This is a genomic window from Sphingomonas sp. CBMAI 2297, assembly GCF_029870595.1.
Classification (GTDB): Bacteria; Pseudomonadota; Alphaproteobacteria; order Sphingomonadales; family Sphingomonadaceae; genus Sphingomonas.
The window spans coordinates 164,341-385,104 of sequence record NZ_JAPDIR010000001.1; the positions used below are offsets into that span (position 1 = coordinate 164,341).

Here is a 220,764-nt window from a genome sequence, read left to right on the forward strand (position 1 = left end):
GACGATTCGGTGCTCGAGGACGATCAGCGCGCCGATCCGCGCTTCGCCAAGACGGCGGAGCAGCTGAAGAAGGAGGGCATCGACGACTTCCAGCTGCATTATGCGCTGCAGACCATTTCCCGCCTCGAACCCAAGACCCAGGTCGCCGCGACACGGAGCAAGTAAGCCATGCGTAACGACGGCCTCCGCATCGCGCGCTGGATCGCGCTCCTCCTTCCCCTCGCGCTGGTGGGCGGCGCGCATCTCTCCGAGCTGTTCGGCCTGGTGCCGTGCGAGATGTGCTGGTGGCAGCGCTGGCCGCATTATGCCGCGATCCTGGTCGCGCTCCCGGCCTTTTTCGTGCGCGGCCGGCCGCTGCAGATGACGATCGTCCTGCTCGCCGCCACCCTGATCGCGGTGAGCGGCGGCATCGGCGTCTTCCATGCCGGCGTCGAGTATAAATGGTGGGAGGGCATTACCGCCTGCACCGCCCAGGTGCATGGCGACAATCCGATGGACATGCTGAACGATGCGCTGCGCCGGCCGCTGATCCGCTGCGACGTGCCGCAATGGACGTTGTTCGGGATCAGCCTGGCCGGCTTCAACGCGATCCTCTCGCTCGGCGGTGCCGCGGCCATCTTCCTGCTTGCCGCTCGCAAGGGCGCCCGCGCATGAGCTGGAAGCCCGGCGATCGGCGCGAGGGGCTGGCCTCGATGGTCCGCGTCGACCAGGCGGGCGAATATGGCGCGACGCGCATCTATGCCGGCCAGCTCGCGGTGATGGGCGATCGCACGCCGATGGCGCGGATGATCGCCGGCATGGCGAGCCAGGAGGAACGTCACCGCGCCTTTTTCGACGCGATGATCGCGCGCCGCGGCGTGCGCCCGACCGCGCTCCAGCCCTTCTGGAACGTCGCCGGCTTCGCCCTGGGCGCCGCCACTGCGGCGATGGGCCCCGAAGCGGCGATGGCTTGCACCGCCGCGATCGAGACCGAGATCGACCTCCATTACCAGCAGCAGCTCGAGGAGATCGGCGATAGCGATCCCGAGCTCGCCCAAGCCGTGGCGCAGTTCCGCGACGAGGAACTCGAGCATCGCGATACCGCGCTCGCGCACGGCGCGGAGCATGCCCCGGCCTATCCGCTGCTGTCCGGGCTGATCCGTGCCGGCTGCCGCGCTGCCATTGCGATATCGAAACGGATATAAAGGCCCCATTCAGCCGTTTTGGACCAGGCACGGCACAGCAGGAGTAAGCCGATGTTGAACCGGATCATGATCGCAGGCGCGCTCGCCGCCCTTCCGATGCTGGCGCCCGTTGCCGCGCATGCCCAGAACGCGGCGCAGAACGGCGTGCTGGTGATCTATGGCAAGGACAAGTGCCCGACCAACTCGAACGGCGAGGAGATCGTGGTCTGCAAGCGCCTCGACGAGCGCGAGCGCTATCGCATCCCGTCGAACCTGCGCGAACAGGCCGGCCCGCCGCAGAAGACCGAGAGCTGGGCGGTGCGTTCGCAGGACGCGCTCACCTCGGGCGATTTCGGCACCGGCAGCTGCTCGACCACCGGGGCCGGCGGCGGCACCGGCTGCTTCGTGCGGAAGGCGACCATTGCCCGCGCCGAGGTTCGGGCGCGCAAGAAGGCCGAAGAGAATCTGCCGCTGCCTTGAGCTGATTCCGCTCCCGCGCCCGCGCCACGAGAGCCTGGGAGGGGAGCCGCGCCAACCGGAGGGCCCCCTCCCACATCACCGCTCCTGGCGGCGCGCGCCTTTCCGGTGCGCTCGCCCGGGGAGAGCGGCTTCTGCCTGGCGCGCCGGCGGGAGTGTCACCCATTCGGGCGGCGCGCGGCGCACGCAATCGGCGATGAGCCACAGCATCACCAGCGCGCGCGCCGCCGCGGCGCCGGCAACGTCCAGCGTGTTCGCCGCCGGCCAGGCGCCGTCCATGCCGGCCAGGAACCAGAACTCGGCGAAATAGGCGAAGATCCCGGTCGCCGCGAACAGCGCCACCGGCCATAGCCGCGGCGCGGTCATCACCAGCATCGGCCACAGCCACAGGTCGAACTGGGGCGAATAGACCTTGTTGGTGAGCATGAACCAGGCGAGCAGCGGCGTCGACAGCAGCCAGAGCCGCGCATGGTGGCGCCGCCAGCCCAGGCCGATGATGGCGGCCCCGCCGATCGCGAAGGCAAGGGCGGCCAGGAGGTTCTTGCCCGGCGTGCCGAGCTGCAGGATGCCGAGATTGCCGAGCACGTCCCAGGTCCCGGCAACCGTGCCGCCGCGCGCCTGCGAGAAGCGGTAGAATTCGCTCCAGTTCGCCGGCGCGAGCAAGGCGACCGGCAGGTTCACCGCCAGCCAGGCTCCGATCGCGGCGAGCTTCACCCAGCCGGCGCGCACCACCCGCTGCCACCAGCCGCGGCCCTGCCCGAGAAACGCCGAGAGGGCGAACAGGGGCAGCATCACGATCGGAAACAGCTTGGCGGCCACGCCCAGCCCGGCCGCGGCCCCCGCGCGGATCAGCCGGCCCTCGCGGGCCAGCAGCATCGCCCACACCGCCAGCGTGACGGCGATCATGTCCCAGTTATGCCCGACATAGAGGATGAGCGGCGGCGCGGCGGCCCACCACCAGAGCCGTCGCCGGTCCATCCCGGCCCGCCGGAACATCCAGAGGATCAGGAAGGCGAGGGCGATGTTCACTGCCGTCACCACGCCCAGGAACTTGGCGTCATTGGCCTCGCGCCCGAAGATCAGATGCGTCGCCGCGCCTTCGATCCAGATCGCCGCGCCGGTCAGCACCGGATATTCGATCGGGGTCTGGAGATAGGGGATGCTGCCCTTGTCCACCGCGCGCGCCGTCCAGAAGGGTACCGCGTCGCTGTAGCAGCCGGTGAGATATTGTTCGGAATCGGTCCAGCCGCCCGGCATGCAATGCTGCTTGAAGCCGAAGCCGAGCAGGCAGGTGACCGCCAATACGGCCAGCAATGCGCGGAAATGCCGGTCGATCCTCAATCGCATCGCGCGCTCCAGAATTTCCGCCCCCAGATGTGCTCGGGGAGGAAGCGATTGTTTTCGCTCGCCTCCTTCCACAACCCGCTGGACACCGCAACATCTGGAACATAAAGCGAACGAATGTCGCAGCTCGATCTCCGCGCGAAGCTCGCCATCCTCGCCGATGCCGCCAAATATGATGCCAGCTGCGCCTCGTCGGGCACGACCAGGCGCAATTCGGCGGCGGGCAGGGGGCTCGGCTCGACCGAGGGCATGGGCATCTGCCACGCCTATGCGCCGGATGGACGCTGCATCTCGCTGCTCAAGATCCTGCTGACCAACAGCTGCATCTTCGACTGCCACTATTGCATCAACCGCAAGAGCTCGAACGTCCGCCGCGCCCGCTTCACGCCGGAGGAGGTGGTCGACCTCACGCTCGGCTTCTACCGGCGCAACTATATCGAGGGGCTGTTCCTTTCCTCCGGCATCATTCGTTCGAGCGACTATACGATGGAGCAGATCGTCCGCGTCGCGCGGCTGCTGCGCGAGGTGCATGACTTTCGCGGCTATATCCATCTGAAGACGATTCCCGATGCCGATCCGGAGCTGGTGCGCCAGGCCGGGCTCCATGCCGATCGGGTCTCGATCAATGTCGAGCTGCCGACGGTGGCGGGGCTGGCGCGGCTGGCGCCCGAAAAGTCGGCGCCCCGGATCGAAGGCGCGATGCGGGACGTCCGTGCCGCGATCGAGGACGGCGCCGATGCCGGCCGGCGCTACAAGGCCGCGCCGAAATTCGCGCCCGCCGGCCAGTCGACCCAGATGATCGTCGGTGCCGATGCCGCCACCGATGGGGACATCATCGCGCGCGCGGCCGGGCTCTACGACCGGTTCCAGCTGCGGCGCGTCTATTATTCGGCGTTCAGCCCGATTCCCGATGCCAGCGCCGTGCTGCCGCTCCGGCGCCCGCCGCTGATGCGCGAGCATCGGCTCTACCAGTCCGACTGGCTGATGCGCTTCTACGGCTATGCGCCGCGCGAAGTGGCCGAGGCGGCGGATCCCGTCACCGGCATGCTCCCGCTCGACATCGATCCCAAGCTCGCCTGGGCGTTGAAGTTCCGCGCGCATTTCCCCGTGGACGTCAACCGCGCCCCGCGCGCGGCGCTGCTCCGGGTGCCGGGGCTCGGCGTCAAGGCGATCGACGCGATCCTCGCCGCGCGCCGCTGGCGCCGGCTGCGCCTGGCCGATATCGCCCGGCTGACGGCTTCGCTCGCCAAGGTCCGCCCGTTCCTGATCGCCGAGGACTGGCGCCCGGTCGCGCTGGCCGATCGCGCCGACCTGCATGCGCTGGTCGCGCCAAGGCACGCGCAGCTCGAACTGTTCGGCGCCTGAACGCGCGGCTAGGCTCGCCGGCATGAAGCTGCTCGTCGCGCTGCTCGCCTTGCTCGGTGGCCCCGGCCAGCCCGCCGAGCGTCCCGGCTATGCCGCCGGGCAGGTCTGGGAATATCGCACGCGCCCGGTCGAGCCGCGGTCGCTGCTCAAGATCCAGGCGATCGAGGCGGATCCGCGCGGCGATCCGATCTACCATGTCAGCCTGGTCGACCTCGCCATAGCCGGCGGCGAGGTGCAGCACCTGCCGGTATCGCGGCGGACCCTTGACGCGAGCGTGACCCGGCTTGCCGCGCGCCAGCCGGATTTCCCCGATCCCGCCGCGGGCATCGCGACGTGGCGCGAGGCGCGGGGCGGCGTCTTCACCATTTCGATCGCCGGGATCGTCGACATGCTCGACGCGTCGCTCCGCGAGGGGCAAGCGGAGCATCGCTAGGGGAACCCGGGATCGCCTCCCATATCATTGTATACAAAGGAGTTTCTCTATCTTCGCCGATCATGATCGGCAGCGCGACTTGCTCGCGCGCCGAAGCCGGTCCGCCGGGGAATTCGCGCGAATAGCCTAGTCGGCGATCGGCACGAGCAGCCCGCGCTTGCCCACGCCCAGCGCGACATTGGTGGTGAAGCGGCGCACATTCGGATTGTCCGCCATCAGCCGGCTCATCAGCGCGTCATAGGCGCCGACATCGGGTGCGACGACGACCAGCACGAAATCGGCGGTGCCCGTGACGTAATAGACCTGCTGGACCTGCTCCTCCGCGGCCAGCCATTGGCGCAGCCGGGCGATCAGCTCGGGGCGCTCGCGCTCGATCTCCAGCGCTGCCAGGAAGAAATTGGGCTTCCCCACCTTGAGCGGATCGACCACGGCGATCTCGCCCAGGATCACGCCCGTCGCGCGCAGCCGCTTGAGCCGCCGCTGCACCGCCGATGCCGAAAGCCCGACCTGTCCGGCCAGGGCTTCGGCGGTCTGCGCCGCGTCGCGCTGGACCAGGGCGAGGAGCCTGCGGTCGAAGGGGTCGAGATCGGATCGGGCCATCGGCCGCACCCTAGCGTGCAAATGCGCCGAAATCCGCCGATTCGACTCCCCTATTCGCGGAAAAGCCGCGCGGGCGCGCGCCTATCTCCCGGGGCGAAGGAGAATGTCATGATCGACCATATCGAGATCCGCACCACCCGCCTGGCCGAGAGCCTGGCCTTCTATGCCGATGCCCTGGCACCGCTCGGCTATACCCAGAAGGTCGACGGCCCGGCCAAGGGCTTCGGCAATGATTCCGCGCTCGACCTGTTCCTGGTCGAAGGCGAGGCGCCGTCCGACCTCCACTTCGCCTTTGCCGCGCCCGATCGCGCCACGGTCGACCGAATCTATGCCGCCGGCCGCGATGCCGGCCATGTCCTCGATCGCGCGCCCGCGCTCGCCCCGCACATCCATCCCAATTATTACGCCGGATATCTTCGCGATCCCGATGGGCGGCTGATCGAATTCGTCTGCCACGGACCTAATTGACAGGCCTGTCAATTTCTCCCGATCGGCGTATCATCTTCAAAAATACGCAAAAGGGAGAGAGGGATGCTTCGATTCTGCGCGCTCGCGACGGTGCTGCTCGCCGTTACTCCGGCCCTGGCCCGCGACCTCGTCGTCGAGGCTGGGCCCAATGCCCAGGAACGGCTCCAGTCCGCGCTGCTCGACGCCAGGCCGGGCGACACCGTCCGCATCGGCGCCGGCCGCTTCGAGCTGACCGACGGGCTCAGCCTCGACGTGAACGGCGTCACGGTGCGGGGCGCCGGGGCCGAGCGGACGGTGCTCAGCTTCAAGGGGCAGCTGGGCGCGGGCGAGGGGCTGCTGGTCACTTCGGACGATGTGGTGCTGCGCGACTTCGCGGTGGAGGATTCGAAGGGCGACGGCATCAAGTCCAAGGGAGCCGACCGGATCGTCTACAAGAATGTCCGCGTCGAATGGACCGGCGGGCCCAAGGCGACCAACGGCGCCTATGGCGTCTATCCGGTCGAGAGCGAGGATGTGCTGATCGACGGCGTCACCGTTAAGGGCGCTTCGGATGCGGGCATCTATGTCGGCCAGTCCAACCGGATCGTCGTGCGCAATTCCACCGCGATGTACAATGTCGCCGGGATCGAGATCGAGAATAGCGGCTTTGCCGAAGTCACCAACAATCTCGCCACCCACAACACCGGCGGCATCCTGGTGTTCGACCTGCCCGCCCTGCCCCGGCGCGGGGCCGGCTGGGTGAAGGTGCACGGCAACAGGGCGATCGACAACGATACCCCCAATTTCGCCCCGCCCGGCAACACCGTCGCCACTGTCCCCACCGGCACCGGCGTGCTGGTGATGGCCGAGAACGACGTCAGCGTGACCAGCAACGAACTCAGCGGCAACGGCACCGCCAACATCATGGTCGTCGCCTATCGCCAGCCCTTCGAGGACAAGGGCTATGATCCCTATCCCCGCAACATCCGCCTCGCCGGCAACAAGCATGGCCGGGCCGGCTTCGCCCCCGCCATGCCCGGCGGCAAGGAGCTTGCGGCGGCGCTGGGCGGCGCGCTGCCGCCCGTCTTCTGGGACGGCACCGGCGGCGACAAGGTGCGCCTCACCGGGGATGACGGACCGGTGCTGACCCTGGGTCTTGCGCTCGGCGCCGGCATCGAGACCGCCAGGCCGCAGATGATCAAGCTCGACAACGCGGCCCCGCCGCCCTGGCAGAGCTTCAAGCTCCCGCCCGCGATGGAGGCCGCCGCCAAATGAAGGCGCTGCTCGGCGCGGTCGCCCTGTTCGCCGCCGCGCTGCTCGGCCGGCCGGGCGGAGTGAACGACGCGGCGATCACCGGCGAGGGCTATCCCGCGCGCCTCTCCGAATTCGGCTTCTTCACCGATCTCGCGGCGCGCGCCCCGGCCCGGGGCCTGTTCCATTACGACCTCGAGACTCCGCTCTTCTCGGACTATGCGGCCAAGGAGCGCTATATCTACCTGCCCGCCGGCACCCGGGCAAAATATGATCCGGACGGGCCGCTCGATCTCCCGGTCGGGGCGGCGCTGGTCAAGACCTTCGGCTATCCGGTGGACGGCCGGTTCAAGCCGCTGGAAACCCGGGTGCTGCTCCACCGGGCCGGCGGCTGGGTGCCGATACCCTATGTCTGGAACGCGGAGGGAACCGATGCGGAGGTGAAGCGCGCCGGCACGCGCATCCCCGTTGCCTTCACCGATCCGTCCGGCGAGCGGCACGCCATTTCCTATGCCGTGCCCAACCAGAACCAGTGCAAGGATTGCCACGGCCTGGCCGGCCAGGTCACGCCGATCGGCATCAAGGCGCGCTATCTCAACCATGGCGGCCAGCTCGAGGCGATGCTGGCCGCCGGCATGCTCGACCGGCTTCCGGCGGACGCGCCCCGCGTCGCCCGCTGGGACGACCGCGCCGCGCCGCTCGACGCGCGCGCCCGTGCCTGGCTGGAGATCAACTGCGCGCATTGCCACAATCCGCGGGGCGCCGCGTCCAATTCGGGCCTGTTCCTCGATCTCGCCCGTGCCGATCCCGAGCAGCGCGGGCTGTTCAAGCGCCCCACCGCCGCCGGGCGCGGGGCGGGCACGCGCGATTTCGACATCGTTCCCGGCGCGCCCGACGCCTCGATCCTGCTCTACCGGATGGAATCGACCGATCCCGGCATCGCCATGCCCGAGCTCGGCCGCGCCACCGTCCACAAGGAAGGCGTGGCGCTGGTCCGCCAATGGATCGAATCGATGCCGAAATCCGCGCCGGGGCGTTAGAGCCCGCCAACCGGAGGGCAGAGTGCGCGTCGTCACCTTGGCAAGCGAAGACGATTTCGAGGGCTGGCGCGATGCCGCGCGCGGGCTTGCCCAGGCCGGCGTCCCCCCGTCGGAAATCCTCTGGCAGGTCGGCGAGACTCCGACGGACCTGTTCGCCGGCGAAGCCGCGATGCCGGTGGTCGCGTCCCGCGTCGTCAAGGTCCCGCCCCGATTCCTGGACCTCGCCCGGTCGGCGATCCTGCACGGCGATCCCGCGCGCTTCGCGCTGCTCTATGCGCTGCTAGCCGACGATCCCCGCCGCATCGCCGACCCGGCCGATCCGCGCGTCCGCCGGCTCGAGGCGATGGCCCGCGAAGTCCGCCGCGACATCCACAAGATGCGTGCCTTTGTCCGGTTCCGTGAAGTACGCGACTCCCCGGCTTTCCCGGGCATCGGCGCGCCCGGCGTCCGCTATGTCGCCTGGTTCGAGCCGGCCCATCACATCGTCCGCGCCAATGCCCGCTTCTTCGTCGAGCGGTTCGCCACTATGCGCTGGTCGATCCTCACGCCCGCGCTCTCGCTCCACTGGGATGCCGAGGTGCTGCGCGAAGGCCCCGGCGCCAGCCGGGCGGAGGCTCCCGGCGAGGATCCGGTGGAGGATATCTGGAAGACCTATTACGCCGCGATCTTCAATCCGGCCCGGCTGAAGACCGGTGCGATGCTCCGGGAGATGCCGCGCAAATACTGGAAAAACATGCCGGAAACCGCGTTGGTGCGGGAACTGGTCGCAACCGCGCGCCAGCGGGAGACGGCGATGGTGGCGGCACATGTCCGGTCGGGCGGCGATGCCGATGCGGCATGGCGGGCGCTGCGCGACGAGGCGGCGCACTGCACCCGCTGCGACCTGCACCGGCATGCCATGCGGACCGTGTTCGGCGAAGGCTCGCCCGATGCCCGGATGATGCTCGTCGGCGAGCAGCCCGGCGATCAGGAGGATCTGGCCGGTCGCCCGTTCGTCGGCCCCGCCGGGGAGATGCTCGACCGCGCCATGGCCGCGGCGGGGATCGATCGCGCCAGCGTCTACGTCACCAACGCGGTCAAGCATTTCAAGTTCGAGCGCCGCGGCAAGCGCCGCATCCATGCGAGGCCCGATGCCGGCGAGATCCAGGCCTGCCGCTGGTGGTACGAGCAGGAACGCGCGCTGGTGAAGCCCGGGATGACCGTGGCGCTGGGCGCGTCCGCCGCCCGTCAGCTGCTCGGCAGGGCCGTGACGATCGCGGCGACGCGCGGCCGGGTGCTGGAGCTGCCCGAAGGCGGGCTCGGCTGGGTGACGATCCACCCCAGCTATCTCCTGCGCCTGCCCGACCGGGCGAAGGCGGAGGATGAATTCGCGGCGTTCGTGGAAGACCTGGCGGCGGCGGCGAAGGCTCTGGCCTAGCCAGAGCCGCTCCGGTGCGGGCCGGGGCATTTTCAGAACTCGCGCGTTGTCATCGTCTCCAGGAGAAAGCGCATGCGAATCCTGCGCATGGCCGGCGCGTTGGCGCTGGCCGTCCCGGCTATAATGGCGACCATCATCGCGGCGATCCTCACCATCGCGGTGACCATGATCGTTCCTGATCGGATCCCAGGCCGCTGAACCCCGGGGCCCGCCGCGCGTTATGCGCGGCGGGGCTTGTTCCTTGCAGCATCATGCAGTATTGTTCGTTCGAACGAACAGGGCTTGCGATGACCAGCCAGACGCTGATCGAGACGGCGATCGACCAGTTCGGCCGCCACGGCTTCGAAGGCGCGAGCACGCGGGAGATCGCGCGCGCCTCGGGCACGGCGATGTCGTCGATCACCTATCATTTCGGCGGCAAGCAGGGGCTGTACCTCGCCGCCGCCGATCACATCGCCGCCCGTGTCCGCGAGATCCAGGGCCCCGCGCTTGAAATCGCCCGCGAAACCGCGCGCGCCGGCACGCGCGAACAGGCGACCGAGGCGCTGCTCGCCTTGCTCGACGGCTTCGCGCTGATGATGATCCGCCCCGAATCCGAAGCCTGGTCGCTGTTCATCACGCGCGAGCAACAGGCCCCTACCGAGGCTTTCGACCGGATCTACACCGGCGTGATGCAGGAGGTCGTGGGCGTCTTCGTCGCGCTTCTTGGCCGTATCCGCACCGATCTTGGCGAGCGCGAAGTGCTGGCCATGGGGATCATGCTGTTCGGCCAGACGCTGGTGCTGCGGGTCTGCCGTGCCGCCGTCACCCGCATCCTCTCGGTAGAGACGATCGACGAGCCCACCCGGGCGCTCCTTCGCGCGCGGCTGCGCGCCAATGCCCTCTGCATCCTGTCGGAGAATGCCGCATGAACCGCCGCCGCATCGCGATCTTCGTCGTCATCGTCGGGCTGGTGATCGCCGCGATCGCCACCAGCGGCTTCGGCCTGTTCAAGGCGCGGGACGATGGCGCGCTTCGGCTGAACGGCAATGTCGATATCCGCGAAGTCGATCTCGGCTTCCGGGTGAGCGGCCGCATTGCCGCGATCGGCGTGGAGGAAGGCGCGCGCGTGAAGCAGGGCCAGCTGCTCGCCACGCTCGATGCCGCCACGCTCGACAGCCGCATCGCCCAGGCGGACGCGCAGGTCTCGCAGGCTGAGGCGCAGCTCGCCAAGCTCCGCAACGGCAATCGCGCGCAGGACATCGCCCAGGCCCGCGCCCGCGCGGATGCCGCCGCCGCGGTGGCGCAGGATGCCGAGCGCGACTATGCGCGGCGCCAGCCGCTGGTCGAGCCCGGCGCGATCAGCCGGGACGTCTGGGAGCAGACGGTGGCGGCGCGGGACAAGGCGCGTGCCGATCTTGCCCAGGCGCGCCAGGCGCTCTCGCTGATGCACGCCGGCAGCCGCAAGGAGGACGTCGCCGCGGCCGCCGCCGACGTCCGCGCCGCCATGGCCGCGCGCCAGGGCGCCGCGACCGATCTCGGCGATGCCCGGCTGCTCGCCTCGACCGACGGCACGGTGGTGACGCGCGCCCGCGAGCCCGGCGCGATCGTCCAGCCCGGCGAGACGGTCCTGACGCTGGCGATCCTGCGGCCGTTGCGCGTGCGCGCCTATGTCGCGGAGAGCGATCTTTCGCGGATCGGCCCGGGGATGAAGGTGGTCGTCTCCGCCGACGGCAATCCCAGGCGCTATCACGGCACGATCGGCTATATCTCGCCGCGCGCCGAGTTCACGCCCAAGACGGTCGAGACCGAGAATCTGCGCACCGATCTCGTCTATCAGCTGCGCATCATCGTCGACGATCCGGACGACGCGCTGCGCCAGGGCCAGCCGGTGAGCGTCTCGGTGCCCGGCGCGCGGCCTAAGCACAAGGATTGAGGGGGGTGGTGCGCGCTTCCCCGCGCATTCCCCTCCCTGGAAGGGAGAAGATGACCCAATCCCTCGCCCAAACCACCGATCTCGTGAAATGCTTCGGCGACAACCGTGCGCTCGACGGCGTGGCGATGGCGATCGCGCCGGGACGGATCACCGGGCTGGTCGGACCGGACGGGGCGGGCAAGACCACGCTGATCCGCATCCTGGCCGGGCTGATGGCGCCGAGTTCGGGAATCGTGGAGGTGCTCGGCGGCGCGCCGGGCGAGAAGCTCGACGATCTCGGCTATATGCCCCAGCGCTTCGGCCTCTACGAAGACCTGTCCGTCATCGAGAACCTCGAATTATACGCCGAAGTGCGCGGCCTGCCGAAGGACGAGCGGCGGGCGAGCTTCGACCGGCTGCTCGAATTCACCGATCTCGCCCGTTTCCAGGATCGGCTGGCGGGCAAGCTCTCGGGCGGCATGAAGCAGAAGCTGGGCCTTGCCTGCGCGCTGGTGAAGACGCCCAGGGTGCTGCTGCTCGACGAGCCCGGCGTCGGCGTCGACCCGATCAGCCGCCGCGAGCTCTGGAGCATGGTCGGCGACCTGACCGGGCAGGGCATCGGCGTGCTGTGGTCGACGGCCTATCTCGACGAGGCGGAGAAGTGCGACACCGTCTATCTGCTCAACGAAGGCAAGCTGCTGTTCGACGGGCCGCCGGCGGAGCTGACCGGCCGGGTGCGGGACCGGGTGATCCGCGTCACCGGCTTCAAGGAGCGCCGCCGCGCCTTCCTCACCCATGCGCTCGACCGCGACGATGTGATCGACGGCACGATCCAGGGCCGCTCGGTGCGGCTGCTGCTCCGGGACGGCAGGCCGGTGCCCGATGCCGGCGCCTTCGCGGCCGGCCCGGACACCGAAGTCCAGGCTGCCGATCCGCGCTTCGAGGACGGCTTCATCGAGCGGCTGGGCGGCGGCCCCAAGGGCACGTCCGCGCTGGCGGAGCGCTATCGCACCATCCCCGAAACCGATGTCGATGCGATCGCGGCGAACGGCCTCACCAAGGTCTTCGGCGACTTCACCGCGGCCAGGGACATGAACTTCCGCATCCCCAGGGGCCAGATATTCGGGCTTCTCGGCCCGAACGGAGCGGGCAAGTCGACCACGTTCAAGATGCTCTGCGGGCTGCTTTCGCCCACGTCGGGGACCGGCGCGGTCGCGGGCCGGTCGCTGCGCCACAGCCGTGCCGACGCCCGCGCCCAGCTGGGCTATATGGCCCAGAAATTCTCCCTCTATGGCGATCTCTCGGTTCGCCAGAATCTCGATTTCTTCGCCGGCGCCTATGACCTGCCGCGCGACAAGGCGCGCCGGGCGATCGCGGCGATGATCGAGATCTTCGAGCTTCAGGACAAGCTCGACGTCAATGCCGGCACCCTGCCGCTGGGCTTCAAGCAGCGCCTCGCCCTGGCCTGCGCGGTGATGCACGAGCCGCCGGTGCTGTTCCTCGACGAGCCGACTTCAGGCGTCGATCCCGTCACGCGCCGCGAATTCTGGATGCACATCAACGGCCTGGTCGAGAAGGGCGTGACCGTGCTGGTCACCACCCATTTCATGGACGAAGCCGAATATTGCGACCGGGCGACGCTGATCTACCGCGCCGAGCAGATCGCCACCGGCACGCCCGACGAGCTCAAGGCCGAGGCCGCCCGCCTCATCGGGGCGGAGGACCCGACGATGGAGGACGCGTTCATCGCCCTGATCGAGGCGTTCGACCGCAAGCGCGAAGCGAGGGAGGCCGCATGAGTTTCCGCTTCGACCTCAGGCGCCTGGCGGCGCTGGTCCGCAAGGAGGGCGCGCAGATCCTGCGCGATCCCTCCACTTTCCTGATCGCCTTCGTGCTGCCGATGATCCTGCTCTTCCTGTTCGGCTATGCGGTCTCGCTCGACAGCACGCGCACCCGGGTGGGCCTGGTGATCCAGGACGGCAGCGGCCCCGCGCTCCGCCTGGCCCAGGCCTATCGCAGCTCGCGCTATTTCTTGGTGACCGAGGCGCGCACCGTCGCGGAAGTGCGCGACAAGCTGATCGATGGCGAGCTGCGCGCGCTGATCGTCATCCCCCAGGATTTCGGCCAGGGCGTGAAGCGCGGCAAGGTCCCGCCGATCCAGATCGTCACCGACGGTTCCCAGCCCAACACCGCCAATTTCGCCGCGGCCTATGGCGAAGGCGTTCGCGCGACCTGGGCCGCGGCCGAGGGGCTGGAGCGCGATCCCGGCGCCCGCGAGGCGCCGGTCACCATCTCGGCGCGCTACTGGTACAATCCCGAGCTCAAGAGCAGATTCTTCCTCGTCCCCGGATCGATCGCGAACGTGATGACGATGGTCGGCACCCTGCTCACCGCGCTCGTCGTCGCCCGCGAATGGGAGCGGGGGACGATGGAGGCGATGATGGCCACGCCGATCTCGATGGCCGAGTTCATCGCCAGCAAGGTCATCCCCTATTTCTTCCTGGCCCAGGCCTCGATGACGCTCTGCGCGGTAATCGGGATATGGATATTCGGCGTGCCGTTCCGCGGCTCGATCTTCGCGCTCTACGCCATCTCCTCGGCCTTTCTGATGCCGGCGCTGGGCCTGGGCCTGTTCATCTCGGCGGCGACCAAGAACCAGTTCGTCGCGAGCCAGGTGGCGCTGCTCTCGGCCTTTCTGCCGACCTTCCTGCTCTCCGGCTTCATCTTCGAGATCGGCTCGATGCCCTGGCCGATCCAGGCGCTGACCTATATCGTCCCGGCGCGCTACCTGATCCCCAGCCTCGAGACGGTGTTCCTGGCCGGCGACCAATGGGGGCTGCTGCTGCCGAACATCGGCATCATGCTGGCCTTCGGCATGGTCTTCTTCACGCTCTCCTTCCGCGTCACTCGCCGGAGCCTCGACTGATGCGCCGCTTGTTCGCCATGATCGTCAAGGAGATGTGGGCGGTGCTGCGCGATCCGCAGGCGCGGCTGGTGCTGTTCGTGCCGCCGCTGATGCAGCTCTTCATCTTCACCTATGCCACCACGCTCGACGTGAAGAATGTCGATATCGGCATCCTCGACCGCAGCTCGGGCGCGCATTCGGTCGAGCTGGTCCAGCGCATCGCCGGCAGCCCCAATTTCCGCCGGATCGAGCGGCTGGCGACGCCGGCCGCGCTCAAGTCGGCGATCGACAACCAGAAGGTGATCGCCGCCCTGGTGATAGACGAGGATTTCGACCGCAACCTCGCGCGCGGCAAGACCGCCACGATCGGCCTGGTGCTCGATGGCCGCCGCTCCAACGCGGCGCAGATCGTGGCGGGCTATGTCACCAACATCGCCGGCACCCTGGGCGCCGAGCTGGCCCCGCCGCAGCTGCGCGGGCAGGCGGGCGGCAGCGTGGTGACCAACTGGTACAATCCGGCGCTCGACTATATCTGGTTCACGCTCCCTTCGCTCGTCGCGATCATCACTTCGGTGGCGGGGCTCGCCATCACCTCGCAATCGGTGGCGCGCGAGCGCGAGCTGGGGACGTTCGACCAGCTGATGGTCTCGCCCTTGCGGGTCCATGAGATACTGATCGGCAAGATGGTGCCGCCCTTCGTGATCGGGATGATCAACGGCAGCGTCTATCTGGTGGTGGCGCCGCTGGTCTTCGGCGTGCCCTTCACCGGATCGCTGCTGCTCTTCTGGCTGTCGCTCGGCATGTATCTGCTCGCGCTGATCGGCATGGGCATGCTCGTCTCGGCCGCATCGCAGACGCAGCAGCAGGCCTTTCTCGGCGTGTTCCTCGTCACCACGCCGCTGATCCTGCTCTCCGGCTATGCCAGCCCGATCGACAACATGCCCGATTGGCTGCAGACGATCACCTATCTCGATCCCGCCCGCTATTTCCTCGTCATCGTCCAGGGGCTGTTCCTCAAGGCGATGCCGGCGGAAGCGGTGTTCCACCAGCTCTGGCCGCTCGCGCTGATCGCCTGCGTCACGCTCTCCGCCTCGGCCTGGCTCTTCCGCGCGCGCATGGAGTGATCCCGATGATCCGCTCGCTTCCCCTGTTCCTGCCGCCCCTGCTGCTGGCTTCCGCCTGCACGGTCGGGCCGGACTATCACGCGCCCGAGACCAAGGCGGCACCCCAGTGGCTGGAGGCCGGCGCGCCGGGCCAGGTCGACCTGAGCTGGTGGGACCGGTTCGGCGATCCGCAGCTCTCCGCGCTGGTGCGGCGCGCGGTGGCTTCCAGCCCCGATCTCAAGGAGGCCCAGGGCCGGCTCGCCGAGGCGCGGGCCAATCGCGAGGCGATTGCGGGCGGGCGGCTGCCCAGCGTCACCGCCACCGGCTCGGGGACGGAGAATGTGCTGAGCAACAACGGCCAGCTGCCGCTCGGCAGCATTCCCTTTCCCGGTTTCTCGCGCGATTTCCCGCTCTTCGACCTGGGCTTCGACGCGAGCTGGGAAATCGACCTGTGGGGGCGCCGCACGCGCCAGATGCAGGGCGCCGCGGCGCGCGAGCAGAGCGCGGAATTCGCCCGGCGCGACGTGATGCTGACGCTGATCGCCGAAGTGGTGCGCAGCTATATGGACCTGCGCGCCGCCCAGGCCGATACGGCCACCGCCGAGCAGCAGGCGCTGTCCAATGCCGAGCTCGCCCGCCTCACCCGCCTGCGCTTCGATGCCGGCGAGGCTTCGCGCCTCGACCTCGAACGGGCCGACGCCGCCGCCCGGGCAAGCGCGGCGGCGGTGCCCAATGCCCGGGCGCAGGCCAGCGCCGCCGCCTATCGCATCGCCACGCTGGCGGGCGCGCCGCCCGAGCAGCTGGTGCCCGAGCTGCAGGCCCCGGGCTCCTTGCCGGCGAGCCCCGATGCGATCCTGGTGGGGCTGCGTTCCGAGCTGCTCGAGCGCCGCCCCGATGTGCGCCGCGCCGAGCGCGACCTGGCCGCGGCCACCGCCGATATCGGTGTCGCCACCGCCGATCTCTTCCCGCGCTTCAGCCTGTTCGGCAGCATCGGCCAGCAGGCGCGCAAGCCCGGCGATCTCTTCTCGACCGATTCGACGCGCCTGCAGATCGGGCCCAGCTTTTCCTGGCCGATCTTCCAGGGCGGCACGATCCGCGCCCAGATCCGCGCCGCCGATGCGCGCGCGGACCAGGCCGCGGCGCGCTACGAAAAGGCCGTGATCGGCGCGCTTTCCGACAGCGAGGCGGCGATCAACCGCTTCCTCAACGCGCGTGCCGCCGCGGAGGATGCCGCCGCGTCGCTCCAGCGCGAACAGGGGGCCTTCGCGCTTGCCCGGAAGCGCGCCGATCGCGGCGAGGACGACCGGCTGACGCTGGAGCGCGCCCGCCAGTCGCTGCTTGCCGCCGAGCAGCGCGACCAGCAGGCACGCGCGGCCAAGGCGCAGGCGGCGACGGCGCTCTACAAGGCGCTGGGCGGGGGCTGGAGCTGAGCCCGGGACAATCCTTCGTCGCCCTTGCTATGTAGGATTTCGCCTGCTTGCGTCTCGCAGCCGAGCTTCGCGTCCGGCCGCTCTTTGTCTTGTTGCATGGATAGGATCACGCACACGCAAGAATGTTGCGAGATGCGGCCGGTTGACGGGAAATTAGGGAAAATAGGCTGCCGCGAGAACTGCGCTTGGCGTGAACTTTGGCGAGTCCCCCGGCGACGCGCAGTTCGAGAACGCGACGGCGGTTCAGGCGGCCGGCATGCGGATCTCGAAGCGGGTCCCGCGCTCGGCCGCCGCCAGCGCGATCGTCCCGCCATGCGAGGCGAGCAGCGAGCGGGCGATCGGCAGGCCCAGCCCGGTGCCGCCCGCGGCACGGCGGCTGGTGAAGAAGGGCTCGAAGATCCGGGCGCGATCCGCCTCCGGGATGCCGGGGCCGTCATCGGCGACGGTCAGCAGGATCTCGCCGCCCGCCTCCTCCGCCGCCAGCCGCACCCGGTCCGCGCCGGCCTGGCGGCTGTTCTCGACCAGGCTGCCGACGATCGCCTCCAGCATCGGCCCGGGCAGGGCGGCGCGGGGCAGCGCGCCGGGCACGTCGATCGCGAAGGCCAGCCCGCGCTCGCCCCAGGCATCGGCGATGCGGTGCAGCGCGGGCGCGATATCGGTGGCCGCATCGGCATCGGTTTCGGCCATGTCGGCGCGCGCCAGCTCGAGCAGGCGCGTGACGAGCTGGGCGAGCCGGTCGGCATCGGCGCCGGCATTGGCGAGGAAGCGGCGGCGGTCCGCCTCGTTCATCCCGGCGTGATGATCCTCTAGGATCTCGATCACGCCGCGGATGCCGGCCAGCGGCGTCTTGAACTCGTGGCTCACCGCATGGGCGAAGTCGCGCAGATAGCGCGAGCGCCGGTCGATCGCGCCGGCCATGGTGGCGAAGTCGGCATAGAGCGCCTGGATCTCGATCGCGGCGGTGCGCGGCACTTCGGGCACGGTGCCGCCGCCGCGCGCGACGTCGCGGGTCGCCTGGCTCAGCATCTCGATCGGCCGGGCGATGCCGCGCGAGAGCAGGCCGCTCAGCACGACGAGCGTGGCGAAGATCGCGCCGATGCCGAACAGGATCTTGCCGCGATCCTCGTAGAGTCCGCGGTACAGCGCGCGGGGCGAGCGCGAGAGCAGCAGGACCGCGACGACCTTGCCGTTCGCCAGCACCGGCCGGGCATGGTGGATGCGCAGGCCGGAGGCGCGGCTCAGCCATTCAAAGGCATATTCGGGACGATAGTCGCCGCGGCGGCGCAGCACGGTCTCGGGTCGGCCGCGGGCCGCCGTGGCGAGCTCGGGCAGGCCGGCCAGGCTCTTGCCGATGTTCCTGCCGATCAGGATGCGGCCGTCGGGGGCGAGCAGCAGGATCGAGGCGAGCGTCGCGTCTTCGGTGGCGGCGACCAGCGGGGCGAGCCGGCCGGCGGCGGCCAGCGCGTCGGGCGAAGCGCTTCCCGGCAGCGCGACCGGTTCGGGGCGCTCGGGCAGCGGCCGGGTGCCCAGGTCGATGGTCGAGAGCGGACCGCCCGCGATGCCGCGCGCGCCCGGCGGCGGCTCGCGCACCAGCTCGGGCCCGGCCGAGCCCGGCCATTCGGCGCTGGCGATGGCGGCAAGGGCGGTGCCCTGGGCGATCAGCTCGGCCTCGGTCTGGCGGACCAGGGTGTTCTCGTAGACGCGCAGGAACAGCGCGCCGGCGCCGGGCAGGGCAGCGACGAATATCAGGGTGGCGAGCAGGATCGTCCGCAACCGCAGCCGCGGCCAGTGGCGCCGCACCGGCGCCTTGAGCGCTTCGATCACGCGCCGGATCGTGCCCCGGATCACTGGCCCGAACACGGGCCGATGCGATATCCGATGCCGGGCCGGGTCTCGATCAGGTCCTGCGCGCCCGCCTGGGCGAATTTGGCGCGCAGGTTGCGGACATGGCTGTCGATCGTCCGGTCGGTGAGCGCGAAGCCCGGCCCGCGCAGCCGATCGATCAGCGCGTCGCGGCTGAACACCCTGGCGGGCATGCCGGCCAGCGTGCGCAAGATGCCGAACTCGGTGACGGTGAGCGGCACCGGGGCGCCCGCCCAGCTGGCGTCCCAGCTCTCGGGATCGAGGGCGAGCCGGCCATGACGGATCGTTCCGGGGGCACGATCGACGGTGGGCGCCTGCGCGGCGGTGCGGCGGAGCACCGCCATCACCCGCGCCACTACCTCGCGCGGCGAGAAGGGCTTGGTGACATAATCGTCCGCGCCCAGCTCGATGCCGAGGATCCGGTCGATCTCGTCGTCGCGCGACGAGAGGAACAGGATGGGCAGCCCGCCCTCGGCACGCAGCCTGCGGCAGACTTCCAGCCCGTCCATGCGGGGCATGTTGATGTCGAGCACGATCAGGTCTGGCTGCTGGCTCTCCGCGATCCGCAGCGTCTCCTCGCCGTCCGCCGCCTCGATCGTCTCCAGCCCCGCCTTGGCGAGCGCGAAGACGAGCAATTGCCGGATGTGCGGATCGTCATCGGCGACGAGGATGGTGCGGGGCATGGGGCATTGGATCATCGCGAAGGTGCTCCGGTCAACGGCGGAGTGGTGTTTTCGACCGCGTCGGCGATCGGGTCGCCGGCCGGCGCGGCGGCCGGACCCGGCGTGGGCTGCTCGGCGGCGATGGGGTGGAGCGTTCCGTCGCAATCCCGCTCCATGCCCGGCAATGGCGTCGCCGCGGCGGGCGGATTGGGGCCGAGCAGGTGCCGCGCCGTCTCCAGCCGATATCGTCCGCGCCAGGTCCAGCTCCGCCAATCGGCTTGCCGCCGAGCGAGATCGGCCATCACCTGCGCGCGGACATGGCGCACCCGGTCGCGGAACCCGGGCGGCAGCGGCCGGCGCTCGAGCGCGACCAGCGAAAGCAGCGCGGCGGGGCCGGTTTGCGCGAGATAGCAGAGGTCCAGCGCCACCCCGCGACCGCTCGTCTCGCGGGCATGGCGCACATTCCAGGCGGCGGCGCTTGCCTCGAGATCGGCGATGCTCGCAGCGCTCAGCACCAGGGCCGCCATCAGCGCATTGGCGTTGATCAGCCAGGCGGCGCTCCTGCCGGCGAGCATCCGCCAGCAGATCAGCGCCAGCCCGATCGCGACCAGCCCCATCCAGGCGAGCGCGGCGATCCGCAGGCTCGTCAGCGAATAGGCCGCGACATAGTCGAGCGTGCGCAGGATCGAGGAGGCGACGAGCAGCAGGTTCTGCGCCACCCACAGCACCACCAGCCGGCGGATCGCCGGATCGGCGGCGCTGGCCGAGCCGGGCTTCAGCGCCACCAGCACGAACAGCCCGGCGAGCAGGGCGGTGGCGATCAGCGGATAGGCACCGCGATGGGCATAGTCGGCCAGCGTCACGCCCGGCGGCAACGGCGCGCCGCTCCACAGAAAGGCGAGGTCGAGCCCGTTCTGGATGGCGAACACGATGTTGAACAGCAGCAGGGAGAGCAGCAGCGAGGCGGCCGGGATGCCGGGCAGGGCGATGTCCGCGCGCGGCAGCAGGGCGGCGGCGCGGGTCGCCCAGCGGGTGGGGCGCAGGCTCGGCCAGATCAGCGCCAGCAGCAGCGCCCAGAACAGCATTTCGCCGAGCCCGGGCAGGCGGACCCGGGCGAGCGCCTGGGCGATGACGGGGTTGGCGCTGGCGAACAGCGCGACGAACAGCGCGGTCATGCCGAGCGGCAAGGCGAGCAGCGCGGCGAGCCTCGCCGGGCCGTGCCCGCCGCGCCGCGGCTTCAGGCGCGCGAGGCGGATCAGGTCGAGCGCCGGGGCGAGCGGTCCGCTCAGCCCGTGCGCGGCCAGGCGCAGGCTCCAGCGCCAGGCATCGTCGAACCGCCCGATGCGCGGCATCAGCGCGGCGATCGAGAGCGCGCTCCAGAACAGCATCCATCCGAGGCCGCCGGGGTCATGGGCGAGCACGACGGCGAAGCCCGCCGCGATCGCCAGCGCGGCCAGGCTCGGCCGCCGGCGGAGCGCCGGGCGGGTGGCGAGCAGCGCGCCGGTCCAGGCAAGGGCGAAGCCGCCGATCCACGATCCCGCCGCGTCGCCGAGGAACAGCCGGTCCATCGCGGCGATGATCGCGATGGCGGCGGCGACCTTGGCCAGAAAGCTGAAGCGTGCGGTGCGGATCATGCGGGTCTCCCGGGTTCGGGATTGCGATGCGCCCGCACCGTCCAGCCCGGGCGCCGAAGGCCAAGGAGAGGTTGTGCAGGATCGATGCAGGACGATAGAGGCGCCCGGACCATGACCGCGCTTCCCGCCCTAGGCTTCGATTTCGGCACCACCAATTCCGTCGCCGCGCTGGCGGACGAGGGAGGTTCCACGCTGGTGCGGCTGGACGGGCCCGAACGCGCCGATCCCGTTTTCCGCTCGGCGCTGTGCTTCTGGCAGGACGAAGCGGAGCGCGGCGGGCTCGGCGTCGCGGCCGGGCCCTGGGCGATCGCCGAATATCTCGACTTTCCCGAGGGCAGCCGCTTCCTCCAGTCGTTCAAGTCGGTCGCGGCGAGCGCGAGCTTCGAGCATGCGATCGTCTTCGAGCGGAGGCTGCGCTTCGAGGAACTGGGCCGTACCTTCCTGGCGCTGATGGCGGCGCGGGCGCAAGGGGCGCTGGCCGGCGGCGCGCGGCGCGTGGTGGTCGGCCGTCCGGTCGAATATGCCGGCAGCCGGCCCGACGAGGCGCTCGCCCGGCAGCGCTATGACGCGATGTTCGCCGGGTTCGGCGCCGAGATCCATTATGTCTATGAGCCGCTGGGCGCGGCATTCAGCTATGCGACGCGGATCGCCGAGCCGGCGACCGTGCTGGTGGCGGATTTCGGCGGCGGCACCAGCGATTTCTCGGTGGTGCGGATCGAGGCGCCGGGCGCCCCGCGCCGCTGCTCGCCGCTCGCCCATGCCGGCGTCGGCATCGCCGGCGACCGGTTCGACCAGCGAATCGTCGAGCATCTGATCCTGCCGCTGCTCGGCAAGGGCGGCCACTATCGCTCGTTCGACAAGGTGCTGGATATTCCGGCGGGCTGGTTCGCCGATTTCTCCGACTGGTCGCGCCTCGCGCTGATGCGCAACCGCAAGACGCTGGCCGAGCTGGAGAAGCTCCGGCGCGCGGCGCTGGATCCGCAGGCGATCGGACGGATGATCGCCGTGATCGAAGGCGAGCTGGGCTATCAGCTCTATCATGCGGTCGGCGCGCTCAAGCGGGCGCTCTCGACGGCGGACGCGGCGCATTTCCGCTTCGAGGGCGGCGATCTCGCGATCGAGGCCGAAGTCACCCGCGCCGCGTTCGAGGCGTGGATCGCACCCGACATGGCGCGGATCGAGGCGGCGGTGGACCGGGCGCTGGCGCTCGCCGGCATCGATGCGGCGGCGATCGACCGCGTCTTCCTGACGGGCGGCACCTCGCTCACGCCCCGGGTCCGCCGGCTGTTCGAGGAGCGTTTCGGCGCGGAGAGAATCGCCGCCGGCGGCGAACTCACTTCGATCGCCCATGGGCTGGCGCTGATCGGCGGCCAGGAGGACGTGTCCGCCTGGGCGGCCTGAGGCGCAGCCGGCGGGGATATGCGGCGGATGGCGCCCGATACGGGCCGGAGCCTCAACCCGTCGCGAGGATCGGCTCCAGCGTGCCGAGCCAGGCGACGAGCGTCAGCACGATCGCCGCGCAGGCGGTTTCCAGGGCCAGGCTGATCCGCAGCGCGGCCAGGGCGCCGTCATGGTCTTCGGCTGCGATGCGCGCGAGGAGCGCGGGCGTGAGGCGATACCGGTTCGCCGCCGCGAAGCCGAGCATCGCCGCGAACAGCGCCAGCTTGCAGAGAAGCAATTGCCCGTAGAGCGTGCCGGGCAAGCTTGCCACGCCGGCGGGCCCGACGAGCAGCCACGCGTTCACCATCCCGCTGGCGACGATGACCGCTACCATGACGGTGCCGATGCGCGCGAAGCCGTCGAGCGCGCGATGGGTGGTGCGGAGATGCCCGGCATCGGCGCGGGCGGCGGGGCGTGCGACCAGCAGGAGGAGTGAGAGGAGCGCGCCGATCCAGGCCCCGGCGGCGACGAGATGCGCGATATCGGCTCCCAGATGGAGCCAGCCGATCGCGCCTTCGTCCATCGCGCCATGCCCCGCCCAGGCCAGGGTGCCGAGCGCCGCCCCGCCGCCGATGGACGCCGCGGCGAGCGCGGCGCCGGGCCTTTTCCCGATCCGGAACGCCGCAAGGACGAGGAGGGCGAGGCCGGCGATGCGGGCGGCCCAGGCCTTGCCCAGCGGCATGCCCGTCAGGATCGTCGACAGGGTGCCGGCATCCACTTGCCCGACCGGCACGCCCGCCATGGCCGCCGCGATCACCGCGAGGCCGAATATCGACAATCCGACCCCGATGATTCCCGTCGCGATCAGGATGGCGCGCAGGGGCAGCGCCTCACGCACCCCGGCGGCGCACAGCGCGAAGAAGGACACGCCGAACGCCGCCGCCAGGTCGAGATAGAGCGCGAACCTGATGGCGACGCCAAGCGTGTCCATGTCTCACTTCACCTTGAAAGCGTAGCTGCCCTGCACCCGGTGCGTGTCGTTGGAGACGGCGTGCCAGTCGAGCTTGTAGGCGCCGCGGGGCAGGGGCTTCGCCAGCGTCACGACCATGGTCTTGCCGTCCGGCGACAAGGCGGTGGTGAGCTGCATCTTCATCGGTGCGGACATCTTCATGCCCGGCATGTCGGTCATCACCAGGTCGACGCCCGAGAATTTGTCGACGAGCGCTTCCGAGAACACCAGCTGCAGCCGCGTCGGGGCCGCGACGACCGAGTCCGGCGCGGGGGTGGCGGACATCAGCTTCGGATGGGCCAGCGCGGGCGTCGCCATCAAGAGCGCGGCGGCGGTGAGGATTCCAAGGCGCATTGTCGAGACTCCATGAACCGGCCAGATGCCGGCACGACCGATACGCGGGGCCGGGACCGATCCCTCATCCGAAAGGCGGCCGTCGATCGCGCTTCACCCCTGTGCCGGTGCCCGCAACGCCATTAGGATGGGCGAGGGTGCACGCGCTCGCCTGCGTATTGCAACGAAGGGAACTGGAGCGGACAATGGAAACCGACATCGACGCGACGCTGCGCAAGCTGGCGAACGCGGATCATCCCGGGCTCGACGGCATGGAGGCCGCGGTGCTGGCGGGCGTGCGGGCAAGGCGCGAAGCGCGGGCCGGCGTCCGGATGGCCGCCGTCGCCGGCATCGGCGCCGTGGTGCTCGGCGCGGTGGCGGCCGGCCCCGGCACCTCGCCGGCTTCCGCCGCGGCGCCCTTTGGCGGTGCCGCTTCGCTCGCGCCGTCGACGCTGCTGCTGGCCGAGCGATGAGGCAGGCGAGGCTCGCGGCCATCGTCGCCGCCATTGCCTTTCTGGCCGCTGTGGCCGGGGTCTGGGTGGGCCGCACGCTGATCCCGGCGCAGGGCCATCAGGGATCGGAGCTCCACGAGGTCCTGCACCACCAGTTGACGCTGGACGACGGGCAGAAGGCACGGCTCGCGCTACTCGAGCAGAGCTTCGCGGTCCGCCGCCAGGCGCTGGAGCTCGAGATGAAGTCGGACAATGCCCGGCTGGCCGAGGCGATCGCGGCCGAGCACGGCATCGGCCCGCGCGTGACCGCCGCCGTCGATGCGTCGCATCGCGCGATGGGGGAGCTGCAGAAGGAAACGCTGGCGCATATCTTCGCGATGCGGGAAATCCTGCGGCCCGATCAGCAGGCCGTGTTCGACCGTGCGGTGGTTCATGCGCTCACCGCCGACGCGCGGTGAGGTCGGATTACGGTTCCCTGTCCGACGGCGACCTCGTCACGCTCGCCGTGGCGGGAACCGACGCCGCCTATGCCGAGATCGTGCGCCGCCATCGCAGCCATGTCTATCGATTGGTCCTCGGCAATATCGCCGATGCCGACGAGGCGCTGGACCTTGTCCAGGAAACCTTTCTCTCGGCGCACCGGGCGCTGCGCCGCTATGATCCGGCGCGGCCGATGCGCGGCTGGCTTGCCACGATCGCGCTCAACAAATGCCGTGACTGGGCGCGTCGCCGGACGGTGCGCCGGTTCTTCACCTTCGCCCGCGACATCGACGACGTCGCCGGGGCGATGCCCGACGACCGGCCCGACCAGGCAGTGGTGGCCGCCGACCGCCAGGAACTCGCCCGGCTCCGCCGCGCGATCGCCGCGCTTCCCGCATCGCTTCGCGAGCCGCTCGTGCTGCATGCGATCGAGGGCATGAGCCAGGCGGAGGCCGCCTCGGTGCTGCGGATCACCGGAAAGGCCGTCGAGATGCGCCTCCGCCGCGCCCGCATCAGGCTGGGCGAGATGCTGGGGCGCTGATCCGCCGCGGCCCGGTCCGGGCGGATCCGCGAGGGGTGGCGGGCGCTGCCGCGTACCGGATGGAAAGAACTATTCCCAGCACAGGGGTGATGATGACGAAGACGATGGACCGGCGGAGGCTGTTGCGCGGAGCCGGGCTTGGCGCCGGCGGGCTTGCGCTCGCCGCATGGATGCCCGCCTGGGCCCAGAGCGTCTCCCCCGGCCTGGCGCCCGACTTGCCGACCGTTTCCGGCGAGGACATCAGGCTCCGGATCGCCCGGCAGCGCATGGCGATCGACGGCCGGCAATATCGGGCGATCGGCGTCAACGGCACCGTGCCGGCGCCGCTCATCCGCCTGCGGGAAGGGCAGAATGTCCGCCTGCACGTCGAGAACGCGCTCGACGAGGACAGCTCGATCCACTGGCACGGCCTGATCGTGCCGGCCCAGTTCGACGGCGTGCCCGGCGTTTCCTTCCCCGGCATCGCGCCGCGCTCGACCTTCCTCTACGAGTTTCCGGTCCGGCAGAACGGCACCTATTGGTATCACAGCCATTCCGGGGGGCAGGAGCAGCTCGGCCTCTACGGCCCGCTGATCATCGATCCCGCCGGCCCCGATCCCGTTCGCTACGATCGCGAGCATGTGATCCTGCTGTCCGATCATAGTCGGTCCAGCCCCGAGGCGATCTTCCGCAACCTGAAGGCGATGCCGGGCTATTACAATTATCAGCGCCAGACGCTGGCGGGCCTGCTTGCCGGGCGCGACCAGAAGGGCAAGGACCGCGCCGAATGGGGCAAGATGCGGATGGATCCCGCGGACATCTCCGACGTGACCGGCGCCGCCTATACCTATCTCGTCAACGGGCACGGGCCGTTCGACAACTGGACCGCGCTGTTCAAGCCGGGCGAGCGGGTGCGGCTTCGCATCGTCAACGCCTCGGCGATGACCAGCTTCAACGTGCGCATTCCGGGACTGCGGCTCACCATCGTGCAGGCCGACGGCCAGCATGTCGTGCCGGTAGAGGTCGACGAGTTCCAGATCGGTGTCGCCGAGACCTATGACGTGATCGTCACGCCGGCAGAGGACCGGGCGTTCACGCTGGTCGGCGAGGCGGTCGATCGTTCGGGCATGGCGCGCGCCACGCTGGCGCCCCGGCCCGGCATGGCGGCCGCGGTGCCGCCGCTGCGCCCGCGCCCGCTGGCGACGATGAAGGACATGGGCATGGACATGTCGTCGATGGACCATGGCGGCGGCGCCGCGTCCGGCGGCATGCAGGGCATGTCGCACGGCGCGATGCCGGCGGCGCGCGGCGTCGATCCCAGCGCGGAGCGGAACGCCTCGGCCAGGCTCGGCGGCGTGGCCGAGGCGGCCGCGAACATGGCGGGGATGGACCATTCGCGGATGGATCACTCCACGCATGGCGGCGCGCCCGGCGCGGACATGGCCGGCATGGACATGGGCGCCATGCGGATGCGCGATTTCTCCTATGCGCCCGAGGTGCGGAAGACGCCCGGCGTCCAGACCATCTCGCCGATGCCGATGGATCGCACCGGAGAGCCCGGCCAGGGGCTGGAGGATGTCGGCCACCGCGTGCTGGTCTACAAGGACCTGATGGCGCTCGATCGGAACCCCGATGTCCGCGCCCCGTCGCGCAGCCTCGACATCCATCTCACCGGCAACATGGAGCGCTTCATGTGGGCGTTCGACGGGGTGAAGATGTCGGACACCATGGAGCCCTTTCCCTTCGTCGAGGGCGAGCGGGTGCGGGTCAATCTGATCAACGACACGATGATGGCCCATCCCATCCACCTGCACGGGCATTTCTTCGAGCTGGTCACCGGCCATGGCGACCATGCGCCGCGCAAGCATACGGTGATCGTGCAGCCCGGCGGCAAGGTGACCTGGGACTTCACCGCCGACGCGGTGGGCGACTGGGCGTTCCACTGCCACCTCCTGTATCACATGATGGCGGGGATGATGCGGACCGTGAGCGTGCGGCCGAAGGGAGGCCCGGCATGATCCGGCGCGCCGCGATCCTCGCCAGCGGTGCCCTGCTGGCGGCGGGCGCGCCGGCGGCGGCGCAGGATCATTCCATGCACGGCATGCCGATGCCGAAGGCCCCCGCGAAGCCGAAGCCCGCGCCCGCGCCGGAAAACGCCGCGCCGCGACAGGATGCGCCGCCCGGCACCGACAAGCCGGCGGACGCGCAGCCGATGGATCATGGCGGGATGGACCATGGCGCCATGGATCACGGCGCCATGGATCATGGGACGACGCCCGCGATGCAGGCGGCCGGCACCGCGCTCGAGGCGGGCGACGCCCCGGCCCCGGCGCCGCCGGCCGACCATTATGCCGACCGCTTCTTCCCGGCATCCGACATGGAGCGATCGCGCAAGGCCTCGATGCGCGAGATGGGCGGGCGGCCCCTCGGCTCCGTCCTGTTCAATCTCGCCGAGTTCCAGCCGCGCCCGAGGGGCGACGCCTATCGCTGGGAGGGCGAGGGCTGGTTCGGCGGCGACGTCAATCGTCTGACGGTGAAGAGCGAAGGCGAGGGCCTGGTTCGCGGCGGCATCGAGAGCGCCGAGGTCCAGCTGCTCTACAGCCGCGCCATCGATCCCTATTTCAACTTGCAGGCCGGCGTGCGGCACGATTTCCGGCCGGGGCCGGCGCGGACCTATGCCGCGCTCGGGTTCGAGGGGATGGCGCCCTATATGTTCGAAGTCGAGGGGGCGGTCTTCCTGTCGACCAGGGGCGAGCTGCTCGGCCGGCTGGGCGGCTATTACGACCAGCGCATCACCCAGCGGCTGATCCTCCAGCCGCGCGCCGAGTTCAACTTCTCGGCCCAGGACATGCCGGCGCAGCACATCGGCACCGGGCTGACCAGCGCGGAACTCGGCCTGCGGCTGCGCTACGAGATCGCGCGGCGCTTCGCTCCCTATGTCGGCCTTTCCTGGGAAGCGAAGGCGGGGCGCACGGCGGACTATGCCCGGGCCGATGGCGAGAAGCCATCGGCGCTCGGCCTGGTGGCGGGCCTCCGCTTCTGGTTCTGAAGCCGGCCGCCGCCGCGCTTCCCGGGATCGCCGGGGGCGGTCAGCGCGATGCCCGATCGTCCTTCCGCTCGATGTTGGGAAGCAGCGCCGTCAGCAGGCCGATCGCGGGCAGGAAGGCGCAGATCTGGTACACCGTCTCGATGCTGGTCGTGTCGGCGAGCCATCCCAGCGCGGCGGCGCCGAGCCCGCCCATGCCGAAGGAGAAGCCGAAGAACAGGCCCGAGATCATGCCGACCTTGCCCGGCACCAGCTCCTGCGCGAACACCACGATCGCGGGGAAGGCGGAGGCCAGGATCAGGCCGATCGGCAGCACCAGCACGCCGGTCCAGAACAGGCTGACATAGGGCAGCAGCAGCGTGAAGGGCAGAGCGCCGAGGATCGAGAACCAGATCACATATTTGCGCCCGAACCGATCCCCCAGCGGCCCGCCCGCGATCGTGCCGACCGCCACCGCCGCCAGGAAGGCGAACAGATAGAGCTGGGCGCTCTGCACCGACACCTGGAAGCGATGGATCAGGTAGAAGGTGAAATAGCTCGTGAGGCTGGCGAGATAGACATATTTGGAGAAGATCAGCGCGAGCAGGATCAGGATGCCGCGCGTCGCATGCCCCCTGGGAAGCAGCTCGGCCATGGATGCGCGGCGCCCGGCATCAAGCCGCGCCAGCCCGTGATGGCGATACCAGGCGGCGACGTTCCACAGCACCGCGCCCGAGAGCAGCGCCAGCAGCGCGAAGAAGGCGAGGCTCGACTGGCCCCAGCGCACCACCACCAGCGCGGCGGCGAGCGGGCCGAGCGCCTGGCCGGCATTGCCGCCGACCTGGAACAGCGACTGGGAAAGGCCGTGGCGCTGGCCCGCGGCCATGCGTGCCACGCGGGAGGATTCGGGATGGAAGACCGAGGAGCCGATGCCGAGCAGCGCCGCGCCCGCCAGGACCATGCCATAGCTGTGCGCGACCGACAGGATCGCCAGCCCCGCCAGCGAGAAGAGCGTGCCGCCGGGAAGCGCCAGCGGCGTGGGCCGCTTGTCCGCGTACAGCCCGATCAGCGGCTGCAGGATCGACGCGGTGATCTGATAGGCGAGCGTCACCAGGCCGATCTGGCCGAAGCTCAGCCCCAGATCGGTCTTGAGATTGGGATAGATCGCGGGAAGCAGCGACTGCATCATGTCGTTCAGCAAGTGGCAGAAGCTGATCGCGACGATCACGCCGAACACCGTGCCGTTCATCTCCGCCGGCGGGGCATCCATCGTCGCTGCACGGGTGTCGCTCATAATTCACTCCTTGTGAGCGCGGCACTAGCGGTCCAGAAAGCGTCCCGCTTCGCCATATGGGATAAATTATTTTGATGATGGGACAGTCGCACTATCGTGCGCCCGACGATTACGAGGATGTTCCGCGCCCGGTGGTCGGCATCGGCAATGATTATCCCCCCTCGTTCGAGCTGGCCGAGCACCAGCATCGCCGCGCCCAGTTCCTCTATGCCGCCAGCGGCGTGGTCGCGGTCAGCACGCCCGAAGGCGCATGGGTGGCACCGCCCGAGCGCGCGGTATGGATACCGGCCGGAACGCCCCATTCGGTGCGCATGGTCGGCGCGGTCCAGACCCGCAGCGTGCTGATCGAGGCGGCGGCCTGCCCGTCGCTGGGCGGCGCGTGCCGCGTCGTCGCGGTCTCGCCGCTGCTGCGCCAGCTGCTGGTCTGCGCGGCGGAAGTGCCGGTCGAGTATGACGAGGCGGGGCGCGACGGGCTGGTGATGCAGTTGCTGGTGGCGGAGATCGATCGCGCGCCGATCATCCCCATCCTCGTGCCGTTCCCGCGCCATGCGGCGCTGGCCGCGCAATGCCATGGCTTTCTCGAAGCGCCGCGGGTGAGCGCCACGATCGACGAATGGGCCGATGCGCTCGCGATGAATCGCCGCCGCTTCACCCGGCTCTTTCGCCGCGAGACCGGCATGAGCTTCGCCGAGTGGCGCCAGCAGGCATGTCTCTCGGTCGCGCTTCCGCGGCTCGCCGCGGGAGAGCCGGTCACCGCGGTCGCGCTGGACCTCGGCTATGAAGGCCCCGCCAATTTCTCGACCATGTTCAAGCGCGTGCTGGGGGCGCCGCCGAGCCGCTATCGCCAGTGACGCGACCGCCGTGCCGCGCGCGTGGCGGGGCTGGCATGTCGGGGGCGAGCGCGGTTATGAAATCGCCAAAGGGCCGGGAGGAAGCGTGATGTGGACGAGGCGATCGGTTGCGGGCGCGCTGGCGGCCACCTTGGGAGCACCCGCCCTGGCGCGAGACAGGGGGCGGAGCCGGCTGTTCTTCGATTCGTTGAGTTTCCTTCCCGGGGATCTGAGCCAGATTGCCGCTGCCGGACTGGGCGGGATGATCGCCGATGTCTCCGATCTGATCGCGACCCGCGATGCGGACGGCGTTCCCCGCTACAGCCGGAACTTCGCGGCCAATGATCCGGCGATCGACAAGGCCGTCGAACGGCTGCGGCGCACGCCGTTCGCCTATCTCGCCAGGAAGGGCAGCGAGATCGGGGCCCGCCCCGGCTGCGCGGTGTTCCTGCAGTTCCAGTCGACCGAGATGATCGCGCGCGATCTCTCGCGGATCGCCTATTTCCACGAAAAGGGCCTGCGCGTCCTGCAGTTCACCCATCACAACGACACCCTGTTCGCGGGCGGCGCGCTGGAGACTCGGCAGACCGGTCTCACGCCGCTCGGCATCGAGGGCCTGGCCGAGATGAACCGGCTGCGGATAGTGCCGGATGTCTCGCACGGCTCGGTCCCGACCATGATCGAGGCGGCGACGCGGTCGAAGACGCCGATAGCGCTGAGCCATGGCGCGGCGCGGGCGATCGTCGATCATCCGCGCTGCGCGCCCGACGAAGTGATCCGCGCGATCGCCGAGCGCGGCGGCGTGATGGGCATCTTCATGATGAGCTTCTGGCTCACGCGCCGGAATCCGCCGACGGTCGCCGACTATGTGGCGCAGGTCCGCCATGTCGTGAAAGTGGGCGGCCTGGAGGCGGTCGGCGTGGCCAACGACTTTCCGATGGCCGGCCAGCCCAATCTGATCAAGCTGGGGAACGACAATGGCAAGGGCGTGCAGGAATATCTCGACTGGTGGCGCGGCTTGCGGCGCCAGGGCGTGCCCGGGTTCGAATGGACGCCCGAGCACGTTGTGATTCCGGAACTCAATCGCATCGACCGGATGGCACGGATTTCACGGGCGCTCGAACAGGAGGGCTTTCGTCCGCGCGAGGTCGACAAGATCATGGGCGAGAACTGGAAGCGGCTTCTGACCGACGTCCTCGGATAGGCGCCCCCACCCCGCCGGGATCTTTGCCGCAATGGGCTTTTTCTGCGGCCTTCCGGCAAGTTCCAAGGGTTTTTGCGGGCCCTTGGGTGGGCGTGAATGGCGGAGCGGGAGGGATTCGAACCCTCGATACGGTTTTGCCGTATACTCACTTTCCAGGCGAGCGCCTTCGACCACTCGGCCACCGCTCCGCATGCTCTGGAAGTTGCGTGCCCTAGCGATTGGCGAAGGCCTAGGCAAGCAGGTGGTGCCGTGCCACTCTCGCGCCATGCTGAAGCCGATCCTAGCGCTTGCCGCGTTCGCCGTCCTTCCCGCCGCCGCCCAGACCGCCGCCGCCCCGTCGCCGGCCGATCCCGCGCCCGAGGACTGGAAGGCGATTCCCGATAACGAGATGCTGGTGATGACGCTGCAGGGCGGCCGCCAGGTCTTCATCCGCCTCGCCCCGCGCTACGCCCCCGCGCATGTCGCCAACATCCGCAGGCTCGCCGAGGCGCATTGGTGGGACGGCACCAGCGTCTACCGGGTGCAGGACAATTACGTGACGCAATGGGGCGGCGGCGACGACAAGACCGCGCTCCCGCCCGGCGTGATCGAGAACCCGCCCGCCGAATATGAATGGCCCGGCTTCGACGCGGTGAAGAGCTTCGCCTTTGCCAGGCCCGACAGCTATGCCGCGAAGACCGGCCTCAGCGCCGATGGCTGGCCGCTCGCCAATTACGGCGCGGTGAGCTCGCTCACCCATTGCTATTCGATGGTCGGCGTCGCCCGCGACCTCGCCCCCTCCACCGGCAGCGGCGCCGAACTCTACACAGTGATCGGCCACGCCCCGCGCCCGCTCGACCGCAACATCGCGATCGTCGGCCGGATCGTGGAGGGCATGCAATGGCTCTCCAGCCTGCCGCGCGGCACCGCCCAGCTCGGCGTCTATGCCAAGGACCAGGCGCCGACGCCGATCCTCTCGGTTCGCCTGGCCAGCCAGCTGCCGCAGGACGAGCGCCCGCGCTTCCAATATCGCGCCACCGACAATCCCCGCTTCGCCGCCTGGATCAAGGCGCGCGAGAATCGCGACGGCGCCTTCTTCACCGTGCCGATGGGCGGCGTCGACGTGTGCAACGCGCTGCCGGCGGTGCGCCGGGCACAATAAGGCCACCGTCCCGGCGAAAACCGGGATCCCAGGCGAAGGCGGGAAAAGCGCCGCCCGAGATCCCGGTTTTCGCCGGGACGACGGATAAACTCCTATTTCCCCACCCAGTCGGCCACCTGGACCGCAACCTGGTTCGCCGCCTGGTTGAGCGCCTTGGCGACCAGATCGGGCGTCACCTCGGCAAGCGGCGCGCGCGCTTCGAAGCGGCGCTTCTGGAACTTGGTGGCATCGTCGCCCTGCACCAGCAGCGCGTCGAACTGGACGACCGCCTCGTTGCTGTCGGCATCCACGCCGAACTGGCGCAGCTCGCCCGAGAGCACCGCGCCGGGATCGATCTGCGACTGGCGATAGCTCAGCACCGGCCGGCCGGTGCGCGCCGCGATGGTATCGCCCACCAGCCGCGCGAACAGGCGCGGCGGCGCCTCCACCCATTGCGCGTCCTTCACATAGGCGACGGCATTCTCGCCCGAATGGACCGGCACCCGCGTCGTCGCCAGCTCGTGCGGCACCGTCGGGAACAGCACGGTCACCGTGGTGCCCGAAGCGGGCGTCTGCACGTCGCCGGGCTTGATCTGCTCGGCGGCCTCGAGCGTGAGGAACGGCACCTTGGGCGGCTTGCCCCCGAACGAGACGCAGCCGGAGAGCGCGGCGGCGAACGGGGCGGCCAGCAGGAGCAGGGCGAGCTTCTTCATCGCGGGCCTCACTTGTTGGGCTTGTAGTCAGGGAGCTTCGGGCTGCCGACCAGGCTGCTCGCGCCGCCCTGGTCGATCTTGTCGGCGACCGAGGACAGCGATTGCGCCATCTGGCGCAGATCCTGGATCAGCTGGCCGATCTCGGGCACGGTCTTCTTCGAAAAGGCCTGCACGCCCGGCCGCGCATCGCCCAGCATCGCCTCGAGCGTGTCCATGCTCTTCTTGGCCGAGGCGATCGTCTGGTTGAGATTGGCGATGGTCGGCTTGACGTCGTCGGCCACCACGCCGTTGGTCGTCTTGGCCAGCTCGCCGATCTGCTCGGTGGCGGTGCCGAACTTCTGGATCGCGACCCGGGTCTCGGCCAGCGTGGCGGCGATCTCGGGTCCGCGATCGGCAAGCGCGTCGGTCAGCCGGTTGGTGTTCGCCAGGATGCCGGCGATCGAGGCCTGGTTCTTGTCGCTCATCAGCTCGGTCAGCCGCTCGGTGAGCGTGGTCAGCCGCTCGAGCAGCTTGGGCGCCGAGGAGAAGATCGCGCCCAGGCCGCCCGGCTTGGTCGGGATCACCGGCACGCCGAGCGGGCACGCGGCCTCGGGATGCTCGCGCGGGCATTTGATCGGCGGGGCGCCCTTCACCGCGCCTTCGAGCTGCACGGTGCTGGGGCCGGTGAAGCTGCTCTGGATCGTCGCGGTGGTGCCTTCGAGGATCGGCACTTCGTTGCGCACCGAGACGCGCACGCGCACCAGCTGCGGATCGGGCTTCCAGAACTCGATCGACTTCACCTGGCCCGAAGGCACGCCCGAAAAGGACACTGCCGAGCCCGCGCTGAGCCCGTCGACCGACTGGCGGAAGAAGATGTCGTACTCGCGCTCGTTGCCGCCGCTCAGCCGGGCGAGCCAGATGATGAACAGGGCGAGCACCGCGAGCAGGATCAGCACGACGGCGCCGACGAGCACGTGATTCGATCGAGTTTCCATCAGCCCCTGTCCTCAGCTCGATTCGCCTTGCTGCCGGCGACTGCCGCGCGCCCGCGCGGTCCGTTGAAATATTCCTGGATCCATGGATGATCCAAGGCGAGCAGCTCGGGAATCGTTCCGACTGCGATCACTTTCCGGTCCGCCAGCACCGCGACCCGGTCGCAGATGGCGTAGAGCGTGTCGAGATCATGCGTGATCAGGAACACGGTGAGCCCCAGCGTCTTCTGGAGCGAGGCGGTGAGCTCGTCGAACGCCGCGGCCCCGATCGGGTCGAGCCCGGCGGTGGGCTCGTCGAGGAACAGCAGCTCGGGATCGAGCGCGAGCGCGCGGGCCAGGCCGGCGCGCTTCTTCATGCCGCCCGAAAGCTCGGCGGGATATTTGGGCGCGGCTTCGGGCGGCAGGCCGGTCATCACCACCTTGTAGGCGCCGATCTCCTCGAGCAGCGCCGGATCGAGCTGCGGATAATATTCCTTGAGCGGGACCTGGACATTCTCCGACACGGTGAGCGTGGAGAACAGCGCGCCGCCCTGGAAAAGGATGCCCCAGCGCCGGCGGATCGCGGTCGCCTCGGTCTCGTCGCGGCCGATCGTGTTCTCGCCGAACACTTCGATCTCGCCCTCCATCGGCGTCTGCAGCCCGATGATCGAGCGCATCAGCACCGACTTGCCGGTGCCCGAGCCGCCGACCACGCCCAGGATCTCGCCGCGGCGCACGTCGAGATTCAGCCCGTCATGGACGATCTGGTCGCCGAAGCCGTTCTTCAGATCGCGGACGCGGATGACGATGTCGTCCGGCGCGGAGGCGGTGGAGTCGTTCATATCCACCCGATCTGGCTGAAGAAGACGGCGAAGAAGGCGTCGAGCACGATGACCAGGAAGATCGCCTGGACCACCGCGGTGGTGGTGCGCCGGCCGACCTGCTCGGCATCGCCCTCCACCTGCATGCCCTGGAAGCAGCCGGCGATGGCGATGATCGCGCCGAACACCGGCGCCTTGATCAGCCCGACCCAGAGATCGTTGAGCGGCACCACTTCGCGAACGCGCTGGACGAAGGTGATGGGCGGGATGCCCAGCTGGACCCAGCAGAGCAAGCCGCCGCCGATGATCGCGATCAGCGCCGAATAGAAGCCGAGCAGCGGCAGCATCGTCACCACCGCGATCGTGCGCGGCACCACCAGCGCTTCCATCGGCGAGACGCCGATCGTGCGCATCGCGTCGATCTCCTCGGTGAGCTTCATCGTGCCGATCTGGGCGGCGAAGGCCGATCCGGAGCGGCCGGCGACCATGATCGCGGTCATCAGGATGCCGAGCTCGCGCAAGGTGATCCGGCCGACCAGGTTGATCGTATAGACCTCGGCGCCGAACTGGCGGAGCTGCACCGCGCCCTGCTGCGCGATCACCACGCCGATCAGGAAGCTCATCAGCCCGATGATGCCGAGCGCGGAGACGCCGACCACCTCGAAGCGATGCACCGTCGCATGGAAGCGGAAGCGGCGCGGATGAGTCGCGACGTTCCAAAAGGCGATCACCGTGGCGCCGAGAAAGCCGAGCAGGCCGTAGAGCGTGTGCGCCGCGGTGAATATCGCGTCGCCGATCTCGGCGAGCAGATGGATGAAGGGGCTCTCCGGCTTGGGCGGCAGCTCGATCGGATGCTCGGCGGCGACGACCTGGTCGAACAGATGCTGGCTGGCCGGCTGGAGGCCCTCGACCGCGGCTTCCCGGTCGCGGGCGAAGCGATGGATCACCCAGGCGCCGACCGTGTCGATCCGCTCCACTTTCGACAGGTCGAGCCGCGCGACCTCGCCATCGACCCGGTCGAGCCGGTCGGGAAGGTCGCCCAGGCTGGCGAGCGACAAATTGCCGGTGAAGCGGAGCACCGCCCCGCCGCTGTCGGAATCAACCCGTTCGAAGTCGGCCAGGACGCTCATCGCCGGCACCTTTCCGCGATTCGGGCTGGATCGGCAAGCGTTGCCGCTCGTAGATGCTTCAATGCAGTTTCTCGCAATCTACGACATGGACAAGACCATCACCGCCGCGCCGACCTGGACGCGCTTCCTGGCGATGGCGGCGCGGATCCGGGCACCGTGGCGGCTGGCATTGTTTCCGGCGGTGGGCGTGGCCGGGGTCGCCTGTCTGCTCCAGCTGACCGATCGCGCCGGCCTCAAGCAATTCTCGCAGCGGCTGCTGCTCGGCGGGGCCTTGCCTCCCGAGGAGATGGCGCGCGTGGCGGAAGCGTTCGCCGCGCGCGAAGCGGCGCACGGCGTGCTGCACGGCGCGCGCGCGCGGATCGCGGCAGACCGCGCGGCGGGCTATCGCCTCGTCATGGCAACCGCCTCGCACGGCTATTACGCCGCCGCGATCGGGCACCTGCTGGGCTTTGACGATGTGATCGCAACCGAAGCGAAGCGCGATGGGCAAGGCCGGATTCTCTCCCTGATAGAGGGGGATAACTGTTACGGGCCCGCAAAGCTCCGCCGGATCGAGAGCTGGATGGCGGAACAGGGGATCGCGCGGGGCGGCGCCCATGTCCGCGCCTATTCGGATCACGTCTCGGACGCGCCCCTGCTCGGCTGGGCGGACGAGGGCTTCGCGGTCAACGCGCATGGGCCGCTGCGCAGGCTGGCCGCGGAGCGGGGCTGGCCGCTGCTCGACTGGCGATAGGTTCGTGGCGCATCGGGCGAGCGGCATCGGCTAGAGAAACGCGTCGACCGTGTGGATGAGCACGCCGACCAGCCCGCCCACCAGGGTGCCGTTGATCCGGATATATTGGAGGTCGCGGCCGACGGCATTTTCCAGCCGGCCGGTGATCGTCCGCGCGTCCCAGCCCTTGATCGTGTCGGAGACGAGGCGGACGATGCCGTCGCCATAATCGGCGGCCGCGCCGACGGCGCTGCGCCGGGCGAAGCGGTTGATCGTCTCGGCGAGCTTGCGATCCTGCTGCAGCGTGACGCCGAACTGGCGCAGCGTCTCGCCCATCCGCCCGCCCAGGGCCCTGCCGGGATCGCGGGCAAGGCGGAGCAGGGCGACACGGCTCGTCTCCCACAGCCCGTCGATCCAGCGCTGAAAGGCCTGGTTCTCGAGCATCTCGAGCTTGAACGCCTCCACCTTCTCGCGCAGCTCGGGCTTGTGCTGCAGGTCATGGGCGAGCCGTTCCAGCCCCTCCTCGGCCTTGGCGCGCAGCGGATGGCCGGGGTCCTCGGCCATTTCGCCGAGCAGCTTGTCGAGCCCCTCGATGATCTTGTTGGCCAGCGTCTCGTCGAGCCCGGTCCAGCGCATGACCGCGCCGGCGCGGTTGTGGACCATCTCGCGGATCATGTGCTCGTTGGCGGCGAGCACCTTGGCCGCCCAGCGGATCATGCCGTCGAGCAGCGGCAGGTGGCGGCCATTGGCGATGGCGGCGCCGAGCGCCTGGCCGAACAGCGGCGCCACGTCGATGGCGCGCAGCCGGGCGGCGATCGCACCCTTGGCCATGCCGCCCAGCCGCTCCTGGTCGAGCGATTCGAGGAAATCGGCGGCCAGGCGCCCGGCGCTGCGCCCGATCCGGCCATCGGCGTGCACCGGATTGGCGAGCCAGCGCCCGGCCGCGCCCGCCACGTCGAGCCGCTGCATCCGCCTGGCGACCACCTTGGGCGTGAGGAAATTGTCGCGCAGGAACTGGGCGAGGGTGCTCGCGATCCGGTCCTTGTTGCGCGGGATGATCGCGGTGTGGGGGATGGGCAGGCGGAGCGGGTGGCGGAACAGCGCCGTCACCGCGAACCAGTCGGCCAGCCCGCCCACCATCGCCGCCTCGGCAAAGGCGCGGACATAGCCGATCGCCGGATGCGCATGGTCGAAGGCGCGGGTGAGGAGGAACAGGGCGGCCATCGCCACCAGCAGGCCGGTCGCGACCAGCCGCATCCGGCGCAGGCCGGCGGGGATCGGCTCGGACGAAAGGGGAGTGCGCAACATGGTCACGCACTCCCCAATACATCAGACGGGATCAAGTTCACTCCGCGGGTTGCGGCGCGTCGTCCCCGGGCTTGTGCTCGATGGTCCCGCCGCCCTGGCCATGGCCGATGACGCGGCTGCCGTCGTCGCCTGGCCGGAAGGTGAGCAGGCGGCGCGACAGGCGCGGTCCGAGCCATTGCTCGAGCCCGACCGCCAGGCTGAACAGCGCCGGCACCATCACCAGGGTGAGCAGCGTCGACAGGATCAGGCCGCCGATCACGGTGATGCCCATCGGCGCGCGCCACGAGCCGTCGCCGTTGAGCGAGAGCGCGGTCGGGATCATGCCGGCGACCATCGCCACCGTCGTCATCAGGATCGGCTGGGCGCGCTTGTGCCCGGCGTCGACGATCGCGGTGAACTTGTCGACGCCCTTGGCCATCTCCTCCAGCGCGAAGTCGATCAGCAGGATCGAGTTCTTCGCGACGATGCCGAACAGCATCAGCGCGCCGATCAGCACCGGCATCGAGATCGGCTGGCCGGCGATCCACAGCGCGATCAGCCCGCCCAGCGGCGCGTTGAGCAGCGAGCCCATGTTGACCAGCGGCGACATGAAGCGGCGATAGAGCAGCACCAGCACCGCGAAGACCAGGAACACGCCCGACATCAGCGCGATGACGAAGTTCTTCACCATCTCCGCCTGCCACTTGGCGCTGCCGACGGTCATTTCCGCCACGCCGATCGGCAGGGCCTTCATGATCGGCAGCTGGTGGATCTTCTCGAGCGCCACGCCCGAGACCACGGCCTTGCCCGTCTTGGGATCGGTCGCCAGGTCGGCGCCGACGACGACGCGCCGCTGCAGGTTCAGCCGCTCGATCTTGGTCGGGCCGGTGCCGAAGGCGATGTCCGCCACGGTGCCGAGCTGGACCGAACCGCCATTCTGCGTCTGCACCGGCAGGTTCTTGATCGTGTCGAGCTTGGCGCGGGCATTCTCCTGGAGCGCCACCCGGATCGGGATCTGGCGATCCGTCAGCGAGAATTTCGCGCTGTTCTGGTCGATGTCGCCCAGCGTCGCGATGCGGATGGCGCTCGAGAGCGCCGCCGTGGTGACGCCGAGATTCGCCGCCAGGTCGAGCCGGGGCTTGATCACGATCTCGGGCCGGTTGAGGTCGCCCGCGATGCGCGGCGCCACCAGCTCGGGCATCTTCGACATCTGCTCGACCAGCGTGAGCGCGGTCTTGGTGAGCAGCGCGGGATCCTCGCCGCCGAGCGTGATGGTCAGCGCGCGGCCGCTCGAGCCCCAGCCGCCCTGGGCGCGGAAGCCCACCCGCGCATCGGGGATCTTGAGCAGCTCCGGCGCGAGGCGGCGCGTGAACGCGTCGCTCGTCTCGGTGCGCTTGTCCTTGAAGATGACCAGCACGCGGCCATTGCCGACACCGGCACGCTCGTAGAGATTCTCCACGTTCGGCTCGGTGCGCAGCCGCTCGGCGACCTGGCGGACGACGCGATCGGTCTGCTCCAGCGTGGTGCCCGGCACCATCTCGACATTGACGCTCACCTGGTCCTCGTCCTGCGTCGGCTGGAAAGTCATCGGCAGGATGAAGAAGAAGCCGACGGTCATGACCAGCGACAGGAAGAAGCCGAGGATCGCCGACCAGCGATGGTGCAGCGTCCAGCGCAGCAGCTTCACATAGGCGTCCATGATCCGGCCTTCGCCGTGCGAGGCATGGCCCTTGGCCTTGAGGAAATAGGCCGCGATCATCGGCGTGACGAGGCGCGCCACGGCAAGGCTCATCAGCACCGAGGCGACCACGGTCAGGCCGAAATTCTTGAAGAACTGGCCCGAGATGCCCGGCATCAGGCCGACCGGCAGGAACACCGCGACGATCGACATGGTGGTGGCGAGCACCGCGATGCCGATCTCGTCGGCCGCGTCGATCGATGCCTGATAGGCCGATTTGCCCATGCGCATGTGCCGGACGATGTTCTCGATCTCCACGATCGCATCGTCGACCAGCACGCCCGCCACCAGCGACAGCGCGAGCAGGGTCATCTGGTTCAGCGTGAAGCCCAGCAGGTCCATGAACCAGAAGGCCGGGATCGAGGAGAGCGGGATGGCCAGCGCCGAGATCACCGTCGCGCGCCAGTCGCGCAGGAAGATGAGCACCACGATGACGGCGAGGACGGCGCCCTCGATCATCGCCTCCATCGCCGAATCATATTGCTGCTCGGCGTATTTGCTCCAATTGGCCAGCAGCTCGAAATGAACCTTGTCGTTGTTCTTCTCGAGCTGCTTCAGCTTCTTCTGGGCTTCGTGATAGATCGTCACGTCCGAGGCGCCCTTGGCGCGCTGGATGTCGAACGAGATCACCGCATGGCCGTTGAACCGTGCCGCGCTGCGCAGCTCGGCATAGCTGTCGGTCACGCTGGCGATGTCGGCCAGGCGGACGGTGCGGCCGCCGCCGAGCGCGATCTGGGTCTGGCCCAGCGTATAGGCGTCCTTGGCGTTGCCGAGCACCCGGACCGACTGCTCATAGCCGGAGATCTCGGCGCGACCGCCCGCCGCGTTCATGTTCACCTGGCGCAGCTGCTGGTTCACCTGGCTGGCGGTGAGGCCATAGGACTGGAGCCTGGCGGGATCGAGCTGGACGCGAATCTCGCGGTTGACGCCGCCGTTGCGGTTCACCGCCGACATGCCCTCGATCGAGAGCAGGCTCTTGGCGACCGTGTTGTCGATGTACCAGCTCAGCTGCTCGACGGTCATGTCGGGCGCGATCGCGGTGAAGCTGGCGATGTCGTTGTCGCTGGCCGAATCGACGCGGCCGATCTGCGGCTCCAGGATGCCGTCGGGCAGGTTGCCGCGAACCTGCTGGATCGCGCTGCGCACATCCTCCACCGCGCGGTCGATCGGCGTGCCGATCGCCAGCTGCACGACAGTGGTCGAATTGCCCTCGGTCACCGTCGAGTTGATCTCGTCGATGCCCTGCAGGCTGCGCACTGCGCTTTCCACCTGCTGGGTGATCTGCGTCTCGAGCTCGCTCGGCGCGGCGCCCGGCTGGCTGATCGAGATCCAGACGACCGGGAAGTCGATGTCCGGATTGTTGTTCACGTCCATCCGCGAGAAGCTGACCAGCCCCGCGACGGTGAGGAACAGGAACAGGACGATCGGCGGAACCGGGTTCCGGATCGCCCAGGCGGAGATGTTCCGGAAGCTCATCGCGAGGATCCTATTGCTTCTTGAGGGGCTGGGGGATGACCTTCTGCCCCGGATTCAGGAACGCGCCCGCTGTGAGCACCACGCGCTCGCTGCCGGTCAGGCCCCGGGCGATCGAGACGCCGGCATCGGTCACCTCGCCGGTGACGACGGCGGTGCGGACGGCCTGGTTCTTGGCGTCGAGCGTGTAGACATAATTGCCCTGCGCGTCGGTCTGGATCGCCGACTGGGGCAGGATCACCGCATCCTGCGCGCCCGTGATGATCTGCGTGCTGGCGAAGCCGCCCGGGCGCAGCGCCGGATCATAGCTGAGCTGGATGCGGGCGATGCCCTGGCGGGTGCTCGGATCGATCACCGGCGAGACCTGCCACACCGTGCCGCTGAACACCTGGGTGCTGCCGGTCGGCGTCACTTGCGCGGTGGAGCCGACATGGGTGCGCAGGAGATCCGCCTCGGCCAGCTGCGCGCGCAGCTCCATCTGGCCGCCCATCGCCATGCGGAAGAGCACGCCCGAGCCGCCGCTGACGATCTGGCCCGGCTCGACCTGGCGGGTGAGCACCAGGCCGGCTTCCGGCGCGCGAATGTCGAGCCGGTGGTTGCGCGCCTGAGTCTCGGCGAGCTGGGCGCGGGCGACGCGGACCCGGGCGGAGGCCTGGTCGCGCGCGGCGGTCAGCCGGTCGATATCGGCCTTGGAGACGAAGCCGTTCGAGACCAGGGCCTTTGCGCGATCGAGATTGGCCTGGGCGAGCTTGGCGTCGGCTTCGGAAACGCGCACCGAGGCGGCGAGCGAATCGGCGGTCTGCACCTGGACCGAACGGTCGACGGTGGCGAGGACCTGCCCCTTGGCGACCCAGGTGCCGGGCTCGACGAGCACGCGGGTGACCAGGCCGCCTTCGCCGACCACGCCCACCGGCATCTCGCGCTTGGCGGCGAGGCTGCCGGTGCCGCTGATCACCGTCTGGACCGCCTGGCGGCCGGGAACGGCGATGGTGACCGTGGGGATCTGGGACTGGCTGGCCTGCTGGGACCCGCCCTTGCCCGCCGCCTTGCCGGCGGCGCCGTCCTGCTTGCCCATCATGAAGAACGCGGCAATGCCGACCAGCACCACTACGGCCAGCGTGATCCACAGCCAGCGCCGCGACTTCGGCGCTCCCTCACCACTATATTCCAGCCGCTCCTGTCGTCCGAACATCCCTGCCTCGTAATTCATGTGCGACATTCCGATCCGGCCGAATGGCCGCTGCCCCCCAATGAGATCGCACTGTATTAGATGAATAAGGCACCGGCCACAAGAGCCGTTTCGCTTGGGGCGGGCAAATGCCCGTTTCGGCCTTATTTCGCAAGTATCGGGAATGCCTCCCGAACCATTTCCAGCAAGAAACGGTTGCAATGACGGCGTTACGGCGCGACGTTCGCGCGCGGTCCGGGGGAGACGGGCCGAATCGAGGAGGGATTCAATGCCTCATGGGATTATCGGATGGCTGCTCATCGGCCTCGTCGCCGGAGCGCTTGGCAAGCTGATCATGCCGGGCAAGGACCCTGGCGGCGTGATCGTCACGATCCTGATCGGCATCGCCGGTGCGCTGCTGGCCTTCTACCTGACGCCGATGCTCGGTCTGGAGGTGCGGGACAGCACCTGGCAGGCCTATGCCGCGGCGACCGTCGGCTCGGTGGTGCTGCTGGCGCTGTACCGGCTCGTCATGGTCCGCCGGGTCTGAGGGCCCGGTTTCGTTCAGCTTCCATTTGTCCCGCGTGCGGCAAGGCCGGCGCGGGACAAATCGTTTTTGGAGCGTATCGATGATTCGGACTGTTCTTGCCACTTCCGCCGCACTGCTCACGGTCGCGGCCCTGCCCGCCGCCGCGCAGCAGGAAATGCGCCCCGTGCTGCTCGACGGTACGGTGCTGGACGTGAGCGCCACCGGGATCAGCACGCGCGTGCCCGACCTGGCGGTGATCCAGGCCGGCGTGGTCACCCAGGCGGCGACCGCCGCGGAGGCGATGCAGCAGAACAGCGCCCGGATGACCAAGGTGCTGGCCGCGCTGCGCAAGGCCGGCATCGCCGAGCGTGACATCCAGACCGCGACGATCGGCCTCTCGCCGCAATATCGCTATGCGCAGAACGAGCCGCCGGTGATCACCGGCTACCAGGCCTCGAACCAGGTCTCGGTGCGTTTCCGCGACGTGGCGAAGAGCGGCACGATCCTCGACACGCTGGTGCGCGAGGGCGCCAACAACATCTCCGGTCCCGAGCTGACGGTCGACAAGCCCGAGGGCGCGCTCGACGAAGCCCGGGTGGACGCAGTGACGAAGGCGCGGGCGCGGGCGGAGCTCTATGCCCGGGCGGCGGGGCTCAAGGTCGATCGCATCCTGGCGATCTCGGAGGGCGGGGCGCTGCCCAACCCGCCGATGCCGGTGATGATGATGCGAGTCGCCGCGGCGCCGATGGCGGACAAGACCGAAGTGGCGGCGGGCGAGCGCGAGCTCAACGTCACCGTCACCGTGCGCTTCCTGCTCAAGTAACCGGTCATGAAAAAGGGCCGTCCCTGGCGGGGCGGCCCTTTTTGCATGCGGGCGTCGGGGCTCAGCGCAGCGAGCCGCGGCGGACCAGGTTCACCAGCGCGAGCAGGATGATCGCGCCCACCAGCGACACCAGGAACGTGGTCGGAGTGATCACGCCGCTGTTGATGTCGCCGCTCGAGAACAGCCAGCCGCCGATAAAGGCGCCGACGATCCCGACGATGATGTTCAGGAAAATGCCCTGCTGGGCATCGGTACGCATCACGATGCTGGCGAGCCAGCCGACGACGCCGCCGATGACCAGCCAAACGATAAGACCCACCATAAGTCCCTCCGTTGTTTCGGCCCGTGGATCGGGCGACGGAAAGAAAATGAGTGGACGGTCATGTTGGTTCCGTACCGAAATTTTCGGGCCGCCCGGAACTTTTCGCGGCTTCCGGAAAGAAAAGGGCCCGCCCCGGCGTGCCGGGGACGGGCCGATATTGCGCCTCGAGGGAGAGGCTCAGTATTTCTGCTGGCGCTCGTAGAGCGAGCGATAATGCTGGATGCGGGTCACGCGCAGGCCCGGCATGCCCGAGCGATCGATCGCGCGCTGCCAGCCCGCGAATTCCTCGACGGTGAGGCCGTAGCGCTCGCAGACCTCGTCGACGCTGAGCAGGCCGCCGTTCACGGCTGCCACCACTTCCGCCTTGCGGCGCACGACCCAGCGAGTCGTCTCGGGCGGGGGCAGCGTCTCGAGCGTGAGCGGCTCGCCAAGGGGGCCAATCACCTTCGCCGGACGGATCTTTTGATTCTCAATCATCTACTCGCCTTTCGGGGCGGGGGGCCCCCGCTACGCAAACTCTGTGAACGACCGATATTCGTTGCACTTGAACATCGGCTAAATCGCCTCGGTAAATTCGATCTTCATTCTTCCCGGCGGCGGGTGAGCGCCCGCGCCGCGAGGCCGTGAAAGGCCCCGTGCGCCGGCGCGAGCAGCTGCTCGACCGGCGCGATCAGCGCCAGCCGGGCCTGCGCGCGCGCCGTGGGGCTCGCCGCCTGGCGCGCCGCCACGCCGACCAGCAATACCGCCAGTTCGGTCGGCATGGCCGTGACGGCCACATCGCGTTCCAGTCTGGCGAAACTCAGGTCCACGCTCTCTTACCCATCCGACAGGTCGATTTCGGATGAGGCGTTCTAGCCCAAAGTCTTGAAGGGTCCGTAAAGCAGGCGAAAACGCGTGCTTAACCAGCGTTACCGGAATCCCACCGGGGTGGCGCGCCGCCGCGCGAGCGCCTAAATGCGCGCGATCATGATCGCAGGAGACTTTCAGCTCGAAGCGCCGCTCAAGGCCAGGCGCATCGTCGTCGCCATGTCGGGCGGCGTCGATTCCTCCGTCGTCGCCGCGCTCGCCGCGGCCACCGGCGCCGAGACGATCGGCGTGACGCTCCAGCTCTACGACCATGGCGAGGCGGTGGGCCGCGCCGGCTCCTGCTGCGCCGGCCGCGATATCCGCGACGCGCGGGCGGTGTGCGATCGGCTGGGGATCGCGCACTATGTCTTCGACCATGCCTCGCGCTTCAAGACCGAGGTGATCGACGATTTCGCCGACGAATATCTCGCCGGCCGCACGCCGATTCCCTGCGTGAAGTGCAACATGGGGCCCAAGTTCACCGACCTGTTCGCGCTGGCCCGCGACCTGGGCGCCGACTGCCTCGCCACCGGCCATTATGTCCGCCGCGTCCTGGGGCCGCAGGGCGCCGAGCTGCACCGCGCGCACGATCCGGCGCGCGACCAGAGCTATTTCCTGTTCGCCACCACGGCGGCGCAGCTCGATTTCCTGCGCTTTCCGCTGGGCGGCATGCCCAAGCCCCAGGTGCGCGAGCTCGCCGCCGAGCTGGGCCTGGGCGTTGCCGGCAAGCCCGACAGCCAGGACATCTGCTTCGTCCCCGATGGCGACTATGCCAGCCTGGTGAAGAAGCTGCGCCCCGAGGCGGAGACGGGCGGCGATATCGTCGACGAGGCCGGCCGGCTGCTGGGGCGGCACCGGGGCCTGATCCATTTCACCGTGGGGCAGCGCCGCGGGCTCGAGATCGGCGGCGCGCCCGAGCCCTATTATGTCCTGCGGCTGGATCCCGCGACCCGGCAGGTCGTGGTCGGCCCCAAGCGGGCGCTGGCAGTGCGCGCGGCGCGGATCGAGGGGATCAACTGGCTGGGCGGCGACCATGCCGGGCCGCTCACCGCCAAGGTGCGCAGCCTCGCCCGGCCGGTGCCGGCGCGGCTGGAGGGCGACCGGGTGGTGTTCGAGGCGCCCGAATATGGCGTCGCGCCGGGCCAGGCCGCCGTGCTCTATGCCGGCGAGCGCGTGCTGGGCGGCGGCTGGATCGCCGAGACCGAGCGGGCCGAGCTGCTGCCGGCCTGAGCCGCGCGGAAGCTTACGAAGCATATGCCACGGGGGACGGGTTTCGCCCTCCGCGCGAGGCTGGCCGGCGCCGGCGGCGGCGCGGAAAGTCGCAATGGTCCTGACCCCATCGCGCGCGGCCCGGCACACGCGCTCGCCGGGGCGAAGAGCGGCGAAGGAAGTGGAGGAGGCGCATCGGGGCTGCATCCGCCAGCTTGGAGCAGAGGAAACCCTACATTGCCAGTCCGGCCGTTTGCCGGAACGCCATCGTCACCCCGGGGACAAGTCGGCGATTATCCCGATCAACCAAGGCATTCCCAATAGCCGTCATCCCCGCCTTCGCGGGGATGACGGACGAGTTAGCGGGGATGGCGGAAGAGTTCGCGGGGATGACGGAAAAGGGCGTATCCGTCCTTGCGGGGCAAGCGTCGCCACCGCCGGCGGATGTATTGGCAATCGACGGGATCGCCCTCTCCCGGGGGAAGAGGGCGGCCGGCCTATTTCAGGAAGGCGATGATCGCGTCCGAAGTGGCTTGGGGCTGCTCCTCCATCAGCCAATGGCCCGATGCGGGAATCACTACCTGGGTAACGTTGGTCGCGGCGGCGCGCGCCACCGTCGCCATGGTCGGCCCGAACGACTTCTCCCCGCCGATCGCCAGCACCGGCATGGTCAGCTTGCCCCGGGCGAGCAGCGCCCGATCGTCGATCGCGTCCTGGTCGAACGCGGCGAACTGGCTGAACCCGGCATGCATCGCGCCCGGCAGCGCATAGAGCGCGGCATAATGGACGCGCGAGGCTTCGTCGAACTTCGCCGGATCGGCCGAGAATTCGTTCCAGAAGCGATCGAGATAGATGCGCTCGCGCCCGGCGACGAGGCGCTCCATGTCCGGCCCGCCGAAGCGGAAATGCCAGAGCAGCGGATTCTGGAGGATCTCCTGCCAAGGGCCGATGCCCGGGATCGGCGCGTCCATCAGCACGAAATGCGGGACGCGCGCCGGATAGCGGCCGACAAAGGCATAGCCGACCATGTTGCCGATATCGTGCGCCACCACATCCACCCGGTCGACGCCGAGCGCGGCGAGCACGCCGGCGACGTCCTCTGCCTGGGTCTTCTTGTCATAGCCGCCCGCCGGCTTGGCCGAGAGGCCGAGCCCGCGCAGATCGGGCACGATCACCCGGTGGTTGCGCACCAGCCGCGCGGCCAGCGGCTCCCACATGTCGCCGGTCTCGCCATAGCCGTGCAGCAGCAGCACCGCCGGCCCGGTGCCGCCGACGCGGACATGGAGCGTGGTGCCGTTGGTCGCGATTTCCCGCGTGGTGAATTCGGCGGGATAGGGCGCCACCTGCGCCCCCGCCGGTGCGGCGCATGCGAGCGCCAGAGCCGCCAAGCCATATTTCCACATCGCGCTTCTCCTCCGCGGAGGGACGATGATTCGCCCGGGCCGGGATGATGACTCCGAAACGACCCGCGCGCCAACCCCCGCCCGCCGTCCGGAGGCGGCGCTTTGCGCGGGTGGCGCGCGCTGTGCCATAGGCACCTGGCACATAAGGAGAAATACATGTTCCTGGCCGCCGCGCTCGCGCTGCTCGCCCCCCAGGCCGCCCCCGCTTCCCCGGATTCGGCGCTGCTCGCCGAAGTGAAGGCCGCCGATGCGGCGCTGTTCGACACCTTTTTCGAGCGCTGCGATCCCGCCCGCCTGGCATCGCTGGTGACGCCCGATTTCGAGATGTATCACGACAAGGACGGCGTGGTGGCGACCAGCGGCGCGGCGTTCGTCGCGCTCTATGCCAAGCAGTGCGAGGCGCGAAAGGCGCCCGGCGCCTGGCGCAGCCGCCGCGCATTGCTGCCCGTGTCGCTGCGCGTCGATCCGGTGCCGGGCTATGGCGCGATCGAGGAAGGCGACCATTTCTTCTACGAGCGGCGCGGCGACGGGCCGGAGAAGCTGGTGGGCCGCGCGCATTTCGTCCAGCTGTGGAAGAAGGCGCCGGACGGCTGGCGGGTGGCGCGGATCCTCAGCTATGCGCACCAGGCAGTGGATTAGAGTGGCGACTCAATCAGCGAACCTCGCCATCCCCGCGCAGGCGGGGACGACCGGGCTCGCCGACTGAGCCTCGAGCCTAGCGCCTTTCCGGCTCCGGCTTTCCGGCGAGGATCCCGCGAACCGCGTCCGCATCGCCGCCAGCGGCCGGGAGGAGGAACGGGCTGGAGCAGGGCGCCTGCAGCAGCGTCGGCAAATCGGCGCGTGGGGCTGGGAAGATCGTGGCGCTCGGTCCGCGCAGGGGCGGTATCGGCCTGGCCGGATTGCGCAGCGCAATCAGATAGGGACCGGGCGCCATGCTTTCCGGCTCGTCGAAGGTCGAATTGTCCCAGGTGACCGAAAGGCGCCTTGGCGCCCGGCCCAGCAGCACCTGGTCGACGACCACCTCGAATCGGGCATAGTCCCAGATCGGCCCCGGGCTTTTCACCACCCGGTCGGCTTTCCTGCCCGAGGGATCGTGCCGGATGATCCGATATTTCTCCACGCGCCCGACCACGACGGTGTCGGCATAGCGGACATCCTCGGCCCGCAGCGGAACGAACGTCATGCAGGCCTTGGCGGGGACGGCGCCGGCAATGACGGCGACCGCCAGCATGCCCGTGTGCGAGAGATGGCGCATCCGCCTCGTCCTCCATTTGCCGGGAGGCAGCATTCCGCAAAGCCGGGCCCGGCGCAATGCCGTGCCTATAGCGCGAACTCTCCCATGATCACCGTCGCGCATCTGCCGCCCAGGATCACGCGGTCGCCGGCCAGCCCGCAGGCGAGATGGCCGCCGCGCTTCGAGGCCTGGAAGGCGCTGAACGTGTCGCGGCCCAGGCGCTTCGCCCAATAGGGCGCGAGCACCGAATGCGCCGATCCGGTGACCGGGTCCTCGTCGATGCCCGCGGCGGGCGCGAAGACGCGGCTGATCACGTCCGTCTCGATGCCCGGCGCCGTCACGATGTTGAGCGTGTCGCCGATCGCGGCGAGCGCGGCGAAATCGGGGCGCAGCGCCAGCACCGCCTCGGCGCTCTCCAGCACGGTCAGGTCATAGCCGTTGGGATGGCGCAGCGTCTCGCCCAGGCCGACGCCGAGCGCGGCGAGCAGGCCGGGCACCTCGGCGGGTTCGGGCGGATAGGCGGGCAGGGCCATCGCATAGCCGGCGCCGCTACCGGCGTCGTCGCGGCGCACTTCGAGGATGCCGGCCTTGCGGGTGCGGAAAGTGACGCGATCGCGCGCCGGATCGGCGGAAAGGACGAAATGCCCGCTCGCCAGCGTCGCATGGCCGCACAGCGCGACTTCGACGGCGGGAGTGAACCAGCGCAGCTCGAAATCCGCCGCGCCGCTGGCATCGGGCAGGAGGAATGCCGTCTCGGAGAGGTTGTTCTCCTCCGCGATCTGCTGGAGCACCGCGTCCGCCAGCCATTCGCGCAGCGGCATGACCGCGGCGGGATTGCCGGTGAAGGGGCGGTCGGCAAAGGCGTCGATCTGGGCGAAAGGCAGGCGCACTCAATTGTCCTTCAGCAGATTGGCTTCGATCATCGGGTTCTCGGGCACGTCGCAATGGCCCTCGGGATCGACATGGATCAGGATCTCGGTGCCCGGAAAGGCGGCGCCCAGCTCCTGCTCCAGCGCCTCGACCACGTCGTGCGCCTGCTGGATCGTCATCGCCGGGTTCATCGAGATGTGGAACTGGACGAAGTCGGCGGCGCCGCTGCTGCGGGTGCGCAGGTCGTGCAGGCTCTTGAGCGCAGGGTTGCGCGCGGCGACCTCGACAAAGGCGCGGCGCTTCTCCTCGGGCCATTCCTTGTCCATCAGCTGGTCGATCGCCGCCTCGCTGGCGCGCCAGGCGCCGAACAGCAGCCAGAAGGCGATGGCGATGCCGAACACCGGGTCGGCGCCGACCATGCCCCAGGCATCGAGCACCAGCGCGACGATCACCGCGCCGTTGAGCAGCAGGTCCGACGTATAGTGGATCCGGTCGGCGCCGATCGCGACCGATCCGGTGCGGGCGATGACATGCTGCTGGTAGCGGGTGAGCGCGAGCGTGACGACGATCGCGACCATGCTCACCGCGATGCCCGCTTCGGGCGAGGCGGAGACGTCGCCGCCCTGCAGCCGCTCGATCGCGCGCATCAGGATGGCGAGGGCGGAGATGGCGATCACCACCACCTGGAAGAGCGCGGCCAGCGCCTCGGCCTTGCCGTGCCCGAAGCGGTGATTCTCGTCGGCCGGCTGCGCGGCCCAGTGGACGCCGCCCAGCGTGACCAGCGAGGCGAACAGGTCGAGCACCGAATCGGCGAGGCTGGCGAGGACGGCCACCGATCCCGTCTCGATCGCCGCCCAGGCCTTGAGCGCGCCGAGCAGGATCGCGCAGCACACGCTGGCGATGGCGGCGCGGCGGGCGAGGTTGGTCATGGCCGGCCGCTCATGGATAGAGCAGGCCTTCGGACCAGTCCTGGCCGGTGCGGGTGAACAGCCGGCGCTCGTGCAGGCGGTGGGCGCGGTCCTGCCAGAATTCGATCCGGTGCGGCGTGACGCGGTAGCCGCCCCAGTGCGGCGGGCGGGGGACGTCCCCGCCCTCGAAGCGCGCCTTCGCTTCCTCGAACCGGGCCTCGAAGGTCTCGCGCGCATCGAGCGGGCGCGACTGGTCCGAGGCCCAGGCGCCGAGCTGCGAATCGCGGGCGCGGGTGGCGAAATAGGCGTCGCTCTCGGCATCGGTGGCGAAGCGCACGCTGCCCTCGATGCGGACCTGGCGGCGCAGCGACTTCCAGTGGAAGAGCAGGGCGACCCTGGCGCCGTCGCCCAGGTCCTGCGCCTTGCGGCTCTCGCGGTTGGTGTAGAAGACGAAGCCGTCCGGGCCATGGCCCTTGAGCAGCACCATCCGGGCGGAGGGCTGGCCGTCCGCGCTCACCGTCGCCAGCGTCATCGCGTTGGAATCATTGGGCTCGCTTTCGCGGGCTTCGCGGTACCAGGCGTCGAACAGGTCGAAGGGATCGGTGCGCATGGCAGGGGCTCTAATCGTCCCCCGGGCGAGTGTCGAGGAACGACTCCCCTGCTGGCACATTGAATCGGCTTCGCAACGAGGAGAGCGCCATGGCGGGGCGCCGCGATCCGAGCGAGCGGCTGGACGGGATCGCGGCGCGCGCGAGGACAGGCCGGCGAAGGAGGTCGTGATGAAGAAGCCCGTGCCGCTGTCCGAGTCGCTGTCCGCGCCGCCCGGATCGTCGATCGCGATCAGCAGCCGCGACCGGGTGATCTTCCCCGGCGACGGCCTGACCAAGGGCGACCTGGCCGATTATTATCTCGCCGTCGCTCCGATCCTGCTGCCCTGGCTCGCCAACCGGCCGATCAGCCTGGTGCGCTGCCCCCAGGGGCGGGCGCGGCGATGTTTCTTCCAGAAGCACGACGCCGGCAGCTTCGGCGCGCATGTCCACCATGTCGACGTGCGCGAGAAGGACGGGTCGGTCGAGCCCTATCTCCATGTCGACGATGCCGACGGGATCCTGGCCTGTGTCCAGATGGGGACGATCGAGTTTCATGGCTGGGGCAGCCTGGCCGCCGATATCGAGAAGCCCGACCGGCTGGTGTTCGACCTCGATCCCGACGAGGGGCTCGACTGGGCCGATGTGCGCAAGGCCGCGGCCGATCTGAAGGAGCATCTCGCCGAGATCGGGCTGACCAGCTGGCCGATGCTGACGGGCGGGAAGGGCGTGCACGTGGTGGTGCCGCTGGCGCCGGAGGCGGAATGGCCCGAGGCCAGGCGCTTTTGCGAGCGCTTCGCCCGCGCGCGCGCCGAGGCCGAGCCGGACCGTTTCACCGCCAACCTCAAAAAGGTGCACCGCAAGGGCAGGATCTTCATCGACTATCTGCGCAACCAGCGCGGCAGCACCGCGGTGCTGCCCTATGTGGTCCGCGCCCGCGAAGGCGCGCCGGTCGCGGCGCCGGTCGGCTGGAGCGAGCTGCGCGACATCGACGGCCCCCGGCACTTCACGCTTCGGGACCGCGCCGGGCTGATCGAGCGCGCGACCGGGCGGGCGCTCGCGGGCTGGGGGCTGGCGGAGCAGGTGCTGCCCGATGTCTAGGGTGAGGACCCGGACACGCCTTTGAAACCATGTCCGTCATCTTTGAAACTACGCCCGTCATCCCCGCCGTCGCAGGCGGGCCCCCAGCCATGTCCGGATCGGCAGGTCCCACCAGCCATGGGCCATCCAGGCGACCAGCAGCAGGAACGGCACCAGCGCGATGCCGATCGCGACCAGCGCGCCCTGCGAGGCGTGGCCGTTCGCGACGAAGTTCATCCAGACATAGAGGAAGGGGAAATGGGTGATGTAGATCGGATAGGAGATGCGCCCGCTCGCCTTGCACAGCCACAGCATGCCGCGCCCGGGCTCGGAATGGCGGCCGGCGACGAGGATCGCGGGAAATAGCAGGATGACGACCAGCGCCTCGTAGAGCCCGTTGAGCCTGATGCCGCTTATGGTCGGCAGCGTGGGCGCGGCGATCGCGGCGAGCATCGCCAGCGACAGGGGCAGCCAGCCGATCCGCACCTTCGGCAGGCGCTCGCGCACCCGATAGAGCCACAGGCCGGTGAGGAACGGAAAGAACAGGCGCACCGGCGCCATCCAGAAGGTCTCCCAATAGGAGCCCTGGTCCAGCGTGCCCTGCATCACGGCACCGGCCGTCAGCGCCACCCCGCTCGCCCCCGCCAGCAGGGCGAGCCACCTCGCCGGCAGCCGGCGCAGCACCAGCGCATAGGCGAGATTGCCGAGATATTCCTGGAACAGCGTCCAGATCGGCCCGTTCAGCGGATGGGTGTCGGTCCAGCGATTGGGCAGCGGCCAGCTCGGCAGCGCGAACAGGCACAGGGCGAAGGCGACCAGCACCTGCCGCAGCGGTACCGCCTGGGCCTGGCCGGCAAAGGGATCGAGCAGATAGCTGGCCAGCCCGAGCAGCGCGCCGAGGATGACGAGCGGATGCAGCCGGATCAGCCGGAGGGAGACGAAGCGGCCCACGCCCATCCGGCCCCAGCGATCATCATAGGCATAGCCGATCACGAACCCCGACAGCGCGAAGAAGAAGTCGACGGCGAGCGGCGCATGGTGCAGCACCACCCGGGCGCCGTCCCATTTCACCGTGATGCCCTGGATGTGGAAGAGCACCACGATCAGCGCGGCGGTGCCGCGCAGGCCGTCCAGCACCTCGAAATGCGCCTTGCCGGTCGCCGTCCGGTCGGGCGCGCCCGGCCTCCCTCCGGCGATCGCGTCGCCCATTGCCCTGTCAGCGCTGTCGGCCACGCGGCCCCCTCCCTGGTGCGTTGCCGCGATTGGTGTCCGGTCGCCGGGCAAACTGCAAGGCCGATCGCGATCCGCAAGAGTGGCGGTTGTTAGTTGCAAACGATTCTTAATATCACTAATGGCTCCGGCGAGGCGCGTGGGACGGCGCGCGTGGATCTGAAAAGGGGTCGTCGACTTGCATGTGAAGCTTTCCCTCTGCCTGGGCGTGGCGCTGGCCGCGCTGGCCAATCCTGCCTTCGCCCAGGCGCAGGACGCCCCGAAACCGGCCGAGGAGGGCGAGATCGTCGTCAGCGGCCGCTACACGCTGCCCGACAAGATCGACACCGCGACCGGCCTGGGCCTGACCGTGCGCGAGACGCCGCAATCGGTGAGCATCGTCACCGCCCAGCGCATCCTCGACCAGAATCTGATCAGCATCGCCGACGTGATCCAGAACGGCGTCGGCGTGACGGTCAACGAAGTCGACGATGTGCGGAACAGCTTCTACGCGCGCGGCTTCGAGATCCGGAACACCCAGCTCGACGGCGTGCCGACCAACTGGACGCTGGCGGGCAGCGCGGGCGAGACCAATATCGACGTGTCGATCTTCGAGCGGGTCGAGATCGTGCGCGGCGCGACCGGCCTGCTGAGCGGGGCGGGCGATCCTTCCGCTTCGGTCAACCTGGTCCGCAAACATGCCGATGCGCGCGACTGGGGCGGCTATGTCAGTGCCAGCTATGGCAGCTGGAACAGCCGGCGCGTCTCGGGCGATGTCGGCGGGGCGATCACCGCCGACGGGCGGGTGCGGGTTCGCGCGGTCGGCCGCTACGAACAGGGCGACTCCTATATCGACCTCTACAGCAACAGGAAGTTCGTGCTCTACGGCGTGGTCGACGCCGATGTGACCGACAATACCCTGCTGCGCATCGGCATCAGTCACCAGGAGGCGAAGCCCGACGGCGCGACCTGGGGGGCGCTGCCGACCTTCTACAGCGACGGCAGCCTGACCCGCTGGCCGCGCGACAAGACGCCGGCGGCACCCTGGACGCGCTGGGACACCATCAACCAGAACATCTTCGCCACGATCCGCCACGAATTCAGCGACCGCTGGAGCATCGTCGCCAACTATAACCGGGTGAAGAACGCGCAGCAGACCGAGCTGCTCTATCTCTCGGGCCTGGTCGACAAGGCGACCGGCCGGATCCAGTTCGCCTTCCCCTACAAGGACCAGGGCAACAACATCCAGAACAGCTTCGACGGGCAGCTCAAGGGCCTGGTCAAGCTGTTCGGGCGCGATCACGAAGTGGTGCTGGGCGCGCTGCACAGCACCCAGGATCGCGACACCGCGACCTTCGCCGCGCTCACTTTCCCGCCGGGCACCGATTTCGAGCGGTTCGGCGGCAGTTCCTATCCCTATCCGGGCTTCTCGACCACGCCGGCGGTGGGCGAGAAGACCAAGATCAGGCAGGAAGGCTATTATGCCGCGATGCGGCTCAACCTCACCGATCGCTTCAAGCTGATCGGCGGCGGGCGGCTGGCGAGCTGGAACATCAACGGCGTCCAGTTCGGCGTGACCACCGATTACGGCAACGACAACGAGTTCATCCCCTATGTCGGCGCGCTGTACGACATCACGCCGAACCACCGGCTCTATGCGAGCTACACCCGGATCTTCCAGCCGCAGAACAATCGCGACCGCAACCTCAACCTGCTCGCGCCGCTGAACGGCAAGGCCTATGAGATCGGCGTTAAGAGCGCCTTTTTCGGCGAGGCGCTGCAGACTTCGGTCGCGCTGTTCCGCATCGAGCAGGACAATGTCGCCCAGCCCGACATCGTGGTGACGCCGCCCAACGGCCTGCCGCAGCAGACCTATGTCGCCGCCCAGGGCGTGACCAGCGACGGCTTCGAGGTGGAAGTGACCGGCCGGCCGCTGCCGGGCTGGAACGTCAATTTCGGCTATAGCCAGTTCAAGGCCGAGGATCGCGACGGCAAGCCCGCCAACACCGATCAGCCGCGCCGCCTGCTCAAGCTGTTCACCACCTATGCCGTCGATCGCTTCACGATCGGCGGCGGCGTGAACTATCGCAGCAGGGCCTATACGCCGAGCGCCAACCCGGTGACCGGCGCGCCGTTCGACTTCCAGCAGGACGGCTATGCGCTGGTAAGCCTGATGGCGCGCTTCGCAGTGACGGAGCGGCTCCAGCTCCAGGCCAATCTCGAGAACGCGCTCGACAAGACCTATTACAGCCAGGTCGGGTTCTTCAGCCAGTATCGCTACGGCGCACCGCGCAACTTCACCGTGAGCGCGAGCTATCGGTTCTGACAAGGGGGCAGGGAGGTGCTCCCGGCGCCTCCCTCGTCCCGAGAGAGGAGAGTGACGATGAAGAAGCTTCTGCTTGCCGCCGCCGCGATGCTGATCGCCGCCCCGGCCGCCGCGCACGAGGTCTGGGTGGAGCGGGACGGCACGGGGCCGGCGCGCATCTATCTGGGCGAGCCGAACGAAGCGGTGCCCGCCAATGGCGATCCCGAATTCCCCAGGCTGCAAGCGCCCCGGCTGGTCGGCGGCACGGGCGCGCTGACGCGGCGCGCCAACCATATCGAGGCGGCGGTGGAAGGCACCGGCGACGTCCGGGTGCGCGACGATGCGGTGTTCGCGCCCTGGGCGGCGGGCGAGGGCAGGCAGGGCGCGATCTTCTATGCCCGTGCCGGCAGGGCGGAGACCGGGCACGGGCTCGATCTCGAGCTGGTGCCGGTGGCGGCGAACGGCGACACGTTCACGCTGCTCTTCCGCGGCAAGCCAGTGCCAGCCGCCAAGCTGTCGATCGTCACGCCCGATCGCTGGCAGAAGGGCTTCGTTACCGATGCGGGGGGGCGGATCACGGTGCCCCGGCTGGGCAGGGGCCGCTATCTGGTCAGCGCCGCGCACGTCGAGAACGCGCCGGCGAAGCTGGGCGGCCAGGACGTGACGAGCGTGATGCACGTCTCGACGCTCACTTTCGTGCGCTGAACCGAACCGGGGCGCCGCGCGGAGCGGCGCCCCGCGCGGCGCATCCCATGTTGCCATGCAGCAGGGATTCCCGCACTAGGTCTCCGGGATAGCTGGGGACGAAGCTTGGCGAGCAGCGCCGCACCTCTGTTCGACACGCGGACGATCGCTGATCGGTGGATCGCGGATTATTGCGCGGCCGCCAGCGCGGGCGACATGCTCCGTGCCCGAGCCGCGGAAGACGCCGCCTGGCCGGCGGTGTTCGAAGAGCTGGCCGGGCTTGCGGGCGCGAATCTCGAAGGCGCGCGCGAGCGGGCGCGCCGCCATGCCGAGGATATCGGCACCGGCTTCCGCATCGCCGGCGAAGGCGAGGAACGCCCCTGGCCGCTCTCTCCGGTGCCGCTGCTGATTCCGGAGGCCGAATGGCAGGGCATCGCCGCCGGCATCGTCCAGCGCGCCGAGGTGATGGAACGGGTGCTCGCCGATCTCTATGGCGAGGCGCGGCTGGTCGCCGACGGGCATGTGCCGGCGGCGCTCGTCACCGGCAGCCCCTTCTTCCTGCGCCCGCTCGCCAATCTCGTGCCGCCGGGCGGCTGCCATCTCCAGGCGGTGGCGATCGACCTGGGCCGCGGCCCGGACGGCGCCTGGCGCGTGCTCGCCGATCATCTGCGCGCGCCGGCCGGGGCCGGCTATGCGCTCGAGAACCGGCTGGCGATGGCGCAGACGCTGGACGGGCTCCAGACCCGGCTGAACATCGCCCGGCACGCGCCCTTCTTCGCTGCCTTTCGCGAGGGCCTGGCCGCGCGCTGCCGGCGCGCCGAGCCCCGCATCGCGCTGCTCACGCCCGGCCGGCTCGATCCCAGCTATGCCGAGCAGGCGCATCTCGCCCGCTATCTCGGCTGGCTGCTGGTCGAGGGCGGCGACCTCGCGGTGCTCGACGACCGGCTCTATGTCCGCACCATCGCCGGGCTGAAGCGGGTGGACGCGCTGTGGCGCCGGCTCGATCCGCGCCTGCTCGATCCGCTGGCGCTCGACAGCCATTCGACGGTCGGCGTGCCCGGGCTGGTCGATGCCATGGCCGCGGGCAATGTCGTGATCGCCAACGCGCCGGGCGCCGGGCTGCTCGAGGCGCCGGCCTTCGCCGCCTTCCTGCCGCGGCTCGCCGAGCTGCTGACCGGAGAGCCGCTGCGGCTGACCGGCATCGCCACCTGGTGGTGCGGCGAGGACAGGGGGCGCGAACATGTCGAGGCGGCGCTCGATGCGCTGCTCGTCGCGCCGGCCTTCGGCGTCGCGCCGCTCGGCCTGCCCGAGGGGAAGCCGGTGCTGGGTTCGGCGCTTCAGGGCGAGGCGCGCGCCGGGTTGCTCGCCGACATGGCGCGCCGGCCGCAGGACTATGTTGGGCAGGAGGTCTTGCATCTCTCGACCATGCCGGTGGTGGCCGAGGGCCGGCTCGCCGCGCGCCCGTTCACGCTGCGCGTGTTCGCCGCGCGCGGGGCGGATGGCGCCTGGACGGTGCTTCCCGGCGGGTTCGCGCGGATCGGGGAGCATGCCGATGCCCGGGCCGCGGTGATGGGCGAGGGCATGTGGTCGGCGGACGTCTGCGTCCATGGTTCCGATCCCGTCGAACCGGTCTCGCTGCTGCCCTCGGGCGATTCGACCCGGCTGCGGCGCAACCCGGGCACGCTTCCCAGCCGGGTCGCCGACAATCTGTTCTGGCTCGGCCGCTACCTGGAGCGGGGCGAGGCGCAGCTCGGCGTGATCCGGGTGCTGCTCGGCAACTCGATCAGCGCCGACACCGGCGCCGCCCTCGCCGCGGACACGGTGGGCCGGCTCGCCGACATCCTCGTCGCGGGCAATGCGGCGCCGGCGCCCCGGGCGCTCCGCCGGGCCGACCTGACCGAGCTTGCCCGCGCGGCGCTCGAGGAGGGCGGGGGCTGGTACAGCGTCGCCGCGATCAACGCCCAGGCACGGATGATCGGCGCCGTCTCGCGCGATCGGCTGGCGGCGGACATGGCGCGGCTGCTCGACGCGCCCTTTCCGGCGCGCGGGGGGCTGCTCGACAGGGCGGGCTCGCTCCAGCGGCGCTATTCGGCGCTGGCCGGGCTTGCCGCCGAGCATATGGCGCGCACCGACGCCTGGCGCTTCCACGACCTGGGCCGGCGGATCGAGCGGGCGCTGGCGACGCTGCGCTTCCTGCGCGCCTTTGGCCGGACGGACGCGACCGGCGACGATCTCGGCACCCTGCTCGACCTGGCCGACAGCCAGATCAGCTATCGCCAGCGCTATCTGACCGGAATCGCCCGCGTGCCGGTGCTCGATCTGGTCACGCTCGATCCGGGCAATCCGCGCGGCATCGCCTATCAGGCAGCGGCGATCTCGGGCCATCTGAACGCGCTGCCGGTGCTCTCGGACGACGGGCTGGCCGAGCCGCAGCAGGAGCAGGCGCGCGCGCTGGCGGCGATCCTGGTGACCACGCAGGCGGCGCGGATCGACGACGCGCTGCTCGCCGGGCTGGAGCTGCGCCTCGCCCAGCTCTCCGATGCGATCGCCCGGCGCTATTTCCTGCAGGGGGCGGAGCCGCTGCGCGCCGCCGGGCTGGTCCTCGCCTGATGCTCTACCGCATCCGCCATGTGACGCGGTTCGACTATGCCCAGCCGGCGGCGTTCGCGCGTTGCAACCTGCGGCTGAAGCCGATCGCCTGGTCGGGCCAGCAGGTGCTCGACTATGCCCTGTCGGTGGAGCCGGGCGGGCGCGCCTTTCCGGCGCGGGCGGAGGCGGGGCTCGCCAATGTCGTGCGGCTGGTGCTCGAGGCGCCGACCCGCACGCTGACGATCGAGAGCAGCGCGCGCATCCGGGTCGACCGGCCGATCCCGGTGCCGTCGCCGGGCGACCGCACGCTCGCCGAGATCGCCCGGCTGGCGCGGGGAAGCCGCGACGCCTCGCCGGCGGGCCCGGCCGCCTATCTCTTCCCCTCGCCGCAGATCCCGCTGGACGCGGCGATCGCCACGTGGTGCGCGTCCGACCTGGCGCCCGATCGGGGCGTGCTCGACGCCGCCCATGCGCTTGCCGTCCGGATCCAGCGCAGCTTCGATTTCGATCCCAGCGCCACGCTGGTCGACACGCCGCCGCGCGCCGCCTTCGACAAGCGGCGGGGCGTCTGCCAGGATTTCGCGCAGATCATGATCTCGGGCCTGCGCGCCGCCGGCCTGCCCGCCGCCTATGCCTCCGGATATCTCCGCACGCTGCCGCCGCCGGGCCGGCCCCGGCTGGTCGGGGCGGATGCGACTCATGCCTGGGTGCTGGTCTGGGCCGGGCCCGAGCCGGGCTGGGTCGGCATCGACCCCACCAACGGCATCTGGATGGCCGAGGACCATGTCGTGGTCGCGATCGGCCGCGACTATGCCGAGATCGCGCCGATCGACGGCATCGTCCTGGGGGCGGGCGCTCAGGACATGCACGTGTCGGTGGATGTCGAGCCGCTGGAGGAGACGGCGGCATAGGCATTTGTTCCGGGCGGGGAGTTTGTCCCCGGCCCTTGCGTTAGCCGGCGGACACGCCGAAATACGGCGCGTTCGAAGGGGTTTTGATGGCAGCTGATCCGTATTCCGTCCTGAACGTGGCGCGTGGCGCGAGCGAGGCCGATATCAAGAAGGCCTATCGCAAGCTCGCCAAGGAGCTGCATCCGGACCGCAACAAGGACAATCCCAAGGCGGCGGAGAAGTTCAGCCAGGTCACCCAGGCCTATGACCTGCTGACCGACAAGGACAAGCGCGCCCGCTTCGATCGCGGCGAGATCGATGGCGACGGCAACCCCGTGAACCCGTTCGGCGGCTTCGGCTCGGGCATGGGCAGCGGCGGCCAGGGCGGCTTCCGCGCCGATTTCGGCGGCGGCGGCGGCGGCGAGGCGGGCGGCTTCGGCGACATATTCGAGGGGCTGTTCGGCGGCATGGGCGCGCGGCGCGGCGGCGGCGGTTTCTCCGGCGGCTTCGGCGATTTCGGCCGCCGGGCCGCGCCCAAGGGCGCGAACATCGCCTATCGCCTGGCGGTGAGCTTCGAGGATGCGGCCAGGCTGGCGGCGCAGCGCATCACGCTGCGCGACGGCAAGACGATCGACCTCAAGCTCCCCGCCGGGCTCGAATCCGGCACCCAGATGCGCCTTGCCGGCAAGGGCGAGGAAGGGCCGGGCGGCGCGGGCGACGCGATCGTGACGATCGAGATCCAGCCGCACCGCTTCTTCCAGCGCGAGGGCGACGATATCCGGCTGGACCTGCCGGTCACTCTGTCCGAGGCCGTGCTCGGCGCCGAAGTGCGCGTGCCGACGCCGGACGGCCCGGTGATGCTCAAGGTGCCCAAGGGCTCCTCCTCGGGCAAGACGCTGCGCCTCAAGGGCCGCGGCTTCCACAAAAAGGCCGCGGGTTCCGCGGGCGGGCGGGGCGACCTGCTCGTCACGCTGATGGTCGAGCTGCCGGTGGACGACGATGCGCTGATCGCGTTCGCCAGGGGCTGGAGCGACAAGGGGAACCCGCGTGGCCGCATGGGCGTCTAACACCTTGTGACAACAGGGGAAGATTCGGGCGACGCGAAAGCGGGGCCGGGGCTTTGGTCCCGCATCCTCGGCTTGCTCGCCCGTATCGGCCTGGGCCCGCGCTTCTGGCACGTGGTGAAGCGCGTGCTGGTCGGCACCTTCGCCGACGGATTCACCTATGCCGGCAACCTGGCCTATCTCAGCCTGGTCACGCTCTTCCCCTTCTTCATCGTCGCCGCCGCGATCGCGCAGCTGATCGGCCGCAGCTCCGAGGGCATCCATACGCTGGAGGCATTCCTGCATACCGTGCCGCCCGACGTGGCCGAGTTGCTGCGCAAGCCGGTGTCGGACGTGCTGATGGCGCGGACGGGCAACCTGTTGTGGTTCGGCGCGATCGTCGGCCTGTGGACGGTGGCCGGCTTCATCGAGACGATCCGCGGCATCTTGCGCCAGGCCTATGGGGTCCGCTCGGGCACGCCCTTCTGGCAATATCGGCTGGGGGCGATCGGGATGATCATCGCCTCGGTGATCATCACCATGGCGGCGTTCAGCTTCCAGGTGATCCTGACCGGCGTCGAGCAGTTCCTCTACAACATCTTCCCCTGGGCGTCCGAGGCGCAGCGCATCGTCTCGCTGAGCAAGATCGCGCCCGCCATCGCGCTGTTCGGCGCGCTCTACATCCTGTTCTACTCGCTCACCCCCGGCCGCTACCGGAAGAGCAAATGCCCCAAATGGCCGGGCGCGCTGTTCACCGCGGCCTGGTGGCTGCTGGTCACCGCGCTGCTGCCCAAGATCCTCGGCACGCTCGGCAATTACGACCTGACCTATGGCAGCCTGGCCGGCGTGATGATCGCGCTGATCTTCTTCTTTCTCGTCGGACTGGGGCTCGTCGTCGGCGCGGAGTTGAACGCGGCTCTGGCGGAAACGCCCGAGAACGGTCTAGAGGAGCCCAGAGAAAGGGAGAATACGCCGTCGTGACCGGATTGATGCAGGGCAAGCGCGGGCTGATCATGGGCCTCGCCAATGACAAGAGCCTCGCCTGGGGCATCGCGAAGAAGCTCAGCGAACAGGGGGCCGAGCTGGCGTTCAGCTATCAGGGCGATGCGCTGCTGAAGCGCGTGAAGCCGCTCGCCGAGCAGCTGGGCTCGGACACGCTGATCGATTGCGACGTGTCCGACATGGATGCGCTCGACACGGCGTTCGCCACGCTCAAGGCGAAATGGCCGACGATCGATTTCGTCGTCCATGCGATCGGCTTCTCCGACAAGTCGCAGCTGCGCGGCAAGTTCTACGACACCACGCTCGACAATTTCCTGATGACCATGAACATCTCGGCCTATTCCCTGGTTGCGGTGGCCAAGCGCGCGCGCGAGATGATGCCGGACGGCGGCTCGATCCTGACGCTCACCTATTACGGCGCCGAGAAGGTGATCCCGCATTACAACGTGATGGGCGTGGCCAAGGCCGCGCTGGAGGCCAGCGTGAAATATCTCGCGGTCGACATGGGCCCGGAGAATATCCGGGTGAACGCGATCTCGGCCGGCCCGATCCAGACCCTGGCCGCGCGCGGGATCGGCGACTTCAACTATATCCTCAAGTGGAACGAGCTGAACTCGCCGCTCCGCCGCACCGTGACGATCGAGGATGTCGGCGGCGCCGGGCTCTACATGCTCTCGGACCTGGCGGCCGGCGTCACCGGCGAGATCCACCATGTCGATTCGGGCTATAACGTGATCGGCATGAAGGCCGAGGACGCGCCGGACATCGCGCTGAGTTGATGACGTTCGGCGCGCTGGCTGCGATCATGGGCCTGGCGGCGGTTGCTGCCGGACTCGTCTATTGGCTGGATCGGCGTGCCTCGCGCCGCAGCTATCGACCGCCGGCGCAGTCGAGAGCTTCGGCAGGCGCAGTTGCTGCTGAGCTTTGCCGCGGCCAGGGGGATTCCATGCTGGTTCCAGACCGATCCCTGGCTTTTTGTCGAAGGTGCCGGGCGTACCTTCCTATGCCTTGGCGCGAGCGCGGCGGCGTATCTGCTCCTGTCTCGCATGCCTTCGCGACTATAGCTTGAGGTGGCCATGAGCATTGCTATCCGACCCGCGACGGGTGGGGATGTCGCCGCGATCGACGCGCTGCTGCGCCGGGCCTTTCCGGCGGAGGACGAGGCCCGGCTGGTCCAGCGGCTGTGCATCGACGGCGACATGGTGCTGACCCTGGTGGCGGACGACGAGGAGACGGGCGCGCTCGCCGGCATGATCGCGTTCAGCCGGATGGACGTGGCGATCGCCGGCAAGCCGATCGCGGCGGTGGCGCTCGCGCCGCTGGCGGTCGAGGCGGCCTGGCGCAAGCAGGGCGTGGGCGAGGCGCTGGTGCAGGCCGGGATCGCCCAGCTCGCCGATGCCGGCGGGGTGCTCGCCTTCGTGCTCGGCGATCCGGCCTATTATGGCCGCTTCGGCTTCGCGGCGGAATGGGCGCGCGGATTTGCCTCGCCCTATGCCGGCGACTATCTGATGGCGCTGCCGCTGCAGGGCGGCGCCATGCCGTGCGGCGTGCGCGGCGCCGCGACGCATGCACCGGCATTTGCCGCCCTCGGCCAGGATGTTTGAGCTGAACGCCAACATCGTCGTCATCGCCTTCGCATTCACCGGGGCGCTGGGCAGCTTTCTCGATGCGCGACGGTCCGGGACGCCGCTGGTTCCCGCAATACGCGGCGCGGCGGGCATGCTGGTGTCGCTCGGGATCGTCAGCATCCTCTACTGGATGGCGCTGAACGCGCTGCGCCTCCCATGGAATTCCCTGGCCGGCTTTGGGCTGGGGCTGGTCTTCGGCTTGGGCGGGGCGTTGGTGCTTCTTTCTTTCAAATCCTGGCGACATCGGCGAGGAGGGTGGCGATGAGCTTCAACACCTTCGGACGCGTCTTCCGCTTCACCACCTGGGGCGAGAGCCATGGCCCGGCGCTGGGCGCGGTCGTGGACGGCTGCCCGCCGGGGCTGGCGCTGTCCGAGGGCGATATCCAGCCCTTTCTCGACAAGCGCCGCCCGGGCCAGTCGCGCTTCACCACCCAGCGCCAGGAGCCGGACCAGGTCCGCATCCTCTCGGGCGTGTTCGAGGGCCGCACCACGGGCACGCCGATCGCGCTCCACATCGACAATGTCGACCAGCGCTCCAAGGACTATTCGGAAGTCGCCAAGGCCTATCGCCCCGGCCATGCCGATTATGCCTATGACGCCAAATACGGCTTTCGCGACTATCGCGGCGGCGGGCGCAGCTCGGCGCGCGAGACGGCGGCGCGGGTGGCCGCGGGCGCGGTGGCGCGGCTGGTCATCCCCGAAGTGACGATCCTCGCCTGGGTGGAGGCGATCGGCGGCGACGCGATCGACTATGCCAATTTCGATGCGGCCGAGATCGGCAACAATCCGTTCTTCTGCCCCGATGCGGAAGCGGCGAAGCGCTGGGAGGCGCTGGTCGACGGCGCGCGCAAGGCGGGCTCGTCGCTCGGCGCGGTGATCGCCTGCGAGGCGAGCGGGGTGCCCGCCGGCTGGGGCGCGCCGCTCTATGCCAAGCTCGACAGCGAGCTGGCCGCCGCCTGCATGTCGATCAACGCCGTGAAGGGCGTCGAGATCGGCGACGGCTTCGCGGCGGCGGCGCTCACCGGCGAGCAGAATGCCGATGCGATGCGCCCGGGCAATGACGGCAGGCCGGTCTTCCTCGCCAACCATGCCGGCGGCATCGCGGGCGGCATCTCGACCGGCCAGCCGGTGCGCGTGCGGGTGGCGTTCAAGCCGACCAGCTCGATCCTGACGCCGGTGGAGACGGTGACGCGCGAAGGCGATGCGACCGAGATCATGACCAAGGGGCGCCATGATCCCTGTGTCGGCATTCGCGGCGTGCCGGTGGTCGAGGCGATGATGGCGCTGGTGCTGGCCGATCAGAAGCTGCTCCACCGCGCCCAGATGGGCTGAGCGTCCCAGGCCCGGGGCGTGGCGCGAATCTCCCGTCCCGACGATCTTCGCTTCTTCGGCCCGTCCCTCGTCCGGCTCGGCTCGCTGCCCAGCCGTGCGCGGGCCGGGGCTGGCCGTAACATCGGGAAACAATCCGGACATGCGGGGCGTCTCGAAGGGTCTTCGGCAAAAACCGAAGGAGGATTGCCCCGTATGTTGCTCAAGACCCTGATCGGCGCCGCGGCGCTGCTGGCCGCCCCCGCGGCCTTCGCCCAGACCACTTCCCCCACCGATCCGTCCGCGACGCCGCCGACGGAGCACCCCGCTCCTGCGCCGGCACCCGATCCGAGCGCCAATCCCCCGGCGCCCGCGCCGGATGCCACCACGGCCACGCCCGCGCCGGATCCGGCTGCCCCAAGCCATGACCCGGCGACGTCCGAAGACACGGACAAGCGCGGCAAGAAGGACAGGAAGAAGCCCCATTAAGGGCTCCTGACGCAGGAGATGCGCTACCCGCCCCGGCCGGACGGGTAGCGCATTGCCCGGTCAGTCCGCAAAGGGATCGCGGACCAGGCCAGCTCAGTCCGCGAAGGGATCGCGGACCAGGATCGTGTCCTCGCGCTCGGGGCTGGTCGAGACCAGGGCCACCGGGCAGCGGATCAGTTCCTCCACGCGGCGGATATATTTGATCGCCGCCGCCGGCAGCTCGGCCCAGCTGCGCGCGCCCGCAGTGGTTTCCTGCCAGCCCGGCATCGTCTCCCACACCGGCTCGACCGCGGCCTGATCGGCGGCGTTCGAGGGATAATAGTCGATCTCCTCGCCGCGCAGCCGGTAGCCGATACAGACCTTGATCTCGTCGAAGCCGTCGAGCACGTCGAGCTTGGTGAGCGCGATGCCGGTGATGCCGGAGACGGCGGCCGACTGGCGCAGCAGCACCGCGTCGAGCCAGCCGCAGCGGCGCTTGCGCCCGGTGACGGTGCCGAACTCGCGGCCGCGCGTGCTCAGCCGCTCGCCCACGTCATTGTCCTGCTCGGCGGGGAAGGGGCCCGAGCCGACGCGAGTGGTATAGGCCTTGGCGATGCCCAGCACGAAGCCGACCGCGCCCGGGCCAATGCCCGAGCCCGAAGCGGCGGTGCCCGCCACCGTGTTCGACGAGGTGACGAACGGATAGGTGCCGTGATCGATGTCGAGCAGCACGCCCTGCGCGCCCTCGAACAGGATGCGGCGGCCCCGCTCGCGCGCGGCGTTGAGCGCGCGCCACACCGGCTGGGCGAAGGGCAGGACGAAGCCGGCGATCTCGCGCAGCTGCTCGAGCAGCGCGGCGCGGTCGATCGGCGGCTCGCCGAAGCCGGCGCGCAGCGCGTCGTGATGCGCGGTCAGGCGATCGAGCTGGGGGCCGAGATCGTCGAGATGCGCGAGATCGCAGACCCGGATGGCGCGGCGGCCGACCTTGTCCTCATAGGCGGGGCCGATGCCGCGCCGGGTGGTGCCGATCTTGCCGGCGCCGCTCGCATCCTCGCGCAGCCCGTCCAGGTCGCGGTGGAAGGGCAGGATCAGCGGGCAATTGTCCGCCACCATCAGCGTGTCCGGCGTCACGTCCACGCCCTGGGCGCGGATCCGCTCCACTTCGTCGCGCAGCGCCCAGGGATCGAGCACCACGCCGTTGCCGATCACCGAAGGGGTGCCGCGCACGATGCCCGAGGGGAGCAGCGAGAGCTTGTAGACATTCTCGCCGACCACCAGCGTATGGCCGGCATTGTGGCCGCCCTGGAAGCGCACGACCATGTCGGCCCGCTCGGCGAGCCAGTCGACGATCTTGCCTTTGCCTTCGTCACCCCATTGGGCGCCGATAACCGCTACATTTGCCATGGATACACGTCTCCGCCTGCCGGGGCGGGCCCGAAGCCGCCCTTCGACAGGACTCGGCGGCTGGGCGGTACGGAGGCCGGGGCGCGGGGCGCCGGAGCCGCGGCGCGCATGGCCCCTGGGGGCGATTCGGTCAAGACCCTAAGCGTCCAGCGCCGCGCGCACGGCGGTGGCGAGGCGATCGAGATCGAAGGGCTTGGCGAGGATCGTCTCGCCGGCCACGCGCGCCGTCTCGGGCGCATAGCCGCTGGTCAGCAGCACCCGGAGCCCCGGCAGCTTGGCCCGGGCACGCGCGGCCAGCTCGTGCCCGGTCAGCTCCGGCATCACCACGTCGCTGAACAGCAGCGAGATGTGCGGCGCCCGGTCGATCAGCCGCAGCGCCTCGGGGCCGTCGCGCGCGCCGAGCACCTGATAGCCGAGCTCGCGCAGCGCCTCGATCGAATAGTTGCGCACCCGCTCCTCGTCCTCGACGACGAGCACCACTTCGCCGGGCCGCCCGCCGGCGGGGGCCGATGCGGCCCGCTCGGATCGCGCCGCCGGCGCCGCGCCCTGGTGGACCGGCAGATAGAGATGGACGCTGGTGCCCTGGCCCGGCGCGGTCTCGATCCGCACCGCGCCGCCGGACTGGCGGACGAAGCCGAACACCTGGCTGAGCCCGAGGCCGGTGCCCTTGCCGACGCCCTTGGTGGTGAAGAAGGGATCGAAGGCACGCGCGGCGACTTCGGGCGTCATGCCGGTGCCGCTGTCGGCCACGGCGATCTCGACATAATCCCCCGGCTGCAGCTCCAGCCCCGCCGCCGCGGCTGCGTCGAACCGCGCATTGGCCGTGGTGAGCACCAGCCTGCCCCCGCCCGGCATCGCGTCGCGCGCATTGACGGAGAGGTTGAGGATCACATTCTCGAGCTGGTTGGGATCGGCGAGCAGCGGCGCGATGCCGGCGGGCAGCACGGTCTCCACCGTCACATCGTCGCCCAGGGTGCGGACGAGCAGCTCGATCATGCCCTCCACCATCGCATTGGCGTCGATCGCCACCGGGGCGAGCGGCTGCTGGCGGGAAAAGGCGAGCAGCCGCTGGGTGAGCCCCGCGGCGCGGGTGGCGTCGTCGCGCGCGGCGGTGACGTATTTGCCGATGTCGCGATTGCCCTGCTTCAGCCGTCGCTCGAGCAGGTCGAGCGCGCCGATCACCACGGCGAGCATGTTGTTGAAGTCGTGCGCGATGCCGCCGGTGAGCTGGCCGACCGCCTCCATCTTCTGCGCCTGCCGTAGCCGCGCTTCGGCCGCCATCAGCTGCTCGGTGCGTTCGCGCACCGCCGCCTCCAGCGCCTCGCGCGAGCGGGCCAGCACTTCGCGCGCGTCGACAATGTCCTGGATGTCGGTGCAGGTGCCGAACCAGCGGGTGATCCCGCCCCGCTCGTCGCGCACCGGCTGGGCGCTGCCCAGCACCCAGCGATACCGTCCCGAGCGATGGCGCAGCCGATATTCGATCCGGTAGCGCGCGCCCGTCTCCAGGCTGTGGTGCCACACCGCCCAGGTGCGCGCGCGGTCGTCGGGATGGAACATGTCCTTCCACGCCTCGCCATCGGTGCTGCCCAGGGGCACGCCGGTATATTCGTACCAGCGGTCGTTATAATAATCGTGATAGCCGTCGGGCAGCGATGACCAGACCATCTGGTCGATCGAATTGGCGATGGCGCGGAACTTGGCCTCGCTTTCGCGCAGCGCGGCCACTGCCTCGATGCGCTCCACCGCGTCCCAGGCCGTCTCCGCCACGGCTTCGACAAAGGCGACTTCCTCGGCCGACCAGCGGCGCGGGCCGGCGGCGTTGATCGACATCACCGCCACCCATTGCCCGCCGCGCAGCAGCGGCACGCCCACGCCCGCCCCGGCGATATGCGCCAGCCCCGGCGCCTCGCGCGCGACATCATGGAGGATGACGGTGCGCCCGCTGCGATAGGCCTGGGCATTGTCGCCCAGCGCGTCGATCGCCAGGGTTTCCTCCAGCGGCGCGAGCGTGCCGTTGCTCCAATGGGGGCCGAAGCGCACATCCTCGCCCTGCACGCGGTGGAAGCCCACCCGGTCGAGCCCCAGCTGCTCGCCCAGGGCGGCGGCGGTGAAGCGCATCACCGAATCGGCCGAATCGAGCGCGCGCTGGTGATCGGCCAGCGCCGCGAGAAATGCCTGTGCCTCGTTCGCCTCGCGCAGTTCCTCGGCGGCGTCGCGCGCGGCTTCCTCGGCCAGCTTGCGCTCGGTGACGTCGAAGGCGACGCCGGGGAAGCGCAGCGGCCGGCCCTCCTCGTCGAAGGTCGCGCCGCCCTGGGCGCTCACCCAGCGCAGCGTGCCGTCGGGCTGGATCAGCCGATATTCCTCGCTGAACGGCACCCGCTCCTCCAGCGTGCGGGCGATGCCCGCCTCGAGCCGGGCGCGGTCGCCGGGGTGCACGTTGACGAAGAATTGCGCGATCGGCGTGCCGGTGCCGGCCAGCCGCTCGTCGACGCCATAGAGGCGCAGGAAGCGGGCATCGGCGGTGACCAGGTCCGCCGGCACGTCCCATACCCAGGTGCCGACGCCGAGCGAGGCGTTGAGCGCGAGCTGCAGCCGCTCCTCGCTCCGCCGCAGCGCCTCCTCCGCGGCGGCGCGCTCGCTCACATCATTGGCGACGACGAAGATGTCGGTGGTGTCGCCATTCTCGTCCTTGACCGGCTGATAGACGAAATCGACGACGCGCGTCTCGGGCGGCGCATCGGCGCGGTGCCGGAACAGCACCGGCACGCCATCGGCACGAAAGGCCTCGCCGCTGGCAAGGACGCGGTCGAGCAGGGCGACGAAGCCCTGCTCGATCAGCTCGGGCAGCGCCTCGGCCACCGTCCTGCCGAGCACCGGACGCCCGCCGACCAGCGCGAGATATTCGGAATTGGCGAATTCGAAGCGATGCTCCGGGCCATGGAGCAGCGCCACCGCGCCGGGGGCCTGCTCGAACAGGTCGCGCAGCCGCGCCGCCTCCGCCAGGCGCGCCCGCTCCGCCAGCACGGAGCGCGTCGTCTCATTGCCCTGGTTGATCAGCCCGCATATCCGGCCCGCGCCGTCGCGGAGCGGCGTGAAGCTGTAGTTCCACCAGGTCTCCTGGCGGCGGCCGGCCCGCTCCGTCGCCACGAGCTGGTCGTAGACCGCGAAGCCCTGCCCGGTGGCGATCACCCGCGCCATCTGCGGGCCGACCATGTCCCAGGCGTCGCGCCACACTTCGCGCGCCGGGCGGCCCAGCGCGCCGGGATGGCGCGCGGCCAGGATCGGCGCCCAGGCATCATTGTAGAGCAGGTGGAGATCCTCGCCCCAATAGATGGCGGTGGGGAAGGCGGAGGCGAGTGCCAGGTCGAGCGCGAATCGCAGCGCGTCGGGCCAGGTTCCGGGTGCCCCGAGCGCGTGATTCGCCCAGCCGAACGCGCGGATTCGCTCCGCCATCTCGCCTTCGTGATCCAGAAAGCGCGGCGGGGCGTTCATGCCTCGACCGATGCGGGGCCCCGGCGCCCGAGTCAACTCGACTTGGCCGCGCGGGCGGCTATGGATGGGGCAAAGGAGAGATTGATGAAGCTCGCAAGCCTGAAGAACGGCCGTGACGGCAAGCTGGTCGTCGTTTCGAACGACCTGGCCTGGTATGCCAGTGCCGACATGATCGCCCCGACGCTGCAGGCGGCGCTCGACAATTGGGATCGGGTGGAGACCGATCTCCGCAACCTCGCCACCGATCTCGACCATGAAGTGATCCCGCGCGAGCGCTTCCACGAGCGGCTCGCCGCTGCGCCGCTGCCGCGCGCCTATCAATGGGCCGACGGCTCGGCATATGTGAACCATGTCGCACTGGTGCGGCAGGCGCGCGGGGCGGAGATGCCCGACAGCTTCTGGCACGATCCGCTGATGTACCAGGGCGGCAGCGACGGGTTCCTCGGCCCGCGCGACCCGATTCCGCTGGCCGACCAAGCCTGGGGCTGCGACCTCGAGGCCGAAGTGGTGGTCGTCACCGGCGACGTGCCGCTGGGCGCCAGCCGCGAGCAGGCGCTCGCCGCGATCCGGCTGGTCGGCCTCACCAACGATGTCTCGCTGCGCAACCTGATCCCCGGCGAGCTAGCCAAGGGCTTCGGCTTCTTCCAGTCCAAGCCGGCCAGCGCCTTCTCGCCGGTCTTCGCCACGCCCGATTCGCTGGGCGACTGGTGGCAGGACGGCAAGCTCCACCGCAAGCTGATGGTCGATGTGAACGGCCAGGCCTTTGGCCGGGCCGAGGCGGGTGTCGACATGACCTTCGACTTCGGCACCCTGGTCGCGCATGCCGCGAAGACGCGCCGGCTCGGCGCCGGCACGATCATCGGCTCGGGCACCGTTTCGAACCGCGGCGCGGATGGCGGGCCGGGCAAGCCGGTGAGCGAGGGCGGCGTCGGCTATTCCTGCATCGCCGAGATCCGCACGATCGAGACGATCCGCGGCGGCGCGCCGGTCACGCCCTTCCTCAAGGCCGGCGACACGGTGCGCATCTGGGCCGAGGACGATCGGCACCACCCGATCTTCGGCGTGATCGAGCAGACCGTGGGGGGATAGGGCGCCCGGAGCGAACCGCAGAGGGGGTAGCTTGCGAATGCCGGTCGGCGTCCCGATCTTCAGGTCCGGCCAGGCTGGTGGAGCATCATGACCGTCGAGAGCTTCTACAGCGTGTTCGAGACCGTGGCGGGCTTTGCCGCCATCGGCTGGAACGCGCGGGGGATCAGCAGCTTCCGGCTGCCCCCGGGCACGGCGCGGGAGGCGGAGCGTTCGCTGCTTCGCCGCCTGCCCGACGCGAAGGCGGTGGCGCCGCCGCCGACCGTGCAGGCGGTGATCGACGATGCGCGGCGCTATTTCGCCGGGGAACGCGTCGACTTTACCGGCGTGGCCGTGGATCTCGGACGGCAGGAGCCCTTTTTCGCGCGCGTCTATGCCCAGGTGCGCCAGCTCGGCTGGGGCGAGACGGCCACCTATGGCGCGATCGCCAGGACGCTGGAGGCGGGGCCGGAATTCGCCCGCGATGTCGGCCAGGCAATGGCGGGCAACCCGGTGCCGCTGATCATCCCCTGCCACCGCGTGACGGCGGCGAACGGACGCATCGGCGGCTTCTCCGCGCCCGGCGGGTCGCTGTCCAAGGCGCAGATGCTCGCGATCGAGGGTGTCGAGGTGAAGGACGGCATCGTTACCCGGGACATGCCGCAGCTGGGCCTGGGCTTCTAGGTTCAAGGCGCAATCGGCAGGCGCCGTCATCCCCGCCTGCGCCGGGATGACGGGGAGAATGCGGGGATGACGGGTAGAATAGGAATGCCCGACCCTAGAAGCCGAACGACCCCTGGCGGTCGATCAGCGGCCAGCGGCCCAACTCGATATGCCGGTGCGCGCCCAGGATCGAGTGGATCAGCACGAAATCGGTGGCGTCCCAGCCGATCGGCGCGATCCTTTGCGTGAAGGGGCGGCCCTTGCGGTAGAGCAGGGTCACGTGCGGATGGAAGTCCCAGCCCCGGCGGAGCAGGGCAGCGGCGGCCAGGCCGCGCTGCAGCTGGCGGCCCAGCTCGGCGAGCGCGGTGATGCTGCGGCCGGGGCGCAGCGCGATCGAATCGCCGCCCGCCGAGATGCGATCGAGCAGGACCGGCACCGGCGCCGCCGCGACCTGCTCGCCGATCGCGATCAGCTCCCTGGCCTCGGCATAGGGGCGATGGCCGAAATCCTCGGTGATGCCGAGGGTCATGTGCAGCCGGTCATTCTCGACCAGTGCATCGGCCAGCCCGAGCCGGTCGCGCTGGACGCCGATCAGGTTGCGGGCCAGCGGCACCGGGCGCAGCGCGTAGAACAGGCGGTGTCCGTGGATCGGCATCAGTGGAAGTCCCGCGAGCGGACGGGGATCAGGTCCGGCGCCCTGAGGCTGCGGCGCGGCGGCCAGCTGCCGGCCGCGTGCGGCCGGTCGCGCGGGTCGATCTCGCCGCCATGCCGCGCGCCGTCGCCGGGCATGGTCATGTCCGGCAGGTCGAGCTCGCCCACTTCGCGCAGCCAGGGCGTGAGGTCGGTGATCCGCTCGGCGACGAGATGGATGACAATCCCCTCGCGCTGCACCCGGCCGGCGATCGCCAGCATCGTGGCGGACATGACCGTCCGGCGATTGGCCTCGAACCGGTCGGCCCAGAGCACGGCATTGGCGATGCCGGTCTCGTCCTCCAGCGTCACGAACACCACGCCCTTGGCGCTGCCCGGCCGCTGGCGGACGAGGATCAGCCCGGCGACTTCCACCCGCTGCCCGTCCTTCATGTCCAGCAGGTCCGCGCAGCGCGCGATCCGCCGCGCCGCCAGCCGGGCGCGCAGGAAGGAGAGGGGATGGGCGCGCAGCGACAGCTGGGTGGCGCGATAATCCTCCACAACCTCGCGCCCCGCGGTGAGCGGCGGCAGCGTCACCTGCGGCTCGATGCCCTCGGCCATGGTCGCGCCCGCGCGGGCATCGGCGGCGGCGAACAGGTCGAGCGGCGCCTGCCCCAGTCCCTTGATCGCCCAGAGCGCCTGGCGCCGGCCGAGGCCGAGCGCCTGGAAGGCATCGGCGCGCGCCAGCCGCTCGAGCGCGGCGGGCTTCACGCGCGCGCGGCGCCAGACGTCCTCGATCGACGCGAAGGGCGCCTGGGCGCGCGCCTTCAGGATCGCCTCGGCATCGCCCTGGGCCAGCCCCTGCACGATCCGCATGCCGAGCCGGATCGGCTGCAGGCCCGCCCAGTCCGCGTCGGTGCCGCAGAACTTCGCGTCGCGTGGGCGCGGGTTCGGCCCCTCGGGCACCATTCGCGTGTCCCAGTCGCTGTCGTTGATGCAGACGGCGCGCGCCTCCACCCCGTGCGTGCGCGCATCGCGGATCAGTTGGGCGGGCGCATAGAAGCCCATCGGCTGCGCGTTGAGCAGCGCGGTGCAGAACACGTCCGGATGATGGCATTTCATCCAGCTCGAGGCATAGGCGATCTTGGCGAAGCTGGCGGCGTGGCTCTCGGGAAAGCCGTAATTGCTGAAGCCCTTGATCTGCTCGACCATCTGCGCGGCGAAGGTCTCGCTGATTCCGTTCCTGCGCATGCCTTCGATCAGCTTGGGGCCGAACTCGCCGATATCGCCGCTCGACTTGAACGTCGCCATCGCGCGGCGCAGCCGGTCCGCCTCGCTGGCGGTGAAGCCGGCGCCGACGATCGCCACCTGCATCGCCTGTTCCTGGAACAGCGGCACGCCCAGCGTCTTCTTCAGCACCGCCTTCAGCTTGGGCGAGGGATAGTCGACCAGCTCCGGATGCTGCCGGCGCTTGAGATAGGGGTGGACCATGTTGCCCTGGATCGGCCCGGGCCGGACGATCGCGACCTGGATCGCCAGATCGTAGAAATCCACCGGCTTCATCCGCGGCAGCATCGACATCTGCGCGCGGCTCTCGATCTGGAACACGCCGAGCGTATCGGCCTGCTGGATCATCTCGAAGGTGAGGGGGTCGTTCTCCTGCATCCTCGGCGATGCCAGGGTCAGGTGCGTCCGCTTGTGCCGGGCCAGCAGGTCGAAGGTGCGCCGCATGCAGCCGAGCATGCCGAGGCCGAGGATATCGACCTTCATGAAGCCCAGCTCCTCGATGTCCAGCTTCTCCCATTCGACAACATGGCGATCGACCATCGCGGCGGGCTCCACCGGGATCAGGTCGTGCAGCCGGTCGCGGGTGAGCACGAAGCCGCCGGGATGCTGGGAGAGGTGGCGCGGCGTGTCGACCAGCTGGCGCGCGAGCTCCAGGGTCAGCGCCAGCCGCGGATCGTTGCGATCGAGGTTGAGCGCATCTGCATGGCGATCGTCGACGTCGTTCGACCAGCCCCAGACCTGGGACGAGAGCGCCGCGGTCATGTCCTCGGGCAGGCCCATCGCCTTGCCGACTTCGCGCAGCGCGCTGCGCGAGCGGAAGCGGATAACGACCGCGGTCAGCGCCGCATGGTCCTGGCCGTAATTCTCGTAGATCCACTGGATCACTTCCTCGCGCCGCTCATGCTCGAAATCGACGTCGATGTCGGGCGGCTCCTTGCGCTCGGTCGAGATGAAGCGCTCGAACAGCAGCTGGTGCTTGATCGGGTCGATCGACGTGATGCCCAGCGCGAAGCAGATCACCGAATTGGCGGCGCTGCCGCGCCCCTGGCACAGGATGTGCTGGCTGAGCGCGAACTGGACGATCGAATTGACCGTCAGGAAATAAGGCGCGTACTGCATCTTCGCGACGAGCCCCAGCTCATGGGTGAGCAGGTCCTGGTGCGCCTGGCTCGGCTTGCCGGCGAAACGCTGCCTGAGCCCGTTCCAGGCAAGCGCGGCGAGCGCGTCCTGGGCGCTGCGGCCATGGATGACTTCCTCCTCGGGATATTGATGCTTCAGGTCGCGCAGGGAAAAGGTGCAGCGTTCGGCGATCGCTGCGGAGGCGGCCAGCGCCTGCGGATAGTCGCGGAAGCGGCGCGCCATCTCCTCGGGCGATTTCAAATGCCGGTCGGCGCTGCGCTCGCGGCGGAAGCCGAGTTCGTCGATCGTGCATTTCTCGCGGATCGCGGTGACGACGTCCTGCAGCATGCGCCGGTCGGGCGTGTCGTAGAGCACGTCGCCGGTGGCGAGCGGCGTGAGGCCGAAGCGGCGGGCGGCGCCGTCGAGCGCGTGCAGCCGCATCGCATCCCCGGGGCGGCGATGCCAGGTGAGGCAGACATGGCCGCGCCCCTCGAACAGGTCCGCCATCCAGCGCAGTGCCTGGGGATCGCCGGTATCGGCAAGGCCGGGGACGAGCGCGCCGACCATCCCCTGCGCCGCTTCGGCAAGATCGTCCCAATGGAGGAAGCACCGGCCCTTCTCGCCCTTCTGCGCGTCGGCCCGCGACTTGCCCAGGGTGAGCAGTCGCGTGAGCCGGGACCAGGCCGCCACATCTTCCGGCCAGACCAGCACCGCGCTGCCATCGACCAGGTCGAGCCGGCAGCCGGCGATCATCCGGATGGGAATGCCGGCATGGGAGAGCTGCTCGGCGGCGACCAGCGAACGCACCACGCCGCCCACCGAATTGCGATCGACGATGCCGAGCGCGGGCAGGCCCAGCTGCGCGCCCGTGCGGAACAGGTCCTCGGGCGAGGAGGCGCCGCGCAGGAACGAGAAATGCGTCGTCACCTGGAGCTCGGAATAGGTCATCCGAACACGCCGTGGAGATACCAGCTGAGATCGCCGGTCACCGCGCGCTCGCCATCGCCCGAACGGAACAGCCAGTAGCGGCGGCCCGCCTCGTCCTCGACGCGGAAATAGTCGCGCACGCTCATCCGCTCGGCGTCGCGCTTCCACCATTCGCCCTGGATCCGCTCGGGGCCGTCGGCATGGATCACCTGATGGGCGCGGCCGCGCCAGGTGAAGCGGCGCGGGGCATGGTCGGGCAGCTCGGCCATGACGTGATCCAGCCGTTCGGGCCGGGCGAGCAGCCGCGCGGGGCGCGGCCAGCACGGGTGCCAGGGCGGCAGGGGCGGATTGCGATCGAGCTGGCGGACATCGTCGCGCTTCGCGCGCAGCGCCCCGCGCGCGGGCGGATCGAGCACCGGCGCGCGCGCCAGGGATCGCTCGGGCACGTCGCTTTCCACCGGCCGCATCCGCCACAGGGCGGCCAGGCCGATCCGCGTCGCCAGCGTGTCCACCAGCGTGGCGAGGTCGGGCGCGGCATCCTCGTCCAGCCGCTCGACCACCGGCTCGGGCCCGAGCACCCCGGCGCGGCGGACATGGAGCGTGATCGCATCGATGCCATAGCCGGGTTCGACATCCTCGATCCGGCGCCGGAGCAGGCGCAGGAGGTGCGCGCCGTCGCGGCTCGGCCGGGCGAGGCCGATGCGGATGCGCTGCGGCACGCCGTCGACGCGCTCGGCGACGCACTCGAGCGCCTGCACGCCCAGCCCCTCCGCCTCGAGCGCGGCGGCGAGGCGCGGAGTGAGCACGCCCAGCCAATGCGCGATCGCCTCGGCGGTGGCGATCGGCTCGGCGAAGCGCTGGCGGACGGCGATCGCCTCGGGCGGGATCACCGGATCGAGCGGCTCGGCGATGCGGCCCAGCGCCTGGTCGAGCCGCAATGCCGTGCCGCTGCCGAAGCGGCGGACGAGCGGCGCGCGGGGCAGGGCGGCGAGCTGGCCGATCCGTTCGACGCCCAGGCGCCTGAGCAGCTCCACCGCGGCCCCGTCGATGCGCAGCGCCGGGGTGGGGAGATCGGCGAGCGCGCGCGCCTGCTCGCCGGGCGGGCAGATGCAGCTTCCCCGGTAGCGGGCGAGCGCCCAGGCGGCGCCCGGCGTGTCGGCGACGGCGATGCGGGCGGCGAACCCGGCGCGGGCGAGCAGGCGGGCAATGTGCCGCGCCATCTGCTCCTCGCCGCCGAACAGGTGCGCGGTGCCGGAAAGGTCGAGGAACAGTCCGTCGGTGCCCGACAGCGCCGCGACCGGCGACCAGCGCCGCGCGGCGAGGATCGCCAGGCGCTTCAGCGCGGCGAGATCGCCCTCGGGATCGGCGGGGCGGATGTCGAGCCCCGGCACCTGCGCGCGCGCCTGGGTGATCGCCATGCCGGGCCGCAGCCCCAGTGCCTGGGCGGCGGGGCAGGCGGCGGCGATCTCGATCCGGCTGCCGCTGCGGATGGAAGTGACGAGGGGGGCGTATAATTCGTCCCCCAGCTCGCTGGGGGAGGGGGCGCGCGCAACGCAGTCGGGTGGTGGAGGGGCAGCGGGCGAAGCCCGCCGGCTGATGGCGGCGGCCCCGCCACCACGCCGCTTCGCGGCACGGTCCCCCTCCCCGAGCCGAGCTCGGGGAGGAACTGGTTCATCCGCCTGCGCCCATTTCGCGCCCGGCCGCCAATGGCCCTCATGCTGGGCCGGCTTGCGGAGTGGCGCCTGGGGCGTGGGGAGCGCGCGCGCGTCAGGCCGCGCGGCGGGGCGCGCTTCCGCCCGCCACAGCCTTTCGATGGGCCACAGCGGGAGGAAGAGCGCAGCGACCCGTTGCATCGCATGCCTCCACTATCGTCTCGAAACCCTCGCCCCCCTTTTGCCGCGCCAGCTCCAGCCGCCAGCGCGGCCGCCCGACGCCCGCCACCGGCAATGGCGCCGAAGGGGCGGACGTCACGCGCCAGCGCGTCACCGCCGCCGAGGGCATGCCGATCGGATCGCTGCCCTCGCGCGCGGCGCGCTTCAGCAGCAGCGCGATCGTCCGCCCGCCCTCCGCCGCCAGCTGGAGCCGGCGCGTCGCGGTCATGTCCGCGCGCCTGGCCTCGCCGATCACCGCGCCCAGGCCGCGATGGCGCAGCCCTTCCTCCATGATCGCGAGCAGCTCGGCATCGTCCTTCGCCTCGGCATAGATCAGCCTTTTGGGATCGAGCCCCGACTGGGCGAGGCCGGGCGCGAACAGGTCGCGCCGCCGCACCACCCAGAGCACCGGGCCCCAGGCGCGTGCCGCGAGCCCGGCGAGGAACAGGGTGGCCGCGCAATCATCGGCCATGTCGCTCGTGCCCGCCGCGACTTCGTGCAGCGCATCGAGCCTGAGACCGCCATCGGCAAGGCGCGAATCGATCGCCTCGATGCCGAAGGGCAGCGAAGGCCGCCGGCGGAAGCCACCGGTCTCGAGACCGCGCAGCGTCTCGCGCAATTGCTTCAGGACGGCAGGATCGGCCATGGGGCACGCGACTCGAGGAATAGGATGTTCCTATTCTGTTCCTTATTGCCGACGAGTCAATTGCCATTCCGCGGCGCGTGCCTAAGCTCGGCCGCAATTCGTCGTTTCCAGGGAGCCATCGGAACTTGATCCGCAACCTCAGCCGCCGCCAGGCGCTTCTCGGCACCAGCGCCTTGCTCGCAACGCCTTTCATGGGGAGCCTCATGGCCAAAGCCGCCGACACCGCAGATGCTTCGCCGCTGCTCGCGCCCTGGCCGGGCGGCTATGGCGGCGTGCCTCCCTGGGACAAGTTCCGCGCCGAGATGTTCCCCGCCGCCTTCGAGGCCGCGATCGCCGAGCAGCGCCGGGAAATCCATGCGATCCGCGATGCGCGCGCCGCGCCGACCTTCCACAATGTGACCGAGCCGATGCAGCTGGCCGGCGACATGATGGACCGGGTCCAGTCGGTCTGGGGCGTCTACACCAGCAACCTGGCCGACAAGCAGGTCCAGGCGATCGATCGCGAATGGAGCCCGAAGCTCACCCGGGCGAATGACGCGCTGTTCCTCGATCCCCTGCTCTTCGCCCGGGTGAAGGGCGCGTACGACACGCGCGCCGGCCAGAAGCTCGATGCGCAGCAGCTCCGCCTGCTCGAGCGCAGCTATCGCGGCTTCGTCCGCCGGGGCGCCGCCCTGTCCGATGCCGAGCGCGCCGAGGTCAGCCGGCTCAACCAGGCGCTCGCCAGCGCCTTTGCCGATTTCAGCCGGCGCCTGCTGGCGGACGAGGAAAGCTGGATTGTCCTCGACAGCGAGGCGCAGCTCGCCGGCCTGCCGGACAGCTTCAAGGCCTCGCTCAGGGCCGCGGCGGAGGAGCGCAAGCTGGCCGGATGGGCGGTGGTCAACACCCGCTCCTCGGTCGCGCCCTTCCTCACCTATTCGACCGACCGGGGGCTGCGCGAGAAGATCTGGCGCGCCTTCGTGATGCGCGGCGACAACGGCAATGCCAGCGACAACAAGGCCGGCATCGCCGAGATCCTGAAGCTGCGCCAGCAGCGCGCCAGGCTGCTCGGCTTCAGGAACCATGCCTATTACCGCATGGACGACACCATGGCCGAGACCCCGGCCAATGCGATGAAGCTGATGATGGCGGTCTGGCCCGCCGCCCGCGCGCGCGTCGCCGAGGAAGTCGCCGACATGCAGGCCCTGGCCGACAAGGAAGGGGCGAAGATCACGATCGAGCCCTGGGACTATCGCTTCTATGCCGAGAAGGTCCGCAAGGCGAAGTACGACCTGGATGAGAGCGAGGTGAAGCCGTATCTCGAACTCGGCAACATCCTCCAGGGCGCCTTCTACGCCGCCGGCCGGCTCTATGACCTGGGCTTCAGGGAAGTGAAGGACGTGCCGGTGTTCGACCCCGCCGTGCGCACCTTCGAAGTGACCGACACGCGCACCGGCAAGAATCTCGGCATCTTCTATTTCGACGGCTATGCCCGCTCGGGCAAGCGCTCGGGCGCCTGGGCGACGCGCTATCGCGGCCAGCAGAAGCTCGGCGGCGCACGCAACACGCTCGCCTCGAACAACAACAATTTCGTCAAGGGCGGCGCCGGCGAGCCGACGCTGATCAGCCTCGACGATGCGACCACGCTGTTCCACGAGTTCGGCCACGCGATCCACAGCCTGCTCCAGAACGTCACCTATCCGGGGCTGGCCGGCACGCCGCGCGACTTCGTGGAATATCCCAGCCAGGTGAACGAGAACTGGCTGCTCACCCGCGACGTGCTCGACAAGTACGCGAAACACTACAAGACCGGCGCGCCGATGCCGGCGGCGCTGGTCGACAAGATCGAGAAGTCGTCCACCTTCAACCAGGGCTTCGACACGGTGGAATATCTCGCCTGCGCGATCCTCGACATGCAGCTGCACGACCGCGAGGAACCGGTGACCGACATCGCCGCCTTCGAGAAGGAAGCGCTGGCGGCGCTCGGCATGCCCAGGGAGATCGTGCTGCGCCACCGCATGCCGCAGTTCAACCACCTCTTCTCGTCCGATGCCTATTCGGCCGGCTATTATTCCTATCTCTGGTCCGAGACGATGGACGCGGACACCTGGGCGGCGTTCCAGGAGACGGGCAATGTCTGGGACAAGAAGACGGCGGACCGCTTCCGCGCGACTTTGCTCTCCACCGGCAACGAGACCGACCGCAAGATCGCGTACCGCGCCTTCCGCGGGCGCGATCCGGACGTGTCGGCGCTGTTCAAGCGGCGCGGATTCCCGGTGGCGTGACGGCGCACATGACCAACTATTTCCCGCCGGGTGATTGGTTTAAGCAAAGCGGAGAGGCGGCCCTCTCCGCGATGCGCGAGCCCGCACTTTGGCGCGATACGTCGATCGAGGGCTATAGCCGCCGTTCACGGCTGCTCGTAGTGCCAAGCTTCCAGGCGCCCTATGCGATTCGTATCGACCAACCGCTTGGAGATCTGCCCGAGGCGCATTTCGTGGAAACGGACGGCATGGGCGGCTACGATCCCGGGCGGGTGGCCTCGCGGGAGCGAGGGTTTCTGGAAGGCGAAATCATTGCCGCGCTCCAAGATCATATCCGGGAGGCGCGCCTCGGCGAGCGGTTGGTCGAGCCGGAGCCAGGGAAGGACGATTTCGGAAATCCCAGCCCGGATGCCTATCAATCAGTATGGCTCGACGGCGCCAAGGTGATCTTCGAAGACAGGACGGTGGAGGGTTATGCGCTGGTGTCTCGCAGCGACGGCGATCTTGACGCCGCGCTCAAGGTACTCGCGCAGGTGTTCCTGTCGGCGCGAGGTGCGGCCCAGCGCTGATTTTCATCGCGAATTCCCAGCATTTTGCCCGACATTTCAGGTCAGTACCCCTGACCTACTTGCGCGGGCCTTTGAAATTTTATAACAATGGCGCGAAACGTGATTCCCGCGCGTTTGGCGACGGGAGCCTATGTCCGGAGAGCCCATGTCGAGCGAGCGCGACCGCGCCAATCTGCCCCCGCTTGCGCTGCACGTGCCCGAGCCGCGATTCCGCCCGGGCGACGAGGCGGACTTCAGCGACATCGTGGTGCCGGCGGCCGGCGCCACCCGCCGTCCCGACACCGCCGACCGTGCCGACAGCTTCCATGAGCTGGCATATGGCCTGGTCCGCGTGCTCGACGACGAAGGCAATGCCGTCGGCCCCTGGGACCCGCGGCTCGACGCCGATGCCAAGCGCCGCATGCTCCGCGCGATGGCGCTCACCCGCGCGTTCGACGAGCGCATGTTCCGCGCCCAGCGCCAGGGCAAGACCAGCTTCTACATGAAGTCCACCGGCGAGGAGGCCGTCTCGATCGGCGCGGCGATGGCGCTGGCCGGCGACGACATGTGCTTCCCCTCCTATCGCCAGCAGGGGATCCTCATCACGCGCGGCTATCCGATCGTGCAGATGATGAACCAGATCTATTCGAACAAGGCCGATCCGCTCGAGGGCCGCCAGCTGCCGATCATGTATTCGTCGAAGGAGTTCGGCTTCTTCTCGATCTCGGGCAATCTCGCCACCCAATATCCCCAGGCGGTGGGCTGGGCGATGGCGAGCGCGGCCAAGGGCGACACGCGCATCTCCGCCACCTGGTGCGGCGAGGGCTCGACGGCGGAGGGCGACTTCCATTCGGCGCTCACCTTCGCGACCGTCTACAAGGCGCCGGTCATCTTCAACGTCGTGAACAACCAGTGGGCGATCTCGAGCTTCTCGGGCTTTGCCGGGGCCGAGGCGACCACCTTCGCGGCGCGGGCGATCGGCTATGGCATCGCGGGCCTCCGCGTCGACGGCAATGACGCGCTCGCCGTGTATGCGGCGACCGAATGGGCGGCCGAGCGCGCGCGGACCAACCAGGGCCCGACGCTGATCGAGCATTTCACCTATCGCGCCGAGGGCCATTCCACCTCCGACGATCCGACGGCCTATCGCTCGGCCGGCGAGCCCAATGCCTGGCCGCTCGGCGACCCGATCCGCCGGTTGAAGGAACATCTCATCGCCATCGGCGAATGGGATGAGCAACGCCACGCCGCGCAGGACCTCGAGCTCGCCGAACTGGTCAAGGCGTCGCAGAAGGAAGCCGAGAAGAACGGCATCCTCGGCCACGGCATGCACCAGCCGTTCGAATCGATGTTCGAGGGCGTGTTCGAGACGATCCCCTGGCACCTGAAGGAACAGCAGCAGCAGATGCTCGACGAGCAGAAGGCGGCCGGCCTGTGAGCCTGGTCCTCAACCGCCGCGCGCTGGTGAAGGGGGCGGGTGCCCTCGGCGCCGTCGCGGTGCTGCCGCCCGGCCTGCTCCATGCCGCCACGATCGGCGATCCCGAGACGATCGACCTCGCCGTCTCGCCGACGCGCTCGACCAAGCTGTTTGTCTGGAAGCCCGCCAGCCCCAGGGGCGTGGTGCTGTTCTCGACCGGCCATGGTTCCTGGCCCGAGCGCTATGATCGGCTGATCTCGATGCTGCTCGGCCAGGGCTTTGTCGTGCTCGCGCCGGTGCACGTCGATTCGATGCACTATCCGGAGCGCGACAAGTTCACCTTCCTCTCGGGCCTGCCCGAGCGGTTCGTCGACATGCGCGCGACTGGTGCGCACGCGGCAAAGGCATTTCCCGGACTGCCGGTGATCGCTGCCGGGCACAGCTTTGGCACGCTCGTTTCGCTCGCCCTCGGCGGTGGCTTGCCGCAGTTCAAGGCGCGCAATCCGGCGGTGAAGGCGGTGCTGGGCTTCTCCTCGCCCGGCAAGGCCCCCGGGCTGGTGCCGGCGAACGCCTATACCAGCGTCGAAGTGCCGGTGATGATCGTCACCGGCACCGAGGATACGGTGCCGCCGGTCATGGGCCACGCCACGGCGGCGGCGGAACATCTCTTCCCGGCCGAGACCGCGCCCGCCGGCACCTATGCGCTGGTCGTCGAGGGCGGCACGCATCAGCTGGTCGACGACGCCGTCCGCTTCCCGCGCGCCGAGGCACCGGCGCAGCTGTTCGTCGATGCATATGGGCTGGGCGACGCCAAGGCGCGCCGCAAGCTCGATACATGGAAACCTTCGGCGGGCGACCGCTGGACTATTCGCAAGGCACAGGCATGACCGAGATGGTCACCGAAGCGGGTGCAACCACCCAGATGAACATGATCCAGGCGATCAATTCCGCCATGGACGTGATGATGGCGCGCGATCCGAACGTGATCGTGATGGGCGAGGATGTCGGCTATTTCGGCGGCGTCTTCCGCGCCACTGCCGGGCTCCAGGCCAAATACGGCAAGGCGCGCGCCTTCGACACCCCGATCACCGAGATCGGCATCATGGGCGTGGCGATCGGCATGGGCGCCTATGGCCTGCGCCCGGTGCCCGAGATCCAGTTCGCCGATTACATCTATCCGGCGCTCGACCAGCTCGTCTCCGAAGCCGCGCGCCTGCGCTATCGCTCGGCGGCGGACTTCACCGCGCCGATCACGATCCGCTCGCCCTATGGCGGCGGCATCTTCGGCGGCCAGACGCACAGCCAGTCGCCCGAGGGCATCTTCACCCATGTCTCGGGCATGAAGACGGTGATCCCCTCGACGCCCTATGACGCCAAGGGCCTGCTGATCGCGGCGATCGAGGACAACGACCCCGTGCTCTTCCTCGAGCCCAAGCGCATCTATAACGGCCCGTTCCACGGCCATTACGACCGCCCGGCCAAGACCTGGGCCGATCATCCCGGCGCGCAGGTGCCCCAGGGCTATTACCGCGTCGAGCTGGGCAAGGCCGCGGTGGTCCGCCCGGGCGAGGCGGTGACGATCCTCTGCTACGGCACGATGGTCCATGTCGTCGCCAACACGGTCGAGGAACTGGGCGTCGACGCCGAGATCGTCGACCTGCGCACGCTCGTCCCGCTCGACATCGCGACGATCGAGGAATCGGTGAAGAAGACCGGCCGCTGCCTGATCGTCCATGAGGCGACGCGCACCTCGGGCTTCGGCGCCGAGCTCTCGGCCCAGGTGCAGGAGCGCTGCTTCTACCATCTCGAAGCGCCGATCGAGCGCGTCACCGGCTTCGACACGCCCTACCCGCACAGCCTGGAATGGGCCTATTTCCCCGGCCCGGTCCGCATCGGCACCGCCCTCAAGAAGATCCTGAAGGACTAACATGGCACGCTTCACCTTCCGCCTGCCGGACATCGGCGAAGGCATTGCCGAGGCCGAGATCGTCGCCTGGCACGTCAAGATCGGCGACAAGGTGTCGGAGGACCAGCAGGTCGCCGACATGATGACCGACAAGGCCACGGTGGAGATGGAATCGCCCGTCTCCGGCGTGGTGGTCGAGCTGGCCGGCGAAGTCGGCGACCAGGTTGCGATCGGCTCGGCGCTGATGGTGATCGAAGTCGAGGGCGACGATGTTGTCGAGACGCCGGCCGCGGAACCGGCCGAGGCGGAGACGCCGGGTGTGGAGGAAGTCGTTGAGGCTGCTCCGGCGCCCGCACCCGCGCCCGCACCCATGCCCGCTCCGGAACCTGCGCCCGTCGCAGCATCCGAGCCCGTCGCGCACAAGCAGGTCCTCGCCAGCCCGGCGGTGCGCGCCCGCGCCAAGGATCTCGGCATCGACCTCGCCAGCGTGAAGGCGGACGGCAACCATGTCCGCCACGCCGATCTCGACGCCTATCTGCGCTACGGTAGCGGCCAGGGCTATCACGCCCCGCACGCCAGCCGCGCCCGCGAGGATCAGCCGATCAAGGTCATCGGCATGCGCCGCCGCATCGCCGAGAACATGGCCGCATCGAAGCGCGCCATCCCGCATTTCACTTATGTCGACGAGATCGACGTGACCGCGCTGGAGGCGATGCGCGCCGACCTCAACGACAATCGCGGCCAGCGCCCCAAGCTGACCATGCTGCCGTTCCTCATCGTCGCGATCTGCCGGGCGCTGCCCGATTTCCCGATGATCAACGCGCGCTATGACGACGAGGCCGGGGTGGTCACGCGCCATGGCCGCGTCCATCTCGGCATGGCGGCGCAGACCGATGCGGGCCTGATGGTCCCGGTGATCCGCGACGCGCAGGACAAGAATGTCTGGCAGCTCGCCGCCGAGATCGGCCGCCTTGCAGAGGCCGCGCGCACCGGCAAGGCCAAGTCGGAGGAGCTGTCGGGCTCGACGCTCACCGTCACTTCGCTCGGCCCGCTCGGCGGCATCGCCACCACCCCGGTGATCAACCGGCCCGAAGTGGCGATCATCGGCCCGAACAAGATCGTCGAGCGCCCGATCTTCGCTAAGAATAGTCAGGGGGGCGACGAGATCGTCCGCGCCAAGCTGATGAACCTGTCGATCAGCTGCGACCACCGCGTGGTCGACGGCTGGGACGCGGCGAGCTTCGTCCAGGCAGTGAAGAAGCTGCTCGAGACTCCCGTCCTGCTGTTCGCGGATTGAGCGGTGGCGGGGCGGGCCACCATCGCCGGTGCCGTCGCCGCCTCGCTTCCCGTCGCGATCGGCCTGTGGGTGGCGCTGCGCCACGGCCTGCCGCCGATCGCGGCCCAGCCGATGCTGTTCGCGCTTCAATGCTCGAGCGCGGTGGTGCTGCTCGCGCTCGTGCCGGGCATCGAGGCGGTTGCGCACGAGCGGCTGTTCCATCGCTCGATCGATCCCCTGGCCGGCGCCGATTCGCCGCGGCTGATCGTCAACCAGCGCTACATCCAGAACACGCTGGAGCAGCTGGCGGTGCTGCTGCCCGGCCTGTTCCTGCTGGCGCATTACGAGCCCGACCTGCGCCTCGTCGCCGCCACCGCGATCCTGTGGACGCTCGGGCGCTGGGCATGGTGGGTCGGCTATCACATCCATCCGCTGTGGCGCGGGCTCGGCGTCTATTCGATGTTCCTCGGGATGGTCGTGCTGCTCTGGGGCGTCGGCCGGTTCGGGTTCGAGCTGGCCGGCTGGGCCGGCGTGGCGGCGCTGCTCGGCCCGTTCGCGCTGATCGAGCTCTGGCTCTTCCGGGTGCTCCGCCGCTAGGATGCGGCAATGCAAGACTCGCTTCAGTGGCGGCCGATGACGGCGGACGATCTCGACGGCGTCGTCGCGGTGGCCCGAACCGCCTTTCCCGATCATCCCGAAGGCCGCGCCTGCTTCGTCGAGCGGCTCGCGCTCGCGCCCGGCACCTGCTTCGTGCTGGCGGGCGAGGGGCGGGTGGCCGGCTATCTGATCGCCTATCCCTGGCCGCTGGAGGCGATCCCGCCGCTCGACACGCTGCTGGGCGCGCTGCCGGAAAAGCGGGACAGCTGGTATCTCCACGACCTGGCGCTGCTTCCCGAGGCGCGCGGCGGCGGCAATGCCCGGGCGGGGCTCGACCTGCTGTTCGGCGGGATCGACGCGCCGATCGCGCTCGTATCGGTGAACGAATCCGCCGCCTTCTGGGCGGCGCAGGGCTTCGCGCCGCTCGACAGCCCGGCGCTGAAGGCCAAGCTCTCCAGTTATGGCCCGCATGCGCGTTACATGGTGCGGCGCGTCACAAAGCCGGTGTAGACCGGGGCCATGCACTTCGATCTTCTCCAGTCGATCAGCCTTGCCGGCGACGCTTCCGTTCCCAATGACGACCGCGCGGGCTTCGCGCGCACCCATGCCTGGGTGATCGACGGCGCCACCGATCTCGGCCCGCCGGGGCTGGTCGGCGCGCAGGGCGGCGCGGCCTGGCTGGCGAGCGTGGCGCACGCGGCGTTCACCGGCTCCGGCGCCGCGACGATCGGCACGCTCTATGCCGATGTCGCCGCGCACATCCTCGCCGCCTGGGAGCGCGACCGCACGCGCGATCCCGAGGATCGCTGGGAATATCCGCTCGCCTCCGCGCTCGCCGTCCGGCTGGGCGGCGAAGGGCTCGAGATCGGCTGGCTGGGCGATTGCGTCGGCTTTCTCCGCTCGGGCGGGAAGGTCGTGCGGCTCGGCCCGGAAAAGGAAATCCGCAATTCCGAGGCGGAGCGCGCCGCCAGCCTGGCCGAGCACGGCCTGGGCAGCCCCAAGCGCTCCGCGCCGATCCTCGCCAATCTCCGCGCGACGCGCGGGCGGACCGGGATGCGCGTGCTCAGCGTGGATCCCGGGCACATGGCGCAAGTCGATAGCGCGGGCATCGCCTGTGCGCCCGGCGACGAGGTCCTGCTGATGAGCGACGGCTATGCCGCGCTGATCGACAGCTATGCCGCCTATGACGATGCCGCGCTGGTCGAGGCGATCCGCGCGCGCGGCCTTGCCGCCCTCGCGGAGGAACTGCGCGCGATCGAGCGCGCGGATGCCGCCTGCACCCGCTTTCCGCGCTTCAAGGCGTCGGACGACGCCACCGCCCTGTGGCTCCGCATCGGAGGCTGAGATGCACTGGATCCTGCGCTACGCCATCGCGCCCGACTATCTGGAGCGCCGCGCCGGCTTCCGCGACGCGCATCTGGCGCTGGCCTGGGAAAGCGCGGACACGGGCGCGCTGCTTCTGGGCGGCGCGGTCGGCGATCCGCCCGGGAGCGCCCTGCTGCTCTTCGCCAGCGAAGCGGCGGCGCGGGCCTTTGCCCAGGCCGATCCCTATGTCGCCAACGGGCTGGTCACGGGCTGGGAAGTGCTGCCCTGGAACACGGTGGTCGGCGGCGCGGCGGCGAACCCGGTGCGGCCCGCCGCCTGAGCCCCGCTAATCCCGGGCATAGATCGAGCGGCTGAGCGCGTCGCGCACCTCGTCGCGGCCGGCGGTGATGCGCGCGCGGGCATCCCGGTCGATCGCGCCGGCCTGTTCGGCGACTGCCCGGCGGCGGGCGCCCAGCGCCGTGAAGGCCGCCGCATCGGCGCCGCTGCGGAAGCCGAAATAGCCATTGGCATTGTACCAGCTCCGGCGCGCGAGCAGCGTGCACAGCTCGGCGGTGGCGTCGAGCATCGCCTGCTGGCTGGCGGGCAGCGGATCGGCCGCGGCATCGCCGACGATCCGGGCGATGCCCAGCTTCGCCGCCCTGGGCAGGCTGGCGCTCCCGATCTCCTCGGCCAGCGCCTTGCGTCGCGCCATGCGCGCCAGGCCCTGTTCGGCGACGAGCGCGCGGATCGGCGCGATCTCCTTGCAATTGCCGATCGCATGCGGGTTCTGCTGGAGCAGATAGGGGCTGTTGAGCGCGCCGGCGCCGAACTTGTCCAACGCGTCGCCCAGCGCGCGCTGCGCGGCGACATCGGCCTGCAGCGCCTCGGCATAGAGGCGCGAGACCGGCCCGCGCGCGGCCGCGCCGGCGGGCAGGAGCGGCGTGCCGTCCGCGGCCAGCTCGATCTCGGCGAAGCTGCTCGCATCGGCGCGCGACTGGGTCTGGAACTGGCCGTGCGCGATCGCCGCCGCGCCGGCGCCGGCACCGATCAGCAATGCCAGCGAGCCGAGCTTCCATCCCAGATTCGCGTGGCGCGTCGTCGCCAGAAAGCCGATCAGCCACAGCACCAGCCCGGCCGCCGCGCCGCCGATCAGCAGCGCCGGAAACGGCAGCGGCGATCCGAAGCGCGGCCCCAGCAACGCCGCGAGCACCAGCACCGCGCCCCCGGCCAGAGTCGCGATCAGCGGATGGCCGTGCGGGCCTTCCTCATCCCAATTGTCCGACATGATTCCCCCAGTTCCCGGCGACAGCCTAGCGGGGAAGCGTTTCCGTGCAATCGCTTTGGCGGTCCCAAGCCGGCCTTGCTTGCGCCGCGGCGCCCGGCCGCGCAAGGAGCCCGCATGACCAGCACCACCGTTACCGAGCGCGCGTCCGGGCGCCGGGGCCTCGCCCTTGCGATCGGCGCCTATGGCCTTTGGGGCTTCCTGCCGCTCTATTTCCACATCCTGGCCAGCGTGCCGGCGCTGCAGATCCTGGCGCACCGCATCGTCTGGTCGGTGCTGTTCCTCGGCGTGCTGGTCTTCGCGCTCGGCCGCGCGGGCGCGATCTGGCGGGCGGCGCGCGGGCGCACCCTGTTGCTGCTCTGCGCCAGCGCCGCGCTGATCGCGGTCAACTGGTTCGTCTATATCTGGTCGGTCGAGACCGGCCATGTGCTCGAGGCGAGCCTGGGCTATTTCATCAATCCGCTGGTCAATGTCGCGCTCGGCATGCTCGTGCTCGGCGAGCTGCTGCGGCGCTGGCAGGGCGTGGCGATCGCGGTGGCCGGCGCGGGCGTGCTGGTGATGGCGCTCGATGGCGGCGGCGCGATCCTGATCTCGCTCGCGCTCGCCTTCAGCTTCGGCCTCTACGGGCTCGTCCGCAAGGTGGTGGCCATCGATTCGCTGGGCGGGCTCACCGTGGAGACGATCCTGCTGGTCCCCTTCGCCGCCGCCTGGCTGATCTACACCGCCGGGCAGGGGACGAGCGGCTTCGGCGTGTCGGCCGGGCAGAATGCGCTGCTCCTCGCCGCAGGCGTGATCACCGCGACGCCGCTGCTGATGTTCGCCGCCGCCGCCCGGCTGATGCCGCTCTCGATGCTGGGGCTGCTTCAATATATCGCGCCGACCATCCAGTTCTTCATCGCGATCGCGCTGGGCGAGCCGCTGCGCACCGTGCACCTGATCACCTTCGCGCTGATCTGGGCGGGCTGCGCGCTCTATGCCTGGGACAGCCTCCGCGCCGCCCGCGCGCCCATGCCCGGCGACGCCTAGATACTGCTTCAAATGTAGGATTTCTCCTGGTGGAGTCGGCGGATGACCGACTCCGCCAGGCCCCTCGTCACGCCCGAAGCCCGTGCTGCCGCGGAAGCCGCGCGCGATGCCTTCTTCGCACGCGCGCGTGCCAACGGAATCAAGATTTCCGCGCCGGAATCACGCGAAACCGCCGAAAAATATTCAACCGATCGGTTGACTATTCCGGCGGCGAGCGGCATATTAAACCACATGGTTGAACATCGACTCGACGCTACCTTCCACGCGCTTGCCGACCCCACGCGGCGCGGCATGCTCGCGCATCTCTCGCTGGGCGAGAAATCGATCGGCGAGCTGGCCGAGCCTTTCGCGATGTCCTTTGCCGGGGCGGCCAAGCATGTGCGGGTGCTCGAGGGCGCGGGCCTGGTCGCTCGCCGCAAGGTGGGACGCAGCTATATGTGTGCCTTGAAGCCCGATCCGCTCGCCGAGGCCGAGAAATGGCTGAAGCAGTGGGAGAAATTCTGGACCGTCCGCCTCGACGCGCTCGAAGCGATCCTCGCCGCGGACCAGCGGGAGAAGCCTGAATGAGCTATGTCGATGGTTATGTGCTCGCGGTGCCGAGCGGCAATCGGGAGCGGTACCGCGCCATGGCGGCGCGCGTCGCGAAAATCTTCGTCGAGCATGGCGCGCTGCGCGTGGTCGAGAATTGGGGCGACGACGTGCCCGGCGGCGAGCGTACCGATCTGAAGCGCGCGGTGGCGCTGCGGGAAGGCGAGGCCGTCGTCTTCTCCTGGGTCGAATGGCCGTCGAGGGAAGCGCGCGATCGCGGCAACGAAGCCATTGCCGCCGATCCCAGGCTCCAGCCCGACGCGGCCGATGCCGACATCCTCGATCCCGGGCGCATGATCCATGGCGGGTTCGCCACCATTGTCGACGAAACGGGAGGCAAGGCATGATCCAGGCGACTCCCTTTCTGATGTTCCAGGGCGGCAAGGGCCAGGCGGCGCTCGATTTCTATGTCGAGACCGTGCCCGGCAGCCGCATCGAATCGGTCGAGCGTTTCGGCCCCGACGGGCCGGGGCCCGAAGGCACGATCCTGCGCGCCCATGCGGTGATCGCCGGGCAGAAGGTGATGGTGCATGACAGCTTCGTCACCCATGGCTTCGATTTCACGCCGTCCTGGTCCTTCTTCCTCGACGTGGACGATCGCGCGGCGTTCGACCGGCTGTTCGCGGCCCTGTCGGACGGGGGCGGCGTGCTGATGCCGCCGGACAATTATGGCTGGAGCAGCCGCTTCGGCTGGGCGAACGACCGGTACGGCATCTCCTGGCAGGTCAACCTCGCATGAGCGCGCCGGTGATCCTCACCGTCACCCGCGCCTTCGCGGCGAGCGCGGAGCGGGTGTTCGATGCCTGGCTCGATCCGGCCCGGGCGGCGCGCTTCCTGTTCGCCACGCCCGAGGGCGAGATGCTGGTCTGCGAGATCGATGCGCGCGTCGGCGGCCGGGGGCTGATCGTCGAGCGGCGGGCCGGGGGCGATGCCCGCCACCGCCTCCGCTTCGAGGTGATCGAGCGCCCGCGCCGCCTCGTCTTCCTCTTTTCGGCCGACCCGGCGGAGGAGGGGGAGTGGACGCGCGTCGCGATCGAGATCGCGCCCACGCCCATGGGCTGCATGTTGACGCTCACCCATGAAATGGACCCTGCCTGGGCAAGCTATGAGGAGCCGACCCGCAAGGGCTGGACGATGATCCTCGAGAGCCTGGGCCGTATCACGGAGACGGAAAATGGCTGACACCCTCACTGCCGACACGATCACCCCGCAGATGCTCCGCTTCGAGCGCGACCTGGCCGCGCCGATCGAGACGGTGTGGCAATATCTGGTCGATCCGGAGCTGCGGGCCCGCTGGTTCATGGGCGGGCCCACCGAGCCGCGGATGGGCGGCAAGCTCGGCCTGACCTTCAATCATCAGGACCTGTCCGACGGCGATGTGCCCAATCCCGAGCGCTACGCCCAATATGAGGGCAAGGCCTGGTCGGAGACGATCCTGCGGATCGAGCCGCCGCATTGCCTCGCCTTCACCTGGGACAATGGCGAGGCGGGGGAAGTGACGATCGAGCTGTTCGCCTTCTCGCCGGCCCGCACGCGCCTCGTCCTCACGCACAACCGCCTGCGCGGGCCCGAGGATGCGCGCAGCTTCGGCGGCGGCTGGGCGGCGCATCTCGCGGTGCTGCAGAAGCGCCTGGCCGGCGAGCATGTCGCCAGTTTCTGGGACCTGCATACCGAGGCGGAGAAGCGCGCGGCGGAAGCGGTGGGGCTGGCCTGAGCCGAGGCGCCGCCAGCCATGGGACGCTCCCCCGGCCTTGCGCCGGGATGACGGCAATGGGGTAGAGAGGAAGGACGGGGAAGCGCGAGCGGCCCCGCCGCGCACCCGCCACCGGCGGCGCCCTGCGAAGCCGGGGCGTGCCCGCCGCTGCCGCCGGGATGGCGCTTCCAATGTAGGATTTCGTCTGGAAGACTGGCCGCGCTCTTTCTCATGGCGAATCCTGCGACGACCGGCGGCCAGGCGCCTCCCCGGCCGGCTCCGGCCCTTAGGTTGAGGACTCATATTCTTCCTTCGTCACCCCGGCCTTGCGCCGGGATGACGGTAGAAAATCAGATATTTGGTTGGGTTCTCAGCCCAGGGGTTGTGACCTTCGGCGCCTTTGTGGCCCTTTCCGGGTAAATTGGCCTGGCTCAGGGGATTTCGAACAGCCCCGCCGCGCCCATGCCGCCGGCGGTGCACATCGAGACGACGACATGGCGCACGCCGCGCTTGCGCCCTTCGATCAGCGCATGGCCGACGAGGCGCGATCCGCTCATCCCGAACGGATGCCCGATCGCGATGGCGCCGCCATTGACGTTGAGCCGGTCGGGGTCGATCCCCAGCGTGTCGCGGCAATGGAGGCATTGGCTGGCGAATGCCTCGTTGATCTCCCACAGGCCGATATCCTCGACCCTGAGGCCGGCGCGCTTGAGCAGCTTGGGCACCGCGAAGACCGGGCCGATCCCCATCTCGTCGGGCTCGCAGCCGGCGACCTGGAAGCCGCGATAGATGCCTAGTATCTCCTTGCCTTCGGCCCTGGCGGTCTCGCGGTCCATCAGGATCTGGGCGGCGGCGCCGTCGGAGAGCTGGCTGGCATTGCCGGCGGTGACGTGCCGGCCCTGCGCGACGAACTGGCCGTCCTTCCAGACCGGCTTGAGCCCGGCGAGCACTTCGGCGGTGGTGCCGGCGCGAATGCCTTCGTCCCGGGTGACGGTGACGGTCTCGCTGCCGGTGCGGTTGCCTTCCTTGTCGAAGAGCGCCTTCGCCACCGTGATCGGCGCGATCTCCTCGGCAAAGGCGCCGTTCTCGAGGCCGGCGGCCGCGCGCTGCTGGCTGGCGGCGGCGAAGGCGTCCTGGGCCTCGCGGCTAATACCATAGCGCTCGGCGACGATCTCGGCGGTCTCGATCATCGGGATATAGGCCGCCGGCACCCGGTCGGTGACAGACTTGTTGGGATAGCGCGGCGCGTCGCGCATGGTCAGGCTGATCGATTCCATGCCGCCGGCCAGCGCGACGTCGATCTCGTCGGTCATGATCGAGCGCGCGGCCAGGGCGATGGCGGTGAGGCCCGATCCGCATTTGCGGTCAAGGCTGAAGGCGGGCACGCTGTGCGGCAGGCCGGCGGCGAACAGCGCCATCCGCGCCATGTTCGCGCCCTGGGTCCCCCATTGGTTGCCCATGCCGTAGAAAACGTCGTCGATCCGCGCCGGATCGATGCCGGCACGCGCCACCGCCGCGTTCATCACATGGGCGGCGAGCACCGGCGCCTCGGTGTCGTTGAAATAGCCGCGCCCCGCCTTGCCGATTCCGGTTCGCGCCGTCGAGACGATCACAGCTTCACGCATTGCGGCACCCTCCTGTTTTCGAAGATGCGGTATGGCTGCGCGGCGCCGCGATTGCAATGGCTCCGCAGCGCCCCATATCCACGGCCGGAGGTGCGCCATGGCGAGCAGGCCGATACGGATTCCGGGGCCCGACCACCCCATCACGGTCACCCGGTCGGATGCGCATGTGGTGGTGCGCGCCGCCGGACGGGTGATCGCCGAGACGCGCCGCGCGCTCGAACTGCGCGAGGCGAGCTACCCGCCGGTCTTCTACATCCCCCGTGCGGATGCCGACATGACCCTGCTCGTGCGGACCGAGCATGCGAGCTATTGCCCGTACAAGGGCGAGGCCGCCTATTTCTCGATCCGCGGCGGGGCCGAGAATGCGGTGTGGAGCTATGAGGCGCCCTATGCGGCGGTCGCCGAGATTGGCGACCATCTGGCCTTTTATCCGGACCGGGTGGAGGCGATCGAAGTCAATCGCTGAACGCCGGCGGGCGCTTCTGCATATTGGCCATCACTGCCTCGATCTGGTTGGGCGTGCGCAGCAGCGCGGCCTGTTCCCGGCTTTCGGCGAGCAGGGTCTCGGTGGTGCCGGCCTCGAGATTGGCGAGCCGCTTGGCGGCGCGGACGGCATGGGGGTTGCGCCCGGCAATGGCCCGGGCGAGCGCCATCGCCTCTGCATGCGGATCCTCGGCGATGCGGGTGACGAAGCCGAGCGCCGCTGCTTCCTCCGCGTCGAACTCGCGAGCGGTATAGGCGAGCTCGCGCAGCACATCGTCGCGGACATTGCCGTGCCAGAGCGCATAGCCGGCCATGTCGGGCACGATGCCCCATTTCATCTCCATCACCGAAAGCCGCGTGCCCGGCGCGGCGATCCGCACGTCCGCGCCGCTGGCGATCTGGAGGCCGCCGCCGAAAGCCACGCCGTGCACCGCCGCGATCACCGGCATGGGCAGGGCGCGCCAGCCCCAGGCGACTTGCTGGAAGTCGTTGGCCGGGCCGTGCGTGCGCCGGGCAAGGTCGATGCCCGATCCTCCGGCCGCCATGCTGGCCATGTCCAGGCCGGCGCAGAAGCCGCGTCCTTCGCCCGAGAGCACCACGGCGCGGATGCCGGCCTCTCCCTCCAGCCGGGCGATCGCCGCGATGATCGCCGCGAACATCGCCGGATCGAGCGCGTTGAGCTTGTCGGGCCGGGCCAGCCGCACCTCGGCGACGCCATCCTCGATCTCGATCCTGACCCGCTCTTCCATGCCTGCTCTCCTTTGCCTCGCGGACAGAATAGCGCGCAATCAGCCCGCGCAAAGCCGATAGCCGCGCCCCTTGTCGGTGCGCAGCATCGGCACGGCGAAACCCCGGTCGAGCTTGGCGCGCAGGCGCGAGACATGCACCTCGACGACATTGGTGCCGGGATCGAAGCCGAGGCCCCAGACCGCCGCCAGCAGTTCGGAGCGTCCCGCCGGGCGGTCGCCCTGGCGGACCAGATGGAGGAGCAGGGCATATTCGCGGGGGAGCAGCGATATCGGCCGGCCGGCGCGGGTCACGCGGCGCTCGACCGGGTCGATGCGAAGCTCGCCGAGCACGATCTCGGGCCGCCGCCGGATCCGCGCGGCAAGGCGGGCGGCCACTTCCTCGGCGGTGGCGGAGGCGGGCATCGCATCGTCGGCACCGGCATCGAGCGCATGGGCCACGCTGCCTTCGCTCGGCAGCAGCAGCAGGAGCGGCTCCTGCCAGCCCAGTGCCCGGATCCGCGCCACGCTCTCGCCGGTGCCCGCGAACAGGCCCGCCGCCGCCTTCACCCCCGGCGCATAGGGGACGAGCCCCAGTCCGCGCGCCGCAGTGGCTCGGGCAAGGTCAGGGAGTTCGACTGTACAGGCGACACGTACGGTCACGGCACCGAAGCTAGCGGCGATGGCACCAATTCGGCGGCAACCATGTCCGTTACGGAGCTAGTCTCGCCCGGGCATGGCCGGCGACGAAGCGGTCGGGATCGTCCGTCGCGCGGGAAAGCAGCATCGGTGCCTCGTCGGGCAGCGCCGAGACCAGCGCGTCTAGCGCGGTCACTCGCATTCGCGCACAGGGATGGTGGCGAGCGAAACGTTCGGCGAGATCGAGCCCGTTGCCGACATGCACCGCGACGGCGACCAGGGCCTCCGCGGCCGTCACCGTCAGCCCCTCGGCGATCGTCCCGCGCCCGATATCGAAGCGATACTGGTCGAGCCAGGGCTGGGCGGGATCGGCGCCGAGGATGTTGAGCGAGACCGACATGCTGTCCGGCGGCAACTGGACGTGCACGTCGCGCCGCATCCGGTAGAGCATCAGCCTGCCCGGTTCGAGCCGGGCACGTTCGACGAAGCGCAGCCCCGCCTGCTCGCCGGGCAGGCCCGTGAGCGGCGCCGCGTCATATTCGTAATAGTCGCTCCAATAGCCCGGGCCGAGATAGCCATAGGTAAGGAAAGGGAAATTATGGTCGTGCGGCAGGTCGTAGAAGAAAGCCGCCGGCCCGCTGCGGCGCGTGGCCGAATCGGCGCGGGCCGGCCAGAAATTGGCACGCAGCACATAGCGGCCATTGGGCGGGCGCAGCAGGAAGACCTGCGCGCCATAGCCATTGCCGGCATGCTGGGCGGCGCAGCGCGTCTTGAGCTCGGCGATCGCGAGGTCGGCGAGGAAATCGCGGTTGCGCCCCAGCCGGGCGAGCAATGGCCCCCAGCTCGCGAACGCGTCCTCGTCGCGTGCATCGACGGGATAGGCATCGAGCGTCTCGACCAGTTCGACCAGCTCGATCGCGCCGCCCAGGCCCGGATCGATCAGGCGCGGCATGCCGCCCCCAGCCGTGGACGCACCACCGCGAGCGTCCGGGCGGCCGCCTCGCGTATCTCTATGTGCGGATCGTCTGCCGCCATGGCTTCGAGCCGGGGCAGGGCGGCGCGGGCATCGAGCGCCAGCCATTCGCGCATCGCCGCCCAGCGCAGATGAAAGGCCGGATCGCGGCTCGCCGCGTCGAATTGCGGTGCCGCATCGGCCCGCCCGGCAAGGCGGAGAAAGGCGAGCAGCACCTCGGCGCGCGAGGCCCGGTCGTCCCCGCTCGCGACGCGGAGCAGCTTGCCGTCGCCGATCGCATGCTCACGCATCAGCGGCGCGGCACCGGCCCGGATCGTCGCCACCAGCGTGACCACGTCGCCCCTGGCATCGGCGAGCAGCTGGGCTTCGCGGCGTCCATCGATCGCGTGGACGATGCCATCGGCGAGCCGCAGGGGGGCCATTTCCGTGCAAGGTGGCGCCTCGGCGGCGCGGAAGTCCGGCCCGGCGGGCGCGGTCCGCCAGCGCCGCAGCGTCGCCCCGCCGGCGCGGATGAACCGCGTCACGGCGAGGCGGCCGGAAAAGGTGCAGCTGGCCGGCGGCGGCCGCCGGCGCATCGCGGCCGCGCCGGTCACGCAGGCGGAGATCGCCACCGCGGGACAATCGAACAGCACGGCGCCGACGCGAAGGCCGTCGCGGCTGGCCTTGAACGGCGGCTCGAACAGGGGATCGGCAGCGAGCGCATCGATCAGCGGCTGGAGCAGAGCCCCGGCCCAGCCGCCGTCGCGGAGGAGCTTCGTTGCGCGGTTCATCGCCTCCTCGGCATCGCTCGCGGCGCAATCGGCGAAGAGCGCTTCGAGCGCGCGATGAGCCTCGCCATGCCGCCACTTCCGGATCGAGCCCCGCCCAGCCTCTCGCGCGGCGATGAGTGCCGCGCGCGTTCCGGCGTCCATCCCGTTCATGCGAAGTCGGGCGCGATCTCGTAGATCAGGATCGCGATGCCGACGATCAGCTCGAACAGATCGTCGACATCGTTCAGGACCGTGCGCAGCGTTCCGTGCATCGCCACGCTGGTGCCCAGTTCCGGGATCTCGCCCAGATCGATCTTCAGCAACCCCATGCTTCCCTCCCTTTCGAAGGTTCCCCGATGGCGCTACGCTAGGGCGGGACGGGAATGGTGCATCTTACAACGATGTAATTGCCGCCATTTGCGTGCTTTCCTCCACCGCGCTAGGGGGCGGCCATGCGCCAACCGGCCCCTTCCGCCTTCGACCCGCTGCGCTTCTTCGAGCTGCGATATGCCAGCCACGGCACCCGGCTGGGCATCGGCTATCGCGCGCACGGGCCCGACTGGGCGGAGCTCGAGCTGCCCTATCGCGAGGACATGATCGGCGATCCGGCCTCGGGCGTGCTCGCCTCCGGCCCGATCCTGGCGCTGATGGACATGGCCACCGCGGTCTCGGTCTGGCTGCGCGCCGGCGCCTTCGTGCCCCAGGCGACGCTCGACCTCAGGATCGACTATCTGCGCCCCGCGGCACCGGGACGCACGGTGGTCGGCCGCGGCGAATGCTATCGGCTGACGCGCTCGATCGCCTTTGTGCGCGGCCAGGCGCATGACGGCGATCCGGACGATCCGATCGCCCATGTCGCCGGCACCTTCATGGCGACGGAGCGCTACCGGTGATCCTGCCTCCCTATGCGGAACTGCTCGGCCTGACGGTCGAGCCCGGCGCTACGGCGCCGGTGCTGGTGATGCCCTTTGGCGAAGGCGTGCTCGGCCGCCCCGGCTTCCTGCACGGCGGCGCGATCGGCGGCCTGCTCGAAATGGCGGCGGTGGGCGCGCTCTGGCAGGCGCTCGGCACCGACGAGACCCAGGTCAAGCCGATCAACCTGACGGTGGACTATATGCGTGGCGGCCGCGACAAGCCGACCCGGGCCCGCGGCGCGGTGACCCGGCTTGGCACCCGCGTCGCCAATGTCGAGGCGATCGCCTGGCAGGACGAGCCGGACCGGCCGATCGCGGCGGCGCGGATGAACTATCTGATCCTTCGCTAGGATCCTCTGGGCGTCAGCCGGAACAGCCGCCCATTGGCCTTGCCGGCGTCCTCGAGCAGCCACACCGCGCCGTCCGGGCCCTGCACCACGTCGCGGATGCGCATGCCGAGGTCCCATTGCTCGGCCTTGCTCGCCCTGTCGCCGTCCAGCGCGACGCGGATCAGCGCGCGACCCGACAGCGCGCCGATCAGCAGCGAGCCTTTCCATTTCGGGAACATGCCGCCCGAATAATAGATCATCCCGCCCGGCGAGATCGACGGGTTCCAATAGACCGCCGGCGCCTCGAAGCCGTCGCCGGGGGCGTGCCGCGGGATCGGCGTGCCGTCGTAATTGTCGCCGTTCGAGACCAGCGGCCAGCCATAGTTCCGGCCCCTGCGGATCAGGTTGACCTCGTCGCCGCCCTTGGGCCCCATCTCGTTCTCCCAGAGCCGGCCGCTCGCGTCGAACACCAGCCCATAGGGATTGCGATGGCCGAGGGTCCAGGTCTCTGCGGGGACGAGATTGGGACCCTCCACTTGCTGCGCGCGGCTCGCGGCGGTCTTGGCGATCTCGGTGTTCTTCGGCGGATCGGTGACCGTCACCGTCGCGGTGCCGGCCTTGCCCGCCCAGGGGTTGCCGGGCGCCGGCTTGCCGTCCAGCGTCAGGTGCAGGATCTTGCCGAGCGCCTGGTTCGGGTCCTGGGCCGGGGTGAAGCGCTGGCGCTCTCCCGACGTCAGGAACAGCGACTTGCCGTCGGGCGCGAAGGCGATGACCGCGCCGAACTGGCCGCCCTTGCCGTCCGATCCCGCGCGCCACAGCACCTGCGGGTCGGTGAGCGCCGGCGTCGCGCCGTCGACGAAGGTCGCGCGGGCCATCGCCAGGCTGGATCCCTGGGGCCGCGGCTCGGCATAGGTGTAGTAGACTCGCCGGCTCTTCGCGAAATCGGGCGCGGGGATCACGTCGAGCAGGCCGCCCTGGCCCTGAAAGGCTACGTCGATATTGGCGATCACCCGCCGCTGCCGGCCGTCCGCCGAGACCAGCAGGATCCGGCCCGCCTTCTCGGTCACCAGCATGCGGCCGTCGGGCAGGAAGGCCATGGCCCAGGGCGCGTCGAAAGCGGCGACCTGCGCCATGGTGAAGGGCGGTTCGCCATTGGCGGCGGAAGGGTCCGCCTGCCGCGCCGAGAGGCCCGAGCCGGCATTGCAGGCGGCGAGCAATGCCAGCGCGGGCAATGCCAGGCGAAGACTGTTCTGCATCGGATCGATCCCTCTCTTTCGTTGTCGCGGCGCCAACGCTTCGAAAGCCGTAGCGGCTCCGGGCGTTGCCTCCGGTGCCAATTCTGCTTGCATCCCGGGCGCCTGCCAAGTGAAGCTGGCACGGGGAAGGCAAAGGGGGAATCATGCGAGGCAAGCTTTTTCGGGGGATGGCGTTCGCCTGCGCCATCGTACTCGCCGGCATCGCGACGGTGACGGCGATGGCGCGGTCCGGGGCGGTCGCTCCGGATCCCGATCCCGCCGTGCCGAGCGCCGCTGATTTCGGGGCACTGCCGGCGATCGGCGCCCCCGTGATCGCGCCCGACGGGAAGCTCATCGCCGCCAAGGGGCTGATCAAGGGCAAGCCGGTGGCGCTGATCTTCGAGACGGCCATCGAGGGGCGCAAGATCCGGCCGATTCCGATCCCGGACAAGCACCGCATCGAATGGATCCGCTGGGCGGGCAGCCGGCGCGTCCTGGTCAGCCTGAGCACGGCGGCCCGCGTGCTCGATGAGGATACCCGGCTGACCCGGATCGTGCTGCTCGACCTCGATACCGGCAAGCAGAGCTCCATCGGGCCGCGCGACCAGGGCGTGGTCGGCGACAATGTCGTCCATGTCGATCGGGACGGGCAGTATCTGCTGCTCAACACCCAGCCGAGCATCTATGAATGGCCGTCGGTCTATCGCGTCGATCTCGGCACCGGCAAGTCGACCAAGATCGTCAGCTCGCGCGAGGATGTGTGGGACTGGTATGCCGATTCCGACGGCGTGGTGCGGGTCGGCATGGGCACGCGCGACGGGCGCTACTGGATCTATTATCGCGACAGGGACGGCGAGGACTTCCGGCGCAGCCAGCGCCGCGACGTGGGCACCGGCGCCGGCGACACCCGGATCGACAGCTTCACCCTGGCGCCCGGCAGTGCCCAGGGCTATGCGGTGGCGGCGGGCAAGAGCGGCCGTTTCGGCCTCTATCGCTACGACTTCGCCAAGGAAGCGCTGGGCGAGCAGATCTACGAGAATCCGCAGGTCGACATCGACGATTTCGATCTTGGCCTGGACGGCAAGGTGCGCGGCGTCTTCTACGAGGAGGACAAGCCCGGGGTCACCTGGTTCGATCCCGAGATGCAGAAGCTCCAGGCCGGGCTCGACCGTGCCGTGCCCGGCCATCTCAACCGCGTCGTCTCGTCGAGCCGCGACAAGATGCAGCTGCTGATCTGGAGCGCCTCTTCCGACGATCCCGGCGCCTATTACGTCTATGATCGCAGGACCCGGCACATGGACGCGTTCGCCGCGCCCTATGACAGCCTGATCGGCAAGCGGCTCGCCGCGATGGAGCCGGTCCGCTACCAGGCGCGCGACGGGCTCGAGCTGCGGGCCTATCTGACGATGCCGCCGGGCCGCGGCGACAAGAACCTGCCGATGGTCATCATGCCGCATGGCGGCCCCTTCGCGCGTGACAGCTGGGGCTATGACGCCTGGGTCCAGTTCCTGGCGAGCAAGGGCTATGTGGTGCTCCAGCCCAATTTCCGCGGCTCGACCGGCTTCGGCCGCGATTTCGTCGCCAAGGGAATCGGCCAATGGGGGCGCGGCATGCAGGACGATATCGACGACGGCGTGAAATGGCTTGCGGCCAGGGGCGTGGTCGATCCCAAGCGCGTCTGCATCATGGGTGCTTCGTTCGGCGGCTATGCGGCGATGTGGGCGGCGGTGCGCAATCCCGAGACCTATCGCTGCGCGATCAGCTTCGCCGGAGTTTCCGACGTCGCCTCGATGCTGCGCTACGACGGCCGCACGATGGCCGCGACCCGCTATTTTAGCGACTGGCGCACCCGGGTGCAGGGCGACAAGCATTTCGAGCTCGATACCGTCTCGCCCCTGAAGCAGGTCGAGCGGATGCGCGTGCCGATCCTGCTCGCGCATGGCGAGGACGACGACAATGTGCCGCTCTACCAGTCGCGCCGTCTGCACGACGCGCTGCAGAAGCTGGGGCGGGCGCATGAATATGTCGTCTATCCCAAGGAAGGGCACGGCTTCGCCGATCCGGTGCATTCGACCGACTTCCTCACCCGGGTGGGCAAGTTCCTCGACACGCATAATCCGAGTTGAGGGCCGGGCAGCGGATTTACCCGGACGGCGCGGCAAAGTTTACGAACCATATGCATGCGGGCCCGGATTCTGCTCCCCCAGACGCGCCGATGCCGGTGGATTTACCCCGCTGGGGCGAAGTGTCGTCCTGTGCGACGCGAAGGGGCACGGGGACGCCGTGTCACGCGAAAACCTGCATTGAAAGGCCCTTCGCCCCTGGCCAGGGCGGGATCCCGCCCCGGCCCGAATCCGATTGCTCTTGCCGCCGCCGCGCCGAGTGCGTATATCGCTTGTGCTTTCTCGACATCGTCAAACATGCCGAGGTCGGGGCCCGCAGGGCTCCGGCGCCGAAGCTGCTTGACCAATTCCGGAGTGCCGCGTGGCGAATATTGCCGACCTCACCAAGCTGATCGAACCCGAAGCCCAGGCGCTCGGGCTCGCGCTGGTGCGCGTCAAGATGTTCGGCGGCACCAGCGACCCGACGTTGCAGGTGATGGCCGAGCGCCCCGACACCCGCCAGCTCACCATCGACGATTGCGCCGATCTGTCGCGCCGCATCTCCGATGTGTTCGACGCGCTGGAGGAAGCGGGCAAGGACCCGTTCGATTACGCCTATCGCCTGGAAGTCAGCTCGCCGGGCATCGACCGGCCGCTCACTCGGCTCCAGGACTATGCGGACTGGAAGACGCACGAGGCGCGGCTGAACCTGGCCGAGCCGCTCGAGGACGGGCGCAAGCAATTGACCGGCGACCTGATCGGCATCGAGGGCGATCTCGTCTCGATCGACGTCCGCAAGTACAAGGTAGTCAGCGTTCCGTTCGGCAGCATCGCCGACGCCAAGCTGCTGATGACCGACCGACTGATCAACGCCACCGCGCCGCTCTCGACCGAGGGCGCGGACGAATACGAAGCAGAGGAAGACAACTGATGGCCACCGCCATTTCCGCCAACAAGGCCGAGCTGCTCGCCATCGCCGATTCGGTCGCGAAGGAGAAGCTGATCGACAAGGCCATCGTCATCGAGGCGATGGAAGACGCGATCCAGCGCGCCGCGAAGAACCGCTACGGCGTGGAGAACGACATTCGCGCCAAGCTCGACCCGAACACCGGCGACCTGCGCCTGTGGCGCGTCGTCGAGGTGGTCGAGGCGGTCGATGATTATTTCAAGCAGGTCGACGTCAACCAGGCGCAGAAGCTCCAGAAGGGCGCGGCCGTGGGCGACTATATCGTCGATCCGCTGCCCCCGATCGAGTTCGGCCGCATCCAGGCCCAGGCCTCGAAGCAGATCATCTTCCAGAAGGTCCGCGACGCCGAGCGCGAGCGCCAGTATGAAGAGTTCAAGGACCGCCAGAACGAGATCATCACCGGCGTGGTGAAGCGCGTCGAGTTCGGTCACGTGGTCGTGGACCTGGGCCGCGCCGAGGGCGTGATCCGCCGCGACCAGCAGATCCCGCGCGAAGTGGTTCGCGTCGGCGATCGCGTCCGCTCGATCATCCTCAACGTCCGCCGCGAGAACCGCGGCCCGCAGATCTTCCTGAGCCGCGCGCACCCCGAGTTCATGAAGAAGCTGTTCGCGCAGGAAGTGCCCGAGATCTACGACGGCATCATCGAGATCAAGGCCGCCGCCCGCGACCCGGGCTCGCGCGCCAAGATCGGCGTGATCTCGCATGACTCGTCGATCGATCCGGTCGGCGCCTGTGTCGGCATGAAGGGCTCGCGCGTCCAGGCCGTGGTGCAGGAGATGCAGGGCGAGAAGATCGACATCATCCCCTGGTCGCCGGACACCGCGACCTTCGTCGTCAACGCGCTGCAGCCGGCGAATGTCAGCCGCGTCGTGATCGACGAGGAAGAGGACCGTATCGAAGTCGTCGTTCCCGACGATCAGCTCAGCCTCGCCATCGGCCGTCGCGGCCAGAATGTGCGCCTGGCTTCGCAGCTGACCGCCAAGGCGATCGACATCCTCACCGAGACCGACGCCAGCGAGAAGCGCCAGGCCGAGTTCGTCGCGAACAGCGAGATGTTCCAGAACGAGCTCGACGTCGACGAGACGCTGGCCCAGCTGCTGGTCGCCGAAGGCTTCAGCAGCCTCGAGGAAGTGGCCTATGTCGAGCTCGACGAGATCGCCTCGATCGAGGGCTTTGACGAGGAGCTCGGCCAGGAGCTGCAGAGCCGCGCGCAGGAAGCGCTGGAGCGCCGCGAGGAAGCCAATCGTACCGAGCGCCGCGCGCTGGGCGTCGAGGACGACCTCGCCACCATGCCGTACATGACCGAGGCGATGCTGGTCACGCTCGGCAAGGCGGGCATCAAGACACTCGACGACCTGGCGGACCTCGCCACCGACGAGCTGGTGCAGAAGAAGCGCGCCGAGCCGCGCCGCCGCAACGAGGACGCGCCGAAGCGCGAGCAGGACAAGGGCGGGATCCTCGCCGAGTACGGGCTCAGCGACGAGCAGGGCAACGAGATCATCATGGCGGCCCGCGCGCACTGGTTCGCGGACGAGGACGATGCCGCGGCGGTCGCGCCGGCGGAGGACGAGGCCTGATGCCCTTCATCGACATCCGTCTGGCCGGCCCGGCCACCCGCGAGCAGAAGGCTGGCATCGTCGCCGATGTCACGGCCTCGATGGTCGCGCGCCTGGGCAAGCCGGCGGGTGCCGTCCAGGTCAACATCACCGAGCTGAGCTTGGAGAATTACGGCGCGGGCGGTCAGCTGATCGCGGACCGCAATGCGCCGGTGCAGGGAGACGCGCATGCGGAACCCTCACAATGACACGGCACGGCTGAAGACCAGCGCGACCACCTCTTCCGCATCGCGGGAGGGGAGCGACCCCATGCGCACCTGCATCCTGAGTCGCGAGGAAGCTCCGCGCGACGGGCTGATCCGACTCGCGCTCTCGCCCGACGGCGAGGTGCTGCCCGATGTCCGCGCCAAGGCGCCGGGCCGCGGCGCCTGGATCGGCGTGACTCGCGCGGAACTCGAAGCTTCGGGCAAGAAGCTCAAGGGCGTGCTCGCCCGCGCCTTCAAGGGCGCCGAGCTGCGCATTCCCGAGGATCTGGGTGCGCGGATCGAGGAGCAGCTCCGGCGCAACGCGCTCGACCGGCTGGGCCTGGAGTTCAAGGCCGGGCATGTCGCGATCGGCGGCGACCGCATCCAGGAAGCCGCGCGCGGCGGCAGGCTCCACCTGCTGCTCCATGCGAGCGATGCCGGCGAGGACGGCGCGCGCAAGCTCGCCCAGGCCTGGCGCGTGGGCAGCGATCGCGAGGGCAGCGGCCTGCAGGGCTTAACATTGCCGATCCCGCGCACCATATTGTCCTTGGCGCTTGGCCGCGAAAATGTGGTACATGCGGGCCTGACCGACGCCAAAGCGGCTGCGCGGACGAGCGAAGCGCTCGATCGGTGGCTGCGCTTTATCGGATCCGATTCCACCCCTCGCCCTTGCGAAACCGCTTCGCAAGGCGCATCGGCGCTTCCGTCGGAAGCGTCCGAAGACGAACGACAGACTGAAGGACTTTAGGCAGGCGCATGAGCGACACCGATAACGATAAGCCGAAACTGGGCATGCGCGCACCGCTGGGGCTGAAGCGCACGGTCGAGACGGGCAAGGTGAAGCAGAGCTTCAGCCATGGCCGCTCGAACACCGTGGTCGTGGAAGTGAAGCGCCGCCGTGTCCTGGGCCCGCACGGCACTCCGCAGGACGAGGCGCAGGCCGCGCCCGAGCCTGTCGCCGCGCCCGTCGAACGAGACGGCGCAGGAGCGCCAGGCCCGACTGCTGCGCGAGGCGGAAGACCAGCGCATGCAGGCGAACGAGGAAGCGCGCCGCCGCGAGGAGCGCGAGCGCGCCGAGGCCGCCGAAGCCGAGGCCCGTCGCATCGAGGAGAAGGCCCGGGCCGAGGCGGAAGCCGCCAAGGCGCCGCCGGCTCCCGAGCCCAAGGTCGAGAAGGCCGTCGAGGCCGCTCCGGCACCCGTCGCCGCTCCGGCGCCGACTCCGGCCCCGGCTCCCAAGCCCGCGCCGACGCCGGCGCCGCCCCCGGCTCCGGTCGCGCTGCAGCTCGATCCGAGCCGCCCGGCCCCGCGCCTGTTCACCCCGGTGCAGCGCCCCGAGATTCCCAAGCCGCAGCCCAAGCCCGAGCCGAAGCCCGAGGCTGCCGCTCCGGCGCCGACCCAGGCCGCGCGCCCGGCCGGCGGCGGCAATGCGCCCGCATCGCGCCCCGCCCCCACGGGCGGTGCGCCGGTGCGCCGCGGCCCCGAGCCCGCGCGTCCGCAGCAGCGCGACCGCAAGGGCGACGATCGCCGCCAGTCGGGCAAGCTCACCGTCAATCGCGCGCTGGGCGGCGAGGACGGCGCCCGCGCCCGCTCGCTCGCCGCGCTGAAGCGCGCCCGCGAGAAGGAGCATCGCCGTGCGTTCGGCGGCGGCTCGATCCAGCGCGAGAAGCAGGTCCGCGACGTGGTCGTCCCCGAGGCGATCACCGTGCAGGAGCTCGCCAACCGCATGGCCGAGAAGGGCGCCGACCTGGTGAAGGCGTTGTTCAAGATGGGCATGCCGGTCACCGTCAACCAGACGATCGACCAGGACACCGCCGAGCTGCTCGTCACCGAATTCGGCCACAACCTGCAGCGCGTCAGCGAGAGCGACGTCGACCTGGTCGAGGCCGAGGCCGATGCCGAGGACACGCTGCAGCCGCGCGCGCCGGTGGTGACGATCATGGGTCACGTCGACCATGGCAAGACCTCGCTGCTCGATGCCCTGCGCGGCACCGATGTGGTGAAGGGCGAGGCCGGCGGCATCACCCAGCATATCGGCGCCTATCAGGTCACGCTGAAGGACAAGTCGAAGATCACCTTCCTCGACACGCCGGGCCACGAGGCCTTCTCGGAAATGCGCGCGCGCGGCGCCGACATCACCGACATCGTCGTGCTGGTGGTGGCCGCCAATGACGGCCTGATGCCGCAGACGATCGAGGCGATCAACCACACCAAGGCGGCCGGCGTGCCGATGATCGTGGCGATCAACAAGGTCGACCTCGACAGCGCCAATCCGCAGCGCGTGCGCGAGCGCCTGCTCGAGCATGAGGTGATCGTCGAGGAGATGGGCGGCGAGACGCAGGACGTCGAAGTCTCCGCGCTCAAGAAGATCGGCCTCGACGACCTGATCGCCAAGATCCAGATCCAGGCCGAGCTGCTCGACCTCAAGGCCAATCCGGACCGCGAGGCCGAGGGCACGGTGATCGAGGCCAAGCTCGACAAGGGCCGCGGCCCGGTCGCGACGATCCTGGTCAGCCGCGGCACGCTCAAGGTGGGCGACGTGTTCGTCGTCGGTGCCGAGAGCGGCAAGGTCCGCGCGCTGATCAACGACAAGGGCCAGCAGGTGAAGGAAGCGGGCCCGTCGGTGCCGGTCGAAGTGCTCGGCCTGTCGGGCGTGCCGATGTCGGGCGACGGGCTCCAGGTCGTGGAGAACGAGGCGCGTGCCCGCGAGGTCGCCGAATACCGCCAGGGCGTGGCGCTGCAGAAGCGCACCACCCAGGCGCCGGCCAGCCTCGAGAGCATGTTCTCGGCGCTGCGCGACAAGCAGGCGATCGAGTATCCGCTGGTGGTCAAGGCCGATACCCAGGGTTCGGTCGAGGCGATCGTGGGCGCGCTCAACAAGATCTCGACCGACGAGATCAAGGTGCGCATCCTCCACAGCGGCGTGGGCGCGATCACGGAAAGCGACGTCAATGTCGGCGCGGCCTCGGGCGCTCCGATCATCGGCTTCAACGTCCGCGCCAATGCCAAGGCGCGCGAGATCGCCGAGCGCAACAAGGTCGCGCTCAAATATTATGATGTGATCTACGACCTGACCGACGAAGTCCGCGCCGGCATGGCGGGCGAGCTCGGTCCGGAAGCGTTCGAGACCGTCGTCGGCCGCGCCGAGATCAAGGAAGTCTTCTCGGCCGGCAAGCACGGCAAGGCCGCCGGTCTGCTGGTGGTCGAGGGCGCGATCCGCAAGGCGCTCAAGGCGCGCATCACCCGCGACGACGTCATCATCTACAATGGCGAGATCGCGTCGCTGCGTCGCTTCAAGGACGATGTGGCCGAAGTGCGCGCGGGCCTGGAGTGCGGCGTGACGTTCAGCCAGAACTTCACCGACATCAAGGCCGGCGACTATCTCGAGACCTTCGAAGTCGAGATGCGCGAGCGCACGCTCTGATGCCGGAAAGCCGGAGGAGACGACGCAAGTCCTCGCCTCCGGCACCGCGCCGGCGAAGCTGGTGGCGCGGGGCGCTGTTCTCCGCGGCGGACGGCGCGAGCATCGGCTGCCTGCCGCTGCTCCTCTGCCTCGCCCTGCCGGCGTCGATGCTGCGATGAGCTCGATCTTCGACGATTTCCCATCGCCTTCCTCCGCCCGGCTGCTCGGCTGGGAGATGAGAGGGTTCGACGCGGCGGCGCGGACGATCGAGATCGGCTTCACCATCGACGACCGGTTCCTCAATCCGGCGGGCACGGTGCAGGGCGGGTTTCTGGCGGCGATGCTCGACGATACCCAGGGGCCCTGCCTGTTCGCGGCGAGCGAGGGGCGGGTCTATGCGCCGACGATCGATTTCCATGTGGTGTGCCTGAGGCCCGCGCGGCCCGGCCGTTTCACGGGGAAGGGCAGGGTGGTGAGCCTGGGCAAGACGATCGCGGTGACCGAGGCCGAATTGTTTGACGAAGGCGGCAACATGGTCGCCCGCGGCACCTTCACGGGCCGCGTGATGGAAGGCGCGATGGCGCGCCGGGGTGAGAAATGAAGACGCAGACCACCACCGAAGAGCGTTCCGTCCGCCTGCTGCGCGTCGGCGAGCAGGTGCGCCACGTGCTGAGCGAGATCCTGCAGCGCGGCGAAGTGCACGACGAGACGCTGGCCAGCCACATGGTCTCGATCACCGAAGTGCGCATGTCGCCCGATCTGCGCCACGCCACCGTGTTCGTGAAGCCGCTGCTCGGCAAGGACGAGGAAGTGGTGATCAAGGCGCTGCGCACCAACACCGCCTATCTCCAGCGCGAAGTCGCCCACCGGGTGAAGATGAAATATGCGGCCAGGCTCAAGTTCCTGGCGGACGAGAGCTTCGACGAGGGCAGCCATATCGACAAGCTGCTGCGCGACCCCAAGGTGGCGCGCGACCTGGGCGAGGATGGTGAGGGCGATTGACTCCCGCGCTGGTAAGACGCATCTTACCGCCATGAACGCGCACACTCGAATGTCCGACAAGGGTCAGGTGGTCGTTCCCAAGTCCATACGGGATCGGCTTGGCTGGGCTGCCGGGGCCGATCTCGAAGTCATCGAGACATCGAGCGGAATTTACCTCACGCGCCGTCAGGCGCGGCAAGCATCGCTAACGGTCGAGCAGGCCGTCCGGCAGCTTCGCGCGATCTACAAGCATGCGGGACCGCCGGTTGCCGTCGAGGATCTGGGCTGGTCATCCGACATTGCGGACGACGCATGAGGTCCGTCGACACCAATGTGCTGGCGCGTTTCATCCTGGCCGACGATATGCCGCAGCACAGGATCGCCAGCGCTGTTCTGGCGGAACCGGTCTGGGTCACGCCGACTGTTTGGCTGGAACTGGGCTGGTTGCTCCACAAACGATTGAAGCTGGCGCGTTCGGTCGTGGCCGACGCAATGATCGTCCTTCTCTCGATCGAAACGATACGGACCCAGGGTTCGGATCGCCTGCGCTGGGCCATTGAGCAATACAGGTCGGGCGCGGATTGGGCAGACGCGATGCACCTGATCATGTCGGAGGACGTGGCTGATAAATTCGCCACTTTCGACAAGGGCGTTGCTCGGCAGGTCGGCGAAGCAGCATCCGTCTCTATCGAGATTCTCGCATAAAATGGCCAAGCTCTATTTCTACTATGCCTCGATGAACGCGGGCAAATCGACCACGCTGCTCCAGGCCGATTTCAACTATCGCGAGCGCGGCATGCGCACCTTGCTGTTCACCGCCGGCATCCATGACCGGGGCGGCAAGGGCGTGATCGATTCGCGCCTGGGCATCAGCGCCAATGCGGTCCCCTTCGAGGAAGCGACTGACCTGCGCCGCATCGCCGAGGACGCGCATTACGAGATGCCGCTCGCCTGCATCCTGGTCGACGAGGCGCAGTTCCTCTCGCCAGCCCAGGTCCGCCAGCTCGCCCATCTCGCCGACGAAGTGGGCATCCCGGTGCTCTGCTACGGCCTGCGCACCGATTTCCAGGGCCGGCTCTTCCCCGGCTCGGCAGAGCTGCTCGCGCTCGCCGATTCGCTGGTCGAGATCAAGTCGGTGTGCGAATGCGGGCGCAAAGCGACGATGAACCTGCGCGTCGATGCCGCGGGCAATGCCGTGCGGCAGGGCGAGCAGCGCGAGGTGGGCGGCAACGAGCGCTATGTCGCGCTGTGCCGGCGCCACTTCATGCAGCGTACAGCCTGACTATGCTAAGGCGCGGGGCAGGAGTGTTCCACATGGTCTTCGAAAGGAGACGAACCATGTTCCGCAAGACCGTCCTCGCGCTGGCGCTGCCGGCGCTGTTCGTCACTTCCGCTGCCTCGGCGCAGCAGGCCGGCCCCACGCCCGGGCCCAAATCGGGCGAGCCGGCGACGATCCCGTTCATGACCCGGAACGACATCCGCACCTTCGAATCCACCGACGATGGCGACGGCGTCTACATCCAGGATGCCCGGCGCAACTGGTATTATGTGAGCTTCTTCGGCCGCTGCAACGAGCTGCCCTGGGCGATCGGCGTGGGCTTCAAGACCTTTGCCGGCGGCTTCCAGATCGATCGCGGCGACACGATCATCGCCGGGCGCGAGCGGTGCAGGATCGACGATATCGTCCATAGCGGCCCGCCACCGGCCAAGGCGGCGAAGGCCGGCAAGGCCAAGGGCGCCTGACGCTGGCTCCGGCGGCCGGCCTCGGCTAGGGGCCGCCGGATGCATGGCTGGATCATCCTCGACAAACCTCTGGGCCTCGGCTCCACCCAGGGCGTGAGCGCCGTCAAGCGCGCGCTGCGTGACGGCAAGTACGGCAAGTTCAAGGTCGGCCATGGCGGCACGCTCGATCCGCTGGCGACCGGGGTGCTGCCGGTGGCGATCGGCGAGGCGACCAAGCTGGCCGGGCGGATGCTCGACAGCGACAAGGTGTACGACTTCACGATCTGCTTCGGCGCGGAGACCGACACGCTCGATCTCGAAGGCAAGGTGATCGCGACTTCGGACGTCTTCGTTGACGGCGCGGACGTGGAAGATGTGCTGGCCGAATTCATCGGCGAGATCGATCAGGTGCCGCCGGCCTATTCCGCACTCAAGATCGACGGCGAACGTGCGTATGACCTGGCGCGGGCAGGCGAGGAGGTGACGCTCGCGACGCGTCGCGTCACCATCCACGATCTGCGTTATGTCGCGTGGTGGGCGGAGGAGGGGAAGCAATTCGCCACGCTGCGCGCCCATGTCTCCAAGGGCACCTATATCCGCAGCTTGGCGCGCGACATCGCCCGGGCGCTCGGCAGCGTCGGTCACGTCACGATGCTGCGCCGGGTGAAGGCCGGGCCCTTCACCCTGGATTCCGCGATTTCGCTGGACAAACTGGACGAAGCCGCTAAGGGCCGCTCCCTTGAACAACTCCTCCTGCCATTGAGGGCGGGGCTGGACGACATCCCGGCTCTATCCCTCACCCCCGACCAGGCAGGGCTGCTCCGACAGGGGCAGGTTCTGGCCGGGATCGCCAAGGAAGACGGCCAATATTTCGCGTGCCTGGGGGACACCCCGATCGCGCTGGTGGAGGCTCTATCCGGTCAAATCCGGGTCGTTCGCGGCTTCAATTTGTAAGCGATGTCGAAGGAAAGACTATGTCGATCACTGCCGAGCGCAAGGAAGCGCTCATCAAGGAACACGCCCGCGGCGGCACCGACACCGGCAGCCCCGAAGTGCAGATCGCGATCCTTTCGGAGCGCATCTCGAACCTGACCGAGCACTTCAAGACGCACGCCAAGGACAATCACTCGCGCCGCGGCCTGCTCATGCTGGTCAACAAGCGCCGTAGCCTGCTCGACTATCTGAAGAAGAAGGACGAGAGCCGCTACACCGATCTCATCGCGAAGCTCGGGCTTCGCAAGTAACCGAAAAGGCGGCCCTCGGGTCGCCTTTTTGTCATTCGGGCACGCTACCGTGCCGAACCGCCTCCGCACCGGAGGCACGACGGGGATCGGCAATCCGGCCGATCCTGGAGCCACGTATGGCTCAACTCATAGGCCCCCGCTGCATCGGGTAGCGGGAGTGAAGGAAAACACATGTTCGACAAGAAGACTGTATCGATCGAGTGGGGCGGCAAGACGCTGACTCTCGAAACGGGCAAGGTTGCCCGCCAGGCCGACGGCGCCGTGATGGCGACCCTCGGCGAGACGGTGGTGCTCTGCGCGGTCACGGCCGCGAAGAGCGTGAAGGAAGGCCAGGACTTCTTCCCGCTCACCGTCCACTACCAGGAAAAATTCTCGGCCGCCGGGCGCATCCCGGGCGGCTTCTTCAAGCGCGAGCGCGGCGCCACCGAGAAGGAGACCCTGGTCTCGCGTCTCATCGACCGCCCGATCCGCCCGCTGTTCCCGGAAGGCTTCTACAACGAGATCAACGCCATCGCTCAGGTGCTGAGCTATGACGGCGAGAACGAGCCGGACATCCTGTCGATGGTCGCCGCGTCCGCCGCGCTCACCATCTCGGGCGTGCCGTTCATGGGCCCGATCGGCGCTGCCCGCGTCGGCTATGTCGATGGCGAGTACATCCTGAACCCGACCGACGAGCAGGTCGCCGCCGGCGAGCTCGATCTGGTCGTCGCCGCCACCTATGACGCGGTGATGATGGTCGAATCGGAAGCCAAGGAGCTTTCCGAAGAGATCATGCTCGGCGCCGTGCTGTTCGCGCACGACGCCTGCCGCGAAGTGATCAAGGCGATCATCAAGCTGGCCGAGCAGTCGGCCAAGGAGCCTTGGGAAATGGCGTCGCAGGACGACAACGCCAAGCTCAAGGACAAGATCAAGAAGCTGATCGGCAAGGACATCGCCGCCGCCTACAAGCTGACCGACAAGTCGGCCCGCTCGAACGCGCTGAACGAGGCGCGTGCCAAGGCCAAGGCGCAGTTCGCCGAGGACGGCCTGACGCCGCAGGAAGTCATGGCCGGCATCAAGCTGACCAAGAAGCTGGAAGCCGAGATCGTCCGCACCGCCATCCTGAAGGACGGCAAGCGCATCGACGGCCGCACCACCACGCAGATCCGCCCGATCGTGGCGGAGACGCACTTCCTGCCGCGCGCGCACGGCTCGGCGCTGTTCACCCGCGGCGAGACCCAGACCATCGCCACCGCCACCCTGGGCACCAAGGATGCGGAGCAGATGATCGACGGCCTGAACGGCCTGTCGTACCAGCATTTCATGCTGCACTATAACTTCCCGCCCTATTCGGTCGGCGAAGTGGGCCGCTTCGGCGCGCCGGGCCGCCGCGAAGTCGGCCATGGCAAGCTGGCGTGGCGCGCGCTGCACCCGGTACTGCCGTCGAAGGAGGAATTCCCCTACACGATCCGCCTGACCAGCGACATCACCGAGTCGAACGGCTCCTCGTCGATGGCTTCGGTCTGCGGCGGCAGCCTCGCGATGATGGACGCCGGCGTGCCGATCAAGCGCCCGGTCTCGGGCATCGCCATGGGCCTGATCCTCGAGGGCAAGGACTATGCGATCCTGAGCGACATCCTGGGTGACGAGGATCACCTGGGCGACATGGACTTCAAGGTGGCGGGCACGTCCGAAGGCATCACCACGATGCAGATGGACATCAAGATCGCCGGCATCACCAAGGAGATCTTCGAGGCGGCCCTGGCCCAGGCCAAGGACGGCCGCGCCCATATCCTGGGCGAGATGAACAAGGCGCTGGGCGAGGCTCGCTCGGAACTGTCGGCGCACGCGCCGCGCATCGAGACGATCACGATCGACAAGACCAAGATCCGCGACGTCATCGGCACCGGCGGCAAGGTGATCCGCGAGATCGTCGCCACCACCGGCGCCAAGGTCGACATCGACGACGAGGGCGTGATCAAGATCTCCTCGTCGGACCTGACCCAGATCGAGGCCGCCAAGAACTGGATCCTCGGCATCGTCGAGGAAGCCGAGGTCGGCAAGATCTACACCGGCAAGGTGGTCAACCTCGTCGATTTCGGCGCGTTCGTGAACTTCATGGGCGGCAAGGACGGTCTCGTCCACGTCTCGGAGATCAAGAACGAGCGCGTCGAGAAGGTCTCGGACGCTCTCAGCGAAGGCCAGGAAGTCAAGGTCAAGGTCCTCGAGATCGATCCGCGCGGCAAGGTCCGCCTGTCGATGCGCGTCGTCGACCAGGAGACCGGCGAAGAGCTGGAGGACACGCGTCCGGCCCGCGAGCCGCGCGAACCGCGCGGTGACCGTGGCGATCGCGGCGACCGTGGCGACCGCCGTCGTGACGGCGGCCGCGGCGGCGATCGTGGCCCGCGCCGCGAAGGCGGCGATCGCGACCGGGGCCCGCGGGGCGACCGTGGCGATCGCGGCCCGCGCCGCGAGCGTTCGGAATCGAAGGAGGAGGGTGGCGAGAATATCGGCCTGCCGGCGTTCCTCACCGGCGGCGACGACTGATCGTCCGCGGGTAGATCCGCAAGAATGGCGAAGGGGTCCGGGTAACCGGGCCCCTTTTTCGTTTCGGGTCAAATCCACGGAAAATCCACTGGGCCCGTAACGGGGCCGTTTCTATTTCCCGCCGACCGCCCCGTTCCAGCAATGGGGTGGTGCGTATTTGCGTTATCTTACGCTTCTAAAAGGGGGAATCCATGAACAAGCTTTTCGCGGCCGCGGCTGCCACGCTTCTGCTCGCGCCCGTTTCGGCGGTTGCCCAGGACCGGGCCGAGCCGGCCCATGACTTTGCCGGCCCGCGCATCGAGGCCCGCCTCGGCTATGAGACGCCGACGGTCAGCGACGGCAGCGGCGGCGTGTGGAAGATCGGCAGCGCCGTTTCCTATGGCGGCGAGATCGGCGTCGACATCCGCGCCGGCAACAAGGTCGTGGTCGGCCCCTATGCCAATTACGAGTTGTCGAGCGTCTCGCTGTGCGGCGGCGGCCTCTGCCTCGAGGAGACCGGCAATCTCAGCGTCGGCGGCCGGCTCGGCTTCGTCGTCGGCACCAAGTCGCTGATCTATGTGAAGGCCGGCTATGCCAGCATCACGCTCGAGAGCAAGTCGGGCGCCACCTCCGCTTCGGAGAGCAAGAGCGGCATTCAGGGCTCGGTCGGCGTCGAAGTCGGCCTCGGCAAGAAGACCTACGCCTTCCTCGATGCCAGCTATGCCGATTATGGGCGCTTCCACAGCGTCAACCTGCAGCGCCGCCAGGTCGCGGGCGGCGTCGGCATCCGCTTCTGATCGGATCGTCCGGGAACCGGGGGCATCCGGCGACGGGTGCCCCTTTTTCCCGTCATTTCCGAAGACTAGCCGGGAAATAGCCGCATCGTCTTGCCTCGGATCAGCATGTCGGGCCGCGCCCTGTGCTATCACCGGGGCGGTAGGAGGAGGGCGATGACCCAGGTCGATGGCGAGGTTCGCTGGCCGGAGAAGCTGCCGCTTCTCGAGGATCGGCCCTGGCTCCAGCTCGGTCTGACCCTGGCGATCACCGGGATCGCGCTGCTGATCCGCCTGGCGATCGGGAACATGCTGCCGCCCGGCCTGCCCTATGCCACTTTCCTGCCCGGCGTGATCGTCACCGCCTTTCTGTTCGGGGTGCGGCCCGGCCTGCTCGCGGCGGTGCTGGGCGGGATCCTCGGCTGGGTGTTCTTCATCAAGGACCCGCTCCACGACGCGCCGTTGCCGGGCGTCGCGCCGTCGATCTTCCTCTATCTTTCCGCCGGCACGCTGGTCCTGTTGCTGTTCCACTGGATGCAGACGGTGACGCACGGGCTGATCGCGCAGCGCGAGCGCAACCATCGGCTGGCCGAGACCCGCACCTTGCTCTTCCACGAGCTGCAGCACCGCGTCTCGAACAATCTCCAGGTCGCCGCCGGCCTGCTCGCGCTGCAGAAGCGCCATGTCGGCGACCCCGCCGCCCAGGCCGCGCTCGACGAGGCCGCGCGCCGCGTCGGGACGATCGGGCGGATCAGCCGCCAGCTCTATCGCTCCGACGGCGGGGCACGGGGCGTGCGCGCGCTGCTCGCGCCGTTGGCCGGCGACGTGATCGCGGCGGACGGCAAGCCGGTCGCGCTGGCGATCGAGGATCCCGATGCGCTCGAGCTCGCGCCCGACGCTGCGGTGCCGGTGGCGCTGATCGTCGCCGAAGCGGTGGCCAATGCGATCGAGCACGGCTTTGGCGGGCGGGAAGGGGGGCGGATCGTGATCCGCTGCCGGCGCCGCGAGCCGGGCTTCGCAATCGAGATCGAGGATGACGGACAAGGGCTCCCGCCCGGCTTCGACATCACCCGCCACGCCAGCCTGGGTCTCCACATCGCCGCGACGCTGGCCGGCCAGCTCGGCGGCCGGTTCGAGATGGCGCCACGGCCGGGCGGCGCGCTCGCCCGGCTGGCCGTGCCCTAGCCCTGGCCCTCGCGCCCGGGCCGGTAGCGTAGCGCCTCCACGATCGCGGCGAAGGCCGGGGTCGGCTGGCGCCGGCTCGGATAATAGAGATGATAGCCGGAAAAGGGCGGCGACCAGTCCTCGAGCACCGCCTCCAGCGCGCCGCTGTCGAGATGCTCGCGGACCAGATTCTCCATCAGATAGGCGAGCCCGAACCCGTCGAGCGCCGCCTCGCGGATATGGAAGATGCTGTTGAAGGTCAGCTGCCCGTCCACCCGCACCCGCTGCGCCCGTCCGCCCCGCTCGAACTCCCAGGCGTAGAGGCCGCGCAGCGTGGGCAGGCGCAGGTTGATGCAGCAATGGCCGGCCAGTTCCTGCGGCGTGCGCGGGCGGCCCGCCCTGGCGAAATAGCCGGGCGTCGCCACCACCAGCATCCGCATTTCCGGGCTGATCGGCACCGCGATCATGTCCTTGTCGATGATGTCGCCCAGCCGCACGCCCGCGTCGAACTTCTCGGCGACGATGTCGACCAGCCGATAGTCGGTCTCGATCTCCAGCCGGATGTCCGGATAGCGGGCGAGCGCGCCGCGCAGCCGGGGCCAGAGCACGGTCTGGAGCGAGAATTCGTCGGCGGTGATGCGGATATTGCCGGCGGGCCGCTCGCGCAGGTCGTTGAGCGCTGCGACATGCGTCTCGATCTCGTCGAGATGGAAGGCGACCGAGCGCAGCATCCGCTCGCCGGCCTCGGTGGCGGTGACGCTGCGCGTGGTGCGGTTGAGCAGCCGCACGCCCAGTCGCTCCTCGAGCCCGCGCATGCAATGGCTGAGCGCCGAGGGGGTCACGCCCAGCTGCGCCGCCGCGCGGGTGAAGCTGCGCTCGCGCGCCACGGCGACGAAGGCGGCGAGATCGGCAAGGTCCTGGCGGTTCATTGCTGAAAATCTCTCATAAACCCGTTCAGATTGCAGCCCCTAATCGGCGGGGCGATCCGCCCTATCTCTGCCGGGTGCGGGGCGACCTCATCTCAGGAAGGCAGGACATGCAGAAGCGCATTCTCGGCAACGGCCTCGAAGTCTCGGCGATCGGCTATGGCTGCATGGGCCTGGACTTCGCTTATGGCAGCAAGCTGAGCACGGCGGAGAGCAGCGCCCTGCTGCGCGCTGCCGTCGATCGCGGCGTCACCTTCTTCGACACCGCGGAAGTCTATGGCCCGTTCACCAATGAAGGCCTGGTCGGCGAAGCGCTGCGCCCGGTGCGCGACCAGGTGGTGATCGCCACCAAATTCGGCTTCAATATCGTCGACGGCGTGCAGCAGCCGGGCCTGAACAGCCGGCCGGAACATATCCGCGCGGTCGCCGAGGCTTCGCTCCAGCGGCTCGGCATCGAGCAGATCGACCTGTTCTACCAGCACCGCGTCGATCCCGATGTGGCGATCGAGGAAGTCGCCGGCGCGGTGAAGGCGCTGATCGCGGAAGGAAAGGTAAAGCATTTCGGCCTGTCCGAGCCGGGCGCCGATACGGTGCGCCGCGCGCATGCCGTGCAGCCCGTCACTGCGATCCAGAACGAATATTCGCTGTGGACGCGCGGCGTGGAGACCAACGGCATCTTCGCGGTCTGCGAGGAACTGGGCATCGGCCTGGTGCCCTACAGCCCGCTCGGCCGCGGCTTCCTCACCGGCGCGATGCACGCGGACACCGCGTTCGGCGATGGCGATTTCCGCAGCAAGCTGCCGCGCTTCACGCCCGACGCGATGGCGAAGAACCAGGCGCTGGTCGACCTGCTCCAGCGCATCGCCGCGGAGAAGCAGGCGACTCCGGCCCAGGTCGCGCTGGCCTGGATCCTGGCGCAGCGCCCCTGGATCGTGCCGATCCCAGGCACGACCAAGCTGCACCGGCTCGAGGAGAATCTGGGCGCCGCCAAGGTGGCCCTCACTGCCGGGGACCTTGCCGGCATCGCCGCCGCGCTCGCCGAGATCGACATCGAGGGCGAGCGCTATCCGGCCCCGCTGATGCAGGTCGTCGGCCGGTGAAGCCGGCGCCGGCGTTCGCCGTGCTCGCCCTCATGGCCGGGCCGGCGAGCGCCCAGTCCCTTTTCCAGGAGAAGCCCAGCATGAAGCTCAATCGCAGCGGCTCCCAGCCTTCGCAGAGGGGGCCCGCCGAATGGTTCACCGGATCGGTGCGGATCGATCCGCTCACCATCGCGCCGGAGCCGCGCTACGGCGTGGCGAGCGTCACTTTCGAGCCCGGCGCGCGCACCGCCTGGCACAGCCATCCGCTCGGCCAGACGCTGATCGTCACTTCGGGGCTGGGCTGGACCCAGTGCGAAGGCGAGGCGATCGTCGAGATCCGTCCGGGCGATGTGATCTGGTGCCCGCCCGGCCATCGCCACTGGCATGGCGCCAGCCCCACCACCGCGATGACGCATATCGCCATCCAGGAGGCGCTGGACGGCAGGATGGTCACCTGGCTGGAGCATGTGACCGACGCCGAATATCTCGCCGGCCCGGCCCGGGAGCGCTGATGCCGCACGTCATGCTCCACCTCGCCGCCGGGCGCTCCGATGCCGAGAAGCGGCGCCTGGCCGATGCGCTCGCCGCCGCCGTGACGGCCGCGATCGGATCGCCGGCGGAGAGCATATCGGTCGCGATCGAGGACGTGCCGATGGACGACTGGCCGCAATTCTATCGCCGCGAGATCGCCGCCCGGCCCGCGCTGCTGTTCAAGCCACCGGGCTATTCCTTCTGACCCCGATTTCCTTCCCCCCAAAGACCAACCGAGGACCATCATGCCCAGCCCAGCCAAGGCCTATGCCGCCCAGTCGGCGACCGCGCCGCTCGCCCCCTTCAGCTTCGCGCGCCGCGACCTGCTGCCCGACGATGTTTCGATCGACATCCTCTATTGCGGCGTCTGCCATTCGGACCTGCACACCGTGCGCGGCGAATGGGGCGGCACGCTCTATCCCTCGGTACCCGGCCATGAGATCGTCGGCCGGGTGACGGCGGTGGGCGGCGACGTCACGCGCTTCGCGGTGGGCGACCTGGTCGGCGTCGGCTGCATGGTCGACAGCTGCGGCCATTGCCCGTCCTGCCATGCCGGCGAGGAGCAGTTCTGCGAGACCACCGGTTTCGTCGGCACCTATAATGGCGCGGACAAGGTGCTCGGCGGCCACACTTTCGGGGGCTATTCGGACCATATCGTCGTCAAGGACGTCTTCGTCGCGCGCATCCGCCACGACGAGAAGGATCTGGCCGCGGTCGCGCCGCTGCTGTGCGCGGGCATCACCACTTATTCGCCGCTGCGCCACTGGAAGGCGGGGCCGGGCAAGAAGGTCGGCGTGGTCGGCATCGGCGGGCTTGGCCATATGGGCATCAAGCTCGCCGCGGCGATGGGCGCGCATGTCGTCGCCTTCACCACTTCGCCCGACAAGATCGAGGATGCGAAGAAGCTGGGCGCGCACGAAGTCGTGGTCTCGCGCGATGCCGAGGCGATGGCGGCCCATGCCAACAGCTTCGACTTCATCCTGAACACCGTCGCCGTGGCGCACGACCTCAATGCGTTCCTGGTGCTGCTCCGCCGCGACGGCACAATGACGCTGGTCGGCGCGCCGGAGCATCCGCATCCTTCGCCGGATATCTTCAACCTGCTGCTCAATCGCCGCGCCATCGCCGGCTCGCCGATCGGCGGCATGGTCGAGACGCAGGAGATGCTCGATTTCTGCGCCGAGCGCGGGATCACCGCCGATATCGAGATGATCCGGATCCAGGATATCGAGACGGCCTATGCGCGCATGACGAAGAGCGACGTGAAATATCGCTTCGTCATCGACATGGCGTCCTTGAAGGCGGAGGGCTGAGGGTGGCGGCCGGCGCTCCGAACCGGGGCGCCGGTCGCGGCCGTGCGCCGTCCTGCGCGACGCCCCGGCTCCGCCCCGAGGCCGACTGCGAAAATGGGAGGCGATTGGGGAGCTTCTGTTGCCCGGCGCTCCCCGTGCCGCTGGATTCCGCTTCTGTTGCCCGGTGCGGTCCAACCGCGCATTTTAGAGTAACCTTAAGCCGTTAGGCCGTGGGGTTACGCCGCAATAGCGAGTGCTTCGTTATCGTTGGCACTTGTGTTTCAGACCGTCGCGGTGGCCCAAGCCGAGAGATAGTCAGCGCTTTTCAACACACGTCGATCCTAGTTCGGCCCCGTCATCAACTGCCTTGGCAGGTAGCTGGTGGTGGAGCCGCCGGGTACCGCCCCCGGGTCCGCTGCGCCTATTGCACGCCGTCGTTTATCCCCATAGCCGACCGAAGCCGGCAGCCCCTATATAGGGGCTCGGCGATTAATGAAAAGGTCAGGCTGCATTTCCTAAGGCCTTCACAGTGCCGCAAACAATTGGCATGGAGGCTGCATCATGTTGACCCAGCGTTCCCGCTATGCGCTGCGCGCGATGCTTTTCCTTGCCGGACAGCCCGCCGCGGGCGCGCCCACGCCGATGAACCGCATCGCCGCCGAGGCGAACGTGCCGCGCAAGTTCCTCGAGCTGATCCTCGCCGACCTGCGCGAGGCGGGCTTCCTCCTCTCGACGCGCGGCAAGGCCGGCGGCTATCGCCTGGCGCGGCCGACGCACCTTATCTCGCTGGGCGAGATCATCCGGGTGATCGAGGGGCCGCTGGCGCTGGTCCCTTGCGTCAGCCGCACCGCCTATCGCCCCTGCAACGACTGCAAGGACGAAGCGAGCTGCGCGATCCGCCACGCCATGGCGCGCGTGCGCGACGAGACGGCCCGCATCCTCGACGGCACCAGCCTGGCCGATGCCGTCGCGGAAGACCTTGCCGCGGCCTAGGCCGCGTTCTTCTTCTTCAGCTCGTCGCGAATCTCGCGCAGCAGCGTCACGTCGGCCGGTTCGGCGGCGGCGGCCTCTTCCGGCTTGGGGAGCATGCGGTTCACCGCGCGCACCAGCAGGAAGATGATGAAGGCGACGATCAGGAAATTGACCGCCGCGGTGACGAACGCGCCATAGCCGAACAGCGGCACGCCGGCCTTTTTCAGCGCGGCATAGTCGGTCGACCCGGCCAGATTGGCGGGGATCGGGCCCAGCGCGATGAAATAGCTCGAGAAATCGAGCCCGCCAAAGATCTTGCCGATCAGCGGCATCAGCAGATCGTCGGTGAGCGAGCTCACGATCTTGCTGAAGGCGGCGCCGATGATGACCGCCACCGCCAGGTCGATCACATTGCCGCGCGAAACGAACGCCTTGAATTCCTTGAACATCCCTTCGGCTCCCGTCTCCTGCCGCCGAGGTGCGGCATCCCCGGCATGATGCACGGATGCGGCTCCCGCGCAAATGCCGACTGTCCGATTTCGCTTTCGAACCCCGGTGTGGCCACGGTATAAGACACTCCGAACCAGATCCGGAGGATCATGACGTGATGAAGTTTCGTGCCGTTCTCGCCCTTGCCGGCGCCGCCCTGCTCTCGGCCTGCGGGCTCAACAGCGTGCCCACCGCGGAAGAGAATGCGAAGGCGAAATGGGCTGACGTGCAGGCCGCCTATCAGCGCCGCGCCGATACCATCCCCGCGCTGGTCAACACGGTGAAGGGCGCCGCCGCGTCCGAAGGCAAGATCCTGACCGACGTGGTCGAGGCGCGCGCCAAGGCGACTTCGGTGCAGGTCTCCGCGAACGATCTCACCGATCCGGCCAAGGTCCAGGCCTTCCAGGCGGCGCAGCAGCAGCTGAGCGGCTCGCTCGGCCGCCTGCTCGCCACCGTCGAAGCCTATCCCCAGCTCCAGAGCCAGCAGACCTTCAAGACGCTGATGGATCAGATCGAGGGCAGCAACAACCGCATCACCATCTCGGTGCGCGACTATAACGCGGCGGTGCAGGCCTATAACACCCGCATCCGCACCTTCCCGGACGCGATCGGCGCCAAGATCTTCTACGGCGCCAAGCCGATCGTTCCGTTCCAGGCCCAGGCCGGCGCGGAGAAGATGCCCGAGGTCAGCTTCGGGAACAGCAACTGATCCTGAGGGCGCTCCTCCTCTGCGGCGCGCTCGCGGCCTGCAAGCCGGCAGCGCAGAACGCGCAGTCCGTCTCCGCCGGATGTACCCCTCCGGCGGGGGCCGTGGCGGCGCCCGTGGCCGATGCGGTGGGGAAGCCCGGCCCCACCCCGGCCGGCTATGACTTCCCGGCGCTGACCGGCCGCGTGGTCGATGCTGCGGGCCTGTTGTCGGTCAGCGAGCGGCGCAGGCTCTCGAACCGGCTGGTCGATGTCGAGAAACAGTCGAAGCATCAGTTCGTGGTGGTGACGGTGAAGAGCCTGGGCGGCCACGACATCGCCGATTACGGGGTGAACCTCGGCCGCACCTGGGGCATCGGCCGCAAATGCTTCAACGACGGCGTGCTGCTGATCGTGGCGCCCAACGAGCGCAAGGTCCGGATCGAAGTCGGCTATGGCCTCGAAAAGGCCCTGCGCGACGAGGAAGCGGGCGAGATCATCCGCAACGAGATCCTGCCGCGCTTCAAGGAAGGCAAATACCCCGAAGGCATCGCCGCCGGCAGCGAGGCCATCATTCGCGAGATCACCCGATGATATTGTTGCGTAGCCTGCTCGCGTTCCTGCTCGTCCTGGCGCCGCTCTCGGCCCAGGCGCAGCCCAATTTCCCCAAGCTCACCGGCCGGGTGGTCGACGACGCGCATCTGCTCTCGCCCGAGCAGGTCGCCCAGCTCACCCAGCTTTCGAACGATGTGGAGAAGGCCTCGTCGCGCCAGTTCGTCGTCGCGACCATTCCCGATCTCCAGGGCTATGACATCGCAGATTATGGCTATCAGCTCGGCCGGGCCTGGGGGATCGGGCAGAAGGAAGCGAACAACGGCATCGTCCTCCTGGTCGCGCCCAACGAGCGCAAGGTGCGGATCGAAGTCGGTTATGGGCTCGAGCCGATCATGACCGACGGCCTGTCCAGCCAGATCATCAGCGAGACGATCATTCCCAGGTTCAAGGCCGGCGACATGGCGGGCGGCATCGTGGCGGGCGCGCAGGCGATCGGCGCGCAGATGAAGCTGCCGCTCGAAGTTGCCGAGCAGCGCGCGCAACAGCAACAGGCCCAGGTCACCCAGAAGCGCCAGCAGGGCCATGGCGGCAGCGGCTTTCCCATCGGCCTGATCTTCTGGGGCATCATCCTGGTCTTCGTGATCCTGCCGATGCTCGGCATTTTCGGCCGGCGCCGGCGGCGCGGGCCCTGGGACCGGCCCTATCGCGGCGATGGCGGCGCGCTGCCGATCATCCTCTGGTCGATCGCCAACGAGATCGGCCGCGAGGCGAGCCGCGGCGGCGGTGGCGGCGGCGGCTTCTCGGGCGGCGGAGGATCGTTCGGGGGCGGCGGCGCCTCGGGGAGCTGGTGAGATGCGATTGACCGATCAGGACCGCGAGGCCGTTACCGCGGCCGTCACCGAGGCCGAACTGACCACCAATGGCGAGATCGTCACCGTCGTCGCGGGGCGTTCCGATGCCTATCACGACGTCGCGCTGCACTGGGCGGTGCTGGCGATGCTGCTCGTCCTCGCGCTGCTCGCCTGGCAGCCCTGGCCGGCGGAGTGGCTGCACACCCGCTTCGTCGACAGCTGGGCGCAGGCGGTGCCGGCGCGCTGGTATCTCACCATCGCGCTGGTGCTGATGGCGGCGACCTTCCTCGTCGCGCGGGTGGCGCTCGCGCTCGACGGGCTGCGCCTGTTCCTCACGCCGGGCGCGACCAAGACCCGCCGCGTCCACCGCCGCGCGCTGGAGCTGTTCCGCGCCGCGGCGGAGAAGCGCACCCGGGGCGCCACCGGCGTGCTCGTCTATCTCAGCCTGGCCGAGCATCGCGCCGTGATCCTGGCCGATGAGGGGATCCATTCGAAGGTCGCCGCCGATGTCTGGGGCGCGGCGATGGCGGCGCTGGTCGGCGGCCTCAAGGAGGATCGCGCCGGCGAGGGCATGGCCGAGGCGGTGCGCCGGATCGGCCTGGTCCTGGCCGAGCATTTCCCGCGCAGCGCGGACGATGTGAACGAGCTTCCCGACCGGGTGATCGAACTATGAGCGACGCGGTGGAGGAAGTCGCGTGGCAGGGCAAATGGATCACGGCCAAGCGACGGGGGAAGTGGGAATATGTCTCGCGCGCCCGGGGCATCCGCGCGGCGGTGATCGTCGCGATCGACGCGGACGACCATGTCCTGCTCGTCGATCAGTATCGCGTGCCGCTCGGCAAGCGGTGCCTCGAGCTGCCGGCCGGCCTGATCGGCGACGAGGCGGGGCGGGAGGGGGATTCGCCTTTCGACGCCGCGCGGCGCGAGCTGATCGAGGAGACCGGCTATGACTGCGCGGCCGTGGAGGACCTGGGCGAATATCAATCCTCGCCCGGCCTGGTCAGCGAGAGCTTCACGCTGGTGCGCGCCACGGGGCTGACCAGGGTGGGCGAAGGCGGCGGCCTGGAGGATGAGGACATCATCGTCCACCGCGTGCCGCGCGCGGAGATCGCCGCGTTCGTCGCCGCCAAGCGCGCCGAGGGGCTGGCGATCGACGTGAAGCTGCTGCTGCTGCTTTCGGGCGCGCTGCTGGGGGATTGATCCAGGCCGGTTGCCTAGGGTCGCTGCGCAATCAGCAAGGCCCGTCATCCCCGCGCAGGCGGGGATCCAGAGTCACGAGCGGAGTGCGCGCAGCGGAGGCTCGCGCGCTCCGGAGAGCACTCGCGCAATGGTGTCGATTTCCGTGCTACCCTGGGTCCCCGCCTGCGCGGGGATGACGGGGTCGCCAATTGAGTCGTAACCCCGCGCCGAAAGCCCGGCCATGGCCCCCGGAACAAGTCCGGACGACGCCAGGGCTAGGTTGCCGCTATCCGATCAGCGGAAATTGTCCGCATAGGCCTGGAGCTTGAGCTTGCGCTCCGGGGCGGCGACCACATGGAAGGCGAGGCCCTCGCGCTCGGCATAGCCGGTGGCGGCTTCCAGCGTCGGGAAGCTCATGCGGAGCTGGGTGGCGGTGGCGTCGCCGCCGGCCCAGCCGGTGAGCGGATCGGCCTGTTGCTGGCGGACCGGCTCGAACTCGAGGATCCAGCGATCGGTGCGCGCACGGCCCGACTGCATGGCGTTCTTGGGCTTCTGGAAGATGCGGGCGGTCTTGGTCATGGCCATGTCCCTTAGCGCGGGCCGGCGGCCCTTGCATCTGCCTTTTTCGTCCGCAGCGTGGCCGAGGCGGCGGCGGGATCCTCGGGCCAGGGATGCCGGGGATAGCGCCCGCGCATCTCCTTGGCGACGGCGGCCCAGCTGCCCTTCCAGAAGCCGGGCAGGTCACGCGTGGTCTGGATCGGCCGGCCGGCGGGCGAAGTGAGGCTCAGCACGAGCGGCGTGCCGTCGCCCAGCATCGGATGCCGGTCGAGGCCATAGAGCGCCTGGACCCGCACTTCCACCGTCGGGCCGCCTTCGGCCGCATAGTCGATCGCATAGCTCGAGCCCTCGGGCGTCTCGAACCGCGCCGGGGCCAACCGGTCGAGCGTCTTCTGGCCGTCCCAGCCGAGCAGGTTGTTCAGCGCGTTGGTGAGCCCCTCGACCGCGTCGAGCCGGCGCTTGCCGGCGAGCAGGCCGGGCAGCCATGTATCGAGTTCGGCGAGCAGGCGCGCATCGGAGAGCGAATCATTCCCGGCATAGGCGGCGCGGGTGCGCAGCGCCCGGGCAGTGTCGGACCAGGGCAGCAGCGCCAGGCCATGCTCGCGCACGCCCTCGAGCAGCGCTTTCTCGATCTCGGCGGAATCGGCGGCCGCGTCGGGGCCGCTGGACAGGCGGATCGCGCCGAGCCTGCGTTCGCGAAGCGCCTCGATCCGGCCGGTGGCGGGATCGAAGCGCACGCTGCGCCGGGTCTCGATGCGATCGGCGAAAAGGGATTCCACCTCGGCCGGATCGATCGGCGCGGCGGAGAGGATGCGCGCGCCGGCGGCCATGCCCTGGGTCTCGGCGACCGCGAGCCATTCGGCGCGGGCGAGCGAGGATGTCGGGTCGAGCCTGAACCCGCGCCCGCCGGCCGAGGCCCAGGTCTCGCCCGATGCGTCGCGGCGGCGGGCGATGCGATCGGGGAAGGCGAGGGCGACGCAGGCGGCGATTTCCTGCTCCCTCTCTCCTTCAGGGGAGAGGGGGAGGCCGGCAGGCTCGCGGCCCATGCCCCTTTCCCCAGCCCTCTCCCCGCCAGCGGGGAAAGGGAGAAGGCGCGCCCAGCGCTGCGCCAGCCGCCGGGCATTCTCCGCGCGCGGGCCGCGCTCGTTCCGCCAGCGGCGCAGGCGCAGCTCCAGATCGGCATCATTGCCGCCAAGGCCACGCTCGCCGAGCAGCACCGCGACTTCCGCGGCGGTGCGCGCCATGCCGCGCTCGGCGGCGCGGACCAGCATATGGCCGAGCCGGGGCGGCAGCGGCAGGCCGGCGATCGCCTTGCCATGCGCGGTCGGCCGGCCGTCTTCGTCGAGCGCCTCGAGGCTGCTCAGCCGCGCGCGCGCTTCGGATATCGCGGCGTCGGGCGGCAGGTCGAGCCAGCGCAGGTCGCGCGGATCCTGCACGCCCCATAGCGCGCAATCGAGCACCAGCGCCGAGAGATCGGCTTCCAATATCCCCGGCGGATCGAAGCGCGGCAGGCCCGCGGTCGCCGCTTCCTCCCAGAGCCGATAGGCGGTGCCCGGGCCCTGGCGCGCGGCGCGGCCGGCGCGCTGGATGACCGCGGCCTGGCTGGCGCGCTCCGTGACCAGCCGGGTCATGCCGGCGGCACGGTCGTAGCGCGGCCGCCGGGCGAGGCCCGAATCGACGACCACGCGAATGCCGTCGAGCGTGAGCGAGGTCTCGGCGATCGAGGTGGCCAGCACGATCTTGCGCCGGCCCTCCGGATCGGGCGCGATCGCGGCGCGCTGGGCGCCGGGCTCCAGGCTGCCGTGCAGCTTGTGGACCACCGCGCCCGGCACCTCGCCGATCCGCTCGGCCGTCCGCTCGATCTCGGCTACGCCCGGCAGGAAGGCGAGCACGCCGCCCTCGGCCTCGCGCAGCGCCGTGCGGATCGCCGCGGCCACCGCTTCCTCGATCCGGGCATCGGCGGCGCGGCCCAGATGGCGCAGCTCCAGCGGCCAGCTGCGCCCTTCGCTCTCCACCACGGGCGCATCGCCCATCAGGCCCGAGAAGCGCGTGCCGTCGAGCGTCGCCGACATCGCGACCAGCCGCAGGTCCGGCCGCAGCGCCGCCTGGGCGTCGAGCGCCAGCGCCAGCCCGAAATCGCTGTCGAGGCTGCGTTCGTGCACTTCGTCGAACAGCACGGCGGAGACACCCGCCAGCTCGGGATCGGCCTGGATGCGATTGACGAAGATCCCCTCCGTCACCACCGTCACCCGCGTCGCCGCCGAACGCCTGCTGTCCATCCGGGTGGCATAGCCGAAGGTCTGGCCGACGCTCTCGCCCGCCAGCGCGGCCATCCGCTCGCCCGCCGCGCGCGCGGCCAGCCTGCGCGGGGAAAGCAGCAGCACCTCGCCGGTGCACCAGTCCTCGCCGAGCAGCGCCGGGGCCACCGCCGTCGTCTTGCCGGCGCCCGGCGGGGCGACCAGTACGGCGTTGCTGCCCGCGCGCAACGCGGCGAGCAGGGCGGCCAGGACGGACTGGATCGGCAGTGTCTCACGCATCACGCGCAACCAATTCCCCGAAGCCGGGTTTGGCGCAAGCGAAGCCTGAGGAGCGAAGACATGGCGAGAACCCTGGCACAGTTCAGCATCACCCCCGACAGCGATGGCGACTATACGCTGCATCTGGAGGACGACGACGGCGAGACGCTGGAGTTCACCGCCAGCTTCGAGCAGCTCGATCTGATCGTCGAGGCGATCGAGGAAGTGATCGAGGATGAGGGAGAAGACGCGCTCGCCGACGAGGACGACGACGATGCGGAACCCGAGGACGACTGAGCCTCAATAGGCCCGGGCGACCGCGAACTCCACCGCCTCGATCATCGCGTCCTTGGCCGCGCCCGCCGCGAAGCCGCCCAGCGCGTCGATCGCGCGCTGGCCGTAATGGCGGGCCCGGGCCAGCGTGTCGTCGACCGAGCGGCTCGCCTGGACCAGCCGGATCGCCTCGGCGAAATCCTCGTCCGAGGTGCGATGGCCGGCGATCGCGTCCTTCCAGAAGGCGCGCGCCGCCGCGTCGCCCCGGGCATAGGCGAGGATGACCGGCAGGGTCATCTTGCCCTCGCGGAAATCGTCGCCCGCGTCCTTGCCCATCGTGCCCGCGTCCGAGACATAGTCGATCGCGTCGTCGACCAGCTGGAAGGCGATGCCGAGATTGCGGCCATAGGCGTCGAGCGCCGCTTCCTCGGTTTCCGAACGCTCGGCCACCACCGCGGCGATCTTGCAGGCGGCGGCGAACAGGGCGGCGGTCTTGGCGCCGATGATGTCGAGATAGCGCTCCTCGGCCAGGTCGATCCGGCGGACGGCGGTGAGCTGGTTGACTTCACCCTCGGCGATCACGGCCGAGGCGTTGCTCAGGATCTTGAGCACCTTGAGGCTGCCGTCCTCGACCATCAGCTCGAACGAGCGCGAGAAGAGGAAGTCGCCGACCAGCACGCTCGCCGGATTGCCCCAGATGATGTTGGCGGTGCGGCGGCCGCGGCGCAGGTCGGAGCCGTCGACCACGTCGTCGTGCAGCAGCGTCGCGGTGTGGATGAACTCGACCGCGGCGGCGAGCCGGTGGTGGCGGGTGCCCGAATAGCCGAGCAGCCTGGCGCTCGCCAGCGTGAGCATCGGGCGCATCCGCTTGCCGCCGCCGGCGATCAGATGGCCGGCCAGCTCCGGGATCAGCGGAATCTCGGACTGCATGCGATCGAGGATCACTGCGTTGACGAGGTTCATGTCCTGGGCGACCAGCGCCATCATCGGATCGAGCGAAGGGGCGGGGCCGCCGCCGAGGCGATGGATCGTGGCGCTCATGGGCAAGCCTCTGGCGGGTGCGGCGCGCAAAGGCAAGGCTTGCGTGACCTTACGGCTATGCGCAAAAGGCCGGCCATGGCCGACGAGACTCTCAACCGCTATCGCCAGAGCATCGACAATATCGATGCCGCGCTCGTGTTCCTGCTTGCCGAGCGCTTCAAGGTGACGCAGGCGGTGGGGCGCTACAAGGCGGAGTCCGGGTTGCCGCCGGCCGATCCGGGCCGCGAGGAGCGCCAGATCGCCCGGCTGCGCGAGCTGGCCAAGACGGCGGACCTCGATCCGGAATTTTCCGAGAAGTTCCTGCGCTTCATCATCGACGAAGTGATCCGGCACCACGAGCAGCTGCGGGACGGCGCCTAGGTTGAGGACTCCTATTCTTCCATCGTCACCCCGGCCTTGAGCCGGGGTCCCGCTATCTCGCCAGCACAGGAAGAAGCAGGATCCCGGCTCAAGGCCGGGATGAGGGTGAAAGATCAGATACTTGTTTGGGTTCTCAACCTAGACGTGCAGGGCATAGCGCGGCCGGAGATGGCGTAGCGCACGCCAGGCGATCAGCGCGTTGACGAGGATCGGCAGCCAGCGCGGGGCCCAGGGCGCCGTGTCCGACGGGAACAGCACGGGCGTCACCACGATCGCGGCAGCGATGATCCAGGTGACGGGGCTGGTGACGACCTCGCGGCCGTCGGTGACGATCAGCAGGTGCTGCGGCAGCAGCAACAGGGCCGTGGCCGCCGCCAGCGGCATCAGCAGCGCCGGCGCCGGATGGAGCAGCAATGTCGCGAGCAGCGCCAGGGCAGGCACCGCCACCGCCAGGCCGGCGGTGCGGCGCAGCGGCTCCGATCCGGCCAGCGCGGCCTGCACCCGGTCGAACGCCCGGAAGCTGCCGAGCGCGGCGAAGACCATCGCGATGCCGCCGATTATCGCGGCGGCGCCCCGCGCCTGGAGCAGCAACAGCACCAGCCAGAGCAGCGGCGCGAGCCCGGGGGCCAGCATGCGGCGGAAGCGGTCGGCGGCTTCCGGGCCTTGCGCGGGCTCGGCGATCGCCAGCATCAGCACGGCGCCGAGCAGCCCGATGCCGATCGCGGCCCCGAGCTCCTGGGCGACGAACGGCGTCACCCCGGGCAGCAGGAGCAGCGCCGCGAGCGCGAGCATCTCATTGGCCGCCAGCCGCGCACCGGCCGGCCGGAGCCGGCGAAGCGAGATCCTGAGCGCGCTCAGCGCGGCGGCGGCCATTGCCGCGCCCGCCAGCACCGCGAGCCATGCGCCGAACGCGATTCCCGGATCGAGCAGGATCGCGGCAGCGGCGAACGGGAAGCTCCAGCCGGCGACCTTGATCGCCTCGATCCATGGCCGGGGGCGCTCGGCATGCGCTTCCCACCAGGCGCGCGCTTCGGGATCGACCTCGGCGAGGCGGTGCGGGTGGCGATCGGCATGTTCCAGCCACTTGCGCACGTCCTCGGCCAGCCGCTTTCCCTCCTGACGGTCCGGCGGCGTGAATGGCGCGCGCAGCAGCGCGAGGATCGGGTCGGGCCTGGCCTGATGCGCCCGGGCCGCCTGCGCGATTCGGTTCAGCTGGAGGATCCGGTCGATCGTGCCGGACTCGGGATCGCGCACGTCCCAGCCAAAGGCCGTAATCACTCGGCCGAGCATGCCGGTGGATTGCGGAACGGTGTCCAGCAGCAGCGCGGCGAGCCAGGGTTCGACGATCATCGCCGCATCGATATCGTCCACCAGCGCGGGCTCGAGCAGGATATCCAGCGCGGCGCCGACGCCGCCGGGATCGTCGCGCAGCGCCCGTTCCAGCTGGAGCAGCGCGGCCTCGGCCCGGTCGCGTGGCGCGGCGATCGGCGCGGTGGGCGCCGCCGCGCCTTCCGCCACCGCGAGCGCCGCCTCATAGGCCTCGCGCAGCGTGACGAAGGCGCGTGGATCGGCCTCGACATCGATCGCCTTGAGCGCGGCGGCATAGGCGCGGCGGATCGCCCTTGCGTCGCCGCTCGGAAAGATCACCGGATCCGTCGGGAAATCGGCGCCCCGGTTCATGCCCGGCGCCGCGATGCCATCGCCAATTTCCATATCCCCCTCGGCCGATCCTGGCGGGATATCCCCTGCTCGACAAGCGCGGAACGATTGCCGATCGTGCCGCGTTCGCGGGCCTTGTAGGGAGGGCGCTGTGCCGGACGACGATTTCCTGATCTTCCGCCCCGACGATGTCGACCTCGCCCGCTCGCCCCTGCGCAAGGGCGTGCGGGAGGCTACCCATGTGCTCGGTGCCTTCAACCCCGGCTTCACGCGGCTGCCCGGGGGCAATCTGCTGCTGATGGTCCGCGTGGCGGAGGCGCTGCGCGACCCGGTGGACGGCGACCATGCCCGGGCGATCCGCTGGACGCCGCAGGGCTATGTCCTCGATCGTCACCCGGTCGCCGGGATCGACATGGACGATCCGCGCCAGTTCGCCTTGAAGGACCGCAATCCGCGCCTGCTCGGTCTCACCTCGCTCTCCTGGCTGCTTCCCGTCGAGCTTGGGCCCGATGCCGCCCGGATCGTGAAGATCCACTACGACAAGGCGATCCAGCCTTCCGCCGCCTTCATGGACTATGGCGTGGAGGATGCCCGGATCAGCCTGGTCGGCGGCAGCTGGTGGATGACCGTCTGCGGAGTTTCGGCCGAGCGCCACTGCACCGCCATGTACCATTCGGTGAACGGGCTCGACTATACGCTGCTCGGCGTGGTGCTCGATCATCAGAACAAGGACATGGTCCTGTTCGAGGGCAGGCCGGGCGGCAGGTACATGGCGCTCACCCGGCCGCTCGGCGAAGTCTATTTCGCCTATCCCGAGGACAGCCCCTGGCTGGGCGGCCCGTCGATCAACATGGCCCAGTCGCCCGACGGGCTGCACTGGAAGCCGCTCGACACGCCCGGCATCCGCGCGCGCAAGGGCACCAGCGCCACCCAGCGGATCGGCGGCGGCAGCCAGCCGGTGCTCACGCCCGCGGGCTGGATGCTGATCTATCACGGCGTCGAGAAGCAGGGCGCGGTCGGCGTCTATCGCAGCTTCTGGGCGCTGCTCGACCGCGACGATCCCTCCAGGATCCTGCGGCTGGAAGACGAAACGCCGCTGCTCGAAGCCGATCCGGCGCTCACCGCTCCGATCGCGCACCAGCTCTATCTGCCCAGCCCCGTCGTGTTCACCACCGGCGTCGCCGAGGCCGGCGACCATTATGTCGTCGCCAGCGGCGAGGCCGATCTCGCCTGCCGGATCACCCGCATCGCGAAGGAGCGCTTCCGTTGAACGAATGGTGGAAATCGGCGGTCGTCTACCAGGTCTATCCGCGTTCCTTCCAGGATTCGGACGGCGACGGCATCGGCGACCTGAAGGGCATCGAGCGCCGGCTCGACGATCTGCAGGCGCTTGGCATCGACGCGATCTGGATCTCGCCGATCTTCCCCTCGCCGATGGCCGATTTCGGCTATGACGTCGCCGATTATCGCGACATCGATCCGCGGTTCGGCACGCTCGCGGATTTCGACGCGCTGCTCGCGGCGGCGCATGCGCGGGGCATCCGCCTGCTGCTCGACCTGGTGCCCAACCACAGTTCCAGCGCGCATCCCTGGTTCGAGGAGAGCCGCGCGTCGCGCGACAATCCCAAGCGCGACTGGTACATCTGGCGCGATGCCGGGCCGGGCGGCGGCCCGCCCAACAACTGGATCAGCGATTTCGGCGGCTCCGCCTGGGAATGGGACGCGGCGACCGGCCAATATTATTACCACGCCTTTCTGAAGGAACAGCCCGACCTCAACTGGCGCAACCCGGCGGTGCGCGCCGCGATGATGGACGTGCTGCGCTTCTGGTTCGCGCGCGGAGTCGACGGCTTCCGGATCGACGTGCTGTGGCACATGGTCAAGCATGCCGACCTGCCCGACAATCCGGTGAACACCGCGTGGCGGCCGGGCGAGCCCGATTATACTCGCGTCCACCAGCTCCATTCGGCCGATCAGCCCGAGGTCCATGACATCGCCGCCGAGATGCGCGCGATCGCCGACCGGTTCGGCGCCCGCGTGCTGATCGGCGAGATCTACCTGCCGGTGCCCAGGCTGGTCGGCTATTACGGAACGGCCGAGCGGCCGGGCGTGCACCTGCCCTTCAACTTCCAGCTGATCGGCGCGGAATGGAATGCGCGCGGCCTGGCCGCGATGATCGATGCCTATGAAGGCGCGCTGCCGCCGGGCGGATGGCCCAATTGGGTGCTCGGCAATCACGATCGCCCGCGCATCGCCACGCGAGTCGGCCCGGCGCAGGCGCGCGTCGCGATGATGCTGCTCCTGACGTTGCGCGGCACGCCGACGCTCTATTATGGCGACGAGATCGGCATGGAGGACGTGGCGATCCCGCCCGACCTGATCCGGGACCCGCGCGAGCTGAACGACCCCGGCATCGGGCTGGGCCGCGATCCGGTGCGCACGCCGATGGCCTGGGACGATTCGCCGAACGCCGGGTTCAGCGCCGCCGATCCGTGGCTGCCGCTCCACCACGACTGGCTGGCGCGCAACGTCGCCGCGCAGCGCGGCGATCCCGCATCGATGTGGCGGCTCACCCGGAAGCTGCTGCGCCTGCGCCATGCCCACCCCGCGCTGCGGCTCGGCGACTATCACCCCGTGGACGCGAGCGGCGATCTGCTCGCCTGGGAGCGCCGGCTCGGGCAGGACCGGCTGCTGGTGGTGCTCAATCTCGGCGGCCGGCCGCAGGGCTTCGCCATTCCCGAATGGGCCGAGGGGTTCCGCGTGCTCGCCGCGGCGCGCGGCGGCGCCGATCCCGCGCTGCTCGGGCCCGATGAAGGCTATGTCCTGGGATGAGGATCGCGATGCTCGCCCCGATCGCCTGGCGCACGCCGCCGCGCCATTATGGGCCCTGGGAGCTGGTGACGAGCCTGCTCACCGAGGCACTGGTCGCGCGCGGGATCGACGTCACCCTGTTCGCCACGCGGGATTCGATCACCGCCGGCACGCTCGATGGCGTGGTGCCCGCCGGCTATGAGGAAGATCCGGGGATCGATGCGAAAGTGTGGGAATATGCCCATCTGGCGCATCTCTTCGAACGGGCGGACCGGTTCGACCTGATCCACAACCAGGCCGATTTCCCCGCCCATGCCTTTTCCCGGCTCGTCGCCACGCCGATGGTGACGACGATCCACGGCTTCTCCAGCCCGCGCATCCTGCCGATGTACCAGCCGTTCGAGGACAGGGTCCATTATGTCGCGATCAGCGCGGCCGACCGGCATCCGGCGCTCGCCTATGCCGCGACGATCCATCACGGCATCCGCCTGGGCGAATTTCCCTTCGAGGCGGATGGCGGCGAGGACCTGCTGTTCTTCGGCCGCATGCATCCCGACAAGGGCGCGGCCGAGGCGGTCCATGTTGCGCGCGCCACCGGGCGGCGGCTGAACCTGTACGGCATCATCCAGGACCAGGGTTATTTCGACCGCGAAGTGGCGCCCTTTCTCGACGCGCACATCGTCTATCACGGACCGGTGGGCGGGCCGGAGCGGCTGCGTGCGCTCGGCAAGGCGCAGGTGCTGCTCCACCTGATCAATTTCGACGAACCCTTCGGCCTTTCGGTGATCGAGGCCATGGCCTGCGGCACGCCGGTGATCGCGATCGATCGGGGCTCGATGCCCGAGCTGATCGCCGATGGCGAGACCGGCTTCCTGGTCGATTCGGTGGGCGCCGCGATCACGGCACTGGCCCGGGTGGAGTCGATCGATCGCGCCGCCTGCCGCGCGCGGGTGGCGGCGCATTTCTCGGTCGAGGCGATGGCGGACCGCTATATCGACCTGTACCGGCGGATATTGGGCCAATAGCCGTCATCCCGGCTTGCACCGGGATGACGGTCAAGCCGCGAAAGCCGGCTGATATGCGTAGAGTCCCGGCGTGCCTCCGGTCATCACGAACAGCACGTCGCCGGTGAACCGCCCCTCGGCCAATCCCGCCAGCACGCCCGCGAACGCCTTGCCGCTATAGACCGGGTCGATCAGCAGCCCTTCCGCTCGCGCCATCAGCCGCACCGCGGCAAGCATCGCCTCGGTCGGGATGCCATAGGCCTCGCCGCGCTGCGAGCCGTCGATCCGGATATCGTCGTCTACCAGCGGATCGCAGGCAAGCGCCGCCAGCGTGTCGTTCGCCAGGGCCCGCGTATGGTTCCGCGCTTCCTCAACTTCTGCCAGCACGGTGAAGGACAGCACGCGTCGCGGATCATCTCCCGCGGCGGCCAGGCCGGCAACAAGGCCGGCATGCGTGCCGTGGCTGCCATTGGCGACGATGATCGTTTCGAAGCGGAGGCCTAGCTCGGCCTCCTGCGCCCGGATCTCGTCCGCGCAGGCGGCATAGCCGAGCGCGCCCACCGGCGAGGATCCGCCCGCGCCGACGACATAGGCCTTGCGCCCCTCGGCCTGAAGCTCCTTTGCCCGCGCGCGCGCCGCGGCAAGCGCGTTGCTCCCGGATGGCAGGTGGTGCACCGTCGCCCCGAACAGCGCGTCGAGCAGCTGGTTGCCGTTATGCCGATATGCCTCGTCCTCGCGCGGCACCGTGTCGGTCAGCATCAGCTCTGCGGCGAGGCCCATCCGCGCCGCCGCCGCCGCGCTCAGCCGGGCATGGTTGGATTGCCGCGCGCCGGTGGTGACGAAGGTGTCGCAGCCCTGGGCGATCGCCGCACCGAGCAGGAATTCGAGCTTGCGCAGCTTGTTGCCGCCGCCACCCAGGCCCATCAGGTCGTCGCGCTTCGCGAACAGGCGCGCACCCTTCAGCCCCAGCGCCGCCTCGATGCGCTCCAGGCGCTGGATCGGGGTCGGTGCATCGAACAGGCGGATGCGGGGGAAGGTGTCGAGGTTCATCGAGGATATCACCAGGGAATCGAGTTGAGGGTTCATGCGCATAATAGCCATCCCCGCCCGCGCGGGAATGACGGAGACAGGTTCGAAACCCGCCGGTATCGCGTACGGATCCTAGAGCGCCGGCTTGCAGCCACGCGTCTGATAGACGCCGCGCAGGAAGCCGCGGCGCGCGAAGCCGGCGTCGACCGCGGCGTTGAGCTCGCGCTGCGCCGATGCCGCGCCGCTGACTTCGCGGACGATGCCGCGGAACGGCACGATCAGCCCGGCCACGGTGTCGCCGGTGACCTTGACCTTGCGGCTCTTCTTGCGATCGACCCCGCCGACGAAATCGGGGCCCAGCGCTTCGCCGAGCTCGTCGAACGCCGCTGCGATGCGCGCGCATTTCGACAGGCCGGACAGGCTGTAGGGCGCGGCCGCGGCGCGTTGGAGCACCGGCGGGATCTTGGTCTTGACCACGCCGACATCCTTGGCGGGCTGCTCGGCGATCTCGCCCGCGCGATCGCCCGTCGATTGCTTGTCCTGGGCGAAGGCCGGGCCGGCGGCGAGTGCCGCCACGGCCATGCCGATCCAAAGGCTCGATCGCATGTATTTCCTCCTGTTGCCCATCCTATCGAACCGTTCGACGCGCGTATCGATCACAGGTTCCACCAGAGAAGGGCGACGAGCAGCGCGATGCCGAGGATCGCCACCAGGCAGCCGGCCATTCCGTGGCGTTGCGCGATGAGCCGGCCCACCGCTTCCAGGCCTTCCTGGAGCACGGCCTCGATCAGGAAGGTCATTCCGCCGCCAACAGGCTCTCGGCCCCGCCGAGATCGACCGAGACCAGCCGGCTCACGCCGCGCTCCACCATGGTCACGCCGAATAGCCGGTGCATGCGGCTCATCGTCGCGGCATTGTGGGTGACGATCAGATAGCGAGTCGCGGTCTCCTGGGTCATCCGCTCGAGCAGGTCGCAGAAGCGATCGATATTGGCGTCGTCGAGCGGCGCGTCGACTTCGTCGAGCACGCAGATCGGCGCGGGATTGGTGAGGAACAGCGCGAAGATCAGCGCGACGGCGGTCAGCGCCTGCTCGCCGCCCGAAAGCAGCGTGAGCGACTGGAGCTTCTTGCCCGGCGGCTGCGCCATGATCTCCAGGCCCGCTTCGAGCGGATCGTCCGAATCGATCAGCTCCAGATGGGCCTGGCCGCCGTTGAACAAGGTGGTGAACAGCCGGCGGAAATGCTGGTCGACCGCTTCGAAGGCGGCGAGCAGCCGCTGGCGCCCCTCCCGGTTGAGCGTGCCGATCGAGCCGCGCAGGCGGTTCACCGCCTGGGCCAGCTCGTCGCGCTCGGCGGCGTTGGTGGTGAAGGCGGCCTCCAGCTCGGCCAGCTCGGTCTCGGCGACCAGGTTCACCGGCCCGATCCGCTCGCGCTCGGCGTTCAGGCGTTCGTGCGCGGTCGATTCGTCCTCGGGCGTGCGCACCGTGGCTTCCTCGAACCCGGCTTTCTGGGGCAGCAGCGGCGGCGGGCATTCGAAGCGCTCGCCCGAGATGCGGCCCATCTCGATGCGGCGGGCTTCCTGGTTCTCGGCGCGGGCCGCGGCGCCGGCGCGTTCCTCGCGCGCCTGGGCGAGGATCTCGTTGGCGCCGCGCACCGCGCCTTCGGTCTCGCGCACTGCCAGCTCCGCCTCGCGCTCGGCGGCCTGGGCGGCGGCGCTTTCGATGCGCGCCTTCTCGGTCGCGGCCTCGGCCTCGGCGAGCTGGGCTTCGAGCTGGGCCGGCCGGCCGGCCAGCGCGTCGCTCTCCTCGGCGAGCTGAGCCGCGCGCTTGTCCATTTCCGTGGCGCGCCGCGCGGCCTCGCCGGCGCGCGACTTCCAGCCCTTGGCCTCGGCGCCGGCGGCGGCGTGGCGCTCGCGCGCGCCGGCGATCTCGCGCTCCAGCGTGCCGCGCTCGGCGCGGGCCGAAGCGGCGGCGGCGCGCTTGCCCTCGGCATCGGTGGAGAGCGCGGCGACGCGGGCGCGCGTGTCGGTGCCGTCGGGCAGGGCGGCCTTGGCTGCCTCGGCGCGATTGCGTTCGGTCGCCGCCTCGTCCTGCTCGGCGGCGATGCGGCGGATGCGGGAATCGAGATCGGCGCGCTGCGAATCGAGCCGTTCGAGCTGCGCGGCGGCCCGGTCCTCGGCCCGGCCGGCCTCGCGCCCGGCATTCTCCGCATGGTCGAGCACGCGGCGGCAATCCGCGGCGGCGCGGCGCGCCTCGGCGATATTGTCCTCGATCCGGCGCAGCTCGGCATCGGCGCCTTCGACCGCGCGCACTGCGGCCGGCCGGGCCTTCTCGATCGCGCCGAGCCGGTTGACCCGCACCAGCCGCTCCGCCGCGGCCGCGCCGCCCGATCTGGCGACATAGCCGTCCCAGCGGCGCAGCATGCCGCCGAGCGTCACCAGCCGCTGGCCGACCGCGAGCGGCTGGCCGTCATCCGCCTCCGCCACCAGCACCTGGGCCAGGCGGCGCGACAGCCCGGCCGGCGCCCGGACATGCGCGCCGAGCGGCGCGGTGCCCGGCGGCGCGGCGGGATCGCCCGGCCGCGGCTCGGCGCCCGCCCAATAGCGCTCGGCACCGGTATCGAGCCCGGCCTCGAGATCGTCGCCCAGCGCCGCCGCCAGCGCGCGCTCATAGCCGGCATCGACCTTCAGCTTGTCGAGCAGCCGGTCCTTGTCCGAAGGCCGGGTCGCCTTGGCCAGCGCGGCGGCCTCGCTGTCGAGCTGGGCGAGCTCGGCATGGGCAGTGGCGCGTGCCGCCTGGGCATGGTTGCGCGCCTCGATCGCCGCGCGTTCCTCGGCATCGGCGCGGGCCAGGCCGGTGCGCGCGCTCTCGGCCTGGCGGAGCGCCTGGGCGCGCGCCTCGGCCGCGCGGGCCTTCTCCGCCTGCAGCGGCTCGGGATCGGGCAGGGCTCTCAGCTCGGCATCGATCCGCGCCCGATCGCGTTCGGCGCGTTCCGCCCGGGTGCGGGCCGCCGCCAGCGCGGCCTCGGCGACGCGTGCCTCGGCGGCTTCGCTCGCCTGCGCGGCCAGCGCCTGGGCCAGCGCCACCTCGGCATCGCGGGCGGCGCGTTCCGCCTCGGCCAGCGCGGTATCCAGATTGGGCATGCGCGCGGTCGTCTCGGCGATGCGCGTGTCGAGCGCCTTCGCCTCTTCCTCCAGCCGGGCCAGCGCCTCGGCGGCGTCGCGGGCGAGCGCGCCCTCGCGGCCGCGATCCTCCTCCAGCCGGCGCACCGAATCCCGCACCTCGGCGATCCGCCGCTCGATCGCCGCCTTGTCCGCGCGCAGCGTGGCGAGGCCGTGCATCGCCTCGCTCGCCCGGTCGCGCACCGCCAGCGCCTCGGCGCGCAGCGTGGCGAGCTTCTCCGCCGCCGCCTGCTGCACCGCCACGGCCGAATCATGGGCGCGGGTCCGCTCGGCGACCAGCGCCTCGGCCGCGGCCGCTTCCTTCCTGGCCGCGTCCGCCGCCGCCGCCGCATCGCGCCAGCGCGCGAAGATCATCCGCGCCTCGGCGACGCGGATCCGGTCCGAAAGCTCGCGATAGCGCTCGGCCTGGCGCGCCTGGCGCTTGAGCTGGGCGGCGCGCGTCTCCTGGTCGCCGATCACTTCGTCGAGCCGGGCGAGATTGGCCTCGGTCGCGCGCAGGCGCTGCTCGGCATCCTTGCGGCGGACGTGCAGCCCGGCGATGCCCGCCGCCTCTTCCAGCATCGCGCGGCGTTCGCCCGGCTTGGCCTGGATGATCGCGCCGATCCGCCCCTGGCTGACCAGCGCCGGCGAATGCGCGCCCGTCGCCGAATCGGCGAAGAGCAGGGCAACGTCCTTGGCGCGCACGTCGCGGCCGTTGATCCGATAGGCCGATCCCGCGCCGCGCTCGATGCGGCGGACGACTTCCATCTCGTCGTCCTCGCCCACCTGGTCGGCGAGGATCGAGACTTCGGCGAAGTCGCGCGACGGGCGAGTCGCGGTGCCGGCGAAGATCACGTCCTCCATGCCGGCGCCGCGCATCGACTTGGCGCTGGTCTCGCCCATCACCCAGCGCAGCGCCTCGAGCAGGTTCGACTTGCCGCAGCCATTGGGGCCGACGATCCCCGTCAGCCCCGGCTCGATGCGGAGGTCAGCCGGGTCGACGAAGCTCTTGAAGCCCGTCAGCCGCAGCCGCTTGATCTGCACGCTTGCCTACCCCCGCAGCGTCATGGGGATCAGCGCGCCCCCGCCGCCTTGAGCAGCGGCTCGAGCTGTTCCCACGAGCCGGCATCGACCTTCTTGCCGTTGATGAAGAAGCTCGGCGTGCCGTTCACGCCGTACACGGTGGCCGCATCCGCGTTGACCTTGGCGATCTCGTCGATCTTCTTCTTGTCGCCCAGGCACTCGCGCGCCTTCGCCTCGGGCACGCCGCGCTGCTTCATGAAGTCGATCATGCCGAGCTGCTCGGCAAAGCCCACCGCGGCCTGGGGCGGCGGCAGCTGCTGCAGCTGCTGGGCGAGCTGCGGATTGGTCTTCACCAGCTGCTCGGTGCGGGTGAGGAAGCTCTCCTGGTTCTCGAAGAACTGGTCGAGCATGCTGAAGAAGGATTCGTCGGGCACGCACTGGTTGAGCAGCGCGGCGGCGAGGTCGGGCGCGCCGTGGATCAGGAAGTCGCGGAACTCCCAGCTGACCTTGCCGGTCGAGATGTAGTTCTTGCGCAGCGGCTCGGGCGCGGTGCGGCCGAACAGCCCGCAATAGGGGCAGTTGCGCGAGCCATATTCGACCAGCTTGATCGGCGCGTTGGGATTGCCCTGGAGATAGCCGCCGTCCTTGGTCCTGCTGATCGTGTCGACCCAGGCCTTGCCGGTGGGCGCGGGGACGGTGGGAACCGGCGTGGCGGAGCTGACCGCCGCGCTGCTGTTGCCCGTGTCGCCGCCGCCGCACGCGGCCAGGGCGCCGGCGAGCGCCAGCATGGGGATCAGGACCAATTTGATACGCATAGTCTGTTCTCTCCAGAAATCGCGGTTCAGGCGCCGTTCGCCCAGAGCTCGGGCAGCAATCGTTCCCAGCTGAAGGCACTTACCTTGCGCTCGTTGACGATGAAAGTGGGGGTGCCCCGCACCTGATGGACCTTCACCGCATCGGCATTGGTCTTGGCGATGCGCTCGATCAGCTTGGGATCGGCGAGGCACTGGCGGGCCCTGGCCTCGGGCAGGCCCTGGGTCTTCATGAAGGCGATCAGGCCCAGCGCCTCGGCGAAGCGAGTCGCCATCTGGGGGGCCGGCAGCTTCTGCCAGGCCTCGGCCTGCTGGGGCTGGCTCTTGAGCAGCGCCTCGAGCCTGTCCTCGAACTGGCGCTGATTGGCGTAGATCGCGTCGAGCACCGGAAAGAAGCGCGCGGGCGCGACGCACTGGTTGAGCAGCGCCATGGCGAGATCGGGGGCGCCATGGATCAGGTAGTCGCGATATTCGTAGCTGACCTTGCCGCTCGCGATGAAGTCGCGCCGCAGCGCCGGTACGCCCTCGGTGGCGAAGCGCCCGCAGGTGGGGCAGCCGCGCGAGCCATATTCGACGAGCTTCACCGGCGCATCGGGATTGCCCTGGCGAAAGCCGCCCTGCGGCGTGATGGCGACGGTGGCGGCCCAGTCGGGCGCCGCCGCCGGTTTCGCCACGGGCTGGCGGGCCCGCTGCGCCGATGCGCCGCCGGCCAGCGCCAGCGCCAGCGCGCCGGCGATCATCAACCGGGCCCGCATCAGTCGATCCGGCCGATCTTGGGGCGCTCGTCGCTCGCCGCGACGCCGGCGGCCAGCGCCTCGAGCACGGCCTTCAGCTCCGGATCGCCGATGCCGCGCAGGCTCTCGCCCATCGCTTCGCTCAGCGGCTTCAGGCTGGGCGGCGGCGCCGTCTTTTCGGGGCGCTTCACTTCGCCGTGGCGAATCGCCAGCCGGGCCACCGCCGCATAGCCGAAGAAGCGGTTCACCCGCTCGACGATCTCGGGCGCGATGTGCTGCATCGTCGGGGCGTGCGCACCGGCGACGACGAGATGGAGCACGCCCTGCTCGCGCTTGCCCTGCGGGAAGCGAATCGATTCGGGCATCGAGACGCGCGCATAGCGCTCGCCGACGATCTCCACCCAGCGGCTGACGATGGAATGCTGGACGAAGCCGAACTTGCGGAAGGTCGCCCGGCCGACATCGGGCAGCAGCTCGGATACCGCGCGGGGACGCAGCGCGCGCTGTGGCGCCGGGGCCGGCTGGCGAGTGGTGGCACGGGGGGGCTTCGTCATTTCCGCCAACCCATGCCATAGGGGCATGTGCCCGACAACGCCCCTCGCGCAATCGCCTCCGCGCTGCTCCATTGGTACGACCGCAATGCCCGCGACCTGCCCTGGCGCGCGCGGCCCGGCGCCAATGCGCCCGATCCCTATCGCGTGTGGCTGTCGGAAGTGATGCTCCAGCAGACCCAGGTCGCCAGCGTCATCCCCTATTTCGAGCGTTTCACTGTGCGCTGGCCGAGCGTCGAGGCGCTGGCCGCGGCCGAGGATGCCGATCTGATGGCCGCCTGGGCCGGGCTCGGCTATTATGCCCGCGCCCGCAACCTGCTCGCCTGCGCCCGCGAAGTGGCCCGGCGCGGCGGCTTTCCGGACAGCGAATCGGAACTGCGCACTCTACCCGGCGTGGGCGGCTACACCGCCGCGGCGATCGCGGCGATCGCGTTCGGACGGCGCGCGGTGGTGGTCGACGCCAATGTCGAGCGAGTCGTCGCGCGGCTGTTCGCGGTGGAGGAGGCACTGCCGGGCGCGAAGGCCGGAATCCATGCCCGCACCGATTCGATCACTCCCGATCTGCGCTCCGGCGATTTCGCCCAGGCGATGATGGACCTGGGCAGCGGCGTCTGCACCGCGCGTTCGCCGCGTTGCCTGCTCTGTCCCCTGCGCGCGCATTGCGCCGGCTTCGCCGCCGGCGCGCCCGAGCGCTTCCCGGTCAAGGCCGCCAGAAAGGCCAAGCCGCAGCGCCATGGCACGATGTTCTGGCTCGAGCGGGACGGCGCGGTGCTGCTCGTCCGCCGCCCGGGCAAGGGGCTGCTCGGCGGCATGCGCGCATTGCCGACCGGGCCCTGGGCCGATTCGCCGCCGGGCCTCGACGGCGCGCCGGCCCCGGCGGCATGGCACATGCTCGACGAGCGGGTCGGCCATGGCTTCACCCATTTCAACCTCGACGTCGGACTTGCGGCCGCAACGATCCCGTCGCATGCAGGCGCCGCCGTGGAAGGCGAGTGGTGGCCGGTCGCCGATCTCGAATCGGCCGGATTGCCCACCGTCTTCGCCAAGGCGGCACGGACATTCAGGAGGCGGCTATGCGCGGCGTGATCGGTTTCGGCTTTGGCTTGGCAGTGCTGGCGTCGCCGGCTTTCGCGCAGACCGCTCCCAAGCCGCCCGCCGCGCCGAACGTCGCGGCCGAGACCGCGCTCGCCAAGCGCTATGTCGCCGAGGGCAAGGTGCCCGGCATCGTCATCCTTGCCGGCCGCCCGGACGGCGCGGTCACCGTGGTCAGCGAAGGCCGCGTCGCCGACGAGCCGGGCGCGCACGCCGCCGATGTCGACAGCCTGTGGCGCGTCTATTCGATGACCAAGCCGATCACCGGCATCGCCGCGATGATCCTGATCGAGGAAGGCAAGCTCAAGCTCGACCAGCCGATCAGCGACTTCATCCCGGCGTTCAAGAACATGAAGGTGCTGGTCGATCCGGCCAAGGACCTGACGAGCCGCCCGGCGACCAGGCCGATCACGGTGCGCAACCTGCTCACCCATACGGCGGGCCTGGGCTACAACATCATCACCAAGGGGCCTTTGCTCGACGAATACAACAGGCTCGGCATCAACCCGGCCCAGGTGAACGTCCAGATGGAAGGCCAGATGGCGGCGCTCCGCCCGGACAGCCTCGAGGAATTCGCCAACCGCACCGCCAGCCTGCCCCTGATCGCCGAGCCCGGCGCCAAGTGGAGCTATTCGATCGGGCTCGACATTCTCGGCCGGGTGATCGAGGTCGCCAGCGGCATGCCGTTCGACCAGTTCGTCAACACGCGCATCTTCAAGCCGCTCAAGATGGAGCAGAGCTACTGGACGGTGCCGGCGGACAAGGTCGGCAATTTCGCCAGCAACTATGTCTTCATGGGCGCCACCCGCGTGCCCGCCGATCCGGCGGCGACGTCGATCTATCTGAAGAAGCCCGAATTCCCCTATGGCGGCGCCGGCCTGGTCATGTCCGCGCGCGACTATGACCGGTTCCTCCACATGTTGCTGAACCGCGGCGAGCTGGATGGCGTGCGCATCCTCAAGCCCGAGACGGTGGCCGTCGCCATGTCGAACCTGCTGCCCGCCGGGGCCGACACCTCGATCCTCAACGAGACCGCGAAGGATACCGGTGCCCAGATGGGCTTCGGCGCCGGCGGCTCGGTCTATCTCGGCGACGTGCCGGGCGGTCCGGGCAAGGGCAGTTTCGGCTGGGGCGGCGCCGCCGGCACGATCGCCTGGGTCGATCCCGTGCACAAGGTGCGCGGCGTGGGGATGATCAACCTGTTCGGCGATACGCCGCTGAAGCGCGAAGTCTCCAAGGCGATCTACGCCGATCTCGCCAAGTGACGCGCGCGCCCGGTTTCACCGGCGGCACGCTCGATCGTGCCGACCGGGTTCGCCACGAGCCGGAACTGCTCGCCGCCGCGCTCGCCGATCCGCGCGCGCGCCTGCTGGTGCTCGATTCGCTCGATCCGGTGCTCGACGAAGGCGGCCGGCTGACCTGGACGGACCTGGCGGCGGCGCAGGGCGAGCTGTTGTTCCTCGGCTATGACCAGGGCGCGCCGCGTTTCGCCTCGGCCTTGCCCGACGGCATGCCGGTGCCGATGGGCCGATCGCCGGCGATGTTCGCGCTGCTCGATCGCTTCGCCGTGCCCGATGCCGCCAACTATGCTTCGGCGCGCGGGCTGGTCTTCTGGCATGGCCGCAACCGCTTCTGCGCCAATTGCGGCGCGTCCACCCGCATCACCCATGCCGGCTGGGCGCGGCACTGCCCCGATTGCGGCGCCGAGCATTTCCCGCGCGTCGAGCCGGTGGTGATCATGCTCGCCGAGCATGGCGACCGCGCGCTGCTCGGCCGCCAGCCGAGCTGGCCGCCGGGCCGCTATTCGGCGCTGGCCGGTTTCCTCGAAGTGGGCGAGGCGATCGAAGAGGCGGTGCGCCGCGAGACCTTCGAGGAAGCGGGGATCCGGCTGGGCGCGGTCCGCTATGTCGCCAGCCAGCCCTGGCCCTTCCCGGCATCGCTGATGGTCGCCTGTATCGGCGAGGCGCTGAACGACGATATCCGCGTCGATGTGAACGAGCTGGAGGATGCGCGCTGGTTCACGCGCGCGGAAGCGGCGCTGGCGCTGGCCGGCGATCCCGCCGCGCCCTTCCTGGGCCCGCCGCCCTATGCGATCGCCCATACGCTGCTGACGGCCTGGGTGGAGGGGGGCTAGCCTCCCCCTCTTCCCCTTCCCGGGAGGGAGGGGAGTTTCAGCGGGGAGTTCAATCCTCCTCCACCGGCCGGGTCGCCCAGCTGGCGTGCAGCGTCGGCACGGTGAGGTAGAGCACGAACAGCATATAGGTGAAGTTCGCGAGCTGCGCGATCAGCGCCTCGCGGCTCCAATGGTCGAGCAGCGTCAGGCCGAGCATCAGCCAGATGCCGATAAAGGTCGTGAAGCTCACCGTCGCGAAGCCCGCCAGGAAGGCGCGCTGGCGCAGCTGCCGGTCGAACTCGTCGACCAGCCTGGGGCCGCCCCAGGGCTTGATCGGCCCGAAGATCGGCAGGAGCGTGCCCAGCACGAACCCCGCCGAGATCAGCGCATAGCCCGGATAGGTCCCGTCGGGCCGCGCCAGCCCCCAGGCCCAGCCGCCCAGGGCCAGGGCGAGCGCGAGGATCGGGATCCAGCGCAGATGGCGTCGGCGGACCTCGGCCCGGGCGAGCGCGGGGATGCCGGTGCGATCGGCGGCGGCGTCGAGCCGGGAGAACAGGCGCTGGTTGAAACGGGACATGTCGGCCTCCGGGATCATTCGGCCGCGCGGCGCAGCGCCGACGCGACCGATTCGAAAGGAGTGAAGGAGAAGAGCAGCTCGACCGGCGCGTCGAACACCGCGGCGAGCTTCATGCCGAGCTCCAGGCTGGGGCTGTAGTCGCCGCGCTCGAGATAGCCGATCGTCTGGGGGTTCACCCCCACCGCTTCGGCCAGCGCGCGCCGGCTCATCCCGCGTTCGGCGCGGAACAGGGCAATACGGTTGTGGATCTGCGGCAATTTGACGACTCGGAAGATGATATATTGCTTATACACAACAAATCATCGCGTGAGTCAAGCGAGTGCCCGCCCCCTGAAGAGCATGTTCCGGTGGTGACCGAGTTGCCTCTGGTGTGAGTTGGGACGGATCGACATTCAGGCTAGGGGTGGGGCGTGGCGGAACATTTCGAACCAGCCTCCTCCGTCACCCTGAACTTGCTTGGCGCTTATCCCCTTGGGACAGGGCGTGCCCGATAGCCGTCATCCCCGCGCGAACGCTCTCCGGAAGTGCCAGGAATTCCTTGCGCCTGTGCCGCGCCTGGCCCTGGATCCCCGCCTGCGCGGGGATGACGGAATGGGGTGCACTTGTCTTTACGGGACAGGCGCCAGCTTGTTTCAGGATCCAAGGTGCCGCCGGCGATATCGCTGGTGGAGAATTGGATGCCGGAACAAGCTCAGCATGACGGAGGGGAGAGGCTTCGACATGCGGCTTCCGTCCCTCGCCGCCGGGAACGGAAGGGACGGAGCTGAATGTCGATTGGCCCTAGGCCCGTTCGCGCGCCTGGGCGTAGGTGCCGAGCACGCGCATCCACTTGGTGTGGAACTTCAGCTCCTCGAGCGCGCGGGCGACCGGCGCCTCGTCGGGGCTGCCGACGATGTCCGCATAGAATTCGGTCGCCGCGAAGCTGCCGCCGCGCTGGTAGCTCTCCAGCTTGGTCATGTTGACGCCATTGGTCGCGAAGCCGCCCAGCGCCTTGTAGAGCGCGGCGGGGACGTTCTTCACTTCGAAGACGAAGGTGGTCATGAACGGGGCCCCCGCTTCCCCGGCCCCCTCGGCGGCCAGCGGCTCGCGGGCGAGAATGACGAAGCGCGTCATGTTGTGCTCGGCATCGGCGATGTCGGCGCCCAGCGTCTGCAGGTCGTAGAGCGCGGCGGCGCCCGGGGGCGCCAGCGCGGCGACCGCCGGATCGCCGGCCTCCGCCACCATCGCGGCGGCGCCGGCCGTGTCGGGATAGGCGAGCGGCTGGATGCCCTGGGCCTTCAGCCAGTGGCGGCACTGGCCGAGCGCCTGGGGATGGCTCATCGCCTGGCGCACGCCTTCGACCGGGCCCAGCCCCATCAGGGCGTAGCGGATCGGCAGGAAATGCTCGCCGATGATCGACAGGCCCGATTCGGGCAGCAGGAAATGGATGTCGGCGACGCGGCCGTGCAGCGAATTCTCGATCGGGATCATCGCGCAGCCGGCACGGCCTTCCTTCACGGCGTCGATCGCGTCCTCGAACGAAAAGCAGGGGAGCGGCAGTCCGTCGGGGAAGCATTCGCGCACCGCGATGTGCGAATTGGCGCCGGGCGCGCCCTGGAAGGCGACGGCCCGCACGGGGGTCTTGGCGGCTGCCTCGGTCATCTCCGCGACGAGCTTTCTCGCCGGGCTCGCGAAATTCTCCATAATGGCCGGGCGCTAGCCGCCGAACCTCGCACTCGCAAGCCCCGCTTGCTTTAGTTGCGGTGCCGGTTTTAAAGGAACGCAATTTTTCCGCAGGGGCATTTCATGGACAATCGCTTCAATACGATCGCGGGCTGGGCACTTGCGGGCGGCATTGCCGCGCTCGGGCTTTCGATCGCCGGCGGCATGCTGTTCCATGGCGAGCGTCCCGAGCACATGGGCTATGTGATCGAGGGCGTCGAGGAAGGCGGCGAGAGCGGCGCCGCGGCGGTCGAGCCGATCGCGGTGCGCCTGGCCAAGGCCGATGTCGCCAAGGGCGAGGCCTCGTTCAAGAAGTGCATGGCCTGCCACACGATCAACCAGGGCGGCGCGAACGGTATCGGCCCCAATCTCTACGGCACGATGGGCGAGGGCATCGCCCAGGGCAAGGCCGGCTTCGCCTTCTCCGATGCGCTCAAGGCCGTGGGCGGCAATTGGGACTTCGACAAGATGGACGCGTGGCTGTCCAACCCGCGCAAGTTCGCCTCGGGCACCAAGATGACCTTTGCGGGCATCGCGGACGGCCAGGAGCGCGCGAACGTGATCGCCTATCTGAACGCGCAGGGCTCGAACCTGCCGCTGCCGGCGGCCCCGGCCGCCGGCGCGGCGCCCGCTCCGGCGGAGGGCAATGCGACCGACGCGCACGCCGCCGGCGGCAACGCGGCGGCTCCGGCCGAGGCCGCGCCCGCCAAGGATCCCGCCGCCAAGCCGCCGGTGGAGAAGAAGGGCGCCTGAGGGCGCGCGCACGGATCGGATGCACGGGGCGCCGCGAAGCATTTCGCGGCGCCTTTTCTTTTCCGGCAGGACGGCGTGGCGGTCTTCGCGCCGCTGCTGGACGGGTTCGGCCCGGCCTGGCTAGGGAAGGCGATGGCCTCGCACCTTTCCCCCGAACTCGCTATCCGCATGCGCCGCGCCGCGTTCAACCGGGCGCTGGCCGAGGCCGATCTCGCTGCGATCGGCCCGCTCCTCGCGCCCGATGTCGTGCTGGTCGCCGGCACCGATTCGGCGGTGATCGCCGGCCGCAAGGCGCAGCTGCTCGCCTGGAAGCGGGAATTCGCGGCGCCCGATCGCGCCGTCTATGCGCGCACGCCGGAAGCGATCACGCTTTCCCCGGTGGCGCCGATCGCCTTCGAGCACGGGGCCTGGCAGGGCGTGTCGTCGCGAAACGGCGCGATCGAGGCGGCGGGCGCCTATACCGCCAAATGGCGCGAGCGCGGCGGCGAATGGCTGATCGAGGCCGAGCTCTATCTCACGCTCGCCTGAATGGTGCGGCGCGGCAAAATGTAACGCACGGTAAGCCGGTGCGAAGCCTGGGTTTTCGCAAAAACCCTCTCCTTCTCCGCAGATTCCGCGTGACTTGCCGCGAACGCTTTCGGTACCGTTATGGTTATTGGGCCGTAAAGGCCGGAAGGATCGGGTCGCCTTGTTGCTTGCTCTCGCCCTGTTGGCGATAGTTCCGGGATCTGCTGAGGTACCGATCCTGGCGGCCGACACCCGCTTCGCGCCAGGCACCGAGGACAGCGCCGTCGCCCGCACCGTCGGCGGAATCGCGAGCTATACGCGCTGGCCGGAGCCGATACCCACCCTGCATGTCTGCGTCGCTGGTGCAGTGCACCATGCCGACCGGCTGGGCGAGGCGGCGCGCACGGCGGGCCGGCCGGTGGCGGTGCGCCGCCTTGGCGTCGGCACGGCGCTGGCCGGCTGCGACCTTCTCTATCTCGGGGCGATGCGGCCGGCCGAGAGTCTGGGCATGATCCGCGCGACGCACGGGCGCGCGATACTATCGATCGCCGAATCCGATCCGGCATGCCGTGGCGGCGCGATGTTCTGCCTCGCGGTGGGCGCCTCGTCGCTCAGCTTCCGGATCAACATCGATGCGATCTCGCGCAGCACGTTGCGCGTCGATCCGCGCGTGCAGCGCGTGGCAACCCTGACGGGAGGGGGAAACTGATGGCGGGTCCTACGCAATTGCCGAGCGTGCGCCAGGTGCTCTCGAGGGTGCATTTCCGCGTCACCCTGGTCGCCGTGGCGATCGCCGGGCTCACCGTGATGCTCACCGGCTTCGCGGCGCTCGGCATCTATGCCCGGCAGAACCTCGAGCTGATCGCCCAGACGGCGAGCTACAGCGTCGCGCCCGCGCTGGTGTTCGACGATCCCGACGCGGCCAGGCTCACCATCGAGCCGCTGGCGGAGAGCCCGGGCGTGGCGGGTATCGTGGTGTTCGGCCCGTCCGCACGCCCCTTTGCCGAGCGCGCCAAGGCGACGCTGGCCGCCGGCTCGTCGATCGGATGGGTGGCGAAATCGCTGTTCTTTCCCCGGCCGGTCGCCGCGCCGGTCACGCAGGGCGGCCGGGTGATCGGGGAGGTCCGGGTCGAGGGCGATGCCTCGATCGTTGCCGGCTATATCCGTGCCGGGCTGCTCGGCGGCCTGGCCTGCCTCCTCGTCACCGCGATCGCCACGTCGCTGCTCGCGCGGCGACTGCAAGAGGAGATCGCCGCGCCGCTCCAGGCCATGGCCGCCGTCGCGCATGCCGTGCGCGTGGGGCGCGCCTTCGATCGCCGCGCGCCCAGCGCGAGCATTCGCGAGATCGATTCGCTGCGCGACGACTTCAACGCCCTGCTCGCCGAGCTGGAGGAATGGCATCATCGCATGCGCGACGAGAATGCCGCGCTCAGCCACCAGGCGACGCACGATCCGCTCACCGGGCTGCCCAACCGGGCATTGCTGGAGCAGGAGCTTTCGGCGGCGCTGGAGCGCGCCCGGCGCGAGGGCACCAGCTTCGCGCTGCTCTATGCCGATGGCGACGGCTTCAAGGCGATCAACGACGCCTATGGCCATGCGGCGGGGGACGCGGTGCTGGTCGCGATCGGGCGCCGGCTGCGCAAGGGCCTGCGCGCCAGCGACATCGCGGCGCGGCTCGGCGGCGACGAGTTCGCCATCCTGCTCGCGGCGCCGAGCGGGGCGGAGGCGGTGGCGCGCGCCAGCGAAGGGATCGCGCGCCAGATGGCCGCGCCGATCGCGCTGCCCGGCGGCGAGCAGGTGGTGGTGGGGCTGACGCTGGGCGCCGCCGTCTATCCGCGCGACGGCGAGGATCTGGCGGCCCTGGTCCATCATGCGGACCTCGCGATGCTCACCGCCAAGCAGGGACGCCCCCAACCTCGAAAGGAAGGCAGGAAATGAAGCTCGCCGGATATGGTCCCTTGCTTGCGCTGCTGGCGCTGCTGCTGGCCGGCTGCCAGGCGTCGATGCGCCCCAAGCCGCTCTGGACCGCGCCCCAGATCGAAGCGATGCGCGCCGCCGGCTTCGTGCAGACCGATCGCGGCTGGGAGCTCAGCGTCGCCGACCGCCTGCTCTTCGCGTCGGACGAGAGCCGGGTCGACGAGAAGCAGGCCGTGGTGATCGCGCGCATCGCGAGCAACCTGCAGGCGGTGGAGATCCGCCACGCCACGATCGAGGGGCATGCCGACATCACCGGCACCCGCCACCACAATCTGGTCCTGTCGGGGCAACGCGCCCGGGCGGTCGCCAATGTGTTCGTCGGCGCGGGTTTCGATCGCGACAATATCCGCGCCGAGGGGCTGGGCGATCGCTATCCGATCGAGGACAATCGCACGGCCGAGGGGCGGCAGGAGAATCGCCGGGTGGTGATCCTCCTCACCGCGCCTTGAGCGCGCCGGCCGGATCGCTTTCCGGCCGGATGGCCTATTCCGGCTTGTCGATCCCGGGCCGCGGGCGGGCGATCACCGTGTGGTCCTTGCCCTTCCAGAAATCCTGGACGATCCGCCAGCCCTCTTCCGCGGTCTCGCAGAAATGGAACAGGTCGAGGTCCTTGGGCGAGATGACGCCTTCCTCGACCAGTGCCTCGAAATCGACGACCCGGTTCCAGAAGTCCTTGCCGTAGAACAGCACCGGGATCGGCGCGATCTTGCCGGTCTGGATCAGCGTCAGCAGCTCGAACGATTCGTCGAAGGTGCCGAAGCCGCCGGGGAACACCGCCACCGCGCGCGCATGCAGCAGGAAGTGCATCTTGCGGAGCGCGAAATAATGGAACTGCATCGACAGGCCCGGCGTCACATAGGGGTTCGGCGCCTGCTCATGAGGCAGCAGGATGTTGAGGCCGATCGTGTCCGCGCCCACGTCGCGCGCGCCGCGATTCGCCGCTTCCATGATCGACGGGCCGCCGCCCGAGGTGACGACGAAGTGGCGGTTCCCGGCTTCATCGAGCGGGAAGTTCGACGCGAGCTGGGCAAGCTCGCGGGCGACGTCGTAATATTTGGATTTCTCGACCAGCCGCTCGGCGATCTTCTTCTGCTGCTCGGTCTCCGCCAGCGCGAGCAGCGCGGTCGCCTTGCTCGGCTCGGGGATGCGCGCCGATCCGTAGACGACGAAGGTCGACTTGATGTGCGCCTCGTCGAGCAGCAGCTGCGGCTTGAGCAGCTCCAGCTGGAAGCGCACGGGCCGCAGGTCCTCGCGCAGCAGGAAGTCCATGTCCTGGAAGGCGAGGCGGTAGGCGGGGTGCTCGGTCTGCGGGGTGCCGGTGGCGGTGTTGGCGTTCTGCACTTCCTGCTGGGCAGGGCGGAAGACGCGGCTCGGAACTCTCGTATCGCTCATTTCGCCCGGCTTAGGCCCAATGCGGACGCGCTGCAATCAGCGGCAGAACGGGCCCCGCCCCATGTCGAGATGGAGATGGTTGTAATGCGCCGCGTTGTAATCGGGGCTCAGCACCGTGGCGAAGCGCTTGCAGGCCGATCCGTGGATCGTCTCGAGAAAGGCGCGCACCTGGCCGTCGCCGCTGCGCCAGTCGCGCTCGATCGTGATGCGTCGCCCGTCCGCCAGCACGAAGCCCGACACGTCGACCGCATTGGCCAGCCCGTGCTCGGACATGCGCTGCGCCGATGCCGCGCCGTTGCCGATGATGCCGCGGCACGAATAGGTGCCATAGGTCTCGACCCTGACCAGATCGCTGCCCAGCATCTGCCGCGCCGCCGGGGCGACGGCGAAGCGCACCCAGGCGGTGAAGCTGCGCGCCAGCCCGCATTTCATCGATTTCAGCCCGGTCACCGGCACGCCGATGTCGAGCAATTGTACCGCGCCGGTGACGACGCAGCCGCCGCCGAAGTCGCGATCGGGGAGCGCCGAATAGCGCACCCGCTCGCGCGACAGGTCGGCGAAGCATTGCTGCGTCTCGCGCGGCGTCGGGCCGTTCAGCGTGACCGGGCCGCCGGGCCGCTCGCGAATCGGGGCGGGGGCGGGGCGATCGCCGCCGCCGCCGAACAGGCAGCCGGAAAGCAGCAGGGGCAGGAACAGGGCAAAAACGCGCATGGTGGGCGCATAGCATCATCGGCGCGCGCCATGGTCAACGCCACAAATGTTCGCCGATCCGCCCTTTCGCGCAATTGACTTTGCCGGGCGTGCCGCTAGGGCCGTCGGCGGGCCACGCGGTCCCAACGCCGCGCGTGCTCTCTGCAAGGAGAGTCTATATGACTGATACGACTGCCGCCGACGCCGGAATTGCGTCCATTGCCAAGCCCGCCGCCAAGCCGGCACGCCCCCATTTCTCCTCCGGTCCCTGCGCCAAGCCTCCCGGCTGGTCGCCCGAGAAGCTCGCCACCGAGTCGCTCGGCCGCTCGCACCGCTCCAAGCTGGGCAAGAACCGCCTCCAATATTGCATCGACCTGATGCGCGAGCTGCTGCGCCTCCCCGAGACGCACCGCATCGGCATCGTTCCCGGCTCGGACACCGGTGCCTTCGAGATGGCGATGTGGACGATGCTCGGCGCCCGCGGCGTCACCACGCTCGCCTGGGAAAGCTTCGGCGAGGGCTGGGTCACCGACGCGGTCAAGCAGCTGAAGCTCGAGCCGACCGTGATCCGGGCCGACTATGGCCAGCTGCCGGACCTCGGCCAGGTGAACTGGGCGGACGACGTGCTGTTCACCTGGAACGGCACCACTTCGGGCGTGCGCGTGCCGGACGGCGACTGGATCGCCGCCGATCGCGAGGGGCTGAGCTTCGCCGACGCCACCTCGGCGGTGTTCGCCTATGACCTGCCCTGGGACAGGATCGATGTCGCCACCTTCTCCTGGCAGAAGGTGCTGGGCGGCGAGGGCGCGCACGGCGTGCTGATCCTCGGGCCCCGCGCGGTCGAGCGGCTCGAGAGCCATGTCCCGGCCTGGCCGCTGCCCAAGGTCTTCCGCCTCGTCTCCAAGGGCGCGCTCGCCGAGGGCGTGTTCAAGGGCGAGACGATCAACACCCCGTCGATGCTCGCGGTCGAGGATGCGATCTTCGCGCTCGAATGGGCCAAGGGCCTGGGCGGCGCCGAGGGGCTGATCGCGCGCTCGGACGCCAATGCCGCGGCGCTCGACGCGATCGTGGCGGAGCGCGACTGGCTCGGCCATCTCGCGGCCGATGCCGGCATCCGCTCGAAGACCAGCGTGTGCCTCACCGTCGAGGGCGCGGATGCCGACTTCATCAAGAAGTTCGCCGGCCTGCTCGAGAAGGAAGGCGCGGCGTATGACGTCGCCGGCTATCGCGACGCCCCGGCGGGCCTGCGCATCTGGTGCGGCGCCACCGTCGACACCGCCGACATCGTCGCGCTCGGTCCCTGGCTCGACTGGGCGTACGAAACCGCGAAAGCGGGCTGATCCTCCCTTTCCCCTTCAGGGGAGAGGGTCGGGGAGAGGGGCTTGTCGCGAGCCGCTCCTCTCCAGCACCGCCCCTCTCCCGCGCGTCGCTTCGCTCGCTTGCCCTCTGCCCCAAGGGGAGAGGGAGAGAAAGGAATCCCCATGCCCAAGGTACTGATTTCCGACAAGATGGATCCCAAGGCCGCGCAGATCTTCCGCGAGCGCGGCGTCGAGGTCGACGAGATCACCGGCAAGACTCCGGAGGAGCTCAAGGCGATCATCGGCCAGTATGACGGCCTCGCCATCCGCAGCTCGACCAAGGTGACCGCGGAGATCCTGGATGCCGCGGCGAACCTCAAGGTCGTCGGCCGCGCCGGCATCGGCGTCGACAATGTCGACATCCCGGCCGCTTCGGCGCGCGGCGTGGTGGTGATGAACACGCCCTTCGGCAACTCGATCACCACCGCCGAACATGCCATCGCGCTGATGTTCGCGCTCGCCCGCCAGCTGCCCGAGGCCGATGCCTCCACCCAGGCCGGCAAATGGGAGAAGAACCGCTTCATGGGCGTCGAGCTTACCGGCAAGACGCTCGGCCTGATCGGCGCCGGCAATATCGGCTCGATCGTCGCCGACCGTGCCCAGGGCCTGAAGATGAAGGTCGTCGCCTTCGATCCGTTCCTGACGCCGGATCGCGCGATCGAGATGGGCGTGGAGAAGGTGGGGCTCGACGACCTGCTGCTCCGGGCGGACTTCATCACGCTGCACACGCCGCTGACCGATCAGACGCGGGGCATCCTCTCGGCCGAGAATCTCGCCAAGACCAAGCGCGGCGTGCGCATCATCAACTGCGCACGCGGCGGCCTGATCGACGAGGCGGCGCTCAAGCAGGGGCTGGAGAGCGGCCATATCGCCGGCGCGGCGCTCGACGTGTTCCAGGTCGAGCCCGCCAAGGAGCACCCGCTGTTCGGCACCCCCAACTTCGTCTCGACGCCGCATCTCGGCGCATCGACGACGGAGGCGCAGGTGAACGTGGCGATCCAGGTCGCCGAGCAGATGGCCGACTTCCTCGTCTCGGGCGGCGTCACCAATGCGCTCAACATGCCGAGCCTCTCGGCCGAGGAGGCGCCGCGCCTCAAGCCCTATATGGCGCTGGCCGAGAAGCTCGGCTCGCTGGTCGGCCAGCTCGCGCATGGCGAGCTGCGCAACATCGCGATCGAGAGCGAGGGCGCCGCGGCCGAGCTCAACCAGAAGCCGATCGTCGGCGCCGTGCTCGCCGGCCTGATGCGCGTCCATTCGGACACGGTGAACATGGTCAACGCGCCGTTCCTGGCGAAGGAGCGCGGGCTCGACGTGCGCGAGGTGCGCCATGACCGCGAGGGCGATTATCACACGCTGGTCCGCGTCACCGTGGGCACCGCGCAGGGCGATCGCTCGGTGGCGGGCACGCTGTTCGGCAATGCCGCGCCGCGCCTGGTCGAGCTGTTCGGCATCAAGGTCGAGGCCGATCTCGCCGGCCACATGCTCTATATCGTCAACGAGGACGCGCCGGGCTTTATCGGCCGGCTCGGCACCACGCTGGGCGAGGCGGGGGTCAATATCGGCACCTTCCATCTGGGCCGCCGCGAGGCGGGCGGGGAAGCGGTGCTGCTGCTCTCGGTCGACGACGTGGTGAACGAGGCGCTGCTCGCCACGGTCCGCGCGCTTCCCGGCGTGAAGACGGCGATGGCGCTGACATTCTGACGAAACGACTCCCGTCATCCCGGCGAAAGCCGGGATCTCAGGCGAAGGCGCCGTGCCCGCCGCACGAGATCCCGACTTCCGTCGGGATGACGGAATGTTCTAGGGGAGCGGGATGAGCGGACTGTTACCCGAAGGCTTTCACGATCGCCTCCCCCCCGCCGCCGATGCGGCGACGCGGCTCGAATCGCGTGTGCTCGGCGTTGCCCGGGGCTATGGCTATGAGCAGGTCGATCCGCCGCTCGCCGAGTTCGCCGACGAGCTGAGCGCGCGCCTCAAGGCCGCGGGCGGCCTGCGCGATGCGGTGCGCTTCGTCGATCCCGTGTCGCAGCGGACGCTGGCGATCCGGCCCGACCTCACCGCCCAGATCGGCCGCATCGCCGCCACCCGCATGGGCCATCATCCGCGCCCGGTGCGCCTTTCCTATGCCGGCCCGGTGATGAAGCTCTCGGCCTCCGAGCTCGATCCGCTGCGCGCCACGCGCCAGATCGGTGCCGAGCTGATCGGTCTCGACACCGTCGCCGCCGCCACCGAAGTGGTGCGCGTCGCGATCGAGGCGCTCCGGGCGGGCGGCGTCGAGGGCATCGCGCTCGACTTCACGCTGCCCGATCTGGTCGATTGCCTGGCCGGTGACAGCCTCACCCCCGCCCAGCTCGCCACCCTGCGCGACCGGCTCGACGCCAAGGACGCCGCCGGCGTCGCCGCGATCGCGCCGCGCTACCTCCCGCTGATCGAGGCGGCCGGGCCCTTCGATGCCGCGATCGAGCGCCTGCGCGCGATCGATGCGGGCAAGGCGCTCGCCACGCGGCTGGACGGCCTTGCCGAGATCGCCGCGAGCATCGCGGGCCAGGCCGCGCTCACGCTCGATCCCACCGAGCGGCACGGCTTCGAATATCAGAGCTGGCTCGGCTTCTCGCTGTTCGCGCGGGGCGTGCGCGGCGAGATCGGCCGTGGCGGCACCTATACCATCCTGCACGGCAATGGCCGCGAGGAAGCGGCGGTGGGCTTTTCGCTCTATGCCGATCCGATCCTCGATGCCGGCATCGGCGCGGGCGAGCGACGCCGGCTGTTCCTCCCCTTCGGCACGCCTGCCGGCATCGGCGCGAAGCTGCGCGAGGAGGGCTGGGTGACGGTCGCGGCGCTCGAGGCGGACGACACGCCCGAGGCGCAGCTCTGCACCCATGTGCTGCGCGACGGCGCGCCGGCGGCGGTCTAGGACGGATCGACATTCGGCTATGTCCCCGCCGTTCCTGTGGCGAGGGACGGAAGCTGCATGTCGAAGCCCCTCTCTCTTCCGTCATGCTGAACTGGTTTCAGCATCCAATTCTCCACTGGCGATATCGCTGGTGGCGCCTTGGACCCTGAAACAAGTTGGCGTTTATCCCCTTGGGCCAAGGACACCCCATTGCGTCATCCCCGCGCAGGCGGGGATCCAGGGTAGTTGCGGGATATCGGCGCCACCGGGCGAACGCTCTCCGGAAGTGCCGGGAATTCCTTGCACCTGTGCCGCGCCTGGCCCTGGATCCCCGCCTGCGCGGGGATGACGGCGATCGGGCACTCCTTGTCTTTACGGGATAAGCGCCAAACAAGTTCAGGGTGACGCAGGAGGTTGGTTCGACGCCAAGCCACACCTTAGCGGGGTTTCACATCCATCTTGCAATGTAGGATTTCGCCTGCTTGCCTCCCGCAGCCTGGCCGCCGCCGGGCCGCTCTTTCGACCCGTAGGAAATATAGGACCCGCTCCGCGCAAGGATCTTGCGGGATGCACACTCTTTCCGGGAAAACAGGGAAGATAAGCCGCCGGGGAATCGGCTGGGCGCGCGACCTTGGTGACCTTTGCCAAGTCGACGGCGCCGCCGTCGTAGGAACTAGCGCCCCAGCAGCACCGCCGCCCGCCCATCCAGGAACGCCGCGACCGCCGCCGTCACCGCATCGCGGAAGCGCGGATCCTCGGCCAGCCTCGCCGGGAACACCTGGCGCAGCGCCAGCACCGCCGCCGCCGGATCGCCGCCCGAGGCCGCGCCCGCCAGCAGCTCGGCGAGCGGATCGGTGATCGTCTCGCCGGCCTGGGCCTTGCGGCGCAGAAAGGCGATCCACGCCGCCACCGGCACCGCCAGCCGCGCCACGTCATGCCCTGCCGCGAGCCGGTCGCGAACCGTGTCGAGCAGGCGATAGGGCAGCTTTTGCGAACCGTCCCAGGCGATCTGGCTGAGCAGGTGGCGGATCGCCGGATTGCGGAACCGCGCCAGCACCGCATCGGCATAGCCCGGCAAGTCGAGCCCCTCGACCGGCTTCAGCGAGCCCGCGATGTCCCGGTGCATCAGCCGGCTGGCGAAGCCGCCCAGCGCGGGATCGCTCACTGCCTCGAACACGGTCTCGTGCCCGAGTGCCAGGCCGATATAGGCGAGGCTGGAATGCGCGCCGTTGAGGATGCGCAGCTTGGCCTGCTCATAGCCCTGCACGTCGCCGGTCAGCGTCACGCCCGCGGCGGCAAGGTCCGGCCCGTCGGCCAGGTCGAAGCGCTGCAGCACCCATTGGGTGAAGCGTTCGCGCTGCACCGCCGCCCGGTCGTCGACGCCGAGCTCGGCCGCGACCTTGGCGAGAAAGGCCGGGTCGCTCGCCGGCGTGATCGAATCGACCATCGAATCGGGGAAGGCGACTTCGCCCGCGATCCAGTCGGCCAGCCCGGCGTCCCATTCGCGGGCGAGCGCGACACAGGCCGCGCGCAGCTTGGCGCCGTTGCCGGTCATGTTGTCGCAGCAGAGCATCGCGAAGGGCGCCGTGCCGGCCGCGCGGCGATCGGCGAGGCCGGACACGATCCAGCCGATCACGCTTGCCGGCTCGGCGGGGCGGGCGCGGTCATGGACGATGTCGGGATGGGCGAAGTCGAGGCTGCCATCGGCGGCCAGGCAATAGCCCTTCTCGGTCACCGTGCTGGTGGCGAGCTTCACTGCGGGATCGGCGAGCAGCGTGCGCAGCCGCGCGCCTTCGCCCGGGCCGATCGCATCGGAATGCGCGGCGATGATGCGCGTGCCCGGCTCGCGATCGATCACCGCGAGAGTGTAGAGCCCGTCCTGCGCCTTGAGCGCGTCGACGGTGCCGGCGCTGCGCAGCGAGACCGCCGCGATGCCCCAGCGCGGATCGCCGTCCAGCACGCGATCGAACACGTCCGCCTGGTGCGCGCGGTGGAAGGCGCCCGGCCCGAAATGGACCACGCCGGTCCGGATTGAGGCCGGCTCGTGCCCCGGCCGGGCGATGGCGATGGGAAGCGAGGCGAGCGCGGCGCGCGAGAGGCTGGTCATGCGGCGCGACCAACCCGCCCGCACCGCCAAAGTCAATGGGCGGCGCGGGTGGCGGGGTCGTCAGTAGCGCGTGACGGGTGAAGTGCCGCTCACGCCGGGGATCATCGAGCCGGTGGTGCGTTCCTTGGGGCTGTTGTCCACCGGCATCAGGAAGCGGACCTGGCGGTTGGGGAAGTCGATATCGACGCGGCGAAAGGCCCGTAGCGCGTCCATGCCGAGCAGCAGCGCCGGGCGCCGGGTGAGGCCGAAGCGCTCGAAGGGCGTCACATCGGCAAAGGCCACGGGCATCGCGCCGAAGCGGACCTTGCCCACCGTGATATTGGGTATCTCGGTATAGTCGGCGGTGGTGCGGTTGCCGATGACGCTGGTGAGCGTGATCGGCTGCGCCTTGGGCGCATCGCGGCCGACACGCTTGCGCAGCGCGCTGTTGCCCATCGTCACCTGGCTGCCGGTGTCCAGCACCACCTGGATCCGGGTATTGTCGTAATAGGCATCGGTCACGATCAGCTGGCCGAACACATTCTTGGCGGTGACCACGATCTCGTTGGGATCGCGCTTCGCGAAGGTCTTGCGCTTGACGCTCGGGCGCACGGCCATGACGCCGTTCTCGAAGTCGATGGTCACCTGGTGGTTGCGCAGCGTGTCGATGCCGAGCAGGCCGAGCGCGCCGAGGTTGCGGGCCTCGAGCGCGGGGGCGATGATCGTATGCTGCTCGCCGATCGACTTGATCGAGAGGCCGGGCACCACGACGGTATTGACCCGGTCGCGCCCCGTCATCGACGTGATGACCACCGGGGCGGAGGCTCCCAGCCGCAGCGATCCGGCGAGCTCGCGCGACACGACGGTGCGTTCCGCCCCGGTGTCGATGATGAAGTTGTAGGGCCCGCTATTGCCCACGGCGACGGGAACGGTGAGCCGCTTGTCGATCTCGCCCAGCGCCAGGAGAGTCGCCTCGACATTCTCGGGCGTGGGCATGGTCAGCGCCGGATCCTGGGGGGGCGGCGGCGGCGTGCCGGCATGGGGATTCTGGCGGTCATGCGCTCCGGCGGTTGCGGCCAGCGGGAGCAGGAGAAGCGCGGCGAGCCTTTTCATGGACGTGAAGATACACCTTCGCATGCTGCGCAGCAATCTTTCCGGATCGTGTCTAGTCAAGGCGCATCGCCTCCGCCGCGATGTCCTCGGCTTCCATCAGCAGCGCATCCTCGGTGACGCCCTGGGCGACGTTTTCGCGCCCGATCATGATGAGCACCGGCACGGCCATGGGCGAGACGCGGGGCAGATCGATGTGCAGCATCGTGTCGGCGGCGGTGTCGAGGAGATGGCCGAGGCGGCCGACATCGGTCATGCGGGCGCGCGCATCGGCCCAGGCGGCGCGCAGCAGCAGATGGTCGGGCTCGTACTTGCGCAGCACGTCGTAGATCAGGTCGGTCGAGAACGTGACCTGGCGCCCGGTCTTCTTCCTGCCGGGATGCTGGCGCTCGACCAGCCCGCCGATGATCGCCACTTCGCGGAAGGCGCGCTTGAGCAGCGCGGAGCCCTGCACCCATTCGACGAACTCGTGCTCGAGAATGTCCGGCGAGAAGAGCGGGCGCGGGTCCGCGATCTTCTCCAGGCCATAGACGGCGAGCGCATAGTCGTTGGCGACGAAGCCCAGCGGCTTCAGCCCCAGCGCTTCCATCCGCCGGGTGATGAGCATGCCGAGCGACTGGTGCGCGTTCCAGCCCTCGAAGCTGTAGATCACCATGTGGTGCCGCCCCTCGTGCGGGAAGGTCTCGACGAGCAATTGGCCCGGCGCGGGGATGGCGGAGCGGCGTGCCTGCATCTCCAGCCATTCGCGGACATCGGCGGGAAAGCGCCGCCATTGCTCCCGGTCGTGGAGGAAGCGGCGGACCCGGTCGGCGAGGTTGGCGGTGATGGCGAGGCGGGCACCCATATAGGAAGGGATGCGCGCGGTTCTCGACGTGGCGCGGACGATCAGGTCGGTGGTGTCGACTCGCTCCACCTCCAGCGCCAGGCCGGCGAAGAAGAAAGTGTCGCCGGGGGAGAGGGCGGCGGCGAAATTCTCCTCGACCTTGCCGAGCCGGCGGCCGTTGCGGAAGCGCACTTCGAGCATCGGCGCCTCGACGATGATGCCCGCATTGAGCCGATGCTGCGCAACAAAGGCCGGGGTCGTGACGCGCCAGAGGCCGTCCCGGCCGAGCGTCAGCCGCTTGAACTTGTCATAGGCGCGCAGCGCGTAGCCGCCGTCGGCGATGAAGCCCAATATCGCGTCGAACGTCTCGTCGGGCAGCGCGGAATAGGGCAATGCTGCACGGATCTCCCGCAGCAATTCGCCTGCATCGAACGGAGCGGCACAGGCACAGGCCATGACGTGCTGCGCCAGCACGTCGAGCGCGCCGGGCCGGAAGACGTCCGGATCGAGTTCGCCATGCTCGACCGCGTCCAGCGCCGCCCGGGCCTCCAGATATTCGAAGCGGTTGCCGGGGACGAGCACCGCCTCGCTCGGCTCGTCCAGCCGGTGGTTGGCGCGGCCGATGCGCTGGAGCAGGCGCGAGGATCCCTTGGGCGCGCCCATCTGGATCACGCAGTCGACATTGCCCCAGTCGACTCCCAGGTCGAGGCTGGCGGTGGCGACCAGCGCGCGCAGCCTGCCGTCGGCCATCGCCTGCTCGGCCCGCCGGCGCGCCTCGAGGCTGAGGCTGCCATGATGGACGCCGATCGGCAGCTTCAGCTCGTTGACCTTCCACAGCTGCTGGAAGACCAGCTCGGCCAGGCCCCGGGTGTTGCAGAAGACGATGGTCGTCCCGTGCGTCTCGATCTCCGCCATCACCTGGGGAATCGCATAGACGCCCGAATGGCCGGCCCAGGGCACCTTGTCCTCGGGAAGCAGGATGGCGATGTTCGGCTCGGCGCCCTTCTCGCCCTCGACCAGGGTGACGCTGCCGATATCGCCATGCGGGGCGAGCCAGGCGCGATAGCCGTCCGGATCCGCCACCGTCGCCGAGAGCGCGACGCGGCGCAGGCCGGGGGCGAAGCGCTGGAGGCGGGCGAGCGCGAGGGCGAGCAGGTCGCCGCGCTTGCCGGTGGCGAAGGCATGGACTTCGTCGATGACCACCGTCCTGAGCCCGGCGAACATGGTCAGGCTGTCCTCATAGGAGAGCAGCAGGCTGAGCGATTCGGGCGTGGTGAGCAGGATCTGGGGCGGACGGGCGCGCTGGCGGACCTTGCGATCCCAGGGCGTGTCGCCCGTGCGCGTCTCGACCCGGATGGGGATGCCCATTTCCTCGATCGGGGCGAGCAGGTTGCGCTGCACGTCCACCGCCAGCGCCTTAAGGGGCGAGATGTAGAGCGTGTGCAGGCCGTCGGCCGGCGCCTCGATCAGCTCGGCCAGGCTGGGCAGGAAGCCCGCCAGCGTCTTGCCCGCGCCGGTGGGGGCGACGAGCAGCGCATGCTCGCCCCGGCGGCCGGCGGCGAGCATCTCGAGCTGGTGCCGGCGCGGCGCCCAGCCGCGCGCGGCGAACCAGTCCGACAGGATCGAGGGGAGAGTGGCGTCCATGCGATGGCGGGTCAGGGAGCCGGCGGCGCGCCCTTGGACCGGACGACCAGCGCGGGCGGCGCGTCTCCCGCCACCGCCAGCCTGGCCCGCTGGCCGCCGTCGCGATCCTCGAGCTCGAGCCAGGCCGTGTCGCCGCGCGTGCCCAGCCGCACGCCTTCGGCATATTTGCCGAGCGGATTGGCGTAGTTGACCGTGAAGCCGGCGAAGCCGCTCTGCTCGTTGACGATCATCGCCACCGCGTCGCCGCCCGACCGGTCGAGCGCGATCACGCCGCGGCCATTGTCGAGCCAGCTCATCGCGCCGCGCTCCGATCCGGCGGCGTCGTGCAGGACCAGGCCATAGGCGCCCGCCACGCGCGGATAGCTCTTGCCGGCCAGCCGGGGATCGGGCTCCTCGCCCAGGATCACCCGGTCGCGCCCATCGGGGCCGAGCACCACGATGGAAGCGGTCTGCCCGTCGGCGCGCTCGCGCCCCTCGGCCGGTGGCGGCGCGCCGATCAGGATGCGCGGCTTGCCGGCGGCATCGACCACCCGGATCGCCCGCGCCTCGATCACCCCGGCCGGCGCGGCGGCGGCGATGACGAGGCCGGCGGCCCCGATCCCGGCCATGGCGAACAGCGCGATGCGCTGGCGGCGAAGCTGCGTCTCGAGCCGGGCGATGCGTGCCGTGCTGTCCATTTCCTCTTCCTTTCCCGGTGCAAAGCGAAGGATCGTCCATTCCGATCCGATTGGAACCCGCGCGCCGCCCAGCCATATATAGGGACGATGGCATTGGGCAGCTGGATCGAGCCGCGTCCCGCGGGCATCTATATTCCGGCGGCGGACGCGTGGATCGATCCGTCGCAGCCGGTGGCGCGCGCGCTGGTGACGCATGGCCATGCCGATCATGCCCGGGGCGGGCACGGCGCGGTATGGGCGACGCCGCAGACGCTGGCGATCATGGCGGCGCGCTACGGGCCGCAGAACGGCCGGCCGGTCGATTATGGCGAGCCGATCACCATGCACGGCATCGATATCCGCTTCGTGCCCGCCGGCCATGTCCTCGGTTCCGCCCAGATCGTGCTCGAGCATCGCGGCGAGCGGATCGTCGTCTCGGGCGACTACAAGCGCCGCGAGGATCCGACCTGCGCGCCCTTCGAGCCGGTGCCCTGCGACGTGTTCGTCACCGAGGCCACGTTCGGCCTGCCCGTGTTCCGCCATCCCGAGACGCATGACGAGCTCGACAAGCTGCTCGCGGCGCTGCGCGCCAATCCGGAGCGCTGCGTGCTGGTCGGCGCCTATGCGCTGGGCAAGGCGCAGCGCGTGATCCGCGAGCTGCGGGTGATGGGGTTCGACGATCCCGTCTATCTCCACGGCGCGCTCCAGCGGCTCTGCGACCTCTATGTCGAGCAGGGTATCGCGCTGGGCGCGCTGCGCCCCGCCACCGGAGTGCCGAAGGCCGAGCTGCGGGGGCGGCTGGTCCTGTGCCCGCCGGGCGCGCTCAACGATCGCTGGTCGCGCCGGCTGCCCGATCCGATCACCGCGATGGCGTCCGGCTGGATGCGCATCCGCCAGCGCGCCCGGCAGCGGGGCGTCGAGCTGCCGCTGATCCTGTCCGATCACGCCGATTGGGACGAGCTGACCCGCACCATCGCGGAACTGGAGCCGCGCGAAGTGTGGGTGACCCATGGCCGCGAGGACGCGCTCGTCCATTGGTGCCGCCTCCACCAGATCAAGGCGCGCGCGCTCGATCTCGCCGGGTTCGAGGACGAGGACGATTGATCCAGCCCATCGCGGCGGAAATGTTGAATCCCTTGATGCTCGCCGGCGACGATTGCCGCGAAAGGCCATGAAGGTCACGCCGGTGCGCGGCGTCGCGCCGGTGGCCGCGCACCATGCTCGCGCGCGACCGATCCTGTTTTTCCAACGAAACGAAAGAGCGGCGGGACGCTGCCCGGCCGATCGAGAAGAACAGGCGAAGCCCTACATTGCAAGCGGCCGCTCAGGCGGCGGCGCGATCCGCGCCGGCGAACAGCCAGGCCTCGGCCGCCCAGGGATCGTCGAAGCAGCGCGCGGTGCGCCGGTCGAGCGCGCGCTGGAGCTGGGTGCGCGCCAGCGTCCGGCCGATCACGAAGGCGAGCCGGCGCGAGCGATAGGCGGGATCGGCGAGCATCGCGCGGAACATCTCGACGCTTTCCTGCGCCTGGATCTTCATCTCGCGCAGGTCGTTGAGCGTCAGGTGCCGGTTGGGGCCGCAGCTGAGCGTGGCATGCGCCTGCGCGCGCGCGGCGAGAAAGGCGTCGATATCGCCGGAGGTGAAGAAGCCGCCCATCCGGATGCGGACGAGATCGCGATCGGGTTCGACGTCGATGGTGAAATCGGCAGACATGGAATCGGCGATAGCGCCGACCGGCCTACCAAAATCCTAAGGGCGTTCCTTCCCCTGCCAGTCGAGCGTCGCGACCACGGGAAAATGATCCGAGGGATAGAGCGCGCCGCGATGCGCATCGATCGTCCGATAGCCGCGTACCGCGAAGCCCCGCGTCAGGATCCAGTCGATCCGATGGTCGGGCACGCCCTTGAAGCCGTGAAAGGTCGCCATGGGGCCCAGCGGCTTCGCCACCGCATCGCGGGCATCGGCCAGCACTTCGCCCAGCAGCGCATGCGGTGCCGAATCGGGGCCGGTGTTGAAATCGCCGGTGAGCACCACCGGCACGCCCGGGGCCAGGGCGGCGATGCGCTTGCGGAGCAGGGCGGCGCATTTCTCCCGCGCGGCGGCATCTTCCGCCCGATAGGGGAAATGGGTGTTGAGCAGGTAGAAGCGCCTGCCCGAGCGCGTCTCGAACAGGCCCCAGGTGACCATGCGCGGAAACAGATTGCCCCAGCTGATGCTGGCGACCTGTTCGGGCGTGTCCGACAGCCAGAAATCGCCCCGCTCGACCAGCTTCAGCCGGTCGCGGCGATAGAAGACGCCCATATGCTCGTCGGCATGGCCGCCGCGCCGGTCGATGCCGAACCAGCTGTATCGGGGCAGCTTCGCGGCGAGGTAGTCGCCCTGGATCTGGAACAGCTCCTGCGTGCCGATCACGTCGGGATCGGCCGCGGCGATCGTCTCGACGAAAAGGTCGCGGCGATTCTCCCAGACGTTCGCGCCGTCCGAAGGCGAAGGCAGGCGGACGTTGAAGCTCATCACGACGAGCTCCTCCCGGGCCGGTGCCGTCGCCGGTGCGACCAGGGCCAGCAGCAATGCGAGAAAACGGATCAACCCACGCCCTCCAATGCCTTTTGCCGGCGGCGCTGCACCGAGCTGCCGATCCCCATCGCCTCGCGATATTTGGCGACGGTGCGCCGGGCGATGTCGAAGCCCTTGGCGTTGAGCAGCTCGACCAGCGTGTCGTCCGACAGGATCTTGCGGGGATCCTCGGCCTGGATCAGCGCGCGGATCGCGTTCTTCACCGCCTCGGCCGAGACCGCGTCGCCGCCATCGGCGGACTGGATCGCCGAGGTGAAGAAATATTTGAGCTCGAACAGCCCGCGCGCGCAGCTGAGATATTTGTTCGAGGTGACGCGGCTCACCGTCGATTCGTGCATCTCGATCGCCTCGGCGACCTGGCGCAGCGTCATCGGCTTCAGATGCGCGACGCCCTTCAGGAAGAAGGCCTCCTGCTGCTTCACGATCTCGCTGGCGACCTTGATGATCGTGCGCTGGCGCTGGTCGAGCGCCTTTACCAGCCAGTTGGCGCTGGCCAGCATGTCCGACAGCCAGGCCTTGCTCGCCTTGTCCTGGGGCCCCGCCGAGACTTCCGCATAATAAGCGCGGTTGACGAGCAGCCTGGGCAGGGTGGCGGCGTTGATCTCAACCGCCCAGCCGGCGCCGCGCCGGGCGACGAAGATGTCCGGCGTCACCGCGAGCGTCGGCTCCCCGCCATAGCGGCAGCCCGGCTTGGGATCATAGCCGCGCAGCTCGCGGATCATGTCCGCCAGATCCTCGTCGTCGACGTCGCAGATGCGCTTGAGCCGGGTGAGGTCGCCGCGCGCGACCAGATCGAGATTGTCGATCAGCCGCGCCATGCAGGGATCGTAGCGATCGGCTTCCTTCGCCTGCAGCGCGAGGCATTCGGCAAGGTTGCGGGCGCCGACGCCGGTGGGATCGAAGGTCTGGATCGTCGCGAGCACCGCTTCCACCCGGGCAAGCGGCACGTTCAGCCGATTGGCGATGTCGAGCAGCGCCGCGGTGAGATAGCCCGCCTCGTCGATCTGGTCGATCAGGTGCGCCGCGATGAACAGGTCGCGGCCGGCCACGCTCGTGCCGGCCTGCGCCATCAGGTGATCGGCCAGGCTGAGGTCGGGGCTGCCGAGATTGTCGAAATCCGGCCCGTCCTCGGGCGCGGCGCCGCCGCTGCCGCCGGAGAGGCCCAGGCTGCCGTCCAGCCCGCCGCCCGCGCCGATCGTGTCGCTGCCGCTGTCGTGGTGGAAGGTCTCGGCGGCGAAATCCACGTCGAGCGCGGCTTCGCCCGCCGCGTCGCCGCCGCCGGCGATCAGCTCGCTGGCATCCGCCGGGCCGTCGCGCTCCGCCTGGTCGCGGTCGGGTTCGGGGGGCTCGGCGGATTCGCCGCCCCGCTCGTCATCGCCCCCGGTGCCGCCGCTCTCGAGCAGCGGGTTCTTCTCCAGCTCCTCGGCGATGAAAGTCTCGATCTCGAGATTGGAGAGCGCCAGCAGCTTGATCGCCTGCTGGAGCTGCGGCGTCATCACCAGCGATTGCGACTGGCGCAGGTCGAGGCGAGGCGCGAGGCTCATGCCAAGGCCGCCGCCCCGGCGACTCCGGGATGACGGCTATGAGAGGCGCCGTCTTCCATGGCCTACAGCTCGAAGCTCTCGCCGAGATAGAGGCGGCGGACATTCTCGTCCTTGACCAGATCGGCGGGCGCGCCGGCGAACAGCACGCGGCCGTCATAGATGATGTAGCCGCGGTCGACGATGTCGAGCGTCTCGCGGACATTGTGGTCGGTGATCAGCACGCCGATGCCGCGCTGCTTGAGCTGGATGATCAGGTCGCGAATGTCGGAGATCGAGATCGGGTCGATGCCGGCGAACGGCTCGTCGAGCAGGATGATCGTCGGGTCCGCCGCCAGCGCGCGGGCGATCTCGGCGCGGCGGCGCTCGCCGCCGGACAGCGCCATGGCCGGCGCGGCGCGCAGCCGGGTGAGGCCGAACTCCTCGAGCAGCTCGTCGAGCCGGCGCTTGCGCGCTTCCTTGTCGGGCTCGGACAGTTCCAGCACGGCGAGGATGTTGCCCTCCACCGTCAGGCCGCGGAAGATCGACGTTTCCTGGGGCAGATAGCCCAGGCCCAGGATGGCGCGGCGATACATGGGCAGGCGCGTGATGTCCTCGCCGTCGAGCATGATGCGGCCGCTGTCGGGCTTCACCAGCCCCATCACCGAATAGAAGCAGGTGGTCTTGCCGGCGCCATTGGGGCCGAGCAGCCCGACCACCTCGCCCCGGCCGACCGAGACCGACACGTCGGTCAGGACCACGCGCTTGTCATAGGACTTGGCGATCGAGACGACCGCGAGGCCCTTGTCGGGCAGCGGCGCGGGATCCGCGACGGGGGTTTCGAGAGTGGCGACGTCGGTCATACTCGGTCCCTGCATAAGCGGGTTCGCATTGCCGGCGGGGTGTTCCCTCCGGCGGTTTGGCAGGATTCCTGCATGAACTGGGCCGGGAAGGGAAGGGGCCGCGCGGCGTGGCGTGGAAAAAGGGCGACTACTGCTTCGGCGCCGGCGTGGCCGCGGGCGCCGGCGTGGCGGCGGGCGTCGGCGTGGCGGCCGGGGCATTGGCGCGCTTGGGCACCGAGAACCGGCCGGTGACGCGGCCGCCGCGGCTCTGCACGCCGGGCGTGCCCGGCACGGCCGTCGAGCCGCCGACGCCCGAGCCGTCGATCGTCGCGCGGCCGGTGTCGAGGTTGATCACCAGGCGGCCGCCCGAGACGGTGTTGGTCCCCTGCTTCAGCGTGACGCCGCCGACCATGGTGATGATCCGCTTGGTGACGTCGTACACCGCGAACTGGCCGGTCGCGCGCTGATCGGGCCGAGTGACGGTGACGCCGCCGGCCGCGTCGAGCCGCGAGACCTCGGGCGAGCCGTCGGTGATCTGGCCGGTATAGGCGACGGTGACGCGCGCCGCCTCGAGCATCATCTCGGCCTGGCGGATCTGCACGCTGCCGCTGAACAGCACGCGATTGGCCTTGTCCTGCAGCTCCATGTGCTGGGCGTTGAAGTCGATCGGCGCGTTGCTGTCGTGGCGCTGCTGCGCAGCCGCGGGCGCCGACGCGGCGAGCGCCAGCGAGAAGCCGATCGGAAGCAGGGCAGTCGCACGGATCATGTCAGCGCCTATTCGCGCGCTTGGGGACGATCCGCAAGCGTGCATTGCCATCTAGGGAGATGGTGCGGTTTTCCAAGTCGGCGGTCATCTTGTTCGCGCTGAACACGCCGGTGGGCGTCTTGCCGGTCACCGCGCCGCCGCTTTCCATCTTGCGGGTCTTGAGGTCGACGGTCGCGTTCTCGGTGTCGAGGACATAGCCGTCGGCCGTCTGGAACTTGACCGGGCCGTCGACCGAGACCTGTTCCTTGTTGAGATCGTAATGGCCGCGGTCCGCCTTGAGCGTGGCGGGCCCCTCGGGCAGCCTGATCTCGGCGGCGAGATCGCGCAGCTGGACGATCGGCTCCGCCGAGCTCTTCTGGATCGCCGAGCCCGCGTTGAGCTGGAAGGGCTGCCCCTTGCTGTCCTCGCCGCGATACACCGCCGATTCGAGCCGCAGCCGCTCGGTGGCCATGTCGACCTTGTTCTTGTCGAGCACGAAGCTGACATCGCCCTTGGTGAGGAGCGGCGCGAGCACGAGAAAGGCCGATAGCACCCCGATGCCGACCGGCAGGAAGATCAGCGAGAGCCGGATCAGCCGATCGTGCGCACTGCCGGGATGCGCCCAGCTGCGCTTCTGCGATTGGAGGCGGGTGGCGACTTCCGACATCTAGATATGCGCGAAGATGTCGGTTTCGGGCCAGCCGGCCAGGTCGAGCTCCGCGCGCCAGGGCAGGAAGTCGAAACAGGCCTGGGCGAGGTCGGTGCGGCCTTCGCGCTCGAGGCGCCTGTCGAGTTCTTCCTTCATGGCGTGCAGGTAACGCACGTCGGACGCCGCGTATTCACGCTGCGCGTCGGAAAGTTCGGGGCCGCCCCAGTCGGAGGACTGCTGCTGCTTCGAGATCTCCACGCCCACCAGCTCGCGGGCCAGGTCCTTGAGGCCGTGGCGATCGGTATAGGTGCGCACCAGGCGCGAGGCGGTCTTGGTGCAATAGACCGGGCCGGCGACGACGCCCAGATAGAAGCGGATCGCCGCGAGGTCGAAGCGCGCATAATGATAGAGCTTCAGCCGCTCCGGATCGGCGAGCAGCATCCGCAGGTTCGGCGAATCATAGGCCGAGCGCGGGCCGAAGCGGACGAGATGCTCGTCGCCCGAGCCGTCCGAGAGCTGGACGACGCACAGCCGGTCGCGCGGCGTGATCAGCCCCATCGTCTCGGTGTCGACGGCGATCGAGGCCCCCGGCGCGAACAGGTCCTCGGGAATGTCTTCTTCATGAAAATGCACAGTCATGGCCGCCGCCTAGACCCGATCGCCGCCGGGCTCAATGGCCGGCGCTTCCCGGGCGGCGGCCTGCCGGCGCGCCCGCGCGGTCCGCGCCCAGATGTTGAGTCCCTCGACGGCGGCCGAAAAGGCCATGGCGGTGTAGATATAGCCCTTGGGGATATGCGCGCCGAACGCCTCGCCGATCAGCACCATGCCGATCATCAGCAGAAAGCCCAGGGCGAGCATGACGACGCTGGGATTGCGGTTGATGAAATTGGCGAGCGGATCGGCCGCGATCAGCATCACGCCGACCGCGACGATCACCGCGACATACATGATCTGCACATGCTCGGTCATGCCGACGGCGGTCAGGATCGAATCGACCGAGAAGACGACATCGAGCAGCAGGATCTGGACGATCGCGGCGGTGAAGGTGATCGAGGCGACCTTCTTCTTGTCGAGCAGCTGGTCGGCCTCGCCCGGCGCGTCGGCATCGACCGAATGATGGATCTCGGTCGTCGCCTTCCACATCAGGAACAGGCCGCCGGCCAGCAGGATCAGGTCCTTCCACGAGAAATCGGTCTCGAAGCTGGGCACGCCGTTCGCATCGGGCGGCCCCTGGATGCCGAGGCTGAACACCGTGTTCTTCAGGCTGATGATCCAGCTGATCGCGGTGAGGAGCCCCAGCCGCATCGCCAGCGCCAGGCTGATGCCGACTCGGCGGGCGCGCCGGCGCTGCTCCTCGGGCAGCTTGTTCGAGAGAATCGAGATGAAGATCAGGTTGTCGATGCCCAGCACCACCTCCATCACGATGAGCGTGACGAGCGCGGCCCAGGCGGCCGGACTGGCGAGCAATTCGGCGATCGCGTCCATATGCCTACCTCTGCCGTGCCCCCGATTGTGGCGCAAGCGCCGCGATTAACGATTGTTCGCCCCGATCAAGTCGAATTTCGTTCGCTCGCTGTCCGATTTTGGGCTATGCCTGATTCCATGGCGCAAGTTTTTGCGCTGGAAGACCTGCGTTTTTCGTCCGGCGCTTGGCTTTTGATTTGATTTGTGGGCGAACCGGGAAGACGAACAGGGCATGAGTTTCGATAGAGGGCGCCGTGGGGATCGCGGCGGACGTGGCCGCGACAAGCGTGATGGCTTCGGCGGCGATGATTTTGGTGGCGGCGGCTTCGGCGGCGGTTTCGAGGATCGTGGCGGTTTCGGCGGCGGTGACCGATTCGGCGGCGGCGGTGGCGGTGGCTATCGCGGCGGCGGTGGCGGCTTCGGCGGCGGCGGCGGCGGTGGTTTCCGCGGCGGCGGTGGCGGCTTCGGTGGTGGTGGCGGCGGCTTCGGCGGCGGCAACCGCATGCCCCCGCAGGTCATCGGCGAAGGCACCGGCGTCGTTAAGTTCTTCAACGGCCAGAAGGGCTTCGGCTTCATCGTCCGTGACGATGGCGGCGAAGACGTCTTCGTGCACATCTCGGCGGTCGAGCAGGCGGGCCTTACCGGCCTGGCCGAGGGCCAGCCGCTCGGCTTCACGCTCGTCGATCGCGGCGGCCGCATCTCGGCCACCGAGCTCAAGATCGATGGCGAGCCGATGCCGGTCGAAGAGCGCGCACCGCGCGAGGATCGCGGCGATCGTGGCGGCTTCGGCGGCGGCGAGCGCGGTGGTCCGCAGCGCCAGCTGACGGGCGAGAAGGCGACCGGCACGGTCAAGTTCTTCAACGCAATGAAGGGCTTCGGCTTCATCCAGCGCGATGACGGCCAGCCGGACGCGTTCGTGCATATCTCGGCCGTTGAGCGTGCGGGCATGCCGACGCTCAACGAGGGCGACCGGCTCGAGTTCGAGCTCGAGGTCGATCGTCGCGGCAAGTACGCTGCGGTGAACCTCACGCCGTCGAGCTGAGGTGCGCCTTCGGGCAAGCGAATCGAAGGGGCCGGGCGGAAACGTCCGGCCCTTTTGCTTTCCGTTTCGCGCGGAGAAGGTGCGGAGATTCGTTCGCGCAGAGGGCGCTGAGAACGCGGAGACTGGCTCGCGCTGCGCCGGCGGCGCGCCAATCCAATGACCTGTCACCCTTCCTGACGCTGACGCCTCCAGCAAATGCTCCCCGCGTCCTCAGCGCGAACAAATCTTCTTTCTTCGCCGCGAATCAGATCCGAACTGAATCGGCACATATCCCCTTGGGACAAGAAGTGCCCAATAGCCGTCATCCCCACAAAGGCGGGGGTGACGGAAGGGTGCTTGGCTCAGTGGGATGAGGGCGCTTGGCTCAGTGGGATGAGCGCCAACTGAATCATCCCTCCAGCAGCTCGTGCAGCGGCAGCGCCGGCGTGAATTTGCGGCGGCGCTTCACGAAACTCGTCTCGTAGCGCCGCACCACCGGATCGCCGCCGAGCAGCGAATCGACCAGTGCATTGAACGAATCCATGTCGCGCGTCGAAACGAGCAGGACGAGATCGAAATTGCCGGTCACTTCCAGCATCAGCTGGACATGCGGGCTGGCGAGGATCCGGCGCTGAAAGGCCTGGAGCGCGTCGAGCGAGTGCCGGTCGAACTGGACATGGACCAGCGCCGACAGGAACGGGCCCACTTCCTCGGAAACGATGGCGACATCGGCGGCGATCGTGCCGTCCGCCCGCATCCGGCGGATCCGCCGGGCGATCGCGCTGGGCGAGAGCGGCAGCCGCTCGGCCAGCAGGTCGGCGGTCATCAGTGCGTCCTGCTGGAGCAGCGCGAGGATGCGCAGGTCGATGGCGTCGTGGGTCATCGCACCCCTATGCCAGATTCTGGCAAGCAGGCGGCCGAAATTGCGCGCCACGCGCCCGTGCTTCGCGCCATGCAGTGTTATGCAGGTAACACGGTTGGGGAGAGACTCATGAAGATCGCACTTGCCGCGCTGGCGCTTTCCGCCGGCCTGCCCATCGCTGCCCAGGCGCAGCAGGGGCCCGGCCCCACCCAAGGCCCCGCGCCGATGGCCGCGCCGGCGGCGCGCAAGGCGGAGGTCGTCGCGGGCATCCGCAAGGCGATCGCCGAGAATTACGTGGTCGCCGGCAAGCGGGCCGGGCTCGACGCCGCGCTGGTCAAGGGCCTGAAGGCCGGGCGCTACGATGTGGCGGATCCGGGCGAATTCGCACGCCGGCTGAACGAGGATCTCTATGCGGTGGCGCAGGACAAGCATCTCTCGCTGTTCTTCGATCCGCGCATGTCGGCCGAGATCGCCGGCCGCGGCAGCCAGAATGACGAGATCGAGGACACGCCCTTCTTCAGGACGATGATGCGCCAGCGCAACTATGGCATCACCGAGATGAAGCTGCTGCCGGGCAATGTCCGCTATATCCGCTATGACGGGTTCGGCTGGACCGGGGCGGAGAGCCGGGCGGCGATCGATGCGGCGATGGCGTTCCTGCGCGAAGGCGATGCGGCGATCCTCGACCTGCGCGGCAATGGCGGCGGCAGCCCCGAGGCGGTGCGCCGCCTCGCCAGCTATTTCGTGCCGGCGGGCACGCTGCTGGTGACCTTCCATCTGCGCGGCGAAGCGCCGACCAGCTCGACGAGCGAGGCGGTGCCCGGCGGGCAGCTCCGATTGCCGCTCTATGTGCTGACCAGCAATCGCGCGGCATCGGCCGCGGAGGAATTCGTCTCGCATGTCGCGCGGCTCGGCTTCGGCACGCTGGTGGGCGAGACGACGGCGGGCGCGGCCTATCGCAACGAGCATTTCGCGGTGCCCGGCGGCTATGTGATGAGCGTGTCGATCGGCTATCCCGAACTGCCGGGCGGCGGCAACTGGGAAGGCAAGGGCGTGGCGCCGAAGATCGCGGTGCCGGCGGACCGGGCGCTCGACCGCGCCCAGCAGGATGCGGCGCTGAAGCTCGCCGAGAAGGCGCAGGGGGCGCAAAGGACCGAGCTGGAATGGACTGCCGCGCTCTATGCGGCACGCGTGACGCCGGTGGCTCCCGCCCGGGCGCTCGCGGCCTATGCCGGGCGGTTCGGGCCGCGCACGGTGGCCGTGGAGAATGGCGCGCTCACCTGGCAGCGCGACGGCGCTCCCAAATCGGCGATGGTGCCGCTCGGCGGCGATCTGTTCGCACTCGAGTTCGATCCGCGCACCCGGGTGCGCTTCACCGGCGAAGCTGCGATAGCGGGTCTGGTCATCGAGCGCGCGGACGGCTCGAGCAGCCCGGTTGCCAGGGAATAGGGGGCGCTTCGGGGGCGGTGCTAGAGCAGGATCAGCACTGCACCGGCGAGGATCCCGGTGACGCCCAGCACCCGGCCGGGCGTCACCTTCTCGCCCAGGAAGAGGGTGGCGATGACGAGCGCGGTGACCATGCCGGTCTCGCGCAGGGCGGCGAGCGGGGCGGTGGGGCCGATCGCCAGCGCCGAGAGCGCCAGGCCATAAGTGACGATCGAGAGCGCGCCCGCGACCACGCCCGGCCGCCATTGCCGCGCCGTCGAGGCGAAGATCGCGCCCCTTGAGAGCAGGGCGAACATCGTCACCGTGCTCATCCCCATCAGCACGAACATCCAGACGATATAGCTGTTCGGCGTCGGCGCGGCGCGCACGCCGTGCGCGTCGATCACCGTGTAGCCGGCGATGGTGAGCCCGGTGAGCAGCGCCCAGCCCAGGCCGGCCCGGCCGATATGCCGGCCCAGCACCATCACGAACATGGCGCCGCCGACCAGCGCGATGCCGGCCAGTTCGCGTGCGCCGGCGGGCTCGCCGAGCAGCCCGATCGACAGCGCGGCGGTGACCAGCGGCGCGGTGCCGCGCAGGATCGGATAGGCGGCGGAATAGTCGCTCGCCTCGAAGGTGCGGACCAGCGCATAGAGATAGAGGCAATGGACCAGCGCGGTGCCGGCGATCCACGGCCAGGCGGCGGCCGGCAGCGGCACGAGCAGCGTTGCGGGCAGCAGGATCAGCGCGCTCGATCCGTCGATGATCGCGCGGCCGGCCATCTTGTCGCGGCCGCCCTTCAGGATCGCGTTGACCACCGCATGGATCGAGCCCGAGGCGATCATCATCGCCGGGGCGAGCAGTTCGGGCTTCACCAGGCAGTGTCGCGGACGTGCCGGAGCCAGAGCGCGAGCAGGATTCGCGAGACGATTCCGGAGAAAAGCACGAGCGGAACGACCAGCCAGAGCATCAATATCTGGAAGGCGCTCCATTGCCCGGCGACGAGGTGCCGGGCGCTGCTCAGCGCGGTCCAGCCCAGGATGATCGCGGTGGTGACGAGCCCGGCGAGCAGGGCGGCACCGATCCAGCGCCGCCAGGGCAATGCAGGATCGCGCAGGAAAATCAATGCGATAGGCGTACCGACGACCAGCGCGTAGCACAGGCCGAACAGCGCCAGCGTGGCCCAGACCCGCAGCAGCGAATCGGCGCCACCGCTGCCGGCAAGGGCGGCGAGCAGCGACGCGGGGACCGGTCCCGCGAGCACGCAGGCGATCAGGGGCAAAACCGCGATACGATTTCCCTTGGCCATGGACGCGAAACTGACTCAGGTGACGTGCTTGCGCAACGCCTCGATCGTGTCCGCTTCGCGCGCCGGCTTGTCGGTGCGGATACGGCTGATTCGCGGGAAGCGCATCGCCAGGCCCGATTTGTGGCGCCGCGATTCGTGGATCGAATCGAAGGCGACCTCGAGGACGAGGCTCTTGTCGGTCTCGCGCACCGGGCCGAAGCGGTTCACCGTATGGGTGCGGACATGGTGGTCGAGCCATTTCAGCTCTTCGTCGGTGAAGCCGAAATAGGCCTTGCCCACGGGCAGCAGCTCGCCCTCCGCCGTCCAGGCGCCGAAAGTATAGTCGGAATAGAAGCTGCTGCGCTTGCCCGAGCCGCGCTGCGCGTACATCAGCACGCAATCGGCGACCAGCGGATCGCGCTTCCATTTGTACCACAGCCCCGCGCGCCGCCCGGCGACATAGGGCGAATCGCGCCGCTTGAGCATCACCCCCTCGATCGAGGCATCCCGCGCGCCCGCGCGAATCTCCTCCAGCGCGGCGAAATCCCGGGCCTCGATCACTGCCGAGACGTCGAACCGCCCGGGATCGAGCCGCGCGGCGAAGCGCTCGAGCCGGGCCCGGCGCGCCGACCAGGGCAGGTCGCGCAGATCCTCGCCGCCGTCGAAAAGAATGTCGTAGAGGCGGACAAAGGCGGGATAGTCGGCCAGCGTCCTCGCGCTGACCAGCTTGCGGCCCAGGCGCTGCTGGAGCGTGTTGAAGCTCGCCGCCTCGCCGCCCTGGAACGCGCCCTTCACCAGCAGCTCGCCGTCGAGCACGCCGGGCGTGGCGAAGGCCCCCGCGACTTCGGGGAAGCTGTGGGTGATGTCGTCGCCCGCGCGGCTGTAGAGCCGGGTCTCGCCCGCGACATGGACCAGCTGGACGCGGATCCCGTCCCATTTCCACTCCGCCGCATAATCGGCCAGGTCGACATGCTCCTGCTCGAGCGGATGGGCGAGCATGAACGGGCGGAAGACCGGCAGGTCGCGCGCGCTGGGCTGGGCGGCGCGGCCCTCCGCCCAGTCGAACAGCGGCGCATAGGGCGGAACCAGGCCGTGCCACACTTCCTCCACCGCATCGACATCGAGCCCGAAGGCCTGGGCGAGCGCGGTCTTGGCGAGCCGGGCCGAGATGCCGACGCGCAGCGCGCCGGTGGCGAGCTTGAGCAGGGCGAAGCGCGCATCGGCATCCAGCCGATCGAGCATCGCCGCGAGCGCCGCGGGCGCATCGGACCTGGAAATGCCGCCCAAAGTCGCGACCACCTGCGATACGGTGAGCGATGCCGCCGCCGCGGGCGGCGCCGAGGGTGCGGGCCAGAGCAGCGCGATCGTCTCGGCCGAATCGCCGACAAAGTCGCGGCTCATCGCATAGAGCACCGGATCGACGCGTTCCTCCACCATCGCGCGGATCAGCGCCGGCTTCACGGCAGGCAGGTCGAGCGTGCCGGTGAGCGCCGCCATCGCCCAGCCGCGGTCCGGATCGGGCGTGGCGCGCAGATAGTCGCCGAGCAGCTTGAGCTTGGCGTTGCGCGAGCGCGTGTAGATCAGGCCATCGAGCAGGTCGGCAAAGGCACGCATGACGGCGCAACGCATGGCGTGGCCGATGCGCTCCCGTTACGATGCCCGCATGCGCAAGCTCATCCTCATCCTCGCCGGCCTGGCCCTCCTGCTCGCCGGCTTTCTCGGCTGGTGCTTTCGCGAGGCGACCAGCGACCCGCTGGTGCGCCGTGCGGAGGTGGCCCTGCCGGGACTGGAGCGGCCGGTGCGGATCGCGCTGCTGAGCGACATCCATATCGGCACCGCGGCGATGGGGCCGGAACGGCTCGGGCGAATCGTCGCGCAGGTGAATGCGCTGAAGCCCGATCTGGTGGTGATCGCGGGCGATTTCATCTTCGGCCATGATCCGCGCGGCGCGGCGAAGCTGGGGCCGGCGATGGTCGGGCCGCTGCGCCAGCTGCGCGCGCCGCTGGGCGTGGCGGCGGTGCTCGGCAACCACGATTACTGGACGGGCCCGCAGGCGGTGCGCGACCAGCTCGCCCGGGCGGGGGTGACGGTGCTGGAGAATGATGCCGCGCCGCGCGGACCGGTGGCGCTGGGCGGGATCAGCGACGATTTTTCGGGCCATGCCGACATCGCCGCGACGCTGCGGGCGGCGCGGGCGATCGGGCGGCCGATCGTGCTGGTCACCCATTCGCCCGACGTCGCGCCCGATCTGCCCGCCGACGCGCACCTCCTCCTCGCCGGGCACACCCATTGCGGGCAGGTGCTGATCTTCGGCCGCAACGTCGCGCCCGAAGTGAGCCGCTACGGCAGCCGCTATCGCTGCGGACTGGTGCGCGAAGGGGCGCGCACGGTGATCGTCACCGCCGGGCTCGGCACCAGCGGCGTGCCGTTCCGCCTGGGCGCCCGGCCCGACATCTGGCTGGTGACTCTCGTGCCGCCGGCAATGGTGCGGACACGAAAAGCGGGTTAGGTTCGCAACTCCACCACCGGAGGGGTCTCCCGATAATGAAGCTCGTTCTCACCGCCGCCCTGCTCGCCTGCGCGCCCGTCGCCGCCTTCGCCCAGAACGCGCCGGCCCCGGCACCCGCCGCGACTCCGGCGCCGGCCGCCGCGCCCGCCGCCAAGTTCAGCGCGGATACGCCGATCGAAGCCCTGTTCGCCAATGAAGGCGCCAAGGCGGTGCTCGTCGCCGACGGCCTGGGCGATATCGACAAGCATCCCGCCTATGAGCAGTTCAAGGCGATGAGCTTCCGCGCAATCCAGCCCTTTTCGGAAGGCAAGCTGACCGACGAGATGCTGGCCAAGCTCGACGCGGACCTCGCCAAGGTCAAGTAACCGGGACAGGGCCGGCGCCCGCGGGGCCGGCCCTGTTTCGCGGTGCGCCGGGGCGGGGACCCATATCCTCCCCGGTCGTCCCCACCTTCTCCCCGTCGTCCCTATCTTCTACCCGTCATCCCCGCGAGGGCGGGGATCCAGGGCCGGGAGAACGGGCTGCGAGGCTCGCTTCGCCGTCTCCGGCAAGCCTGGGTGCCATTCTTCGATCGTCCCCGACTACCCTGGATCCCGGCCTTCGCGGGGATGACGGGTCTGCGGACGGCGGATTTGCGGACGGCAGGTTTGCCGTCGGCGGATTTGCTGACGACGGGTTTGCTAAACGACGGGCCCGCCGATCCGGGCGGGGCTCGCCGATTCGGATGACGCGATTCGCGGCGCCGGAACCGGCGTTTGCCGATCCCGCCTCCGACCCCAAGGTGCGGGTTCAGCCCTTGCGCGATGCCTCGAACAGGAACCAGGCGCGCTCCTCGGCCTGGTCGGTCCATTCGTCGACGATGCCGCTGGTCGCATTGTCGCCGGCATCCTCGGCTGCCTGCTTCACGGCGCGGAAGCTCTCGATCAGCTTGAGATTGTCCTCGCGCAGCTCGGCCAGCATGTCGCCGGGCGCGACATAGTCCGCGTCATTGTCGGTCAGCGTCTGGCGGCGGGCGATGTCGCCGATCGAGCGCAGCGTGACGTTGCCGGTCTTGCGCACGCGCTCGGCAATGGCATCGGTGATGCCGTAGATCTGTGCCGCCTGATCGTCGAGCAGCAGGTGATAGTCGCGGAAATGCGGGCCCGAGACGTGCCAGTGGAAATTCTTGGTCTTGAGATAGAGCGCGAAGCAATCGGCCAGCGCGCCGTTCAGCGCGTCCGCCACGCTCCTGGCGTCGTTGCGGTTCAGATCGGTGGGGGTGCGGAGCGCCGCATTGGTATCAGCCATGTTCGTCCTCCCGGGATTCGGTTCGCAGGGTCAACGAACGGAATATGGGATCGGGTCCGCCCGGCGCATTTGCATTTTCCCGATCTCAGAGATCGATCAGGTCAGGCGCAGCGCGTTCACGCCGATCCAGCAGCCGGCGACCAGGAAGCCGATGCCGCTCAGGATGCGCAGCCAGCGCCAGGGCAGGGCCGCCCAGCTCCGCTCGCCGAGCAGCGCGGCGACGAACGCCACGCCGAACGCGCCGATCGATGCGCCGGCGGCCGCGAACCAGGGCTGGCCGCCGGTGGCCAGCGCGAGCGTGAAGAAGGGCGTGCTCTCGCCAAAGGCGAGGATCAGCACTCCCAGCAGCGCCGTGAAGAAGGAGCCGAGCTTCCAGCCGCCCAGCCGGTCCTTCACGCGATTCGATCCGATCGCGCCCAGCGCGCCGAAGATCAGCGCCATGGCGAGCAGCAGCGCGCGGGCATTGGGCGTCATCATCGGCCCGATCAGCGATCCGCCGAAGCCGGCCGCGAAGTTGATGGCGGCATGGGCGATGCCCGCCGCGACCGCCACGGCGAGCGGCCGGCCATAGCGATCGGCGAGGATCGCGCAGAGCAGGGCCGGCTTGTCGCAAAGCTGGGTGAGGACGGCCAGCAGGAAGGCCGGGACCAGAGCTTCCATGCGCTTCCCCTTTCGCGCGGCATTCTGGGCGCGCAGGGTTAAACCCGCGTGAAGGATATCCAATTCCTCCCCCGGCTTGCCCGGGGGAGGGGGGCGCTCGCGAAGCGAGTGGTGGAGGGGCATGGCGATCACCGTCGCGGATCGCCGCCATGGCCCTCCACCACGCCCCGCGGGCGGGCTCTCCCTCCCCGAGGCGAGCTCGGGGAGGAATTGCTTGGCCCCAGCCTTGACTTTTGGCCGAGAATCGCACAGTTGCCCGCGTCTGGCAGCGGTGCGCTCTGGCGTGCCGCTCTTTTCTTTTCGCAGTTTCAAGGGTTGTTGGGTCATGGCCAAGCCGACCACTGTCAAGATCAAGCTCGTCAGCACGGCGGACACGGGTTTCTTCTACGTCACGAAGAAGAATCCGCGTACCCAGACCGAGAAGTTCTCGTTCCGCAAGTACGATCCCGTCGTGCGCAAGCATGTCGAGTTCAAGGAAGCCAAGATCAAGTAAGGCGGGCGCGCGCCCGGCTTGCCTCGCCCCCGCATGCGCGGGGCCGGTCTTCAAGCTTAGCCCCGCATGCGCGGGGACGGTCTTCAAGAAAGCCCCGGGCCGTCAAGGCCGCGGGGCTTCTTCTGTGTCCGTGTTCGGGGCTTCGAGCGGCGGCGCCGGCGATTCGGCCGGCATCAGCGCGCGCACTTCCTCCATGAAGCGCACCAGGCTGATCGGCTTGGAGACATAGGCATTGGCCCCGGCCGCGCGGATCCGCTCCTCGTCGTCGCGGCCGGCATAGGCGGTGACCGCCATGATCGGGATGGTCCGCAGCCTGGGGTCCAGCTTCATGTGCTGGATCAGCTCGAGGCCGGTCACGTGCGGCATCTGGATGTCCATCACCACCAGCTGCGGATCGAAGTCGCGCGCGCGCCCCACTGCCTCGCGCCCGTCGCGCACCGGCTCCGCCTCGAACTGGTGCGCGCGCAGCAGGTCGCAGAACAGCTTCAGATTGAGTTCGTTGTCCTCGACAACGAGCACCCTTTTTGCCACGCGCTACCCCCGGATCGACTCTTAGGCGATGTAGGATATGGCGGGCGCGGAAACAAATGCGGAAGCGCTGGCGCTGCAGGCACTTGTGTGGACGCTGGGCGAGGAAGCGCGGGCGCGGCGCCTGCTCGACCTCACCGGCCTCGATCCCGCCGAGCTGCGCCGGCGGGCGGGCGAGGCGGTGGTGCTCGCCGCGACGCTGTCGTTCCTCGAATCCCACGAGCCGGACCTTGTCGCCTGCGCGGCGGCACTCGACATAAGCCCCGAACAACTGGTCGCCGCCCGAGCGACGCTGGAAAGATCATGAAGCCCCTGCTGATCACCGATTGCGACGAAGTCCTGCTCCACATGGTGCGCCATTTCGGCGTGTGGCTGGGCGAGACGCACGACATCGAGTTCACGCCCGATGGCGGCGATTTCGCCAATTCGATGCGCCGCCGCGCCGATTCGGCCGTGGTGGAGCGCGAGGAGATGTGGGGCCTGCTCGACGGCTTCTTCCCCGCCGAGATGGATCGCCAGACGCTGGTGCCGCATGCCCGCGAGGCGCTGGCCGTGCTGGCCGGGCGCGCCGATATCGTCGTGCTGACCAACCTGCAGGATCATTGCCGCGCGCATCGCATCGCCCAGCTGACGAATCACGGGATCGAGCACCGGGTGGAGTGCAACCAGGGCGGCAAGGGATCGCCGGTGGCGCGGCTGGTCGAGGAATATCGGCCGAGCGTCACCGTGTTCGTCGACGATCTGGCGGTCCATCACGAATCGGTGGCCAAGCATGCGCCGGGGGTGTTCCGCCTCCACATGGTCGCCGAGCCGAGCCTGGCGCCGAGCGTGGCGAAGGCGCCGCATGCCCATGCCCGGATCGACGACTGGCGCGAGGCGCTGGGCTGGATCGAGGCGCGCTTCGACACGGGCTTGACCGCCGACGCGGCGAGTGGTTGAGCGGGCCCATGACCACGCATGTCGATCGCAAGCTCGAAGAGCTCGGCCTCGCCCTTCCCGAAGCCGCGGCGCCCGTCGCCGCCTATGTCCCGGTGGTGGAGGCGAACGGCCTGCTCCACGTCTCGGGCCAGATTCCCTTCAAGGACGGCGTGCTGATGACCGGGCGGCTGGGCGAGGATCGCGACCTGGCGTTCGGCACCGAGGCGGCGCAGCGCTGCGCGCTGATGCTGGTCGCGCAGATCAAGAAATATCTGGATGGCGACCTGTCGCGCGTCGAGCGGATCGTGAAGCTCGGCGTGTTCGTCAATTCCGCCGCCGACTTCACCGACCAGCCCAAGGTGGCCAATGGCGCCTCGGAGCTGATGCAGGCGCTGTTCGGCGATGCCGGTCGCCATGCCCGCAGCGCCGTGGGCGTGCCCGCCTTGCCGCTGGGCGTGGCGGTGGAAGTGGACGCGGTCGTCCAGATCCGCTGATCCCGCCTTTCCGGTCTCCGTTCGCGGCTCGCTCCCCACCGGGGAGCGGGCCGTTTTCGTTTGCCGGGGCCGGGCTGTTGCCACCCAGCAACAGTTTGTCACGATCCCGTGACGGAGCAGCAATTAATGTTGTGCGGTGCAGCGTGGTGCGGCAAGACAGCCGGGCTTCGCAAGCAGCGCAGGCCGATGAGCCTCCAGTCGACGCCGTACCGGAGCAGCAGGCGGGAACCCTTTTTTTTGAACAACGGGAAGGGTATTCCATGCGCTACACCATGATCAGCCTCGCCGCGCTCGCGGCCGTGGCCGGGGCCAGCCCCGCAATCGCCCAGGACCAGACCGATCCGCCGCCCGCCGTGACGATCAGCGGCAGCGTCGGCGTGGTCAGCGACTATAAGTTCCGCGGCATCTCGCAGACCGACGGCAATTTCGCCGTGCAGGGCGGCATCACCGTTGCCCATGCGTCGGGCTTCTATGTCTCGGTCTGGGGCTCGTCGATCGACGACTATGTCACCGTGCATGGCACCGCCCATCAGGAGCTCGACCTGATCGCCGGCTACAAGCATGCGTTCGACGGCGGCGTCACCGTCGATGTCGGGGCGCTCTATTATGTCTATCCGGGCACGCGCCCGGGTTTCACCGGCGACCGGAGTTCGTCGGACTTCCTCGAGCCCTATGCCTCGGTCAGCTACGCGATCGGGCCGGCCACCGCGAAGATCACCGGCAATTACGCGCCGAAGCAGAAGGCGCTGGCGCTCGACCAGGGCCAGAGCGGGCTGCTGCGGAAGCAGGACAATTTCTACCTGGCCGGCGATCTCTCGGTCGCGATCCCCCGGACGCCGATCGGCCTCACCGCCCATCTCGGCCACACCTGGGGGCCGAGCTGGCTGTCGGGGCCGACCAGCGAATATACCGACTGGTCGCTGGGGGCGACGGCGACCTGGAAGTCGCTGACCTTCGGCGTCTCCTATGTCGATACCGACACCAATTTCATCACGCCGAGCGGCAAGGACGCGGCCAAGGGCGGCATCCTCGGCTCGGTGAGCGTCGCCTTCTGATATCGGAGGGAGGGGGGAGCGGCGCGCCGCTCCCCGCCCCCCTCCCGGCCATGCGAAAGCGCCGGCCCGCATGGGGATGCGGGCCGGCGCTTTCTTCGTTCGGGATAGGGCGGGCGCCGCTTATTTCGGCGTGCTGGCCTTGGCGTCCTTGCCGTCGCCTTCCGGCGCCGCGACGATGTCGCGCGTGGTCGAGCCCTTGTCGATCACGGTCGTGGCCGGGCTGCCCGCGGTCGAGCGCGCGCTCTGGTCGGCGCCGGTGCTGCCCGACTGGTCCATGATCGCCTGCTCGCCGGGGCTGCGCGCGGCCGAGCCGCCGAACATCGCGTCGAGCGCCTGGTTGGCCGGATTGCCTTCCTGCGGACGCGGCGCGCCCGGCTGCGGCGGCACCAGCGAGAAATCGGGCGGGATCACCAGCGGCGCCTGGCGGGCCACGGCGAACTCGTCGGGACGCGAACGGTCATAGCCGCGCTTGCCGCAGGCGGAGAGCGATGCCGCGAGCGCAATGGCGCTCACGATGGTAACGGTCTTACGCATTGACTTCATTCTCCACAGCGGCCGGGCTGTCGCCTGCGGCCTTATCGCGCACTAGAAGGGCGCGGATCAACAGGATCAGCACGCCGATGGTAATCGCCGCATCGGCGACGTTGAAGACCAAAAACGGGCGCCACGCCCCGAAATGCAGGTCGGCGAAATCGACGACGAAGCCGAGGCGCGCGCGATCGAGGATGTTGCCCAGCGCCCCGCCCAGCACCATGCCGAGCGCGCAGATGTCCGGCAGCTTCTTCTCGCGGAACATCCACCAGACCACGCCCGCGGCGATCGCGCCGGTGAGCGCCACCAGCAGCCAGCGAGTCGCGTCGCTGTTCGCGGCGAACAGGCCGAGCGACACGCCGATATTGGCGACGAAGCGCAGGTCGAAGATCGGCAGCACTTCCTGGACATGGTTGAGCCCGTCGAGCCCCAGCTTCTGGCCGATCAGCGTCTGGACGAACTTGAGGTCGACGCCGAGCGCGCGCACGACGAGCAGCTTCGTCACCTGATCGATGACGAAAACCAGGGCCGCCACGGCGAAGCCGATTCCACGAGTCACGTTCATTCCACCACCCCGGCACAGCGGTCGCACAAGGCGCCGTCCTGCGCAACTTCCGGGAGATGCCGCCAGCACCGGCCGCATTTATGGCGCTGGGTGGGCATGACCGTGACCGTTTCGCCCTTCGTCACCGCCGAGACGATGAACAATTCGGCGAGATCCTCCGCCGAGGCCGGCAGATCGGGCACCGTCACCTCCGCCTCCAGGCTCGATCGCACCTGCTTCTCGCGGCGATAGGGCTCGATCGCCTCGGTCACCTGCTGGCGCAGCGCCCGGATCGCGTTCCAGTCGCTCTCCACCGCCGCGCCCCGGGGCAGCACCGGCCATTCGAGCAGATGGACCGATTCGTCCGCGCCCGGGAAGCGCGCCTGCCACACTTCCTCGGCCGTGAAGGCGAGGATCGGCGCGGCATAGCGGACCAGCGCGTGGAACAGCACGTCCAGCACGGTGCGATAGGCGCGGCGCTTGGCCGAGCCCTCGGCATCGCAATAGAGGCAGTCCTTGCGGATATCGAAGAAGAAGGCCGAGAGGTCCTCGTTCATGAAATCCGTGAGCGCGCGGCTGTAGCGGTTGAACTCGAACGCATCCGCCGCGCCGCGCAGCTCGGCATCCAGCTCGGCGAGCTTGGCCAGGATGTAGCGCTCCAGCTCGGGCATCTCGGCCACCGCGATCCGTTCGCCCTCGCCGAACCCGTCGAGCGCGCCGAGCAGGTAGCGGAAGGTGTTGCGGATCTTGCGATAGGCGTCGCCCGTGCCGGCCAGCACTTCCTTGCCGATGCGGACGTCCTCGAAATAATCGGTCTGCGCGACCCAGAGGCGCAGGATGTCCGCGCCGCTCTCGCCGATGATCTTGAGCGGATCGACGACATTGCCCAGGCTCTTGGACATCTTCTTGCCCTGGCCGTCGAGCGCGAAGCCGTGCGTCAGCACCGCGTCATAGGGCGCCCGGCCGCGCGTGCCCGAGGATTCGAGCAGCGACGACTGGAACCAGCCGCGATGCTGGTCCGAACCCTCGACATAGAGGTTGGCGCGGGTGCCGGCGCCGTAGCGCGCCTCGATCACGAAGCTGTGCGTCGAGCCCGAATCGAACCAGACGTCGAGAATGTCGGTGACCACCTCATAATGGGCGAGGTCGTAGCGCGGGCCGAGCAGCGCCTGGTGGTCCGCCTGGAACCAGGCATCGGCCCCGCCGGTCTCGAAGGCGTTCAGGATGCGGGCGTTGACCTCCGGATCGCGGAGATACGCGCCGGTCTGGCGATGGACATAGAGCGCGATCGGCACGCCCCAGGCGCGCTGGCGGCTGATCACCCAGTCCGGGCGGCCTTCCACCATCGCGCGGATGCGGTTGATCGCGCGCTCGGGCACCCAGCGGGTATTCTCGATCGCGTCGAGCGCGATGCCGCGCAGGGTGGCGCCGTTCGAGGCGGAGGCGTCGCGCGATTCCTCGTCCCAGCTCGTGTCGTGCGTGGCGGTGCTCCGCCGGTCCATCGGGATGAACCATTGCGGGGTGCAGCGGAAGATCACCTTGGCCTTGGAGCGCCAGCTATGCGGATAGCTGTGCGCGAAGTCGTCCGAAGCGGCGAGCAGCGCGCCCGCCTCGCGCAGGTCGGTGCAGATCGGGCCGTCCGATGCGACGAACTTCTTGTTGATCACCGAGCCCTGGCCGCCGAGCCACAGCCAGTCCGGCCGGTACATGCCCGCCGCGTCGACCGCGAACACCGGGTCGATGCCATGCGCCTTGCAGAGCAGGAAATCGTCCTCGCCGTGATCCGGCGCCATATGGACGAGGCCGGTGCCGGCATCGGTGGTGACGAAGTCGCCGGGCAGGAAGGGGCGGGGCTTGGCGAAGAAGCCGCCGAGACGGTGCATCGGGTGGCGGGCTACGGCGCCGTCGAGACTCGCGCCGTCGAAGTCGCCATCAGTCCGTAGCGAGACGGTGACGCCCAGGGATTTGGCAATGCGCCTCTCAAGCGTCTCGCGCAGGTTCGCTGCGACGATGTAGCGGCCGCGTTCCGCCCATGGTACGGAGCCCCAGACAGCCTCACGCTCACCGTCCGCGATCAGTCGATCCGCGACCAGCAGCTGGCAATCTAGATACTCAATCTCCGGCCCATAGGCGAGCGCCTGGTTCACCGGGATCGTCCAGGGCGTGGTCGTCCAGATCACCGCATGCGCGCCGACCAGTTCGGGCGCGTTCGGCGCCTCGACGATCTCGAACGCCACGTCGATCTGGGTCGAGACGATGTCGTCATATTCGACCTCGGCCTCGGCCAGCGCGGTCTTCTCCACGGGCGACCACATCACCGGCTTGGCGCCGCGATAGAGCTGGCCGCTCTCGGCGAACTTGAGCAGCTCGCCGGCGATGATCGCCTCGCTCTCATAGTTCATCGTGAGATACGGGTTGGCCCAGTCGCCCATCACGCCCAGCCGCTCGAACTGGCCGCGCTGCACGCCCACCCATTTCTCGGCATAGGCGCGGCATTCGGCGCGGAAGGCGACGGGATCGACTTCGTCCTTGTTCAGCTTCTTGGCGCGATAGGCTTCCTCGACCTTCCACTCGATCGGCAGGCCGTGACAGTCCCAGCCCGGGATGTACGGCGCGTCCTTGCCCATCAGGCTCTGCGAGCGGACGACGATGTCCTTCAGGACCTTGTTCATCGCATGGCCCATGTGAATGTCGCCATTCGCATAGGGCGGGCCGTCGTGCAGGATGAAGCGGGTGCGGCCGGCGCGCTGGGCGCGCAGCTTCTGGTAGAGGCCGATCTTCTCCCAATGCGCGAGGATGGCCGGCTCCTTCTGGGCCAGTCCGGCCTTCATGGGGAACTCGGTCTTCGGCAGGAAGACGGTTTCGCGATAGTCTTTTTGGTCACTCATGGGTGCGCGGGAATTAGAGGAAGCCGCGCGGCATGCAAAGCAGATGTTCTGATGCCGCGCCGGACGGGCGATTTCGGGAAGTCTCGCATGCGTGCGGGCGCGTCTTTTCCTATCGGGCGAGCAGCGCGCGCGCCCGGGCCGCGTCGGCGGCGATCTGCGCGGTGAGCGCCTCCAGCGAATCGAACTTCGCCTCGGGACGCAGATAGTCGACCAGCTGCACTTCGATCGTCTGGCCATAGAGGTCGCCGTCGAAATCGAAGAAATGCGGCTCGAGCAGCTCGACCGGCGGCTCGAAGGTCGGGCGGATGCCCAGGCTGGCGACGCCGCCCAGCACGCGCCCATCGGCCAGCCGGCCGCGCACGGCATAGATGCCGTAGGCGGGGCGCAGATAGTTGGCGAGGCTGAGATTGGCGGTGGGGAAACCGAGCGTGCGGCCGACCTGGTCGCCATGCTGGACCACGCCCTCGATCGCGAAGGGGCGGGTGAGCAGCCGCGCCGCCTCGGCCGGGCGGCCCTCGCGCAGATGCTCGCGGATGCGGCTCGACGAGACGATCTCGCCGTCGAGCCGGACCGGCGCCACCGTCTCGGCGGAGAAGCCCAGCTCGTCGCCCAGCGCGGCGAGCATCGCCACATCGCCCTCGCGGCCCTTGCCGAAGGTGAAGTCGCCGCCGGTCACCACGCCGCCCGCGCCGATGAACCCGACCAGCCGCTCCTCGGCGAAGCCGCGCGCGCTGAGCGCCGCCAGCGCGGCGTTGAACGGGAAGACCAGCATCGCGTCGACCCCGGCCTCGGCGAGTAGGCGCTGGCGCTGGTCCATGGTGGTGAGGCGGAACCAGGGGCTGTCGGGGCGGAAATAGCGCTGGGGATGGGGATCGAAGGTGCCGACCAGCGCCGGCCGCCCCTCGGCCCGGGCGCGCGCGACCGCGCGGCCGACCACGGCCTGATGCCCCAGGTGAAATCCGTCGAAATTGCCCAGCGCGACGATCGCCCCCCGATAGCGGGACGGCACCGCCGAGCCGCCGTCCAGCCGCTCCATCCGCGCGCCTATAGGGGGGGCGAGCGTGGCGATCAAATCCTCCCCCTGCGGGAGGGCCTTCACTGTCCCGCCACGATCCCCGCGCGGATCACGCGCAGCACGTTGCCGCCCATCACCTTGCGGATGTCGTCGGGCGAGAGCCCGGCATCGACCAGCGCGCCGGTGATCGCGATCAGCTGCGACGAATCCCAGCCGGTCGTCACCGCGCCGTCGAAATCCGAGCCGAGCCCGACATGGTCGATCCCCACCAGGTCGCGCACGTGCAGGATCGCGCGGACGACATTGGCCGGCTCGGTGCCGCACACCGCCGCGTCCCAATAGCCGATGCCGACGACGCCGCCGGTGCGCGCCACGCCCTGGATCTCCGCATCGGTCAGGTTGCGGTTCACCTTGCAGGTCGCCTGCACGCCGCCATGGCTGGAGACGACCGGGCGCTTGGCCATCGCCAGGATCTCGGCGACCGATTCGTGGCTCGAATGAGCGATGTCGACGATCATGCCGAGCTGCTCCATCCGCGCCACCACCTGGCGGCCGAGCGGGGTGAGCCCGCCCTTGTGGATGCCGTGCATCGATCCGGCGATGTCGTTGTCGAAGAAATGCGCGAGCCCGGCCATGCGGAAGCCCGCGGCGTGGAGCTTGTCGAGATTGGCGATCTGCCCCTCCAGGTCCTGCAGCCCCTCGATCGAGAGCATGCCGCCCACCACCTTCCGGCCCGCCGCGCGATCGGCGAGGAGGCGGTCGAGATCGGCCGGGCTATGGATCACGCGCAGCTTGCCGTTCGATCCCGCCGCCGCGCGATCGAGCTTGCGGGCATGGAAGAGCGAGCGCTCGAGCAGCGAGGTCCAGGTCTTGGGCGGCTGGAGCTGGGCGATGGTGAGCAGCGTGATATTGTCGGTGTCGCCCGAATTCGCGTCGTAATTCTGGTGCTTGGGCGTCTTGGTGACCGAGGAGAAGACCTGGAGCGCGACATTGCCCTCGATCAGCCGGGGCAAGTCGACCTGGCCGGTGTTCGAGCGCTCGAGCAGGCTGCGGCGCCACATCAGCGTATCGGCGTGCATGTCGGCGATCTGGAGCGAGGCGTGGAGCTGCTTCACCGCGTCGCTCGGTTTGGCGAGCTTGACCGGCACCACCTTGTTCATGCTGCCTTCGACGATGCCCGGCGCGAAGCCGAAAAAGCCGACCACGGCCAGCAGGAGCATGATCAGCACGCCCCAGAGGATCTTCTTCTTCATCCCACCCGCTCCAGCGTCACGAAGCTATAGGCAGGGCGCCCCGCTTCCTCGGTGAAATCCTCGCGCGCAACTTCGCGCCATTCAACCCCGAAAGCGGGGACGATCGCGTCGCCTGGCGGCGCGGCATGGATTTCGGTGAGCTCGATCCGGTCGGGCGCGAACTGCGCGAAGATCTCGGCGCCGCCGATCACCGCGACTTCGCCGGGACCGGCCAGCGCCAGCGCCTCTGCCGGCGAATGCGCCACCTCGGCGCCCTCGGCCCGCCAGCCGGCGTCGCGGGTCAGCACGATGTGGCGGCGGCCGGGCAGCGGGGCGGGGAAGCTCTCGAAGGTCTTGCGCCCCATGATCATCGGCTTGCCCATGGTCTGCGCCTTGAAGCGCCGGAGATCGGCCGGCAGGTGCCAGGGCAGCCGGCCGTCGACGCCGATCACGCCATTGTCGGCCCGGGCGAGATGGAAGGAGATCCGCTGCATCGGGCGACAGAAGCAGATGTGGTTCTGTATTGAAACCCGTCATGCCGAACGCGTTTCAGCATCCAAGGTGCCGCGAAGGATATCGTCTGTGGATAGTTGGACCCTGAAACAAGTTCAGGGTGACGGCCATGGATCATTCCGGCGCGTCGGTGCCCTTGCCGAACATGGTGCGCCACAGCTCGGCATAGCGCGGGTCGCGGATGCCGGCGCCGTGATAGGGATTGGGGCTGTTCGCGCCGAAGCCCGGCGGCAGGTCGAGCGTCAGCACATGCACCTGGGCCGCCGGCAGGCCGAGCGCGGCATAGGCCGCCCGGATCAGCGGCACCGTGTTCTCGCGGCTGTTATACGCGGCCTGCCAGCGCGCGACCGGCGTGGCGCTGGGCCCGGAGATCCAGGGCGCGGGCCGGCGCTGGCGGCCGCTGGTCTCCCAGGGGCTGGAGAAGAGCACGACGCGGCGGACCTTGTGGCGCTTGGCGATCCAGGCCGCCATGCCCGCGCCCTGCGACTGGCCGGAGAAGAGGATCGCGCCCCAGTTCAGGCTGTCGCCGTCGAGATACCGGCCCCAGCCGCGGCCGGGCTGTTCCCGCTCGAGCAGGCGGAGCAGCGCGACCAGGCGGGGCACGATGGCCTCGGCCCGGGGGTTGGACACCGCCCTGGACTTGCCGGTGCCGAAGACGCGCATCTCGCGAAAGTCGCTGGCGCAATCGGGATCGGGGTCGGTGGTGCAGACCTGCACCACGGCTGGATCATTGTCATAGCCGAGCGCGATCGCCCGGTAGCCGAGCCCGGCGACGAAGCGCATCAGACCGGCGTTATATGCGGGCTTGCCGTTGGTGCCGGGCAGGAACACCGCGAGCGGCGCATCGGCCGGCAGCCGGTCCCCGGCGAAGATGTAGCTGGGATCGTCGAACGCCTTGACCGCGGGGTCGGCCTTGGACGGCACGACCTGATAGCCGGCCTCCTGGTCCGCCGCCGGGGCCGCGGCCGCCAGCAGGGCGAGCGCGGCCAGCCGGATCATATCGCGACCGGCGCCTTGATGTGCGGCTGGGCGACGTAATCGTGGATCACGAAATCCTCATATTCATACGCGCTGATCGATGCGGGTTTCCGCAGGATTTCCAGCCGCGGAATCGGCCCAGGCGCGCGCGTGAGCTGCTCGCGCGCCTGGTCGAGATGGTTCGAATAGAGGTGGCAGTCGCCCCCGGTCCAGACGAAGTCGCCCACTTCCAGCCCCGCCTGCTGGGCGAGCAGGTGCGTGAGCAGCGCATAGCTGGCGATGTTGAACGGCACGCCCAGGAAGATGTCGGCCGAGCGCTGGTAGAGCTGGAGGCTCAGCCTGCCGTTCGCGACATGGCATTGGAACAGGCAGTGGCAGGGCGCCAGCGCCATGGCGTGGAGCTCGCCCGGGTTCCAGGCGGAGACGATCATCCGGCGCGAATGGGGATTGGTCTTCAGCGTCTCGATCAGCTCGGCGATCTGGTCGATATGGCGGCCGTCCGCCGCTTCCCAGTCGCGCCACTGCTTGCCATAGACCGGGCCCAGCTCGCCCGCTTCGTCGGCCCATTCGTCCCAGATGCTGACCTTGCGTTCCTGCAGCCACTTCACATTGGTGTCGCCGCGCAGGAACCAGAGCAGCTCGACGATGATCGAGCGCAGGTGCAGCTTCTTGGTGGTGAGCAGCGGAAAGCCCTGCGCCAGATCGAAGCGCATCTGGTGGCCGAACACGCTGCGCGTGCCGGTGCCGGTCCGGTCCATCTGCTCGGCGCCGTGCGCGAGCGCCCGTGCCATCAGGTCGAGATATTGCTGCATGGGCGCAGCCTAGCCCCGCGCCCCGGCGGCGCCAAGCGGGCGAGTTGCCTCCATTGTGGAGAAAAGCCGTCTCGGATGCCGGCCCCGCCCGTCCGGAACGGACCCGCTCGCGCTTCGGCCGGCGGATGGCGGATGGCAGCGCCGCGCGATGCTGTCCGGTGCCGAGAACCCGCCCCTGCGCCTTGCCGATGCCCAGGCCGCCGGCGCGCTGTTCGCGCCGCTCGCGCGCGAGACGGTGGAAGTGATGGCCTTCGCCTATCTCGACCGCCACCAGCAGGTGCTGGGCCTGCGCCATGTCCGCTCGGCGCATCGCGACCGGCTGGACCTGCCGATCCGCGACGTGGCGGCCGACGCGATCGCCTTCCATGCCTTTGCGGTGGTGATGGCGCACAACCATCCGAGCGGCGATCCCACCCCCAGCCAGGCCGATCGCGTGGCGACCGACCGGCTCGCCCGCGCGCTCGACACGCTGGGCGTGCGGCTGCTCGATCATCTGGTGGTCGCGGCGCGCGGTACCACCAGCTTCCGCAACCTAGGGCTCCTTTGATTCCCTGGACATGCTGGCCGGCGTCGCGGTCTTGCCGCTCTTGCACGCGCGGATCGCGCTCGGCTCGGGCCGCTCGCCCTGCGCCTGAAAGATCGCGATATAGCCGCCGGCCGAAGGCATCGGCCGGATCGAGGACAGGGTATAGCCCACCGCGGCGAACTCGCATTTGAGCAGCGCCGGCGGCGTGCCGTGATCCTGGGTCGGGCGATTGGCGTCGACCACCACGACCTGGCCGTCGGGCGCGAGCGCGGGGCGGAGCCGCCACAGAAACTCGTACGGGCTCTCGATCTCATGGTACATATGGACCATGAGGACGCGATCGAAGCTGTTCTCGGGCAGGCGCGGATCGGCGGGCAGGCCCAGGCGCACGCTGACATTGTCGAGCCGCTCGCGGATCACCCGGCCGGCGAGCTTCTGGATGGTGTCGGGCACGATGTCCTCGGCGACGACCCGGCCCTTCTTGCCGACGCGGGTGCCCAGGCGGACAGTGTAATAGCCTTCGCCCGCGCCGATATCGGCCACGGTCATGTCGCGCTTGATCCCGGCTAGGTCCATCACCTGCGCCGCTTCGTTCAGCCGGTCGCGCGCTTCCTCGGTCGACCAGCGCGGGGACAGGATGGTGGCGACCGGCCGGTCGGCGGCGGGGAAGCCGCTGTTGATCGCGGGGGCGCCCTCTTCCCGATTGTCGAGCGCCGGCCCGCCGCTGCATGCGGCCAGCGCCAATCCCAGGAGCAGGGCGAGGCCCGGTCTCAATCGACATCCTCCACTTCGACCGTCTCGCCGGTCACGCGCTGCGATAGCGCAGCCGCCATGAAGGCGTCGAGGTCCCCGTCGAGCACGTCGGATGGCGCGGTAGAGGTGACGCCGGTGCGCAGGTCCTTCACCAGCTGATAGGGCTGGAGGACATAGGAGCGGATCTGGTGGCCCCAGCCGATATCGGTCTTGGTGGCATTGGTCGCGTTCGCCGCCGCCTCGCGCTCGGCCAGCTCGCGCTCGTAGAGGCGGGCGCGCAGCTGGTTATAGGCCTCGGCCTTGTTCTTGTGCTGCGAGCGCTGGTTCTGGCACTGCACCACGATGCCGGTGGGGATGTGCGTGATGCGCACCGCCGAATCGGTGGTGTTGATGTGCTGGCCGCCCGCGCCCGAGGCGCGATAGGTGTCGATGCGCAGCTCGCTCTCGTTGATCTCGACTTCGATATTGTCGTCGATCACCGGATAGACCCACACGCTCGAGAAGCTGGTGTGGCGCCGCGCCGCGCTGTCATAGGGGCTGATGCGGACGAGGCGGTGCACGCCGCTCTCGGTCTTGGCATAGCCATAGGCGTTCTCGCCCTTGACCAGCAACGTGGCGGACTTGATGCCGGCCTGCTCGCCGGCATGGAAGTCGATCAGCTCGACCTTGAGGCCGTGCCGATCCGCCCAGCGCGTGTACATGCGCTGGAGCATGCCGGCCCAGTCGTTGCTCTCGGTGCCGCCGGCGCCCGAGTTGATCTCGATATAGGTATCATTGGCATCGGCCTCGCCCGAGAGCAGGGCCATCACCTTGTCCTTCTCGGCGCGCTCGGCCAGCGCGGCGAGGCTGGCGGTGCCTTCGCTCGCCATTTCCTCGTCGCCCTCGGCCTCGGCCATCTCGATCAGCTCGGCGGTGTCGTTGAGCTCGGTCTCGATCGCGCGGGTGGCGGAGATCGCCTCGTCCAGGCGGCGGCGCTCGCGCATCACGTCCTGGGCCTTTTTCGCGTCGTTCCAGAGAGTCGGGTCCTCGACGCGCGCGTTCAGCTCGTCGAGGCGGCGCAGCGCGCGATCCCAATCGAGGAAGCGGCGGAGCAGCGCGAGCGACTCCTTGATGTTGTCGACATGAGCCTGCGCTTCGGCGCGCATGGGTTTTACCTTTCGAACTAACTACTTCGTCATCCCCGCAAAGGCGGGGATCCAGGGTAACAAGCGGCGTCGCCTTTGGCTCTGAATCCCCGCCTTCACGGGAATGACGACCTATATGAGAACGCGCGCTAGTAGATTCCGCCCTCGCGTTGCAAGAAGTCGCTGTCGCCTTCCTGCTTCTTCGGCGCGGCCTTCTTCTCGACGGCCTTGGTTTCCTGGGTCTCGTCCTGCTCGCGCCGGCCGCGGCGCTGCTCGGTATCGGGCTTGAACGCTTCCCAGATCACGCCCGAGAGCGGGTCGCTCGACGGCCAGGCACCGGTCACCGGCTTGCCCGAGGCACGATCGATGCGGACCATGCGGATGCCCTGCGGCGCGGTGAAGGGGATCTTCTCCATGCCCTCGAAGGCGGGGATGGCGAATTCCTTGAAGATCGGTGCCGCGATCGAGCCGCCCTGGGCATAGCCGCCCAGGTTGGTCGGCGTGTCATAGCCGATATAGAGGCCGCCGATCATCTGCGGCGTGCCGCCGACGAACCACACGTCGGTGGGGCCCGAGGTGGTGCCGGTCTTGCCCATCATCGGCCGGTTCATGTCGCGCAGCACGGTGGCGGTGCCGCGCTGGACCACGCCCTCGGCGATATGGACCATCTGATAGGCGGAGAGCGCGTCGATCACCTGCTTGGCGCGATTGACCGGGCGCGGCATCGCGCCGCCCTTCCAGTCGGGCGCGTTGCAGCCTTCGCAGGGGCGCCAGTTCTCGGGCCACACCACCGCGCCCTTGCGGTTCTGGACGAAGTCGATCAGCGACGGGTTGAGCGCGCGGCCATGGTTCACCAGGATCGAATAGGCGTTGACCATGCGCAGCACGGTGGTCTCGCCCGCGCCCAGCGCATAGCTGAGATAGGGCGGGAATTTCTGCCGCGACACGCCGATGCGCTGCATCAGGTCGACGACATGGTCCATGCCGGTCTGGTTGGCGATCTGCACCGTCATCAGGTTGCGCGACTGCTCGATGCCCCAGCGCAGCGTCTTGGGCCCGGCGCCACGGGCATTGCCGAAGTTGCGGAAGCATTTCTGGCCGAGATTGGCGCCCTGCCAGACGCAGAACGGGCCGTCGACCACGATCGAGGTCGGCGTCATGCCCTGCTCCAGCGCGGCGGCATAGACGATCGGCTTGATCGTCGAGCCCGGCTGGCGCTGCGCCTGGGTGGCGCGGTTGAACGCCTGGATGCGCGAATCGAAGCCGCCCTGCATGGCGAGGATGCGGCCGGTGCGCGGATCCTCGACCACCATGCCGCCCGAGACCTTGGGGACCGAGCGGAGCGACCATTGGCCGCCCGCCTCGGGCGCCACCGCGACGATGTCGCCGGGCTTGAAGGCGTCGAACGCCTGGCCGCCCTGGCCGCGCACCGGCATGGTCGCGCCCCATTTGGGCAAGGTGCCGGTGGTGCCGTCGTCGAAGCCGATCTGCCAGCCATCGCCCGCCCGCTCGATCAGCACGCCGGCGCGCCAATCCTCGTAATCCAGGCCGATATTGGTGTTGAGGAACGACTGGAGCCAGTTGTCGGCATCCGCGTGTCCAATGGGCCCGGACCAGCCGCGGCCGCGATCATAGCGCAGCAGGCCGTCGCGCAGCGCCTTTTGCGCATATTGCTGCAGCCTGGGGTCGAGCGAGGTGCGCACCCACAGGCCGCCCGAATAGACGCTGTACGGCCCGCTCGCATCCGTCTCGCCGAACTTGTCGAGCAGCTGGCGGCGCACTTCCTCGGTGAAATAGCCGCCGACCCGCTCGAACTTGGGGGTCTGGCGCGGCACGGTGCCGAGCGGCGCCGCGACCGCGGCGTCATGCTGGGCCTGGTCGATGAAGCCGTTGCCGAGCATCTGGCCGAGCACCCAGTTGCGGCGATCGAGCGCGCGCTGGGTATGGCGTTCGGGGTCGTAGTTGGACGGGCCCTTGGGCAGGATCGCCAGATAGGCCATCTGCGGCAAGGTGAGCTTGTCGAGCTCCTTGCCGAAATAGGCCTGGCTCGCCGCCTCGACTCCGCCGGCGTTGCGCCCCAGCTCGATCGAGTTGAGGTACAGCTCCATGATCTGCTGCTTGGTGAGCGTGTCCTCCATGCGCCAGGCAAGGATGCCCTCCTTGGCCTTGCGCAGATAGCTCGTCTCGTTGCCGACCAGCAGGTTCTTCGCGACCTGTTGCGTGATCGTGGAGGTGCCGCGCGGCGTGGAGCCGCTGATCAGCCCCTGAAAGGCGGCGCGGGCGAGGCCCGGGAAATCGACGCCGTGATGCTCGAAGAAGGTCTTGTCCTCGGCGGACATATACGCCTCGACGAGGAGCTTGGGATATTCGGCGAAGCTCAGCTGCACGCGGCGCTCGCGCGCATAGCTGTGGATCGGCAGCCCCTCGACCGAGCGGACGTTCGTCGGGAGCGGCGGCTCGTAGTTCTTCAGCGTGTCGACCGAGGGCAGGTTGCGCGCGATGAACAGCCAGACGAGGAACACGAACAGGCCGGCGAGCAGCGCCAGCACCGCCAGGACCCGGAACCACCAGCGGTGGCGCACGCGGCCGAACAGCCCCTTGAAGCCCCCGATCTCGCGCTTGATGCGCATCTTTACGCTGGAAGTGGTCGAACCGTCGGACATGCGGCTCGCGGTTTAGCAGGATTGGGAGCGGAAGGAAGCAGGGAGTCTGGTGGCCGGCATCGCGCCTTCCTCCGTCACGCCCGCGAGTTCCCCGTCATCCCCGCGAAGGCGGAGGTCCGGAGTCACGCAGGACATCGCTGCATCGCCCTGGAACCCCGCCTGCGCGGGGATGGCGACCAGGGTGAATCGCACCGAAACCCTTTTATATCGCCTTCGGAACCACTTGCCCGCGCACCCTCTATAATGAACCCCGAGGGGAGGAAGAAGAAGGGGATGTGATCAACGGGAGGCCAATGTCCGCGACGCCATGCGGGTCGCGAAATGGATCTCCACGGCCTTGCGCACGCTCTGTGCCACTTTCCTGCGCCCTTCGTCCGAGGCGAGGAAGGCGGCATCGCCCGCGTTCGAGATATAGCCCGTCTCGAACAGCACCGAGGGCATGTCCGGCGCCTTGAGCACCATGAGCGAGGCCATGCGGTGATAATTGGCCTTGATCGGGATCAGCGGCTGGGCCTCGCGGCCGAGCAGCCGGGCGAAGCCGGCCGAGGCGTTCATCGTCTCGCGCTGGGTGAGGTCGATGAGGATCGAGGAGATGTCCGGATTCTGCGTGCCGAGATCGACGCCGGCGATGATGTCGGCCTTGTTCTCGCGTGCCGCCAGCCGCGCCGCTTCCTTGTCGGAGGCGACTTCGGAGAGCGTGTAGACGGTCGCGCCCGACGCCTCGGCATTGCCGGCGCTGTCGCAGTGCACCGAGATGAACAGGTCTGCGCCCAGCTTGCGCGCCAGGCCGTAGCGCTCCTGGAGCACCAGGAAGCGATCGTCCTCGCGGGTGAGCGCCACGCGCACCCGGCCCGAGGCGATCAGCGCGTCCCTGATCGCCAGCGCGGTCTTGAGCGTGAGGTCCTTTTCGCGCAGGCCGAAAGCGCCGATCGCGCCGGGATCGTGCCCGCCATGGCCGGCATCGACCACCACCAGCGGGCGATCGGCCGCGCCATAGACATGGGGCAATGCCACCGGCGGCGCGCGCCGGGGCAGGGCGATCGTCTCGCTGTAGCTGCTGTGCCCGGCAGGCTGCACATAGGAGAAGGGCGGCAGGAAGCGCATCCGGCGCTCGGCCGCGGCGCGGGCGAACTGCGCGTCGTCCACGGTGCGCAACTGCAGCGTGAGCGTGCGCCCGTCGCGCCCGAAGCTGCCTTCGGTCACGATCGCCGGCCGCGCGAGGTCGAGCACGATCCGCGCGCCCTCGGGCCCTTGCGAGCCCTGGCGGATGCTCGCCACCGGCCCGTCGGCATAGGCGCGATTGCCCGGCTCGGCGCCCCTGGCGTCGAGAACGATACGTTGCGGTCCCGCGAGCATGAAGGCGCTCGCCTGCGAGACGGGCTCGTCGAACCTGACGATCACCCGATCACCCTTGACTCGCACTTCCTGCACGACGCCCGCCCAGCTGGGAACTCCGGTCAACCAGCCGGAGAGCAAGGCGAGCAGGAACAGCACCCTGACGCTATGCCGCGCCCGGGCTCCGGGGGTCCAGCCCAAAACCATGATGAGATACTCTGACTACGCGTCTGCCCTGACCAGTCCGGACTAGGCGGCGCGCCTCAAATCGCCGTGAAACGATGCGGTTAATTTATGATTCGGCATATTTTTGCCGGCAGTGGCGGCAAGGGCTTGCCGGTTGGCGCCAAGGTTGCCGCGCCGCCGCGGTAATGCTAGGCAACCCCAGGCCGGCCCTTGCGCCGGCCCTTTCCCGCGGCCACATCCTGCCGCGACAGTTCAGGTTGAAGCTCGCATGAGGCAATTTCCGCAACGCTCGCACCGACCGGCCCCGATGGCCGGCCGCGTGATGGCGGCGGAGTCGGCGGACCACCGGTTCGCGCGTGTCCTGCGAGCAGCAGCAGTTTTCGAAACCAGCGAGACCGCAGCCGGCGAATGCGCCGGCCAAGGCCGCTTTGCATATCGCGCGCCTGCGCGAGCCCTCCGCAACACCAATCCAGAGGGCTGGGGCCGGCGCGCCCGGAGAACAATAAATGACCATGCGTATGCTGATCGACGCACGCCACCGGGAGGAAACCCGCGTGGCGGTCGTCAAGGGAAGCCGAATCGAGGAGTTTGATTTCGAGTCCGCCGAGCGCAAGCAGCTCAAGGGCAATATCTATCTGGCCAAGGTGACTCGCGTGGAGCCGTCGCTCCAGGCGGCGTTCGTCGATTATGGCGGCAATCGCCACGGCTTCCTGGCCTTCAGCGAAATCCATCCCGACTATTACCAGATCCCGAAGGAAGACCGCGACGCGCTGCTGCGCGAGGAGGCCGAGCACGCCGCCGAGGAGGCCGCGCTGCGCGCCGAGGAGGATGGCGACGAGGACCACGACCACGACCATGACCATGACCATGACGAAGGCGGCGTGGAAGTGCTCGAGCGCCCGCACGACGACGAGGAAGGCGAGGACGAGGCCGATGCCGAGGCGGGCGAGGAAGCCCGAGAGGGCGGCCGTTCGCGCAAGCGCCGCGGCAAGGGCAATGGCGGCGAGGACAGCCCGGCCGAGGCCCTGCGCCAGCGCCGCATGAACCTGCGCCGCCGCTACAAGATCCAGGACGTGATCCGCCGGCGCCAGGTGCTGCTGGTCCAGGTCGTCAAGGAAGAGCGCGGCAACAAGGGCGCGGCCCTCACCACCTATCTGTCGCTCGCCGGCCGCTACTGCGTGCTGATGCCGAACACCGCGCATGGCGGCGGCATCTCGCGCAAGATCTCGTCGGCCGCGGACCGCAAGCGCCTCAAGGGCATCATGGCGGACCTCAAGCTGCCGCCGACCATGGGCTGCATCGTCCGCACCGCGGGCCTCCAGCGCACCAAGGTCGAGATCAAGCGCGACTTCGACTATCTCGCCCGGCTGTGGGACGGGATCCGCGAGGAGACGCTCAAGTCGACCGCGCCGGCGCTCGTCTATGGCGACAGCGACCTGCTGAAGCGCGCGATCCGCGACATCTACAATCGCGACATCGACGAAGTGATCGTCGAGGGCGAGGACGGCTATCGCCAGGCCAAGGACTTCATGAAGCTCCTGATGCCGAGCCACGCCAAGAAGGTGAAGCAATATGCCGACGCGGTGCCGCTGTTCCAGCGCGCGGGCGTCGAGGACCAGCTCTCGGCGATGTACAATCCCGTCGTCCAGCTGAAGAGCGGCGGCTATCTGGTGATCAATCCGACCGAGGCGCTTGTCTCGATCGACATCAACTCGGGCCGCTCGACGCGCGAGCACAATATCGAGCAGACCGCGACCGCGACCAACCTGGAAGCGGCGCATGAGATCGCCCGCCAGCTCCGCCTGCGCGACATGGCCGGCCTGGTCGTGATCGACTTCATCGACATGGATCATTCGTCCAACGTCCGGAAGGTCGAGAAGGCGATGAAGGAGGCGCTGAAGAACGATCGCGCCCGCATCCAGGTGGGCCGTATCTCGGCGTTCGGCCTGATGGAGATGAGCCGCCAGCGCCTGCGCACCGGCGTGCTCGAGGCGTCGACCGTGCAGTGCCCGCATTGCGAAGGCACCGGCCTGGTCCGCACCGCTTCGTCGGCCGGGCTTTCCGCGCTCCGCCTGATCGAGGACGAGGCCGCCCGTGGCCGCGGCTCGCTGATCACGCTGCGCGCAAGCCAGGAAGCCGCCTTCTACGTGCTCAACAAGAAGCGCGCCGACATTGCCGAGATCGAGGACCGCTACGGCGTGACCGTCGAGATCCTGTCGGACGGCGAGCTGGAGGGCGCGCGGATGTCGGTCGAGGCTTCGGGCCCGCCGCCGGCGCATGCGCCCAAGTTCGAGAAGCTCATCGAGGAGCCCGAGGACGAGGAGTATATCGAGGAGCTCGACGAGGAAGAGGAAGAGCTCGAGGCCGAGGCCGATGCCGAGGGCGGGCGTCGCGGTGAACGCGAGGAAGGCGAAGGCGGGCGCAAGCGCCGCCGCCGCCGCCGCGGCCGTGGGCGCGGCCGTCGCGAGGAAGGCGAATCGGCCGAGGGTGAGGCCGATGCCGATGCCGATGCCGGCGAGGAAGCCGAAGCGGAAGGCGAGGCCGGCGAGGGCGAGGAAGTGGCTGGCGCCGGCGAAGGCGAGGGCGAGGGCCGCGAAGGCGGCCGCAAGCGCCGTCGCCGTGGCCGTCGCGGCGGCCGCCGTGGCGATCGCGCCGAGGCTGGCGGCGAGGATGCCGGCGACGAGGTGATCGAGGCCGCGGCCGATATCGCCGAGCCGGCCGAAGCCGCGCCGGAACCGGTCGCGGAGGAGGCTGCTCCCGCCAAGCCGAAGCGCACCCGCAGGAAGAAGGCGGAAGCCGTCGAGGCCGAAGCCGCGCCCGTGGCCGAGGCACCGGCCGAGCCGGCGCCGGAGCCGGTCGCGGAGGAGGCTGCTCCCGCCAAGCCGAAGCGCACCCGCAAGAAGAAGGCGGAAGCCGTCGAGGCCGAAGCCGCGCCCGCGGTCGAGGCACCGGCCGAGCCGGCACCCGAGCCGGTGGCGGAAGCGGCGCCGGCCAAGCCGAAGCGCACCCGGAAGAAGGCCGTGGCAGCCGAGGCGGCCGCCGCGCCGGCAGCGGAGCCCGTGCCGGTGGCGCAGGACACCGCGCCGGTCGAGGCCGCCGAGGACGATGCCGAGAGCGAGGACGGCACGCCGCGTCGCGGCTGGTGGCAGCGCACCTTCGGCGCCTGATTCGCGGGCCTGAGGAAAGGGGGCGCCGGTCCGTTGGGCCGGCGCCCTTTTTCATGGCTTCACGCGCGGTTCATCGGTGCACGCGCACGGCCAACGCCATTGATCGCGGTCGGAAATCGGAGGATACGGACGGCATGAAGCGCATCCTCGCCCTGTTCTCGGCCGTCTTGCTGCTCTGGATCCAGCCGGCGGCCGCCCAGTCGATCCTGCGCGATGCCGAGACCGAGGCGCTGCTCAACGACATGGCCAGGCCGCTGTTCGTCGTGGCCGGCCTCTCGCCCGCCAATGCCAGGGTAGTGCTGATCAACGACAGTTCGATCAACGCCTTCGTCGCCGGGGGGCAGATCGTCTATGTCCATTCGGGCCTGATCGATGCCGCCGACAGCGCCAACGAGGTGCAGGGCGTGATCGCGCACGAGATCGGCCATATCGTCGGCGGCCATGCCGTGTTCCAGAACGACGGCGGCTACACCAACATCTCGATCCTCAGCCTGCTGCTCGGCGTGGCGGCGATGGCGGCGGGCAGCGGCGAGGCCGGCACCGGCATCCTGATGGCCGGCCAGCGCGCCGCGATCGGCAAGTATCTGGCATTCAGCCGCGTCCAGGAAAGCTCGGCCGACGCGGCCGGCTCGCGGTTCATCAACAGCGCCGGGATCAGCGGCAAGGGCATGCTGAGCTTCTTCAACAAGCTCACGGCCCAGATGCATCGCTATGGCTATTATTCGACCAGCCCGGAGGTCGATCCCTTCGCCCAGACCCACCCGATGTCGCAGGATCGCGTCGAGACGCTGAAGGCCGATCTGATGAATGCGCCGAGCTGGAACAAGCCGCTCGACCAGGATCTGGAACGCCGCTTCAAGCGCGTCCAGGCCAAGCTGCGCGGCTATGTCAGCGACCCCAAGGACACGCTCACGAAATATCCGCAGAGCGACCAGTCGGTGCAGGCGCATTATGCCCGCGCCTATGCCTATCACAAATCGGGCTATCCCGAGCAGGCGGCGGCCGAGACCCAGGCGCTGGTCAAAGCCTCGCCCAAGGATCCCTATTTCCTCGAGCTCGAAGGGCAGATCATGCTCGAATCGGGCGATCCGCGCGGGGCGCTCGAGCCGCTGCGCGAGGCGACCGCCCTGTCGGGCAACCAGCCGCTGATCGCTTCCACGCTCGGCCACGCGCTGCTCGCGACCGAGGACAAGGCGAACCTTGCCGAGGCCGAGCGCGTGCTGAAGCAGGCGGTGGCGCGCGACAACGACAATCCCTTCGCCTGGATGAACCTGGGCACCGTCTATGATCGCAAGGGCGACGAGCCGCGCACCGCGCTCGCCACGGCCGAGCGGGCGCATCTGATCGGGGATGTCGGCACCGCGCTGATGAGCTCGCGCGCCGCGATGGCCGGGCTCCCGCAGGGCTCGGCCGACTGGGTGCGGGCGCAGGACATCAACATGGTTTCGCAGACGGCCTGGGACGAGAGCCGGAAGAAGAAGAAGGACCGATAGGGGCAATGATCGAACGGCTTCTGCGGTCGCCGCTGGCACTGGCCGGCGCTTTCGTCCTGTGCGCGCTGCTCGGCGCGGGCATGTTCGCCGGCATCCAGGCGCTGATCCCCGGCATGGGCGCGCGCGGCGGCGTGGAGCGGGTGGTGCACGACTATGTGCTCGCCCATCCCGAGGTGCTGCTCGAATCGGTCGAGCGCTACAACCGGAAGCAGAGCGCCAATGCGGAGAAGGCGCAGGCGGAAGCGGCGGCCGCGGCCGAGAAGACTCTTCCCGCCGAGCGCCCGAAGCTGGAGACGCCCTATGCCGGCGCCTGGGCCGGCAATCCGCGGGGCGACGTCACCCTGGTCGCCTTCATGGACTATGCCTGCGGCTATTGCCGCGCGAGCCTGCCCGCGATCACGGAGTTGCTGAAGCGCGATCCGAACGTGCGCGTGGTCTATCGCGAATATCCGGTGCTGGGCCCCGACAGCCTTGTCGCCGCGCGCTGGGCGCTCGCCGCGGCCGAGCAGGACAAGTTCCCCGCCTTCCACGACGCGCTGTTCGCGACGGACGGGCCGAGCGCGGACAATATCGAGGCGGCGGCGCAGAAGGCCGGGCTCGACATGGCCCGGGCGCGGCAGGCGATCGCCTCCAAGGCTGTGGAGGGCGAGATCCTCGCCAACCACAAGTTCGGCCAGAAGCTGGCGATGACCGGCACGCCGAGCTGGGTGGTCGGCGGCAGGTTGCTCTACGGCATGCGCGACTATGACGGGCTCGCCGCCGCCGTGGCCGAGGCGCGGAAGAAGTAACTCCCTAATTCCTTCCCCGGCCTGCCTAGGGGAGGGGACCGTTCGCGCAGCGAATGGTGGAGGGGCCGCCGTCGTAGACGGCGGTGTGCCACCGCCGCGCCCGTCCACCACGCCGCTTCGCGCCGCGGCCCCCCTCTCCCAGGCAAGTGCGGGGAGGAATTACTGCCTCGATTTTTGTACCGAGCGGTTGCCGCGCCGCGTCGCCGCGCTTACTTAGCGGGTCCTTTCCCGGCCGGGGGCATCATGACTGCCATTCTTTCCATAAAGGGCGTGAGCAAGACCTATGGCTCAGGCCACAAGGCGCTCGATCACGTCGATCTCGAGATCAGGCGGGGCGAGATATTCGCGCTGCTCGGCCCCAATGGCGCGGGCAAGACCACGCTCATCTCGATCATCTGCGGCATCGTGACGCCGAGCACCGGCACCATCCTGGTCGCCGGGCACGACGCGGTGCGCGAGCCGCGCGCCGCGCGATCGAAGATCGGGCTGGTACCGCAGGAGATCGCGGTCGACATGTTCTCCACCGTCGGATCGGCGCTGCGCTTCTCGCGCGGCCTGTTCGGCAAGGCGCCCGACCAGGACTTTTGCGACCAGGTGCTCAAGGACCTGTCGCTCTGGGACAAGCGGGATGCCAAGATCATGGAGCTGTCGGGCGGCATGAAGCGCCGCGTGATGATCGCCAAGGCGCTCAGCCATCAGCCGGACATCCTGTTCCTCGACGAGCCCACCGCCGGCGTCGACGTGTCGCTCCGTCGCGACATGTGGAAGATGATCGGCAAGCTGCGCGAGCGCGGCACCACGATCATCCTCACCACCCATTATATCGAGGAGGCCGAGGAGATGGCCGACCGGGTGGGCGTGATCAACAAGGGCCAGCTGCTCCTCGTCGAGGACAAGACCGCGCTGATGAAGAAGCTCGGCAAGCGCGAGCTCGACCTCTCGCTGGTCGAGCCGATGGCGGCGATCCCCGCCGGCCTCGAGGAATGGCATCTCAGCCTCGAGGACGAGGGCACGCGCCTGCGCTACACCTTCGACGCCCAGGCCGAGCGCACCGGCATCCCCTCGCTGCTCCGCAAGCTCGGCGAGATGGGCATCGCGTTCAAGGATCTCGACACCTCCAAGTCGAGCCTGGAGGACATCTTCGTCGGGCTGGTCGAACAGCGCGAAACCTCGAACGAGGGAGCCGCCGCATGACCGGCATCAATTTCCACGGCATCTGGGCGATCTACAAGTTCGAGATGGCGCGCACGCTGCGCACGCTCTGGCAGTCGATCGCCACTCCGGTGATCACCACCTCGCTCTATTTCATCGTGTTCGGCAGCGGCATGGGCAGCCGCATCCCCTCGATCGAGGGGGTGCCCTATGGCAGCTTCATCGTGCCGGGGCTGATCATGCTGTCGCTGCTCACCCAGAGCGTCGCCAATGCCTCGATCGGCATCTATTTCCCCAAATTCACCGGCACGGTGTTCGAACTGCTCTCGGCGCCGATCTCGGCGGTGGAGCTGGTGATCGGCTTTGTCGGCGCGGCGGCGACCAAATCGGTGGTGATCGGGCTGATCATCCTGCTCACCTCGGGATTGTTCGTGCCGCTCCGGGTCGATCATCCGCTGGCGATGCTCGCCTTCCTGCTGCTCACCTCGATCAGCTTCAGCATGTTCGGCTTCATCATCGGCATCTGGGCCAAGGGCTTCGAGCAGCTGAACGTCGTGCCGGCGCTGATCCTGACGCCGCTGACCTTTCTCGGCGGCAGCTTCTATCCGCTGAGCTTCCTGCCCGAGCCGTGGCGCACGGTCAGCCTGTTCAATCCGGTGGCCTATCTGATCAGCGGCTTCCGCTGGGCCTTTTTCGGCGATGTCGGCGATATCGACGTGCGCTGGAGCCTGGGCTTCACCGCCGGCTTCCTCGCGCTGTGCCTGGGCCTTATCGTCGCGATCTTCCGCACCGGCTACAGGCTCAAGAACTGATGCAACCCTTTCCGCTCGACATCTTCACCGAGCCCGAGGACGTCGATCCGAACACGCTCGCCAATCTGGGACCCCTGGCGCGCCTTGCGGGCCGCTGGGAAGGCAGGAAGGGAGTCGACATCAACCCCAAGGCCGACGGGCCGGAGCAGCGCGAGTTCATCGAGCGGATCGAGTTCGTGCCGATCGACCCGCAGGCGAACGGGCCGCAGCTCTTCTACGGGCTGCGCTACCATATCCACATCACCACGGCGGAGGAGGATATCACCTTCCACGACCAGGTGGGCTATTGGCTGTGGGAGCCGGCCACGGGCGTGATCCTGCAGACGCTGGCGATCCCGCGCGGCCAGGTGCTGCTCGCCGCCGGCAAGGGCGCGCCGGGCGACAAGGCGATCCGGGTGGAGGCGAAGCGCGGGCAGACCAGCTACGGCATCTGCTCGACCGACTTCCTCGAATATGCCTTCCGCACCGATGCCTATACGATCGATATCGTCTTCGACGACGAGGGCGGCTGGAGCTACGACATCCACACCACGCTCGAAGTGAAGGGCCAGGGCAGCTTCGACCATCATGACCGCAACGCGCTGCACCGCGTGGGCGATGCCAGGCCCAACCCCTGGGTGCAGATCCTCGCGGCGCGGGGGGAGCGGTAGGGACTTTCAAGCCGCCCGTTTCGTCACCCCGGCCCTGTGCCGGGGTCCACCATGCCGCTCCGACTGTCCGCTGAGCCTCTTGTCCAGACCTCGCCTCTTGGTGGGGCCCGGAACAAGTCCGGGGTGACGGGGAAGTGAGGATCGCTGCTAGTTCCCCACCACCGGCAGCATGATCGCCGAGCCGGCGCACACCTTCTGCGTCGCCTTCTGGTAATCGCCCGGCTTGGCCTTGTAGATGTTCGGCACGAAGGTCTGCGGGTTGCGGTCGATCATGGGGAACCAGCTCGACTGGATCTGGACCATGATCCGGTGGCCCTTCTTGAAGACATGGTCGTGGTCGCGCAGCGGGATCGACCAGTCGGTGACCTGATTGGGCACCAGCGGCGTCGCCTTTTCGAGCGACTGGAGGTAGCGGCCGCGGCGAACCTCCATCGCGATCGGCAGCTGATAGCCGTTCATCCCCTTGGCATAGGCGCCGAGCGCGGTCGGCGGCTTCTCATAGTCCTCGGGGAAGACGTCGATCAGCTTGACCACGAAGTCGCTGTCGGTGCCGCTGGTCGCGGCCATCAGGCTGGCGGTGATCGCGCCGGTCACCGTCAGGTCGCCGTCGAGCGGGGCGCTGACATAGCTCAGCACGTCCGGCCGATACTCGACGAAGCGCTGGTCCTCGGTCTCCCACCAGCGCCAGTCGGGCGTCGCATAGGTGGCCGACATCGGGCGCGGACGGAAGGGCACCGGGTTGGCCGGGTCGGAGATATATTCGCGGCAGCCTTCGCCCGCGGCCGGCGCCTGGAACGAGACGCTGCCATCGGCATGGAGGAACAGGCTGCGGCGCGCCGCGCCGGCGAGCGGCCACTGGCTATAGGTCCTCCACTGCCAGCTGCCCGACTGGAAGCTCTTCAACGCATAATCGGGCTTGGTGCCCTTGCCGTGCAGCCAATAGGCGAAGAAGGGGGCCTCGACCTGCTCCATGAACTGGGTGCCGCTGTCGACGCCGAACGGAACGCGGCCGAGGGCGTTGCCGGGCGAGCGCCAGCTGCCATGGTTCCACGGGCCGGCGACCATCAGCGCGAGCTTGTCCGGATCGTTCTCGCGCTGCTTGTAGAAGATCTGCCAGCTGCCCCAGGGGTCTTCCTGGTCCCAATAGCCGGCGACGTTGAGCGTCGGCACGGTGGTGCGCTTCAGCGTGTCCGACCAGACCTGCTTCTTCCAGAATTCGTCATAGTCGGGATGCTCGATCATCTCGCGGTAGCGCGGCACCCGGCCCTTGAAATACTTCTCCTCGATGTCCGCCGGCGAGCCCGCCTTGAGGAACCATTCATAGGTGTCGTAGCGGTCGTACAGGTCGATGCCGGCATTGGTCTTGTCGGCCTGGAGGCTGTTCACCCAGTCGCTGGCATAGGTGAGGCGCATCGCCCCCCAGCGGTGCAGGTCGTCATTCTTCCAATAGTCGGTCCAGGCGGCCTGCGGGCTCACTGCCTTCAGCGCCGGATGCGGGCGGGCGAGCGCGACCGCGGCGGTGAAGCCGGGATAGGAGACGCCCCACATGCCGACCCTGCCGTTGTTGGGCTTCACATTCTTCACCAGCCAGTCGATCGAATCATAGGCGTCGGTCGATTCGTCGACGGCGTTCTTGCCGGTCTTGATCTCGGTGGAGAGCGTGAAGGGGCCGCCTTCGGACTGGAAGCGGCCGCGCATGTCCTGCGAGACGAAGACATAGCCGTCGCGGGCCAGCGCCGCCCAGCTGGCCGGCACGCTCTGCGGCGCGCGGGCCGAGGCGCCATAGGGCGTGCGGCTGAACAGGATCGGCAGCGGGCCCTTCTGGTCGCGGGGGCGCAGGATCACCGTGTGGAGCTTCGTCCCGTCGCGCATCGGGATCATCGCCTCCTCCATCACGAAGGGCGAGCCCTCGGCCTGGGCCGGGGCGGCGGGAGCGGCCTGGCGCGCGGGCAGCGCGGCGACCGGCGCGGCGGCGACCGCCAGGGCGAAGAGACTGACCAACCGCATGCGAACCTCCATCGGAACCGGAATTGGGAGGAGGGGGTACTTGGTGTGTTGCTGGTGTCAATCGGGTCGCGCGTGAAACCGCAGGGCGATGGCGGGGCGCAGGACCAGCGCGTTGAAGTCGATGAGCAGGTGGACGAGGATAGGTGCCGCCAGTCCGCCGGTGCCCAGATAGAGCGCGGCGAAGAGCGCCGCGAGCAGCGTCGCCAGCGCCGCGCCCAGCCATCCCTGGTAGCGATGGAGCAGCCCGAAGATCAGCGTAGAGGCGATGAAGGCGAATGCCGGAGCGCCGCCGCTCAGGACGATCAGGAGCGGCAGATAGAGGCGGAAGAATATCTCCTCGCCGATCCCGGCATTGACGACCAGCGGCACGACGCGGAGCAGCTCGGCCCGGTTGCGCGGCAGCATCGCGGTGATGTCCAGCCCCGGCACCGGCCTGGCGGGGCGGCGGCGCCCGAGCCGCAGCATTGCCCCCAGCGCGCCTCCCCCGAACAGCGCCCCGGCCATGAGCCCGAGGACCAGGGGGCTGCCGATGCGAAAGTCGGGCATTGCCGGGGTCAGCACGGCGAACGCATCGGGAAAGGCCAGGAGCGCATCGAGCCTGCCGAGCAGCGCCAGCCCGATCAGCGGCACCCCCAGATACAGGGCGCAGGCATTGCGGGTCCAGCGCAGGAAGGCGCGCTGGCGCCCTTCCGTGCCCTCGATCGCGCGGAAGCGCCCGAAGCCGCGCACGTCGTTCCGGTGGAACCAGGCGAGCGCCGCCAGCGACGCGACCAGCAGCACCGGCGCCATGCGCGCATCCATGTCCCGCTCCCTCCTTCCGAACCCGCAGCGGGATAGCGCCGCGGCGCGGCGAGGCAAGTATGAGGAGATGGTTCAAGAAAAACGTAAATTGACTGTCAGGCGTAACAAATATCGCATGCAACTATATTGGTTCTTTCGTCGATTGACGTGCCAATTGCGTTGGAGGAACCCATTGCCATCGCGGGATTTCGCGAAGCTTGGGGGAATTGCCATGCATCTGACGCACAAGCCGGGCGAACTGTCCGCGCGCCCTCTCAAATTCCTGGAGACCGATACGCTGGTGGTGCGCTGGATCGCGCAGGCGGCGGTCAATGTCGAGCTGTTCACCATCCCGCTCTACATGACGTCGCTCTACTCGATCACCGGCATGCACCCCATCACCAGCCAGGGGAACAGCTTCTACAAGGGCCGGCAATGGCCGGGCGCCAAGACGAGCGCGATCTTCGAGCACAAGCCCGGCAAGAAGGGCTGGGGCAACAAGAAGGCGTTCAACATCGTCTTCTCGGTGTTCATCCAGGAGATGCTCCACCTCCAGATGGCGGCCAATCTCGCCACCGCGATCGGCGCCGTGCCGAGCTTCACCGCCACCGCGCTGCAGAGCGGCGATCATGGCTGGACCTGCTATGGCCCCAAGCTCACCAGGATCCCGGGCGTCGTCGACCTGACGGACACCAACCGGTTCAAGGACGTGAAGGTCAATGTCGGCCCGCTCGACGAGGAGCGGATCAAGCTGTTCCTCGCCATCGAGCAGCCGCAGGAGACGGCCGAGAAGGACATCGTCCGCAACCAGGAGCGATATTTCCCCAAGGTGCCGTTCAAATACACGACCGTGGCCGAACTCGACGCGCACATCATGTTCGGCTCGATCGGCTATATGTACCAATGCTATCGCGACTATCTGCTGATCACCTATGAGGACGGATCGCGGCTCTGGGACCATGTGATGGACGCCTCGGGCCAGCAGAACGACCTGTTCAACAATTTCAGCTTCCCCGGCCATCCGATGCGCGAGTTCATGGGCTTCGAGACCACGATCGCGCTCACCGATCCCGAGATCGCGCTGAAACAGGCGCTCAACATGATGAACGCCATCACCGACCAGGGCGAAGGCGCCACGCTGGGCGCGCGCTATGACGAGAAGGGCCAGCGGTTGAAGGACGATGCCGCCAAGCTCGTCCAGGGCGCGGTGAGCCCGCATTACTGCCCGGACCGCGACGCGCTCGCCTCGGACTATCCGAGCTACTCGCAGACCGGCAAGCTGATCCCCTCGTCCGATGCCGCGGCGCGCGCCGACAATGACGGGATCGACCATTACACCCGCTTCCGCGAGATCGAGGACATTCGCGGCAGCGGCGGGCTGGAGACCTGGGATCACTCGCCCAGGATCGGCAAATGGACCGCGGCGGACCTGACCACCGAGGGCTATGATCCCAAGGACAATCCCTATGGCCTGGCCACGCCCGAGCAGATCGCCCATGCGCTCAACAGCCTGAAGAACGGCGCGGACAGCGCCGCCAGCTTCCAGAAGATGAGCCAGGCGGTGTGCGGCGCGATCAAGGGCGTCACCACCGTGCTCGACAGCTATTGGAATCCGGCCGGCGCCACCGTGTCCTTCCCCTTCCCCTCGATGGCGGGATCGGGCGACCGCATGTCGACCGCCTGGGCGGTGTTCGGCCGGACGCCGGACCTGTCGGTCGGCGTCGGCGAGCCGGATTCGAACATCGTCAACCATGCCTGCCAGGGGCTCGACCTGGCCGAGGTCGGGGGCAAATGGGGCACCAATGCCTGCGCCCAGACTTCGATCTACCACACTTGCCGCGGCTCGAACCTGTGCAAGGGGCAGGGCGGCTGCGGCTTCGTCCAGCTCACCAGCGGCGGCGGCAGCTGCGGCGGGGCGAGCAGCGGCTGCGGCGCCGCTTCCTCCAAGACCTCGAACGCACCCAAGGCGAACCCGGTCGCGGGCGGCGGCTGCGGCACGCCGACCACGGTGAAGGGCGGCGGCTGCTCGGCGGTGACGATGCGCACCTATGGCGGGCTGTGCGGCACCCCCACGCCATCGCCCACGCCGACGCCGAGCGGCCCGATGTACACCGCGCCGAGCGACAATATCTGCGGCGGCTTCGGCGGCTGCGCGGTGCCGATCTCGGCGCTCCAGCTCTATCCCAAATCGGGCACGATGGAGGTCTGGGCGCTGGTCGGCAGTTCCAAGCCGGTGCTCTGCGGCGCTCCGAAGGCCCAGGCGGACAAGAATCTGTGCGGCACCCCGTCGCCTTCGCCGTCGCCCACCCCCTCGGGCTGCGGCGCGCCTTCCTCGAAGAAGATCGCCACGATCGACTTCAAGGAAGGCGACAAGGTGGAGGACATCGCCTTCCAGGCCTTTGCCAAGGTCGTGGCCTACAAGGTCAATGGCGATCCGGACAAGCCGGTGCCGGGCCTGGTCCAGCAGGCGCCGAACGACCTGCGCCTCGCCTATCCCCCCTCGACCTAGGGAGGGGGGCGATGACGCAGCCTCGGCTCGGCCTGCCCAATCCCGGTGACGGGCTGGGGCTGCGCGAGGAGCATTTTCCGCACCTGATGTCGACGCCCCCGGAAGCCTGGGGCGTCGACTGGTTCGAGGCGATCACCGAGAATCTGCTCGACAATGCCGGCTATGGCATGCGGGTGTTCGAGCATGTCGCGGCGCACCGGCCGGTGGTGCTGCACGGCGTGTCGCTGTCGATCGGCAGCACCGCGCCGCTCGACATGACCTATCTCGCCAAGCTGCGCGCGCTGGCCGAGCGCTTCCGGCCGCTCTGGATCTCGGACCATCTGTGCTGGACCGGGGTGCAGGGCGTGAACAGCCACGATCTGCTGCCGATGCCGCTCACCGAGGCGGCGCTGGCGCATGTCGCGGACCGGGTGGGCCGGATGCAGGATTTCCTGGGCCGGCCGCTGATCGTCGAGAATCCGAGCACCTATCTGGAGTTCCGCGCCAGCCAGATGCCCGAGGCCGAGTTCCTGGCGCGATTGTGCGCGGCGACCGGCTGCGGGCTGCTGCTCGACGTCAACAACGTCCATGTCTCGAGCTTCAACCACGCGCTCGATCCGCTCGCCTATCTCGAGGCGATCCCCGCCGAGCATGTCGTGCAGGTCCATCTCGCCGGGCCGAGCGATCATGGCACCCATCTGATCGATACCCATGACGCGCCGGTGCCCGATGCGGTGTGGCCGCTCTATGCCCGGGTCTGGGAACGCTGCGGACCGGTTGCCACGATGGTCGAATGGGATGCCGACATTCCCGAATTCGCCGTGGTCGCCGCCGAGCTGGCCAAGGCGCGGCGCGTGCGCGAGGGGCTCTCGCTTGCCGCCTGAGCTCGCCGCGCTGCAGGACTGGATGCAGGAGGCGATTCTCGCCGCCTCCGATCGCGATGCGCGCGACCATGTCCGGGGCGACAACCGGCTGACCGCGGAGGATCGGGTCCAGATCTATGCCCGGGGCTATCGCCAGCGGCTGACCGAGTGCCTGGAGCGCGAATATCCCCTGCTCGCGGCGCTGGCCGGGCCGACCGCCTTCGGCCTGTTCGCCCGGGGCTATATCGCCGCGCGGCCGTCGCACAGCTACACGCTCTACGATTTCGGCGCCGGCTTTCCCGCCTGGCTGGAGGCGTCGCGGCCGCCGGGCGGGGCGCAGGACGTGGGCGCCATTCCCGCCGCCCTGGCGCGGATCGAGCGGACCAAGGCCGAAGTCCACCGTGCCCGCGGAATCGAGCGCGAAGCCCCGGCCTGGCCCGGCATGGATCCGGTGCTGGCCGAGCTGCTCGCGCTGGCCGCGACCCGGCGCTGGTATCGGCCCGACTCCGCCCGGCTGCTCGCCTTGCCCTTCGACTTCGGCGAGATGCTCGCCACGGGCGATCCGATCCCGCCGCGCCCGGAGCCGATGCTGCTCGCGGTCGCCCGCGCGCATTACCGGGTCGCCTGCCTGCCGCTCGAGCCGTGGCAATATGACTGGCTGACCCTGCTTCCCGAGGATCCGGCGCGGGCGGTGCCGCTGCCGGACGACGCGCGCGTCTCGCTGTGGCTGCCCTTCGCGGCGGCGCATGGGCTGGCCGCGGCGGGCTAGGATCTTCCTACACGGCTATGGCGCGAATCACTTGGAACGTCCCGAAGGTCCCGACGTCCAATGGCTTGTGGCGGGCAGGGCCTTTGCAACTTCGTTGCCCGGCGCCCTGGTGCCGGGCGTCCTATATTTCCTACGGCTGAAAGAGCGGCCCGGCAGCGCATGCGGCCGGACGAGCACGCCATGCGGAAGCCTACATTGCAAGACGGGCGCATCCCTGCGTCATTCGGGGTGGGCTTGGCGACTGTCCGCTTGAGACAAAGGCCTTCCGATAATCGTCATCCCCGCCAAGGCGAGGATGGCGGACAAGGTTTCAAGGGCTTCTCCGGGCGTTCAACCCAAGCGGCGCGACGCTATCCGCGGTGCGTTGGCTGCCGAGGCGCGTGCGGCATGCCGGAACCGGCAGCCGCAGCACGGTACCGCGCGATGCCGCTCAGAGCCGGTGCTCGCCTTTCACCCAGCGGACCGTGCCGGAATGGGCCCGCATCACCACGCTCTCGGTGGTCATCTTGTTGGCGAAGCGCTTCACGCCCTCGAGCAGCGAGCCGTCGGTCACGCCCGTCGCGGCGAAGATGCAGTCGCCCTTGGCCAGCTCGGTAAGGTCGTAGATCTTGTCGAGATCCTCGATCCCCCATTTCCGGGCGCGCTGACGCTCATCGTCGTTGCGGAAGACCAGCCGGCCCTTGAACTGGCCGCCGACGCAGCGCAGCGCCGCGCAGGCGAGCACGCCCTCGGGGGCGCCGCCCTGGCCCATATAGACGTCGATCGTCGTCTCGGGGTCGGTGGTGGCGATCACGCCGGCCACGTCGCCGTCGCCGATCAGCACCACGCCGCAGCCGACCGCGCGCAGCTCGGCGATCAGCTTCTCGTGGCGCGGGCGATCGAGCACGCAGGCGATGATCTCGTGCGGCTGCACGCCCTTGGCGGCGGCGATCGCGTGCACATTCTCGGTCGCCGACCTGTTCAGGTCGATCACGCCCTCGGGATAGCCGGGGCCGACCGCGATCTTGTCCATATAGACATCGGGTGCGTTGAGCAGGCCGCCCTTCTCGGCCACCGCGAGCACCGCCAGCGCATTGGGGCCGGCCTTGGCGCAGATGGTGGTGCCTTCGAGCGGATCGAGTGCGATGTCGATCGCCGGGCCCTTGCCCTGCGCCGCGCCGACCTTCTCGCCGATATAGAGCATCGGGGCCTCGTCGCGCTCGCCCTCGCCGATCACGACGGTGCCGTCGAGATAGAGCTTGTTGAGCGCGTCGCGCATCGCCTCGACCGCGGCGGCATCGGCCGCCTTCTCGTCGCCGCGGCCGACCAGGGTGGAGGCGGCGATCGCCGCCGCTTCGGTCACGCGCACCATTTCGAGGACGAGGACGCGGTCGAGGGCGTGGCTGGCGGTCTGCGGCATGGGAATGGGATACCCCGGGTGATTGGACTTGCGGCGGCGATTAGGCAGCGCCGTGGCGCTTGTCGATTCCGCTAACGTTGTCAGCATGCGGCCATTCCCAATTCGGTCACAACTTGCCGCTAGTGAAACGAAATCCGGGGGCGGAGGACGTGCACATGCTGATGATCGCCCTGCTTCTGCTTGCCCAGAGCAATGACCCGTCGCCGGCGCAGGTGATGGAGGCCCACCGCCAGCGCTGGTCGGCCAATCCCGCATGCCGGCGCGCGCGCGACGAGAGCGAGATCGTCGTCTGCTCGCGGCGCGAGGCGGACAAATACCGGGTGCCGCTGACCACGACCTACAATGGACCCGATACCGACCAGGGGCGGCTCAACCGGCTGTTCGACGGGGCGGACGGGCGCGCGCCGTGCGGCGAGAGCGCGTTCCTGGTGCGCTGCGGCTTTGCGGGCGTGACGATGAGCGTCAGCGCGCGCGGAGCGCGCACCGTCCGCCGCGAACTGGCACCCTGAGAAATACCGAGGGAAACCGGCGCCGTGCCGCGCGTTGAGCGCGGTGACCCCCGTCGGAGACCCGGATGCTGCTGCTTGCCCTTGCCCTCGCCAATGCCCTGCCCGCCGCCGAACCGCCGCAGCATCGCCGGAAGGCCAGGGCGCGGGTGACGCGCGTCACCAGCATCCCCGCACGCGCCGCGCCGCAGCCGCGCAACCTCGCCATCGCGGTGCCGGCCGATCCCGCCAGGCGCTACCGCCTGCCGCTTCCCAGCACCGAAGTCACCGATGCGAAGCGCGACGCGGTGCGCAACACCGGCATGGCCTGCGGCACCACCGGCGCGCCGGTATGTCCGCAAAAGGGGCGGCAGGTGCTGAAGAGCAGCCTCGACTGAGCCGCGGCCGGCGCCGCCCGTTTCCGTCATTCCCGCGAAAGCGGGGGTTACGGTTACGGGAACATGAGTTCTCGTCCCAAGTTAAGAACCCAGGCAAGTATTTGATTTTCTGCCGTCATCCCGGCTCAAGGCCGGGGCGACGAAAGAAGAATAGGAGTCCTCGTCCTAGCCGGCGAGGATATGCATCCACATCGGCTCGCCCATCAGGCTCGCCGAGCCGCGCAGCTTGTCGAGCGCCTGCGATACCGCGCGCTCCGGCCCTTCATGGGTGACGATGGCGACGAGCACGCTGCCGTCGGGATTGGCGCCGCGCTGCATCAGGCTCTCGATCGAGACACCGGCGTCGCGCATCGCCGCGGCGATCTCGGCGAGCACGCCCACCTTGTCCGCCACGGTGAAGCGCACATAGGCGCGGCTGGTACGCTCGCCGGCATCGGCGGTGTCCTGTGCGGTGAGCGCCGCGGCGGGCATGGCATAGGGGTGGCCGAATTCGCCGCGGGCGATGTCGATCAGGTCGGCCACCACGGCGGATGCGGTCGGGCCGTCGCCGGCGCCCGCGCCCTGGAACAGCAGCCGGCCGACGAAATTCCCCTCCGCGACCACGGCGTTGGTCGAGCCGGTGACATGGGCGAGCGGGTGGCTGAGCGGCACGAGATGCGGATGCACGCGCTGGAACAGCCCGCCCGGGCCGGCATCGGCGATGCCGAGCAGGCGGACGCGGTAGCCGAGCGATGCGGCCTCGGCGATGTCCGCCGCGAGGATATGGCGCACGCCGGCGATCGCCACCCGGTCGAACGCCGGCTGCGTCCCGAAGGCGAGGCTGGCGAGGATCGAGAGCTTGTGCGCCGCATCGACGCCGTCGATGTCGAAGCTGGGGTCCGCTTCGGCATAGCCGAGGCGCTGCGCCTCGGCGAGGATGTCGGCGAAGTCGCGGCCTTCGGCCTCCATCTTGGACAGGATGAAATTGCAGGTGCCGTTGAGGATGCCATAGACGCGGGCGATCTCATTGGCGGCGGCGCCTTCGCGCAGCCCCTTGATCACCGGCACGCCGCCCGCCACCGCGGCTTCGAACTTGAGTGCCAGGCCGGCATCCTCGGCGGCGGCGGCGAGTTCCAGGCCGTGATGCGCGATCATCGCCTTGTTGGCGGTGACCAGGCTCTTGCCGCCGTTCAGCGCCGCGCGGGCAAGGGCGAGCGCGGGGCCGTCCGACCCGCCGACCAGCTCGACCACCACGTCCGCCCGGGGATGGCGCGCCAGCGCGGCGGTATCGTCGACCCAGTCGAAGCGCGTGATATCGACGCCGCGATCCTTGGCCCGGTCGCGGGCGGAGACGGCGACCACTTCGATCGGCCGGCCGGCGCGGCGGGCGATCAGCGCCGCATTCGCGTCGATCAGGCGGATCACGCCCGCGCCGACGGTGCCCAGGCCTGCAAGTGCGATACGAAGCGGTTCGGTCATTGTCTCTCTCACTCCCCTCCCTGCAAGGGAGGGGTCGGGGGTGGGTTGCGAGCGTAGCGAGCTTGATGCCCGATGCGAAAGCGACGGCCGGGCATCGAGCCCGTCCGCCGCTGACCCACCCCTAGCCCCTCCCTTTCAGGGAGGGGAAGCAAGATTTGCTTGTTACTTCTTGATCAGCCCGATCTCGACCAGCCGCTCGAACAGATAGTCGTGCGCGCTGATCGGCTCCGGATAGCGGTTCGGGCTGTCCGCGGTGATCGTCGACGGCAGCGTCTCGATCAGGAAGTCCGGCGCCGGGTGCAGGAAGAAGGGCATCGAGTAGCGCGGGGTGCCGCGGCGCTCGACCGGCGGATTGACCACGCGGTGGGTGGTCGAGGGCAGGTAATGGTTGGTCAGGCGCTGCAGCATGTCGCCGACATTGACCACCATCGCGCCTTCCGGCGGCTTGACCGGCAGCCAGCGGCCGTCCTTGTCGAGCAGCTCGAGGCCCGCTTCCTCGGCGCCGAGCAGCAGGGTGATCAGGTTGATGTCCTCATGCGCGCCGGCCCGCACTTCGGGCGCGTCGGCGGCGACGGGCGGATAATGGAGCAGGCGCAGCACGGAATTGCCGTCCCGCACCGCGCGATCGAACCAGTCGGGCTGGAGGCCGAGATAGCGGGCGATCGCCGAGAGCAGCCGGTCGCCCGCGTCGTCGAACGCCTGGAACAGCTCGAGGAACGTCTCCTTGAAGCCTTCGGGGCGATCCGGCCAGATGTTCGGCGCCATGTCGTTCTCGAAGCGGTGGCCCTTGGCCAGCTCGCGGCCGACATGCCAGAATTCCTTCAGGTCGACATATTGCGCGCCCTTGGCGATCTCGGTCTTGAACGGCGTGTAGCCGCGCGCGCCGCCGCCGCCTTCGACGAAATAGGCGCGCTTCTCGGCCTCGGGCAGGTCGAAGAACGCCTTGGTCATCGCCCAGGCGCGATCGATCAGTTCCTGCGGCACGCCATGATCGGCGACCATCGCGAAGCCGAAGCGCCGGAAGGACTGGCCGAACTTCTGTGCGAATCCATCGGGATCGTTCGCCTGTTCGGCCATCGAGACGAGGGGCACCTCGTCGAGAACAGTAGCCATTTATGAGTCTCCTTGGGCCCAGTTAGACCCGCCGGTGCCGGCGCGACAAGAGGTGCGCCGGCATGGCCCGGACTCGGGGCCGCGGGGACGACGGTGGAGAATGGCGGGGACGAGACGGCGCTTGCCGATTGAGCCTCGATCCTAGCTGCCGGCCATCTCCATGCGGCCCTTGACCTTCGCGCCGCCATCCGCGCTCAGGTCGAGCGTGAAGGTGCCGCCGTCCGAGGTGGCGCCGGCAAAGCCGTCCCCCTTCGCCGCGAACTTGAAGCCCTTCCTCGTGAAGCCGTCGCGGAACCAGTTCTGGACGGCGGCGAGCGAGGCGGGGCTGGTGAAGTCGATCAGCACCTTGCCCCCGTCCTTGCTCTTGCCCGGCTTGTCGCTGCCGGTGATGTGGAAGCCGGCGATCTCGGACTTGGGATAGAGCTTCACGCCGTCGAGATCGACGTCGTCGGCCTTCATCTTGATCTGCGGCACCCTGAAATTGCCCTGGAAGCCGTCGCCCTTGATCGAGACGGTGCCGTTCTCCATCCGGAAGCTGCCATTGTCGCCATCGTCCGACTTCACGTCGATCGTCACCGGGGTGCTCGTGCCGCCGTCACAGGCGGCGAGCGCGAGGGGAAGCAGCAGAAGGGGCAGACGACGCATCGGCGCTCTCCATTGGTGTATCGCAAAGGCAACACACTAACGGAAGCGCATGGCCGGCACAAGAAAGGCGTTGGCTTTGGGGGGTGACGCGCACGGCACGATGCGCCATTTGCGCCGACATGGAAGAGCCGCACCTCACAACGCAAGCGCAGAACAAGGCGCCGCTCGCGTTCGGCGAGTTCGTCAGCCTGGTCGCAGCCATGATGGCGCTCACCGCGCTCGGCATCGATTCGATGCTGCCCGCGCTGCCCGCGATCGGCGCGAGCCTGGGCGTCGATGCGCCCAATCATCGCCAATATGTCGTCACGGCGTTCCTGATCGGCTTCGCCTTCGCCCAGCTCGCCTATGGCCCGCTCTCGGACCGTTACGGGCGGCGGCCGGTGCTGGCGCTCGCGCTGGCCTCCTATGTGGTGACGAGCGCGGTGGCGGCGCTCTCGGGCAGCTTCCTGCTGCTGCTGGTCGCCCGCGCGGCGATGGGCGCGTC

General features: G+C 69.2%; 221 protein-coding genes, 1 tRNA gene, 1 other RNA gene and 2 pseudogenes (2 of these 225 cut by a window edge). 130 read left to right on the forward strand and 95 right to left on the reverse strand.

Going from position 1 to position 220,764, the window contains the following annotated elements; genetic code table 11:
- The 4 genes in view from OMP43_RS00855 to OMP43_RS00870 are tightly spaced (at most 51 nt apart) and all read left to right on the forward strand, a layout consistent with a single transcriptional unit that may run on beyond the window.
- A protein-coding gene (locus OMP43_RS00855; protein ID WP_280277583.1) for a S41 family peptidase crosses the window boundary here: on the forward strand, window positions 1-165 show its final stretch. Its footprint begins 1,188 nt before the window's first position; 165 of the gene's 1,353 nt are visible here — the last part of the coding sequence; its start codon lies off the left edge, out of view; its stop codon occupies window positions 163-165.
- Between the two features lie 3 nt (window positions 166-168).
- On the forward strand, window positions 169-654 hold the full coding sequence (locus OMP43_RS00860) for a disulfide bond formation protein B (RefSeq protein ID WP_280277584.1): 486 nt from the start codon (window positions 169-171) through the stop codon (window positions 652-654).
- Window positions 651-1,184, forward strand: a complete 534-nt coding sequence (locus tag OMP43_RS00865) for a demethoxyubiquinone hydroxylase family protein (protein WP_280277586.1) — start codon at window positions 651-653, stop codon at window positions 1,182-1,184. The genes OMP43_RS00860 and OMP43_RS00865 overlap by 4 nt, the downstream gene beginning before the upstream one ends.
- Before the next feature lie 51 nt (window positions 1,185-1,235).
- Entirely contained in the window at window positions 1,236-1,643 is a 408-nt protein-coding gene (locus OMP43_RS00870) for a hypothetical protein (RefSeq protein ID WP_280277587.1), read from the forward strand.
- A 75-nt stretch (window positions 1,644-1,718) separates the two neighbouring features.
- On the opposite strand, the gene OMP43_RS00875 is transcribed toward OMP43_RS00870, so the two are convergent.
- Window positions 1,719-2,987, reverse strand: a complete 1,269-nt coding sequence (locus OMP43_RS00875; RefSeq protein ID WP_280277588.1) for a hypothetical protein — start codon at window positions 2,985-2,987, stop codon at window positions 1,719-1,721.
- A 114-nt stretch (window positions 2,988-3,101) separates the two neighbouring features.
- Between OMP43_RS00875 and OMP43_RS00880 the strand changes: the two genes are divergently transcribed.
- Both OMP43_RS00880 and OMP43_RS00885 read left to right on the forward strand, forming a co-directional pair.
- On the forward strand, window positions 3,102-4,349 hold the full coding sequence (locus OMP43_RS00880; protein WP_280277590.1) for a putative DNA modification/repair radical SAM protein: 1,248 nt from the start codon (window positions 3,102-3,104) through the stop codon (window positions 4,347-4,349).
- 22 nt (window positions 4,350-4,371) lie between these two features.
- A complete protein-coding gene (locus OMP43_RS00885) occupies window positions 4,372-4,782 on the forward strand; it encodes a hypothetical protein (protein WP_280277591.1) in 411 nt (136 codons plus the stop codon).
- Between the two features lie 126 nt (window positions 4,783-4,908).
- On the opposite strand, the gene OMP43_RS00890 is transcribed toward OMP43_RS00885, so the two are convergent.
- Window positions 4,909-5,382, reverse strand: coding sequence for an Lrp/AsnC family transcriptional regulator (locus tag OMP43_RS00890; protein ID WP_280277592.1), 474 nt, complete (start codon window positions 5,380-5,382; stop codon window positions 4,909-4,911).
- Between the two features lie 108 nt (window positions 5,383-5,490).
- Here OMP43_RS00890 and OMP43_RS00895 point away from each other — a divergent pair, with 108 nt between their 5' ends.
- The 11 genes from OMP43_RS00895 to OMP43_RS00945 all read left to right on the forward strand — a co-directional run bounded on the left by OMP43_RS00895 (window position 5,491) and on the right by OMP43_RS00945 (window position 16,869).
- On the forward strand, window positions 5,491-5,850 hold the full coding sequence (locus OMP43_RS00895) for a VOC family protein (RefSeq protein ID WP_280277593.1): 360 nt from the start codon (window positions 5,491-5,493) through the stop codon (window positions 5,848-5,850).
- Between the two features lie 63 nt (window positions 5,851-5,913).
- Window positions 5,914-7,104: a parallel beta-helix domain-containing protein gene (locus OMP43_RS00900; protein ID WP_280277594.1), complete on the forward strand. Its 1,191-nt coding sequence runs from the start codon at window positions 5,914-5,916 to the stop codon at window positions 7,102-7,104.
- A complete protein-coding gene (locus OMP43_RS00905) occupies window positions 7,101-8,120 on the forward strand; it encodes an SO2930 family diheme c-type cytochrome (RefSeq protein ID WP_280277595.1) in 1,020 nt (339 codons plus the stop codon). The genes OMP43_RS00900 and OMP43_RS00905 overlap by 4 nt, the downstream gene beginning before the upstream one ends.
- Window positions 8,121-8,142: 22 nt before the next feature.
- Window positions 8,143-9,537 carry a UdgX family uracil-DNA binding protein gene (locus tag OMP43_RS00910; RefSeq protein WP_280277597.1) on the forward strand — a complete coding sequence of 465 codons (1,395 nt, stop codon included), beginning with the start codon at window positions 8,143-8,145 and terminating at the stop codon, window positions 9,535-9,537.
- Window positions 9,538-9,609: 72 nt separating this feature from the next.
- Window positions 9,610-9,735, forward strand: coding sequence for a hypothetical protein (locus tag OMP43_RS00915; RefSeq protein WP_280277599.1), 126 nt, complete (start codon window positions 9,610-9,612; stop codon window positions 9,733-9,735).
- A gap of 89 nt (window positions 9,736-9,824) precedes the next feature.
- Window positions 9,825-10,448 carry a CerR family C-terminal domain-containing protein gene (locus OMP43_RS00920; RefSeq protein WP_280277600.1) on the forward strand — a complete coding sequence of 208 codons (624 nt, stop codon included), beginning with the start codon at window positions 9,825-9,827 and terminating at the stop codon, window positions 10,446-10,448.
- Window positions 10,445-11,452, forward strand: coding sequence for an HlyD family efflux transporter periplasmic adaptor subunit (locus OMP43_RS00925; protein ID WP_280277601.1), 1,008 nt, complete (start codon window positions 10,445-10,447; stop codon window positions 11,450-11,452). Before OMP43_RS00920 ends, OMP43_RS00925 begins: the two co-directional genes overlap by 4 nt.
- 50 nt (window positions 11,453-11,502) lie before the next feature.
- Window positions 11,503-13,230 carry an ATP-binding cassette domain-containing protein gene (locus OMP43_RS00930; protein ID WP_280277602.1) on the forward strand — a complete coding sequence of 576 codons (1,728 nt, stop codon included), beginning with the start codon at window positions 11,503-11,505 and terminating at the stop codon, window positions 13,228-13,230.
- Window positions 13,227-14,357: an ABC transporter permease gene (locus OMP43_RS00935; RefSeq protein ID WP_280277604.1), complete on the forward strand. Its 1,131-nt coding sequence runs from the start codon at window positions 13,227-13,229 to the stop codon at window positions 14,355-14,357. The genes OMP43_RS00930 and OMP43_RS00935 overlap by 4 nt, the downstream gene beginning before the upstream one ends.
- Window positions 14,357-15,460 (forward strand): ABC transporter permease, encoded by a 1,104-nt coding sequence (locus OMP43_RS00940; protein WP_280277605.1) that lies wholly within the window; start codon window positions 14,357-14,359, stop codon window positions 15,458-15,460. The genes OMP43_RS00935 and OMP43_RS00940 overlap by 1 nt, the downstream gene beginning before the upstream one ends.
- Before the next feature lie 5 nt (window positions 15,461-15,465).
- On the forward strand, window positions 15,466-16,869 hold the full coding sequence (locus OMP43_RS00945) for an efflux transporter outer membrane subunit (RefSeq protein ID WP_280277606.1): 1,404 nt from the start codon (window positions 15,466-15,468) through the stop codon (window positions 16,867-16,869).
- Between the two features lie 243 nt (window positions 16,870-17,112).
- Here the strand turns inward: OMP43_RS00945 and OMP43_RS00950 are convergent, their stop codons facing one another.
- From OMP43_RS00950 to OMP43_RS00960, 3 genes are read right to left on the reverse strand one after another with little or no spacing between them, the layout of a single operon-like run.
- A complete protein-coding gene (locus OMP43_RS00950) occupies window positions 17,113-18,693 on the reverse strand; it encodes a HAMP domain-containing sensor histidine kinase (protein WP_280277607.1) in 1,581 nt (526 codons plus the stop codon).
- Window positions 18,694-18,713: 20 nt separating this feature from the next.
- On the reverse strand, window positions 18,714-19,415 hold the full coding sequence (locus tag OMP43_RS00955; protein ID WP_280277608.1) for a response regulator transcription factor: 702 nt from the start codon (window positions 19,413-19,415) through the stop codon (window positions 18,714-18,716).
- 11 nt (window positions 19,416-19,426) lie between these two features.
- Complete coding sequence (locus OMP43_RS00960) at window positions 19,427-21,028, reverse strand: DUF4173 domain-containing protein (RefSeq protein WP_280277609.1); 1,602 nt, start codon at window positions 21,026-21,028, stop codon at window positions 19,427-19,429.
- Window positions 21,029-21,139: 111 nt separating this feature from the next.
- On the opposite strand from OMP43_RS00960, the gene OMP43_RS00965 reads away from it, so the two are divergent.
- Window positions 21,140-22,429 (forward strand): Hsp70 family protein, encoded by a 1,290-nt coding sequence (locus tag OMP43_RS00965; RefSeq protein ID WP_280277611.1) that lies wholly within the window; start codon window positions 21,140-21,142, stop codon window positions 22,427-22,429.
- Window positions 22,430-22,481: 52 nt separating this feature from the next.
- On the opposite strand, the gene copD is transcribed toward OMP43_RS00965, so the two are convergent.
- Together copD and copC are read right to left on the reverse strand one after the other, a co-directional pair.
- On the reverse strand, window positions 22,482-23,399 hold the full coding sequence (gene copD / locus OMP43_RS00970) for a copper homeostasis membrane protein CopD (RefSeq protein ID WP_280277613.1): 918 nt from the start codon (window positions 23,397-23,399) through the stop codon (window positions 22,482-22,484).
- Between the two features lie 3 nt (window positions 23,400-23,402).
- The gene (gene copC, locus OMP43_RS00975) at window positions 23,403-23,771 is read right to left on the reverse strand and encodes a copper homeostasis periplasmic binding protein CopC (RefSeq protein ID WP_280277615.1); all 369 of its coding nucleotides are present in this window, start codon (window positions 23,769-23,771) and stop codon (window positions 23,403-23,405) included.
- Window positions 23,772-23,956: 185 nt separating this feature from the next.
- On the opposite strand from copC, the gene OMP43_RS00980 reads away from it, so the two are divergent.
- The 5 genes from OMP43_RS00980 to OMP43_RS01000 all read left to right on the forward strand — a co-directional run bounded on the left by OMP43_RS00980 (window position 23,957) and on the right by OMP43_RS01000 (window position 28,251).
- A complete protein-coding gene (locus OMP43_RS00980; RefSeq protein ID WP_280277616.1) occupies window positions 23,957-24,223 on the forward strand; it encodes a hypothetical protein in 267 nt (88 codons plus the stop codon).
- Entirely contained in the window at window positions 24,220-24,660 is a 441-nt protein-coding gene (locus tag OMP43_RS00985) for a periplasmic heavy metal sensor (protein WP_280277618.1), read from the forward strand. The genes OMP43_RS00980 and OMP43_RS00985 overlap by 4 nt, the downstream gene beginning before the upstream one ends.
- A complete protein-coding gene (locus tag OMP43_RS00990) occupies window positions 24,657-25,223 on the forward strand; it encodes an RNA polymerase sigma factor (RefSeq protein ID WP_280277620.1) in 567 nt (188 codons plus the stop codon). Before OMP43_RS00985 ends, OMP43_RS00990 begins: the two co-directional genes overlap by 4 nt.
- Before the next feature lie 92 nt (window positions 25,224-25,315).
- The gene (locus OMP43_RS00995; protein ID WP_280277622.1) at window positions 25,316-27,220 is read left to right on the forward strand and encodes a copper resistance system multicopper oxidase; all 1,905 of its coding nucleotides are present in this window, start codon (window positions 25,316-25,318) and stop codon (window positions 27,218-27,220) included.
- Entirely contained in the window at window positions 27,217-28,251 is a 1,035-nt protein-coding gene (locus tag OMP43_RS01000; RefSeq protein WP_280277624.1) for a copper resistance protein B, read from the forward strand. Before OMP43_RS00995 ends, OMP43_RS01000 begins: the two co-directional genes overlap by 4 nt.
- A gap of 40 nt (window positions 28,252-28,291) precedes the next feature.
- Here the strand turns inward: OMP43_RS01000 and OMP43_RS01005 are convergent, their stop codons facing one another.
- On the reverse strand, window positions 28,292-29,521 hold the full coding sequence (locus OMP43_RS01005; protein ID WP_280277625.1) for an MFS transporter: 1,230 nt from the start codon (window positions 29,519-29,521) through the stop codon (window positions 28,292-28,294).
- 77 nt (window positions 29,522-29,598) lie between these two features.
- On the opposite strand from OMP43_RS01005, the gene OMP43_RS01010 reads away from it, so the two are divergent.
- Together OMP43_RS01010 and OMP43_RS01015 are read left to right on the forward strand one after the other, a co-directional pair.
- Window positions 29,599-30,372, forward strand: coding sequence for a helix-turn-helix transcriptional regulator (locus OMP43_RS01010; RefSeq protein WP_280277626.1), 774 nt, complete (start codon window positions 29,599-29,601; stop codon window positions 30,370-30,372).
- Between the two features lie 88 nt (window positions 30,373-30,460).
- Complete coding sequence (locus OMP43_RS01015) at window positions 30,461-31,555, forward strand: membrane dipeptidase (protein ID WP_280277627.1); 1,095 nt, start codon at window positions 30,461-30,463, stop codon at window positions 31,553-31,555.
- A 97-nt stretch (window positions 31,556-31,652) separates the two neighbouring features.
- Here OMP43_RS01015 and OMP43_RS01020 read toward each other — a convergent pair.
- Window positions 31,653-31,743, reverse strand: a tRNA-Ser gene (locus OMP43_RS01020).
- Window positions 31,744-31,820: 77 nt separating this feature from the next.
- Between OMP43_RS01020 and OMP43_RS01025 the strand changes: the two genes are divergently transcribed.
- Window positions 31,821-32,696: a peptidylprolyl isomerase gene (locus tag OMP43_RS01025; protein ID WP_280277628.1), complete on the forward strand. Its 876-nt coding sequence runs from the start codon at window positions 31,821-31,823 to the stop codon at window positions 32,694-32,696.
- A 92-nt stretch (window positions 32,697-32,788) separates the two neighbouring features.
- Here OMP43_RS01025 and OMP43_RS01030 read toward each other — a convergent pair whose 3' ends face one another.
- Genes OMP43_RS01030 through OMP43_RS01045 form a run of 4 tightly spaced genes read right to left on the reverse strand, consistent with a single transcriptional unit; the run spans window position 32,789 to window position 36,289 of the window.
- A complete protein-coding gene (locus OMP43_RS01030) occupies window positions 32,789-33,388 on the reverse strand; it encodes an ABC-type transport auxiliary lipoprotein family protein (RefSeq protein WP_280277629.1) in 600 nt (199 codons plus the stop codon).
- A gap of 8 nt (window positions 33,389-33,396) precedes the next feature.
- Entirely contained in the window at window positions 33,397-34,362 is a 966-nt protein-coding gene (locus OMP43_RS01035; protein ID WP_280277630.1) for an MlaD family protein, read from the reverse strand.
- Window positions 34,362-35,180: an ABC transporter ATP-binding protein gene (locus tag OMP43_RS01040; protein ID WP_280277632.1), complete on the reverse strand. Its 819-nt coding sequence runs from the start codon at window positions 35,178-35,180 to the stop codon at window positions 34,362-34,364. Before OMP43_RS01040 ends, OMP43_RS01035 begins: the two co-directional genes overlap by 1 nt.
- On the reverse strand, window positions 35,177-36,289 hold the full coding sequence (locus tag OMP43_RS01045) for an ABC transporter permease (protein WP_280277633.1): 1,113 nt from the start codon (window positions 36,287-36,289) through the stop codon (window positions 35,177-35,179). The genes OMP43_RS01040 and OMP43_RS01045 overlap by 4 nt, the downstream gene beginning before the upstream one ends.
- A 61-nt stretch (window positions 36,290-36,350) precedes the next feature.
- Here OMP43_RS01045 and OMP43_RS01050 point away from each other — a divergent pair, with 61 nt between their 5' ends.
- On the forward strand, window positions 36,351-37,022 hold the full coding sequence (locus OMP43_RS01050) for an HAD-IB family phosphatase (protein ID WP_280277634.1): 672 nt from the start codon (window positions 36,351-36,353) through the stop codon (window positions 37,020-37,022).
- Between the two features lie 30 nt (window positions 37,023-37,052).
- On the opposite strand, the gene OMP43_RS01055 is transcribed toward OMP43_RS01050, so the two are convergent.
- The 3 genes from OMP43_RS01055 to OMP43_RS01065 are packed head-to-tail and all read right to left on the reverse strand — an operon-like array spanning window position 37,053 to window position 42,709.
- The gene (locus tag OMP43_RS01055; RefSeq protein ID WP_280277636.1) at window positions 37,053-38,309 is read right to left on the reverse strand and encodes a DUF445 domain-containing protein; all 1,257 of its coding nucleotides are present in this window, start codon (window positions 38,307-38,309) and stop codon (window positions 37,053-37,055) included.
- Window positions 38,310-38,346: 37 nt separating this feature from the next.
- Window positions 38,347-41,502: an efflux RND transporter permease subunit gene (locus tag OMP43_RS01060; RefSeq protein WP_280277637.1), complete on the reverse strand. Its 3,156-nt coding sequence runs from the start codon at window positions 41,500-41,502 to the stop codon at window positions 38,347-38,349.
- Between the two features lie 10 nt (window positions 41,503-41,512).
- A complete protein-coding gene (locus tag OMP43_RS01065; RefSeq protein ID WP_280277638.1) occupies window positions 41,513-42,709 on the reverse strand; it encodes an efflux RND transporter periplasmic adaptor subunit in 1,197 nt (398 codons plus the stop codon).
- 247 nt (window positions 42,710-42,956) lie between these two features.
- Here OMP43_RS01065 and OMP43_RS01070 point away from each other — a divergent pair, with 247 nt between their 5' ends.
- Together OMP43_RS01070 and OMP43_RS01075 are read left to right on the forward strand one after the other, a co-directional pair.
- Window positions 42,957-43,217: a GlsB/YeaQ/YmgE family stress response membrane protein gene (locus OMP43_RS01070; RefSeq protein ID WP_280277639.1), complete on the forward strand. Its 261-nt coding sequence runs from the start codon at window positions 42,957-42,959 to the stop codon at window positions 43,215-43,217.
- A 79-nt stretch (window positions 43,218-43,296) separates the two neighbouring features.
- Entirely contained in the window at window positions 43,297-44,019 is a 723-nt protein-coding gene (locus OMP43_RS01075) for an SIMPL domain-containing protein (protein ID WP_280277640.1), read from the forward strand.
- 61 nt (window positions 44,020-44,080) lie between these two features.
- Here OMP43_RS01075 and OMP43_RS01080 read toward each other — a convergent pair whose 3' ends face one another.
- The 3 genes from OMP43_RS01080 to OMP43_RS01090 form a co-directional block, all read right to left on the reverse strand.
- Window positions 44,081-44,338, reverse strand: coding sequence for a GlsB/YeaQ/YmgE family stress response membrane protein (locus tag OMP43_RS01080; RefSeq protein WP_280277642.1), 258 nt, complete (start codon window positions 44,336-44,338; stop codon window positions 44,081-44,083).
- A gap of 180 nt (window positions 44,339-44,518) precedes the next feature.
- On the reverse strand, window positions 44,519-44,818 hold the full coding sequence (locus OMP43_RS01085) for a DUF1153 domain-containing protein (protein ID WP_086127932.1): 300 nt from the start codon (window positions 44,816-44,818) through the stop codon (window positions 44,519-44,521).
- Between the two features lie 104 nt (window positions 44,819-44,922).
- The gene (locus OMP43_RS01090; RefSeq protein ID WP_348538583.1) at window positions 44,923-45,117 is read right to left on the reverse strand and encodes a hypothetical protein; all 195 of its coding nucleotides are present in this window, start codon (window positions 45,115-45,117) and stop codon (window positions 44,923-44,925) included.
- Between the two features lie 190 nt (window positions 45,118-45,307).
- Here OMP43_RS01090 and mnmA point away from each other — a divergent pair, with 190 nt between their 5' ends.
- Complete coding sequence (mnmA, locus tag OMP43_RS01095; protein ID WP_280277647.1) at window positions 45,308-46,417, forward strand: tRNA 2-thiouridine(34) synthase MnmA; 1,110 nt, start codon at window positions 45,308-45,310, stop codon at window positions 46,415-46,417.
- 476 nt (window positions 46,418-46,893) lie between these two features.
- On the opposite strand, the gene OMP43_RS01100 is transcribed toward mnmA, so the two are convergent.
- Entirely contained in the window at window positions 46,894-47,784 is an 891-nt protein-coding gene (locus OMP43_RS01100) for an alpha/beta hydrolase (RefSeq protein WP_280277648.1), read from the reverse strand.
- A gap of 171 nt (window positions 47,785-47,955) precedes the next feature.
- Here OMP43_RS01100 and OMP43_RS01105 point away from each other — a divergent pair, with 171 nt between their 5' ends.
- Window positions 47,956-48,438 (forward strand): nuclear transport factor 2 family protein, encoded by a 483-nt coding sequence (locus OMP43_RS01105; RefSeq protein WP_280277650.1) that lies wholly within the window; start codon window positions 47,956-47,958, stop codon window positions 48,436-48,438.
- Between the two features lie 76 nt (window positions 48,439-48,514).
- Here OMP43_RS01105 and OMP43_RS01110 read toward each other — a convergent pair whose 3' ends face one another.
- The 4 genes from OMP43_RS01110 to pdxH form a co-directional block, all read right to left on the reverse strand.
- The gene (locus OMP43_RS01110) at window positions 48,515-49,054 is read right to left on the reverse strand and encodes a hypothetical protein (protein ID WP_280277651.1); all 540 of its coding nucleotides are present in this window, start codon (window positions 49,052-49,054) and stop codon (window positions 48,515-48,517) included.
- A 65-nt stretch (window positions 49,055-49,119) separates the two neighbouring features.
- The gene (locus OMP43_RS01115) at window positions 49,120-49,923 is read right to left on the reverse strand and encodes a PhzF family phenazine biosynthesis protein (protein WP_280277652.1); all 804 of its coding nucleotides are present in this window, start codon (window positions 49,921-49,923) and stop codon (window positions 49,120-49,122) included.
- Window positions 49,924-50,832 carry a cation diffusion facilitator family transporter gene (locus tag OMP43_RS01120; RefSeq protein WP_280277654.1) on the reverse strand — a complete coding sequence of 303 codons (909 nt, stop codon included), beginning with the start codon at window positions 50,830-50,832 and terminating at the stop codon, window positions 49,924-49,926.
- A gap of 10 nt (window positions 50,833-50,842) precedes the next feature.
- Complete coding sequence (gene pdxH, locus OMP43_RS01125) at window positions 50,843-51,481, reverse strand: pyridoxamine 5'-phosphate oxidase (RefSeq protein ID WP_280277655.1); 639 nt, start codon at window positions 51,479-51,481, stop codon at window positions 50,843-50,845.
- A 73-nt stretch (window positions 51,482-51,554) separates the two neighbouring features.
- On the opposite strand from pdxH, the pseudogene ligD reads away from it, so the two are divergent.
- Window positions 51,555-52,499, forward strand: a pseudogene (gene ligD / locus OMP43_RS01130) (non-homologous end-joining DNA ligase); the annotation flags it as partial.
- 57 nt (window positions 52,500-52,556) lie between these two features.
- On the opposite strand, the gene OMP43_RS01135 reads toward ligD, so the two are convergent.
- Window positions 52,557-53,711 (reverse strand): acyltransferase, encoded by a 1,155-nt coding sequence (locus OMP43_RS01135; protein ID WP_280277656.1) that lies wholly within the window; start codon window positions 53,709-53,711, stop codon window positions 52,557-52,559.
- A 181-nt stretch (window positions 53,712-53,892) separates the two neighbouring features.
- On the opposite strand from OMP43_RS01135, the gene OMP43_RS01140 reads away from it, so the two are divergent.
- The 11 genes from OMP43_RS01140 (at window position 53,893) to OMP43_RS01190 (ending at window position 65,625) form a co-directional block, all read left to right on the forward strand.
- Window positions 53,893-56,013, forward strand: a complete 2,121-nt coding sequence (locus OMP43_RS01140) for a TonB-dependent siderophore receptor (protein ID WP_280277657.1) — start codon at window positions 53,893-53,895, stop codon at window positions 56,011-56,013.
- A 57-nt stretch (window positions 56,014-56,070) separates the two neighbouring features.
- Complete coding sequence (locus OMP43_RS01145; protein ID WP_280277658.1) at window positions 56,071-56,697, forward strand: DUF4198 domain-containing protein; 627 nt, start codon at window positions 56,071-56,073, stop codon at window positions 56,695-56,697.
- A gap of 105 nt (window positions 56,698-56,802) precedes the next feature.
- Window positions 56,803-59,286, forward strand: coding sequence for a circularly permuted type 2 ATP-grasp protein (locus tag OMP43_RS01150; protein ID WP_280277659.1), 2,484 nt, complete (start codon window positions 56,803-56,805; stop codon window positions 59,284-59,286).
- Window positions 59,286-60,176: a transglutaminase family protein gene (locus OMP43_RS01155; protein WP_280277660.1), complete on the forward strand. Its 891-nt coding sequence runs from the start codon at window positions 59,286-59,288 to the stop codon at window positions 60,174-60,176. Before OMP43_RS01150 ends, OMP43_RS01155 begins: the two co-directional genes overlap by 1 nt.
- A gap of 86 nt (window positions 60,177-60,262) precedes the next feature.
- Window positions 60,263-61,222: a DnaJ C-terminal domain-containing protein gene (locus tag OMP43_RS01160; protein WP_280277661.1), complete on the forward strand. Its 960-nt coding sequence runs from the start codon at window positions 60,263-60,265 to the stop codon at window positions 61,220-61,222.
- A 72-nt stretch (window positions 61,223-61,294) separates the two neighbouring features.
- Window positions 61,295-62,179 carry a YihY/virulence factor BrkB family protein gene (locus OMP43_RS01165; RefSeq protein ID WP_280277662.1) on the forward strand — a complete coding sequence of 295 codons (885 nt, stop codon included), beginning with the start codon at window positions 61,295-61,297 and terminating at the stop codon, window positions 62,177-62,179.
- Window positions 62,176-62,979 carry an enoyl-ACP reductase FabI gene (gene fabI, locus OMP43_RS01170; RefSeq protein ID WP_280277663.1) on the forward strand — a complete coding sequence of 268 codons (804 nt, stop codon included), beginning with the start codon at window positions 62,176-62,178 and terminating at the stop codon, window positions 62,977-62,979. The genes OMP43_RS01165 and fabI overlap by 4 nt, the downstream gene beginning before the upstream one ends.
- 297 nt (window positions 62,980-63,276) lie before the next feature.
- The gene (locus OMP43_RS01175; protein ID WP_280277664.1) at window positions 63,277-63,804 is read left to right on the forward strand and encodes an N-acetyltransferase; all 528 of its coding nucleotides are present in this window, start codon (window positions 63,277-63,279) and stop codon (window positions 63,802-63,804) included.
- The gene (locus OMP43_RS01180; RefSeq protein WP_280277666.1) at window positions 63,797-64,093 is read left to right on the forward strand and encodes a hypothetical protein; all 297 of its coding nucleotides are present in this window, start codon (window positions 63,797-63,799) and stop codon (window positions 64,091-64,093) included. The genes OMP43_RS01175 and OMP43_RS01180 overlap by 8 nt, the downstream gene beginning before the upstream one ends.
- Window positions 64,090-65,160 (forward strand): chorismate synthase, encoded by a 1,071-nt coding sequence (aroC, locus tag OMP43_RS01185; protein ID WP_280277668.1) that lies wholly within the window; start codon window positions 64,090-64,092, stop codon window positions 65,158-65,160. The genes OMP43_RS01180 and aroC overlap by 4 nt, the downstream gene beginning before the upstream one ends.
- A 192-nt stretch (window positions 65,161-65,352) precedes the next feature.
- A complete protein-coding gene (locus OMP43_RS01190; RefSeq protein WP_280277669.1) occupies window positions 65,353-65,625 on the forward strand; it encodes a hypothetical protein in 273 nt (90 codons plus the stop codon).
- Window positions 65,626-65,718: 93 nt separating this feature from the next.
- Here the strand turns inward: OMP43_RS01190 and OMP43_RS01195 are convergent, their stop codons facing one another.
- Together OMP43_RS01195 and OMP43_RS01200 are read right to left on the reverse strand one after the other, a co-directional pair.
- A complete protein-coding gene (locus OMP43_RS01195) occupies window positions 65,719-67,008 on the reverse strand; it encodes an adenylosuccinate synthase (RefSeq protein ID WP_280277670.1) in 1,290 nt (429 codons plus the stop codon).
- Between the two features lie 138 nt (window positions 67,009-67,146).
- Window positions 67,147-70,500: a PAS domain-containing protein gene (locus OMP43_RS01200; protein ID WP_280277671.1), complete on the reverse strand. Its 3,354-nt coding sequence runs from the start codon at window positions 70,498-70,500 to the stop codon at window positions 67,147-67,149.
- Window positions 70,501-70,584: 84 nt separating this feature from the next.
- Here OMP43_RS01200 and OMP43_RS01205 point away from each other — a divergent pair, with 84 nt between their 5' ends.
- Together OMP43_RS01205 and OMP43_RS01210 are read left to right on the forward strand one after the other, a co-directional pair.
- Window positions 70,585-71,589: a fumarylacetoacetate hydrolase family protein gene (locus tag OMP43_RS01205; RefSeq protein WP_280277673.1), complete on the forward strand. Its 1,005-nt coding sequence runs from the start codon at window positions 70,585-70,587 to the stop codon at window positions 71,587-71,589.
- Window positions 71,590-71,676: 87 nt separating this feature from the next.
- The gene (locus tag OMP43_RS01210; RefSeq protein WP_280277674.1) at window positions 71,677-72,249 is read left to right on the forward strand and encodes a methylated-DNA--[protein]-cysteine S-methyltransferase; all 573 of its coding nucleotides are present in this window, start codon (window positions 71,677-71,679) and stop codon (window positions 72,247-72,249) included.
- A 94-nt stretch (window positions 72,250-72,343) separates the two neighbouring features.
- Here the strand turns inward: OMP43_RS01210 and OMP43_RS01215 are convergent, their stop codons facing one another.
- The 4 genes from OMP43_RS01215 to OMP43_RS01230 all read right to left on the reverse strand — a co-directional run bounded on the left by OMP43_RS01215 (window position 72,344) and on the right by OMP43_RS01230 (window position 78,708).
- On the reverse strand, window positions 72,344-72,883 hold the full coding sequence (locus OMP43_RS01215) for a 2'-5' RNA ligase family protein (RefSeq protein ID WP_280277675.1): 540 nt from the start codon (window positions 72,881-72,883) through the stop codon (window positions 72,344-72,346).
- Window positions 72,883-76,212: an error-prone DNA polymerase gene (locus OMP43_RS01220; protein WP_280277676.1), complete on the reverse strand. Its 3,330-nt coding sequence runs from the start codon at window positions 76,210-76,212 to the stop codon at window positions 72,883-72,885. Before OMP43_RS01220 ends, OMP43_RS01215 begins: the two co-directional genes overlap by 1 nt.
- Complete coding sequence (locus tag OMP43_RS01225) at window positions 76,209-77,717, reverse strand: DUF6504 family protein (protein WP_280278085.1); 1,509 nt, start codon at window positions 77,715-77,717, stop codon at window positions 76,209-76,211. Before OMP43_RS01225 ends, OMP43_RS01220 begins: the two co-directional genes overlap by 4 nt.
- Before the next feature lie 241 nt (window positions 77,718-77,958).
- A complete protein-coding gene (locus OMP43_RS01230; protein WP_280277678.1) occupies window positions 77,959-78,708 on the reverse strand; it encodes a protein ImuA in 750 nt (249 codons plus the stop codon).
- 125 nt (window positions 78,709-78,833) lie between these two features.
- On the opposite strand from OMP43_RS01230, the gene OMP43_RS01235 reads away from it, so the two are divergent.
- The 10 genes from OMP43_RS01235 (at window position 78,834) to OMP43_RS01280 (ending at window position 88,337) form a co-directional block, all read left to right on the forward strand.
- A complete protein-coding gene (locus tag OMP43_RS01235) occupies window positions 78,834-80,969 on the forward strand; it encodes a M3 family metallopeptidase (protein WP_280277680.1) in 2,136 nt (711 codons plus the stop codon).
- An 8-nt stretch (window positions 80,970-80,977) separates the two neighbouring features.
- Complete coding sequence (locus OMP43_RS01240; protein WP_280277681.1) at window positions 80,978-81,517, forward strand: hypothetical protein; 540 nt, start codon at window positions 80,978-80,980, stop codon at window positions 81,515-81,517.
- A gap of 145 nt (window positions 81,518-81,662) precedes the next feature.
- The gene (locus OMP43_RS01245; protein ID WP_280277682.1) at window positions 81,663-82,934 is read left to right on the forward strand and encodes a 3-methyl-2-oxobutanoate dehydrogenase (2-methylpropanoyl-transferring) subunit alpha; all 1,272 of its coding nucleotides are present in this window, start codon (window positions 81,663-81,665) and stop codon (window positions 82,932-82,934) included.
- Window positions 82,931-83,800 carry a hypothetical protein gene (locus tag OMP43_RS01250; protein WP_280277683.1) on the forward strand — a complete coding sequence of 290 codons (870 nt, stop codon included), beginning with the start codon at window positions 82,931-82,933 and terminating at the stop codon, window positions 83,798-83,800. The genes OMP43_RS01245 and OMP43_RS01250 overlap by 4 nt, the downstream gene beginning before the upstream one ends.
- A gap of 35 nt (window positions 83,801-83,835) precedes the next feature.
- On the forward strand, window positions 83,836-84,840 hold the full coding sequence (locus OMP43_RS01255; protein WP_280278086.1) for an alpha-ketoacid dehydrogenase subunit beta: 1,005 nt from the start codon (window positions 83,836-83,838) through the stop codon (window positions 84,838-84,840).
- A gap of 1 nt (window position 84,841) precedes the next feature.
- A complete protein-coding gene (locus OMP43_RS01260; protein WP_280277684.1) occupies window positions 84,842-86,116 on the forward strand; it encodes a dihydrolipoamide acetyltransferase family protein in 1,275 nt (424 codons plus the stop codon).
- A 3-nt stretch (window positions 86,117-86,119) separates the two neighbouring features.
- A complete protein-coding gene (locus OMP43_RS01265) occupies window positions 86,120-86,692 on the forward strand; it encodes an MAPEG family protein (protein ID WP_280277685.1) in 573 nt (190 codons plus the stop codon).
- Between the two features lie 9 nt (window positions 86,693-86,701).
- On the forward strand, window positions 86,702-87,202 hold the full coding sequence (locus OMP43_RS01270; protein ID WP_280277686.1) for a GNAT family N-acetyltransferase: 501 nt from the start codon (window positions 86,702-86,704) through the stop codon (window positions 87,200-87,202).
- A 9-nt stretch (window positions 87,203-87,211) separates the two neighbouring features.
- Window positions 87,212-88,036 carry a PP2C family serine/threonine-protein phosphatase gene (locus tag OMP43_RS01275; protein ID WP_280277687.1) on the forward strand — a complete coding sequence of 275 codons (825 nt, stop codon included), beginning with the start codon at window positions 87,212-87,214 and terminating at the stop codon, window positions 88,034-88,036.
- Between the two features lies 1 nt (window position 88,037).
- Window positions 88,038-88,337, forward strand: a complete 300-nt coding sequence (locus OMP43_RS01280; protein WP_280277690.1) for a YciI-like protein — start codon at window positions 88,038-88,040, stop codon at window positions 88,335-88,337.
- Between the two features lie 6 nt (window positions 88,338-88,343).
- On the opposite strand, the gene OMP43_RS01285 is transcribed toward OMP43_RS01280, so the two are convergent.
- Entirely contained in the window at window positions 88,344-89,282 is a 939-nt protein-coding gene (locus OMP43_RS01285) for a hypothetical protein (protein WP_280277692.1), read from the reverse strand.
- A 114-nt stretch (window positions 89,283-89,396) separates the two neighbouring features.
- On the opposite strand from OMP43_RS01285, the gene rarD reads away from it, so the two are divergent.
- From rarD to OMP43_RS01315, 6 genes are read left to right on the forward strand one after another with little or no spacing between them, the layout of a single operon-like run.
- Window positions 89,397-90,305, forward strand: a complete 909-nt coding sequence (rarD, locus tag OMP43_RS01290) for an EamA family transporter RarD (protein WP_280277693.1) — start codon at window positions 89,397-89,399, stop codon at window positions 90,303-90,305.
- A gap of 42 nt (window positions 90,306-90,347) precedes the next feature.
- Entirely contained in the window at window positions 90,348-90,872 is a 525-nt protein-coding gene (locus tag OMP43_RS01295) for a metalloregulator ArsR/SmtB family transcription factor (protein WP_280277694.1), read from the forward strand.
- Window positions 90,869-91,240, forward strand: a complete 372-nt coding sequence (locus tag OMP43_RS01300; protein WP_280277695.1) for a DUF1428 domain-containing protein — start codon at window positions 90,869-90,871, stop codon at window positions 91,238-91,240. The genes OMP43_RS01295 and OMP43_RS01300 overlap by 4 nt, the downstream gene beginning before the upstream one ends.
- The gene (locus OMP43_RS01305) at window positions 91,237-91,632 is read left to right on the forward strand and encodes a VOC family protein (RefSeq protein ID WP_280277696.1); all 396 of its coding nucleotides are present in this window, start codon (window positions 91,237-91,239) and stop codon (window positions 91,630-91,632) included. The genes OMP43_RS01300 and OMP43_RS01305 overlap by 4 nt, the downstream gene beginning before the upstream one ends.
- Window positions 91,629-92,075 carry an SRPBCC domain-containing protein gene (locus OMP43_RS01310; protein WP_280277698.1) on the forward strand — a complete coding sequence of 149 codons (447 nt, stop codon included), beginning with the start codon at window positions 91,629-91,631 and terminating at the stop codon, window positions 92,073-92,075. Before OMP43_RS01305 ends, OMP43_RS01310 begins: the two co-directional genes overlap by 4 nt.
- The gene (locus OMP43_RS01315; protein WP_280277699.1) at window positions 92,068-92,607 is read left to right on the forward strand and encodes an SRPBCC family protein; all 540 of its coding nucleotides are present in this window, start codon (window positions 92,068-92,070) and stop codon (window positions 92,605-92,607) included. The genes OMP43_RS01310 and OMP43_RS01315 overlap by 8 nt, the downstream gene beginning before the upstream one ends.
- Before the next feature lie 410 nt (window positions 92,608-93,017).
- Here OMP43_RS01315 and OMP43_RS01320 read toward each other — a convergent pair whose 3' ends face one another.
- Window positions 93,018-94,211, reverse strand: a complete 1,194-nt coding sequence (locus OMP43_RS01320; RefSeq protein WP_280277701.1) for an acetyl-CoA C-acyltransferase — start codon at window positions 94,209-94,211, stop codon at window positions 93,018-93,020.
- A gap of 97 nt (window positions 94,212-94,308) precedes the next feature.
- On the opposite strand from OMP43_RS01320, the gene OMP43_RS01325 reads away from it, so the two are divergent.
- Window positions 94,309-94,677: a DUF427 domain-containing protein gene (locus tag OMP43_RS01325; RefSeq protein WP_280277702.1), complete on the forward strand. Its 369-nt coding sequence runs from the start codon at window positions 94,309-94,311 to the stop codon at window positions 94,675-94,677.
- Here OMP43_RS01325 and OMP43_RS01330 read toward each other — a convergent pair.
- Genes OMP43_RS01330 through OMP43_RS01350 form a run of 5 tightly spaced genes read right to left on the reverse strand, consistent with a single transcriptional unit; the run spans window position 94,667 to window position 98,109 of the window.
- On the reverse strand, window positions 94,667-95,443 hold the full coding sequence (locus tag OMP43_RS01330; protein ID WP_280277704.1) for a crotonase/enoyl-CoA hydratase family protein: 777 nt from the start codon (window positions 95,441-95,443) through the stop codon (window positions 94,667-94,669). The genes OMP43_RS01325 and OMP43_RS01330 overlap by 11 nt on opposite strands.
- Before the next feature lie 39 nt (window positions 95,444-95,482).
- Window positions 95,483-96,082, reverse strand: coding sequence for a winged helix-turn-helix domain-containing protein (locus OMP43_RS01335; RefSeq protein ID WP_280277706.1), 600 nt, complete (start codon window positions 96,080-96,082; stop codon window positions 95,483-95,485).
- A gap of 49 nt (window positions 96,083-96,131) precedes the next feature.
- Complete coding sequence (locus OMP43_RS01340) at window positions 96,132-97,010, reverse strand: transposase (protein ID WP_280277707.1); 879 nt, start codon at window positions 97,008-97,010, stop codon at window positions 96,132-96,134.
- Window positions 96,998-97,942: a hypothetical protein gene (locus tag OMP43_RS01345; protein WP_280277708.1), complete on the reverse strand. Its 945-nt coding sequence runs from the start codon at window positions 97,940-97,942 to the stop codon at window positions 96,998-97,000. The genes OMP43_RS01340 and OMP43_RS01345 overlap by 13 nt, the downstream gene beginning before the upstream one ends.
- A 5-nt stretch (window positions 97,943-97,947) precedes the next feature.
- Window positions 97,948-98,109 (reverse strand): hypothetical protein, encoded by a 162-nt coding sequence (locus OMP43_RS01350; protein WP_280277709.1) that lies wholly within the window; start codon window positions 98,107-98,109, stop codon window positions 97,948-97,950.
- A 123-nt stretch (window positions 98,110-98,232) separates the two neighbouring features.
- On the opposite strand from OMP43_RS01350, the gene OMP43_RS01355 reads away from it, so the two are divergent.
- Window positions 98,233-98,673 carry a PaaI family thioesterase gene (locus tag OMP43_RS01355; protein WP_280277710.1) on the forward strand — a complete coding sequence of 147 codons (441 nt, stop codon included), beginning with the start codon at window positions 98,233-98,235 and terminating at the stop codon, window positions 98,671-98,673.
- Complete coding sequence (locus OMP43_RS01360) at window positions 98,673-99,044, forward strand: PaaI family thioesterase (RefSeq protein WP_280278088.1); 372 nt, start codon at window positions 98,673-98,675, stop codon at window positions 99,042-99,044. Before OMP43_RS01355 ends, OMP43_RS01360 begins: the two co-directional genes overlap by 1 nt.
- On the opposite strand, the gene OMP43_RS01365 is transcribed toward OMP43_RS01360, so the two are convergent.
- Entirely contained in the window at window positions 99,041-100,279 is a 1,239-nt protein-coding gene (locus tag OMP43_RS01365) for a PQQ-dependent sugar dehydrogenase (RefSeq protein WP_280277711.1), read from the reverse strand. The two genes, OMP43_RS01360 and OMP43_RS01365, sit on opposite strands and share 4 nt — an antisense overlap.
- Window positions 100,280-100,422: 143 nt before the next feature.
- Here OMP43_RS01365 and OMP43_RS01370 point away from each other — a divergent pair, with 143 nt between their 5' ends.
- The 17 genes and pseudogenes from OMP43_RS01370 (at window position 100,423) to OMP43_RS01450 (ending at window position 116,938) form a co-directional block, all read left to right on the forward strand.
- On the forward strand, window positions 100,423-102,384 hold the full coding sequence (locus OMP43_RS01370) for a S9 family peptidase (RefSeq protein ID WP_280277713.1): 1,962 nt from the start codon (window positions 100,423-100,425) through the stop codon (window positions 102,382-102,384).
- A gap of 358 nt (window positions 102,385-102,742) precedes the next feature.
- Window positions 102,743-103,291 (forward strand): ribosome maturation protein RimP, encoded by a 549-nt coding sequence (rimP, locus tag OMP43_RS01375; protein ID WP_086127975.1) that lies wholly within the window; start codon window positions 102,743-102,745, stop codon window positions 103,289-103,291.
- Complete coding sequence (nusA, locus tag OMP43_RS01380) at window positions 103,291-104,904, forward strand: transcription termination factor NusA (protein ID WP_280277716.1); 1,614 nt, start codon at window positions 103,291-103,293, stop codon at window positions 104,902-104,904. Before rimP ends, nusA begins: the two co-directional genes overlap by 1 nt.
- Window positions 104,904-105,131, forward strand: coding sequence for a 4-oxalocrotonate tautomerase family protein (locus OMP43_RS01385; RefSeq protein ID WP_280277717.1), 228 nt, complete (start codon window positions 104,904-104,906; stop codon window positions 105,129-105,131). Before nusA ends, OMP43_RS01385 begins: the two co-directional genes overlap by 1 nt.
- A gap of 61 nt (window positions 105,132-105,192) precedes the next feature.
- Entirely contained in the window at window positions 105,193-105,876 is a 684-nt protein-coding gene (locus tag OMP43_RS01390; protein ID WP_280278089.1) for a DUF448 domain-containing protein, read from the forward strand.
- A gap of 8 nt (window positions 105,877-105,884) precedes the next feature.
- Window positions 105,885-108,549: pseudogene (gene infB, locus OMP43_RS01395) on the forward strand (translation initiation factor IF-2).
- Between the two features lie 154 nt (window positions 108,550-108,703).
- Complete coding sequence (locus OMP43_RS01400) at window positions 108,704-109,129, forward strand: PaaI family thioesterase (RefSeq protein ID WP_280277718.1); 426 nt, start codon at window positions 108,704-108,706, stop codon at window positions 109,127-109,129.
- Window positions 109,126-109,530, forward strand: a complete 405-nt coding sequence (rbfA, locus tag OMP43_RS01405) for a 30S ribosome-binding factor RbfA (RefSeq protein ID WP_280277719.1) — start codon at window positions 109,126-109,128, stop codon at window positions 109,528-109,530. Before OMP43_RS01400 ends, rbfA begins: the two co-directional genes overlap by 4 nt.
- 49 nt (window positions 109,531-109,579) lie before the next feature.
- Complete coding sequence (locus OMP43_RS01410) at window positions 109,580-109,825, forward strand: AbrB/MazE/SpoVT family DNA-binding domain-containing protein (protein ID WP_280277720.1); 246 nt, start codon at window positions 109,580-109,582, stop codon at window positions 109,823-109,825.
- Window positions 109,822-110,214 carry a type II toxin-antitoxin system VapC family toxin gene (locus OMP43_RS01415; protein WP_280277721.1) on the forward strand — a complete coding sequence of 131 codons (393 nt, stop codon included), beginning with the start codon at window positions 109,822-109,824 and terminating at the stop codon, window positions 110,212-110,214. The genes OMP43_RS01410 and OMP43_RS01415 overlap by 4 nt, the downstream gene beginning before the upstream one ends.
- Window position 110,215: 1 nt before the next feature.
- Window positions 110,216-110,791, forward strand: coding sequence for a thymidine kinase (locus tag OMP43_RS01420; protein WP_280277722.1), 576 nt, complete (start codon window positions 110,216-110,218; stop codon window positions 110,789-110,791).
- A gap of 56 nt (window positions 110,792-110,847) precedes the next feature.
- Window positions 110,848-111,252, forward strand: a complete 405-nt coding sequence (locus OMP43_RS01425; protein WP_280277724.1) for a DUF6491 family protein — start codon at window positions 110,848-110,850, stop codon at window positions 111,250-111,252.
- A gap of 39 nt (window positions 111,253-111,291) precedes the next feature.
- Window positions 111,292-112,185 (forward strand): tRNA pseudouridine(55) synthase TruB, encoded by an 894-nt coding sequence (truB, locus tag OMP43_RS01430; protein ID WP_280277725.1) that lies wholly within the window; start codon window positions 111,292-111,294, stop codon window positions 112,183-112,185.
- Between the two features lie 20 nt (window positions 112,186-112,205).
- Window positions 112,206-112,475: a 30S ribosomal protein S15 gene (gene rpsO, locus OMP43_RS01435; RefSeq protein WP_086127986.1), complete on the forward strand. Its 270-nt coding sequence runs from the start codon at window positions 112,206-112,208 to the stop codon at window positions 112,473-112,475.
- 171 nt (window positions 112,476-112,646) lie between these two features.
- Complete coding sequence (gene pnp / locus OMP43_RS01440) at window positions 112,647-115,001, forward strand: polyribonucleotide nucleotidyltransferase (protein WP_280277726.1); 2,355 nt, start codon at window positions 112,647-112,649, stop codon at window positions 114,999-115,001.
- Window positions 115,002-115,192: 191 nt separating this feature from the next.
- Window positions 115,193-115,777 carry an outer membrane beta-barrel protein gene (locus tag OMP43_RS01445; protein WP_280277727.1) on the forward strand — a complete coding sequence of 195 codons (585 nt, stop codon included), beginning with the start codon at window positions 115,193-115,195 and terminating at the stop codon, window positions 115,775-115,777.
- A 153-nt stretch (window positions 115,778-115,930) separates the two neighbouring features.
- Window positions 115,931-116,938, forward strand: a complete 1,008-nt coding sequence (locus OMP43_RS01450) for a histidine kinase dimerization/phosphoacceptor domain -containing protein (RefSeq protein WP_280277728.1) — start codon at window positions 115,931-115,933, stop codon at window positions 116,936-116,938.
- Here the strand turns inward: OMP43_RS01450 and OMP43_RS01455 are convergent.
- The gene (locus OMP43_RS01455) at window positions 116,935-117,846 is read right to left on the reverse strand and encodes a LysR family transcriptional regulator (RefSeq protein ID WP_280277729.1); all 912 of its coding nucleotides are present in this window, start codon (window positions 117,844-117,846) and stop codon (window positions 116,935-116,937) included. The two genes, OMP43_RS01450 and OMP43_RS01455, sit on opposite strands and share 4 nt — an antisense overlap.
- Before the next feature lie 107 nt (window positions 117,847-117,953).
- Here OMP43_RS01455 and OMP43_RS01460 point away from each other — a divergent pair, with 107 nt between their 5' ends.
- The 4 genes from OMP43_RS01460 (at window position 117,954) to OMP43_RS01475 (ending at window position 120,766) form a co-directional block, all read left to right on the forward strand.
- On the forward strand, window positions 117,954-118,943 hold the full coding sequence (locus OMP43_RS01460) for an aldo/keto reductase (protein ID WP_280277730.1): 990 nt from the start codon (window positions 117,954-117,956) through the stop codon (window positions 118,941-118,943).
- 80 nt (window positions 118,944-119,023) lie between these two features.
- Window positions 119,024-119,434, forward strand: a complete 411-nt coding sequence (locus OMP43_RS01465) for a cupin domain-containing protein (RefSeq protein WP_280277732.1) — start codon at window positions 119,024-119,026, stop codon at window positions 119,432-119,434.
- Entirely contained in the window at window positions 119,434-119,658 is a 225-nt protein-coding gene (locus OMP43_RS01470; RefSeq protein WP_280277733.1) for a tautomerase family protein, read from the forward strand. The genes OMP43_RS01465 and OMP43_RS01470 overlap by 1 nt, the downstream gene beginning before the upstream one ends.
- Window positions 119,659-119,698: 40 nt before the next feature.
- Window positions 119,699-120,766 carry an NAD(P)-dependent alcohol dehydrogenase gene (locus OMP43_RS01475; RefSeq protein WP_280277735.1) on the forward strand — a complete coding sequence of 356 codons (1,068 nt, stop codon included), beginning with the start codon at window positions 119,699-119,701 and terminating at the stop codon, window positions 120,764-120,766.
- Window positions 120,767-120,869: 103 nt separating this feature from the next.
- Here OMP43_RS01475 and ssrA read toward each other — a convergent pair.
- Window positions 120,870-121,248, reverse strand: a transfer-messenger RNA (tmRNA) gene (gene ssrA / locus OMP43_RS01480).
- A gap of 58 nt (window positions 121,249-121,306) precedes the next feature.
- Here ssrA and OMP43_RS01485 point away from each other — a divergent pair.
- Complete coding sequence (locus tag OMP43_RS01485) at window positions 121,307-121,738, forward strand: Rrf2 family transcriptional regulator (protein WP_280277736.1); 432 nt, start codon at window positions 121,307-121,309, stop codon at window positions 121,736-121,738.
- On the opposite strand, the gene mscL is transcribed toward OMP43_RS01485, so the two are convergent.
- A complete protein-coding gene (gene mscL / locus OMP43_RS01490; protein WP_167299854.1) occupies window positions 121,735-122,166 on the reverse strand; it encodes a large conductance mechanosensitive channel protein MscL in 432 nt (143 codons plus the stop codon). The two genes, OMP43_RS01485 and mscL, sit on opposite strands and share 4 nt — an antisense overlap.
- Before the next feature lie 158 nt (window positions 122,167-122,324).
- Here mscL and OMP43_RS01495 point away from each other — a divergent pair, with 158 nt between their 5' ends.
- From OMP43_RS01495 to OMP43_RS01515, 5 genes are all read left to right on the forward strand, one after another.
- Window positions 122,325-122,915, forward strand: coding sequence for a LemA family protein (locus tag OMP43_RS01495; RefSeq protein WP_280277738.1), 591 nt, complete (start codon window positions 122,325-122,327; stop codon window positions 122,913-122,915).
- Window positions 122,916-123,016: 101 nt separating this feature from the next.
- Window positions 123,017-123,484: a TPM domain-containing protein gene (locus OMP43_RS01500; protein ID WP_280277740.1), complete on the forward strand. Its 468-nt coding sequence runs from the start codon at window positions 123,017-123,019 to the stop codon at window positions 123,482-123,484.
- Window positions 123,481-124,296, forward strand: coding sequence for a TPM domain-containing protein (locus OMP43_RS01505; RefSeq protein ID WP_280277742.1), 816 nt, complete (start codon window positions 123,481-123,483; stop codon window positions 124,294-124,296). Before OMP43_RS01500 ends, OMP43_RS01505 begins: the two co-directional genes overlap by 4 nt.
- Before the next feature lies 1 nt (window position 124,297).
- Window positions 124,298-124,969, forward strand: coding sequence for a hypothetical protein (locus OMP43_RS01510; RefSeq protein ID WP_280277743.1), 672 nt, complete (start codon window positions 124,298-124,300; stop codon window positions 124,967-124,969).
- The gene (locus OMP43_RS01515) at window positions 124,966-125,496 is read left to right on the forward strand and encodes an NUDIX hydrolase (protein ID WP_280277745.1); all 531 of its coding nucleotides are present in this window, start codon (window positions 124,966-124,968) and stop codon (window positions 125,494-125,496) included. The genes OMP43_RS01510 and OMP43_RS01515 overlap by 4 nt, the downstream gene beginning before the upstream one ends.
- A gap of 273 nt (window positions 125,497-125,769) precedes the next feature.
- On the opposite strand, the gene OMP43_RS01520 is transcribed toward OMP43_RS01515, so the two are convergent.
- Both OMP43_RS01520 and hrpB read right to left on the reverse strand, forming a co-directional pair.
- Window positions 125,770-126,054: an NADH dehydrogenase ubiquinone Fe-S protein 4 gene (locus OMP43_RS01520; protein WP_280277746.1), complete on the reverse strand. Its 285-nt coding sequence runs from the start codon at window positions 126,052-126,054 to the stop codon at window positions 125,770-125,772.
- An 11-nt stretch (window positions 126,055-126,065) separates the two neighbouring features.
- Entirely contained in the window at window positions 126,066-128,570 is a 2,505-nt protein-coding gene (hrpB, locus tag OMP43_RS01525) for an ATP-dependent helicase HrpB (RefSeq protein WP_280277748.1), read from the reverse strand.
- A 60-nt stretch (window positions 128,571-128,630) separates the two neighbouring features.
- Between hrpB and OMP43_RS01530 the strand changes: the two genes are divergently transcribed.
- On the forward strand, window positions 128,631-128,846 hold the full coding sequence (locus OMP43_RS01530; RefSeq protein WP_280277749.1) for a hypothetical protein: 216 nt from the start codon (window positions 128,631-128,633) through the stop codon (window positions 128,844-128,846).
- Between the two features lie 3 nt (window positions 128,847-128,849).
- Here OMP43_RS01530 and OMP43_RS01535 read toward each other — a convergent pair whose 3' ends face one another.
- Window positions 128,850-129,863 (reverse strand): polyprenyl synthetase family protein, encoded by a 1,014-nt coding sequence (locus tag OMP43_RS01535; protein ID WP_280277751.1) that lies wholly within the window; start codon window positions 129,861-129,863, stop codon window positions 128,850-128,852.
- 75 nt (window positions 129,864-129,938) lie between these two features.
- Between OMP43_RS01535 and OMP43_RS01540 the strand changes: the two genes are divergently transcribed.
- On the forward strand, window positions 129,939-130,223 hold the full coding sequence (locus tag OMP43_RS01540; protein WP_280277752.1) for a chorismate mutase: 285 nt from the start codon (window positions 129,939-129,941) through the stop codon (window positions 130,221-130,223).
- 138 nt (window positions 130,224-130,361) lie between these two features.
- Here the strand turns inward: OMP43_RS01540 and OMP43_RS01545 are convergent, their stop codons facing one another.
- Window positions 130,362-131,936 carry a hypothetical protein gene (locus tag OMP43_RS01545; RefSeq protein WP_280277754.1) on the reverse strand — a complete coding sequence of 525 codons (1,575 nt, stop codon included), beginning with the start codon at window positions 131,934-131,936 and terminating at the stop codon, window positions 130,362-130,364.
- A gap of 97 nt (window positions 131,937-132,033) precedes the next feature.
- On the opposite strand from OMP43_RS01545, the gene OMP43_RS01550 reads away from it, so the two are divergent.
- Genes OMP43_RS01550 through OMP43_RS01560 form a run of 3 tightly spaced genes read left to right on the forward strand, consistent with a single transcriptional unit; the run spans window position 132,034 to window position 135,718 of the window.
- Window positions 132,034-133,152 (forward strand): glycosidase, encoded by a 1,119-nt coding sequence (locus OMP43_RS01550; protein ID WP_280277756.1) that lies wholly within the window; start codon window positions 132,034-132,036, stop codon window positions 133,150-133,152.
- Window positions 133,149-134,714, forward strand: a complete 1,566-nt coding sequence (locus OMP43_RS01555; protein WP_280277757.1) for an alpha-amylase family glycosyl hydrolase — start codon at window positions 133,149-133,151, stop codon at window positions 134,712-134,714. The genes OMP43_RS01550 and OMP43_RS01555 overlap by 4 nt, the downstream gene beginning before the upstream one ends.
- Window positions 134,711-135,718, forward strand: coding sequence for a glycosyltransferase family 4 protein (locus OMP43_RS01560; RefSeq protein ID WP_280277759.1), 1,008 nt, complete (start codon window positions 134,711-134,713; stop codon window positions 135,716-135,718). The genes OMP43_RS01555 and OMP43_RS01560 overlap by 4 nt, the downstream gene beginning before the upstream one ends.
- Before the next feature lie 30 nt (window positions 135,719-135,748).
- Here OMP43_RS01560 and OMP43_RS01565 read toward each other — a convergent pair whose 3' ends face one another.
- The 7 genes from OMP43_RS01565 to OMP43_RS01595 form a co-directional block, all read right to left on the reverse strand.
- Complete coding sequence (locus OMP43_RS01565) at window positions 135,749-136,747, reverse strand: D-cysteine desulfhydrase family protein (protein ID WP_280277760.1); 999 nt, start codon at window positions 136,745-136,747, stop codon at window positions 135,749-135,751.
- Between the two features lie 111 nt (window positions 136,748-136,858).
- Window positions 136,859-137,332: a hypothetical protein gene (locus OMP43_RS01570; protein WP_280277762.1), complete on the reverse strand. Its 474-nt coding sequence runs from the start codon at window positions 137,330-137,332 to the stop codon at window positions 136,859-136,861.
- A 50-nt stretch (window positions 137,333-137,382) separates the two neighbouring features.
- Window positions 137,383-137,526, reverse strand: a complete 144-nt coding sequence (locus OMP43_RS01575; RefSeq protein ID WP_280277763.1) for a hypothetical protein — start codon at window positions 137,524-137,526, stop codon at window positions 137,383-137,385.
- Window positions 137,523-140,930, reverse strand: coding sequence for an AAA family ATPase (locus OMP43_RS01580; RefSeq protein WP_280277765.1), 3,408 nt, complete (start codon window positions 140,928-140,930; stop codon window positions 137,523-137,525). Before OMP43_RS01580 ends, OMP43_RS01575 begins: the two co-directional genes overlap by 4 nt.
- Window positions 140,931-140,959: 29 nt before the next feature.
- Window positions 140,960-141,724: a thioredoxin domain-containing protein gene (locus tag OMP43_RS01585; protein ID WP_280277767.1), complete on the reverse strand. Its 765-nt coding sequence runs from the start codon at window positions 141,722-141,724 to the stop codon at window positions 140,960-140,962.
- A 26-nt stretch (window positions 141,725-141,750) separates the two neighbouring features.
- Window positions 141,751-142,476: a thioredoxin domain-containing protein gene (locus OMP43_RS01590; protein WP_280277768.1), complete on the reverse strand. Its 726-nt coding sequence runs from the start codon at window positions 142,474-142,476 to the stop codon at window positions 141,751-141,753.
- Complete coding sequence (locus tag OMP43_RS01595) at window positions 142,476-143,009, reverse strand: DciA family protein (RefSeq protein ID WP_280277769.1); 534 nt, start codon at window positions 143,007-143,009, stop codon at window positions 142,476-142,478. The genes OMP43_RS01590 and OMP43_RS01595 overlap by 1 nt, the downstream gene beginning before the upstream one ends.
- Window positions 143,010-143,036: 27 nt before the next feature.
- Between OMP43_RS01595 and OMP43_RS01600 the strand changes: the two genes are divergently transcribed.
- Genes OMP43_RS01600 through nudC form a run of 3 tightly spaced genes read left to right on the forward strand, consistent with a single transcriptional unit; the run spans window position 143,037 to window position 146,232 of the window.
- Window positions 143,037-144,092, forward strand: coding sequence for an A/G-specific adenine glycosylase (locus OMP43_RS01600; RefSeq protein WP_280277771.1), 1,056 nt, complete (start codon window positions 143,037-143,039; stop codon window positions 144,090-144,092).
- A complete protein-coding gene (locus OMP43_RS01605; protein ID WP_280277772.1) occupies window positions 144,080-145,363 on the forward strand; it encodes a serine hydrolase domain-containing protein in 1,284 nt (427 codons plus the stop codon). The genes OMP43_RS01600 and OMP43_RS01605 overlap by 13 nt, the downstream gene beginning before the upstream one ends.
- Complete coding sequence (gene nudC / locus OMP43_RS01610; RefSeq protein WP_280277773.1) at window positions 145,360-146,232, forward strand: NAD(+) diphosphatase; 873 nt, start codon at window positions 145,360-145,362, stop codon at window positions 146,230-146,232. The genes OMP43_RS01605 and nudC overlap by 4 nt, the downstream gene beginning before the upstream one ends.
- Before the next feature lie 49 nt (window positions 146,233-146,281).
- Here the strand turns inward: nudC and OMP43_RS01615 are convergent, their stop codons facing one another.
- The 3 genes from OMP43_RS01615 to OMP43_RS01625 form a co-directional block, all read right to left on the reverse strand.
- A complete protein-coding gene (locus OMP43_RS01615; RefSeq protein WP_280277775.1) occupies window positions 146,282-146,788 on the reverse strand; it encodes a hypothetical protein in 507 nt (168 codons plus the stop codon).
- A gap of 14 nt (window positions 146,789-146,802) precedes the next feature.
- The gene (locus OMP43_RS01620; protein ID WP_280277777.1) at window positions 146,803-147,081 is read right to left on the reverse strand and encodes a helix-turn-helix transcriptional regulator; all 279 of its coding nucleotides are present in this window, start codon (window positions 147,079-147,081) and stop codon (window positions 146,803-146,805) included.
- Window positions 147,082-147,568: 487 nt separating this feature from the next.
- Complete coding sequence (locus OMP43_RS01625) at window positions 147,569-148,471, reverse strand: prephenate dehydratase (RefSeq protein WP_280277778.1); 903 nt, start codon at window positions 148,469-148,471, stop codon at window positions 147,569-147,571.
- Window positions 148,472-148,573: 102 nt separating this feature from the next.
- Between OMP43_RS01625 and OMP43_RS01630 the strand changes: the two genes are divergently transcribed.
- The 5 genes from OMP43_RS01630 (at window position 148,574) to OMP43_RS01650 (ending at window position 152,175) form a co-directional block, all read left to right on the forward strand.
- Window positions 148,574-149,242: a cytochrome c family protein gene (locus OMP43_RS01630; RefSeq protein WP_280277779.1), complete on the forward strand. Its 669-nt coding sequence runs from the start codon at window positions 148,574-148,576 to the stop codon at window positions 149,240-149,242.
- A 132-nt stretch (window positions 149,243-149,374) separates the two neighbouring features.
- The gene (locus OMP43_RS01635; protein ID WP_280278090.1) at window positions 149,375-149,770 is read left to right on the forward strand and encodes a nuclear transport factor 2 family protein; all 396 of its coding nucleotides are present in this window, start codon (window positions 149,375-149,377) and stop codon (window positions 149,768-149,770) included.
- A gap of 160 nt (window positions 149,771-149,930) precedes the next feature.
- The gene (locus tag OMP43_RS01640) at window positions 149,931-150,458 is read left to right on the forward strand and encodes a YfiR family protein (RefSeq protein ID WP_280277781.1); all 528 of its coding nucleotides are present in this window, start codon (window positions 149,931-149,933) and stop codon (window positions 150,456-150,458) included.
- Window positions 150,458-151,687, forward strand: a complete 1,230-nt coding sequence (locus tag OMP43_RS01645) for a diguanylate cyclase (RefSeq protein WP_280277782.1) — start codon at window positions 150,458-150,460, stop codon at window positions 151,685-151,687. Before OMP43_RS01640 ends, OMP43_RS01645 begins: the two co-directional genes overlap by 1 nt.
- Window positions 151,684-152,175 carry an OmpA family protein gene (locus OMP43_RS01650; RefSeq protein WP_280277783.1) on the forward strand — a complete coding sequence of 164 codons (492 nt, stop codon included), beginning with the start codon at window positions 151,684-151,686 and terminating at the stop codon, window positions 152,173-152,175. The genes OMP43_RS01645 and OMP43_RS01650 overlap by 4 nt, the downstream gene beginning before the upstream one ends.
- 34 nt (window positions 152,176-152,209) lie before the next feature.
- Here the strand turns inward: OMP43_RS01650 and OMP43_RS01655 are convergent, their stop codons facing one another.
- Both OMP43_RS01655 and OMP43_RS01660 read right to left on the reverse strand, forming a co-directional pair.
- A complete protein-coding gene (locus OMP43_RS01655; protein WP_280277785.1) occupies window positions 152,210-153,118 on the reverse strand; it encodes an LOG family protein in 909 nt (302 codons plus the stop codon).
- A 36-nt stretch (window positions 153,119-153,154) separates the two neighbouring features.
- Window positions 153,155-153,829 carry an extensin family protein gene (locus tag OMP43_RS01660; protein WP_280277786.1) on the reverse strand — a complete coding sequence of 225 codons (675 nt, stop codon included), beginning with the start codon at window positions 153,827-153,829 and terminating at the stop codon, window positions 153,155-153,157.
- 158 nt (window positions 153,830-153,987) lie between these two features.
- Between OMP43_RS01660 and OMP43_RS01665 the strand changes: the two genes are divergently transcribed.
- The 3 genes from OMP43_RS01665 to OMP43_RS01675 all read left to right on the forward strand — a co-directional run bounded on the left by OMP43_RS01665 (window position 153,988) and on the right by OMP43_RS01675 (window position 158,080).
- Complete coding sequence (locus tag OMP43_RS01665) at window positions 153,988-155,148, forward strand: phosphoserine transaminase (RefSeq protein ID WP_280277787.1); 1,161 nt, start codon at window positions 153,988-153,990, stop codon at window positions 155,146-155,148.
- Between the two features lie 141 nt (window positions 155,149-155,289).
- Window positions 155,290-156,867, forward strand: a complete 1,578-nt coding sequence (serA, locus tag OMP43_RS01670) for a phosphoglycerate dehydrogenase (protein WP_280277788.1) — start codon at window positions 155,290-155,292, stop codon at window positions 156,865-156,867.
- Window positions 156,868-156,979: 112 nt separating this feature from the next.
- Window positions 156,980-158,080, forward strand: a complete 1,101-nt coding sequence (locus OMP43_RS01675; RefSeq protein WP_280277791.1) for an ATP phosphoribosyltransferase regulatory subunit — start codon at window positions 156,980-156,982, stop codon at window positions 158,078-158,080.
- A 652-nt stretch (window positions 158,081-158,732) separates the two neighbouring features.
- Here the strand turns inward: OMP43_RS01675 and OMP43_RS01680 are convergent.
- From OMP43_RS01680 to OMP43_RS01695, 4 genes are read right to left on the reverse strand one after another with little or no spacing between them, the layout of a single operon-like run.
- A complete protein-coding gene (locus tag OMP43_RS01680; protein WP_280277793.1) occupies window positions 158,733-160,166 on the reverse strand; it encodes a mannitol dehydrogenase family protein in 1,434 nt (477 codons plus the stop codon).
- Between the two features lie 60 nt (window positions 160,167-160,226).
- Window positions 160,227-161,258 carry a retroviral-like aspartic protease family protein gene (locus OMP43_RS01685; protein WP_280277794.1) on the reverse strand — a complete coding sequence of 344 codons (1,032 nt, stop codon included), beginning with the start codon at window positions 161,256-161,258 and terminating at the stop codon, window positions 160,227-160,229.
- A 52-nt stretch (window positions 161,259-161,310) separates the two neighbouring features.
- Window positions 161,311-163,722 carry a ligase-associated DNA damage response DEXH box helicase gene (locus OMP43_RS01690; protein ID WP_280277795.1) on the reverse strand — a complete coding sequence of 804 codons (2,412 nt, stop codon included), beginning with the start codon at window positions 163,720-163,722 and terminating at the stop codon, window positions 161,311-161,313.
- 11 nt (window positions 163,723-163,733) lie between these two features.
- Window positions 163,734-164,399: a hypothetical protein gene (locus tag OMP43_RS01695; protein ID WP_280277796.1), complete on the reverse strand. Its 666-nt coding sequence runs from the start codon at window positions 164,397-164,399 to the stop codon at window positions 163,734-163,736.
- An 87-nt stretch (window positions 164,400-164,486) separates the two neighbouring features.
- Here OMP43_RS01695 and OMP43_RS01700 point away from each other — a divergent pair, with 87 nt between their 5' ends.
- Window positions 164,487-165,482 (forward strand): ligase-associated DNA damage response exonuclease, encoded by a 996-nt coding sequence (locus tag OMP43_RS01700; RefSeq protein ID WP_280277798.1) that lies wholly within the window; start codon window positions 164,487-164,489, stop codon window positions 165,480-165,482.
- Window positions 165,483-165,702: 220 nt separating this feature from the next.
- Here the strand turns inward: OMP43_RS01700 and OMP43_RS01705 are convergent, their stop codons facing one another.
- The 8 genes from OMP43_RS01705 to OMP43_RS01740 all read right to left on the reverse strand — a co-directional run bounded on the left by OMP43_RS01705 (window position 165,703) and on the right by OMP43_RS01740 (window position 172,194).
- Window positions 165,703-166,089 carry a hypothetical protein gene (locus tag OMP43_RS01705; protein ID WP_280277799.1) on the reverse strand — a complete coding sequence of 129 codons (387 nt, stop codon included), beginning with the start codon at window positions 166,087-166,089 and terminating at the stop codon, window positions 165,703-165,705.
- A 36-nt stretch (window positions 166,090-166,125) separates the two neighbouring features.
- Entirely contained in the window at window positions 166,126-166,965 is an 840-nt protein-coding gene (locus OMP43_RS01710; protein ID WP_280277800.1) for an endonuclease/exonuclease/phosphatase family protein, read from the reverse strand.
- Window positions 166,962-168,497 (reverse strand): RNA polymerase factor sigma-54, encoded by a 1,536-nt coding sequence (rpoN, locus tag OMP43_RS01715; RefSeq protein WP_280277801.1) that lies wholly within the window; start codon window positions 168,495-168,497, stop codon window positions 166,962-166,964. Before rpoN ends, OMP43_RS01710 begins: the two co-directional genes overlap by 4 nt.
- A gap of 62 nt (window positions 168,498-168,559) precedes the next feature.
- Window positions 168,560-169,336, reverse strand: a complete 777-nt coding sequence (lptB, locus tag OMP43_RS01720) for an LPS export ABC transporter ATP-binding protein (RefSeq protein WP_280277802.1) — start codon at window positions 169,334-169,336, stop codon at window positions 168,560-168,562.
- A 127-nt stretch (window positions 169,337-169,463) separates the two neighbouring features.
- Complete coding sequence (locus tag OMP43_RS01725; protein WP_280277804.1) at window positions 169,464-170,081, reverse strand: LptA/OstA family protein; 618 nt, start codon at window positions 170,079-170,081, stop codon at window positions 169,464-169,466.
- A 1-nt stretch (window position 170,082) separates the two neighbouring features.
- A complete protein-coding gene (lptC, locus tag OMP43_RS01730) occupies window positions 170,083-170,727 on the reverse strand; it encodes an LPS export ABC transporter periplasmic protein LptC (protein WP_167299809.1) in 645 nt (214 codons plus the stop codon).
- Window positions 170,728-171,348, reverse strand: coding sequence for a ribonuclease D (locus OMP43_RS01735; RefSeq protein WP_280277806.1), 621 nt, complete (start codon window positions 171,346-171,348; stop codon window positions 170,728-170,730).
- Window positions 171,349-171,357: 9 nt separating this feature from the next.
- Window positions 171,358-172,194, reverse strand: coding sequence for a TerC family protein (locus tag OMP43_RS01740; RefSeq protein WP_280277807.1), 837 nt, complete (start codon window positions 172,192-172,194; stop codon window positions 171,358-171,360).
- 211 nt (window positions 172,195-172,405) lie between these two features.
- On the opposite strand from OMP43_RS01740, the gene OMP43_RS01745 reads away from it, so the two are divergent.
- Window positions 172,406-173,215 carry a cold-shock protein gene (locus OMP43_RS01745; RefSeq protein WP_280277810.1) on the forward strand — a complete coding sequence of 270 codons (810 nt, stop codon included), beginning with the start codon at window positions 172,406-172,408 and terminating at the stop codon, window positions 173,213-173,215.
- 388 nt (window positions 173,216-173,603) lie between these two features.
- Here OMP43_RS01745 and OMP43_RS01750 read toward each other — a convergent pair whose 3' ends face one another.
- Window positions 173,604-174,077 (reverse strand): Lrp/AsnC family transcriptional regulator, encoded by a 474-nt coding sequence (locus OMP43_RS01750; protein ID WP_280277811.1) that lies wholly within the window; start codon window positions 174,075-174,077, stop codon window positions 173,604-173,606.
- Between the two features lie 108 nt (window positions 174,078-174,185).
- On the opposite strand from OMP43_RS01750, the gene OMP43_RS01755 reads away from it, so the two are divergent.
- A complete protein-coding gene (locus tag OMP43_RS01755; protein ID WP_280277812.1) occupies window positions 174,186-175,505 on the forward strand; it encodes a S41 family peptidase in 1,320 nt (439 codons plus the stop codon).
- 20 nt (window positions 175,506-175,525) lie between these two features.
- Here OMP43_RS01755 and OMP43_RS01760 read toward each other — a convergent pair whose 3' ends face one another.
- The 3 genes from OMP43_RS01760 to OMP43_RS01770 are packed head-to-tail and all read right to left on the reverse strand — an operon-like array spanning window position 175,526 to window position 178,383.
- Entirely contained in the window at window positions 175,526-176,356 is an 831-nt protein-coding gene (locus OMP43_RS01760) for a DMT family transporter (RefSeq protein WP_280277813.1), read from the reverse strand.
- Window positions 176,353-176,763, reverse strand: coding sequence for a hypothetical protein (locus OMP43_RS01765; RefSeq protein WP_280277815.1), 411 nt, complete (start codon window positions 176,761-176,763; stop codon window positions 176,353-176,355). The genes OMP43_RS01760 and OMP43_RS01765 overlap by 4 nt, the downstream gene beginning before the upstream one ends.
- Window positions 176,764-176,805: 42 nt before the next feature.
- Window positions 176,806-178,383, reverse strand: coding sequence for a cisplatin damage response ATP-dependent DNA ligase (locus OMP43_RS01770; RefSeq protein WP_280277816.1), 1,578 nt, complete (start codon window positions 178,381-178,383; stop codon window positions 176,806-176,808).
- A 49-nt stretch (window positions 178,384-178,432) separates the two neighbouring features.
- Here OMP43_RS01770 and OMP43_RS01775 point away from each other — a divergent pair, with 49 nt between their 5' ends.
- Complete coding sequence (locus tag OMP43_RS01775) at window positions 178,433-179,278, forward strand: metallophosphoesterase (protein WP_280277818.1); 846 nt, start codon at window positions 178,433-178,435, stop codon at window positions 179,276-179,278.
- 35 nt (window positions 179,279-179,313) lie between these two features.
- On the forward strand, window positions 179,314-179,643 hold the full coding sequence (locus OMP43_RS01780) for a hypothetical protein (RefSeq protein ID WP_280277819.1): 330 nt from the start codon (window positions 179,314-179,316) through the stop codon (window positions 179,641-179,643).
- Window positions 179,644-180,067: 424 nt separating this feature from the next.
- On the opposite strand, the gene OMP43_RS01785 is transcribed toward OMP43_RS01780, so the two are convergent.
- Window positions 180,068-180,565 (reverse strand): DNA starvation/stationary phase protection protein, encoded by a 498-nt coding sequence (locus OMP43_RS01785; RefSeq protein ID WP_280277821.1) that lies wholly within the window; start codon window positions 180,563-180,565, stop codon window positions 180,068-180,070.
- A gap of 96 nt (window positions 180,566-180,661) precedes the next feature.
- Window positions 180,662-181,225: a TMEM165/GDT1 family protein gene (locus tag OMP43_RS01790; RefSeq protein WP_280277822.1), complete on the reverse strand. Its 564-nt coding sequence runs from the start codon at window positions 181,223-181,225 to the stop codon at window positions 180,662-180,664.
- Window positions 181,226-181,550: 325 nt separating this feature from the next.
- Between OMP43_RS01790 and rpmG the strand changes: the two genes are divergently transcribed.
- The gene (rpmG, locus tag OMP43_RS01795) at window positions 181,551-181,718 is read left to right on the forward strand and encodes a 50S ribosomal protein L33 (protein WP_025560997.1); all 168 of its coding nucleotides are present in this window, start codon (window positions 181,551-181,553) and stop codon (window positions 181,716-181,718) included.
- 102 nt (window positions 181,719-181,820) lie between these two features.
- Here rpmG and OMP43_RS01800 read toward each other — a convergent pair whose 3' ends face one another.
- On the reverse strand, window positions 181,821-182,249 hold the full coding sequence (locus tag OMP43_RS01800) for a response regulator (RefSeq protein ID WP_280277827.1): 429 nt from the start codon (window positions 182,247-182,249) through the stop codon (window positions 181,821-181,823).
- 37 nt (window positions 182,250-182,286) lie between these two features.
- On the opposite strand from OMP43_RS01800, the gene OMP43_RS01805 reads away from it, so the two are divergent.
- The 4 genes from OMP43_RS01805 to OMP43_RS01820 all read left to right on the forward strand — a co-directional run bounded on the left by OMP43_RS01805 (window position 182,287) and on the right by OMP43_RS01820 (window position 184,713).
- On the forward strand, window positions 182,287-182,553 hold the full coding sequence (locus OMP43_RS01805) for a DUF3572 domain-containing protein (protein WP_280277828.1): 267 nt from the start codon (window positions 182,287-182,289) through the stop codon (window positions 182,551-182,553).
- The gene (locus OMP43_RS01810) at window positions 182,550-183,185 is read left to right on the forward strand and encodes an HAD family hydrolase (protein ID WP_280277829.1); all 636 of its coding nucleotides are present in this window, start codon (window positions 182,550-182,552) and stop codon (window positions 183,183-183,185) included. The genes OMP43_RS01805 and OMP43_RS01810 overlap by 4 nt, the downstream gene beginning before the upstream one ends.
- 8 nt (window positions 183,186-183,193) lie before the next feature.
- A complete protein-coding gene (locus OMP43_RS01815) occupies window positions 183,194-183,658 on the forward strand; it encodes a RidA family protein (protein ID WP_167300487.1) in 465 nt (154 codons plus the stop codon).
- Between the two features lie 260 nt (window positions 183,659-183,918).
- A complete protein-coding gene (locus tag OMP43_RS01820) occupies window positions 183,919-184,713 on the forward strand; it encodes a TorF family putative porin (RefSeq protein WP_280277830.1) in 795 nt (264 codons plus the stop codon).
- Window positions 184,714-184,833: 120 nt separating this feature from the next.
- Here OMP43_RS01820 and OMP43_RS01825 read toward each other — a convergent pair whose 3' ends face one another.
- From OMP43_RS01825 to OMP43_RS01860, 8 genes are all read right to left on the reverse strand, one after another.
- Window positions 184,834-185,247 carry a DUF3035 domain-containing protein gene (locus OMP43_RS01825; RefSeq protein ID WP_280277832.1) on the reverse strand — a complete coding sequence of 138 codons (414 nt, stop codon included), beginning with the start codon at window positions 185,245-185,247 and terminating at the stop codon, window positions 184,834-184,836.
- Entirely contained in the window at window positions 185,240-185,803 is a 564-nt protein-coding gene (gene lspA / locus OMP43_RS01830) for a signal peptidase II (protein ID WP_280277833.1), read from the reverse strand. Before lspA ends, OMP43_RS01825 begins: the two co-directional genes overlap by 8 nt.
- Window positions 185,804-185,805: 2 nt before the next feature.
- Window positions 185,806-188,676, reverse strand: coding sequence for an isoleucine--tRNA ligase (gene ileS, locus OMP43_RS01835; protein ID WP_280277834.1), 2,871 nt, complete (start codon window positions 188,674-188,676; stop codon window positions 185,806-185,808).
- A gap of 109 nt (window positions 188,677-188,785) precedes the next feature.
- Window positions 188,786-189,712: a bifunctional riboflavin kinase/FAD synthetase gene (locus tag OMP43_RS01840; RefSeq protein ID WP_280277836.1), complete on the reverse strand. Its 927-nt coding sequence runs from the start codon at window positions 189,710-189,712 to the stop codon at window positions 188,786-188,788.
- Window positions 189,713-189,771: 59 nt separating this feature from the next.
- A complete protein-coding gene (locus OMP43_RS01845) occupies window positions 189,772-190,944 on the reverse strand; it encodes a dipeptidase (protein ID WP_280277838.1) in 1,173 nt (390 codons plus the stop codon).
- Complete coding sequence (locus OMP43_RS01850; protein ID WP_280277840.1) at window positions 190,941-191,417, reverse strand: dihydrofolate reductase; 477 nt, start codon at window positions 191,415-191,417, stop codon at window positions 190,941-190,943. The genes OMP43_RS01845 and OMP43_RS01850 overlap by 4 nt, the downstream gene beginning before the upstream one ends.
- A gap of 133 nt (window positions 191,418-191,550) precedes the next feature.
- Entirely contained in the window at window positions 191,551-192,435 is an 885-nt protein-coding gene (locus OMP43_RS01855) for a hypothetical protein (protein ID WP_280277841.1), read from the reverse strand.
- Entirely contained in the window at window positions 192,432-193,226 is a 795-nt protein-coding gene (locus OMP43_RS01860) for a thymidylate synthase (RefSeq protein WP_280277842.1), read from the reverse strand. The genes OMP43_RS01855 and OMP43_RS01860 overlap by 4 nt, the downstream gene beginning before the upstream one ends.
- A gap of 148 nt (window positions 193,227-193,374) precedes the next feature.
- Between OMP43_RS01860 and OMP43_RS01865 the strand changes: the two genes are divergently transcribed.
- Window positions 193,375-193,773 carry a JAB domain-containing protein gene (locus OMP43_RS01865; RefSeq protein ID WP_280277843.1) on the forward strand — a complete coding sequence of 133 codons (399 nt, stop codon included), beginning with the start codon at window positions 193,375-193,377 and terminating at the stop codon, window positions 193,771-193,773.
- Here OMP43_RS01865 and OMP43_RS01870 read toward each other — a convergent pair.
- From OMP43_RS01870 to OMP43_RS01885, 4 genes are all read right to left on the reverse strand, one after another.
- Complete coding sequence (locus OMP43_RS01870; protein WP_280277844.1) at window positions 193,759-194,526, reverse strand: class I SAM-dependent methyltransferase; 768 nt, start codon at window positions 194,524-194,526, stop codon at window positions 193,759-193,761. The two genes, OMP43_RS01865 and OMP43_RS01870, sit on opposite strands and share 15 nt — an antisense overlap.
- The gene (gene prfB, locus OMP43_RS01875) at window positions 194,523-195,650 is read right to left on the reverse strand and encodes a peptide chain release factor 2 (RefSeq protein ID WP_280277846.1); all 1,128 of its coding nucleotides are present in this window, start codon (window positions 195,648-195,650) and stop codon (window positions 194,523-194,525) included. Before prfB ends, OMP43_RS01870 begins: the two co-directional genes overlap by 4 nt.
- 128 nt (window positions 195,651-195,778) lie before the next feature.
- Complete coding sequence (locus tag OMP43_RS01880; RefSeq protein ID WP_280277847.1) at window positions 195,779-198,292, reverse strand: transglycosylase domain-containing protein; 2,514 nt, start codon at window positions 198,290-198,292, stop codon at window positions 195,779-195,781.
- Between the two features lie 279 nt (window positions 198,293-198,571).
- Window positions 198,572-199,834 carry an N-acetylmuramoyl-L-alanine amidase gene (locus OMP43_RS01885; RefSeq protein ID WP_280277849.1) on the reverse strand — a complete coding sequence of 421 codons (1,263 nt, stop codon included), beginning with the start codon at window positions 199,832-199,834 and terminating at the stop codon, window positions 198,572-198,574.
- 485 nt (window positions 199,835-200,319) lie between these two features.
- Here OMP43_RS01885 and OMP43_RS01890 point away from each other — a divergent pair, with 485 nt between their 5' ends.
- The 6 genes from OMP43_RS01890 to OMP43_RS01915 all read left to right on the forward strand — a co-directional run bounded on the left by OMP43_RS01890 (window position 200,320) and on the right by OMP43_RS01915 (window position 207,875).
- Window positions 200,320-202,980, forward strand: a complete 2,661-nt coding sequence (locus OMP43_RS01890) for a ribonuclease E/G (RefSeq protein WP_280277851.1) — start codon at window positions 200,320-200,322, stop codon at window positions 202,978-202,980.
- A gap of 134 nt (window positions 202,981-203,114) precedes the next feature.
- Window positions 203,115-204,473, forward strand: coding sequence for a M48 family metalloprotease (locus OMP43_RS01895; protein ID WP_280277852.1), 1,359 nt, complete (start codon window positions 203,115-203,117; stop codon window positions 204,471-204,473).
- 5 nt (window positions 204,474-204,478) lie between these two features.
- The gene (locus OMP43_RS01900; protein ID WP_280277854.1) at window positions 204,479-205,261 is read left to right on the forward strand and encodes a DsbA family protein; all 783 of its coding nucleotides are present in this window, start codon (window positions 204,479-204,481) and stop codon (window positions 205,259-205,261) included.
- Window positions 205,262-205,504: 243 nt separating this feature from the next.
- The gene (locus OMP43_RS01905; RefSeq protein ID WP_280277855.1) at window positions 205,505-206,455 is read left to right on the forward strand and encodes an ABC transporter ATP-binding protein; all 951 of its coding nucleotides are present in this window, start codon (window positions 205,505-205,507) and stop codon (window positions 206,453-206,455) included.
- On the forward strand, window positions 206,452-207,225 hold the full coding sequence (locus OMP43_RS01910; protein WP_280277856.1) for an ABC transporter permease: 774 nt from the start codon (window positions 206,452-206,454) through the stop codon (window positions 207,223-207,225). Before OMP43_RS01905 ends, OMP43_RS01910 begins: the two co-directional genes overlap by 4 nt.
- The gene (locus tag OMP43_RS01915) at window positions 207,225-207,875 is read left to right on the forward strand and encodes a heme-binding beta-barrel domain-containing protein (RefSeq protein WP_280277857.1); all 651 of its coding nucleotides are present in this window, start codon (window positions 207,225-207,227) and stop codon (window positions 207,873-207,875) included. Before OMP43_RS01910 ends, OMP43_RS01915 begins: the two co-directional genes overlap by 1 nt.
- Before the next feature lie 147 nt (window positions 207,876-208,022).
- Here the strand turns inward: OMP43_RS01915 and OMP43_RS01920 are convergent, their stop codons facing one another.
- Window positions 208,023-209,882, reverse strand: coding sequence for a CocE/NonD family hydrolase (locus OMP43_RS01920; protein ID WP_280277858.1), 1,860 nt, complete (start codon window positions 209,880-209,882; stop codon window positions 208,023-208,025).
- A 57-nt stretch (window positions 209,883-209,939) separates the two neighbouring features.
- A complete protein-coding gene (locus OMP43_RS01925; protein ID WP_280277859.1) occupies window positions 209,940-210,683 on the reverse strand; it encodes a CPBP family intramembrane metalloprotease in 744 nt (247 codons plus the stop codon).
- A gap of 211 nt (window positions 210,684-210,894) precedes the next feature.
- Between OMP43_RS01925 and OMP43_RS01930 the strand changes: the two genes are divergently transcribed.
- The 3 genes from OMP43_RS01930 to OMP43_RS01940 are packed head-to-tail and all read left to right on the forward strand — an operon-like array spanning window position 210,895 to window position 214,782.
- Complete coding sequence (locus OMP43_RS01930; protein WP_280277861.1) at window positions 210,895-213,171, forward strand: ferritin-like domain-containing protein; 2,277 nt, start codon at window positions 210,895-210,897, stop codon at window positions 213,169-213,171.
- Between the two features lie 11 nt (window positions 213,172-213,182).
- Complete coding sequence (locus OMP43_RS01935) at window positions 213,183-214,034, forward strand: DUF692 domain-containing protein (RefSeq protein WP_280277862.1); 852 nt, start codon at window positions 213,183-213,185, stop codon at window positions 214,032-214,034.
- Window positions 214,024-214,782 carry a DNA-binding domain-containing protein gene (locus tag OMP43_RS01940; RefSeq protein ID WP_280277865.1) on the forward strand — a complete coding sequence of 253 codons (759 nt, stop codon included), beginning with the start codon at window positions 214,024-214,026 and terminating at the stop codon, window positions 214,780-214,782. The genes OMP43_RS01935 and OMP43_RS01940 overlap by 11 nt, the downstream gene beginning before the upstream one ends.
- Window positions 214,783-215,212: 430 nt before the next feature.
- On the opposite strand, the gene glpX is transcribed toward OMP43_RS01940, so the two are convergent.
- The gene (gene glpX / locus OMP43_RS01945) at window positions 215,213-216,181 is read right to left on the reverse strand and encodes a class II fructose-bisphosphatase (protein ID WP_280278092.1); all 969 of its coding nucleotides are present in this window, start codon (window positions 216,179-216,181) and stop codon (window positions 215,213-215,215) included.
- Between the two features lie 155 nt (window positions 216,182-216,336).
- Here glpX and OMP43_RS01950 point away from each other — a divergent pair, with 155 nt between their 5' ends.
- Entirely contained in the window at window positions 216,337-216,690 is a 354-nt protein-coding gene (locus tag OMP43_RS01950) for a hypothetical protein (RefSeq protein ID WP_280277866.1), read from the forward strand.
- 65 nt (window positions 216,691-216,755) lie between these two features.
- Window positions 216,756-217,064 carry a hypothetical protein gene (locus OMP43_RS01955; RefSeq protein WP_280277867.1) on the forward strand — a complete coding sequence of 103 codons (309 nt, stop codon included), beginning with the start codon at window positions 216,756-216,758 and terminating at the stop codon, window positions 217,062-217,064.
- Between the two features lie 165 nt (window positions 217,065-217,229).
- On the opposite strand, the gene OMP43_RS01960 is transcribed toward OMP43_RS01955, so the two are convergent.
- From OMP43_RS01960 to OMP43_RS01970, 3 genes are all read right to left on the reverse strand, one after another.
- Complete coding sequence (locus OMP43_RS01960; RefSeq protein ID WP_280277869.1) at window positions 217,230-218,522, reverse strand: homoserine dehydrogenase; 1,293 nt, start codon at window positions 218,520-218,522, stop codon at window positions 217,230-217,232.
- A gap of 162 nt (window positions 218,523-218,684) precedes the next feature.
- On the reverse strand, window positions 218,685-219,635 hold the full coding sequence (locus OMP43_RS01965; RefSeq protein ID WP_280277871.1) for a 2-oxoglutarate and iron-dependent oxygenase domain-containing protein: 951 nt from the start codon (window positions 219,633-219,635) through the stop codon (window positions 218,685-218,687).
- A 141-nt stretch (window positions 219,636-219,776) separates the two neighbouring features.
- Window positions 219,777-220,280, reverse strand: a complete 504-nt coding sequence (locus OMP43_RS01970) for a hypothetical protein (protein ID WP_280277873.1) — start codon at window positions 220,278-220,280, stop codon at window positions 219,777-219,779.
- A gap of 119 nt (window positions 220,281-220,399) precedes the next feature.
- Here OMP43_RS01970 and OMP43_RS01975 point away from each other — a divergent pair, with 119 nt between their 5' ends.
- On the forward strand, window positions 220,400-220,764 hold the start of the coding sequence (locus tag OMP43_RS01975; protein ID WP_280277875.1) for a multidrug effflux MFS transporter. The gene runs 868 nt beyond the window's last position; 365 of the gene's 1,233 nt are visible here — the first part of the coding sequence; the start codon lies at window positions 220,400-220,402; its stop codon lies beyond the right edge, outside the window.

Bases quoted from the DNA above. Each gene is read 5' to 3' on its own strand.
- OMP43_RS00860 (WP_280277584.1), top strand. From the start codon at position 169: ATGCGTAACGACGGCCTCCGCATCGCGCGCTGGATCGCGCTCCTCCTT.
- OMP43_RS00865 (WP_280277586.1), top strand. From the start codon at position 651: ATGAGCTGGAAGCCCGGCGATCGGCGCGAGGGGCTGGCCTCGATGGTC.
- OMP43_RS00870 (WP_280277587.1), top strand. From the start codon at position 1,236: ATGTTGAACCGGATCATGATCGCAGGCGCGCTCGCCGCCCTTCCGATG.
- OMP43_RS00875 (WP_280277588.1), bottom strand. From the start codon at position 2,987: ATGCGATTGAGGATCGACCGGCATTTCCGCGCATTGCTGGCCGTATTG.
- OMP43_RS00880 (WP_280277590.1), top strand. From the start codon at position 3,102: ATGTCGCAGCTCGATCTCCGCGCGAAGCTCGCCATCCTCGCCGATGCC.
- OMP43_RS00885 (WP_280277591.1), top strand. From the start codon at position 4,372: ATGAAGCTGCTCGTCGCGCTGCTCGCCTTGCTCGGTGGCCCCGGCCAG.
- OMP43_RS00890 (WP_280277592.1), bottom strand. From the start codon at position 5,382: ATGGCCCGATCCGATCTCGACCCCTTCGACCGCAGGCTCCTCGCCCTG.
- OMP43_RS00895 (WP_280277593.1), top strand. From the start codon at position 5,491: ATGATCGACCATATCGAGATCCGCACCACCCGCCTGGCCGAGAGCCTG.
- OMP43_RS00900 (WP_280277594.1), top strand. From the start codon at position 5,914: ATGCTTCGATTCTGCGCGCTCGCGACGGTGCTGCTCGCCGTTACTCCG.
- OMP43_RS00905 (WP_280277595.1), top strand. From the start codon at position 7,101: ATGAAGGCGCTGCTCGGCGCGGTCGCCCTGTTCGCCGCCGCGCTGCTC.
- OMP43_RS00915 (WP_280277599.1), top strand. From the start codon at position 9,610: ATGCGAATCCTGCGCATGGCCGGCGCGTTGGCGCTGGCCGTCCCGGCT.
- OMP43_RS00920 (WP_280277600.1), top strand. From the start codon at position 9,825: ATGACCAGCCAGACGCTGATCGAGACGGCGATCGACCAGTTCGGCCGC.
- OMP43_RS00925 (WP_280277601.1), top strand. From the start codon at position 10,445: ATGAACCGCCGCCGCATCGCGATCTTCGTCGTCATCGTCGGGCTGGTG.
- OMP43_RS00930 (WP_280277602.1), top strand. From the start codon at position 11,503: ATGACCCAATCCCTCGCCCAAACCACCGATCTCGTGAAATGCTTCGGC.
- OMP43_RS00935 (WP_280277604.1), top strand. From the start codon at position 13,227: ATGAGTTTCCGCTTCGACCTCAGGCGCCTGGCGGCGCTGGTCCGCAAG.
- OMP43_RS00940 (WP_280277605.1), top strand. From the start codon at position 14,357: ATGCGCCGCTTGTTCGCCATGATCGTCAAGGAGATGTGGGCGGTGCTG.
- OMP43_RS00945 (WP_280277606.1), top strand. From the start codon at position 15,466: ATGATCCGCTCGCTTCCCCTGTTCCTGCCGCCCCTGCTGCTGGCTTCC.
- OMP43_RS00955 (WP_280277608.1), bottom strand. From the start codon at position 19,415: ATGCCCCGCACCATCCTCGTCGCCGATGACGATCCGCACATCCGGCAA.
- OMP43_RS00960 (WP_280277609.1), bottom strand. From the start codon at position 21,028: ATGATCCGCACCGCACGCTTCAGCTTTCTGGCCAAGGTCGCCGCCGCC.
- OMP43_RS00965 (WP_280277611.1), top strand. From the start codon at position 21,140: ATGACCGCGCTTCCCGCCCTAGGCTTCGATTTCGGCACCACCAATTCC.
- copD (WP_280277613.1), bottom strand. From the start codon at position 23,399: ATGGACACGCTTGGCGTCGCCATCAGGTTCGCGCTCTATCTCGACCTG.
- copC (WP_280277615.1), bottom strand. From the start codon at position 23,771: ATGCGCCTTGGAATCCTCACCGCCGCCGCGCTCTTGATGGCGACGCCC.
- OMP43_RS00980 (WP_280277616.1), top strand. From the start codon at position 23,957: ATGGAAACCGACATCGACGCGACGCTGCGCAAGCTGGCGAACGCGGAT.
- OMP43_RS00985 (WP_280277618.1), top strand. From the start codon at position 24,220: ATGAGGCAGGCGAGGCTCGCGGCCATCGTCGCCGCCATTGCCTTTCTG.
- OMP43_RS00995 (WP_280277622.1), top strand. From the start codon at position 25,316: ATGACGAAGACGATGGACCGGCGGAGGCTGTTGCGCGGAGCCGGGCTT.
- OMP43_RS01000 (WP_280277624.1), top strand. From the start codon at position 27,217: ATGATCCGGCGCGCCGCGATCCTCGCCAGCGGTGCCCTGCTGGCGGCG.
- OMP43_RS01005 (WP_280277625.1), bottom strand. From the start codon at position 29,521: ATGAGCGACACCCGTGCAGCGACGATGGATGCCCCGCCGGCGGAGATG.
- OMP43_RS01010 (WP_280277626.1), top strand. From the start codon at position 29,599: ATGGGACAGTCGCACTATCGTGCGCCCGACGATTACGAGGATGTTCCG.
- OMP43_RS01015 (WP_280277627.1), top strand. From the start codon at position 30,461: ATGTGGACGAGGCGATCGGTTGCGGGCGCGCTGGCGGCCACCTTGGGA.
- OMP43_RS01025 (WP_280277628.1), top strand. From the start codon at position 31,821: ATGCTGAAGCCGATCCTAGCGCTTGCCGCGTTCGCCGTCCTTCCCGCC.
- OMP43_RS01030 (WP_280277629.1), bottom strand. From the start codon at position 33,388: ATGAAGAAGCTCGCCCTGCTCCTGCTGGCCGCCCCGTTCGCCGCCGCG.
- OMP43_RS01035 (WP_280277630.1), bottom strand. From the start codon at position 34,362: ATGGAAACTCGATCGAATCACGTGCTCGTCGGCGCCGTCGTGCTGATC.
- OMP43_RS01040 (WP_280277632.1), bottom strand. From the start codon at position 35,180: ATGAACGACTCCACCGCCTCCGCGCCGGACGACATCGTCATCCGCGTC.
- OMP43_RS01045 (WP_280277633.1), bottom strand. From the start codon at position 36,289: ATGAGCGTCCTGGCCGACTTCGAACGGGTTGATTCCGACAGCGGCGGG.
- OMP43_RS01050 (WP_280277634.1), top strand. From the start codon at position 36,351: ATGCAGTTTCTCGCAATCTACGACATGGACAAGACCATCACCGCCGCG.
- OMP43_RS01055 (WP_280277636.1), bottom strand. From the start codon at position 38,309: ATGTTGCGCACTCCCCTTTCGTCCGAGCCGATCCCCGCCGGCCTGCGC.
- OMP43_RS01060 (WP_280277637.1), bottom strand. From the start codon at position 41,502: ATGAGCTTCCGGAACATCTCCGCCTGGGCGATCCGGAACCCGGTTCCG.
- OMP43_RS01065 (WP_280277638.1), bottom strand. From the start codon at position 42,709: ATGAATTACGAGGCAGGGATGTTCGGACGACAGGAGCGGCTGGAATAT.
- OMP43_RS01070 (WP_280277639.1), top strand. From the start codon at position 42,957: ATGCCTCATGGGATTATCGGATGGCTGCTCATCGGCCTCGTCGCCGGA.
- OMP43_RS01075 (WP_280277640.1), top strand. From the start codon at position 43,297: ATGATTCGGACTGTTCTTGCCACTTCCGCCGCACTGCTCACGGTCGCG.
- OMP43_RS01085 (WP_086127932.1), bottom strand. From the start codon at position 44,818: ATGATTGAGAATCAAAAGATCCGTCCGGCGAAGGTGATTGGCCCCCTT.
- mnmA (WP_280277647.1), top strand. From the start codon at position 45,308: ATGATCGCAGGAGACTTTCAGCTCGAAGCGCCGCTCAAGGCCAGGCGC.
- OMP43_RS01105 (WP_280277650.1), top strand. From the start codon at position 47,956: ATGTTCCTGGCCGCCGCGCTCGCGCTGCTCGCCCCCCAGGCCGCCCCC.
- OMP43_RS01110 (WP_280277651.1), bottom strand. From the start codon at position 49,054: ATGCGCCATCTCTCGCACACGGGCATGCTGGCGGTCGCCGTCATTGCC.
- OMP43_RS01120 (WP_280277654.1), bottom strand. From the start codon at position 50,832: ATGACCAACCTCGCCCGCCGCGCCGCCATCGCCAGCGTGTGCTGCGCG.
- pdxH (WP_280277655.1), bottom strand. From the start codon at position 51,481: ATGTGCCAGCAGGGGAGTCGTTCCTCGACACTCGCCCGGGGGACGATT.
- OMP43_RS01145 (WP_280277658.1), top strand. From the start codon at position 56,071: ATGAAGAAGCTTCTGCTTGCCGCCGCCGCGATGCTGATCGCCGCCCCG.
- OMP43_RS01155 (WP_280277660.1), top strand. From the start codon at position 59,286: ATGCTCTACCGCATCCGCCATGTGACGCGGTTCGACTATGCCCAGCCG.
- OMP43_RS01160 (WP_280277661.1), top strand. From the start codon at position 60,263: ATGGCAGCTGATCCGTATTCCGTCCTGAACGTGGCGCGTGGCGCGAGC.
- OMP43_RS01175 (WP_280277664.1), top strand. From the start codon at position 63,277: ATGAGCATTGCTATCCGACCCGCGACGGGTGGGGATGTCGCCGCGATC.
- OMP43_RS01180 (WP_280277666.1), top strand. From the start codon at position 63,797: ATGTTTGAGCTGAACGCCAACATCGTCGTCATCGCCTTCGCATTCACC.
- aroC (WP_280277668.1), top strand. From the start codon at position 64,090: ATGAGCTTCAACACCTTCGGACGCGTCTTCCGCTTCACCACCTGGGGC.
- OMP43_RS01190 (WP_280277669.1), top strand. From the start codon at position 65,353: ATGTTGCTCAAGACCCTGATCGGCGCCGCGGCGCTGCTGGCCGCCCCC.
- OMP43_RS01195 (WP_280277670.1), bottom strand. From the start codon at position 67,008: ATGGCAAATGTAGCGGTTATCGGCGCCCAATGGGGTGACGAAGGCAAA.
- OMP43_RS01200 (WP_280277671.1), bottom strand. From the start codon at position 70,500: ATGAACGCCCCGCCGCGCTTTCTGGATCACGAAGGCGAGATGGCGGAG.
- OMP43_RS01205 (WP_280277673.1), top strand. From the start codon at position 70,585: ATGAAGCTCGCAAGCCTGAAGAACGGCCGTGACGGCAAGCTGGTCGTC.
- OMP43_RS01210 (WP_280277674.1), top strand. From the start codon at position 71,677: ATGACCGTCGAGAGCTTCTACAGCGTGTTCGAGACCGTGGCGGGCTTT.
- OMP43_RS01215 (WP_280277675.1), bottom strand. From the start codon at position 72,883: ATGCCGATCCACGGACACCGCCTGTTCTACGCGCTGCGCCCGGTGCCG.
- OMP43_RS01220 (WP_280277676.1), bottom strand. From the start codon at position 76,212: ATGACCTATTCCGAGCTCCAGGTGACGACGCATTTCTCGTTCCTGCGC.
- OMP43_RS01230 (WP_280277678.1), bottom strand. From the start codon at position 78,708: ATGGCCGATCCTGCCGTCCTGAAGCAATTGCGCGAGACGCTGCGCGGT.
- OMP43_RS01240 (WP_280277681.1), top strand. From the start codon at position 80,978: ATGACCAACTATTTCCCGCCGGGTGATTGGTTTAAGCAAAGCGGAGAG.
- OMP43_RS01245 (WP_280277682.1), top strand. From the start codon at position 81,663: ATGTCGAGCGAGCGCGACCGCGCCAATCTGCCCCCGCTTGCGCTGCAC.
- OMP43_RS01255 (WP_280278086.1), top strand. From the start codon at position 83,836: ATGAACATGATCCAGGCGATCAATTCCGCCATGGACGTGATGATGGCG.
- OMP43_RS01260 (WP_280277684.1), top strand. From the start codon at position 84,842: ATGGCACGCTTCACCTTCCGCCTGCCGGACATCGGCGAAGGCATTGCC.
- OMP43_RS01270 (WP_280277686.1), top strand. From the start codon at position 86,702: ATGCAAGACTCGCTTCAGTGGCGGCCGATGACGGCGGACGATCTCGAC.
- OMP43_RS01275 (WP_280277687.1), top strand. From the start codon at position 87,212: ATGCACTTCGATCTTCTCCAGTCGATCAGCCTTGCCGGCGACGCTTCC.
- OMP43_RS01280 (WP_280277690.1), top strand. From the start codon at position 88,038: ATGCACTGGATCCTGCGCTACGCCATCGCGCCCGACTATCTGGAGCGC.
- OMP43_RS01285 (WP_280277692.1), bottom strand. From the start codon at position 89,282: ATGTCGGACAATTGGGATGAGGAAGGCCCGCACGGCCATCCGCTGATC.
- rarD (WP_280277693.1), top strand. From the start codon at position 89,397: ATGACCAGCACCACCGTTACCGAGCGCGCGTCCGGGCGCCGGGGCCTC.
- OMP43_RS01295 (WP_280277694.1), top strand. From the start codon at position 90,348: ATGACCGACTCCGCCAGGCCCCTCGTCACGCCCGAAGCCCGTGCTGCC.
- OMP43_RS01300 (WP_280277695.1), top strand. From the start codon at position 90,869: ATGAGCTATGTCGATGGTTATGTGCTCGCGGTGCCGAGCGGCAATCGG.
- OMP43_RS01305 (WP_280277696.1), top strand. From the start codon at position 91,237: ATGATCCAGGCGACTCCCTTTCTGATGTTCCAGGGCGGCAAGGGCCAG.
- OMP43_RS01310 (WP_280277698.1), top strand. From the start codon at position 91,629: ATGAGCGCGCCGGTGATCCTCACCGTCACCCGCGCCTTCGCGGCGAGC.
- OMP43_RS01315 (WP_280277699.1), top strand. From the start codon at position 92,068: ATGGCTGACACCCTCACTGCCGACACGATCACCCCGCAGATGCTCCGC.
- OMP43_RS01320 (WP_280277701.1), bottom strand. From the start codon at position 94,211: ATGCGTGAAGCTGTGATCGTCTCGACGGCGCGAACCGGAATCGGCAAG.
- OMP43_RS01325 (WP_280277702.1), top strand. From the start codon at position 94,309: ATGGCGAGCAGGCCGATACGGATTCCGGGGCCCGACCACCCCATCACG.
- OMP43_RS01330 (WP_280277704.1), bottom strand. From the start codon at position 95,443: ATGGAAGAGCGGGTCAGGATCGAGATCGAGGATGGCGTCGCCGAGGTG.
- OMP43_RS01340 (WP_280277707.1), bottom strand. From the start codon at position 97,010: ATGCCGCGCCTGATCGATCCGGGCCTGGGCGGCGCGATCGAGCTGGTC.
- OMP43_RS01345 (WP_280277708.1), bottom strand. From the start codon at position 97,942: ATGGACGCCGGAACGCGCGCGGCACTCATCGCCGCGCGAGAGGCTGGG.
- OMP43_RS01350 (WP_280277709.1), bottom strand. From the start codon at position 98,109: ATGGGGTTGCTGAAGATCGATCTGGGCGAGATCCCGGAACTGGGCACC.
- OMP43_RS01355 (WP_280277710.1), top strand. From the start codon at position 98,233: ATGCGCCAACCGGCCCCTTCCGCCTTCGACCCGCTGCGCTTCTTCGAG.
- OMP43_RS01365 (WP_280277711.1), bottom strand. From the start codon at position 100,279: ATGCAGAACAGTCTTCGCCTGGCATTGCCCGCGCTGGCATTGCTCGCC.
- OMP43_RS01370 (WP_280277713.1), top strand. From the start codon at position 100,423: ATGCGAGGCAAGCTTTTTCGGGGGATGGCGTTCGCCTGCGCCATCGTA.
- nusA (WP_280277716.1), top strand. From the start codon at position 103,291: ATGGCCACCGCCATTTCCGCCAACAAGGCCGAGCTGCTCGCCATCGCC.
- OMP43_RS01385 (WP_280277717.1), top strand. From the start codon at position 104,904: ATGCCCTTCATCGACATCCGTCTGGCCGGCCCGGCCACCCGCGAGCAG.
- OMP43_RS01390 (WP_280278089.1), top strand. From the start codon at position 105,193: ATGCGCACCTGCATCCTGAGTCGCGAGGAAGCTCCGCGCGACGGGCTG.
- OMP43_RS01400 (WP_280277718.1), top strand. From the start codon at position 108,704: ATGAGCTCGATCTTCGACGATTTCCCATCGCCTTCCTCCGCCCGGCTG.
- rbfA (WP_280277719.1), top strand. From the start codon at position 109,126: ATGAAGACGCAGACCACCACCGAAGAGCGTTCCGTCCGCCTGCTGCGC.
- OMP43_RS01410 (WP_280277720.1), top strand. From the start codon at position 109,580: ATGTCCGACAAGGGTCAGGTGGTCGTTCCCAAGTCCATACGGGATCGG.
- OMP43_RS01415 (WP_280277721.1), top strand. From the start codon at position 109,822: ATGAGGTCCGTCGACACCAATGTGCTGGCGCGTTTCATCCTGGCCGAC.
- OMP43_RS01420 (WP_280277722.1), top strand. From the start codon at position 110,216: ATGGCCAAGCTCTATTTCTACTATGCCTCGATGAACGCGGGCAAATCG.
- OMP43_RS01425 (WP_280277724.1), top strand. From the start codon at position 110,848: ATGTTCCGCAAGACCGTCCTCGCGCTGGCGCTGCCGGCGCTGTTCGTC.
- truB (WP_280277725.1), top strand. From the start codon at position 111,292: ATGCATGGCTGGATCATCCTCGACAAACCTCTGGGCCTCGGCTCCACC.
- rpsO (WP_086127986.1), top strand. From the start codon at position 112,206: ATGTCGATCACTGCCGAGCGCAAGGAAGCGCTCATCAAGGAACACGCC.
- pnp (WP_280277726.1), top strand. From the start codon at position 112,647: ATGTTCGACAAGAAGACTGTATCGATCGAGTGGGGCGGCAAGACGCTG.
- OMP43_RS01445 (WP_280277727.1), top strand. From the start codon at position 115,193: ATGAACAAGCTTTTCGCGGCCGCGGCTGCCACGCTTCTGCTCGCGCCC.
- OMP43_RS01450 (WP_280277728.1), top strand. From the start codon at position 115,931: ATGACCCAGGTCGATGGCGAGGTTCGCTGGCCGGAGAAGCTGCCGCTT.
- OMP43_RS01455 (WP_280277729.1), bottom strand. From the start codon at position 117,846: ATGAACCGCCAGGACCTTGCCGATCTCGCCGCCTTCGTCGCCGTGGCG.
- OMP43_RS01460 (WP_280277730.1), top strand. From the start codon at position 117,954: ATGCAGAAGCGCATTCTCGGCAACGGCCTCGAAGTCTCGGCGATCGGC.
- OMP43_RS01465 (WP_280277732.1), top strand. From the start codon at position 119,024: ATGAAGCTCAATCGCAGCGGCTCCCAGCCTTCGCAGAGGGGGCCCGCC.
- OMP43_RS01470 (WP_280277733.1), top strand. From the start codon at position 119,434: ATGCCGCACGTCATGCTCCACCTCGCCGCCGGGCGCTCCGATGCCGAG.
- OMP43_RS01475 (WP_280277735.1), top strand. From the start codon at position 119,699: ATGCCCAGCCCAGCCAAGGCCTATGCCGCCCAGTCGGCGACCGCGCCG.
- OMP43_RS01485 (WP_280277736.1), top strand. From the start codon at position 121,307: ATGTTGACCCAGCGTTCCCGCTATGCGCTGCGCGCGATGCTTTTCCTT.
- mscL (WP_167299854.1), bottom strand. From the start codon at position 122,166: ATGTTCAAGGAATTCAAGGCGTTCGTTTCGCGCGGCAATGTGATCGAC.
- OMP43_RS01495 (WP_280277738.1), top strand. From the start codon at position 122,325: ATGAAGTTTCGTGCCGTTCTCGCCCTTGCCGGCGCCGCCCTGCTCTCG.
- OMP43_RS01505 (WP_280277742.1), top strand. From the start codon at position 123,481: ATGATATTGTTGCGTAGCCTGCTCGCGTTCCTGCTCGTCCTGGCGCCG.
- OMP43_RS01510 (WP_280277743.1), top strand. From the start codon at position 124,298: ATGCGATTGACCGATCAGGACCGCGAGGCCGTTACCGCGGCCGTCACC.
- OMP43_RS01515 (WP_280277745.1), top strand. From the start codon at position 124,966: ATGAGCGACGCGGTGGAGGAAGTCGCGTGGCAGGGCAAATGGATCACG.
- OMP43_RS01520 (WP_280277746.1), bottom strand. From the start codon at position 126,054: ATGACCAAGACCGCCCGCATCTTCCAGAAGCCCAAGAACGCCATGCAG.
- hrpB (WP_280277748.1), bottom strand. From the start codon at position 128,570: ATGCGTGAGACACTGCCGATCCAGTCCGTCCTGGCCGCCCTGCTCGCC.
- OMP43_RS01530 (WP_280277749.1), top strand. From the start codon at position 128,631: ATGGCGAGAACCCTGGCACAGTTCAGCATCACCCCCGACAGCGATGGC.
- OMP43_RS01535 (WP_280277751.1), bottom strand. From the start codon at position 129,863: ATGAGCGCCACGATCCATCGCCTCGGCGGCGGCCCCGCCCCTTCGCTC.
- OMP43_RS01540 (WP_280277752.1), top strand. From the start codon at position 129,939: ATGGCCGACGAGACTCTCAACCGCTATCGCCAGAGCATCGACAATATC.
- OMP43_RS01545 (WP_280277754.1), bottom strand. From the start codon at position 131,936: ATGGAAATTGGCGATGGCATCGCGGCGCCGGGCATGAACCGGGGCGCC.
- OMP43_RS01560 (WP_280277759.1), top strand. From the start codon at position 134,711: ATGAGGATCGCGATGCTCGCCCCGATCGCCTGGCGCACGCCGCCGCGC.
- OMP43_RS01565 (WP_280277760.1), bottom strand. From the start codon at position 136,747: ATGAACCTCGACACCTTCCCCCGCATCCGCCTGTTCGATGCACCGACC.
- OMP43_RS01570 (WP_280277762.1), bottom strand. From the start codon at position 137,332: ATGCGATCGAGCCTTTGGATCGGCATGGCCGTGGCGGCACTCGCCGCC.
- OMP43_RS01575 (WP_280277763.1), bottom strand. From the start codon at position 137,526: ATGACCTTCCTGATCGAGGCCGTGCTCCAGGAAGGCCTGGAAGCGGTG.
- OMP43_RS01585 (WP_280277767.1), bottom strand. From the start codon at position 141,724: ATGCGTATCAAATTGGTCCTGATCCCCATGCTGGCGCTCGCCGGCGCC.
- OMP43_RS01590 (WP_280277768.1), bottom strand. From the start codon at position 142,476: ATGCGGGCCCGGTTGATGATCGCCGGCGCGCTGGCGCTGGCGCTGGCC.
- OMP43_RS01595 (WP_280277769.1), bottom strand. From the start codon at position 143,009: ATGACGAAGCCCCCCCGTGCCACCACTCGCCAGCCGGCCCCGGCGCCA.
- OMP43_RS01605 (WP_280277772.1), top strand. From the start codon at position 144,080: ATGCGCGGCGTGATCGGTTTCGGCTTTGGCTTGGCAGTGCTGGCGTCG.
- OMP43_RS01615 (WP_280277775.1), bottom strand. From the start codon at position 146,788: ATGTCCCGTTTCAACCAGCGCCTGTTCTCCCGGCTCGACGCCGCCGCC.
- OMP43_RS01625 (WP_280277778.1), bottom strand. From the start codon at position 148,471: ATGGAGAATTTCGCGAGCCCGGCGAGAAAGCTCGTCGCGGAGATGACC.
- OMP43_RS01630 (WP_280277779.1), top strand. From the start codon at position 148,574: ATGGACAATCGCTTCAATACGATCGCGGGCTGGGCACTTGCGGGCGGC.
- OMP43_RS01635 (WP_280278090.1), top strand. From the start codon at position 149,375: ATGGCCTCGCACCTTTCCCCCGAACTCGCTATCCGCATGCGCCGCGCC.
- OMP43_RS01645 (WP_280277782.1), top strand. From the start codon at position 150,458: ATGGCGGGTCCTACGCAATTGCCGAGCGTGCGCCAGGTGCTCTCGAGG.
- OMP43_RS01650 (WP_280277783.1), top strand. From the start codon at position 151,684: ATGAAGCTCGCCGGATATGGTCCCTTGCTTGCGCTGCTGGCGCTGCTG.
- OMP43_RS01655 (WP_280277785.1), bottom strand. From the start codon at position 153,118: ATGAGCGATACGAGAGTTCCGAGCCGCGTCTTCCGCCCTGCCCAGCAG.
- OMP43_RS01660 (WP_280277786.1), bottom strand. From the start codon at position 153,829: ATGCGCGTTTTTGCCCTGTTCCTGCCCCTGCTGCTTTCCGGCTGCCTG.
- OMP43_RS01665 (WP_280277787.1), top strand. From the start codon at position 153,988: ATGACTGATACGACTGCCGCCGACGCCGGAATTGCGTCCATTGCCAAG.
- serA (WP_280277788.1), top strand. From the start codon at position 155,290: ATGCCCAAGGTACTGATTTCCGACAAGATGGATCCCAAGGCCGCGCAG.
- OMP43_RS01675 (WP_280277791.1), top strand. From the start codon at position 156,980: ATGAGCGGACTGTTACCCGAAGGCTTTCACGATCGCCTCCCCCCCGCC.
- OMP43_RS01680 (WP_280277793.1), bottom strand. From the start codon at position 160,166: ATGACCAGCCTCTCGCGCGCCGCGCTCGCCTCGCTTCCCATCGCCATC.
- OMP43_RS01685 (WP_280277794.1), bottom strand. From the start codon at position 161,258: ATGAAAAGGCTCGCCGCGCTTCTCCTGCTCCCGCTGGCCGCAACCGCC.
- OMP43_RS01690 (WP_280277795.1), bottom strand. From the start codon at position 163,722: ATGGACGCCACTCTCCCCTCGATCCTGTCGGACTGGTTCGCCGCGCGC.
- OMP43_RS01695 (WP_280277796.1), bottom strand. From the start codon at position 164,399: ATGGACAGCACGGCACGCATCGCCCGGCTCGAGACGCAGCTTCGCCGC.
- OMP43_RS01700 (WP_280277798.1), top strand. From the start codon at position 164,487: ATGGCATTGGGCAGCTGGATCGAGCCGCGTCCCGCGGGCATCTATATT.
- OMP43_RS01705 (WP_280277799.1), bottom strand. From the start codon at position 166,089: ATGTCTGCCGATTTCACCATCGACGTCGAACCCGATCGCGATCTCGTC.
- rpoN (WP_280277801.1), bottom strand. From the start codon at position 168,497: ATGAGCCTCGCGCCTCGCCTCGACCTGCGCCAGTCGCAATCGCTGGTG.
- lptB (WP_280277802.1), bottom strand. From the start codon at position 169,336: ATGACCGACGTCGCCACTCTCGAAACCCCCGTCGCGGATCCCGCGCCG.
- OMP43_RS01725 (WP_280277804.1), bottom strand. From the start codon at position 170,081: ATGATCCGTGCGACTGCCCTGCTTCCGATCGGCTTCTCGCTGGCGCTC.
- lptC (WP_167299809.1), bottom strand. From the start codon at position 170,727: ATGTCGGAAGTCGCCACCCGCCTCCAATCGCAGAAGCGCAGCTGGGCG.
- OMP43_RS01735 (WP_280277806.1), bottom strand. From the start codon at position 171,348: ATGACTGTGCATTTTCATGAAGAAGACATTCCCGAGGACCTGTTCGCG.
- OMP43_RS01740 (WP_280277807.1), bottom strand. From the start codon at position 172,194: ATGGACGCGATCGCCGAATTGCTCGCCAGTCCGGCCGCCTGGGCCGCG.
- OMP43_RS01745 (WP_280277810.1), top strand. From the start codon at position 172,406: ATGAGTTTCGATAGAGGGCGCCGTGGGGATCGCGGCGGACGTGGCCGC.
- OMP43_RS01750 (WP_280277811.1), bottom strand. From the start codon at position 174,077: ATGACCCACGACGCCATCGACCTGCGCATCCTCGCGCTGCTCCAGCAG.
- OMP43_RS01755 (WP_280277812.1), top strand. From the start codon at position 174,186: ATGAAGATCGCACTTGCCGCGCTGGCGCTTTCCGCCGGCCTGCCCATC.
- OMP43_RS01770 (WP_280277816.1), bottom strand. From the start codon at position 178,383: ATGCGTGCCTTTGCCGACCTGCTCGATGGCCTGATCTACACGCGCTCG.
- OMP43_RS01775 (WP_280277818.1), top strand. From the start codon at position 178,433: ATGCGCAAGCTCATCCTCATCCTCGCCGGCCTGGCCCTCCTGCTCGCC.
- OMP43_RS01780 (WP_280277819.1), top strand. From the start codon at position 179,314: ATGAAGCTCGTTCTCACCGCCGCCCTGCTCGCCTGCGCGCCCGTCGCC.
- OMP43_RS01785 (WP_280277821.1), bottom strand. From the start codon at position 180,565: ATGGCTGATACCAATGCGGCGCTCCGCACCCCCACCGATCTGAACCGC.
- OMP43_RS01790 (WP_280277822.1), bottom strand. From the start codon at position 181,225: ATGGAAGCTCTGGTCCCGGCCTTCCTGCTGGCCGTCCTCACCCAGCTT.
- rpmG (WP_025560997.1), top strand. From the start codon at position 181,551: ATGGCCAAGCCGACCACTGTCAAGATCAAGCTCGTCAGCACGGCGGAC.
- OMP43_RS01805 (WP_280277828.1), top strand. From the start codon at position 182,287: ATGGCGGGCGCGGAAACAAATGCGGAAGCGCTGGCGCTGCAGGCACTT.
- OMP43_RS01810 (WP_280277829.1), top strand. From the start codon at position 182,550: ATGAAGCCCCTGCTGATCACCGATTGCGACGAAGTCCTGCTCCACATG.
- OMP43_RS01815 (WP_167300487.1), top strand. From the start codon at position 183,194: ATGACCACGCATGTCGATCGCAAGCTCGAAGAGCTCGGCCTCGCCCTT.
- OMP43_RS01820 (WP_280277830.1), top strand. From the start codon at position 183,919: ATGCGCTACACCATGATCAGCCTCGCCGCGCTCGCGGCCGTGGCCGGG.
- OMP43_RS01825 (WP_280277832.1), bottom strand. From the start codon at position 185,247: ATGCGTAAGACCGTTACCATCGTGAGCGCCATTGCGCTCGCGGCATCG.
- ileS (WP_280277834.1), bottom strand. From the start codon at position 188,676: ATGAGTGACCAAAAAGACTATCGCGAAACCGTCTTCCTGCCGAAGACC.
- OMP43_RS01840 (WP_280277836.1), bottom strand. From the start codon at position 189,712: ATGGAGCGGCTGGACGGCGGCTCGGCGGTGCCGTCCCGCTATCGGGGG.
- OMP43_RS01845 (WP_280277838.1), bottom strand. From the start codon at position 190,944: ATGAAGAAGAAGATCCTCTGGGGCGTGCTGATCATGCTCCTGCTGGCC.
- OMP43_RS01850 (WP_280277840.1), bottom strand. From the start codon at position 191,417: ATGCAGCGGATCTCCTTCCATCTCGCCCGGGCCGACAATGGCGTGATC.
- OMP43_RS01855 (WP_280277841.1), bottom strand. From the start codon at position 192,435: ATGATCCGGCTGGCCGCGCTCGCCCTGCTGGCGGCCGCGGCCCCGGCG.
- OMP43_RS01860 (WP_280277842.1), bottom strand. From the start codon at position 193,226: ATGCAGCAATATCTCGACCTGATGGCACGGGCGCTCGCGCACGGCGCC.
- OMP43_RS01865 (WP_280277843.1), top strand. From the start codon at position 193,375: ATGCTGTCCGGTGCCGAGAACCCGCCCCTGCGCCTTGCCGATGCCCAG.
- prfB (WP_280277846.1), bottom strand. From the start codon at position 195,650: ATGCGCGCCGAAGCGCAGGCTCATGTCGACAACATCAAGGAGTCGCTC.
- OMP43_RS01880 (WP_280277847.1), bottom strand. From the start codon at position 198,292: ATGTCCGACGGTTCGACCACTTCCAGCGTAAAGATGCGCATCAAGCGC.
- OMP43_RS01885 (WP_280277849.1), bottom strand. From the start codon at position 199,834: ATGGTTTTGGGCTGGACCCCCGGAGCCCGGGCGCGGCATAGCGTCAGG.
- OMP43_RS01890 (WP_280277851.1), top strand. From the start codon at position 200,320: ATGACCATGCGTATGCTGATCGACGCACGCCACCGGGAGGAAACCCGC.
- OMP43_RS01895 (WP_280277852.1), top strand. From the start codon at position 203,115: ATGAAGCGCATCCTCGCCCTGTTCTCGGCCGTCTTGCTGCTCTGGATC.
- OMP43_RS01900 (WP_280277854.1), top strand. From the start codon at position 204,479: ATGATCGAACGGCTTCTGCGGTCGCCGCTGGCACTGGCCGGCGCTTTC.
- OMP43_RS01905 (WP_280277855.1), top strand. From the start codon at position 205,505: ATGACTGCCATTCTTTCCATAAAGGGCGTGAGCAAGACCTATGGCTCA.
- OMP43_RS01910 (WP_280277856.1), top strand. From the start codon at position 206,452: ATGACCGGCATCAATTTCCACGGCATCTGGGCGATCTACAAGTTCGAG.
- OMP43_RS01915 (WP_280277857.1), top strand. From the start codon at position 207,225: ATGCAACCCTTTCCGCTCGACATCTTCACCGAGCCCGAGGACGTCGAT.
- OMP43_RS01920 (WP_280277858.1), bottom strand. From the start codon at position 209,882: ATGCGGTTGGTCAGTCTCTTCGCCCTGGCGGTCGCCGCCGCGCCGGTC.
- OMP43_RS01925 (WP_280277859.1), bottom strand. From the start codon at position 210,683: ATGGATGCGCGCATGGCGCCGGTGCTGCTGGTCGCGTCGCTGGCGGCG.
- OMP43_RS01930 (WP_280277861.1), top strand. From the start codon at position 210,895: ATGCATCTGACGCACAAGCCGGGCGAACTGTCCGCGCGCCCTCTCAAA.
- OMP43_RS01935 (WP_280277862.1), top strand. From the start codon at position 213,183: ATGACGCAGCCTCGGCTCGGCCTGCCCAATCCCGGTGACGGGCTGGGG.
- glpX (WP_280278092.1), bottom strand. From the start codon at position 216,181: ATGCCGCAGACCGCCAGCCACGCCCTCGACCGCGTCCTCGTCCTCGAA.
- OMP43_RS01950 (WP_280277866.1), top strand. From the start codon at position 216,337: ATGCTGATGATCGCCCTGCTTCTGCTTGCCCAGAGCAATGACCCGTCG.
- OMP43_RS01955 (WP_280277867.1), top strand. From the start codon at position 216,756: ATGCTGCTGCTTGCCCTTGCCCTCGCCAATGCCCTGCCCGCCGCCGAA.
- OMP43_RS01960 (WP_280277869.1), bottom strand. From the start codon at position 218,522: ATGACCGAACCGCTTCGTATCGCACTTGCAGGCCTGGGCACCGTCGGC.
- OMP43_RS01965 (WP_280277871.1), bottom strand. From the start codon at position 219,635: ATGGCTACTGTTCTCGACGAGGTGCCCCTCGTCTCGATGGCCGAACAG.
- OMP43_RS01970 (WP_280277873.1), bottom strand. From the start codon at position 220,280: ATGCGTCGTCTGCCCCTTCTGCTGCTTCCCCTCGCGCTCGCCGCCTGT.